The organism is Enorma timonensis (assembly GCF_000321165.1).
Taxonomy (GTDB): domain Bacteria; phylum Actinomycetota; class Coriobacteriia; order Coriobacteriales; family Coriobacteriaceae; genus Enorma.
On sequence record NZ_CAPF01000014.1, the window covers coordinates 1 to 164,443 of the forward strand.

Sequence of the window (164,443 nt, forward strand, 5' to 3'; positions counted from 1 at the left end):
GGATGTACAGGAAAACGTCCGCAGTCCCCATTGTCTCAGTGAGTCAATTGAACCCGTCCCCAATGGCTCCATTGACTCAGCAGGAGTTCCTGCCATGGGGTAGAATCGAGGGAGACCATCCACGCCGGGATTCCGGCGACGAGAGGAGAAGCAACATGGACCGCACCGAGATGTTCCAAAAGGTCGCCGACATCGCGAGCGACGTGCTCGGCATCGACGTCGATTCGATCACCGAGGAGACCACCTTCGACGACCTGGACGCCAACTCGCTCGAGCGCCTGCAGCTCGTGACCGCCATCGAGGATGAGTTCGACATCGAGATGGACGAGGAGCGCCTGCTCTCGATCGCGTCCATGTCCGACGCGATCGACGCCATCGTGGCCACGCAGCAGGGGGCATAGGCCTTGCGCATTTCCGAGAAGCTCGCGCTCGCGCAGGAGATCTGCGGCCACGAGTTCCGTGACCGCGACCTTCTGCAGAGCGCCATCACCCACCCGTCCGCCGTGGAGGGCCAGCCGGTCGACGCCTCGTACGAGCGGCTCGAGTTCCTCGGCGACTCGATCCTGGGTTCTGTCGTGGCGCTCGCGCTCTACAAGAGTTATCCCCAGTTCGATGAAGGTCGTCTCACGCGCCTCAAGGTCTCGCTCGTTTCCGGCGTGACGCTTTCCGAGGTCGGCCGCGAGCTCGGCATCGACACCTGCATCATCTTCGGCGCCTCCGAGACCGGCACCGGTGCCCGCGGCCTTTACTCCGCGCTCGAGAACGTTTACGAGTCGCTTGTGGGAGCTCTCTTCCTCGACGGCGGCTGGGAGGCAGCAGAGGCGTTCATCATACGCACCTTAAAGCCGCACCTTGCCGCCGATCGCGCCGAGCATCCCACCAACCCCAAGTCTTACCTGCAGGAATGCGTGCAGCGAGACCATAAGGTGTCGCCTGCCTACAAGCTCGTCGATACCTCCGGCCCTGCGCACGAGCCCGTATTCACCGCCGTGGTGCTCGTCGACGGCGCGCGCCAGGGCAAGGGGACGGGTTCCTCCAAGAAAGAGGCGGAAGCCGCTGCGGCGCTTGATGCCCTTGAGCGCATGGGCTATACCACCGGCGGCGTCATTCTCAATAAGAAGTTCAAGTAAGGGGCGGCCGTGTACCTCAAGTCACTCACCCTGAAGGGCTTCAAGTCGTTCGCTGACCGCGCCCACATGTCGTTCGAACCCGGCCTCACGGTCATCGTCGGCCCCAACGGTTCGGGTAAATCGAACATCTCAGACGCAATCCTTTGGGTACTGGGAGAGCAAAGCGCCAAACAGCTTCGCGGTCAGGCCATGGAGGACGTCATCTTCTCCGGTTCGTCGGCGCGCAAGCCCGTGGGCGTGGCAGAGGTCACGCTCGTCCTCGACAACTCGGATCACGTGCTGCCCGTCGATTTCAACGAGGTCGCCATCACACGCCGCATGTATCGTTCCGGAGAGAGCGAGTACCTCATCAACCAGAGCCCCTGTCGTCTCATGGATATCCAAGATATCTTGCACGATTCTGGCTTGGGCAAGGACACCCACTCCATCATCTCCCAGGGCAAGCTCGATTCCATCCTGCAGAGCCGGCCGGAGGAGCGTCGCGCGCTCATCGAGGAGGCGGCGGGCATTTCGAAACACAAGCGCCGCAAGGAACGCGCCGCTCGCAAGATCAAATCAATGGACGAGCACCTCACGCGTGCCCGTGACATCAGTCGCGAGATCACGCGCCAGCTTCGTCCGCTCGAGCGCCAAGTGGATCGTGCCCGGCGTCACCGCGACCTCACCGAGCGCGCCAACGAGCTCACCCGCATCCTTGCGGTGGACGAGCTTAGGCGCCTGCGTGGCGAATGGGAGGGCTGCGAGCACCGCGCCAAGGAGTGCGATGCTGCCCTCGAGCTCGCGCGCTTTCGTTTAGCGGAGAAGGAGCGGGAGCTCGAGAAGCTCCAGGTGCTGCTTGAGGAGAAAGGCCTCTTTGTGGGCGACCTCGGTGAGCAGCGCCGGCGAATGCAGGACATCATCGGTCGCCTGGGCTCCGACATGCGCCTTTTGGAGGAGAAGGGTCACAACATGGTGAGCCGTCTCTCCGAGATGCGCGGCACCCTTTCTGGCTCTGAGCACCAGCGCCGCCGTGTGAGCGAGGATCTCGAGCAGGCGCGTGCCGCGCTCGACGAGGTTCGGGCTGCGCTTGCTGTGGCTGAAGACGACGTGGCGCAGCTCGAGCCCGCCGCGCGGGCGTCCCATGAGCGCCGCTTGGAGCTCGACGAACGCATCGCCACCTCGACGCGCGAACAGCGCCAGGCGCAGCGCGCCGCAGACGATGCCACGCTCGGACTCGCCCGCGCGCGCGAGGCGCTTTCCAATGCTGAACTGGAAGATTCCATGTTCGCCTCGCGCCTGGAGCAGATCCAGGAGGGCGCGGATAACGTGAGGGCTTCGCTTGAGGCGCGCCGACGCCGTATCGAGGAGCTCGAGGAGCTGCTCGCTTCCGCGCGGGCTGATCTCGACGAGGCTCGTGAGACGAGCGGCAGCGCCGAGCGCGCGCTCGAGGAGCTCCGTGCGAAGGAAACCGAGGCGCGCGGCCGCCTTTCCGAGGTGCGCTCCGAGCTCGCGAGCTTGAAGCGCCTCGACGAGCGCATGGGGGAGTCCTCGGCGCTCGCCGCCGCGCTCGCACGCGATGACCGGCTCGACGTGCAAGCGCGTCTCGGCGATGTGATCGAGGTGCCTGCAGAGCTTGAAGAACTTGTCGAGCAGCTGCTTGCAAGCGATGTCGAGGCGCTCGTGTTCGACAACCGCGAGCGCATGCGTGCGGCAGGGGAGGCAGGCCTGTGCCAGGAGGACGTTTCGGGTACCGCCACGCTCATCGCGCGGGATAGCGCCGGTGCATATGCCGTTCCCGACGCCGCCGGAAGCCGCCTTTTGGACCTCATTCGCGTACGCGAGGGTTATTTTGAGGCTGTTTCGTCGCTTCTCGGCCATGTCTATCTCGTCGATTCGCTCGTGGAAGCGCTCGCTGCCCCCGTTGTCCCCGGCGTCGTCTACGTGAGCCGGGATGGGGCGCGCGTGGGTGCGAGCGGCGTCGTTCGCCTGGGCAAGCAGGCGGATTCGTCTGCGGGCATCCTTGAGCGCAAGCGCCGCATCCGCGAGCTCGATGATATCGAGCCCGATCTTTCCACGGTTTTCGATGAGGCTTCGGCGCGCGTGGTGGAAGGCCAGCGTGCGCTCGATGTGGCACGAGCTGCGGAGCGCGATGCTGCAGGCGAGATCGCCCAGCTCGAGGGTGAGCTTCGTTCCGCTCGTGAGGAGACGGGCAGACTCGAGCAGTCGCTCGTGAGCACGCAGGCCGAGTATTCGAAGCTCGAGCGGCGACGTGCGGAGGTTGCCGAGCAGGCACGCGCCGCCGCCCCGCGCGCCGAGGAGCTCGAGCGCGCCCGCGATGAGGCACGGGCGAAGGCCGGTGAGCTCGCCCAGGAAATCGCTGAAGCAACCGATGAGCTCGATCGTCTGCGTCGCGAGGATGCGGAAGCTGCCACCAAGCTTGGCGACGCCCGCGTCCGCCGTGCCCAGGCTTCGGAGCGCGTCCGCTCGCTCGAGGGTCGCGTGCCCGAACTCGAGCGGCGCCTCGAGGGACTCGATCGCCGTATCCGTGCCACGACGCAGGCGGCTCGTTCGCTCGAGGTGCTGCGTCTACGCGTTGACCCGCTACACGATCGTTACACCGCGCTATCCGAGCGCGCGACGGAGTGGGCGGCGCGCTTGCGCGACCAGGCATCGCTTGAGGAGGCCGATTCCGCTTCGCTCAAGAAGACCATCGAGGACGCCAAGACCGAGGTTGCCGCTGCGAAGGCGGAGGTCGACGAAGCGATGTCTGCCCAGAGTTCCGTGCAGGTTGAACGCGGCAAGCTCGAGGTGCAGGTGGAAAGCGCGATTCAGGCCATCACGGCCGACGGCACGACGGTGCTCGAAGAAGCGCTCATGCTGCCGGAGCCCGAAGATCGCGATGCGTGCATGCGCGAGCTGCAAGACCTCGTGCGCCAGATCAACAACTTAGGTCCGGTGAACCAGGTCGCTATGGAGGAATATGAGCGCCTGCGCGAGCGCGCGGACTACATCGCCGCCCAGCTCGCCGATCTCGAGGCGGCGCGCAAGTCGCTCACGAAGATCAGCGCTGCGATCGATCGCAAGATGCGCACCGCCTTCCTTACCACCTTCGAGAAGGTCGACGAGAACTTCCGCGAGGTCTTCGCCATGCTCTTCCCGGGAGGTCAGGCGCATCTCGAGATGACCGACCCCGAACATCCGAGCGAGACCGGCATCGAGGTGGTGGCTCAGCCCCGCGGCAAGCGCATCACGAAGATGACGCTTATGAGCGGTGGCGAGAAGAGCCTCACGGCGCTCGCGCTGCTCTTCGCCGTGTACCGCACGCGTACGGTGCCGTTCTATGTGCTCGACGAGGTCGAGGCCGCTCTCGACGATTCGAATCTCTCCAAGCTGCTCGACGCCATCGATGTGCTGCGCCGCTCCACGCAGCTTTTGGTGGTGTCGCACCAGCGGCGCACCATGGAGGACGCTGACGTGCTCTACGGTGTATCGATGCAGGCAGACGGCGTGAGCCGTGTGGTGAGCCAGAAGCTCGACCGCGCAACAGGAAAGGTCGTGGATGCATAATGGGATTGTTTGACGCGCTCGCGCGCGGGCTCGAGCGCAGCCGCGAGGCCATCAACGAGCTCTTCTACTTCGGCGGCGAGGTCACCGAAGATTTCTGGGAAGAGCTCGAGGATACGCTCGTCATGGGCGACATGGGTGCCGAGATCGCCATGGACGTCTCGGACGATCTGCGCGACCTTGCCGCGCGCAAGAACCTGAAGACCGCCGACCAGCTCCGTGAGGCGCTCGCCGATAAACTCGAGCAGCGCTTCACGTCCATCGAGGTCGATCCGTTTCGCGAGACTCCCTCATGCGTGCTCTTCGTTGGGATCAACGGCGCCGGCAAGACGACGACCGTGGGAAAGATCGCGAGCGCCGCGCACGAGGCGGGCAAGCGTGTGGTGATCGGTTCGGCCGACACGTTCCGCGCTGCCGCTATCGAACAGCTCGATGTGTGGGGCCAGCGTGCGGGGGTGCCCGTGGTGAAGCGCGACCGCGGCTCCGACCCCGCGAGCGTGTGCTATGACGTGCTCGATGAGGCCGACAAGCAGAACGCCGACCTCGTGCTCATCGATACGGCGGGGCGCCTGCACACCTCGAGCGACCTTATGCGCGAGCTTGCAAAGGTCGTGAATGTCACGCGCAAGCGCGCGGAGAAGTGCGCTGCCGGCCCCATGCCCGTACGTGTCGTGCTGGTAATCGATGCCGGTACCGGACAAAACGGCCTCAACCAGGCACTTGAGTTCAACGAGGCACTCGGCCTCGACGGCATCATCTTGACGAAGCTCGACGGCACCGCCAAGGGCGGCATCGCGCTCGCCGTGTCCTCTAAGCTCGGCCTTCCCATCTACCGTGTGGGCGTAGGGGAGCGTATCGAGGACCTGCAAGAGTTCGATGCCCACGACTTCTGCCGCGCCCTCGTAGGAGCGTAAGCGGTGCGTCTTCGCCAGCCATCGGGGACGGGGGTTATTGGCTGGCGAACCAACCGGCGAGCCGACAAAGCCGCCAGCCAATAACCCCCGTCCCCGATGGCTGGCGTGAGTGCGGGGTGCACGTGTGATGCGTGCACCCCGCACTTCATTGCGTCCGGTGGATTATGAGGCGTTACTTTGCAGCGCTCGCAAGCCAGTCCCACATGTCGAGACCGTTTTCATCGGTGCATTCGCCGTTGAAGAAGTAAATCCATGCCTCGTGGCCCTGCTCAAAGGTATATCCCGCGAATTCACCATTGAGAATCGTTGCGTCGTCGTATGCCGAGACGTGCAGATCGGTAGCTCCTGCTGCCTCGAGGCGCTCGATCGTAGGATCTTCGTAGATGGTGGGGTCGACCACGATGTCTGCATGCGTGTAGACGAACCACATCGGGATGTCCTTGACCGACTCGATCATTTCGTCGGTAATACCGGAATCCTTGTACGCCTCGCTGATGGGGAAGGCGGCGGCGAAATAGTCCGGGCGCTCGAAAACGAGGTCGAGCGTGAGGTAGCCACCGTTCGAGCAACCGCCTACCAGGATGCGACCGGGGTCGATGTCGGGGCGCTCTTCGACATAGGAATCGATGAGCTCCAAGACGGCGGGCTTCCAGATCGAATCCGTACCGGGATTGTCGAGGACATCAGCGTCTCCCATGCCGTCATATTGGAGCCAGAAGCCGTCGCATTGCGGAATGAGGATGTACGCGCCATTCATGGTGCCTTGGAAATCGTCTTGAACAAGCGACGTGCACTTGGTGTCATAGACCGCCATTCTCACATCGGTGCCACCGCCGCCTGCACCGTGGAGCCAGACGACGAGAGGATGCTTTTGATCGTCCGCTTCCGGCTCGAAGGAGGCGTAGGTAAGCGCGGTACCGTCGCTTGCTTCGAAGGATTCGCTTGAATACTGGTCCATGACGGGGCAGTACATGGAATCGATGAGTCCTTCGGTGGAAACTTCGAGCGTCTCTACGGGCGTTCCGTCCGCAAATGCGAGACCGGCATCCTCGCTGAGCGCGATGTTGAGCTCATAGGGGTCGCTCCAGAAGTTCATGCTCTTCGAGTCGAGCCAGATCTGGCAATTGCCATCGGAAGGTCCAACCGTCATATCCAGCGTGATGTAGCGAGATGCCTCTTCGACCTTATTGCCCTTTTCGTCGCTGGGATAGGCATCGGTTACCGTGCGTTCGTGCTCAACCACCCCTACGCCGTCCTCAGCATCGGGGTCGTCGACATAGTCTTGTCGACGATCGGAGACGGTGAATGCTGCGGCACCCACAGTCTCGGGATCGATTTCGCTGCCAAAGTCGATCACCGTTTTTGTAACGTTCGGGCCCCAATCAAAGCCTTCGACAACGATCATTTGAGTTGCCGCTACATTACTTGAGGGAGTCTCCTGCGAACCTGTCGCAGCGCCAGACGAGCAACCTGCGAGCGCCATAGCCATACCCGCCGTTCCCGTTGCAATAAACGACCTGCGTGTGATTGAGGGCATATGTGCCTCCTTGAGTCTGAAGACCTCCTTGAATTAGTTTCGTATGCATACGTTGTCTTGAATCTTAATACCAGTTAGAGCTATATGTCTTATGCTGAAATTAATACCGGTGAACGGATGCTATAGGTTGGTAGACGGCAGAATGAGCATTATCCCAGTAAAAGTTTCGATCTTTACTCCATAAAAACCCTTATCCAATCCAATCTAAAATGAAACCACTAATGGCTCCTATGCCGAAGCCTGTCCCCAAACACCGCAAAAGGCAACGTTATGTACCCGTCCCCTTTTGAAGCATCCCTGCGGTACAATACTAGCATCTGCATATTCGCCGCGAGTACGTATCTCCCGTCGCGGACCGGCGTCCTGAACCATCCATCGCGAGTTCCGCAGCGCGCAGCGCGAGGACTGTTTGAGCAGGGGACGGTTCAGGACGCCGGGACGTCGGGTGTCATACGATAGGAGCCCTCATGTTCAACAACCTCTCCGACCGCCTGAACGACACCTTCGACCGCCTGCGCGGCAAGGGCAAGCTCACCGAGGCCGATATCACGAGCGCGATGCGCGACATCCGTATGGCGCTGCTCGAGGCGGACGTGAACTTCAAGGTCGTGAAGGATTTCGTCGCCGCCACGAAGGAGCGCTGCCTCACCGCTGAGGTGCTCGAGTCGCTCACACCGGCGCAAAACGTCGTGCGCATCGTGCTCGACCAGCTCATCGAGCTTCTCGGTTCCACGGAGAGCAAGCTCGTGCTCTCGAGCCGCATTCCCAACGTCATCATGCTCGTGGGTCTGCAGGGCTCTGGTAAGACCACTGCGGCGGTGAAGCTTGCCTACCTGCTCAAGAAGCAGGGTAAGAGCCCGCTCCTCGCGGCGTGCGACGTCTACCGTCCCGCCGCAGCCGATCAGCTCGCCACGCTCGGTGGCGAGATCGGCGTGCCGGTGTTCCGCGGCGATGGCCAGCACCCGGTCGAGATCGCCCAGGGAGCCATCCGCGAGGCGGTCGACCATATGCGCGACGTGGTGATCGTTGACACCGCCGGCCGTCTGCAGATCGACGAGCAGATGATGCAAGAGGCCGTCGACATCAAGCGCGCCGTGAAACCCGACCAGGTGCTCATGGTCGTCGATGCCATGACCGGCCAGGATATCGTGAACGTCGTCTCGACCTTTGCTGAGCGCACGGATTTCGACGGCGTCATCATCTCCAAGCTCGACGGCGACGCCCGCGGCGGCGGCGCGCTCTCCGTCCGCGCCGTGACCGGCAAGCCCATCAAGTTCGTGTCGATGGGCGAGAAGCCCGACTCGCTCGAGGTCTTCAGCCCCGACCGCATGGCCAAGCGCATCCTCGGCATGGGCGACGTGGTGGGCATCATCGAGAAGGCGCAGGAGGTCGCGGACGCCCAGAAGCTCGAGGACGCCGAGCGCATGCTGCGCGACGGCCTCACCATGAACGACCTCCTCGACCAGATGCGCATGCTCAAGAAGATGGGCGGCATGAAGTCGCTCATCGGCATGCTGCCCGGCGGCCAGCGCATGCTCAACCAGATGGGCGGCAACTTCGACGAGTCGATGCTCGACAAGATCGAGGCCATGATCCAGTCCATGACCGCCAAGGAGCGCCTGAAGCCCTCGATCATCAACGGCCAGCGCCGCGCCCGCATCGCGCGCGGTTCCGGCACCACCCCCACCGATGTGAACAACCTCATGAAGCAGTGGGGCGAGATGAACAAGATGATGGGCAAGATGCGCGCGATGACGCAGCAGGCCCAGGGCGGCAAGAAGGGCAAGAAGGGGAAGAAGGGCAAGAAGATGCGCATGCCCGGCATGCCCGGGATGGGCGCCATGCCCGGCTTCGGTGGCGGCAGCCACTTCGCCGGCATGGGCGGCGGCTCCGGGAACGCGGACATGGACATGCTCCGCGCCATGGAGCAGCAGATGAAGGGCAAGAAGTTCTAGGGGTTCCTTCCTCTCGGTAGCTATTTGCTATATGACGCGCATGGGAGATGCACTATGCTGGGTGCATCTCCCATGTGTTCTTGAGGGAGGGATTGCGGTGAAGGGTCTCGTCGTTCTGTTCTTGATGCTCGCCCTTGCAGGCTGCTCGTCGGCGCCCGCGTCGCATGGCGTGGTGCATTCCTTCCCCAAGATGTCTTCGTTCATCATCGCCGACGCGTTCGGTTCGACCGCGATGCAAGCGGCAGACGATGTGGCCGAGCGCGTGAGTTCCGAGCAATCCAGCCAATCTGCGCCCATTGCTCCCGATGCGTCAATCATGCAGTCCATGTCCTGCGAGCCCTTGGATGACGGCTTGCTCGAGGAGATGGACATCTACTTCGGCACTCCGACCCGTGCCGTGCAGGTCGAGGTCGGCGAGGGGATGCAAGACGGGGAGACGTGGTGGGTCGTGGTGATGGACTCGCCGCCGGATGATTCCTACCAGTGGGGGCTGCGCGCGTTTCTCACCAACGCGCCGGGAGTGGAGCACGTCGACCAGTGGGTCTGGATACCCATCGATCTCGACAGCGACGACCCCTGGGAGAACGTCTCCTGGGATACCGAGCGACTCGTCCGGGCGCAGTCGGCGCTCACCGTCGCCCTCGAAGGACTGGACGCATCCTAGTGCGTATCGTGTGCGCCGTTCTGCGGGCTATTCGGCTGCTTGAAGAATTTCGACGCGCGTGAGGAACTCGTCCTCGCGCACGGTGTCGCGGTTGTCGATCTCGTAGATCTCGAAGGGGGAGGCGTCCGCGCAGAGGCCGTCCGTGCCGCGCGCTTCCGCGAGCCGCTGCAACGCCACGGCATCCTGCGCATAGGGGCCGCGATAGCGGTAGGTGAGGTAGCGCCCGGCGGGCAGCTCGAAGTCGCAGGGCACTTGAGCGTCGTCGATGACGAAGAACACGGATCCGAACACGTCCGCGCGGCCGGCGGCAAGCGCGTCGCGGTCGAAGAACGCGCCGACCGTCATTGTGCCCAGCAGGGGCAGCTGCTCGTCGTAGCGGCGATGGAGGCGCGAGATGAAGAGGTCCATCTCCTCGTCGCGCTCGAGCCGGCCGGAGAGCTGCACGCAACGGCGGAGCGGCATGTGTTCGACGGTGACCTCGCCGGTCACGGCGTCGCGGGCGGCATCGAGGCGCGCCTGCCGCTCGGCAAGCGCCGCCTTGCGCTCCGTAAGGCTCGCGATCTGCTGCTCGATGAGGCGCGTCTCGTCGGCGATCAGGCGCTCGGTGCTCTCGAGGTCCTGCCGGTCGAGGTATGCGCCGATCGCATCCATGCCGAGCCCGAGGTTCCTGAGCTCCTTGATGCAGGCGAGCTTGTACATGTCCGAGAGGCTGTAGATGCGGTAGCCGTTCGCCGCCCGCGCCGGCGCGAGGATGCCGAGGCGCTCGTAGTAGCGCAGCGAATCGATGCCGATGCCGAAGAGCCGCGAGACCTCGCTGATGGTATAGCTGTCCTTGATGCGCGGTGAATCCATGAGGCCTCCACGTTGGTCGCTTGACCCTGGTATCGTACCAGAGTTTACCCTATCCACTCGGTTAGGGACGAAGCGATTGATTGATGGAGTGAGAACCATGTTCTCCCGGGTATTGAGGACGGCACAACGGAAATTGAAGGAATTTCGGGCGACGGCGAGCCCGCGCGAGCTGCTGCGGCGCTTCGCGACCATCGCGCTCGGCTGCGCGATCCTCACCTTTGGCATGCATAACATCCACCAGGTGGTGGGGATCACCGAGGGTGGCGTGCTCGGCGGCATCCTCCTGCTCAACCATTGGTTCGGTATCGATGCCTCCATCGCCTCGCCGCTGCTCGACGCGGTCTGCTACATCCTCGGGTTCTTCGTGCTCGGCGCCGGCTTCCTGGGCTGGTCGGCCGTGGCGAGCGTGCTGCTCGCGCTTTTCTATGCCCTGTGGGAGCACCTGCCGCACCTGTTCCCCGACCTCTCAGCGTATCCGCTGCTCGCGGCCATCGCGGGCGGCATCTTCATTGGCGTGGGCGCCGGGCTTGTGGTGCGCAGCAATGCGTCTGCCGGCGGCGACGATGCGCTCGCGCTCTCCATCCATAAGCTCACCGGGCTCAAGCTCGCGCGCTGCTACCTCTTCAGCGACCTTTCGGTGCTTCTGCTCTCGCTGTCCTACATCCCCGTGACGAAGATCGCGTTCTCGCTCGTGACGGTGTTCATCTCGTCGCCGCTCATCGATGTCATCGTGGGGTTCGGACGGGACGAGGCTCCCGTCGACGAGGGAGAGGACGGCCTCGCGCCGGCGTAACGAGTGCGCGCGAGGTTTTCGTGTGCCAAGGGGAGCGTTTTCGGGGCGTCATCGGGCGGGAGGCCGTCCGGTGGCGCCCTGTTTCGTGCTTGCGACTGGGCTTCAGATAGGTTCGAGCCTCGATACTGTGTGGAAATGAGAACACCTCGAGTAGCCGCCAGAATCTGAGGACAAAACCCCAGTTCGCGTTCACCTAACATGCGGCTCTACTTCGGCTGCTTGGAATCCCACACAGATTCGGGGCTCGAACATGGTTGCGCGGCCGCGGCACGCCATTGTGTGCGCCTGGCGAGCGTTCGCGCGCAACGCGTCGCCTTGCTTTAGAATGGGTTCCGCAAGCATTCGGTGGGATGGGGAGGCGCCATGAGCAAGGCGGACCAGCTGTTCGTGAAGATGTGCACGGACATTCTCGAGCACGGCACCACGACCGAGGGCGAGAAGGTGCGCCCGCGCTGGGAGGACGGCACGCCCGCCTACACCATCAAGAACTTCGGCGTGACCGCTCGCTACGACCTGCGCGAGGAGTTCCCGGCGCTCACGCTGCGCCGTACGGCACTGAAATCGGCCATGGACGAGATCCTCTGGATCTACCAGCGCAAATCGAACAACATCCACGACCTGCACTCCCATATCTGGGACGAGTGGGCGGACGAGACGGGCTCCATCGGCAAGGCCTACGGCTACCAGATCGCCCAGAAGTCGCACTACCCCGAGGGCGACTTCGACCAGATGGACCGCGTGCTCTACGACCTCACGCATACCCCGTTCTCGCGGCGCATCATGACGAACATGTACACCTTCGCCGACCTTTCCGAGATGCACCTCTACCCCTGCGCGTATAGCGTCACCTACAACGTCACGCAGGGCGCGGGCGACGAGCGCCCCACGCTCAACATGTGCCTCATGCAGCGCAGCCAGGACATCCTCGCGGCTAACAACTGGAACGTGTGCCAGTACGCGATCCTGCTCATGATGGTCGCGCAGTGCGTGGACATGGTGGCGGGCGAGCTTCTGCACGTCATCGTGGACGCGCACATCTACGACCGTCACGTGGACATCGTGCGCGAGCTCATCCAGCGCCCGCAGTACCCCGCGCCGAAGGTGTCGCTCAACCCCGCGGTCAAGAACTTCTACGATTTCACGACCGACGACCTCATCGTCGAGGATTATCAGACCGGACCGCAGGTGAAGGGAATCCCCATTGCAGTGTAGATTGAAGGCCATCGTCGCGGTGTGCGACGACTGGGGCATCGGCCGCGACGGGGACATGCTCGTCACGAACCGCGCGGACATGCGGCATTTCGTGCGCTGCACCTCGGGGCACGCGGTCATCATGGGTCGCAAGACCCTGGAGAGCTTCCCCGGGGGCAAGCCGCTCAAGGACCGCCGCAATATCGTGCTCACGCGGGATGCGGCGTTCGCGCGCGAAGGCGTCGAGGTCGTGCATTCCGTTGACGAGGCGCTCGCTGCCGTGGCGGGGGAGGACGAGGCCTGGGTCATCGGCGGCGCCGAGGTGTACCGGCAGCTGCTGCCCCTGTGCTGCGCGGTCGTGGTGACCAAGAACCGCTGCACGCGCCCCGCGGACGCGTTCTTCCCGAACCTCGACGAGGACCCGGCCTGGCACATCGCCGCAACGGACGGCGGCCATGTGGTGGAGCCGGGCGAGGGCGACGCGGGTATGGCGTACGACTTCGTGACCTACGAGCAGGGCATGTAAAATAACCCCTGGGGTAATTTTACATGGGGAGTGGCATGGTTCAGGTTCAATACATCGCAGACCTCGGAGATTCGCGTCTCGACGCGTACGCGCGCCTCACCGAACGGCAGCTCAGAAGCGTCCTCGAGCCCGAGAAGGGCATCTTCATCGCCGAGAGCGCCAAGGTGATCGAGCGCGCGCTCGCCGCCGGGCTCGAGCCGGTGAGCTTCCTCATGGGGGAGCGCTGGCTCGAGCAGTTCACGCCGGTCTTCCACGACCTCGAGGTGGAGTGCCCCGGCCTCGACGTGCCGGCCTTCATCGCACCCATGGAGCTCATGGAGGAGCTCACCGGGTTCAACGTGACACGGGGCGCGCTCGCGGCGTTCCGCCGCCCGGCTATGCCGGATGCGCGCGCCTTCCTGGACGGGCTCGTCGCGCGCGCGGATGGCCGCCCGGTGCGCGTCTGCGTGCTCGAGGGCATCGTCGACCACACGAACGTGGGCGCGATCTTCCGCAGCGCGGCGGCGCTCAACGTCGACGGCATCCTCGTGAGCCCCACGTGCTGCGACCCCCTGTACCGCCGTGCGGTGCGCGTCTCCATGGGGACGGTCTTCCAGGTCCCGTGGACGCGCCTGGGCACCACGGCGCGCGCGTGGCCGGCCGACGGCCTTTCGGTGCTGCATGAGGCGGGGTTCTCCTGCGCGGCGATGGCGCTCGCCGACGACTCGCGCTCGCTTGATGACCCGTCGCTCGTCGAGATCGACCGCCTCGCGCTCTTCATGGGCACGGAGGGCGACGGCCTCTCCGCGCGCACGATCGAGGGCTGCGACCTCACGATCCGCATTCCCATGGCGCGCGGCGTGGATTCGCTCAACGTGGCCGCGGCGTCGGCCGTGGCGTTCTGGCAGCTCTGCCCCCACGCGACGAACAGCTACCACTACCAGCACGGACGCTATGCGTAACGGCGGGGCTCGCGTGAGCGACCCACCCTGCGTCGTGCCTCTCGTATTATCTTCCCGGCGCCGCCTGCGCTAGATCGCGAGCTCGCGCCGCTCCGCGCGCTTCTCGGCGAGGTGCAGCCATCCGCCCCAGTGATGGTAGGCGACGAACAGGATCGCGGTGAGGATCCACGTCACCGGGTACACCATGAGCATGGTCTCGATGCTGTGGTGGAGCGGAACCACGGCGAGCAGCCAGATGAGGCGGAAGACCACGGTGCCGAGGATCGTGAGCAGCATCGGTCGCAGGCTCTCGCCCGACCCGCGGATCGCGCCCGAGGTGTTGTCTACGATGGAATAGAACAGGTAGAACGGCGCGATGAAGTGGATCATCGTCGTGGTGTAGGCGGTCACGGCCGGGTCGTCGATGAAGATGCGCGATAGCGGCCCCACGAAGGCGACGAGGAGCGCCGAGAGGCTTCCCACGAGTGCGACCGTGATGGCGAGCGAGGTATGGTAGCCGCGCCGCATGCGCTCGTAGTTGCGCGCGCCGAAGTTCTGCGCGGCGAACGTCGTCACCGAGACCCCGAGCGCTTCGGTGACCATCCACACGATGGCGTCGAGGCGGCTCGAGAGCCCCCAGCCGGTGACGGCATCGGTGCCGAACGTGTTCACGGTCGACTGCAGGATGATGTTCGAGAACGAGTAGACCGAGGACTGGATGCCGAGCGGGAGCCCCGTGGCGAGCATGCTGCGGCAGATGCGGCCGTCGATCCTCAAGCGCCGCAGGTCGAGCCGCCACGCGCCCTGGGCGCGCATGAGCCGGCGCGTCATGAAGGCCGCGTTCACCGTGAGCGTGAGGGCGGTTGCGAGGCCGCATCCGAGCGCCTCCAGATGGAGCACCGCCACGAAGAGAATGTCGAGCGCGGCGTTGATGACGCAGCCGCTCGCGATGATCATCGCCGGGGTGCGCGTGTCGCCCACGGAGCGCAGCAGCGCCGAGCCCATGTTGAGCACGAGCGAGCACACCATGGCGGCGGCGTAGCAGCGGGCATAGGGCACGGCCTCGGGCATGAGGTCGGCGGGCGTGCCCATGGCGGCGAGGATGTGGGGCGTGAAGGCCACGCCGGCGACCGAGATGGCGAGCCCGCCCGCGAGCGCGAGGGTCATGGCGGTGTGGATGGAGCGCGAGAGCCGCTCGTCGTCGCGGCTGCCGAAGAACTGCCCGGAGATGACGGCGCACCCGGCGCCCACGCCCACCGAGAAGCCGATGGCGAGCTCGAAGAGCGAGGCGCACGCCTGTACGCCGCCAAGCGCGAGCTTCCCGCCGAACTGCCCCAAGATGAACGTGTTGATGAGGGCATGCGCCTGCTGGAAGAAGGAGCTCAGGAAGATGGGGACGCACAGCAGCAGGAGCTGCTGCCAGATGACGCCCTCCGTCACGTCGAGCGATGCTGCGGCGGTGTGCGCCTGCTTGCGTCTCAGCATGGACCGTGCCCCCTCCCGGTGCGGTAAACTTTTTTGATTAGCGGTGGTACCGTTGGGTATCTTACTATCACTGCAAGTCGGATGGATGGAGTTTCACCCATGGAGATGGATGACCATAAACGTAGACGGAACATGATCCTCTACGTCCTGATCGCGCTCGTGGTGTACCTCGTGCTGAACACGCTGCTGTTCCCGAACATGGCGCGCCAGGTGCAGATCGAGGACGTGGATTACAGCCAGTTCCTGAACGACCTCGAGGCCAAGAAGGTCGATGCGGTCCAGTACACGGAGGGCGACTACACGGCGCTCTACACCATGAAGGGCGGCGACGGGAGCGTCGCGTACCAGTGCACGGTGATGCCGAACGACTCGGGCCTCACCGACCGCATCATGGACGCGGGCGCCTCGCTCGATGTCATCATCCCCAACACCGACTCGAGCATCTGGACGTATTACCTGCTCACGCTCGGCGTGCCGCTCCTCATCTTCTTCGGCATCGGCTGGTGGCTCAACCGCCGCATGAAGAAGGCCATGGGCGATGACGGCCCGAGCATGAACTTCGGCAGCGGCGGCTTCGGCGGAGGCATGGGCGGCGGGCTCGGTAAGAGCGGCGCTCGCATCGTCGCCTCCAAGGACGTCGGCGTGACCTTCAAGGACGTCGCCGGCCAGGAGGAGGCCAAGGAATCGCTCAAGGAGGTCGTGGACTTCCTCGAGAACCCCAAGCGCTACGAGGACATCGGCGCGCGCCTGCCGCGCGGCGCCTTGCTCGTGGGCCCTCCGGGCACCGGTAAGACGCTGCTCGCCAAGGCGGTCGCCGGCGAGGCGGGCGTGCCGTTCTTCAGCATCTCGGGTTCCGAGTTCGTCGAGATGTTCGTGGGCCGCGGCGCCGCGAAGGTGCGCGACCTCTTCAAGCAGGCGAACGAGAAGGCGCCCTGCATCGTGTTCATCGACGAGATCGACGCCGTGGGTAAGCGCCGCGACCAGGGGCTTTCCACGAACGACGAGCGCGAGCAGACGCTGAACCAGCTTCTCACGGAGATGGACGGCTTCGACAACCACAAGGGCATCGTGGTGCTCGCCGCCACGAACCGCCCCGATTCGCTCGACCCGGCGCTCCTGCGCCCCGGCCGCTTCGATCGGCGCATCCCCGTCGAGCTGCCGGACCTCGCCGGCCGCAAGGCCATCCTGGAGCTCCATGCCAAGGACGTGAAGATCCAGCCGCCCATCGACCTCACCGCCATCGCGCGCGCCACGCCGGGCGCCTCGGGCGCCGACCTGGCGAACATCATCAATGAAGGCGCGCTCCGCGCCGTGCGCCAGGGCCGTACCCGCGCCACGCAGGAGGACTTCGAGGAATCGGTTGAGGTCGTCATCGCCGGCCAGCAGCGCAAGTCCACCGTGCTTTCCGACCACGAGAAGCAGGTCGTGTCCTACCACGAGATCGGCCACGCCATCGTCGCGGCGAGCATGAAGGAGGGCGCGCCGGTCACGAAGATCACTATCGTGCCCCGCACCTCCGGTGCGCTCGGCTACACCATGCAGGTGGAGGAGGACGAGAAGTTCCTCACCACGCGCCAGGAGGCGCTCGACAAGCTCGCCGTGTACTGCGGCGGCCGTGCGGCCGAGGAGCTCATCTTCAACGAGATGACCACCGGTGCCGCCAACGACATCGAGCAGGCCACGAAGCTCGCGCGCAACATGATCACGCGCTTCGGCATGTCCTCGGAGTTCGGCATGATGGCGCTGGGCACGGTGCAGAACGCCTACCTCTCGCAGGATACGTCGCTCACCTGCGCCCCGGGTACCGCCGAGCGGGTCGACGAGGATGTGCGCAAGCTCATCGAGGAGGCGCATGCCCGCGCGCTGCAGATCTTGAAGGAGAACAAGTTCAAGCTGCATGAGCTCGCGCGCTACCTGTATAAGAAGGAGACGATCACCGGCCAGGAGTTCATGACGCTCCTGAAGCGGGAGAACCCGCTCATGCCGCCGAAGCCGGCGGAGTAAGAGCGCGCATACGCCCCGCCCCCAGGCATATCCGTCTGTGCTCAGACAGTCCTCGAAAAGCCCGCCTTTGGCGGGCTTTTCTGCGGAACTGCGCCAGACGGATATGCCTGGGGGCGGGGCAAAGCGTTATCTCCCGTCGGCTTTGGCGGCATGCAGAGGCGGGGTGACGGGATATATTGGGGTTGAGGGGCGCGTTAGGCGTCCTTGTTGGGGGTCGTGTCGTCGCTGTTGCGTTTGGCCGTGGTCGTATCGATCACGGTGTTCCCGATTCTGTCGAGGAGCGCCGAGACGAGCGAGACGATCACGTCACGGACCGGGTAGACGTCGACGAGAGGGACGTTCGTTAATTCCTGTCGCGTGCGCTTGCGATGGGCGCTGCGCGCTTCCATCATGGAGGGAGCGAAGGCTCGAGATGGGAGGTCGCCATGTTCTGTTCCAAGTGCGGCAGGGAGCTACCTGAAGGGTCGAGGTTCTGCCCGGGGTGCGGCGCCGAGGTGGCGGGCGCGCCGAAGCCTGAGCAGCCCGAAGCTGAGCCGGTCGCGGCGGCGTCCACCCCAAGCGCGGGGCCGGTGCCCGAACTGGCTGGCACCGGGGCCGCGCCCAACCCGGCATCCGCGACTGCGCAGCCCGCGCCGAAGCGCTCGCGCAAGCCGCTCATCATCGGCGGCATCGCCGTGGTGGCGGTGGCTGCCATCGTGGTGGCCGTCCTCTTCGCGACGGGCGTGCTCGGCCGCGATGGGAGGCTCCCGAACGGCTTCTTCACCTTCCAAGATAACGCGTTCGGCTTCAACTACCGCATCGAGCAAGAGGGCGGCGACCAGGTTATCGAGCTGCTCACGTATGACGAGACCTCAGGCTCCTATCCCACGATGTTCACGGGAACACTTGAGGAGGACGGCTCGAACGAGCTCGGCAAAATCTGGAAGGTCGCGAACCTTGTGGATGCGGACGGGCAGCCGGATTCGACCGTCGTCCGCCTGCAATTCCCGGAGGGAGCGTCTTCGGGAGAGCTCGAGGGACGTTGGTACGTTGAGGTAGAGCGGGATGGCGAAACCGTGTTCGCCCTGCGCGAATTCGACGCCGACGGATCCGTTCATTGGGTACTCGGCACGGGTACCGGCGTGATAGATGACGCCATGGACTATGACGAGATCATGCGCACGATGGATGTCCAGGCGACGTTGGACGACGGCTACGGAAACGGCGGCTACGGCTCATGCACCTGGGATGAAGGCAACGCCGGTGACTACGAGATTCGCGATGAGGATGGGGAGTGGATTATGAACGCATCTGTGAGCACGGGTCACTGATAGTAAGAAGGAGACCATCATGGGCGACGAGTCCGTGACGCTCTCGAAGCGGGAGAACCTGCTCATGTCGCCGAAACCCGCGGCGTAAGGCTCTTCCGCTCCCGCCCCCGTCGATATATCCGTCTGTGTTCGGATAATCCTCGAATGCCCTGCCTCGGCCGGGCATTCTGTAAAACCGCGTCAGACGGATACAATCAGCAGGGGGTCTAGGCGGACAAGGTTGATACATCGCGCTGGCACGCTGCATGATAGGTGAAAAGCGTTGGTTGGTTTGTATGAGGGGGAGCCACTATGTTTTGCCGTACATGTGGTGCAAAGCTGCCAGAGGATTCAAGGTTCTGCCCAGAGTGCGGTGCTCAGCTTGCTTCGGAAGCAGCTTCGCAAACGAGGCAGGGTATTTCAGAGCGCCCGCGGGCTGCATCGACTGTCGGTTCGGAGGCGTCTCTTCCGCGCCGACTCCGTCCCCCCCTTGTTATCGGAGGCATTGTGCTTGTGCTGGTCGTTGCGGCTTCAGCATTCGTTTCGCTCTGGTCGGGCAATACCGCCGCCACAGCTACGCTTCCGAACGGTACGTTCACGTTCAACGATGTCATGGCGTATGGTTTCAGCTATAGGATCCTCGACGGTGACGATGGTGAGACGATTATCCAGCTTGGCGACTTGGGGGATGCGGGAAGAACGTTCATACCCTTGTACGAAGGCGTGCTGCGCGAGGATGGCTCGAACGATCAAGGAACGATCTGGAAGGTCGAGAATCTCGAAGCGCTCGATGACAGATTCGTCGCTTGGCCGCAACATCATTCCAATATACGCGTCCAGTTTCCTGCTGGTGCTGCCGCGGGTGAGGTCGAAGGTCGCTGGTATTTCGAGTCTGAGGTTGCGGGTGGCGCAGGGGGGCAAGAGCACAATTGAGTTCGTGATTCGGGAATTCGATGAAGATGGCAGGGCGAGATGGGTGAGCGGATCAGGCGGAGGCGTCATCGACCGAGGCCTCACCTATGACGAGATCTTGGCAAGCGATTCTCTGGATATCGAGATGACGCTAGAGGGCGGGGATTACGATGACGAACACGGCGGCTACGGCCCCTGCACGTGGCGCTCGACGGGAGATGGCCGGTTCGAGGTCATCGACTCGGATGGTATCGTCGTGATGAAAGTACATATCGATCTGGACGATGCGAGGTAATCGGGAAGGCTTGGTAACAGCCCGGAAACGCCGACGCTTGACGAGCTGGGTACGATCTGGAAGGTCGCGGACATCGTGGACGGGAGCAGCGGCCAGCCGGTTGACGGCCTTTCGATGCGCATTCAATTCCCGGAGGGCGCGGCATCGGGCGAGCTTGAAGGCCGCTGGTACGTTGAGCTCAGTCTCAACGGAGAGTCGCTGTTCCAGCTGTTTGAGTTCGATGATGACGGCTCGGCGAACATCGTCTCGGGGTACGGTGCCGACGCGCTCAATGATGCCATGAGCTACGACGAGATTCTTGCCACGGATAACGTCCAGGCGACGTTCGAGGACGGGTACGGGAGCGGCGACGGCTACGGCCCCTGCGTCTGGTCGTCATATGATCCCGCTGTGTATCCGGGTTACAAAGTGAAGGATGCCGGGGGCAACACGGTGATGGACATTGCTGTCGACCCAGGTGAAGCCGGTCTGGCGGCCCGGAGTGATTCGTAGGCCGAACATAGGCTGAGCGTTTCGCTTGTCGAACCATGCGTTCGAATGAGGGCATGCTGCCCAAGCTGCGTTCGCCCTGCGAGTACAGGCAGCTCGGACAGCATGCCTTCCTGTTCTGGGTATCATAAATTAGCGGGCGCATGCCCGAAACCCTGACCAGAAAGGCACCCATGGCAACCGATACCCAACGCGACCTGCGCTTCGCGATTCTCATCGACGCGGATAACATCGCGCCGAAGTACATCAAGATCATCCTCGACGAGGTGGCGAACTCCGGAATCGCCACGTACAAGCGCATCTACGGGGACTGGACGAGCCAGCGGCTCGCCTCGTGGAAGGGCTGCCTGCTCGACAACTCGATCATCCCCATGCAGCAGTACAGCTACACGTACGGCAAGAGCTCGACGGATTCGGCGATGATCATCGACGCGATGGACATCCTTTACTCGGGCAACGTCGACGGCTTCGCCATCGTGAGCTCCGACTCCGACTTCACGCGGCTCGCCGCCCGCCTGCGCGAGAGCGGCATGCAGGTCATCGGCATGGGCGAGCAGAAGACCCCCGAGCCGTTCATCTCGGCCTGCAACCAGTTCAAGTACCTCGACCTGCTCTTCGCGGCGCGCCGCGCGGAAGACGATGACGCAGACGCCGAGGACGATGCAGCCGACGCACCCGCGCGCAAGCGCGCCCAGAAGGAGCGGACGCCCGCGAAGAAGGCCGACAAGGCCGACAAGCAAGAGAAGGCCGAGAAGCCCGCTCAAGCATCCAAGCGCGCGGGCAGCCCCACGAAGGCGAAGGAGGCCGTCGCCGCGAGCGCCGAGCACGCCCCCGAGGCCTCTGCGCGCGCCCGCCGCACCCCGGGTGACCGCGGCGGTGAACAGGGGGACGCCGCGTCGGCGCCCGAGCGCGGCGATGTGGAGTTCAGCGAGCTTTCGCGCACTACGCGCCGTCGCCATATGAAGCGCATCCGCTCCGCCGTCGACGCCATCATCGACCAGTTCTCCGACGAGGAGGGCTGGGTGTTCCTGGGCACCGTGGGCAGCGAGCTGCCCAAGCGCCTATCCGACTTCGACGTGCGCAACTACGGGTACCGCAAGCTCAGTCCCTTCCTGAAGTCGATGGGCGTCTACGAGTTCGACGAGCGCGCGAACACCGCGGGAGCCCGCGCGATCTACCTGCGCATCAAGGAGTCGTGACGCCGGCGGCGTTTTCCGCGGGCGGCGCTTCTGCACGTGGGGTATCCGCCGTACGCTACGGAATGGGAAACTCGGTGCGGCCGCCATCGAGTTTCTCCGTATCAGGTGGTATATTCGGGGTGTCCGCACGGCGCGCGCCGCACGGCCGGTACTGTTCGCACGCATTCGAAAAGGTGGAACGATGGGCTTTCTCGATGATGTTCAGGCTTCGCTGAATCGCGGCGTCGCGGGGGCAAACCGCGGCGTCGAGACCCTCAAGATCAAGAACCAGATGAATGACGCCATGAAGCGCCGCCAGCAGCTCGCCGCGCAGCTCGGTGCGAGCCTCTACGAGGCCACGAAGGATGACCCCGCGTTCCGCACCGGGCGCGAGCAGCTCTTCGACGGCATCGCGCAGATCGACGCTGAGCGCGCGTCCCTCCAGGCGCAGCTCGACGAGATCGAGCGCCAGAACGCCGCCTCGCAGCAGGCCGCGACCGTCGTCGTGTGCCCGTTCTGCCATACGCGCATCAGCGCGTCCGACATGTTCTGCGCCGGCTGCGGCAAGTCCATGGCCGAGATCATGGCGGCATCGGGCGCGCAGGCGCCTGCGCCCGCAGCTCCCGCCCCCGCAGCTCCCACCGGTCCCGTGTGCCCGAAGTGCGGTGCCCCGGTGAACCCCGGCGACGCCTTCTGCATGTCGTGCGGCGAGAAGCTCAACGCGTAGAGCGCGCCTCTGCGTTTCGTTTGGCCGAACCATGCGGGTCGCGGTGAGCGCCTGCCTTCTGGGCGAGCGCTGCAAGTACAATGGCGGGAGCAACCGTGACGTTGCGCTCATCGAGGCGCTCCACGCGCAGGGGTGCACGGTCGTCCCGGTGTGCCCCGAGGTCGCGGGCGGCCTGCCCGTGCCGCGCCCGCGCTCTGAGATCTCTGCTGGCAGGGTCGTGGACGAATTCGGCGCGAGCGTGGACGCCGCGTTCCGCTCGGGTGCCGCGGCCGAGCTCGCGCGCATCGAGGCGGCCGGCGGTATCGATGCCGCGGTGCTCCAGCCGCGCAGCCCATCGTGCGGGGCGGGGCTCATCTACGATGGTTCGTTTACCGGAAAGCTCGTTCCCGGTGATGGCGTGTTCACCGCGCTCCTCAAGGAGCACGGCGTGCCCGTGTACGCACCGGACGAGGTCGATGCCCGTTTGCTGGGCGAGGGGCGCTGAGCAGGGCATCACGTGAACAGGGGAGGTTTTGCATGGCGGAAGATCAGGTCAACCCCGTCGAGGCGTTCGATATGCATATCGCGCACATCGGCATCAACGCCGCGGATGCTGCGGAGGCCGAGCGCACGGCGGCGCTCATCGAGGCTCTCTTCGGCTTGGAGCGGCACGACACGCCCATCTCCATCTTCAACGACACGCTCATCGAGGTCATGAAGGGATGCGGGCGCGGTGAGAAGGGCCATATCGGGCTGGCGGTGAACAATGTGCCCGCCGCCGAGGCGTACTTCCGCTCCCGCGGGCTCACGATCAACGAGGACTTGCGCGCCCTCAACCCGGACGGCTCCACGAAGCTCGTCTACTTCAACGAGGACATCGCGGGCTTCGCCGTGCACCTCTCCTGCTCGTGAGCCAGTCGAAGGCCGCGGTGGCGCCATCGTCCCCGCGGCCTTCCCATCTAGCGGATGAACTCGATGAACGCCTGCGCCTGCCGCTCGAGGTAGGGTAGGGAGTCGCCGAGCTCGAGGACGCCGTCGTGCACCTTGGTGAAGCCGTTCGGCACGGTGAGGCGCGGCTTGTTCATGACGCGCATGTTGAGGAAGGAAATGAGTGTCACGAGGTGATCCTGCGCCACGGCGGTACCGGTGCCGCCCGCCGAGATGCCGCTCACCGCGGCGGGCTTGCTATCGAGCACCTGCCCCTGCTTGGGACCGACTGGGCGCGAGAGCCAGTCGAGCAGGTTCTTGAGCGGACCGGGGAAGAAGTGGTTGTACTCGGGTGTGAAGAACCAGACGCCGTCGGCGGCGAGCACCTCCGCGCGCACGCGCGCCACGGCCTCGGGCGCGGGGTGCTCGATGTCCTGGTTGAAGATCGGCACGTCCGACCAGTCGAGGATGGTGAAGCGGGCGTCGGGCTCGAGTTCGGCGACGATACGCTGGGCTTCCTCGGCGAGCTGGCGGTTGAGGCTTCCCGTGCGAAGCGATCCCGCGATGGCAACGATATGCATGGGTGTCCTTTCATCTGGTGCGCGGCACGGAACGCCGCGCTACTAACCGTATGCCCAGAGTCGCGGCGCGCCATGCGGCGGGTGCGGACAAGGGCTCGCGCGTGCCGCGGGTGCGCCCGCGCGGGCGGCTCGGTGCCGTTCGTGTGCCCGTGTGTCTAAACCCTTTGTCGCACGCGCTCCGCGAGCAACGTGCTACAATACCGCGCAATGGCTGTGATGGGGACGAGTAGCCGGTCTCCGCGCCGATGAGAGAGCGAGCCACGGGTTCGGCGTGCTGCCGCCTCCGTGCTGGAAGGTTCGCCGGCGCGCCCGCGTGAATATCACCCCGGAGCTGCGGCCCGAACGGAGGGGTTCGGCGGATGGGTTGATGAGAACACGTCCCCAACCAACCCCTTTCAGTAGGCGTCGCCGGGACGACCGCCGTCATGTGGTCGGCCGAGTACAGGTGCAGGCTGCCGGAAGGCCGCGGGGCACCTAAGCTGGGTGGTATAGCGAGGAGCTCGCGCGGCGCGTCTGCCCGCGCATCACGGCGCTTCGTCCCAGCTTGCAGGGACGGGCGCTTTTTTTCTTAGGCGCCCAGAGCCAGGGCGCCTCGCCAAGGTCGTCCTGGCGGACGAGAAGGGGGAGGGTATCCCGTGGCGAAAGAGAAGAGCATCTACCAGGAGACCATGAACCTGCCCAAGACCGGGTTCCCCATGCGCGCCGGGCTCGCGAAGTCCGAGCCGGCTCGCCTGGCCGCGTGGAACGAGAACCATGTCTACGAGCAGCTCATGAAGAAGAACGAGGGGCATAAGAAGTTCGTCCTGCACGACGGCCCCCCGTATGCGAATGGCCCCATCCACATCGGCCACGCCATGAACAAGATCTCCAAAGACATGATCATGCGCTACCATGCCATGCAGGGCGAGCAGACGCCGTACGTGCCCGGCTGGGATTGCCATGGCCAGCCCATCGAGCACAAGGTCGAGGAGAAGCTCGGCACGGCGAAGTTCAATGCCACGCCCACGGCCAAGATCCGCGAGATGTGCCACGAGTTCGCCGTCGAGAACATCGAGCTGCAGAAGGCCGGCTTCCGCCGCCTGGGCGTGCTCGGCGACTGGGACCACCCGTACCTCACGCTCTACCACGAGCATGACGCGGCGGACATCGAGGTCTTCAAGGCCATGTTCGACAAGGGCATGATCTACCGCGGCCGCAAGCCGGTGCACTGGTGCAAGCACTGCCACACCGCGCTCGCCGAGGCCGAGATCGAGTACGCCGACGAGGTGAGCCCGTCGGTCTTCGTGCGCTTCGAGCTCATCGACGCGCCCGAGGCGCTCGCGGCGAGCGGGCTGCCCGTCGACGTGGTCATCTGGACGACGACCCCCTGGACGCTCCCTGCGAACTCTGGCGTGGCGCTCTCGCCCGAGGCGGACTACGTCGCCGTGGAGGCCGGCGGCCGCCTGGGCATCATGGCCAAGGCGCTCTGGGAGAAGGTTTTCCACGAGGTCGCGCATCTCGAGGATGCTCGCCTCTTCACGCCCGCCGGCGCCGCGGAGCCCTGGGTCGCACAGGGCGCTGACCTTGTGGGCACGACGTACAAGCACCCCATCTTCGAGGACGTCACGGGCACGGTTGTCACGGCGGACTACGTCACGCTCGAGGACGGCACGGGCTGCGTCCACACCGCGCCCGGCCACGGCGTCGATGACTACTACACCGGCATGCGCTGCAACCTGCCCATCATCATGCCCGTCGATGACGACGGCCGCTTCTACGTGGGCGAGGGCTACGGCACGGGCGGTCCCTTCAGCGGCATGGACACCGACGAGGCGAATCCCAAGATCATCGAGTTCCTCGCCGAGCGCGGCACGCTGCTCGCCGAGAAGAAGATCAACCACAGCTACCCGCACTGCTGGCGCTGCAAGAACCCGACCATCTTCCGCGCGACGGACCAGTGGTTCGTCTCCATGGACGAGACGGGTCTGCGCGAGCAGGCGCTCGACCAGGTGCTGAACCACGTGGCGTGGTACCCCGACCATGCGAAGAACCGCATCGGCGCCATGGTGGAGCAGCGCCCCGACTGGTGCATCTCGCGCCAGCGCAACTGGGGCGTGCCCATCCCGAGCTTCACCTGCGCGGATTGCGGCGAGAAGGTCATGAACGACGCGACGCTCGACGCCGTCATCGCGCTCTTCAAGGAGAAGGGCTCCGACGCCTGGTTCACCGACGCGCCCGAGAGCTACCTGGGCGAGGCCTGCGTCTGCCCGAAGTGCGGCGGACACCACCTCAAGGCCGACCGTGACATCCTGGACGTGTGGTGGGACTCCGGCGTCTCGTGGAAGGCGGTCTGCGAGAACCGCCCCGAGCTCGCCTACCCGGCGGATATGTACCTCGAGGGCTCCGACCAGCATCGCGGCTGGTTCCAGAGCTCGCTGCTCACGAGCGTGGGCGCCAACGGCGTGGCCCCGTACAAGGCGGTCGTCTCGCAGGGCTTCACCCTCGACGGCCAGGGTCGCAAGATGTCGAAGTCGCTCGGCAACGTGATCGACCCCAACAAGGTCTGCGACGAGATGGGCGCCGACATCATCCGCCTGTGGGTTGCGAGCGTGGACACCTCCTCGGACGTGGCCATCGACCACGAGATCCTCGCGCGCACCTCGGACGCGTACCGCCGCTTCCGCAACACCTTCCGCTTCCTGCTCGGCGAGCTCGAGGGGCAGTTCGACCCGGAGCGCGACGGGGTCCCGTTCGAGGAGCTGCTGCCGCTCGACAAGCTCATGGTCGCGCGCCTCACGCAGGTCCAGGCCGAGGTCGACGACGCGTACCGCGGCTATGAGTTCAACCGCGCCTACCGCACGCTCTACGACTTCGTGGTCACGGAGCTCTCGAACGTCTACCTCGACGCCCTGAAGGACCGCCTGTACTGCGAGCGCCCGGGCTCGCTCGCGCGCCGGAGCGCCCAGACCGTGCTCGCCGAGCTCCTGTCCATGCTCCTGCGCGATCTGCAGCCCATCCTCTCCTTCACCTGTGACGAGGTCATGGCCTACGCCCCCGCGGGGTGCCGCGACGGCCAGACCTACGCCGCACTCCTCGAATGGTACGAGGCACCCATCGCGCTCGACGAGGCGAACCGCTACGGCGAGGTGCTCGATGCCGCCATGGAGCTCCGTGGCGTGGTGACGAAGGCGATCGAGGACGCCCGCGCTGAGGGCACGTTCACCAAGAGCCAGGAGGTGCGCGTGCGCGCCTGGGCTCCGGCCGAGGCATACGCGCTGCTCACCGGCGATATGGCCTGCGACCTCGCCGAGTTCTTCATCGTCTCCGAGGTCGAGCTCGAGAGCGGCGAGGAGTTCGCGGCCGAGGTCGAGCCCGCGCGCGGCGAGCGCTGCGACCGCTGCTGGAACTACCGCGAGAGCACGGGCGAGCACGGCGGGCACGCGCACATCTGCGCCCGCTGCGCCGAGGCGCTCGAGGCCTAGCCGTGGCTGCGCGCACCGATACCACCGGAACGAGGCACTTCCAGCCGTCGCTTGCGTGGCGGCTGGGGGTGCTCGGCGCGCTTGCGGCGGCCTTCGTCATCGCCGACCAGGTCTCGAAGGCGCTCGTGCGCGCCACGCAGGCGCAGGGGGGCTTTCCCGTCGAGGTGCTGCCCGGGGTGGTCGGCTTCGAGTACGTGGAGAACCGCGGGGCGGCGTTCGGCCTGGGCGAGGGCTTCGGCTTCGTGTTCGTCCTGCTCGCGGTGGTCATGGTCGCGGCGTCCGTCGTGTACCTCGTGCGCGCGCCACGCGTCTCGCGACTCGAGGTCGTGGGACTCGGCATGGTGTGCGGCGGCGCTATCGGCAACGCTATCGACCGCGTGGCGCTCGGTTACGTGACCGATTTCATCACGACGCGTTTCATGTCGTTCCCGAGCTTCAACATCGCCGACATCGGCGTCACCGTGGGCGTCGTGATCGCGCTCATCGGCTTCATCTTCCTCTCGCCGGCAAACGAGAAGGAGCGCTCAGATGGCCGGTGACCTGCATATCCTCGTCGATGAGCACGCCGCTGGCCAGCGCCTCGATGCGTTTTTGGGCGCGCAGGAGCATGCGCCCTCGCGCTCGGCTTGCGCACGGCTCATCGATGCCGGCGCGGTCGACGTCAACGGCGAGACCTGCACCTCCAAGAAATACACCGTCGCCGCGGGCGACCGCATCTCCGTCGAGCTGCCGGAGGAGCGCGAGCCGGGCGCCGTCATCCCCCAGGCCATCCCGCTCGACATCCGCTACGAGGACGACTACCTCATCGTCCTCTCCAAGCAGCGCGGGCTCGTGTGCCACCCCGCCCACGGGCACGCGGACGGCACGCTCGCCAACGCCCTCGTCTACCACTGCGGCCTCGAGCACCTGGGCACGCTCCAGGGCGAGGACCGACCCGGCATCGTGCACCGCCTCGACCGCGATACGACGGGGCTCATGCTCGCGGCGAAGGACGACGAGACCCAGCGCGCACTCCAGGACCTCATCCGCCTGCGCACGCTCGACCGGCGCTACATCGCGCTCGTCCACGGCTACATCGCGCACGACGAGGGGACGATCAACACGGGTATCGCGCGCTCAACGCGCGACCGTGTGAAGATGGCCGTCTCGGACGACCCCTTCGCGCGCCAGGCCATCACCACCTTCCGCGTGCTCGAGCGCTTCGAGGCCGGGCGCTTCGACGATGGTTACACGCTTGTGGAATGCCATCTCTACACCGGCAGGACGCATCAGATCCGCGTGCACATGCGCCATATCAACCATCCCCTCGTGGGCGACCCGCTCTACGGCAAGGGGAAGGGCTCCGATCGCGCCGATCTGGCCCTCACGCGTCAGTTCCTCCACTCCTGGCGCGTGCGCTTTGCGCATCCCGTGACGGGCGAGGAGATCGAGTGCCGCGACACGCTGCCCTGGGACCTGGCCGCCGCCCTCGAGGAGATCGAGGACACCTCGCTCGGGCGCACCCCCGCGGGCGACGAGATCGTCCCGCAGCTCCTAGTACAATAACGAGAATCGGCGTTGGTTCGTTTGGGGGTATCTGAGGTGGAGCAATTTGTTAGATGGCCGGGCTATCATCATTTGCCTTCTAACGGCATCGAGTTTGAGCGCTATGTTGCTACGCTCGTCCAAGATTTGGGCTTTCTTGTCTACGTTACGAGTGAATCTAATGATTTCGGCGCGGATATTGTCGCCTCAGATGCAGCTGGAGAGCGAAGGGTTTGCATTCAGGCCAAGTTTTATGGCTCGACACTCGACAACAGCCCTATTCAAGAGGTGGTTGCTTCTCTTGCCCATTACCATGCGAATGAAGCCTGGGTTGTCACCAATTCGAGTTTCACTGACAACGCGATCCAATTGGCCAAGGACAATCACGTCAGGTTGATTGAAAATAGGATTTTGAACCGCTTGATAGACGCTGTGGTATCTGGAAATACAGACCGCCTTCCAGATTTTTATAAGGGCACAAAGCAAGTTGAGTCAAAGGAACCTACCCATAAGAGCGCCACTCATCGGAATTCCTATTACTTTGACCCTCTTATCTGGGAGGCCGCGCACTTCGTTGTGGAGTCTGGGCTCGGTTCCACCTCGAGCCTGCAGCGCCGCCTCAAGATGGGCTACGCTCGCGCCGCCCGCATCATGGACATGCTCGAGGAGCTGGGCGTCGTGGGGCCGCCGGATGGATCGAAGCCTCGAGAGGTGTTTCTTGACAAGGATGGTCTAGCGAGGCTCGAGCGCATTGAACTGGGTGAAGAGGAAGATTCTGTCGACGATTCATCTTCTCACTCTGATTCCGGCAAGGATGCCTCTTCTCAAACTGACGTGGAAAGGGAAGATGGCTCGAGTGGCTTGAGTTCAGCTAAACCAGCCCCTAGTCTCGCTTGGGTTGATTCCATAACCTGGGAAGCTGCACATCTCGTTGTTACATCTAAGCAGGCTTCAAGCTCCTTTCTTCGTCATAACTTGCATGTCGGATTGTTTGAGGCTTCCCGGATTTTGGATGTTCTTGAAGTCCTCGGTGTTGTGGGGCCTTCCGCCGGGTTTAAGTCCCGTAAAGTCTTGCTTGATGGAAAAGGGCTCGCCGAACTTGAGAGGCGAAGGGATTAGGGCGGCAATAATGGGCATGGCTCAATGAGCTGCCTGTCATGTTGCTTTCTGGAATAATTGCATCGCTTTTTGCCCGTGAACTACAATTTCTTGGCAAAGTGAACGCCTAAGCTCATAGTTTAAGGAGCGCTCCCGTGCCCGACATCATCGCGATCTTTCTCGCTGCCACGCCCATCGTGAAGTTCAACATGCTCATCATCGGGATCTTCTCGGTCTGCTTCCTCTATCAGGCGGTGTTCCTCGTCATCGGCGTCGTGCGCGGGGAGTACCGCTATCCCAAGGCCAAGCGGCTGCATCGCTATGCGTTCTTCATCGCGGCGCACAACGAGGAGGCGGTCATCGCGAACCTCGTGCGCTCGATCCGCGAGCAGGATTACCCGGACGAGCTCATGGACGTGTTCGTGGTGGCCGACGCCTGCACGGACGACACGGCGCGCGTGGCGCGCGAGGCGGGCGCCATCGTCTACGAGCGCAACGACCTCGCCCGCAAGGGCAAGAGCTGGGTCATGGACTTCGGCTTCCAGCGCATCCTGGCCGAGTACCCCGGCCGCTACGAGGGCTTCTTCATCTTCGATGCCGACAACCTCGTGAGCCCGGAGTACACGACCATCATGAACGACGCCTTCGACGCCGGCTACCTCGCGGTGACCGGGTACCGCAACTCGAAGAACTTCGGCAGCTCGTGGGTTTCGGCCGCCAACGCGACCGCGTACCTGCGCGAGGCGCGCTTCCTCAACAACGCCCGCATGATCTGCGGCACCTCGTGCGCGGTCTCGGGTTCGGGCTACCTCGTGTCCGCGAAGATCATCGAGGCCATGGGTGGCTGGAAGTTCCATACGCTCACCGAGGACATCCAGTTCTCGACGTTCTGCGCGCTCGAGGGCGTGCGCATCGCGTACGCGCCCGCAGAGTTCTTCGACGAGCAGCCCGTGAAGTTCGCCGCCTCCTGGAAGCAGCGCATGCGCTGGACGAAGGGCTTCTACCAGGTGATCTTCACCTACGGCAAGCAGTTCCCGAAGGCGATCTTCGCGCGCCATCGCTTCGCGGCGTACGACATGTTCTGCGTGCTCATACCAGGCAACCTCCTCACGCTCATCTCGATCTTGGCGAACGGGACGTTCCTCATCGTGGGGCTCTTGAGCCATGGCTTCCTTGCCACGGATGCGGAGATCCAAGCCTGCCTGCAATCGATCGTGAACACCTTCATCGCGCTCTACCAGGCGTATTTCGCGATCGGGATCGTGACCACCTTCTTCGAGCGCAAACACATCCACAAGGCGAAGCCCTGGCAGCTGCTGCTCAACGTCTTCACGTTCCCGCTCTTCATGTGCACCTACATCCCGCTCATCGTCGCGGCGCTCTTCCTCAAGGTGGACTGGGTGCCCACGCAGCACAACCTCTCGATGACGCTCGACGACGTCGTGGGCGAGGCGCGCTGAATCGCGTGCGCGGCGGTGCCCGCGGTATCGCGAGCGCACGGCGGGGTAGTATGGTAGCAACCTATCGATTGGAGCCCCATGGAAGCCATCGAACCCACTGCCCTGCCCGTTTGCGACCCTTCCAACATCACCGCGTGCGCGCACCCCGCAACACCGCTCGACAGCGTGGCGCTTGAGGAGGAGTACATCCAGATCGCCCGCGACCTCGACGGCGACGCGCCCTCGCACGAGGCGGGCGACGCCTACCTCGCCGGGACGAACGCGCTCTATCATGGCGGACCCATCCAATGGAGCTTCGTGCCCAAGATCTTCTCCCGGCGCGACCTGGGGTACCTCGCGTGGATCGCGGAGACCATGGGCGGCATCATGGAGAAGGTCACGGCGCGCTTCGTGGAGGACGCTACCTTCCGCGCGCACTTCGGCCTCGACCCGCGCATCGAGGCGCTCGCGTGCATGCCGAACGCCTTCCCCGTGCAGATCCCCATCGCCCGCGTCGACATCTTCCTCGATGAGCGGACGGGCGCGTTCAAGTTCTGCGAGCTCAACACCGACGGCTCGTCGGGCATGCTCTCGTCGACCGAGGTGACGCGCGCGAACCTGCTCACCGAGACGGGCGCGCGGTTCGCGCAGCGCCACGCCCTTGAGGCGTTCGACATCTACCGCGCCTGCGCCGAGGCGGTGCTCGCGTGCTACCGCGACGCCGGGGGCGCGAGCGCCTGCCCGCAGGTGGTCGCCGTCGATTACGCCGAGAGCATCGTGCGCGAGGAGATCGAGGAATACGGCCGCGTCTTCGCCGAGCACGGCGCGAGCCTGCGCTTCGCGGACATCCGCGACCTGCGGTATGAGGAAGGCGTGCTCTACGACGCGCAAGGCCCCATTGATTGCGTTTGGCGGCGCGTGGTGATCTCGGAGATGCTCGAGAAGCCGTGCCCGGGTGCGGACGCGTTCATGGCCTGCGCCGAGGCGGGGGAGGTGCCCATCGTGGGCGGCTTCAGGACGTGGCCGTGCGCGACCAAGACGGTCTTCGCCGTGCTGCACAGCCCGGCCGTCGGCGACATCCTCACCCCCGAGGAGCTCGACTTCATCCAGGCGCACGTGCCCGCCACCTACCTCGTGGACGAGGCGACCGACCTTGCGCGCTTTCGCGACCGCGAGGCGTGGATCGCGAAGCCGCGCGACGGCTATAACAGTATCGGCGTGCGCGCGGGACGCGACTGCACGGACGAGGAGTGGCAGCGGGTGCTCGCCGAGATGGCCTCCACGCACGGCACGGTGCAGGAATACGTCACGCCCTACGCCTCGCCGAACGTCGAGGGCGGCGTCGCCGGCGTCGGGCGCCCCTTCGAGCCGTACATGAATATGGAGGGGCTGTTCCTCTTCGACGGCCGCTTCTCCGGCGTGTTCACGCGCTGTGGGCAGGCGGCGGTCATCGGCGAGTTCGCGGGCCGCCTCAACATGGGCTGCCTCGTGGTCGACGACGCGTAAGGCGGGGCACGGTGCGTGATGGCGGCAGGGTTTGCGGGCGGCGTCGCGCTCGGGCATGCGGCGCGCATCGTCTTCCTCGCGCTCGTCGCGGCCTCGATGGTCATCGACGCCCGGGAGCGGCGCGTCCCCAACGCGCTCGTTCTCGCGCTCATCGCGTGCGCGCTCGTCGTCGCGGTCATGGGACGCACGTGGGCGCAGCTCGCGTGGGTCGTCGGCAGCGCGGCTGCGGTGTGCGGAGCGCTCGTCGGCTTTGAGGTACTCTGGCGGAGGCTGCGCGGGAGCGCGGGCATCGGCATGGGCGACATTAAGGTGCTCTTCTGCATGATGCTCGTGGATCCCGCCGCCGCGCTCGCCGCCTTCGCCACGGGGCTGCTCGTGCTCGCGCTCGTCGCCGTGGCGCTCCGGCGCGGAAGCCTCCCGCTCATGCCCTTCTTCGGCGGCGCTTTCCTTGTGCTCGCGCTTATCCTGTGAGGGCGGCCGCGCCTGCGGTGGCACCGGGGCGCCTCGTGTGCATATGTCCGCGCGGTATGCGATGATGGTACCAACAGTTCCTGCGGAAAGGGGGAGGGTATGGACGCACGACCCGAGCAAGACCGTTCGATGGTGCGCGAGCGCATGGCGGCCATCCCCGATGCGCTCTCGCCCGAGCTCGTCGAGCGCATGCGGCACGACCGCACCCGCGGGTGGGTCAACCCGTACCGGACGGACGATTCCGCCGCGCTCCGGCGCGAGCAGCGCCCGCGCGACCAGGCGAGCTTCTGGCGGCCGGCCTTCGTGCGCGATGTGGAGAAGATCCTCCACCTGCCCGCGTACAACCGCTACGCCGGCAAGACGCAGGTCTTCAGCTTCCGCGCGAACGACGACCTCTCGCGCCGCGGCCTCCATGTCCAGCTCGTCGCCCGCATCGCGCGCGACATCGGCTACGCGCTCGGTCTCAACTGCGACCTCATCGAGGCCATCGGGCTCGGGCACGACCTTGGGCACACGCCGTTCGGACACGCCGGCGAGCGTTGCCTGAACGACGTGTTCCAGGCGCGCACGGGCCGCTCGTTCCACCACAACGTCCACTCCGTCCGCGTGCTCGACGTGCTCTACGGCCGCAACATCACGCTCCAGACGCTCGACGGGGTGCTCTGCCATAACGGCGAGTACGAGCAGCGCGTGTTCGAGCTCTCGGGGCTCTCCGGTTTCGAGGAGTTCGACGCGACGGTCGAGCAGTGCTACACGAAGGGCGGGCGCGCCATCGGGCACCTGCGCCCCATGACGCTCGAGGGCTGCGTGGTGCGCATCTCCGACATCATCGCCTACGTGGGCCGCGACCGCCAGGACGCCATCGAGGCGGGCCTGCTTGATGGGGACGCCTTCGAGGACGGTCTCGGCGGTGCGTACAACTCGTGGATCCTCACGCACGCCTCGGCCGACATCATCGAGCACAGCTACGGCAAGGACCGCATCGAGATGAGCGAGGAACTGTTCGCCGAGCTCCGTCGCGCGAAGGCGGAGAACTACAGGAAGATCTACCGCTCGAGCGGCATCGAGGGTGAGCGCGCCGAGCTTTTGGCGCGCGCGTTCGAGCTCATGTACGAGCGCTGCTATGCGGACCTCGCGGCAGGTGACGAGTCGAGCTACATCTTCCGGCACCACATCCGCCGGCTCTCCGAGCAGCTCGCGCACTACGACCGCGTGTACGATTGGTCGAGCGACCTGGACCAGACGGTCGTCGACTACATTGCCAGCATGACGGACGGTTACTTCGCCGAGCTCGCACAGCACTGGTTCCCCGACATCCACTTCCCGCGGCGCGCCTACATCAACGAGGCGTGCTGAATCTGGCAGGGCAATCTGGCTCCGGGCGGTAGATTGCTTCATATTCGATGAGACGCGCGGCCGCCGCCCCGGCACCCGGCCGCCGCCCTGGATTGGTCACACCCCATGGATACGCTGTTTTCACAGGAAGAGTCCGAACGAGCGCTGCGGAACGCGCCGCTCGCCGTGCGCATGCGCCCGACCTCGCTCGATGAGTACGTCGGCCAGGAGCAGGCGGTGGGCGAGGGGTCGTGGCTGCGCTCGGCCATCGAGCGCGACGTGCTCTCGAGCGTGATCCTCTACGGGCCCGCCGGCACCGGCAAGACGACGCTCGCGCACATCATCGCGGCGCACACGCGCAGCGAGTTCGTCGAGGTCTCCGCCGTGACCGGCACGGTGAAGGACCTGCGCGCCGTCATCGAGGACGCGCGCCGTCGCCTCATGGCCTACGACCGTCGCACGATCCTCTTCATCGACGAGATCCACCGCTTCAACCGCTCCCAGCAGGACGCCCTGCTCCATGCCGTCGAGAACCGCACCGTCATCATGGTGGGCGCCACCACGGAGAACCCGTATTTCGAGGTGAACGCGGCGCTGCTCTCACGCGCCCGCGTGGTCGAGCTCCAGCCGCTCACCGATGCGGACATCGCCGTTCTCGTGCGCCGCGCGCTCACCTCGCCGAAGGGCTTCGACGGGAGGTTCTCCGCGACGGACGAGGTCGTGGGGGCGATCTGCACGCTCGCCGCCGGAGACGCCCGCTCGGCGCTCACCTCGCTCGAGCTCGCGAGCGAGATCGCCCTCACGCGGCCGGACACCGATGGCGCCGCCGCGCCCCGGGAGGGCGAGCCCATAGCCATCACGCTCGAGGACGTGAAAACCGCCAACCCGCGCCGCAGCCTGCCGTACGATAAAGACGGCGACATGCACTACGACATCATCTCCGCCTTCATCAAGTCCATGCGGGGGAGCGACCCGGATGCCGCCGTGTACTGGCTCGCGCGCATGATCGACGCGGGCGAGGATCCCCGGTTCATCGCGCGCCGTATCCTCATCGCGGCGTCCGAGGACATCGGCAACGCCGACCCGCAGGCCATCCAGGTGGCGGCCGCCGCGTTCAAGGCCGCGGAGGTGATCGGGTATCCGGAATGCCGCATCAACCTCGCGCAGGCGGCGATCTACAACGCGCTCGCCCCGAAGTCGAACGCCTGCGAGGCCGCCATCGACGCCGCCCTCGCGGACGTGCGCTCAAGCGGCGTGCGCGCGGTGCCGAAGCATCTGCGCGACCGGCACCGGCCCGGCTCCGAGACGTACGGTGACTACCTCTACCCGCACGATTACCCCGAGGGCTGGGTCGAGCAGCGCTACCTGCCCGAGGGGCTCGAGCGCGGCGCCTTCTGGAAACCGGCCGGCCGGGGCTGGGAGGAATGGCGCTTCGAGCAGGGCCAGCAGCACTGACGGGCGCGGGGCTGTCCTCGTTTTGTACCAAGTGGGCGCCGGCGTCGCTTCGAGGGATGCGCCGGTGCCCCTTGGGGTAGAATCTACGTCGTATATGTATGTACCGCCGTCCCAAAGGAGGGTTCATGGAGCCCCTTCAGATCTTACTCATGGTGCTCGTCGTGGCGGGCATCTGGTTCATCGCCGAGCTCGCGATCACCGCGCGCCGCGCGCGGCGCACGATGGACGGGGTCGATAAGACCGTCGCCGAGCTGAACGAGACCCTGGCCGAGGCGCGGCCTGTCGTGGCGAAGCTTGACGGCGCCGTGGACGAGCTCCAGCCTGCGATCGCCAAGATCGACCCGCTGCTCAGCTCGGCGAACGTCGCCGTGGACGCGCTCTCGGCGAACCTCGTGGAGATCGAGGGCGTCGTGCGCGACGTCTCCGCGGTCACCGGCGCGGCTGCGAGCGCGGGCAACGCCGTCACGGGCGTCGCCGATTCCGCCACCGAGGCGGCGCGCAAGCTGTTCGGCAAGATCAAGTCCGCCGCCCCCGCCGCCGAGCGCGCGATCGAGGGCGCGAAGGCGGAGCAGGAGGGCTCCGAGCCGACCGAGTCCGATGCCCCCGCGGACGAGGAGCACGCTCCGGCCGCGTATTTCACGTACGGCGATGCCTCGCAGGACGAGGCCGCCGCGTCCGACGAACCCCAGGCATAAGGAAGGGCACGCGCATGAGCAGCACCCAGCATATCGAGCCCATAACCCTCACGCTCACCGCGAACCCCGGCCTCGCGCGCCTCGTGCGCATGACGGCGGCGAACGTCGCGGCGCTCTCGTCGATGTCTGTCGACCGCGTCGAGGACGTGCGCATGGCGGCCGAGGAGGCCTTCATCTACGCGTGCTCGGTCGAGGAGGGGGCCTCCATCGAGATCGCCTTCACGGTCGACGCCGAGCGGGTCTCCATGGATTTCGCCTTGGGCGACGCGCTTCCAGCGGAGCCGGATGCCGGCAACCCGGCGGCCTACGCGGGCCTCATCCTCGCCGCTGTGTGCGACTCCTATGAGAAGACGGACGCGCCCGCGCACCTGCACCTCGAACTCAAGGCGGACCTCTGATGGCAGAAAAGACCACGTCGAGTAAATCGGCCTGGGACAAGCAGAAGACGCGCGAGCTCTTCCGCCGGTATAAGGAACAGGGCGACATGGATGCGCGCGAGCAGCTCGTCATGTCGCACATGAACCTCGTCCGATTCCTCGCGAACAAATTCAAGAACCGCGGCGAGCCGCTCGACGACCTCATGCAGGTGGGGTACCTCGGCCTGCTCAAGGCGATCGACCGCTTCGATCCCGAGCGCGGGCTCGAGTTCACCACCTACGCCACGCCCACCATCCTGGGCGAGATCAAGCGGCACTTCCGCGACAAGGGCTGGAGCGTCCGCGTGCCGCGCCGCCTGCAGGAGCTCTCGGCGAAGGTGAACCAGGCCACCGACGCGCTCACCACGCAGCTGCAGCGCTCGCCCTCGATCGACGAGATCGCCGAGTACCTCGATGCCTCGGTGGACGAGGTGCTCGAGGCGATGGAGTCCTCGAGCGCCTACAGCTCGGTGCCGCTCGAGGGGCCGAGCACGGCGGAGGGCGATGATGCGCCCTCGGTCATCGACCGCTATGCCGAGGAGGACAGCGACCTCGCCCTCACCGACGACCGCCTCATCATCGAGGAGGCTCTCGCCGGGTTCTCGCCCCGCGAGCGCGAGGTCGTGGAGCTGCGCTTCCTGAAGGGCATGACGCAGATCGAGATCGCCGAGCAGCTCGGCATCTCCCAGGTGCAGGTCTCGCGCCTTCTGCGCCGCACGCTCAAGAAGATCCAGGATCGGCTCGATCCCGAAGGCATCATGCAGGGGAGATAACATGGTTGATCGTGCGCGGACCGACGCGGCCGAAGCGAAGCTACCCGGGGCGGGCGTCATCGCCCTGCGCGTATGGACGGTGGTCGGCGCCATCATCATCGGCATCGCCCTTCTGTACGTGCTCGGCGTGCTTGCGCCCGTCGTCGAGTTCCTCGCGGTGGGCTCGCTCATCGCGTTCATCGCCTCGCCGATCGTGAACGCGCTTGAGCGCAAGCGCATCCCGCGACCTGTAGGGGCGTTCATCGGGCTCGCCGCGGTGATCCTCATCTCGCTCTGCGTCATCATGGTCATCGTGCCCATCTTCGTCGACCAGGTGATCGAGGTGCTCTCGCGCCTGCCCGACCAGCTCCAGGCGCTCAGCACCTGGGCGACGCAGGTGGCCCACGATATCGAGGCGTTCTCGCACTCCTCGTGGGCGAGCGGCTTCGACTCGATGCTGCAGTCGCTCACCAACGTCGCCTCGTCGTACGTGACGCAGCTCGCCGGCGACCTGGGCCGCGGCCTCTTCCCCGTCCTCTCGGGCTTCGCCTCGCAGCTCTTCATCTTCTTCCTCGGGCTCGTGCTGGCCTACTGGCTCGCCCTCGATTACCCGAAGATCCATCGCGAGATCGCCACCATCGTGGGCGAGGGGCACGAGATGAGCTACCGCTTCATGGTCGCGATCCTGTCGCGCTCGGTGGGCGGGTACATGCGCAGCATGGTGATCACGTCGTTCATCGACGGCCTGCTCGCGTTCATAGGGCTTCTCATCGTCGGGCACCCGTATGCGGCGCTCATGGGCGTGCTCACGGGGCTCATGCACCTCATCCCCGTGCTCGGCTCGTGGATCTCGGCCTTCGCGGCCACGCTGCTCGCGCTCTTCTACAGCCCCATCCTCGCCTTCTGGACGATCATCATCTGCATGGTGGCGCAGAACGTGACCGATAACGTGGTCTCGCCGAAGGTCATGCAGTCCTCCGTGCAGATCCATCCCGCCATGAACCTCGCCGCCCTCGTCGTGGGGTCGACCCTCATGGGCGCGATCGGCATGGTGGTCGCCATCCCGCTGTGCGCCGCGCTCAAGGGGCTCTTCGTGTTCTACTTCGAGAAGTCGACCGGCCGCGCCCTCGTCTCCTACGACGGCGCGATCTTCCAGGGGACGCCGTACCGCGACGAGCACGGCAACCCGGTGCCCGCCTTCGACGCGCTCGGCGACGACACCTTCGTCCAGGAATCCGAGCTCATCCCCAAGGACGTCGCGCCCACCGGCTCCGCCGTGCCCCGTCCCGACCTCGAGAACCCGTGGAGCAAGCTCCAGTTCCTGCACCGCAACTCCGAGGCGGATGCGAAAGGCGAACAGAAGCCGGCCGATACGGCACCGGACGACAAGACGTCACGCGACTAGAGGGCTGCGCTCGCGCCCCATGCGCGAACCCGGTAGATTCCGCGCGCACGTCCGCGCGTCGCGCCCCGATTCGCTATACTCATGTAGTTTACGCGTTGTTACCCACACTCAAGGAGATACCGCATGGTTGCAGATTTCCCTACGATGACGACGGCGGAGATCCGGTCCGCCTTCCTCACGTTCTTCGAGGAGCGCGGCTGCAAGCTCTTCCCGAGCTCGTCGCTCATCCCCGATGACCCGTCGCTTCTGCTCGCGAACGCCGGCATGAACCAGTTCAAGCAGTACTACCAGGGCAAGAAGACGATGAAGGAGATCGGCGCGACGTCGTGCCAGAAGTGCGTGCGCACGAACGACATCGACATCATCGGCTCCGACGGCCGCCATGCGAGCTTCTTCGAGATGCTCGGCAACTTCAGCTTCGGCGGCGTCTCGAAGCGCCAGGCCTGCGCCTGGGCGCTCGAGCTCTCCACCGAGGTCTTCCACCTGCCCATCGAGCGGCTCTACTTCACCGTCTTCACCGAGGATGACGAGACGTACGAGATCTGGCGCTCACTCGGTATCGAGGAGAGCCACATCTCGCGCTTGGGCGAGGACGACAACTTCTGGGCGGCCGGCCCCACCGGCCCCTGCGGCCCGTGCTCCGAGATCTACTACGACATGGGCGAGGACGTGGGCTGCGGCCGCCCGGACTGCGCGCCCGGTTGCGATTGCGACCGCTTCCTGGAGTACTGGAACCTCGTCTTCACGCAGTTCGACCGCCAGGAGGACGGCTCCATGCCGGAGCTCCCGCACCGCAACCTCGATACGGGCATGGGCCTCGAGCGCATGAGCGCCATCATGCAGGGCAAGACCTCGTTCTTCGATAGCGACGTCATGCAGGGGCTCATCAAGCTCGGCGAGGACGTCACGGGTGTCGCGTATGTGAGCGATGACTACACCGGCCCCAGCCGCAGCCTGCGCATCATCGCCGACCACGCCCGCTCCGTCGATTTCATGATCTCGGATGGCATCCTCCCGGGTAACGAGGGCAGGGGCTACGTGCTCCGCCGCCTGCTCCGCCGCGCCGTGTTCCATGGCCGGCTGCTGGGCGTGGAGGGGCCGTTCCTCACCCGCTTCATCGACGAGGTGAACGTGCTCATGGGCGACGCGTACCCCGAGCTGCTCAAGAACGCTCAGCTCGTGCGCGGTATCGTTGCGGCCGAGGAGGAGCGCTTCTCGAAGACCCTCGACACCGGCCGCATCTACCTGGACGAGGCGCTCGACGCGCTCGAGGAGGGCGCCGTGCTCGATGGCGCCGCCGCGTTCAAGCTGCACGACACCTTCGGGTTCCCCATCGACCTCACGGTCGAGATCGCCGAGGGCGCGGGCCATGCCGTCGACATCGACGGATTCAACCGCGAGATGGAGCTCCAGCGCGAGCGCGCCCGCGCGAACGTGAAGGGCGATGCCTGGGGCTCGTTCAACGACATCTGGGTCGAGCTCTCCGATGCCCTGCCCGCGACCGAGTTCACCGGATACGACGGCTGTGTGCTCGACGGCGCCCGCGTCGCGGCGCTCGTCGCCGATGGCGAGCGGGCAGCGGCGGCGCACGCGGGCGACACCGTCGAGGTCGTGCTCGACCGCACGCCGTTCTACGCCGAGATGGGCGGTCAGGTGGGCGACACCGGTGTCCTCACCGCCGAGGGCGTCCGCCTGCGCGTGACCGATACCAAGAGCCATAACGGCCTGTATGCCCACACCGCGGTGGTCGAGGAGGGGACGCTCCACGAGGGCGCCGAGCTGCGCGCCGAGGTCGATGAGCGCCGCCGCGCGCTCATCCAGCGCAACCACACCGCCACGCACCTGCTCGATGCCGCGCTCAAGGAGGTCCTGGGCAGCCATGTGAACCAGGCCGGCTCGCTCGTGGCGCCCGAGCACCTGCGCTTCGACTTCACGCACTTCGAGGCGCTCACCTCCGAGCAGCTGCGCCAGGTGGAGGAGCTCGTGAACCGCGAGATCTTCGCGGCGAAGCCGGTCGTGACGCGCGTCATGGGCATCGAGGAGGCCAAGGCGTCGGGCGCGGTGGCGCTCTTCGGCGAGAAGTACGGCGACGTCGTGCGCGTGGTCTCCTGCGGCACCGAGGAGCACCCGTTCTCGCGCGAGCTCTGCGGCGGCACGCATGCGGCGAACACCGCCGAGATCGGTCTCTTCCGCATCACCTCCGAGTCGTCCACCGGCTCGAACGTGCGCCGCATCGAGGCCGTGACGAGCCTCGGCGCCGTGGAGTACCTCGAGGAGCGCGAGCGCCTGCTCGCCCAGGCCGCCGCCGGCCTCAAGTGCCGCGTGGACGAGGTCCCCGGCCGCGTCGAGGCGCTCCAGAAGCAGCTCCGCGAGACCGAGCAGAAGCTCAAGGCCGCGCTCACCGGCGGCGCCTCCGATACCATCGGCCGCGCCATCGACGGCGCGCTCGACGCGGGCGGCTATCGCGTCGTCATCGCCGAGCTCCCGGGTCTCGATGCCGCCGGCCTCCGCGAGGCGTGGGACACCATCCGCGGGAAGCTCTCACCCGCGTGCGCCTGCGTGCTCGCCACGGTGACCGAGAAGGGCGCGCCGGCGCTCCTCGCGGCCGCGACGGATGACGCCGTGCAGGCGGGCTTCCACGCCGGTTCCGTCATCAAGGCCATCGTGCCCGCCGTGGACGGGCGCGGCGGCGGCAAGCCCACCATGGCGCAGGCGGGCGGCAAGGACGCGTCCGGCATCGCCGCGGCGCTCGATGCCGCGCGCGCCGAGCTCGGGCTGTAACGGCGCGCACGGTGGTCGCGCTCGGCCTCGATATCGGTGAGGTGCGGATCGGCATCGCGGTCTCCGACGCGAGCGGCTCGGTCGCCATGCCGCTCAAGGTCTTGCCCGCGCAAGAGGTGCTCGCGCATGCCCGGTCGTTCCGCATGATCCTCGAAGACCATGAACCCGACGTGCTCGTCTGCGGCCTCCCCGAAACCCTGGCGGGGGAGGAGGGGCCGCAGGCCGAGCGCGTGCGTGTGGCGGCGGAGCGCATCGCGGCCGCGAGCGGTATCCCGCTCGAGTTCTGCGACGAGCGCCTGAGCTCGCGCGAGGCGAAGCGCATCCTGCGCGCGCAGGGCCTTACGGAGCGCGCGATGCGCGGCAAGGTCGACATGGTCGCCGCGAGCCTCTTCCTGCAGGCATGGCTCGATGCGCGGAGGTCGGTGTAGGACAGCGTGGTCTCACGGCGGCCCGCGCGCATGCGCAGTGCCATGCGGGATGCATGTGTGCAAAACATTCAAGTTTGGATGGAAACTTTAAGCTTTCGTCTCAGGTGCGGTAGACTGATGCCGTGTTGGATACGGCCGCGCGAAGCGCGAGACGAAGGGGATGTTGTGGCAGATCGGTTCATGGGTGGTGGAAGCGGCACACGCGGCCGCGACGGCTCGTACCACCGCACGGTACGTCCCGCGGGGACGCGTTTCAAATCCGGCCCCTCCCAGAGCAGGCTCTCCTCACCAGCTTCCGGCTCTCGCCAGGTGCCCCCGCCGCGCGCCGCTGTCTCGGGCGGCCATCACGCCATCCTGCCCGCGCATCCCCGGGGCGGCCGCTGCCCCGTCAAGACGTCCCCGATGTCGCTCGTCCTCGGCATCGTCGCCATCGTCGCGGTTGCCGTGCTCCTCTTCGCGTTCGTCATCCCAGCCGTGACCTCGCTTATCGCGCCCGGCTCCGAGCAGGCGGTCGAGGCGGGCCTCGAGGTCGAGGTGAACATCCCTGACGGCGCCTCGGGTGACCAGATCGCGCAGATCCTTTCCGAGAGCCATGTCATCGACGATCCCAAGGTCTACTATTCCACCGTCCGTTCCATGCAGGCGGATATGCTCATCAAGCCGGGCGACTACCGCTTCACCACCTACCAGGATCCCGAGTCGGTCGTGCAGCAGCTCATCGACGGCCCGAACATCGCCGGCGTCACCCTCACCATCCAGGAGGGCCTGACGGTGGACCAGACGGCGGCGCGCGTGGAGGAGACCTACGGCATCCCGGCCGCGGACTTCCTCGCGCAGGCGAAGGCGTCGAACTACGTGGACGAGTATCCTTTCCTCGAGGGCGCTTACAACGATTCGCTCGAGGGGTACCTATATCCCAAGACCTACAGCCTGGGCGAGAACCCCACCGCCGACGAGATCATCCGCGCCATGCTCGACCAGTTCCAGATCGAGACGGCGGACCTGGGCCTCAGCGAGGGGGCGAACGGCCTCACCTCGCAGGAGCTCGTGACGCTCGCCTCGCTCATCGAGCGCGAGACCGCCCAGGCGGACGAGCGCCCGCTCGTGGCGAGCGTCATCTACAACCGCCTGAAAGAGGGCATGCCGCTCCAGATCGACGCGGCGATCGTCTATGCGCGCGGCGGGGGCTCCGATACGGTCACCTACGATGACCTCGAGATCGATTCGCCCTACAATGTCTACAAGAACACCGGGCTCACCCCCGGGCCCATCTGCTCGCCGAGCGTCTCCTCCATCGAGGCGGCGCTGCATCCGGCCGATACCTCGTACCTCTACTACGTGCTCTCGCCCGACAGTGACGGCCATCACAACTTCAGCGAGAGCTATGATGAATTCCTGAAAAACCGCGAAGCCTACGAAAGCTCCCTGTCATGAGTCTTTTCTCCCCCGATCGCTACGTCGCCTCCGTTGACCGTATCGACCTCGATGACCTCTGGAGGCGCGACAAGCGCGCGATCCTCCTCGACCGCGACAACACGCTCGTCCCGCGCGACCGCGCGACCGCCCCGGAGGAGGTCGCCGCGTGGCTCGACCGTGCGCGCGCGATGGGCTTTCGCCTCTGCATGGTGTCGAACAACTGGCATCGCGATGAGGTGATGCGCTCCGCGCGCGAGCTCGGCCTCGAGGCCATCAGCCATGCGATGAAGCCCGCCCCGTTCGCGCTCGCGGCCGGGCTCAAGCGCACGGGCGTGCGCAAGGCCGAGGCCGTCATGGTGGGTGACCAGCTCTATACGGACGTCTGGGCGGGCAACCTCGCCGGGATCGACACCATCCTCGTGAAGCCGCAGACCACCGTCGATCTGTGGTACACGCAGATTTTCCGCATCTTCGAGCGGCGCGCGCTCCGTGGTCTGACCTGCGAGGAGTAGGCTTCGATGACGGGCGCGGACGGCGCGGTGCGCGTGGATAAGCGCGGCTGCGACCATATCTTCTTCATCGGCTTCCTCGGTGCGGGCAAGTCCACGCTCGCGCGGAACCTGGGCGGGCTCTTCCATCGCCGCTTCGTCGACACCGACCGTCTCGTGGAGCGCCGTGCGGGCAAGAGCATCTCGCGCATCTTCGCGGAGGAGGGCGAGGCCGGGTTCCGCGCGCTCGAGACCGAGGTGCTCCGGTCGCTCGAGAGCCAGCGGAGCCTGCTCGTCTCGTGCGGGGGAGGGATTGTCGAGACGCCCGAGAACATCGAGCTCATGCACGAGATGGGTTACTGCGTCTACCTCGATGGCGACCTGGACGACTCGCTTCGGCAGATACGCTCGCTGAAGAACCGTCCCGACTTCCGTTCGCCGGAGCACGCGGAGCGGCTCTTCCGGCACCGCGCCCCCCTCTATCGGCAGGCCGCGGACCTCACCGTGGATATTCGCGGGCGCACGTTCGAAGAGGTATCCTACCGATGTGCCGGATTGCTTTTGGAGCGTGGTCTACTGTGACGATCAAGCGTCAGATTATCAATTTCAACCAGCGCAGCATCGATGTGCGCATCGGGTCGGAGATCATGGACGAGCTGTCGCGGCTCGCGGCGGCACCGGTGGGCAAGCCCAAACGGGCGCTCATGGTGGCCGACGGGGCGGCGCTCGAGGCGCGCGGCGAGGACGTGCGCCGCTCGCTCGTGTCCGCGGGCTTCACGGTCGAGGTGCTCGAGCCCGCCATCGAGGGCGGGGAGGACGGCGGCATCCCGCTCGGGGCGACGACCGCCCTTCTCGAGGCATTCGCGCGCTGCGGCCTCACCGCGGACGACCTCGTGTTCGCGCTCGGCTCGTTCGGCCTCTGCTCGCTCGCCGCGTTCTGCGCCCACGTGTGGCGCGGCGGGGTGGCTTGCACGGTCATGCCGTTCGAGCTTGAGGGGATGGTGCGGATCGCGACCGAGATGGAGCCCCTCGGGGTCGCGGGCGCGCCCGGCTCCGTCGCGCTCCCGCCGAATCCCGCGATGGTGCTCTGCGATTTCGCGCTGGTTCCGTCCATGACGCCCGAGCAGCTCCACCTGGGGTGCGCCCTCATGGCGTGCGCCGCCCTGGCGGAGGGCAAGAAGACGTGGACCGACCTGCGCGAGCACGCGGCTTCGGTCGCCGTGGGGGAGGAGGCCGCGCTGCGCGACGCCCTCGCGGCCACGCAGGTGGCCAGGCGCAACGTCCTGAAGTCGCCCAACCCCTCGGCGCGCCGCGCCCTCGAGTTCGGCGATACCGCTGCGCGCGCCCTCGCGGCGTGCGTCGCGGGCGACGTGCCCCGCTCGGTGCTCCGCGCCGAGGGCATGCGCTTCGAGGCACGCCTCGCCGTGGACGCGGCCGGGCTCAAGCCCGAGGTGGCGTTCGACCTCGATGACCTCCTCTTCGACCTAGGGATCGAGGACGCCGGGTTTACGCTCGATGCCGATGCCTTCGTCGCCGCGATCCGCGCCGTGGTGGCCGAGCGCTCGAACCGCTTCCTGCTGCCGCTCCCGAAGGCCGTCGGCCAGATCCGCCTCACCTCCGTCGCCGACGAGCTGCTCGAGCGTCACGCCGCCGCCTATGCTGCCTCGCTCGCGCCCGACGTGGTACCCTAGCACCGTCGAGGGGACCGATTCGTTTGGGAGAGAGGAATGGGAATGGCTGATATCGTTTCCGGGCCCGCGGGGCGCGTCGCGCGCGTGCGCGCGCTCATGGAGGAGCGGGGCTATGACGCGGTCGTGGTGCGCGACGAGGCGAACCTCCGCTGGCTCACGGGCGCCGAGGGCGTCTTCGACTTCACCGGCGAGCTGCCGCACGCCGCGTTCATCACGGGCGACGCGTGCTTCCTGCACACGGATTCGCGCTACTACAACTCCTTCGTCGAGCACATGCCCGAAGGGAGCCCGTGGAAGCTCGACATGGAGGCCGTCGCCATCCCGACGTGGGTGGCCGAGCGCGCCCGCGCCACCCGCTGCCGCGTGGTGGCCGTCGAGGACACCATGGAGCTCGCGTTTTACACCGCGCTCACGCGCGCGCTCGAGGATGCGTCCATCGCCGCCGCCCTGCCCCAGATGCACGGCGACCTGCGCCGCATGCGCGCGGTGAAGGACGAGGAGGAGCTCGCGCTCATGCGCCGGGCGCAGGCCATCACCGACGCCGCGTTCCAGCACATGCTCGCCTTCATCCAGCCCGGCATGACCGAGAAGGCGATCAAGCTCGAGCTCGAGAACTTCATGTACGAGCACGGCGCCGACGGCCTCGCGTTCGCCTCGATCGTGGCATCCGGCCCCAACGCCGCCAACCCGCACGCCATTCCGAGCGACCGCGTCGTCCAGAAGGGCGAGTTCGTGCTCATGGATTACGGCGCGCGCTACCGCGACTACAACTCCGACATGACGCGCACCGTGTGCCTGGGCGAGCCCACCGAGGAGATGCGCGCGGTCTACGACCTCGTCCAGCGCACGCACGAGGCGTGCGCCAAGGCCATCTACGCGGGCGTCGACGGCCGCGAGATCCACGAGCTCTCGTGCAAGATCATCGGTGACGCGGGCTATGGCGACTGCTACGGCCACGGCCTCGGGCACGGCGTGGGCATCGACATCCACGAGCTGCCCGTCTTCGGCCGCAGGAGCAACACCGTGGGCGCCGGTTCGGTCATCACCGTCGAGCCCGGCGTGTACCTGCCCGGGAAGTTCGGCGTGCGCCTGGAGGATTACGGCGTGGTGACCGAGCACGGCTTCGAGCCCTTCACGACGAGCCCCCACGACCTCCAGATCATCGAGTGCTAGATGGTAATCTCATACCGGACGGCATTGCTGCCCCACGCCGCGGACGCGGTGAGGGTATACTGGAAAAGATAAGCTGAAACGGCCGGCGGCTTCGCCGTCGCAAGCAAGAAAGGTAGTTCATGGCAACCATCACCACCGCAGATTTCAAGAACGGCATCGGCCTGCGCATCAAGGACAAGGTGTGCACCATCGTCGAGTTCCAGCATGTGAAGCCGGGCAAGGGCGGCGCCTTCGTGCGCTACAAGACGAAGGACATCAAGACCGGCCGCGTGGTCGAGCAGACCTGCAACGCCGGCACGAAGTTCGAGAGCGTCATGCTCTCCACGCGCGAGATGGCCTACCTCTACAACGACGGCTCGGACTACATCTTCATGGACAACGAGACCTACGAGCAGGTGCCCGTGCCCGAGGACTTCATCGGCGACAACGCGAAGTGGCTCAAGGAGAACGACGTCTGCCAGCTGCTCTACGCCGACGACGAGCTCATGGGCGTGAACCCGCCCATGTTCATCGAGGTGCAGATCACCCAGACCGACCCGGGCTTCAAGGGCGACACCGTCCAGGGCTCCACGAAGCCGGCGACCATCGAGACCGGCGCGGTCATCCAGGTGCCCATGTACCTCAACGAGGGCGAGATGATCAAGGTCGACACGCGTGACGGCAAGTTCGTGTCCCGCGTCTAGTTTCCGCTCCATCGCTACGATTTTGGGGGATCCCATGGCTCAGGAGATCTACATTTCCGGCATCGGCATCGCGCCCGAGGTCATCGCCTCGGTGGTGTCCCGTGCCGTCGAGGAGGTCGAGGGCATCGCGTCCGTGGGCGTGCGCGACCTCGCCACGAACCTCGTCTCGATGTTCCAGTCGCGCTCCACGGCGTCCGCGCCCGCGGTCGAGGCCGAGGTCGTGGACGATAAGCTCGCGCTCACGGTGCACGTCGTCGTGTTCTTCGGCTACCCGTTCAAGAAGCTGGCCGAGACGGTCCGCGCGGCGACCGCCCATGTCATCGATGCGCAGGTGGGCGTCGATGTCGCGCGCGTCGACGTGTGCATCGACGGCATCGTGTTCCCCAAGGAGTAAGCGTGAGCCTAAAAGTCGAACGCGGGCGCACGCTCGCGCGCAGCCAGGCGATGCAGCTGCTGTTCCAGGCGGAGGCGCGCCGTCTCACCGTTGACGAGGTCCTCGCGGGCGAATACCTCATCACGAAAGGTCCGCTCGACCCGTATGCCGAGGAGCTCGCGCGCGGTACGTTCGCCCATATCGAGGAGATTGACCGCGTGCTGCAGCGCGTCTCGGAGAACTGGGCGCTCTCTCGCATGCCGGGCGCCGACCGCAATCTGTTGCGCCTCGCGGTGTACGAGCTCAGGTTCTCGCCGAGCGACATCGACGACGCCGTCGTGATCAACGAGGCGGTCGAGATCGCGAAGGCCTATGGCACGGACGATTCGTCGAGCTTCGTGAACGGCGTGCTCGGGCGCGTCGTCCGCGACCCGCGCGTGCTCGGGCGCGCGCAGGAGCCGGTCGCGGCTGCCGTCGAGGATGCCGACGTTCAGGAAGAAGAGCGGTAGGCCATGGCGGAGACGACGCTCAACAGCTTCGAGGACATCACGGGGCGCATGGACGAGATCATCGCCGCCGTGCGCTCGAAGGACACCTCCCTCGAGCGCAGCCTCGACCTCTTCGACGAGGCGATCGCCCTCGGCTCGCATGCGGTGGAGCTCGTGGACAGCTTCGATCTGAGCCCGAGCGAGACCGCGCAGCTCGAGGCGAGCGAGGTGGGAGGCGAGCCCGACGCGTCGGCGCCCGAGCCCGATGCCGCCGCGGGGAAGGAGCCCCAAGCCCCCGAGCCGGGACGCGGCGAGCGATGAAGCGCGTCCGCCTCGATGATGAATTGATTGCCCAGGGCATCTGCGTCGATCGCGCGGATGCCCTGCGCACGTTGATGGCAGGCGACGTCTCCGCGCGCGGGGAGCGGCTCACCTCGCCCGGCATGAAGGTGGAGCCGGGGATCGACCTGCACGTGAAGGGGCGGCTGCCCTACGTGGGCCGCGGCGGCCTCAAGCTCGAGGGAGCGCTCGACACCCTGGGCGTCGACCCGCGCGGGCTCTCCTGCGTGGACATCGGCTGCTCCACGGGCGGGTTCACCGATTGCTTGCTCAAGCGCGGCGCTCGGCGCGTGGTCGCGGTCGATGTGGGTCGCGCGCAGTTCGCCTGGGCACTCCGCTGCGATGCGCGGGTGGAGCTCCTGGAGCGCACGAACGTGGTCGACCTGCCCGGCCTCGGGTACCGGGCCTGCTGCGAGCTTGCGGTCTGCGATGTGTCGTTCACGGGCATCGAGCACATCATCGACGCCGTCGTGCAGCTGCTCCTGCCGGGCGGTAAGTTCCTCACGCTCGTGAAGCCGCAGTTCGAGGCTGCGCCCGAGGACGTGGGGGAGGGCGGCGTCGTCCGCGACCCGGTGGTGCGCCGCGCCGTGCTCGAGCGGGTGCTCGCGTGCTTCGCCGGGCGCGGTCTCGTCCCGCAGGGCGTGTGCGCCTCGCCCATCACGGGGGCGAAGGGCAATATCGAGTTCTTCCTGCTCGGCGCGCTCGATGCGATCGCGGTGGGGACGGACGGTATGCGGGAGGCGTGCGAGCGCGTCCGCGCGCGATTCGAGGGGGTGTGCGGCGCATGAAGGTCTTCCTCGTGCCGAATTACTACAAGAACGAGGCCGTCGAGAGCGGCCTTGCGCTCGAGCTCTGGCTGGGGCGGCAGGGCTACGACGTCGCCTGGGCGGCGGACCAGCGCTCCGCCATCGCGTCCGTGCCCGATATCGAGGGTTCCGACCTCGTCATCTCGCTCGGCGGCGACGGCACGCTGCTGCGCGCGGCGCGCATCGTCGGCTACCAGGAGATTCCGATCCTCGGCCTGAGCTACGGCCATGTGGGCTTCCTCACCGCCGCGAGCCCCGACGAGCGCGACGTGCTCGGCGTCGTGTCGGATGCGCTCGCGGGCGAGATGCACGTGAGCCGCCGCGCTACGCTCGCCGTCGAGGTCTTCTCCCATACCGACGGGGGCGAGGAGGAGTCGATCGACACCTTCGCCCTGAACGATATGGCCCTCGCGCGCGGCCCGCTCTCCGACATGGTGGAGTTCGACGTAACCGTCTCGGGGCACCATATCGACCGGCTGCGCGGCGACGGCGTGGTCGTCTCCACGGCAACGGGATCCACCGGCTACGCGCTCTCGGCGGGCGGGCCCATCGTGAGCCCGGACTACGCGGGCATGGTCTGCGTCCCCATCGCGCCCCATACCATCCAGGCGCGCGCGTTTCTCACCTCGCCGTCCGACGTCGTGGAGATCACGATGTCGCGCGAGCGCCCGTCGGTTCCCGCCATCGCCGTGGACGGCCAGTTCGTCGCGACCGACTCGATCGTGGATCGGGTCGTGGCGCGGCGGGGTCCGGGCGATGTGCTCCTGCTCGATTACGGTCCCGAGAGCTTCTACAACTCCGTTTCCCGCGTGTTCTATGGAGTGCATCATGATCGATGAGATCCATGTCGAGAACCTCGCGCTCATCCGCTCCGCAACCTTCTCTCCCGCGCCCGGCCTCACGGTGCTCACCGGCGAGACGGGTGCCGGCAAGACGGCGCTGCTCTCGGCCCTGAAGCTCCTCGTGGGCGAGCGCGCGGAGGCATCGCAGGTGCGCGAGGGCGCCACCGCGGCCGAGGTCGAGGGGCGGCTCTTCCGCGGCGCGCGCGATACGGAGGGCCTGTGCATCGCACGGCGCGTCTCGGCGGACGGCAGGAGCCGCGCGCGCATCGACGGCCATGTGGCGAGCATCCGCGAGCTTTCCGAGCTCGTGGGTCCGATGGTGGACCTCTGCGGCCAGCATGAGCACCAGCGCCTGCTCGATGCCGCCTCGCACGTGGAGATGGTCGACGCCTGGGCGGGCGCTCCCGTGCTCGATGCCCTCGCCGCCTATCGCGCAGCCCTGGCTGCGGCCCGCGCTGCCCGCGACGAGCTCGCGCGCGTGACCGCCGCGGCGCGGACGGAGGGTGCGCGGCTCGAGGACGCGCGCTTTGCGCTCGAGCGCATCGACGAGGTCGACCCGCAACCGGGCGAACTCGAGGAGCTCGAGGAGACGCTGCCCCGCGCCGAGCACGCCGAGGCGCTCGCTAGCACCGCGCACGAGGCCTCCGAGTACCTCTCGGGGGAGGGCGGGGCGCTCGACGCCCTGAACGCGGCGATCGCCGAGCTCTCCCGCATGGGGAGGGTCGACGCGAAGCTCTCGGATTTCGCCGACGCGCTCAACGAGGCGGCCATCACGCTCGAGGACGTGTCGTCCGACCTGCGCCGCTACCGTGATGGCGTGGATTTCGACCCCGCCGAGCTTGCGCGCCTGCAGGAGCGCCATGCCGCGCTGCGCGGCCTCATGCGCCAGTTCGGCCCGCGCATGGAAGATGTGCTCGCGCGCCGCGAGGAGGCGGGCGAGCTCATCGCCGTGGCGAGCGATGGCGAGGCACGCATCCGGGCCGCGCAGGAGGCCGTCGACGCCGCGGAGGCTGAGCTCTCCCATGCGGCGCGCACGCTCATGCGCCGGCGCAACGATGCGGCGCCGCGGTTCTGCCGCGAGGTCGGCAAGCAGATGGCGCGGCTCGAGATGGGCAAGGCCGAGCTCGTGTGGGATGCCCGCGAGCTTCCGCGCGAGCGCTGGAGCGAGCAGGGGCCGGCGGCGTGCGAGCTGCTCTACCGCGGCGGCGCGGGGCTCACGGCCAGGCCGCTTCGGCGCATCGCGTCCGGCGGCGAGCTGTCGCGCGTCATGCTCGCCTGCAAGGTCGTGCTCGGCGAGGCCGACGGCGTCGACACGCTCGTCTTCGATGAGGTGGATGCCGGCGTGGGCGGCGCGGTCGCGCGGTCGCTCGCGGCGGTCTTGGCCGACCTCGCCCGCACGCACCAGGTCATCGTCGTCACGCACGTGGCGCAGGTCGCGGTGCTCGCTGAGCGGCATTACGTGGTGCGGAAGGTCGAAGGGGATGTCCCGGAGACCGTGCTCGCGCCCGTCGAGGGCGAGGAGCGCGTGCACGAGGTGGCGCGCATGCTCTCGGGCGATGCCACGGAGACCTCGCTCGCCCATGCGCGCGAGATGCTGCAGCTGATGTAAAAATACCCCTGGGGTAAATTTACATGAGGTGGGCGGCGAGGAGCTCGAGCGCGTGGCGGTAGCCCGCGAGACCCTCGCCCGTGACGCGCGCGAAGCACGCCATGCCCGCATACGAGACCTGGCGGAAGTCCTCGCGCGCATCGACGTCGGAGATGTGCACCTCCACCGCGGGCAGGCTCACGGCCTTGAGCGCATCGAGGATCGCCACGCTCGTGTGGGTGTAGGCGGCCGGGTTGATCACGATGCCGTCGAAGCGCCCGAGCGCCTCCTGGATCGCGTCCACGATGGCGCCCTCGTGGTTGGATTGGAAGACCTCCACCGCATCGAAGCCCGTCTCCGCGCCCGCCGCCCGGCAGATGCGCTCGAGCTCGGCGTAGCTCTCGTGCCCGTAGATGCCCGGCTCGCGGATGCCGAGCAGGTTCAGGTTGGGGCCGTTGATGACCAAGGCGTTCATGGAGGCTTCCTTTCGCGTGATGGGTGCCGGGTGCGGGCTTATGCGTTCCAGCCGGCGACGATGACGGATGCGGTGGCGTCGGCGCTCTCGCGCGAGGCGACGATCTTATCCGCCCAGGCGCGGTAGCGGTCCATGCGCTCGGCCGCGAGCCGCTCCACCCCGTCGCGCGCCGTGATGGGCCGCCCCTTCTTCGAGAGCTCGTCGAGCGGGCGGTCGAGCATGACGATGCGGCTGTTCTGGTGCAGGAGCGGGTAGTTCTCGTCGCGGGTCACGACGCCGCCGCCGCAGGAGATGACGAGGCCGCTTCGCTTCGCGACGTCCTCGAGCACGCGGGTCTCCTCGGCGCGGAAGGCGTCCTCGCCCTGCCCGATGATGAAGTCGGCGCACGTGCTGCCCGTGCGCTCCCGGAAGGCGTCGTCGAGGTCGATGTGCTCGCGCCCCAGGCAGCGCGCGATGGCCTGGCCTACGCGCGTCTTGCCCGACCCCGGCATGCCGATGAGCGCGATGTTCTCCTCCTCGCGGTCGAGGGCGTCCGTGACCGTGCGGATCCGTTCGGGGCCGATCAGCTCGCCGGTGTAGGCGCGCACCGCCTCCGCCGCCTGCGCGACGAGCATGAGGAGGCCGCCCGCGCAGGGGATTCCGAGCTGCTCCGCCTGCATCATGATGGCGGTGCGCGCGGGGTTGTACACGATGTCGACGACGGCGGCGAGATGCCCGAAGCGCTCGAGGTCGACGGGCGCCGCCGGGCAGGCCGGGTACATGCCCACGGGCGTGGCGTTCACGATGAGCGCGGCATCCGCGTACCTATCGAGGTCGTCATAGGTGACCTCCCCGCTGCGGCTCACCGCAACTGCCTCCGCGCCCAGGTCACGCAGGACGGTCATGCAGGTCGAGCCCGCGCCGCCGTTGCCGCCGAGCACGAGCGCCCGTGTCCCCTCGAGCTCGACCCCGGTCGATTCCACGAGCATTTTGAAGCCGAAATAGTCCGTGTTGCCGCCGCGCAGCCGCCCATCCGGGAGCCGCACGATGGTGTTGACGTTACCGAGGCGCTGCGCGCGCTCCGTGAGCTCGTCGAGGAAGGGTACGACTGCGCGCTTGTAGGGTATCGTCACGTTAACGCCCGCCCACGCGTCCCCGCGCAGGAACGCCTCGACCTCCTCGGGTTCGCGCTCGAAGCGGATGTAGTCCATATCCGCGAGCATGCGGTAGATGCGCGGGGTGTAGCTGTGGCCGAGCGTTCGCCCGAGGACCCCGTAGGGCACCGGCTTCTGCGCAGAATCCATCAGAGCACCTCCGTGTAGCTGCCGAAATACGTGAAGCGCTCGCAGACGTCGCCGAGGCCGTCGAGGAGCGTTCCGAGTGCCTCCGCGCCGACAGGGCAATCCACGTCGAAGTAGAACATGAATTCGAAGTCGCGGCCGGGGATGGGGCGGCTCTCGAGCTTCACGAGGTTGATGTCGAGGGCGTAGAAGCGCTCGAGCACGCGGAAGAGCGAGCCGGGCTCGTGGGAGAGCGTGAGCATGAGCGAGGTGCGCTGCGCGCCCGGCCAGATGGCTGGCTCGGCGGAGATGACGACGAAGCGCGTGTAGTTGTTGTCGGAATCCTGCACATCGGGCTCGATGATGTCGAGGCCGTAGAGGTCGGCGCAAGCGCGCGACGAGAGCGCGGCGAGGTCGCGCCGCTCCGAGCCCGCGACGAGCTCCGCCGCGCGCGCGGTGTTCTTGCACGGGGTTGCCCGCACGCCCAGGCGCGCGAGGTAGCCGGCGCACTGGGCGAGCGCCTGCTCGTGCGAGCACACCTCGTGGATATCCCCGAGCTTCGTCCCGGGCTTGGCGAGCAGGCTGTGGTCGATCTTCTGCCGCAGGCTGCGCACGATGTAGCACGAATGCGCGGCGAGCAGGTCGTAGACCGCGTTCACCGAGCCCGCGGTCGAGTTCTCGATGGGGACCACGCCGAAGGCGCAGCGCCCCTCGCACACGGCGCGGAACACGTCCTCGAACGTGTCGAAGAACGTGATGCTCGGCACGCGGAAGAGGCGCGTGGCGGCGATCTGGCTGTAGGCGCCCTCGACGCCCTGGCAGGCGACGGTCGCCATGGCGGGGAAGGGCTCGTCGTGGGGCTTGAGCGCGCGGCGCATGAGCTCGCTCACGCGCTCGGGGCGCGCGGGCGCGAGGATGCGCTGCTGCTCGGCCTTGTTCATGGACATGAGGAGGGAGAAGAGCGCGATGGCCTGGGGCCTTAAGTGCTCCGGCGCCCGCTCGGCGATGCTCGCGAGCTTCTCGCGCTCGCGTGCGGGGTCGAAGACCGCCTTGCCCGTGCCCGCCTTGGCGCGCGCGACGTCGGCGGCGAGCCCCATGCGCGCACAGAACAGGTCGAGCAGCTGTGCGTCGATCTCGTCTATGCGCATGCGGATGTCCGAGAGTTCCATGAGCCTTCCTTCGTCGGTCGGTAGAAATGATAATTTCCAGCCTGTCTGCTTTTTATCATGTTCGTCGGTGGTGAAATGATAAAAACCAGCCTGTCTGGTTTTTATCACCGTGGGTTCAGCGTCGGGGAGCCGGGGTGGGGAAGCGGCCGTCCTCGAGCAGGGCGTCGAGGAGGGCGAGCGCGCAGGCGGCCTCCGCGACGGGCACCGCGCGCGGCACGATGCAGGGGTCGTGGCGCCCGCGCACGGTGAGCTCGGTATCCACGCCGGCGTCGAGGTCGACGCTTCGCTGCGCTCTCCCGATGGAGGCGGTGGGCTTCACGGCCATCTGCCACACGATGGGCATGCCCGTGGAGATGCCGCCGAGGATGCCGCCGGCGTTGTTCGTCTCGGGACGCGGCTGGCCGTCGACCATGCGGAAGGGGTCGTTATGCTCGCTGCCGGTGAGGTAGGCGGCGGCGAAGCCCGATCCGAAGTCCACGCCCTTCACGGCGGGGATGCCGAAGGCGATGCGCGCGATGCGGTTCTCGAGGCCGTCGAACATGGGGTCGCCCACGCCGGCGGGCACGCCGTAGGCGACGCACTCGATGATGCCGCCGATGCTGTCGAGGTCGTCGCGGGCGGCGAGGATGGCCGCGCGCATGCGAGCCGCCGCATCCGTCGAGATGCAGGGGAAATCATGGGCGCGCAGGGCGGCGAGCTGGGCCTCGTCGCGCGCGAGCTCGTCGAGCGGCTCGTCCGCGATGCCCTCCGGTCCCAGGCTCTGGATATGCGCGGCGATGTCGATGCCCATCGTGGCGAGTGCCTGGAGCGCGATGCCGCCCGCTATGCACAAGGGCGCGGTGAGGCGGCCGGAGAAGTGCCCGCCGCCTGCGACGTCGTGCCAGTTGCCGTACTTCACGCGCGCGGTGAAGTCCGCGTGCCCGGGGCGCGGGATGCGGCGCAGGCCGTCGTAGTCCTGGCTCCGCGTATCGGTGTTGCGGATGATGGCCGCGATGGGCGCTCCCGTGGTGTGGCCGTCCACGATGCCCGAGAGCCACTCAGGAGCGTCCGCCTCGCGGCGCCGCGTGGCGGTGTCGTCGCGGCCGGGCGCGCGGCGGTCCAGGAAGCGCTGGAGCTCCGCGGCGTCGACGGGTATGCCCGCGGGGATCCCGTCGAGCGAGCAACCGATGGCCGGCGAATGGGATTGGCCGAAGATCGAGAGGTGGATGACGGTGCCGAATACCGATGCCATGGCGTCCCCTTACGCGTCGATGAGCTCGACGTGGCCGCCGAGCGCACGGTAGTGTTCGAAGAAGAGCGGGTAGGATTTGTCCACGGCCTCGGCGCCGTAGATCTCGACCGGGCCGGTGCAGCGGGTGGCGGCGATGGCCGCCATCATGGCGATGCGGTGATCGTTGTGCGCCTCGACCGCGCCGCCTGAAAGCGCCTCGACGCCCTGGATGAGGAGGTCGTCGCCGGCCACGCGCACCCGCGCGCCGAGGGATGTGAGCTCGCCCGCGGTGGTGGCGAGGCGGTCGGATTCCTTGAGGCGGAGCCTGCGGCAGTCCTGGATGATCGTGCGTCCCTGCGCGACGGACGCCACCGCGGCGAGGATGGGCACGAGGTCGGGGACGTCCTGCGCGCTCAGGGTGAAGGCGCTCAGGTGGTCGGGCTGCGCGGTGGCCGAGCCCGTGCCGCGCCGCATGCGCGCGCCGAAGCGCGAGAGGGCGGCCATGACGGTGCGGTCGCCCTGGGCGGAGGAGAGCGAGAGCCCGGTCACGGTGATGGGCTCGGTGCCCATCGCGCCCGCGCAGAGCCAAAACGCCGCGTTCGACCAGTCGCCCTCGACGCTGACCTCGCCGGGCGTGCGATACGCCGACCCGTCGAGGCGGTAGCAGGTGACCTCGGTGTCCGAGACGAAGGCGTGCTCCACCTCTACGGCCACGCCGAAGGAGGCGAGCGCCTGGAGCGTGAGGGTGACGTAGGGCTTGCTCTCGATGCGGCCGGTGACCCTGATCTCGCTCGGCTGGCCCAGAAGCGGGCAGGCGAGCAGGAGACCTGAAATGAACTGCGAGCTCACATCGCCGGGGAGCTCGAAGCGGCCCGGGCGCAGGCGACCGCGCGCGGTGAGCGGCAGCGCGCCGAGCCCCTCGAGCTCGCAGCCCGCGGCGATGAGCTCGCGGTCGAGCGGCTCGAGCGGGCGCTCGCCCAGGCGGCGCGCCCCCGTGAAGGTGGCGTCCGCGCCGAGGGCGCAGGCCACGGGCAGCATGAAGCGCAGGGTCGAGCCGGACTCGCCGCAATCGAGCGTGCCGCCCGCGAGGGCACGGAGGATCCCGTGCTCCTGGCTCTTGGGGATGGGGTGGACGCGGAAGCCGTCCTCCACGCGCTCGATGCGCGCCCCGAGCGTCTCGAGGCAGCGGATCGTGGCGTCGATGTCGGCGCAGGTGGTGTTGCAGATGACGTGCGTCGTGCCGTTGGCGAGTGCCGCGGCGATGATGACGCGGTGCGCGACGGATTTCGACGCGATGGCGGGGACGGTGCCCGAGAGCGTGCCCGGGGTGATGCGGGCGATCATCGCGCGCCCCCTTCCGCGGGCGCCTCGACGCCGAGCTCGATGATCGCGCGCAGCTGCTCGAGGTCGCAGCACTCGATGGAGGCGGCGCCGATACGGTGCGGAATCACGAGGTCGATGGTGGTGCCGCGACGCTTCTTGTCGTGCATCGCGGCCTCGACGAGCTCGTCGGCGGTGTAGGGGCACACGGTGGAGAGGCCGTGCGCCCGGCAGAGCGCGTCGATGCGCTCGGCGGTGTCCTCCTCGAAGTCGGGCGCAACCCAGCCCGCCGCGCGGGCGCCGCGCGCCATGGCGACCATGCCGGCCGCGACGCAGGTGCCGTGGCCGAGCGTGTAGCCCGAGCACGCCTCGATGGCGTGGCCGATGCTGTGCCCGAAGTTCAGGAGCTTGCGGGCGCCGTTCTCGCGCTCGTCGATCACGACGACGTCGCGCTTGATCTCGACGTTGCGGGCGATGATGGCGGCGACGAGCGAGAGGTCGCGCGTGAGCAGGTCGAAGGTGAGCGGTGTCTTTTCGAGCAGCTCGAAGAGGGACGCATCGGCGATGACGGCATGCTTCACCACCTCGCCGCAGCCGTCCGCGAGCTGCTCGGGCGCGAGCGTGCCCAGGCACCCCACATCGGCGATGACGGCGGCGGGCTGCCAGAACGCGCCGGCGAGGTTCTTGCCGCACGAGAGGTCGACGGCGCACTTCCCGCCCACGGAGGAATCCACCATGGCCAGAAGCGTCGTCGGCATCTGCACGTACGCGATGCCGCGCATGTAGGTCGCCGCGGCGAAGCCCGCCATGTCGCCCGTCACGCCGCCGCCGAGCGCGATGACGACGTCCGAGCGGTCGAGCTCCTCGGCCGCGAGGAACTCGAGGATCGCCCCGTAGGTGGCGAGCGTCTTGTGCTCCTCGCCCGCGGGGAAGATGTGGACGGCCACCTCGAGGCCGGCCTCGGCGAGGCTCTCGCGCACGATGTGCGCATAGAGCGGCCCCACGTTCGAATCGGTCACGATGGCGGCCTTCCGGGCGCGCGGCACGGCGTCGCGCACGGCCGCGCCGGCCCCCTCGAGCAGGCGCGTGCCGATATGCACCCGGTAGGGGTTCTGCACGGTGATGTCGATGGTGATCTCTGCCATGGGTATCAGCTGTCCCTTTCGTCGTCGAGCGCGCGCTTGATGCGGTCGCCCTCGGCGAGGAGCGCGCGCAGCCGCTCGCGGTCGCCGGCGTCGAGCGCGTCGCGGTAGGCGCCGAGCGCGTCGATGATCCGGCCGATCTCGCGGCTCAGGTTCTCGGCGTCGTCGCACATGAGCTCCGCCCACATGGCGGGGTTCAGGTGCGCGACGCGCGTGAGGTCGCGGTAGCTGCCCGCCGAGAAGCCGTGGTGCTCGCGGGCGGTGGGGCTCTTCACGTAGGCGTTCGAGACGACGTGCGCGAGCTGGCTCGTGTAGGCGATGACCTCATCGTGCTCCTCGGGCGTCGTCACGCTGAACGTGCCGAAGCCCACGGGCGCGAGTAGGGTGTGCACGCGGTCGAGCAGGAGCAGCCGCCCCGTGTCGTCGAGTGCGGGCGGCACGAGCACCATGGGCGCGCCCTCGAAGAGGTTCGCGCGCGCATGGGCGAAGCCCGAGTGCTCCGTGCCCGCCATGGGGTGCGCCCCCACGAAGGCGAAGCCGTGCTCGCGGGCGAGATCGAAGGCGCGCGCGCAGACGGCCGCCTTCACGCCCGCCGTGTCGATGACGACCGGGCCCGTGCCGCGCTCGGTATCGCTTGCCGCGCCGAGCGCCTCCGCGTGCTCCTCGAGCCACTCGATGCAGGCATCTGGGTAGGCCGCAAGGATGATGAGGTCGCAGGCGGGGATCTCCTCGTCGTCGAGGACGGCCTCGACCGTCTCGATCATCGCCGCATCCATCGTGTCCTCATCGGTGTCGCAGGCGATGACGCGCGCGCCCGCTGCCGCGTAGGCGCGGGCGAAGCTCCCGCCGATGAGCCCGAGTCCCACGATGCCGATGGTCGGCTGCGCGGCGCGCTCGCCGCCCATGGACGCATCCTGCACGGCCGTCATGCGCGCTCGCCGCCTTCGGGCTCGATCGCGGCGCGGATGAGCGCGATGCGGCGCATGCAGTCGTCGAACATATCGGGCGTGAGCGCCTGGGCGCCGTCGGACCACGCCTGGTCGGGCGCATCGTGCACCTCGATCTCGAGTCCGTGGGCGCCGGCGGCGGTGGCGGCGAGCGCCATGGGCTCCACGTAGCGCGTGTAGCCGGTGGCGTGGCTCGGGTCGGCGACGACGGGCAGGTGCGAGAGGTAGCGCAGCACGGGCACGGCGTTGAGGTCGAAGGTGTTGCGGGTGCGCGTCTCGAAGGTGCGGATGCCGCGCTCGCACAGGATCACGTTGGGGTTGCCCTCGCTCATGATGTACTCCGCCGCCATGAGGAGCTCGTCGATGCTCTCGGCCATGCCGCGCTTGAGCAGCACGGGCGTGGAGGTCTTGCCGACCTCCTTCAGGAGCGGGAAGTTCTGGGCGTTACGCGCGCCGATCTGCATGACGTCGACGCCCTTATCCAGGAAGAGCTGCACGTCGCGCGGGTCCATGATCTCGGTCACCACGGGCATGTCGAGCTCCGCGCCCGCCTCCATGAGCAGATCGAGGCCGGAGGCGCCCATGCCCTGGTAGGCGTAGGGGCTCGTGCGCGGCTTGTACGCCCCGCCGCGCAGCATGGTGGCGCCGGCCGCCTTCACGCGCCGCGCGATGCGGATGAGGTTCTCGCCCTCGACGGAGCAAGGCCCGGCGATGACCTGGAAGTGCTCCCCGCCGATCTTCACCCCGTGCCCGCAGTCCACGACGGTGTCCATGGGATGGAACTTGCGGTTCGCCTTCTTGAAGGGTTCCGAGACGCGCTGCACGCGCTCGACGATGTCCATGGACTCGAGCAGGAACGGGTCGATGCGGGTGGTGTCTCCCACGAGCCCCACGATGAGCTCGTTCTCGCCCTGGCTCACATGCGCCTGCAGGCCCTTCTTCTCGATCCAGGACATGAGGTGGTCGACGGCGGCCTGGTTGGCGTCCTTCTTCAAAATCGCGATCATGCGGCACCGGTGCTTTCTTCTCATGGCTTGCTGCGTCGGCTCATTGTATACCATGGGGCGGACACATGACCGGGTGCACGCGGCCGTTTACCATGCCGGAACGAAGCCGCCACACGCCCCTCGCGACGCGGCTCGGGCGGGGTTCCACGCGCTGCCGGGCACCCTCGCCTGCGCCCCGCGCCCGCTTCCGCTCACCCTGCGCGCCGCGCCACTCGTCGAATCGCGGACGCGCGCTCGCGGGCGCTTGCATATAGTCGGGGCTGTGAGATGCCGGGGTGCATGCTGCGCGCACAAGCGGGATCGCCTGGGGGATTATCGGCGTTCCTCCTCGTCGGGGGTATTCCTTTCGCATTTGGCCTCCTTGCGCTTCGTCTCTCACGCCTCATCTCATAGGGGAACGAGTGCACGGGTTAGGAGGGCGGCCTATCGACTGATGCATGCGATACGTGTTAGTTGCTCAACGTTTCGAAAGGAGTCCCTATGAGGGGGAAGTTGAAGGGTGTCGCCGTATCCGCGCTCGGTGTGGCGCTCGCCCTCGTTTTGGGCGCATGCTCGGGCGGAGGTACCGAGGCCATCGCGTTCAAGAACGTGAGCGGCGATGGCGCCGATGCCATCTCCATGACCGAGGCGCGCAGCTTCGAGGCGACGCTGCCCGTGAGCGGGCAGAGCGTCGAGGAGCTCCAGCAGCTCATCGATGACGGCAAGGTGACCTGGTCGCTCAGCCGCGAGGAGGGCATGCAGGAGGATACCGAGGCCTGGCCGTACCAGTACCTGGGCGGTCCCATCGAGGAGTGGGAGACCGTCGAGACCTCCCAGCAGCCGCAGACGGAGCTCTTCACCAACATCGAGACCACGGCCGAGGAGGTCGACGGCGGCGCCGCGCTCAAGCTGACGTTCGACTCCAACACGATGTTCGGCTACGACGGCATCGACAACCGCGACCGCTCGCAGCTGCGCGACACGATCCTCGACTACACGGGCACCTATGAGCTCACCTGCGACGTCGACGGCAAGACCGCCGGCACCGCCGAGGTGGACGTGCGTCCCTACGACCAGTACCGCACCCAGGCCGAGATCGACGCCGAGCTGCCCGAGCTCGTCGACGAGGCCAAGGAGAACGGCCTGTACGCCGAGGTCGTCGAGATCGGCCAATCCGCCGAGGGGCGTCCCATCAACGCCGTGTTCGTGACCAAGGAGGAGTCCGACCTCGACGAGTACCTCGAGCTCACCGAGCGCATGGAGACCGAGCCCGCCACCGTGCAGGAAGAGGTCGAGGCCGGTACGCTCGAGTACAAGGTCCCCATCGTCTACAGCAACATCCATGCGGATGAGATCATCGGCTCCGACGGCGTCATGGAGTTCCTGCGCGCCCTCGTGAAGAACGAGCCCATCGCGTACCGCACCGTCGCGGGCCTCACCGAGGAGGGCCAGGCCACGCTCGAGCAGGAGATGGCCTCCGACGGCACCGCGTGGTCCGAGCTCATCGCCGACGACGTGACGGGCGTGGGCTACATCCAGGGCGAGGGCCAGATGAACCCCACCGACGACCCCGAGGCCAACCCGGACGCGTCGGTCGACCTCACCGATGAGGAGTTCGCGCGCTACTACAACGTCGAGGATCGCACGCTCGACCCCGACGCCCTGCTCGACGACGTGTTCTTCATCCTCGTGCCGAGCGAGAACGTCGACGGCCGCACCTACAACGTCCGCACGGGCGGCAACGGCCTCGACCTCAACCGCGACAACACCTACCAGACCCAGCCCGAGACCCAGGCCATGACGGAGCTCATCGCGAAGTGGGACCCCATCTCGCTGCACGAGATCCACGGCTACTACACGCAGTTCCAGGTGGAGCCCTGCTCGCCCACGCATGACCCGAACAACGAGTACGACCTGTTCATCGACACGGGCATGCAGCAGGGCGAGGCGTTCGCCGCGGCCGCCATCTCGAACAACGATACCATCAACAGCGTCCAGATCCCCATGCGCGACTACCTCAAGGTCACCGACGACGGCAGCCTCGAGTGGGTGCCGTTCGACGACATGTCCTCGAGCTATACCCCGCAGTACGCGATGCTGCACGGCGTGAACGCCTACACCGTCGAGCTGCCCTACGGCTCCCAGGATGCCGTGACCGCGGTGAAGTACGGCTTCGTGGGCAACGCCGCGTTCGTGTCCGAGAACAAGGACGAGATGTTCCTGAACCAGCTCGAGCGCTATGAGCGCGGCATCGAGAACATCGACGCCGACGAGATCCGTCCCTACTACGTGAGCCAGTCCGACGAGGTCGGCGCCGAGGCCGATGTCTTCCGCCCGCGCTACGAGGAGAACGGCAACTTCTTCCCCGAGTACTACGTGATCCCCGTCGACTCCGACGCCCAGCAGGATCGCGCCGCGGCCGCCGAGATGGTCGAGTACCTGCTCCGCAACGACGTCAAGCTCGAGCAGCTCACCGAGGACTTCGAGGTCAACGGCACGACGTATGCCGAAGGCGCGGTCGTCGTCGACATGCACCAGGCCAAGCGCAACATGGCCAACGCCGCCCTGTACGAGAACATGGTCATCGACGACTGGACGTCGCTCTATTCCGAGCCCGTCACGAACTTCCCCGACCAGCGCGGCTTCGACTGCGACACCATCACCACGCCGGGCGCCTTCGATGACGCCGCGCTCGCCGAGATCACCGAGCCCATCGAGCTCGCGACCGAGGTCGACGGCGACGGCGACCTCGTCGTGATCGAGAACAGCGGCGTCGAGAGCATCCGCGCCGTGAACGCCCTGCTCGACGACGGCGTGCAGGTCGGCCTCGTGACCGAGGGCGAAAACACGGGCGACTACGTCGTCGCGTCCTCCGACTTCGACGCGGTGAAGGACGACTTCGTGCTCGACGCCCACAAGGTGGCCGAGGCGCCCACCGCGCAGGTCATCAAGACCGGCATCAAGGTCTACGTGCCCGGCGCCGCCGACGAGTTCATGACCAACGAGGCCGGCGAGGAGTACGGCGTCAGGGATTACCAGAACCGCCTCAACACGTCCTACAACATGGACATCTTCGCCCTCACCGAGCAGATGGGCTTCACGCTCGTCGACTCGCCGGAGGAGGCCGACATCATCGTGGGCAACCAGGCGCTCACCGAGGACGAGGGCAAGCTCGTCGCCGAGGGCAAGCCGTACGTGGGCTACACCGCCAACGCGCTCGAGTCCGCCGCGGCGCTCGGCATCGACGTGACCTACAACGACGATGCCGACATGTCCTACGACGCCCTCACGACGGTCGAGTTCCCCGAGGAGAGCATCGTCACCGCGACCTACGTGGGCGAGGGCGACGACCTCATGTACGGCTACGGCGGCACGTTCATCACCGGCGTGCCTGAGGGCGCGACCGTCCTCATCAAGACGACGGGCGACGACCCCGTCGAGGGCTTCATGAGCGCCGAGGCCATCGAGGCCTACAAGGGCACCATCCAGGCCTTCGACTACCAGGCCGACGGCTACAACGTGACGCTCTTCGCGAACACGCTCACCAACAAGGCGCATCAGCAGGACGAGTACCGCTACCTCTCCGCGGCGGTCTACTCCAAGCTGCTCGAGGGGGACTTCGAGGCGTAAGCGCCCGCATAGCGCGCCAACGCATACCGCGACCGGCTCCGGGCACCGCTCGGGGCCGGTCGCCCCGGTTTCGGGGCTCGCGCGCGGCAAAAAAGCGCGAACCCGCGGGGACATGCCCGTACGGGTTCGCGCTGGATTTCCTGGTGTCCCATGCAGGATTCGAACCTGTGGCCTTCTGCTCCGGAGGCAGACGCTCTAATCCACTGAGCTAATGGGACGTTGTGCGAGACCATTATACTCAATCCGCGCGGATGCGAGATGACAATTTCGAGCGCCGCGTGGGCGCGCGCCGCCGCGGCCGGTATGCCCGCGCGCAAAACGGGTACACTGGGCGCGTATGTGCAGGCCGTACGGGAGGGGTCAGTCGTGGTCAACGACGCGGAGGTGCGCGGGCTCACCGCCGAAGAGGTGCGTGAACGCATCGAGGCGGGACGCGTCAACGTCAACATGGAGCTCAAGACGAAGTCCGTGCGCGAACTCGTCTTCGAGAACCTCTTCACGCTCTTCAACCTCATCAACCTCGTGCTCGCCGTGCTCGTCATCATCGCGGGCTCGTTCAAGAACCTCACGTTCCTCGCGATCGTCGCGCTCAACACCGGCATCGGCATCGTGCAGGCGCTGCGCTCGAAGCGCATGGTCGACAAGCTCACGCTGCTCGCCACGAAGAAGGCGAAGGTCATCCGCGACGGCCAGGAGGTCGAGCTCGACCTCGACGAGATCGTCATCGATGACGTCGTGAAGCTCGGCCGCGGCGACCAGATCCCGGCCGACGCCACGGTGCTCACCGGCGAGGCGCAGGTGAACGAGAGCCTGCTCACCGGCGAGAGCAACCTCATCAAGAAGGAGCCGGGCTCCTCGCTCATGAGCGGCAGCTTCCTCGATTCCGGTCTCGTGTATGCCCGCGTGGTGCACGTGGGCGCCGAGAACTACGTCGCCAAGATCAACAACGAGGCGAAGTACGTCAAGCGGGTCAACTCCGAAATCCTGAACACGCTGAACCTCATCGTGAAGTTCGCGAGCATCATCATGCTGCCGCTCGGCATCGCGCTGTTCATCTCGAGCGTGCATGAGCCGTATGCGGCATGGGCCGCCGCCTCGCCCGACTCCTCCATGGGGCTTTTCGCCTGGATGTTCTCCGGTGCGGACGCGTGGCACGCGGTCTCCGCCGCAATCCTCTCCACCGTGGGCGCGCTGCTCGGCATGGTGCCGCAGGGGCTCGTCCTGCTCACGTCGTCCGTGCTCGCCATCTCCACCATCCGCCTCGCGCGCAAAAACGTCCTCGCTCAGCAGCTCTACTGCATCGAGACGCTCGCCCGCGTCGACGTGCTCTGCCTCGACAAGACGGGCACCATCACCTCGGGCCGCATGGAGGTCGAGGGGACCTACCCGCTGCCCGTCGAGGGGACGGCGGCGGCCGTGCGCGTCCCCCGCGACGTCGCGCTCGTGGACTTCGCCCTCGCGAACATCGCCCGCGCCACCTCGGCGGATGCGAACGAGACGTGCAAGGCGCTCCTCGACCATTACGCGCAGCTGCAGGTTCCCGTGAGCGAGCCCACGCGCGTTGTGCCGTTCTCGTCCGCGAAGAAGTGGAGCGGCGCGGCGTTCCCGGAGGGCGCCTTCGTGATGGGCGCCGCCCAGTTCGTGCTCGGGCGCGAGGCCTTCGCCGCCGTCGAGGAGCGGGTGGCGGCGCTCGCGAGCACCTGCCGCGTGCTCGTGGTCGCGCATGTGGACGGCTTCACCGACGAGGGCGATATGGTGGGGGAGGCGGAGCCGATCGGCTTCGTGACCATCCGCGACGAGATCCGCGCCTCCGCCGCCGAGACGATCGGCTACTTCTGCGAGCAGGGTGTCACCCTGAACGTCATCTCGGGGGACGACCCGCGCACGGTGTCCTCGATCGCACAGGTCGTGGGCGTGCCCGGCGCGGACGCGTACGTGGACGCAACGACCCTCGACACCCCCGCGAAGGTCGATGCCGCGGTCGACCGCTACCATGTGTTCGGCCGCGTGACCCCGCAGCAGAAGCGCGAGCTCGTGCAGGCGCTCCAGCGGCGCGGGCACACGGTGGCCATGACGGGCGACGGCGTGAACGACGTGCTCGCCCTCAAGGAGGCCGACTGCTCCGTGGCCATGGCCGCGGGTTCCGACGCGGCGCGCAACGTGGCCGAGCTCGTGCTCGTGGACAACGATTTCGCGAGCATGCCCGCCGTGGTGGCCGAGGGCCGCCGCGCCATCAACAACCTGCAGCGCTCGGCGGCGCTCTTCCTCACCAAGACGCTCTTCTCCATGGGGCTCGCGGCGCTGTGCATCGCGTTCCCGCCGTATCCCTTCCAGCCCATCCAGATGACGCTCATCAACTTCTTCTGCATCGGCTACCCCGGCTTCGTCCTCGGACTCGAGACGAACCGGGCGCGCGTGGAGGGCAGCTTCCTCGTGAACGTCGTGAAGCGCGCGCTGCCCGCGTCGGTCTCCGTCATCCTCGCCGCGTGCCTCTGCATGGCGGGCGCGGGCCTGTTCGCGCTCGATTCCGCGACGCTTTCCACGATGTGCCTCATCACGACGAGCGTCGTGGGGTGCTGCCTCATCTTCCGCATCTCCCAGCCCTTCACGCTGCTGCGCCGGCTGCTGTTCGCCTCCATCGTGGCGGGGCTCGCCATCGGCATCCTCGGCTTCACCGAGCTCTTCTCCATCGCGCACTTGAGCTGGGGCATGATGCTCTACGTGGCGCTCGCGTCGCTTGCGGCCTCCGCGCTCTTCTTCCGCCTCGCGCGCGCGATGGATGAGCGGCCGGACGGGGGCAGGCGGCTCGCGACCGGCTTCGGCCGCGGCGTGCGCGTCACCCGCCGCAAGCGCGGCGGCACGCGCGTCACCTCCACGGGCTCCTCGGCGCGCCGCATGGTCACGCGCGCCTATGCCTCCCTCACCAAGCGCCATGAGCGCCCGGGCGCATCGCGCGCGGATGCGCATGCGGAGGCAACCGAGATCCGGGACGCCGAGGCGCACACGTCTGAGGACGCGCGCCCTACCGGGCAGCCCGATGCGGCGCGCACGGGAAGCGGGGGAGGGCGTCGCCGTGCGAAGGCGGGCTCTGTAACGAAATCGGCATCGGGCATCCGCGTCGCGATGCCCGCGCGCAAACGCGCTAGGATGGGAGACGACCGTAGCCACACCTCCTGATGGGAGCAGCATGAGCATCTCGTCCGAGCCGCGCCTCGCCGAGCGGAACCTCGTCGTCGACGGCGTGTCGTACCGGTATTTCGATGTGTCCGCCGTGCCCGGGAGCGCCGCGCTCCCCGCGAGCCTGAAGATCCTGCTCGAGAACGTCCTTCGGTGCGCGAGCACACCCGAGGAGGCGCGCCTGTTCGCCGAGCGCATCGTCTCGGCGGGTCTGGCGGGGCGCGCGGGCGAGGAGATCGAGTTCATGCCCGGGCGCATCCTCTTCCAGGATTTCACCGGCGTGCCCGTCTTCGTCGACTTCGCCGCCATGCGCGACGCCGCCGCGCGGCGCGGGATCGATCCGGCGCTCGTGAACCCGAAGATCCCCTGCACGCTCGTGGTCGATCACTCGGTGACGGCCTATAAGGTCTCGTACCGCGGAGCCGACCGCGACAACGAGCGCATCGAGGCCGAGCACAACCGCGAGCGCTTCACGTTCCTCAAATGGAGCGCCTCGAGCTTCCAGAACGTCTCCATCGTGCCGCCGGGGCACGGCATCTGCCACCAGCTCAACATCGAGTACCTCTGCGACGTCGCGATGGAGGGCACGGGTGCGGACGGGGTGCGCGAGGCCTACTTCGATACCCTCGCGGGCACCGACTCGCACACCACCACCGCCAACGGCATGGGCGTGCTCGGCTGGGGTGTGGGCGGCATCGAGGCCGAGGCGGCCGCGCTCGGACAACCCATCACCATGATGGTGCCCGCGGTCATCGGCCTCGAGCTCACCGGCACGCTGCGCCCCGGGGTCTGCGCCATGGACGTGGCCCTCTCCTTCGCGGAGTTCCTGCGCGCGCGGGGCGTCGTGGGCTCCATCGTCGAGTGCATGGGGCCGGGCGTGGCCGCGCTCACCCCCACGCAGCGAGCCACCATCGCGAACATGTCACCCGAATACGGTTGCACGGCCACGTTCTTCCCCGCGGACGAGGCGACGCTCGCGCAGCTCGACGCCTTCGCGCGCACCCCGCACGAGCGCGCGCTCGCGCGCGCCTATCTGGACGCCCAGGGCATGCTCGGGCGGGGCGCGGGCACCGTCTACGCCGAGGTGCTCGCGTTCGACCTGGCCTCCGTCGATCCCTCGCTCGCCGGCCCCGCGCGCCCGCACGACCGCCTTGCCCTGAGCGAGCTGCGCGGCCGCTTCCGCGCGGGCCTCGCCGCCCACGGGCGCTCAGGCGAGGCGCGCTTCGACATCTCGATCGACGGCGATAAGGTCTCGGTGGGCGACGGCGCCATCGCCATCGCGGCCATCACGAGCTGCACCACGGCGACCGACCTGGACATGATGGTCGCTGCGGGCATCGTCGCCGAGCGCGCCGTGCGCCTGGGGTGCCGGCCGCGGCCGTGGGTCAAGAAGGTCTTCGCTCCCGGCTCCTCGAACACCTACAGCTTCCTCGCCCCAGCCTATATCGAGCCGCTCGAGCAACTCGGGTTCGCGGTGTGCGGCTATGGCTGCATGAGCTGCATCGGCAACTCCGGCCCGGTCTTCGAGCCGATGCATGCGATCGCAGGCTCGTGCGAGCTCGTGAGCGTGCTCTCGGGCAACCGCAACTTCGAGGGCCGCATCTCGCCGGACGTCTCCCAGAACTACCTGTGCTCGCCCGCGCTCGTCGTGGCGCTCTCGCTTGCCGGGACCGTCGACATCGACCTTGCGCATGAGCCGCTTTGCGAGGGCGCGGTCGGCCCGGTGTACCTGTCCGACCTCATGCCTGAGGCGGGGGAGGTCGAGCGCATGCGCGCGCACCTCATGGAATCCGTGGGCTACGCCCCGGCGGCGCGCCTCTTCGAGGGCAAGGAGGCCTGGCGCGCGCTCGACCCTGCGCGCGGCGAGACGTTCAGCTGGGATCCCGCGTCCACCTACGTGCGCCGCCCGGATTACTTCGAGGGCGAAGCCGTCCACGATGGCGGGGCATGGGGCTGCGCCGGTGCGCGCTGCCTCGCGCTCCTGGGCGACTTCATCACGACCGACCACATCTCCCCCGCGGGCACGATCGCGCCCGATTCGCCCGCCGCGCGCTATCTGCGCGCGCATCGCGTCGCGGACAGTGATTTCAACACCTACGGCGCCCGCAGGGGCAACCACGAGATCATGATGCGCGGGGCGTTCGCGAACATACGCCTGCGCAACGCGCTTGCCGACCGCCCGGGCGGTTGGACGCGCGACCCGGTGACGGGCGAGCAGGTCTCGATCTTCGACGCGGCGGAGTCCGCCCGCGCGGCGGGCCTCCCGCTCATCGTCATCGCGGGCAAGCTGTACGGTTCGGGCTCGTCCCGCGATTGGGCTGCGAAGGCGCCGGCGCTCCTAGGCGTGCGCGCGGTCATCGCCGAGAGCTTCGAGCGCATCCATCGCTCCAACCTCATCGGCATGGGCATCGTCCCGCTCGAGTTCCTGCCGGGCGAGGGTGCCGCCGCGCTCGGCCTCACCGGTCTCGAGACCTTCGATATCGCTTCCATCGATATCGCACAGGTCGGTACGCGGCCCATGCTCGCGCAGGTCACGGCTACGGCGCCGGATGGCTCCCGGACCCGTTTCGAGGCTCGCGTGCGCGTGGACACGCCCACGGAGGGCGCCTACCTCAGAAGCGGTGGTATCCTTCCCTATGTGCTCGAGTCCCTTGCGAGCTCCCGCTAGGAGCGCGGACCCCGGGCTCGCGCACGCTTTCCGGAACCGCCTGTACGAGGGAAGAGGAGGGATGAAGCGCGCATGATCTGCCCCCAGTGCCATGCGACCATCGAGGATGGCAGCTCCGTCTGCCCCCTCTGCCACGCCCGTATCGAGGATGCGGAGCCGCGCCCGTCGGGGTTCCTGTTCTGCGACGGATGCGGTGCGCGCCTCTCCCCGCAGGATCGCACCTGCCCCAAGTGCGGACGGCCCGCCCCGAGCATCCTCTCCACCACGTTCTCGGCCTCCGACCTCGCCGCCGGCAAGACGGCGAGCTTCCCGAGGCTCACGGCGTCGTCCAAGGAGCCCGAGGTGCCGCATGTCCCGGCGCTCTCGAATGCGCGGAGCGTGCTCGACGATGCGCTCGACCCGAGCGCGACCCATGTCCTCGACGCGCGCGACATCTCCGCGTCCTCCGCGGAGCGCTCGGGGGAGCGCCGTCTCCGCCGCCCGCGCGCCGGGGTCGTGATCGCGATCATCGCGGCCGTGCTCATCGCCGGTGCCGTGGGATTCGTCTCCCTCGACCCCTTCGGCGTCATGCCCGGCATCATGGCTTCCATCCAGGAGTCCGCGCGCGAGATGTTCCCCTCGCGCGTGGGGACGCAGGGGACGAAGGAGGGTGCCGACGCCGCCGACGAGCCCGATGAGGAGCCCGCGACCGAGGCCATCGAGGACGCGACGCTCTCCGATGAGGCGGCGTACGAGGAGCTCCACCAGGCCTACGAGGCGGTGGTCGCCATCAACGACGGCGAACGCTTCGCCGACGCCATCACCGCGTTCAACGCCTCCTACCTCGATCCCAGCCTGGATAACCGCAAGGAGGCCTCTGCGGGCGCCTATGCCCTGCGCGACGAGCTCCAGGACATCATGGACGAGCTCGACGCGCTGCAGCTCATCGACGGCTCGGCGTATGCCGACGACCGCGAGAACGTGCGCCAGCTCGCGGAGTGGATGTACGAGCGCGTCGACGCCATCTGCGCCTCCTGGGACGTCTCGCTCGCCGTTCCCGAGGGCGAGTACCCCTCGAATTACCAGGACGAGATCCTCGCCCCCATGCGTGAGGCCGGCAGCTCCGCCCTCGACAACTACTACGCCCACGTCGGCGAATGGGAGCCCCAAGAACCGTAACCCCTCCGCTGGTGACTGCGCGCCGCATGAATCTATCTAAATGGCCTTAAGGAGAAGGTATGCCGGGAACGAAGCGCGATGCTGAGGCGTTCGCCAAGAGATGGGCGGGTCGTGGTGATGAAAACCAGGAAACGCAGCTCTTCTGGATCGATCTTTTCCAGAACGTGCTCGGCTTGGACGACGCTCTCGAGCGCCTGAGGTTTGAGGTACCTGTGGTCACGGATTCCGGTTCCAAGCACGCAGGATACATCGACGTCCTTATCCCCAGCGCCTCCGCTCTCGTGGAACAGAAAAGTGTGAACATCGATCTTGACCGACCTGAGGAACGTCAGGGGCGCATGGTTGCACCAGCCGAGCAAGGGCGCGGCTATGCTGTGGGGCTGCCACTCAGTCAGCAGCCTCGCTATGTGATAACCTGCAACTTCCAGACCATCCGCGTGTACGACCGCGAGCGTGACGCGCTGTGTGTCGCCCCCCCCCTTCTTGAAATTAACCTTTCCGATCTACCGAAAAACCTTGCTGCCCTCCAATTCCTGAATGGGGCGGGAGAGGCTCCGTCGAGCGTAGCACGTGCGGTCTCAGTAGAGGCCGGGCGCATTATGGGACAGATTCATGAGCAAATCGCTCCTCTCTACCACGATCCCAATAGCGAGGCGAGCCACCACGCACTCAGCGTACTCTGCACGCGCATCATGTTCCTCATGTTCTGTGAGGATGCCGGCCTCATTGAACCGGGTCTCTTCCAGCGCTTCATCGCTGCCAACGATGCCGTTCACCTACGGCGCGCGCTCCTCGATCTCTTCCGTTGGCTCGATACGCCGGATACGGCGCGTGGCGACGAATACCCGGATGAGTTGCTAGCTCGTTTCCCCTACATGGACGGCGGTCTATTCCGCGAGGAGGTTCCCGTTCCGCAGCTCACCGAGAGCGTGCGGTACGAGATACTTGTCTCGGGCTGCCAGGAGTTCGACTGGTCCGGTGTGGATCCCACGGTTTTCGGCTCCATTTTCGAGGGCGCGCTCAGTCATGATGCACGGCGCGCTGGCGGCATGCACTATACGAGCCCCGAGAACATCCATAAGGTCATCGATCCACTCTTCCTCGATGACCTCGAGGCGGAGCTCGATGGCATCTTGGAGAAGCGGAACCCGAGCGCCCGCACTCGCGCGCTTAATGCATTCCATGAAAGGCTGGGAAGCCTTACGTTCCTAGATCCGGCGTGCGGTAGCGGCAACTTCCTTACTGAATCGTATCTGTGCCTGAGGCGCCTGGAGGATCGCGTGCTCATGGCGCTTCAGAAGGATGGACAGACATCGCTTGCGTTCGAGGAGGTCGCTGAGAGCCCCGTTAAGGTGACGCTCGCTAATTTTCACGGAATCGAGATTAACGACTTCGCCTGCTGCGTGGCGAGAACTGCCTTATGGATTGCTGAGAAACAGGCCGACATTAACACGGCGAAGGTGGTTCAGCGCATCTACGACGAGCTGCCGCTCAAGGAATACGACACCGTTCGCTAGGGCAACGCGCTTCGTATGGACTGGAACGACGTGGTGCCAGCGGAGAAGTGCGACTACGTGATGGGCAACCCACCGTTCGTCGGGTATTCGAACCTTTCAGCGGAACAGAAGGCGGATCGCGCGGATATCTTCGGCAAGGCCGGAGGGACGCTCGATTACGTAACGTGCTGGTACAAGAAGGCGGTGGAATTCATGTGCGGTACGCATATCCGCGCCGCATTCGTCTCTACGAATTCTATCTGTCAAGGACAGCAGGTCGAGCCGCTCTGGAAACCGCTCTTCGACGGCGGCGTCCATATCGATTTCGCGCATCGCACCTTTGTGTGGAACTCGCAGGCATCGGACGAGGCACATGTGCATGTCATCATCGTCGGCTTCTCTCGGGAGCAGGTCGCGCCGAAGCTCCTGTTCGATGCGGGCGGGAATTCTGTCAAAGTACGGAACATCAATGCTTACCTCGCACCCGCGGCTGATGCGTTCATCGTGCGTCGGGCAAAACCATTGTGTGACGTACCTCCCATGGTGAGGGGTTGTCAGCCAACCGACAACGGGCTACTTCTGCTGAGCCAGAGTGAGCGCGATGAACTTGTCGCGCTCGAGCCGCAGGCAGAGCATTGGATCCGCCCCTTCTCCATGGGTGCAGAGTTTATCAACGGCATTCCGCGCTACTGTCTGTGGCTCGTCGATGCGTCGCCGGCTGATGTCAAGGCGATGCCGCTCGTCATGGAGCGTGTGAAGGCGGTTCGCGAATATCGCCTGCAATCTACCAAAGCTGCAACGCGCAAGAAAGCCGAGACGCCGTGGCTCTTCGATGAGGTTCGTCCGCCGAAAGGGGAGAGCTACATAGCAGTTCCTAAAGTGTCATCCGGCCGCCGTCGCTGCGTACCCATGGGGTTCGTCACGAATGGCATGATTCCAGGTGACATGCTGTTCCATGTGTCCAACGCCGGGCTTTACGAGTTCGGTGTCATGATGAGCCAGTTTCACAATGGTTGGATGCGCTCGGTTGCAGGTCGCCTGAAGAGCGATTACCGATATACGAACACCATCGTCTACAACAACTTCGTCTGGCCGGAACCCACGGACGCCCAGCATGCTGAGGTCGAGCGCTTCGCTCAAGCAGTACTTGACGCGCGCAAGCTCTACGAGGGTTCAACACTCGCTGACATGTACGACCCCGATAACGAGTTTCTCTACCCCGAGCTTATGCGCGCGCATCATGCACTCGACGCCGCTGTTGAGGCAGCCTACGGGGTGGATTTCAACGGCGACGAGGAACGAATCGTCGCGCACCTGTTCAAACTCTACGCCGAACGCACGCAATAGCGCGACCGTGATAATTTGGTGTCTGACACCAAATTATCAGTTCCAGCACTACGATCCCCCCCCGATACAAAAAAGGCGGGGAATATCCCCGCCTTTGGGTGGGCCAGGGCCTCTCGGCCAGCCCAGCTATAGTGAGACTAGACCACACAAGCGATTATTTAATCACGACGGTAGCCTATACCATCTCAGCTTCGAGTGGGCGCCGTTGCGCGGGAGAGGCGTTCTTCCTCCCCGCACCGTCGCGAGCGAAGCGAGTCGGTGCGGGGAGGAAGAACGCCTCTCCCGCGCCTCAGCCCCCTCAAGCCCCTCGTGCCGAATTCGTGGAATCTGGTCGTTCTTGCTAGAATCTAAGGGATATCCATGCAAAGACGCTCAAGGAGGTAGCGTATGTTCGGCTTCTCGCAACCTGAGCTCCATACACCCGAATACGACGTGCACGGCGACGAGGTCGCGGTCATCGAGACCTCGCAGGGCACGATCCGCGTCCGCCTCGACGGCGATGGCGCCCCCATCCATGTGGGCAATTTCTGCGAGCTCGCCACAATGGGCTTCTACGACGGGTTGAAGTTCCACCGCTACGTCCCCGGCTTCGTCATCCAGGGCGGCGACCCCAACACGCGCGACATGACGCCGGAGGACGTCGCCGCCGGCAAGCCCGGCCCCGACGGGATGCCCGGCACCGGCGGCCCGGGGTGGCGCATCAAGGCGGAGTTCGCCACGAACCCGCGGAACAGCCATGTGGACGGCGCGCTCGCCATGGCGCGCTCGCAGCACCCGGACTCGGCGGGCTCGCAGTTCTATTTCTGCTTGGGACCCCAGCACAACCTCGATGCTGGGTACACTGTCTTCGGGACGACGATCGAGGGCCTCGATGTCATCGGCCGGCTGCGTGCGGGCGATGAGATCCGCCACGTCGAGATCGTCCATGAAGCCGCGTAGATGAAGGAGCATCCGTGAACGTAGATCTGTTCGAGCGCGCGCGCAACGCCTATCGCGCAGGCGATTTCGCCTCCGCCGCCCAGCTGTTTGAAGCCTGCAAGGATGCATCCGAGGTCTCGGGCGAGGTCGACCACCTGCGCGGCAACGCCCTCATGAAACTCGGGTATCCCCGCGACGCCGCGCAGGCCTATGCGCGCGCCCTCGAGGATGCCGCGTACGGCAAGCGCGGCGCGCTCCTCACGAACGAGGGCAAGGCGCTCGCTGCCGTGGGCGACGCCGAGGGCGCCGTGCGCTGCTTCACCCAGGCGCTCGATGACGGCAGCTATGCCACGCCGTACAAGGCATACCTCGGCCTCGGCAGGGCGCAGCTCGAGCTCGGCCATATCGCCGAGGCGGGCACCGCCTTCCGCCAGGCCGCCATCGACGGGGCGAACCCCGCGCCGGCCTCGGCGCTCGCGCTGCTCGGTGGCTGCTTCGTCAAGCTCGGCCGCGCCCAGGACGCCATCGAGTCGTATCGCACCGCGCTCGATTTCGCCACGCCGCGCGACGATGTCCACAGCATCAACGCCGGCCTCGGCGAGGCGCTCGCCGCGGCGAACCGGCCCACCGAGGCGCTCGAGGCCTTCCGCACCGCCACGGCGGACGGCCTCTACGAGCTCACGCCCTCCGAGGCCGCTGCGCGCGCGCAGGCGCAGGCCGCGCTTGACGCCGCCCCCTCCGCGGGCGCGATGGCGCAGGCGGGCGCAGCCGCTCCCGCCTCGAGCGATTTCGGCGCGCCCGTCGACCCGCTCGACCCGCTCGGAAAATCCGGCGCCTTCATGCCCGACCCCTCGGATACCGGCTTCTTCACCCTCACGGAATCCGAGATGATCCAGCAGGATCGCCAGCAGATGAAGATCCGTCGCAAGCACCGTCATCTGGGGCTCAAGATCTTCATCGTCGTCCTCATCCTGCTTTTGCTCGCGCTCGGCGGCGGCGCCTTCGCCTATACCCGCGGATTCGGCATCCCCTCGCAGCAGGACGCGATCTCGGGCCTCTTCAACGCTGTGACCGAGGGCTCCGATGCCGAGGCGTACCTCGCGCCGAACCTCTCGGATGCCGCGCGGACGCAGATCGTCTCCTCCATCCCCGAGGGCGCCGAGCCCACGATCACGAACATGGACCAGTCCATGACGGAGTCCACGGCGCTCGTGTCAGTCAAGCTCTCCATGGGCGCGACGACGCAGTATGACGTGACCTTCGCGCGCGGGGCGAACCACATCGGCTGGACCGTGTCCTCCATCGACCTGCATCGCGACGGCGCGGTGAGCTCCAACGCCTCCGACGCCGACGACGCCGCGGAGGGTTCGGATACGGACGCATCGAGCGCGGACACCGCGGCGTCGACCGATGAGGCCGCGACGGACGGCTCAGGCACCTCGTCCGAGACCGAGGCGGACACCTCGACCGCGGCTGCCGCCTAGCATATGTTATTTTTGGCCGATGCCGCTCGCGTGACGCGGGCGGCATCGGTTTGCACTACACTTGACGCCAATCGACGCGAATGCGCGTGCGCGCGCATCTTAGTGAGTTCTTGGAGCGCATGTTGTTTTCTTTGATGGATATGCTGTTCGGCCAGTATGCCGGCGACCTGGCGATCGACCTCGGCACCGCGAACACCCTCGTCTCCGTGCGCGGGAAGGGCATCGTGATCCGCGAGCCCTCCGTCGTCGCCATCGACAAGAACGATGACCGCATCCTCGCGGTGGGCATCGAGGCCAAGCGCATGCTCGGCCGCACCCCGGGCAACATCGTCGCCGTGCGCCCGCTCAAGGACGGCGTCATCGCCGACTTCGATGTCACCGAGGCGATGCTCCGCTACTTCATCGACAAGGCGAGCGAGAAGCGCTATCCCTGGACCCCGCGACCGCGCGTCGTGGTGTGCGTCCCCTCGGGCGTGACCTCCGTGGAGAAGCGCGCCGTCTTCGAGGCCACCATGTCGGCCGGCGCGCGCCAGGCCTACCTCATCGAGGAGCCCATGGCGGCCGCCATCGGCGCCGACCTGCCGGTCGAGGAGCCCACGGGCTCCATGGTCATCGACATCGGCGGCGGCACCACCGAGGTCGCCGTCATCGCCATGGGAGGCATCGTCGTCTCGCAGTCCGTGCGCATCGCGGGCGACGAGTTCGACCGCGCCATCCTCACGCATGTGCGCGATGCCTACAACCTCGCCATCGGCGAGCGCACCGCCGAGGACATCAAGATCAAGGTGGGCTCCGCGGTGCCCCTGAAGGACGAGCTCGACGTCGAGGTGAACGGCCGCGACGTCATCACCGGCCTGCCCAAGACGGTGCGCATCGAGAGCGAGGAGATCCGCCGCGCGCTCCAGAAGCCGCTCGAGGATATGGTCAAGGCCGTGAAGGACGCGCTCGACGCCACCCCGCCGGACCTCGCCTCGGACCTCATGTACTACGGCATCCTGCTCACGGGCGGCGGCGCGCTCCTGCGCGGCCTCGACGTGCTTTTGCGCGACGAGACGGGGGTCTCGGTGAACGTGAGCCCGACCGCCCTGGACAACGTCGTGAACGGCTGCGCCCGCGTGCTCGAGGCCAACGCCTTCGATGGCGGCTTCGTGCAGGGGAACGCGTAGGGGGCCTAGCTCGTGCCGCGGTCCCAGGGGTATTCCTCGAACCTGAACAATCGCAGGCAGTCGACGGGGCTTCGCCCGTTCATCGTCCTGTGTGTAATCTCTGTGCTCCTGCTCACGTTCTCCATCCGCGAGGGCGATGCGGGAATCATCCATGGAGCGCGCTCCGTGGTGATGACGGTCACCACGCCGGTGCGCTACCTCGGTTCCATCATCGCCTCGCCGTTCAACGCGGTGGGCAACATCGCGTCGAACCTCACGGCCTCCCCGGCGACGCTCTCGGACCTCGAGGCTGAGAACGAGGAGCTGCGCGCGAAGGTCGCCGAGCTCTCCGAAGCGCAGGCGACCGCCGAGCGGCTCGAGTCGCTCCTGGGGCTGCAGTCAACCTACAGCCTGCAGTCCACGGCCGCGCGGATCATCGGCGAGTCGGGTGACGCATGGTCGCGTACCGTGACCATCGACAAGGGATCGGCCGACGGCCTGGCCATCAACATGCCGGTCTGCAACGCGGGCGGCATCATCGGCCAGATCATCGAGGTGTCGCCCACCACGGCGACCGTGCGGCTCGTGACGGACGAGAACTCCGGGATCTCGGCCATGGTGCAGAGCACGCGCGCGCAGGGCATCCTGCAGGGGCAGCCGGACGGGACGCTCCGCCTCGAGTACGTGACGGTCGATTCCGACGTCAAGGAGGGCGACATCATCGTCTCCTCCGGCTTGGGCGGCGTGTACCCGAAGGGCCTGCCGCTCGGCGTGGTGTCTTCGGTCGACCGTCCGGACAACGCCTCGTACTACACGATCGTCGTGACGCCCGCGTCGTCGGAAACCGAGAACAACGAGGAGGTCCTCGTCATCACGTCGCTCACCGACGAGCAGCGTGCCACCGACGACGACGTCGCCTCCTCGAACGCAAGCCCGCAAGGGACCGCCCGCGACGAGTCCTCGACGCAGGACGACGCGCAAGACGATGACGCCGCCGCATCGGGCGACGGGTCCTCGTCGGACGACGGAGCCACGGACGCAGGGGAGTAGGAGGGACACATGCCGTATACCAACGCTGGGACGCAGCGCTCCTACGTCATGCCCGTCCTCGCGATCGTAGCCGCCGTGCTCCAGGTCGCCCTCGCGCCGCAGATCTCCATCCTGGGCGGCCGCTTCAACTTCATGCTCGCCTTCGCCGTCGCCGTCGCGCTCAGGGGCGATGCGACGCAGGCCGTGTACGCGGGCTTCTTCTCCGGCCTCTTCTACGACCTCACCGCCACCGTGCCCATCGGGCTCATGGCGCTCATCACCACCGTCTGCTCCTTCGCGCTCGCGAGCGTGGGCGGAGCGGGCACGAGCGGGTTCTCGCCCACATCGATCCGCCTCGCGGGCGTCGGCATCTTCGCCGCGTGCATCGTGAACGCGGTGGCGCTCGTCCTGCTCGGCGCCGAGGGCAGCATCCTGTTCTCGCTCGGTCATGGGGTCGTGACCGCGATCCTGACGTCGATCGCATCCATCCCGTTCCTCATGGCGTCCGGATCGCCCTCCGCGCTCGGCGGGGGCGGTTTCTCCGCGCGCGGGGGGCGCAGCGGTTCGCGGTTCAAGACCGTGCCGCGCACGCGCCGACGCTCACTTCACTAGGGAAGCGCATGAACGCTCAGACGCTCGTCATCATAGCCGGCCTCGTGCTGCTCGCGGCAGTCATCGGGTCGCTCATCTTCCTGCGCGGCTATTCCGGGAAGTTCACGTTCGATACCAAGAACGGCACGCGCCCGAAGGCCTCGGAGGGCGAGGGCAACACCTCGGGCCTCGCGTACAAGGGCCGCTTCACCATGCTCACCGCGGGCGTGGGCGTCATGTTCGGCGCCATCCTCGCGAAGCTCTGGAGCATGCAGATGGTGCGCGGCGACTACTACGAGGACCTGTCCGTCCAGAACCGCACGCGCACCGTCACCACGGCCGCCCCGCGCGGGCGCATCCTCGACCGCAACGGCGTCGAGCTCGTGCGCAACCGCGCGCTCCTCGCGGTGACGGCCTACAGCGACCTCGTGGACGACCCGGTGCTCGTGCGCCATCTCTCGAACGTGCTCGGCATGCCCTACGCGGCCGTCCGGCGCAACATCCGCGACAACACCGAGGGCGCTCAGGCGCAGCACACCATCGCCACCGACGTGCGCCGCTCGACCATCGCCTACATCCAGGAACACGCCGGCGAGTTCGAGGGCGTCACGGTCGTCGACCGCACCGAGCGCGAGTACCCCTACGGCACGCTCGCCTGCCACGTGCTTGGCTACACCGGCACCATCACCGCCGAGCAGCTCGAGGCGCAGGATTCCGAGGAGCGCGACGAGGGCTCGATCGTCTACGAGACGGGCGACATCGTGGGCCAGGCCGGCGTGGAGGCGCAGTACGAGAGCCTGCTGCAGGGCGTGCGCGGCGAGCAGACCGTCACGGTGGACGCGGCCGGCAACGTGACCGGCCAGGTGGGGGAGGTCCCGCCGCGCTCGGGCACGGACATCCGCCTCACGCTCGACGTCAACATCCAGCGCGCCTGCGAGGAGGGCCTCGCCTACGCCATCAGCATCTCGAAGCAGTTCGGCTACAACGAGGCCGGAAACGGCGCGATGCTCTGCCTCGACTGCACGAACGGCGAGATCCTCGGCATGGCGAGCACGCCCACCTATGACCCCTCGGTCTTCATCGGCGGCATCTCGAACGACGCCTGGTCGCAGCTGAACGGCGAAGAGAGCGGAAACCCCCTGCTCAACCGCGCGATCGGCGGCCAGTACATGTCCGCATCGACCATCAAGCCGCTCTCCGCCCTCGCCGGCCTCGAGTACGGCGTCTACTCCTCCACGCGCACGACCACGTGCACGGGCTACTGGACGGGCGACGGCGAGGCGTACGGCAAATGGTGCTGGGACCATAGCGGGCATGGCGTCATGACGCTCGAGGACGGCATCATCTACTCCTGCGACCCGGTATTCTACGACATCGGCCACGACTTCTTCTACGACAAGGACAACCCGGAGGGCCTGCAGGAGATGTTCCGCCGCTGGGGACTGGGCTCGACGACCGGCGTCGATCTGCCGAGCGAGCAGGCCGGTCGCGTCCCCGACGCCGCGTGGAAGAAGGAGTACTTCTCCGATTACTCCGACGAGGACCGCACCTGGAACCCGGGCGACATGTCGAACATCGTCATCGGCCAGGGCGACCTGCTCGTGACGCCGCTCCAGATGGCCTGCGCCTACATGGGCATCGCCAACGGCGGCAAGGAGTACACGCCGCACGTGTTCCTCTCCGCGCTCGCGCGCGACGGCGAGGGCGGCGACTCGTACCGCTACAACGAGACCGGCTCGAAGGAGCGGCTCACGGCCGAGGTCGATTCGGCTTACCTCGACCTCGTGCACAGCGGCCTCAAGCGCATGATCTACGAGGAGTCCGCCACGCTCGCCGCGCACTTCTCGAGCCTGCCGGTGACCGTTGCCGGCAAGAGCGGCACGGGCGAGAAGGCCGGCCAGGACCCGTACGGCTGGTTCATCACCTACGCCCCGTACGAGAACCCGAAGTACGTGGTGTGCGGCGTGCTCGAGCAGGGCGGCTTCGGCGGCTCGTCGACCGTGTACGGTGTGCGCGACGTGCTCGGCCAGATCTACAACGCGCCGGACTCCATGAGCCCGACGGATTCCGATCGAAGCATGTGACGGACGAGGGGAGGATGTATGGCGTCGTCTTCGGCAGGTAGCCTGAAGAAGGTCAACAAGCAGATGAGCACCGCGAAGGGCGGCCTGCGCTCGCAGGTGCACCTCGGCGTGCTCATCGCGTGGGTCGGGCTCGTGACGTTCGGCACGCTCGTCATGTGGTCCGCCTCGTTCACGAACCCTGAGGTGTCGTTCCCGCGCCACCTGCTCGGCATCGCCATCGGCGTCGCCGTGGCCGTCGTGATGTGGAACATCGATTTCTCGAACCTCGCGAACATGTCGACCGTCCTGCTCGTCGTAGACATCATCGTCATCTTCCTGCCCTATGTGCCGGGGCTCTCGTACAACGCCATGGGCATGACGGGGTGGATCCAGATACCCTTCATCCACCTCACGTTCCAGCCCGTCGAGCTCGCGAAGGTCATCACCGTCTTCTTCATGGCCTCCATCGGCGCGCAGTACCACGGCAAGATCGACTCGTTCCGCGACTACCTGAAGTTCTGCGGCATGCTCGCCGTGCCGTTCGTCTGCATCATCATCCAGGGCGACCTCGGCTCGAGCCTCGTGGTGTTCTTCTCCGGCGCCGTGACCATCATGATGAGCGGCGCGCGCAAGGAGTGGGTGCTCTCCACCATCGCGGTCATCATCGGGCTCGTGTCGCTCATCCTGGCGACGGACTCCATCATCGACGGCATCGTGGGCGATGCGAACTCGCTCATCAAGAGCTACCAGATGAACCGCCTGCTCGTGTTCCTCGACCCCGAGGCGGACACCTCGGGTGCGGGCTACAACCTGCAGCAGTCGCTCATCGCGGTGGGCTCGGGCGGTTTCTTCGGCAAGGGGATCGGCCACGCCACGCAGTCGTCCTACGGGTTTCTCCCCGAGTCGCACACGGACTTCGTGTTCGCCCTTCTGTGCGAGACCTTCGGCTTCGCGGGCGCGCTCGTTCTGCTCGCGCTCTTCGCCTTCCTGCTCTTCTCGGTCATCCGCATCGCCATCAAGTGCGAGTCGCTCTTCTTCAGGCTCGTGTGCGTGGGCTTCGTGGGGCTGTGGATGTTCCAGATCTTCGAGAACATCGGCATGTGCATCGGGCTCATGCCCATCACGGGCATCCCGTTGCCGTTCATCAGCTTCGGATCTTCCTCGATGATCGTCCAGTGCATAATCATCGGTATCGTTGAATCGATCTGGCGCCGTCGCCAGGCAACGCTATAGACGGGAGCGGATATGAGGGTACCTGTTGAATCGCTCGCCGGGGCGCTCAAGGCCGGTGTCGGCGCGAAGCGCGCCACCGATGAGCCGGTGCGCGTCGCGGTGTATGTGGATCGGAGCGCTTCGCCTGCGATCGTGGCCTGCGTGCGCGACGCGCTCGTGCCGAGGACGACCTCGGCGCTCGTGCGCGTGGAGCGCCTCACGGCCGCGCCCGTCGCGCCGCGGCCCGATACGGATATCGTGCTCGTGCTCTCGTGCGGGTCGGACATCCTCGAGCGCGCGGTGCATGAGCTCGTGGTGGCGGGCGCCCCCGTCGCCGTCATAGCCGAGTCGAGCGTCGAGGTGCCCTTCATCAAGGACGACACGCCGCTGCTCGGCCTCATCGCCGCGACGGACGACACCTACCTGCTTGACACGCTCGCGCGCTGGATCCTCGACCGCACGGAGAAGGACGTCGCCTTCGCGGCGAACTTCGCGTTCATGCGCATCGCGGCCTCGATGCGCATCATCTCCTCGGCGGCTGTCGCGAACCTCGCCACCGGCGCTCTCAGCTTCATGCCTGGCGCGGACTTCCCGGTCATGACCATCACCGAGGTGGGCATGGCGCTCAAGCTGAGCGCGATCTTCGGCTACAAGCTCGAGCCCGAGCGCGGCTACGAGATGGCGGCTGTCCTCGCCGGGGCGCTCGCGCTGCGCTTCGTCGCGCGCGCGGTGAGCCACCCTGCGGGGCATGCGGCCTTCCTCGTGAAGGCGTGCATCGCCGCAGCCGGCACCTACGGCATGGGGCGCGCGCTTGCGGCTGCCTACGAGCGCGGCATCGACTACGGGCGGCTCAACGCCGTCACGAGCGAGCTCGCGCGCCGTCTGGGCACCCTCTTCGGTGCCGCGGGCGCCGCGGATGCGCCGCATCCTGCAACCTCCGCCCCCGTCGTCGTGCAGGATTGGTGAGGCGCATGCGCTGCGAATACCGCGACCGCTTCAGCGAGCTCGAGCCGCTGCTCGCGCGCGTCGAGAAGCCGAGCCGCTACATCGACCATGAGTGGGGCACCGCCTCGAAGCCCGAGGCTGCCTACCGCGCCTGCCTCATCTACCCGGATGTCTACGAGGTGGGCTTGCCCAACCAGGGCATCGCCATCCTCTACGCCGCGCTGAACCGCGCCGAGGGCATCGCGTGCGAGCGCTCGTATGTGCCGTGGGTCGACATGGCCGACGAGATGCGCGCCGCGGGCGTGCCCCTGCTCTCGCTCGAGGGCGCGGCACCCGTGGCCTCGTTCGATGTCGTGGGCTTCCACATCCCGCACGAGATGGCCGCGACGAACTACCTCGAGGCGCTCGACCTCGCGGGGATCCCGCTGCTCGCCGCCGACCGCGGCGAGGACGACCCGCTCGTGATCGGCGGTGGCCCGAGCGTCTACAACCCCGAGCCCCTCGCGCCGCTCTTCGACGCCTTCCTCATCGGCGAGGGCGAGGAATCGCTCGTCGAGGTCTGCCGGGAGCACGAGCGCCTGCGCGATGCGGGCGCCACGCGCGCCGAGATCCTCGCCGGGCTCGCCCGCGTGCCCGGCACGTACGTGCCCGCGCTCTACGAGGTCTCGCATGAGGGTGCCTGCACGCGCCATGGGTACACCGTGCCCCGGGCGGGCGCGAACGTGCCCGAGGTGGTGTACAAGCGCGTCGTCCGCGACTTCGGCGCGACCGATCCCGTCTCGCAGTCCATCGTGCCCTTCACCGAGCTCGTGCACGATCGCCTCTCCATCGAGGTGCTACGCGGCTGCGCGCGCGGCTGCCGCTTCTGCCAGGCGGGCATCACCTACCGGCCCGTGCGCGAGCGCACGCCGGACCAGATCGTCGCGGCGGTGTCGCGCGGGCTCGCGCATACCGGCTACGACGAGGTCTCGCTCACCTCGCTCTCCACGACGGACCACTCCTGCTGCTCGCAGATCCTCTCGCGCCTGAACCGCGGGCTCGAGGGGACGGGCGTGTCCGTCTCGATCCCCTCGCAGCGCCTCGATGCCTTCGGCGTCGACATGGCGCTCGAGGTGGCGGGGGAGAAGAAGGGCGGCCTCACGTTCGCCCCCGAGGCCGGCAGCCAGCGCCTGCGCGACATCATCAACAAGAACGTGACCGAGGACGACCTCGAGCGCGCTTGCCGCGCGGCCTTCGAGGCGGGATGGCGGCGCGTGAAGCTCTACTTCATGATGGGGCTTCCCGGCGAGCGGGACGAGGACATCGTTGCCATCGCCGAGCTCGCCGAGCGCGTCCTTTCCATCGCCCGCGAAGTCGTGCCGAAGGGGCAGCGCGGCGGTATCCAGGTCTCCGTCTCGGTCTCCGTGTTCATCCCCAAGGCGCACACGCCGTTCCAATGGTGCGCGCAGCTCGATGATGCCGAGGTGAAGCGCCGCCAGCGCCTGCTCATCGACAGCGTGCACGACCGCGCCATCCGCGTGCACTGCCATGACGCCGAGACCTCGCTCATCGAGGCGGTGCTCTCGCGCGGCGGCCGCGACCTCGCCCCGCTCATCCTGGGCGCCTGGCGGCATGGCGCGCGCTTCGACGCGTGGAGCGACCAGTTCTCGCTCGCGCGCTGGGAGGAGGCGGCCGCGGAGCTCGGGCTCGACCTGCGCGCCATCGCCGAGGAGGAGTTCCCCCTCGACGCGCGCCTTCCCTGGGAGCACGTGAGCCCCGGCGTGTCGCGCGGGTTCCTCCTGCGCGAATGGCGGCGGGCGCTCGCGGGGAAGACGACCGACGACTGCACGCGCTCCTCGTGCACCGGCTGCGGCATCTGCCCCACGCTCGGCGCCGAGAACGTCCTGGTAGGTGATCGCTCATGACCGAGCAGCTGCTCTTCCGCCTGCGCGTCCGCTACGTGAAGCAGGGGCGCCTGCGCTACCTGGGGCACCTCGAGGTGCTGCACACCATCGAGCGCGTGGTGCGACGCGCCGGGCTTCCCTATGCGGTGACGCAGGGCTTCTCGCCGCACATGCGCGCCGGCTTCTCCGCGGCGCTGCCCGTGGGGACGGCATCTTCGTGCGAGTGGTTCGACGTGTTCCTCACCGAGCTCGTGCCGGTGACGGAGGCTCTCGAGCGCCTGCGCGCCGCCGCTCCCGCGGACCTCGCACCCCAGGAGGCGGGATACGTCGATGTGCGCGCAGACGCGCTCACGGCCTTCATCACGTGCGCGGAGTACCGCGTGGCGCTCTTCCCGCGGCGCGACGCGGCGGGGGAGGCGGCCGCGCTCGACGCGCCGCGCTTGGAAGCGGCGCTCGCGGCGGTCGTCGCCCGCGGGCAGATCCCCTACCAGCGCGGCAAGAAGCAGAAGGTGCTCGACCTCACGCGGACGCTCGACGCGTACACGGTGCGCGCGCTCGCAGACGGCGCCTTCGCCCTCGACCTCTCGACCCGCATGGACAACGAGGGCGCCCTGCGCCCGGAGATCCTCCTCGCCGCCCTCGACGCTGAGCTCCACGGAGCCCCCGACGACCCGATCGTCTCCACCGGCATCCAGAACCTTTCCCTATTCGACCACTACGACGTAACCCGCACCGCCCAATACGCCATGTCCGACGACGGCGCACCTGTGTATCCGCTCCATCCCTAACTCCTGTGGTGAGCGAGGCACTGACAACCTTTTGCGCGCCCCCGGCGGTCCTCCTCCGCACGCGATTCCGCAGCCGCGAAGCGGCGAGGACAAGCGTGCGGAGGAGGACCGCCGGGGGCAGCGAGTCAAGGTTGCGGAGACTCTGCGAATATCCGTTGACGTGGGCTTACGCAGCTGCTACTATATTCGGCTGTTGCACTACCAGATGCATGAAGGGCTAACACATGTACGCAATCGTTTCAACCGGCGGCAAGCAGTACAAGGTCGCTCAGGACGATGTGATCACCGTCGAGAAGATCGAGGGCGAGATCGGTTCCTCCGTCGAGCTTCCCGTTCTCTTCCTGAACGACGGCAAGAAGATCGTCACCGACGCCGCCAAGCTTGCCAAGGCCAAGGTCACGGCCGAGATCGTCGACCAGTTCAAGGGTGAGAAGCAGCTCGTCTTCAAGTTCAAGAAGCGCAAGCGCTATCATCGCCTCAAGGGTCATCGCCAGCAGCTCACCAAGGTGAAGATCACCAAGGTGCAGGCTACCACGCGTGCGCCCCGTAAGACCACCAAGGAGGCCGAGGCTCCCGCCGAGGCCGTGAGCGCTGAGTAGCTCCGCGCGATCGAGAGAGTAGGTACGAGAGATGGCACACAAAAAAGGACTCGGTTCCTCCCGTAATGGCCGCGACTCGCGCGGTCAGCGTCTTGGTTGCAAGCGTTTCGCCGGCCAGACCGTCACTGCGGGCACGATTCTCGTCCGTCAGCGCGGCACCCACATCCACCCCGGTGCGAACGTGGGCCGCGGCAAGGACGACACGCTGTTCGCCCTCATCGACGGCACCGTCGAGTACAAGCGCGGCGACAAGCGTCGCGTGAGCGTGCTTCCTGCTGCCACCGCGTAGCAGACCCTTCATAGCTTGCATCGTACGGGAGGCCTCCTGATGAGTCAGGGGTCTCCCGTTTTCGTAAAGAAAGGCCTATGATGCCCCAGTTCACTGACATCTGCCGAATCAATGTCCGCGGCGGCGACGGCGGCGCCGGCTGCATGTCGTTCCGCCGCGAGGCGCACGTCCCCAAGGGCGGTCCCGACGGCGGCGACGGCGGCCGCGGCGGCGACGTGGTGATCCAGGCATCGGCGCGCCTGTCGTCGCTCATCGACTACCGCTACAAGCATCATTTCCGCGCCGAGCGCGGCACGCACGGCAAGGGTGCCCGTAAGGACGGCCGCGACGGCGAGGACCTCGTGCTCCCGGTGCCCATGGGCACCGTCGTGCGCGAGCTCGACCCCGAGACCATGGAGCCCCTCTACGAGATCGCCGACCTCACGCACGACGGCGAGCGCGTCGTCGTGGCGCCGGGCGGCCAGGGCGGCCTCGGCAACACCCATTTCGTCACCTCGGTGCGCCGCGCACCCGCGTTCGCGCAGCTCGGCGAGCCCGCGCAGGATCATTGGATCGAGCTCGAGATGAAGCTCATGGCCGATGCCGCGCTCGTGGGCCTGCCCTCCGTGGGCAAGAGCTCGCTCATCGCCCGCATGAGCGCCGCCCGCCCCAAGATCGCGGACTACCCGTTCACGACGCTCGTCCCGAACCTCGGCGTGGTGCGCGCGGGGGAGTATTCCTACGTCGTCGCGGACATCCCCGGCCTCATCGAGGGCGCGAGCGAGGGCAAGGGCCTCGGCCACGAGTTCCTGCGCCACATCGAGCGCACGGCCCTCATCATGCACGTCGTCGACATCACGGGCGGCTTCGAGGGGCGCGACCCGGTCGAGGACTACCACGTCATCAACGAGGAGCTGCGCCGCTATGCCTCCGAGCTCGCCGACCGCCCGCAGATCGTCGTCGCGAACAAGTGCGACGTCTCCGGCATGACCGACCGCGTGGCCGAGCTGCGCCGCGCCGCCACCGAGGACGGCCATCCCTTCTTCGCCGTCTCGGCCGCCACGGGCGCGGGGCTCAACACCCTCATGCTCGCCTGCGGAGAGATGGTCGACAAGCTTCGCAGCGAGCTCGCGAGCGAGGCCGCGCCCGTCACCTTCGACGAGCGCTGGGAGCGCCGCCGCCGTGAGCGCGAGGCCCGCTTCCAGGTGGTTTGCGAGGAGCCCGGCGCGTATCGCGTCAAGGGCACGCAGGTCGAGCGCCTCGTGGTGCAGACGGACTGGGATAACGAGGAGGCCATCATCTACCTGCAGCACCGTCTCGCCCGCATGGGCGTGGACGCCGCGCTCGAGGAGGCGGGCTGCCGTCCCGGCGACGAGGTGCGCATCGTTGGCCGCGCGTTCACCTATGAGGGCGCCGAAGACGCCGACGAGTTTTGATAGAATCCAGTCAGGCCGGGTCGCAGGGCGATCCGGCTGTGCTGGATGATATGCAAGGAGCTGGGACGGATGGATGGAACACGAGCGGTCGCGCTGCCCGAGGTGGGCAAGGATCCCGCGCGCACCTATCGCCTGGGGATCATGGGCGGGACGTTCGACCCCATCCACTACGGACACCTCGTCACGGCTGAGCAGGCGCGCGAGGCGCTCGACCTCGACCTCGTCCTCTTCATGCCGGCGGGGGCGCCCGCGTTCAAGCTCCATCAGCGGGTCTCCGCCCCGGAGGACCGCTACGCCATGACCGTGCTCGCGACGGCGGCCAACGAGGCCTTCTTCACGAGCCGCCTGGAGATCGACCGCCCCGGTGTGACGTACACGGCCGACACCCTGCGCTACCTGCGCGCCTACTACCCCGATTCGGTGAAGCTCTACTTCATCACGGGGGCGGATGCCATCCTCGACATCGTCTCGTGGCGCGACGCCGGCGACATCGCGGAGCTCGCGACGCTCATCGCTGCCACGCGCCCGGGCTACGACATCACCCAGGCGCATGAGCGCATCGAGGCCTCGGGGTTCCCGTTCGATGTGCGCTACATCGAGATCCCGGCGCTCGCCATCAGCTCGACGAACATCCGCCAGCGCGTCGCGCTCGGCCGGAGCATCCGCTACCTCACCTCGGAATCGGTCGTGGGGTATATCCGCAAGAACCGTCTCTACCAGGACGTGGACGTTATCGAAAGGAGTGCGTGACCATGGGCGAAGAGGGCATGTCGGTTGCGTGCGCGCTCGGCTTCTCGGGGGAGGAGCTCGCGGCACTCGAGCGCATCGAGGAGCTGCTCCGGGTGCGCATGAAGGATGCGCGCAAGCGGTTCCGCCATTCGCTCGGCGTGGCCGAGACCGCCTGCCGCCTCGCGCGCGCCTACGAGGTCGATCCGTTCCTCGCGACCGCGGCGGGTCTGCTGCACGACTGGGACAAGGTGCTCTCCGACGAGGAGCTCGTGAGCCGTGCCATCCGCTACCATATCGAGATCGCGGGGTCGCCGGCGCTCGCGGCGCCGCTTCTGCACGGCCCGGTCGCTGCGCGCGAGCTTCCCGAGCTCTTCGGCGAGCTGCCCCCGTGCGTGTTCCAGGCGATCGCCCGCCATACGGTGGGCGCGCTCGATATGGCGCTGCTCGACATGGTGGTCTTCGTGGCCGATGCAATCGAGCCGAACCGCCGCGGCGACTACGCTGACGCGCTCCGTGCGCAGGTGGGGGAGGTCTCGCTCACCGAGCTCTTCTTCGCCTGCTTCACGCAAGGCCTCGTCTACGTGCTCCAGACCGGCCGGTACCTGTATCCCACGGCCATCGACATCTATAACCGTTATGCGCTCGCGCGGCCCGATGCTGGCGTGGGCACCCGTTAGAAAGGCATTCCATGGCAGACGACACCCTGCTCAATGAGGTCTCCGACGAGGCGTCCGAGGTGCTGCTCGACGCCGCCGCCGCGGACGACGCGACCTTCGCCGATGAGGCGACGCCCGCCTCGATCGACCGCAGCGCGGCATCCCGCTCCGCTTCCGGCGTGGCCGCCGAGGATGTGGCGCGCGCGGCGGCTCAGGCCGCGTTCGACAAGAAGGCGGAGGATGTTATCGCGATCGACCTCACCGAGTTCTCCGATGTGTGCGATTACTTCGTGATCGCCACCGGCGCGAACGCCCGTCAGGTCGATACCATCGTCGACGAGGTCGAGGAGAAGGTCGCCGCGGCGTATGGCGAGCACCCGTTCTCCATCGAGGGGCGCGACCAGCGCACGTGGATCCTCATGGACTACGGCTCGGTCGTCGTGCACGTGTTCACGCCCGAGGCGCGCGACTACTACCGCCTCGAGAAGCTCTGGGGCGACGCCCCCACCCTCACCCTGACCCTCTCATAAAGGGACGGGTTCAAAACGTTACCTTTTGCTACATTTGGGGACAGGCTCTCGCGCGGCGGGATTGGAATGATTTCTCGCGTCCGCGCCGTCGGTTTTGTCCGCCCGTACCGCTAGAATTGAGTCCCGGGGCCGATGCGCCGGGACTCGCTGCTATGCAGGGAACAGGGCGAGGGAAGGGACGGCGATGGCCTATGCCGCGAACAGCACGCCAGGTATCGAGGTCCGGCTGGTATCACGTCATCGCGCGCGGCAACGGCAGGCAGCTGCTGTTCGAGGATGACGCGGACCGCGAGCGGTTCTGCCGGCTCATGGTGGAGCACCTTGGAGATGCGCAGGTTTCCCTCGGCGCGTGGTGCCTCATGAGCAACCACGTGCACCTCTTGGTCGAAGACCCGCTGCAGCGCCTGTCGCAGGCAATGCATGGACTCGAGACCGCCTACGCGCTGCGCTTCAACGGACGCACGGGGCATGTCGGCGCGGTGTTTCAGGGCAGGTTCAAGAGCATCCCCATCGAGTCCGATCGCCAGCTGCTCGCCGTGGTGCGCTATATTCACGAGAACCCCGAGCGCGCGGGCGTGGCGCGCGCGGATTCGTATCGGTGGAGCAGCTTCCATGAGTATGCGGGATCGTTCGAACTGTGCGATGCACCTGCGCTTCGCGACCTCATGGAAGAGTACGGGGGTTTCGCCGCGCTCTGCGCGGACGAGCGCTTCGAGGGATACGTGGAGCGCTCCAACGGCCGCATCGCCGATGAGGACGCGCTCGTCGCCGCGCGGGCAGCGCTTACGGGCGGTGACCCGGCCAAGCTCAAAGAGCTCGCGGTCGCGCGCCGAAACGAGGGGCTGCAACAGCTTCGGTCCTTCGGTCTCACCGTCAAGCAGATCGAGCGCCTGACCGGTATCGGGCGCGCGGTGATCGCGCGTGAGACGCGGGGCGTCACGCGGCGCGGCGACAGGCTGGAATAAGGGGAGGGGGTTGCTGGTATGGACGTACCATCGAAGGGGTGCGGGCGCGAACCTTCCGAGCAAAGCCTGTCCCCAAATGATGCAAAAGGTAACGTTTTGAACCCGTCCCTTTTTGATGTGTTCGAGTTGTTCGGGGATTGGCGGGGGCCGGCGATCGGCCTCATGGACCTGGACGCCTTCTTCGCGAGCGTGGAGCAGCTCGACCATCCCGAATGGCGCGGCAAGCCCGTCATCGTGGGCGGCCTGCCCGGCGAGCGCGGCGTGGTCTCGACGGCCTCCTACGAGGCGCGCCCCTTCGGCGTCCACTCCGCCATGCCCTCCGCCCAGGCGATGCGCCTCTGCCCGCACGCCATCTGGACGCACGGCCACTTCGACCGCTATCGCGAGATGAGCGCGCGCGTCATGGCCATCCTGGCCGACGAGACGCCCTATGTGGACCAGGTCTCCATCGACGAGGCGTTCTTCGACATCACGCCCGGCCGCTACTCGCGCGAGAACCCCATCGACATCGTCCGGCGCATCTCCAGCCGTGTGAGCGAGCTCGGCATCACGTGCTCCATCGGCCTGGGTCCGAACAAGACGGTCGCGAAGATCGCGAGCGACCGCGACAAGCCGCGCGGCCTCACCATCGTGCCACCGGGCACCGAGGCGAGCTTCCTGGAACCGCTGCCCGTGCGCGCGATGAGCGGCATCGGCTCCTCGGCGGAGGAGGCGCTGCACCGGGTGGGCATCCGCACGCTCGGCCAGCTCGCTGCGGCCCCGCTCGCGCGCCTCAGCCCCATCTTCGGTGTCAACGCCGAGGCCATGCGGCAGCGCGCCGCAGGGCGCGAGGTGAGCGCCGTCTCCGCCATCGACGCACCCGATGATGTGAAATCCGTGAGCAACGAGCGCACGTTCGCGCACGACCTCACCGACCGCGCGGACATCGAGGCCGCCCTCGCGCTTCTGGGGGAATCCGTCGGCCGCAGGCTCCGCCGCAAGGGGCTCGCCGGCCACACCGTCACCATCAAGGTGCACTACGCCTACGGCAAGGGTCGGAGCGCCCAGCGCCGCCTGCCGCACCCCACGGATGACGAGAACATCTTCGTCGCGGCGGCGCGCGAGCTGCTCGACCGCGTATGGTCGGAGGGACAGCCGGTGCGGCTGCTCGGTATCGGGGTGAGCGGCTTCGCGACGGCGGAGCCCGTGCAGACCGACCTGTTCTGCGAGGTGGACGAGCGCGGCGCCGTCGCGAGCGACCGCCGCGACCTCTCGGTCGCCGTCGACCGCGTGCGCGAGCGCTTCGGCTCGGATGCCGTGGGCTTCGGCCGCGCGGCGCGCTTCGGCGACGACCTCGTGCGCCCGGACAAGTACCTCGGTCAGAACAAGCCGCGCGACTGATCCTCCGCGCCATCCGTTCCTTTCGGGAAGCGGCTCCGTCCTCCTTGCATTCTTGCGAATCTTGCGTAGAATGTGAACCTGCCTGCGGATATACCGAAGAAGTTGGCATGCGCCTCTTCACCTGCTCCATCCGTTGGCGTATCATTACAACCTGTTTGTCTGTAGTCGCAGCCCGCGGGCTGCATGGTTGGAGGAGTTTTCATTGGCAGTCAAGATTCGCCTTGCCCGTCACGGCTCTAAGAAACGCCCGTACTACCGCGTCGTCGTCGCGGATTCCCGTTCGCCCCGCGACGGTCGCTTCATCGAGGAGGTCGGCCGCTACAACCCGCTGACCAGCCCCAAGACGATCAGCCTCGACACCGAGAAGATCGCTGAGTGGCAGGCCAAGGGCGCTCAGCTCACCGACGCCGTCGCTGCGCTCATGAAGGCCGCCGAGGAGGGCCCGAAGGCTCCCGCCGAGGCCAAGAAGTCCAAGAAGCAGCTCGCCAAGGAGGCCGAGGCCGCGAAGGCTGCCGAGGCTGCCGCCGCCGAGGCCGCTGAGTCCACCGAGGAGTAGGAACCGTGGCCGAGGAGCAGGCGAGCCCCATCGCGACCGAGGCCGAGCTCTCCGATCGCGTAGCCGATCTGGTTGAGTACCTCGTGCTCTCCATCGTCGACGATGAGGATGCCGTGAGCCTCGAGGTCATCGACGGCGCGGATGCCTCGGTCATCGAGATCACCGTCGCCGATGCGGACGTCGCCAAGGTCATCGGTCGCCATGGGCGCACCATCAAGGCCATCCGCACCCTCGCCCGCGCGCTCGCCGCGCGCCTGGGCACGTCCGTCGAGGTCGAGGTTCTCGGGTAGGGTACGCGTTGTCGAACCGATATATGAACATAGCCCGTGTGGTGCGTCCGCACGGGCGTGCAGGGGAGGTCATCGTCCGTCCGGTACGTGGCCTTCCTTTTTGTATCGAGCCGGGGCTCCAGGTGGCGCTCACGCCGCCCGCGCTCGGGCGCGATCGCTTCTGCCGCGTCGAGGCGGTGGCGGATGACCCCCAGGGCGGCCGCGTGCGCTTCAGCGGGATCGACACGATCGATGCCGCGGAGGCCGTGCGCGACTGCTACGTGCTCGCACGCCGCGACGACGTGGAACTGGGGGCGCTCGACGCGCCGTGGGAGGAGCTCCTGGGCCGGCATCTCGCCGATGCGCGCTTCGGCGACCTCGGCGCCATCGTCCAGGTCATCGAGACGCCCGCGAACGACGTGTGGCAGGTCGAGGGCGCCTTCGGCGAGGTGCTCGTGCCCGTGATCGACCAGGTGGTGCGCGAGATCCCCGAGACGGGCGACATCCCCGTCCGCATCATGGACGGCCTCATCGACCCCGCGCTCCTCCCGCGCGCATCCGAGCAGCTCGCGGATGGGCAGGAAACCGCTGCGCATACCGGGGAGGGTGAGGGCGCGTGCTCATAGAGACCCTCTCTGTCTTCCCCGATATGTTCGAGCCCGCCATGTCGACGTCGATCCTCGGCCGCGCCCGCGCGGCCGGGATCTTCGACTTTCGCGCCTACGACCTGCGCGACTGGACGCACGATAGGCACCGCACCGTGGATGACGAGCCCTACGGTGGCGGCCAGGGCATGCTCATGAAGGCGCCGCCCATCTTCGAGGCGGTCCGCGCCATCGCGGGCACAGGCCCCGTCCCGCACGTCGTCTTCTTCACGCCGTGCGGCGCGCCCTTCACCCAGGCGACGGCCGAGCGCCTCGCCCGCGAGGAGCGCATCCTCTTCGTGTGCGGCCGCTACGAGGGCATCGACGAGCGCGCCTACGAGCTCGCCGACGAGCGCCTCTCCATCGGGGACTACGTGCTCACGGGCGGGGAGCTCCCCGCGATGGTCGTGACGGACGCCATCGTGCGCTTGCTGCCCGGTGCGCTCGGCGATGCCCTAAGCAGCGTCGACGAGTCGTTCGCCACGGGCGCGGGCGGCGGCCTGCTGGAGTACGCGCAGTACACCCGCCCCGCGGAGTTCGAGGGCAGGGGCGTGCCCGACGTGCTCCTCTCGGGCGACCACGCGAATGTCGACGCCTGGCGCCGGGCGGACGCCATCGAGCGCACCTGCCGCTGGCGGCCCGACCTCATCGCCACGGCGGACCTTGCGGACGACGAGCGCGCCCGCGCCCGCGAGCTCATCGCACGCTATCATGGTGCATGCGCGCCCGCGCCGCATCCCGCGTGCGAGCCGGCGCCGCCGCACCGCGACCTTGTCGCCTGCGATTCGGACTAGGAGGTACTCGTGCTACCGCAGCAGCATTCGTTCTTACGGGGCATCCTCGAGTGGGTCGTCACCTTCGCGCTCGTCTTCGCGTTCTTCATCTTCATCCGCATGTTCGTCATCGAGCCGTACCGCGTGCCCACGGGTTCCATGGAGCCCACGATCGAAGTCGGCGACCAGATCTTCGCCCAGAAGCTCACCGTGAACCTGAGGATGGACGTGCAGCCGGGCGATATCGTCGTCTTCCGCAACCCCGACGGCACCTCCGAGCACGACGTGCTCGTGAAGCGCGTCATCGCGACGGCCGGCCAGACGGTCGACCTCGTGGACGGCGTGGTGTACGTCGATGGCGTGGCGCTCGACGAGCCCTATGCGGAAGGGGAGTCGTACCCGCTCGCCGCCCAGGCCGAGGGCGTGAGCGTGGGCTTCCCCTACACGGTGCCCGAGGGGTGCGTGTGGGTGATGGGCGACAACCGCGAGAACTCGGCCGATTCACGCTATTTCGGCGCCGTCCCGGAGGACGACCTCATCGGGGTCGTGGTGTTCCGGTATTGGCCGCTCAACCGTTTCGGCCTCGTCTGATGCGCCCGGAACGACCATCCAGCTCATGTGAACCAAGGGGGTAGTCGAGGTATGGAGAGATCCGTGCAAACGTTCCAAGACATCATTCTCACGCTCCAGCGCTACTGGGGCGCGCAGGGCTGCGTGATCATGCAGCCCTACGACTCCGAGGTGGGCGCCGGCACGTTCCACACCGCCACCACGCTGCGCTCGCTCGGCCCGGCGTCGTGGCGCACGTGCTACGCGCAGCCCTGCCGCCGTCCCGCCGACGGCCGCTACGGCGAGAACCCCAACCGCCTGCAGCATTACTACCAGTTCCAGGTGCTGCTCAAGCCCTCGCCCGAGAACAGCCAGGAACTCTACCTCGACTCGCTCAAGGCCATCGGCATCGACCCTGCCGAGCACGACGTGCGCTTCGTCGAGGACGACTGGGAGAGCCCGACGCTCGGCGCCTGGGGTCTGGGCTGGGAGGTCTGGCTGAACGGCATGGAGATCACGCAGTTCACCTACTTCCAGCAGGTGGGCGGCATCGAGGTCGACCCGGTGCCCGTGGAGATCACCTACGGCCTGGAGCGCCTCGCCATGTACGTGCAGGGCGTCGACTCCGTGTACGACCTCGTGTGGAGCTACCTGCCCGATGGCACGCCCATGACCTACGGCGACGTGTTCCTCGAGAACGAGCGCGAGTTCTCCGCGTACAACTTCGAGGTCGCGAACGTCGAGATGATGCGCCAGAAGTTCAACGACTACGAGGCGGAGTGCCATTCCTGTCTCGAGGCCGGGCTGCCGCTTCCCGCATACGACTGCGTCATGAAGTGCAGCCACGCGTTCAACCTGCTCGATTCGCGCGGCGCGCTCTCCGCCGTGGAGCGCGCGAACTACATCCTGCGCGTGCGCACGGTCGCCAAGGCCTGCTGCGAGGCGTACCTCGCCGAGGTCGCGGCCGAGCCCGCGCGCGCTGAGGAAGGGGAGGTGGCCTAAGCATGGCCGAAACCAGGAGCTTCTTGTTCGAGATCGGCTGCGAGGAGATGCCCGCCGCCCCGCTCATGAACGCGGTGCGCCAGCTCCCCGGCCTGCTCACCCGCGGCCTCGATGCCGCCGGCCTTGCCTATTCCGACGTGCGCGCGGTGTCCTCGCCGCGCCGCCTCGCGCTCCTCGCGCAGGTGGCGACCGAGACCGAGGCCGTGCACGAGGTGAAGCGCGGCCCCGCGGCGCAGATCGCCTTCGATGCGGAGGGCGCGCCCACCAAGGCCGCCGAGGGCTTCGCCCGCAAGTGCGGTGTGGCTGCGTCCGACCTCGTGCGCCGCGAGGACACGGACGGCCGCGAGTACGTGTTCGCCGAGAAGGACATCCCCGCCGCGCCGGCGCTCCCGATCCTCTCCGAGCTCTGCTACAGCATCATCGCGAACCTCGAGTGGCCGAACTACCGCAGCCAGCGCTGGGGTTCCACGCACGAGACGTTCGTCCGCCCCATCCGCTGGATCTGCGCGCTTTTGGGCGATGAGGTCATCCCCGTGACCTACGCCGACGTGACCTCGGGCAACACCACGCGCGGCCACCGCGTGCTCGGCCCCGGCGAGCATGTGGTCGCCCGTCCCGAGGTGTACGAGCAGGTGCTCGAGGAGGCCGGCGTGCTCTCCGAGGAGCGCCGCCGCGCGGTGATCGCCGAGGGCATCGAGCGCATCGAGGCCGAGCGCCCCGGTTCGCGCGTGGACACCCCTAAGAAGGTGCTCGACGAGGTCGTGAACCTCTGCGAGTGGCCGACCGTGCTCGTGGGCGCGTTCGACGAGGAGTTCCTCAAGGTTCCCAACGAGATCATCTGCGACTCGATGCTCTCTAACCAGCGCTACTTCCCCATCTACGATGCCGCGGGCGAACTCACCCGCGAGTTCGTCGTGGTGTCCAACGGGCGTCCGGAGTGCGGCGAGCGCATCATCGACGGCAACGAGCGCGTGGTGCGCGCCCGCCTCTACGATGCGAAGTTCTTCTACGACGAGGACCTGAAGGTGCCGCTCGAGGAGTTCCGCGCGCGCCTGGCCGAGGTCGCCTTCCAGGAGAAGCTCGGCTCCGTGCTCGAGAAATCCGACCGCATCGAGGACCTCTCCCTCGCGATCGCCCATGCGGCGCGCGTGGGCGCGCATGCCGCGAGCGATGCCCAGCGCGCGGCGCACTTCGCCAAGGCGGACCTCGTCTCGTCCGCGGTGATCGAGTTCACGAGCCAGCAGGGCGTCATGGGCGGCTACTACGCGAAGGCCGCCGGCGAGTCCGACGAGGTCGCCGCCGCCATCCGCGACCACTACCGCCCGCGCTTCGCCGGCGACGACCTGCCCGAGGGCATCGCCGGGTGCGTCGTCGCGGTGGCCGATAAGCTCGATACCATCGCCGGCATGTTCGCCATCGGCGAGCCGCCCACCGGCTCGAAGGACCCCTTCGCGCTCCGCCGCAGCGCCATCGGCGTGCTCAACATCCTCCGCACGCGCTTGAAGTGCGGCTATGAGGAGCTCGTCCCGCCCGCGCTCGAGGCGTACGCCGAGCAGGGCATCGTCTTCGATGCCGATGAGGTCGCGTCTGCCGTGTGCGCCTTCATCAAGGGGCGCATGGAGCAGATGGCGCGCGACGAGGGGCTTGCCCCCGATACCGTGGCGGCCGTCTCGGCCGGAGATGTCTCCGCGCCCGTCGATTACTTCGCGCTCGCGCATGCGCTCGAGGACGCGCGTCGCGACGATGCCGAGACGTTCGAGAACCTCGCCACGGCCTACGCCCGCGCGAGCCACCTGGCCGATGCGTCGCTCGGCACCGATGTCGACGAGGTGCTGATGGGCGAGGCGGAGCGCTCGCTGCTCCTGGCCACGGATGCCGCGCGTGATACCGTGGAGCTCGCGCTCGCCAAGAAGGATTTCGCGGCCGTCATCGCCTCCTTGGCCGCCTTGCGCGAGCCCATCGACCGCTTCTTCGACGACGTCATGGTCATGGACGAGGACATGGCGCTCCGTGAGAACCGCCTGCGCCTGCTCAACCGCTTCGAGGCGGTCTTCGCCGGCGTGGCGAACATCGGCGAGCTCGCCCGCAAGAAGTAGCCGCGCATCAGCTTTGTGATGGGTTGGTTGGGGACGTGTTCCTTCCAACCCATCGCCCGGAACACCGTAGGTTGCGCCGAATCCGGCGCACGCGATGGGTTGGAAGGAACACGTCCCCAACCAACCCATCCTGGCCGGCCGGTGAGGAGAGGGGACAGCATGGAGCGCGCAGCGACCGTGCATGTGATCTCGGACGCCTTGGGCGATACCGCGTGCGACGTCGTCCTCGCGGCCGCCGGCCAGTTCCCCGAGGGCGCCATCGCCATCGCGCGCCTGCCGAAGGTCGAGCGCATCGAGCAGGTCGAGTCCTACCTCGCGCCGCATATCGCTGCGGGAGCGCGCTTCGCCGTCTTCCATACCATCGTGGACGCGAAGCTGCGGCGCGCGGTCGACACGTTGCTCCAGCGCCTCAACGTGCCCGCGGTGGACCTCATGGGTCCGGCGATGGGCGCCATCTCTGCGCTCACGGGGCTTGCCCCCTTGGGCGTCCCCGGCATCATCCACCGTACCGACGACAGCTATTTCCAGCGCATCGCCTGCATGGAGTATTTCGTGGAGCACGATGACGGGCGGGGTGCCGAAGACCTTTCCGAGGCCGACCTCGTGCTGTTGGGCATCTCGCGCACCTCGAAGACGCCGCTCTCCATGTACCTCGCCCTGCAGGGGTACCGCGTGGCGAACATCCCGCTCGCGCTCGGCATCGAGCCGCCCGCAGAGATCTTCTCGCTTGACCCCGCACGCGTTTTCGGTCTGCTCTCGACCGCGCCGGTCGTCCATGACATCCGCGAGCGGCGCCTGGGCGACGGCCTCGCGCGCGCCGTGGCCGCGAGCTATGCCGACCCCGAGCACATCGAGGCGGAGCTCAAGATGGCCCGCGCACTGTATCGCCGGCTGGGCTGCTTCGTGGTGCGCACCGACGGCAAGGCGGTCGAGGAGTCCGCGGCCGAGATCACAGGCCACCTCGAGCGCATCGAGCGGGCACGGGAGCACCGGGAGCGCAAGGGTCCGAAACCGGCGTAACAGAGCTGAAAAGTGTCCTTCATATACCTACCATATGCTGGGAAAACCATAACTGGTATCTTCATAAAGCATCCACTTCGCCACCCGCTCACCGCCGCTTTCATACCGTCAACCGTGCTTCATATCGTTTGCAAACGCGCTTTCGAACCCTTTCGTATACTCGCGCTGAGCCCATCGCCCGATGGGCTTTGTCGTACCACGATTCACGGCTGCGGCCGTCGAAAGGGGGAGTATCGTGAGCGATACGAAGCGCGTCTACCGGTTCGGGAGCGATGCGAACGGGGTCGATGTGACGGAGGGCGCATCGAGCATGAAGTACATGCTCGGCGGCAAGGGGGCGAACCTCGCTGAGATGTGCCGCATCGGCCTTCCGGTGCCCGGTGGGTACACCATCACCTGCCAGACCTGCATGGAATATGCGGACGCGGGCAACGTCTGGCCCGCCGGCGCACTCGACGAGATCGAGGCCGCCACGCGCGACCTCGAGGAGCGCATGGGCAAGCGCCTGGGCGATGCGCGCGACCCGCTCCTCGTGTCCGTACGCTCGGGCGCGCCGTTCTCCATGCCGGGCATGATGGACACGGTGCTCAACCTCGGCCTCAACGACGCGTCGGCCCAGGGGCTCATCGCGCAGACGGGCGACCCCCATTTCGTATGGGATTCGTACCGCCGCTTCATCCAGATGTTCTCCGACGTCGTCATGGGCGTCGACGCCGAGCTCTTCGAGAACGCGCTCACCGAGAAGCGCCTCATCGCGGGCGTGCGCACCGACGCCGAGCTGTCCGCCGACGACTTGCATGAGCTCGTGGAGGAGTTCAAGGGCATCTTTCGCGCGAACGTCTCGGCCGCGGAGCACCCGGAGCTTATCGTCGACGGCGCCATCGCCTTCCCCCAGGATCCTGCGGTCCAGCTCAAGCTCGCCATCGAGGCGGTCTTCGGCAGCTGGATGAACGAGCGCGCCTGCATCTACCGCAAGGCGAACGACATCCCCGACGACCTGGGCACGGCGGTGAACGTGCAGGCCATGGCCTACGGCAACAAGGGCGAGAGCTCAGCGACCGGCGTGGCCTTCACGCGCAACCCCGCCAACGGCGCGCGCGAGCGCTACGGCGACTTCCTCGTGAACGCGCAGGGCGAGGACGTGGTGGCGGGCATCCGCAACACCGAGCCCATCCAGAAGATGGGGGAGTACCCCGCGCTCGCCCAGGCGGCTGCGGACCTCGAGCGGATCTTCCAGATCCTCGAGGGACATTTCCACGACATGTGCGACATCGAGTTCACCATCGAGCAGGGCAAGCTCTGGATGCTCCAGACCCGCGTGGGCAAGCGCACGGCGCAGGCGGCCCTGCGCATCGCCATCGACATGGTCGAGGAGGGACTCATCGACCGCGCGGAGGCCGTGCGGCGGATCGACCCCGCCCAGCTCGACCAGCTGCTCCACCCGCAGTTCGATGCAAGCGCGGACTTCGAGGTGCTCGCGCGCGGCCTGAACGCGAGCCCGGGCGCCGCGGTGGGAGAAGTCGTGTTCAGCTCCGATGATGCCGTCGCCGCAGTGGCCGAGGGGCGCAAGGTCATCCTCGTGCGCTGGGAGACGAACCCCGACGACCTCAAGGGCATGGTCGCCGCCGAGGGCATCCTCACGAGCCATGGCGGCAAGACGAGCCACGCCGCGGTCATCGCGCGCGGCATGGGGGCGCCCTGCGTCTGCGGCGCGGAGGCCATCCAGATCGACGCGGCGGCGAAGGAGGCGCGCGTCGCGGGCACCGATATCGTGCTCCGCGAGGGCGACGTCATCTCCATCGACGGCACCGAGGGCATCGTGGTCGCGGGCGCCGTGCCGCTCGTTTCGGTCGAGCTCACCGGCGACCTCGAGACGATCCTTTCCTGGGCAGACGAGATCCGCCTGCAGCCCGGCAGCACGCACCCGTATCACGTGCGCGTGAACGCCGACAACCCCGAGGACGCTGAGCTCGCGCTCGGGTTCGGGGCGGAGGCCATCGGGCTTTGCCGCACGGAGCACATGTTCCTCGGCGAGCGCAAGAACATCATCCAGACCTTCATCTTGAGCGACGACCCCTCGGTGCGCGAGCAAGCGCTCTCCGAGCTCCTCGCGGTGCAGACGGGCGACTTCCTCAAGATGTTCCGCACCATGGACGGCCGCGACGTGGTCGTGCGCCTCATCGACCCGCCACTCCACGAATTCCTCGACGCCCCGCGCGAGCTCGAGGTGGACATCGCGCGCCGCGAGGCCGCGGGCGCCTCGGATGCGGAGCTCGCGCCCCTGCGCGCACGCCTCCGCCGCATCGACGGCATGGCCGAGATGAACCCGATGCTCGGCCTGCGCGGCGTGCGCCTGTCGTTCGTGTTCCCCGAGCTCCCGCTCATGCAGGTACGCGCTGTGGCGAGCGCGGCGGCGACGCTCATCCGCGACGAGGGGCTCGACCCCCGGCCCGAGGTCATGGTGCCGCTCGTGGCGCTCGCCTCCGAGCAGGTGCAGATGCGCGCCGTGTGCGAGCAGGTCATCGCCGAGGTCGCCGCGGAGTTCGGCGTGGCGCTCGACATCCCCGTGGGCACGATGCTCGAGCTGCCCCGCGCCTGCCTCACCGCCGACGAGATCGCCCGCAGCGCGGACTTCCTCTGCTTCGGCACGAACGACCTCACGCAGACGACCTTCGGCTTCTCGCGCGACGACGCGGAATCCAAGTTCATGCCCGTCTACCTGCACAGGAAACTCGTGGAGAAGAACCCGTTCGAGACCATCGACAAGGCGGTGCTCGAGCTCGTCCGCATGGCGGTGGAGAAGGCCCGTTCCGTGAAGCCCGCGATGCACTGTGGCGTCTGCGGCGAGCACGGCGGCGACCCCGCCTCCATCCGCGGGCTCTTCAACACCGCGGGCGTGGACTACGTCTCGTGCTCGCCCTACCGCGTCCCCATCGCGCGGCTCGCGGCTGCGCAGGCGAAGCTCGCGGAGGCGGCGCGCTGAGAAAGGATGATCGGGCTTCCGGCGCAGCGCCGCGTGAACGTGGTGATTTCCCCGCGACGGGCGTTTTCTCCCTTGCGGGGCTGGGCGGTCTGTGTATAATTGCAACGTTTGGCAAACCCATGTGCCGGCTCACGGGTGCGGCACCTCTGGATTAGAGTGAGGATTTGAAATGGACTACATCCGCGCAATTGAGCGGCAGCAGATCCGCGAGGACATCCCGCAGGTCCGCGTCGGCGACAACGTCAAGGTGCACTACCGCATCAAGGAAGGCGACCGCGAGCGCATCCAGGTCTTCCAGGGCGACGTCATCCGCATGAGCGGCGGCTCCTCGCGTGAGACCTTCACCGTTCGCAAGATCTCCTTCGGCGTGGGCGTCGAGCGCACCTTCCCGCTCCACAGCCCCAAGATCGCCAAGCTCGAGGTCGTGCGCCATGGTCGCGTGCGCCGCGCCAAGCTCTACTACCTGCGCGACCGCGTGGGCAAGGCTGCGCGCATCCCCGAGAAGCGCTAAGCGATATCCTCGCACGCGAAGGCCGTCCTTTAGGGCGGCCTTTTTCTTTTGCACGGGCGATGCCGCGCCTGCGGACAGGCCGCATCGCCGGGTCAGTAGAGGAAGGTGCCCTATGGCGAATCAGACGAGCTCGCTTTCGGCCGCGCACGTCGCCGCGGTGCTGGGGAGCGCGACCATAGACGAGCTCCCCGCCCTGTGCGAGCGCTACGCCTCCGACCCGCGCAAGCAGGTGCAGCAGGCCGTGGAGCGCGCCCGCCGGCGCCTGGGACGCGAGCAGGCGGAGCATGAGCGCGTGGAGCTCATGTACCGCGAGATGCGCGAACTCGGCGGGGAGGGCGTCGTCATCGGCGTCGACGAGGTCGGCCGCGGCTCCGTCGCGGGGCCGCTCACCGTGTGCGCCGTCTGCCTGCCGAGCGAGCCCATCATCTGGGGGTTGAACGATTCCAAGAAGCTCACGCCCTCGCGCCGGGAGGTGCTCGCCGCGCGCATCGCCGAGGTCGCCCGCGGCATCGGCTTCTACCATGTTTCCGCGCACCGCATCGACGACATCGGCATGGCTGCGGCGCTCCGGGAGGCGGTCGCAGGCGCGGTGCGCGACACCGGGCTCGCGCCTGCCTGCGTGCTCATGGACGGCAACCCGCTCGGCGCCGTACCGCACGAGCGCGACATCGTGCACGGGGACGCGCGCGTGGCCTGCATCGCCGCCGCCTCGATCGTCGCGAAGGTCACGCGCGACGCGCACATGGTCGAGCTCGACGCGCTCTATCCGGGCTACCATTTCGCGGAATCCAAGGGCTACGCCTCCCCGGAGCACATCGCCGCGATCCGCGCCCACGGGCTCACCGAGGAGCACCGCGTGAGCTTCTGTGGAAACTTTCTGGAGACGCAGCGCCTCTTTTAGCACTGGTATGGCTGTTGTGACGATGTGCGCGCTTGCGTGAGCTCGGCGTTTGGTCGAGGTGCCAGCCCCGTGCAAGGTTCCTGCCAGGTTCGTGCCAGAAACACTTGGAAATCTGTCGGATGACCCATGGATGATGGCTCCACACCGAGTGGAGGGAGCGCGCTATGGGACGGAAGACGAAGCGGCACGGGGCAAGCGACGGGTTTCCCACGGACACTGAGGAGCAGGCGCCTGTCGAGGCTCAGCGCTCAGATGCGGCGCCCGCGACGGATACGCTCGCCGATATGACGCCGCAGCAGGTCGGGGCGACGGGCGAGCTCATCGCCGCGAGCTATCTCGAGGAACGCGGCTACGACATCTTGGAGCACGGGTACCGCTGCGCGGAAGGCGAGGCCGACCTCATCGCCTACGATTTCGAATCGAACGAGATCGTGCTCGTCGAGGTCAAGTCCCGGCGCGCCCGAGCCCGGGACGACCTGCGCCCGGAGGAGGCGGTGGACGCGCGCAAGCGCGAGCGCTACCGCAGGATCGCCTCCTGCTACCTCATGGACCGGTTCCCGGTCATGGCCATCCGCTTCGATGTGGTGAGCGTCGTGTTCCGCTCCGGCATGGAAGCGAGCATCAAGCACTTCTACAGCGTCTTCGATTGGGAGGCGGACTGATGTCCGGGCGGGTGTTCGCCGTGCATGCGGCCTGTCTGCGCGGCGTCGAGGCGGTTCCCGTGACGGTCGAGGTCGCGCTCGGCGGCGGCTTGCCCTCGCTTTCGATCATCGGCATGCCCGACTCGACGATTCTCGATGCCCGCGGGCGCATGCGCGGCGCGATGCGGAGCGCCGGGTTCGAGGTTCCGCGCTGCAGCATCACGGTTAACCTTGCGCCCGGCGATATGCGCAAGACGGGCTCGGGGCTCGACCTGCCCATCGTGGTGGCCATCCTCGCCATATCCGGGCAGATCCCCCGGCAGGGGCTCGACGACTGCCTTTTCGTGGGCGAGCTCGCGCTCGACGGGACGGTGTGCGCGGTCCGCGGCGCGATCGCGTACCAGATCCTCGCCCGTGAGCAGGGGCTTCGCCTCATCGGCGCCGGCCCGCTCGCCGAACTCGCGCTGCCGGGCTGCTCACATGCGGCGCTCGCGCATATCGGGCGCCTCCGCGCAGGGATCGGTGCCGCGGCCGAGCTTCCCCCGGAGGCCATGCTCGCTCCGAACGCCCTGCCGGACACCCTCGATTTCGCCGACGTCGTGGGACAGGAGCAGGCCAAGCGTGCGATGGCAGTCGCCGCGGCGGGAGAGCTCGGCATGCTCATGGTCGGGACGCCAGGCTCGGGCAAGACGATGCTCGCCCGACGCATGACGACGATTCTACCCGCGCTCGCGGGTGCCGAGCAGCAGGATGCCCTCTGCATCCACTCGGTCGCAGGCGAGGACCTCTCAGGTCTGCTCGCCGGCAGGCGACCGTTCCGCAGCCCGCACCACAGCATCTCGTCGGCGGGACTTGTCGGGGGCGGGAGGCCGGTGCGGCCGGGCGAGATCAGCCTCGCGCATGGCGGCGTGCTCTTCCTCGACGAGCTCGCGGAATTCCCGGCGCACGTCCTCCAGATGCTGCGCCAACCCATGGAGGAGGGCTGCGTGCGCATCGTGCGGGTGGATGGGACGTACGCGTTCCCCTCGCGGTTCCAGCTCCTCGCGGCGAGCAACCCTTGCCCGTGCGGCTATCTGGGCGACCGCGAGGTGCCGTGCAGCTGCTCGGCGAGCGCCATCGAGCGCTACCGCGCCAAGCTCGCGGGGCCCCTCATCGACCGCATCGACATCGTCATCGACGTGCACCGCCCGGAGCCCGAGCTCATCATCAAGGGAGCCGAGGGGCTCTCAACCGCGGACTTGGGCGATATGGTAGCCCGCGGGCGGGCGTATCGCGCCGAGCGGGAGCGCGCGGCAGCCCGCATCGACAAGCCCGCGTGCGGCTCCGCGCTTGACCGCGCCATCGATGGCTTCTCCTTCGATGACCAGGCGACGGACACCCTCCTCGGCATCTCGAAGCGGCTCCACGTCACGGGGAGGGGCATCAAGCGCCTCTGCCGCATCGCGCGGACGATCGCGGATATCGATGAGTCCGCGGAAGTCGGGCGCGCGCATGTGCTCGAGGCGGCGATGTACCGGGGAGGTGCCGCGTGATGGATGCTCGCAACCAAGACGCTCGCTGGGAGCTCGTGCCAGGGGATGCACTCTATCCGCCCGCGCTCCTCGACCTTTTGGACCCGCCAGAGCGCCTCTACGTCCGTGGGGACCCCGAGGCGCTCGCCGCCCCCGGCCTCGCCATCGTGGGGACGCGCCGCATGACGCCCTATGGCGCCGCGGTGACGGAGCTCGCCGCGCGCATCGCGGTCGCCTCGGGGCTCACCGTCATCTCGGGCGGCGCGCTCGGGTGCGACCAGTGCGCGGGCTGGGAGGCGCTCCATCAGGGCGGGAGGCACGTCATCGTGCTCGGGTGCGGTGCCGACGTCGTCTATCCCCGGACGAGCGCGGCCCTCATCGAGCAGGCGCTCGCGACCGGTGGGGCGGTTGTGTCGCTCGTGCCTTGGGGCTGCGACCCCCGGCCGTACCTGTTCCCGCGCCGCAACCGCGTCATCGCGGCGCTCGCGCGGGCGGTGTTCGTCGGCGAGGCGGGTATGCCCTCGGGCACCTTCTCCACGGCCGAGGCGGCCGATGCGATCGGGCGCGAGGTGCTCGCGGTGCCGGGCTCCATCTTCTCCCCGAATTCGAGGGGCTCGAACTACCTCATCGCGACCGGTGCGTGCTGCATCTCCGATGAGGAGGCGCTCGAGGTTGCCATCTCGCGCATCTTCGGGACGCTCCGGTTCTCGCATGGGCAGGCGACGGGTCCTGTGGAGGAGGACGAGCGGGTGGGACGCGTCATATCCGCGCTCGTGGCTTCGCCCTTGCGCTCGGACGAGGTGGCCCGGCTCATCGGCCTCGACGCGCGCGGATGCATGGAATTCCTCGGCGCGCTCGTCATCGAGGGGCGCATCGAGCAGCTCCGCGACGGCCGATATGCTCCTACCAAGGAGGAGCTTCACGAGCGGACGACCTTCGGCCACAATAGGGGATGATTCGACGAAGGAGGACATGCATGGCTTTTGATACGGTGACGGTTATCGGCGGCGGGCTCGCGGGAAGCGAGTGCGCGCTCGCGCTCGCGGCGCGCGGGGTGCCCGTGCGCTTGGTGGAGATGCGCCCCCAGACGCCCTCGCCCGCGCAAGCGACGGCCGGCCTCGCCGAGCTCGTGTGCTCGAACTCCTTCAAGTCCACGCGCTTCGAGAGCGCGGCGGGCCTCCTCAAGCTCGAGCTCGCGCGCATGGGCTCCTCCCTGCTCGCGTGCGCGGAGGAGGCCGCCGTTCCGGCCGGTGGCGCGCTCGCGGTCGACCGCACGCGGTTCTCGGAGCTCGTGGAGGCGCGCGTCAAGGCATGCCCCGCCATCGAGCTCGTGCGCGCCGAGGCCCTCGATATCCCCGAGGGGCGCTGCGTCATCGCCGCGGGCCCGCTCTGCTCGCCGGCGCTCTCGGAGAAGATCCATGCGCTCGTGGGCGGAGACGCTTTATCGTTCTTCGATGCGGCGGCGCCCATCGTCGACGCCTCGACGATCGATCGCTCCGTGCTCTTCAGCCAGTCGCGCTACGGCGAGGAGGGCGCGGGCGATTACCTCAACGCGCCCTTCACGAAGGATGAATACGATGCCTTCATCGACGCGCTCGTCTCCGCCGACCGCGTCGTGCTGCACGATTTCGAGAAGGGCGGCCTCTTCCAGGCGTGCCAGCCCGCCGAGGAGGTGGCGCGCACCGGGCATGACGCCCTGCGCTTCGGCGCCATGAAGCCGGTGGGCCTCACCGACCCGCGCACCGGGCGACGCCCGTGGGCGGCAATCCAGCTGCGTGCGGAGAACCGGGAGGGCAGCGCCTATAACCTCGTCGGCTTCCAGACGAACCTGACCTTCCCCGAGCAGCGCCGCGTGTTCCACATGATCCCCGGCTTGGAGCAGGCCGAGTTCTTCCGCTACGGCGTCATGCACCGCAATACCTTCATCGATGCGCCCCACGTGCTCGACCGCACCTTCGCGGTTCCCGGCACCACGGTGCGCTTCGCTGGCCAGATCACGGGGACGGAGGGGTACACCGAGGCTATCGCATCGGGGCTCTTGGCCGCGCTCAATACCTACGCGGACCTCATCGGCGCCGACCCGGTCGCCCTGCCTGTGACGGGCGCGTTCGGTGCGCTCGTCGCGTATGCGACCGACCCCGAGACGCAGGGCTACCAGCCCATGCACGTGAACTTCGGCCTCGTGCCGCCGCTCACCGACGGCGTGAAGCGGGGCAAGCGCGAACGCTACCACGCCTATGCCGAGCGCGCCCTGCGCGACCTCGACGGCTACATCGCAACCCGCCCCGACCTCTTCGATGCGGCGGTGGCGCGCCCATGAGCGCGGAGCAGCGCGAGGGGGAGGCGGACGCGGAGCTCGACGCGCGCTTTGCCGAGGCGCTCGACGCGTTCATCGCCTACATCGCGCGCGTCGCCGGCTGCTCGCCGGAGACGGTGCGCGCCTATGAGGGCCATATCGAGGCCTTCGGCCTGTGGTGCGCGCGCCACGGCATCGACGGGCTCGCGGCGGGGGCGCACGATTTCCGGCGGTACCTCGCCGACCTGAAACAGGCGCGCTACGCCCCGCGCACCATCGCGGCGCGCCTCTCCGCGCTCCGGTCGTTCTTCCGCTGGGCGCAGCCCGGCGTCGTCGAGCATGAGGCGGCCTCGTCCATCCAGATGCCGAAGATCCCCCGGAACCTGCCCCAGACGATCACCGCCGCCGACATGACCCGTCTGCTCGCGACGCCGGATACCACCACCCCGGCGGGCCTGCGCGATGCCGCGATGCTCGAGCTCTTCTATGCGACGGGCGCGCGCATCTCCGAGCTCGCACGGCTCGATATCGAAGACATCGACCGCTCGACGCGCACCGTGCGCCTCTTCGGCAAGGGTTCGAAGGAGCGGATCGTCCCGGTGTACCACCGCGCGCTCGACGCCGTCTCCCGCTATGAGGAGCAGGGGAGGCCCGAGCTCCTGCGCGCCTCGGGGCACGCGGACGCCGCTCAGCGCGCGCTCTTCATCTCGAGCCGGGGGCGGCGCATGGATGCGAACGCCCTCAGGTATCGCTTCCGGATCCTCTGCCGCGCGGCGGGCCTGCCTGCGGACGTGACGCCCCACGTCATGCGGCACACGTTCGCGACCGACCTGCTCGCAGGCGGAGCGGACCTCCGGAGCGTCCAGGAGCTCCTCGGGCACGCGAGCCTCTCGACCACGACCCTCTACACGCACCTCACGCCCGAGCGCCTGAAGGGCGCCGTCCACCAGGCGCATCCCCGCGGCTGAGCGAGGCTCGTGGCCGATCCGCGGATATCTCGCACGCACGCGATTCCGGGCTTGGAATATGGGGCGGATGCTGCTATCATACCGTGCGTTGCCGATTCGGCGACGTACCGTATCACGCACGCGCGGCTACCTTCCTGCCGTGGTGCCCGGGTCCTGGTAGCGAAGACCCGGGTGGTGGGGAAGGGATGACCCCGCGCGGAGGCAGAACCACAGGAGGTTTACATGGCTACCAAGATCAACATCCGCACCCTGCTCGAGGCCGGTTGCCACTTCGGCCATCAGACCCGCCGCTGGAACCCGAAGATGAAGCCCTACATCTTCGGCGAGCGCAACGGCATCTACATCCTCGACCTCAAGCAGACCATCGTCAACGCGGACAAGGCCTACAGCTTCATCCGCAACGCCGCCCGCTCCGGCAAGGTGCTCTTCGTCGGCACCAAGAAGCAGGCCCAGGAGCCCGTGCGCGCCGCCGCCGAGCGCTGCGGCATGCCCTACATCAACCAGCGCTGGCTCGGTGGCATGCTCACGAACTTCGTGACCATCCGCTCGCGCATCAACCGCATGGAGGAGCTCGAGACCATGGTCGAGGACGGCTCCATGGCGCTCCGCGGCAAGAAGGAGCAGTCCGTGCTCACCAAGGAGCTCGCGAAGCTCCAGGCCAACCTCGGTGGCGCCCGCGACCTCAAGGGTCTGCCCGCCGCGCTCTTCGTCATCGACACGAAGCGCGAGGAGAACGCCATCAAGGAGGCCCGTCGCCTCAACATCCCCGTGATCGCCCTCATCGACACCAACTCCGACCCCGATGAGATTGAGGCGACCAACGGCATCGGCATCCCCTGCAACGACGACGCCATCTCCTCGGTGACGCTCATGTGCGAGCTTATGGCCGACGCCTGCCTCGCCGGCAGCGACAAGCCCGAGGTCACCGTGGCCGAGATGGCCGCCGAGCAGCTTCCCGCCGAGGAGACTGTCGTCGAGGTTGCCGTCACCGAGACCGAGGCCGCTCCCGCCGAGTAACCCGCCCGAACGCATCCCCGTCCCGGGGCAACCGGGGCGGGCGTCTCATCACCCGCATCTCATAGAAGGGATCCGCTCATGGCAAACATCACCGCCGCCCAGGTCAAGGAGCTCCGCGACATGACCGACTCGCCCATGATGGAGTGCAAGAAGGCGCTCGTCGAGGCCGAGGGCGATATGGAGAAGGCCGTCGACATCCTTCGCAAGAACGGCCTCGCCGCCGCCGCGAAGAAGGCCGGCCGCGCCACCAACGAGGGCGCCATCGGCGCCTACGTCTCCGAGGATGGCAAGCTCGCCGCGCTCGTCGAGGTCGCCTGCGAGACCGACTTCGTGGGTTCCAACCCCAAGTTCACCGGCTTCGCCGCCAAGCTCGCCGAGGTCGTCGCCACAACCGAGCCCGAGAGCGTCGAGGCGCTCCTCGCCACCGACATGGACGGCGAGACCGTCGAGGCTGCGCTCACCGAGCTCATCCACGTCATCGGCGAGAACATGAAGATCAACCGCTTCGCCTATCGCAAGGCCGAGAACGGCGCCTGCTCGAGCTACGTCCACATGGGCGGCAAGATCGGCGTCCTCGTCGAGTTCTCCTTCGACAAGCCCGAGACCGCCCAGGCCGAGGCCTTCAAGGCCTTCGCGCACGACGTCGCGATGCAGGTCGCGGCCGTGGCGCCCATCTGCGCCCGTCGCGAGGACGTGCCCGCCGAGACCGTCGAGCACGAGATGAGCATCTACAAGGCGCAGGCCGCTGAGTCCGGCAAGCCCGAGGCCATCCAGGAGAAGATCGCCACCGGCCGTCTCGAGAAGTTCTACAAGGAGGTCGTCCTCACCGAGCAGGCCTTCATCAAGGACGGCGACCTCACCATCGCCAAGTACGCCGATAAGGTCGGCAAGGAGCTCGGCGACACCATCCAGATCGTCGCCTTCGACCGCATCGCCCGCGGCGACGCGTAAGCGCTTTAGTCTAGTTTATAGAGTTTACAGTCAACTGTTTCGCGCCCGCCCCCATAACGCATTATGGGGGCGGGCGCGAACTATTTTGAAACGTCGGTACTTTTACCGCGCGTTGTTAAGCATCGGTCTCGAATCGAAGATGATCTCGTCCTGATTGCTGCATGAATAGCACGCCAATGCGATGACGCATATCAGTAAGCAGCTAATCAAGATGGCGGCAATCTGATTTGGACTTGGCTTCATGTTCATTTAATTAATCCTGCCCCAAACGGATAGCTTGTTTCATGTTGGTATGGAGTTAAGTCAACATAACGTCCAGGGGAATACCAGCCGTCGTATATAATGAAGTAAGTTGCATTTAGTCCGTTAGGCATTGTCGCTTTTACATACCCCTCAACCACACATGCATGCGGGACAAACCCTTGCCGTCTGACAGAGAGCAGACATCCATATTCCTTGTCAATTGCGTCAGTAATTACAGCTGGCGTTACCTGATCGTACACCTGGTAATTACCGTATTTTCCATATTTATCGTTGCAATACTTTGCAAGTCCTTTTGTTGCGTCTTCAAGCCCAGTTGCTCCGCAAGGAATGCCAAGCACTTCATCGATATACTCTTTCGTGTTTGTATATGTCCAAAGCTGATCAAATACGGCCTTATTAACACCGCCATCAGGGCTTGTATAATTTACTAAAAAGCCTAATAAAACATAGCAAGCAACGACTGCGCATGCATATCTACCGCAATCAAGAATAAATTGATCCGACTCAATACCGTAGTATTGAGGCCAGGTCTTCATATATGTAACCTTGCCACTGCTAAATATATAGTCTGCTGAAATAGTGTAGTCATCCAAAATTGTTTCAGAATCTAACGTATCGACAGGGTAATACGGTTTTACTCGATACTCAAACGGCGAAATTTTAGTCGCAGCTCCAAACGTTTGCGCATTTTCAGTTTCATCAAGGCTATGGCTGTTAGGTAGATTTAATTGTTCATCGACAATTATAGGCGGCCGAGAATTAGCAGCGAAAGAGAAGTCTGTAAAATAGGTTTTCGGATGTTCTATCCAAAACGACGTAGCCATTAGGATTGTCATTTTTTCTAAGGGTAACAATATATCCAATAAAGCAATCATCCTCGTTAAACAACGGGATAATCTCAGAACATACCAGGTCTGCGATTCCAAAAGTAGCTGCTAAGTTTAAGGCAGCGGCCGACGCATTTTCCTTCGAGAAGGGGACTTGATTTTCTGACGCGCATTTCGTTGAATCGTCCTCTGCGTACGCAAAAACAGGACGTGTCAAAAGTACCGGAATCGATGCAAGCAATCCAAGGGCATGCCGACGATCAAAGTTCGTTTTGTTCTTCATGGCGCACTCCCTTCACGCGATCTAACTTTATTCTATTTCGGATTTGACATGTATTTTTATGCATTCGACATATGGTTACCTTACGACTTTGAACGGTTTAGGAATACCGTCGGGCACTGCGTTTCGTTATGGGCGGACAACTAAAAACAACATAATTCTTTGGGCGGGGAGAATCGTCCTGCAGTGTCAAGAATGAGCAATGTGCCTGCAGGTATTAGCTTGAGAACATTTTCACGCGCAATGGGATATCTCCGAGGTTATTCATTCTATGTCCAGCTACATATGCTCTTTGCTAGAATGTCGTAAGGTACGACCAAAAGGAGGCATTCCTTGTCCGAATATCGATACAAGCGCGTGCTGCTCAAGCTCTCGGGCGAAGCGCTCATGGGGGAGGGCGGCTACGGCATCGATCCCGAGGTGACCGATCGGCTCGCCGCCCAGGTCCGCGAACTACACGATGACGGCATCGAGATCGGCGTCGTCGTGGGCGGGGGCAACATCTTCCGCGGCATGGCCGGCGCCGCGAAGGGCATGGACCGCGCGCAGGCCGACTACATGGGCATGCTCGCGACCGTCATGAACGCGCTCGCGCTGCAGGATGCCTTCGAGCGTGCGGGCTGCGAATGCCGCGTCATGAGCGCCATCCAGATGAACGAGGTCTGCGAACCCTACATCCGCCGTCGCGCCATGCGCCACCTCGAGAAGGGCGACATCGTCATCTTCGCCGCCGGTTCGGGTAACCCCTACTTCACCACCGACACCGCCGCCGCGCTCCGCGCCTGCGAGATCGACGCCGATTGCCTCATCAAGGCCACGAAGGTGAACGGCATCTACGACAAGGACCCCAAGGAGAACGCCGACGCCGTGCGCTTCGATACCATCTCGCACCACGAGGTGCTCGTGCGCGGGCTGCAGGTCATGGACTCCACGGCCGCGGCGCTCTGCCAGGATAACCACATGCCCATCATCGTCCTCAACATCGAGGGCGATGGCAACATCAAGCGCGCCCTCATGGGCGAACCCGTCGGCACCGTCGTCAAGGAGGACTAACATGGCCGAGATCACCGAACGCATGGACAAGACCATCGAGAGCCTGACGCATGAGTTCGCCAAGGTGCGCACCGGCCGCGCCAACGCGAACATCCTCTCCGACATCACCATCGACTACTACGGCGTCCCCACGCCCATCACGCAGGTCGCCGCCGTGAAGGTGCCCGAGGCGCACATGCTCATGATCGAGCCCTGGGACAAGTCCGTCCTGAACGGCATCGTGCATGCCCTCAACGCCTCCGACCTCGGCATCACCCCCTCGAGCGACGGCACGGTCATCCGCCTGCCGTTCCCGGCGCCCACCGAGGAGCGCCGCCGCGAACTCGTGAAGGAGTGCCGCGAGATCGCCGAGCAGGCGCGCGTCTCCATCCGCAACATCCGCCGCGACGTGAACGGCAAGCTCGAGCGCGACGAGGAGCTCTCCGAGGACGAGGTACGCCGCGAGCAGGCGAAGGTGCAGAAGCACACGGACGCCTACATCAAGAAGATCGACGAGATGCTCAAGGCCAAAGAGGCCGAGGTCATGGAGATCTGACGTGGCAGCCGATCACATCTACGACGACTCGACCTTCGAGACGTTCTTCGCGAACCCGCCCACGGGGCTCGAGTTCTCCGCCCTCGACCGCACGCGAATCCCGCGCCATATCTCCTGCATCATGGATGGCAACGGGCGCTGGGCTACGGCGCAGGGGCTCTCGCGCGGCGAGGGCCATAAGGCCGGTATCGTGGCCCTGCGCGAGATCATTACCGCGTGCGTGCGCCTGGGTGTCGAGGTCATGAGCGCCTACGCCTTTTCCACGGAGAACTGGAAGCGCCCCGCGGCCGAGGTCAACCTCCTCATGCACCTCTTCGCCCAGACGTTCGTGGACGAGTTGCCGCTTTTGCGCCGCGAGAACGTTCGCGTGGTCTTCTTGGGCGATATCTCCGCGCTGCCCAAGCGCACGCGCGAGGTCTTCGAGTACGGCCTTTCCGAGACGGCGCACCATACCGGCATGGTGCTCGCGCTCGCGGTGAACTACGGCGCTCGCGCCGAGCTCGCCCGCGCGGCGCGCCTGCTCGCCGAGGACGTTGCCGCCGGCACCATCGAGCCCGAGGACATCGACGAGTGCGCGGTGGCGGGCAAGCTCTACACCGCGGGCTTGCCCGACCCCGAGCTCATCATCCGCACCTCCGGCGAGCTGAGGCTCTCCAACTACCTGCTGTGGCAGGCTGCATATTCCGAGTTCTACATCACGAGGACCTATTGGCCGGATTTCGACCGATGGGGCCTCATCGACGCGATCCTCACCTTCCAGGGTCGCGACCGCCGGTTTGGCGGTATCCACGAGTAAGAGGTACCCGATACGATGGCAGCAACTGAAGAAGACATGGCAAAGGGCGGGGAGTCCACGACGGTGACCCCCTCCGAGGCAGCCGACCGACGGTCGTTCAAAGGGCTATCCGTCCGGGTCGCATCGGCTGCGGTGTACGCGGTGCTGTTCATCGGGTGCATCCTCGCGGGCACCATCCCTTGCGCCCTGTTCATCGCCCTTCTGAGCGGCCTGTGCGCGCATGAGTTCTTCCAGATGGTCCGCCGCGACGGCAAGATGCCCAACGAGATCATCGGCGACATCGCGGCCGTGCTCTTCCCGCTCGCCGCCCTGGGCGACTCGGTGTTGCTCACGGCGCTCATCTTCCTCTTCATGCTCTCGCTCGGGCTCTGGTACGTGTACACGCCGCGCGCCCGCATCGCGGATGTTGCGGCCACCCTCATGGGGGCCGTGTACACGGGCTTCATGCTCTCGTCGATCGTGCTTCTGCGCGATGCCCTGCCCGGCTGGGCGGGCGCCGTCCTCACCATCGGCGTCTGTGCCTCCCTGTGGGTTTCCGATTCGTTCGCCTACCTCGTGGGCAAGGCGATCGGTCGGCATAAGATGGCGCCGCGCATCAGCCCGAAGAAGACCTGGGAGGGCTTCGTCGGCGGCATCGTGGGATCCATCATCGTGTGGCTCATCCTCTTCGCCACGGGGCTCTTCACCTTCGATGCCTTCTTCGCTGTCGTGTGCGGTGCCGCCGTGGCGGTGCTCGGCGTCATCGGCGACCTCATCGAGTCGCGCATCAAGCGGGCGGTGGGGGTGAAGGACTCGGGGCACCTCATCCCCGGTCACGGCGGCATGCTCGACCGCTGCGACTCGCTCATCTTCGGCTGCATCACCGCGCAGCTCCTCTTGCATATCGGAGGCGTGCTATGAGTGAACGGATGCGCATCGTCGTGCTCGGCTGCACGGGATCCATTGGACGGCAGACCCTCGACGTGTGCCGGCAGAACCCCGACAAGCTCGATGTCGTCGCCCTCTCGGTGCATGGGAGCACCGACGGGCTCGTGGAGGCCGCGCGCGCATTCGGTGCGCGGAGCGTCTGCGTCTCCGACCCCGCCCATGCCGCCGATCCCGTCCTCGACGAGCTCCCGGATTCCTGCGAGCTCTCGGTGGGACCCGACGCCCTCATCGAGCTCTGCGAGCGCGATGACGTGGACTGCGTGCTCAACGCCGTCGTGGGCGCGGCGGGGCTGCGCGCGAGCTATGCCGCCCTCCGAGCGGGAAAGCGCCTCGCGCTCGCGAACAAGGAATCGCTCGTGGTGGGCGGCGACCTGCTCATGCCGCTCGCTGCGCGCGATCAGCTCCTGCCCGTCGATTCCGAGCACGGCGCCATCTTCCAATGCCTCGTGGGCGAGCAACGCTCCCGCGTGCACGCCATCTGGCTCACCTGCTCCGGCGGCCCCTTCTTCGGCATGAGCCATACCGATCTGGAGAGCGTCACGCCCGGGCGGGCGCTCCGGCATCCCGCATGGTCCATGGGGCCGAAGATCTCGATCGATTCCGCGACGCTCATGAACAAGGGGCTCGAGCGCATCGAGGCCATGCACCTGTTCCACATGCCGCTCGAGCGCATCATCGTGCTCATCCAGCGCGAGGCGAAGATCCATTCCATGGTCGAGTTCTCCGACGGCTCGGTCATCGCCCAGTTGGGCACCTCCGACATGCGGATTCCCATCCAGTACGCGCTGTCCTATCCCGAGCGCTGGGAGGCGCCCTGCGAGCGCATGGATTTCCGTACCATCGGCTCGCTCAGCTTCGACGCGCCGGACACCAAGGCCTTCCCGTGCCTCGCGCTCGCGGAGCGCGCCGGTGTGGAGGGCGGTACGTGCCCGGCGGTGCTCAACGCCGCCAACGAGGTGGCGGTCGAGGCGTTCCTCGGCGGCTCCTGCGGCTTCAACGACATCGCCCGCATCGTCGAGGGCGCGCTCGACGCGCATGTCCGCGAGGACGTCGAGTCGCTCGAGCAGCTCGCCGCGGTCGACGCCTGGGCCCGCTCCTTCGCCCGCACCCTCATCAAATGATAAAATCCAGACAGGCTGGTTTTTATCATATTTAGTCACATCGAACGATAGGTCGCTATGCAGGCGCTCATCTCCTTTGTTACCACGGCGTTCTGGGGGCTCGTGCTCCTGTCCGCCCTGGTGTTCGTCCATGAGGGCGGGCACTACCTTGCGGCACGCGCCTTCGGTGTGCGGGTGACCGAGTATTTCCTCGGGCTTCCGTGCCGCTGGCGGCTGAGCTTCGTCTCGAAGCGCAACGGCACGCGCTTCGGCGTGACGCCACTGCTCCTGGGCGGCTATGCCATGATCTGCGGCATGGATCCCGCCACGAGCGAATACGCGGCCGCCGTCCTCGGCCTCGTGCATCGGCGCGGCAGTTGCACGGTGGGGGAGCTGGCCGAGGAACTCGGCATCACCGAGGACGAGGCGCTCGATGCCTGCATTCAGCTCGCCGAGTGGGGCTCCGTGGCGCCCGTATACGACCCGGAGCAGGGGGAGTACGAGGGCGGCTCGCGCTATGCCACGACCTACGCCGCTATGCCGCGCGATGCGCATGGGGCGACGTTGCTCGACGGCAGGCACTTCGACCGCGCGTCGGCGACCGTCCAGGACGAACCCTGGGATCCGCCCATGTCGGATGAGGAATTTCTAGCGGCGGAACGCTCGCGCACCTATATGGGCAAGGGGTTCTTCCCGCGGGTCATCATGCTCGTCGCCGGCATCTTCGTGAACCTTCTGTCGGGCTTTGTCCTCATCATGAGCATCTACTCGCTCGTCGGGATCGATGTCGCGCAGAACGTGAACGTCATCGGCGGCGTCGAGGCGGGCTCCGTCGCCGAGGAGGCCGGCATCGCCCCCGGCGACACCGTCTACTCGATCGACGGTACCGAAACGGAGACATGGGAGGACATCGTGAACGCGATTGCCCGCGCCCGCGAGGACGGGGAGCCCTTCGAGGTCGTCTTCAGGCACGATGGTGAGCGCGAGCAGGTAGAGGTCGCACTCGACCCCGATGAGGCGCTCGGCGTGAGCGTCTCCTACGAGCGCGTGCGCTTGAACCCGATTGATTCGGCACGGCTCTCGTGGAGCTACATCGCTGAGACGGCTCGCGGCATCGCGCAGCTCTTCAACCCTGCGCAGACGCTCCAGATGCTCGATAGCTCGACCTCGGTGGTGGGCATCTCGGTCATGTCGGCTCAGGCGGCCGCCGCCGGACCGACGACCTTCCTCACCCTCGCGGCGCTCATCTCGTTCTCGCTCGGCCTCATGAACCTGCTGCCCATCCCACCGCTCGACGGCGGCAAGCTCCTCATCGAAATCATCCAGGCAATCACGCGCCGCGAGGTGCCCCTCAGGGCGCAGACGATCATCTCGTACGTGGGCGTCGCGCTGTTCATCGCGCTCTTCGTCTACGTGCTCAGAAACGACATCATCCGGTTCATCATCTAGCGAGGAGGCTCGAATGGACGGTTCCCTTCCGCGTGAGCGCACGCGTCGGGTGCACGTGGGCGATGTGGTCATCGGGGGTGGGGCGCCCGTCGTCGTGCAGTCCATGACCTGCACGCCTACGGCGGATGTGGAGGCAACGCTCGAGCAGGTGCGCGCGCTCGCGGATGCCGGCTGCGACATCGTGCGCGTCACCCTGCCGAACCGCGATGCCGTCGACGGTTTCCGCGCGGTCTGCGAGGCGTCCCCCGTGCCCATCGTGGCCGACATCCACTTCGACTACCGTCTCGCCCTCGCCGCGATCGAGGCGGGTGCAGCGAAGCTCCGCATCAACCCGGGCAATATCGGGTCGTGGGAGCGCGTCGATGCGGTGATCGACGCCGCAGGAGCCGCCGGTGCCGCCATACGCATCGGTGTGAACGCCGGCTCGCTCGAGCAGGATATCGCGGAACGTGCGGGATGGACGCTGCCCCAGAAGCTCGTGGCCTCCTCGCTGCGCTTCGTCGAGCACTTCGAGGACCGCGGCTTCACCGATATCGTGCTCTCCGCGAAGGCGCACAGCGTGCCCACAACCATCGAGACGTATCGCGCCCTATCCGCGGAGCTCCCGCAGGTGCCGCTCCACCTGGGCGTCACCGAGGCCGGCACCGTGCGCGCCGGCACCATCAAGAGCGCCGTCGGCCTGGGTACCCTGCTCGCCGACGGCATCGGCGACACGCTGCGCGTCTCCCTCACGGCAGACCCCGTCGAGGAACCGCCGGTCGCGTGGGGCATCCTCGAGTGCCTCGGCATCCGCCGCAGGGGCCCGGAGCTCGTGTCGTGCCCCACGTGTGGGCGCACGCAGGTCGATCTCATCCCCATCGCGCAGGAGGTCGAGCGTCGGCTCGCGGGCTGCACGAAGCCCATCTCGGTCGCCGTCATGGGCTGCGTGGTGAACGGGCCGGGAGAGGCCTCGGACGCGGACGTGGCCGTTGCCTGCGGGCGCGGGAGCGCGCTGCTCTTCAAGCACGGAAAGCCGGTACGCAAGGTCGCGGAATCCGAGATCGTCGACGCCCTCATGGAGGAAATCGACCGCCTCTGATGGGTTGGTTGGGGACGTGCTCCGTTCAACCCATTTGCCCGGCGACGACGTGATGGGTTGAACGGAGCCCGTCCCCGATCATCCCCTGATGGGTTGAAGGGAACACGTCCCCAACCAACCCATCGCGAAGGGGTGCGCTCGGCGTGGTATCATCGTGCGGTTATTGGATGCTGCGAAGGAGGAGCCCCTATGGCCACCCGTGTCATGAAGATGTCCGCGCTCTATGCGCCCACGCTCAAGGAGGATCCGGCGGAGGCGGAGCTCGCGAGCCACAAGCTCATGCTGCGCGCCGGCCTCATCCGCAAGGTCGCCTCGGGCCTGTACAGCTACCTGCCGCTGGCCTGGCGCTCCATCCGCAAGATCGAGGACATCTGCCGCGACGAGATGGACGCCATCGGCGCCCAGGAGATGCTCGCGCCCATCCTTACCCCCGCGGAGCTCTGGGAGGAGTCCGGCCGCATCGGCGCCTACGGCCCTGAGCTCATGCGCCTCGAGGACCGCCACGACCGCACGTTCTGCCTCGGCCCCACGCACGAGGAGACCTTCACCGACCTCGTCCGCAACGAGCTCAGGAGCTACAAGCAGCTCCCCGTGACGCTCTACCAGATCCAGGACAAGTTCCGCGACGAGCTGCGCCCGCGCTTCGGGCTCATGCGCGGCCGCGAGTTCATCATGAAGGACGCCTACAGCTTCTCCGCCACGCAGGAGAGCCTGCAGGAGGTCTACGAGGACATGAAGGGCGCCTACGCGCGCTACTGCGAGCGCTGCGGCCTGAAGGCGCTCCCCGTCGCGGCGGATTCCGGCGAGATCGGCGGCGACTCCTCCATCGAGTACATGGCGCTCGCCGACGCCGGCGAGGCGTCGCTCGTGTGGTGCGACTGCGGCTTCGCGGCCGATGACGAGGCCGCGTCGACGACGGTCGCGGTGAGCGAGGGCCCGGGTGACGGCACCCTGCAGAAGGTCTCGACCCCCGGCCTGGGCACGATCGAGGCCGTCGCGGAGTTCTTCGGCTTCCCCGAGAACGGCACGCGCAAGTCGCTCGCCCTCATCGATGGGGAGGGAAATCCCGTCGTGGCCATCATCCCGGGCGACCACGAGCTCAACGAGATCAAGGCCGCCAAGCTCTTCGGCGACTACCACCTCATGACCGAGGAGGAGCTCGAGCAGACGGGCCTGCACAAGGGCTTCATCGGGCCGGTGGGCCTGCCTGTCGGTGTGCGCCTCGTGTGCGATTCTTCGCTCCAGGCGTCGAAGAGCTGGACGTGCGGTTCCAACGAGGTCGACTACCACTACACGGGTGCCTGCCCCGACCGCGATTTTACGGTCGATGCGTGGGAGGACCTCGTGACCGTCAAGGAGGGCGACCCCTGCCCGCACTGCGGAGCGCCGCTCAAGGGCGGGCGCGGCATCGAGTGCGGCCAGGTGTTCCAGATCGGTCCGGACAAGTACGCGGCCAAGATGGGCGCCACCTTCGCCGACGAGAACGGCCGTGAGCAGCCGTTCTACATGGGCTGCTACGGCATCGGCATTTCGCGCACCCTCGCCGCCATCGTCGAGCAGCACCACGACGACCACGGCATCGTGTGGCCCGTCTCCGTGGCGCCCTACGAGGTCTCGGTCATCGCTCTCGACAAGAAGGGCGAGGCGTTCGACCGCGCGGCGGCGATCGCCGAGGAGCTCGCGGCTGCGGGCATCGAGGTCGTGTTCGACGACCGCGCCGAGCGCCCGGGCGTGAAGTTCGCCGACAACGACCTCATGGGCTTCCCGTACCAGCTCATCGTGGGCAAGCGCGGCCTTGCGAACGGCACCGTGGAGCTCAAGTGCCGCGCGACGGGCGAGCGCGAGGACGTGCCCGCCGACGACGTCGTCGAGCGGCTCGTGCAGGTCATCGAGGCGGCGCGCGCATAGGACGCGGCGCTTCACGAAGTTTTCCGAAAAAAGTGCTTGCACGCGCGGGGGAACTTCCGTATTATAGCAACGTTGCTTGGGGGCGTAGCTCAGCTGGGAGAGCGCTTGACTGGCAGTCAAGAGGTCAGGGGTTCGATCCCCCTCGTCTCCACCATCGCATCATCGACACCCTGCTCCGGCGGGGTGTTTTCGTTTTCCGCAAGTTTTTGCTTGCATTGGCGGGGGCAATTCCCTATAGTAGTTCCCGCACCGCTTGGGGGCGTAGCTCAGCTGGGAGAGCGCTTGACTGGCAGTCAAGAGGTCAGGGGTTCGATCCCCCTCGTCTCCACCCACGTGAATGCGCAGCCTCTGGTAACAGGGGCTGTTTTCATATCCGGGCTCTTGGCGCAACGGTTAGCGCAGGGGACTCATAATCCCTGGGTTGAGGGTTCGAATCCCCCAGGGCCCACCAGCATTTTTTGAGGCCAGGCCATGCGTCTGGCCTTTTGCATATCCAAGGTTTCAGCACCATCTCACTCACCAAACATGATGAGAACCACCCGCTCCACCTCATATCATCGGCGATCGAGAAGAGATTGAAAATTTCTGCTTGGCAGGGCGCGGCGGTCGTGTTAGTATAGCTATCGCTGAAAAGCAGATGGGCGTTTGGCTCAGGGGTAGAGCACTTCCTTCACACGGAAGGGGTCACAAGTTCAAATCTTGTAACGCCCACCATCGAATGAAACGGGTCCGGTTCTACCGGACCTTTTTTGTATGAGTCGGTCGAACGCGACCCTATAGCCACGTCGGGCGCCCGCCCGCGTGCGCGCCGCTTCGACCAGGGATGCGGCCACGCCGCGGGAAGGCATCGGGAAGGTATGATCCTCTCCGTTGATAAGATCGAGAAGAGCTTCGGTGCGCGCACGCTCTTCAGCGGCGCCTCGTTCCAGGTGAACCCCGGCGAGCGCTATGCCCTCGTGGGCCCCAACGGCGCGGGCAAGACCACGCTACTCAAGATCATCATGGGGCTGGACGCACCCGACGCCGGCACCATCACGTTCGCCAAGGACGTGAACGTGGGCTACCTGGAGCAGGAGACGAAGCTCGCCTCCGACGTGCCCGTCATCGACGAGGTCATGAACGCGGCGAGCGAGATCCGCGCCCTCGGAGAGCGGGCCGAGGAGCTCCAGCTCGAGATTGCCGAGGCGGGGGAGACGGGCGAGGTGCCGCAGCGCCTGCTCGACGAGTACGGCCGCGTCCAGGACCGCTTCGAGAGCCTGGGTGGCTACGAGCTCGAGAGCAACGCGCGACAGATCCTCGCCGGCCTCGGCTTTCCCGTGGACGATTTCAGCAAGCCCTGCGCCGAGTTCTCGGGCGGCTGGCAGATGCGCATCGCCCTCGCCAAGCTGTTCCTGCGCCATCCCGACCTGCTCCTCCTCGACGAGCCCACGAACCACCTCGACCTCGAGAGCGTGCAGTGGCTGCGCGGCTTCATCGCGGCCTACGAGGGCGCCGTCGTCATCGTGAGCCACGACCGCGCCTTCATGGACGCCTGCGTGGACCACGTCGCCGCGCTCGAGAACCGCCGCATCACCGTGTATACGGGGAACTACAGCTCCTACCTCAAGCAGCGCGAGGACAACCTCGAGCAGATGCGCGCCAAGCGCGCCGCGCAGGAGCGTGAGATCGCGCACATGCAGGTCTTCGTCGACAAGTTCCGCTACAAGCCCACGAAGGCCGCCCAGGCCCAGGAGCGCATGCGCCGCATCGAGCAGATCAAGCGGGAGCTCGTGATTCTGCCCGAAGGGCACAAGCACGTGGACTTCAAGTTCCCCGACCCGCCGCGCTCGGGCGACATGGTGGCCAAGCTCGAGGGCGTGTCGAAGTCCTACGGCGCGCACCATATCTACGACGGCATCGACCTCACGCTCTACCGCGGCGACCACGTCGCGCTCGTGGGCCCCAACGGCGCGGGCAAGTCGACGCTGCTCAAGATGCTCGCGGGCATCGAGCCGCCCAACGAGGGCACGCGCGAGCTCGGCGTGAACGTGGGCGTGGCTTACTATGCCCAGCACCAGCTCGAGGGCCTCAAGGAGTCCAACACCGTCCTGCAGGAGATCGATTCCGTGGCGCCCACGTGGACGGTTCCCCAGCAGCGGAGCCTCTTGGGCGCGTTCCTCTTCAGCGGAGACGACGTCGACAAGCGCGTGGGCGTGCTCTCGGGCGGTGAGCGGGCGCGCCTGGCGCTCGCCAAGATGCTCGTCGCGCCCGAGGCGCTGCTCTGCCTCGACGAGCCCACGAACCACCTGGACATCGATTCCGTCGACATGCTCGAGAACGCGCTCAAGCGCTTCCCGGGCACGCTCGTGCTCATCAGCCATGACGAGCACCTCGTGCGCGCGGTGGCGAACCGCGTGATCGACATCCGCGACGGCAAGATGACGGTCATCGACGGCGATTACGACTACTACCTCTTCAAGCGCGAGGACCTGGCTGCCCGCGCCGCCCAGGCAGGGGAGGATGCTTCCGCGACTGCCCTGCTGCCGGAGGCCTCCTTCGCGCCCAAGGCGCCGCGCACCCATCGCGCTGCCGAGGACGCCGCCCCGCGCGAGGGGAAGAAGACGCGCGAGCAGCGCCGGGCGGAAGCCGAGGCGCGCGCCGCCCTCAACAAGCGCCTGAAGAAGACGCGCGACCGCTTGAAGCAGGTCGAGAAGGACCTGGAGCGCAAGCGCGCCCGCTATGACGAGCTTATGGAGCTCATGGCGAGCGAGGAGCTCTATGCCGATCAAGCGCGCTTCAACGAGGCGCTTGGGGAATATAACAGCCTGAAGCAGGAACTGCCCGCGCTCGAGGACGAATGGCTCGAGCTATCCGAGACGATCGAAGAGGAGATGGCACATGGAGGCGCGTAAGGCGGCCGCGGTCGCGCTCACCATCCTCGCATACGCGTTCCGCATCCTCGGCATCGCCCTCTGCGTCCTCGTAATCTTGCTGTGCTTCCCCGGCGTCGTGAACCAGCTGGGGCTCACGGGCCTCACCATCGACCTCTCGCGGGCGCTGCCATCGATCATCGCGGGCTGGGGCGTGATCGTGTCGCCCTTCGGCGGGGTGTTCCGCTTCGACTTCCTCGCCGTGGCCATCGTGCTCTTCCTGCTCGACTTCGCCTGCGCCCGCATCTCGCGCGCGATTCGATAGGAGCTCACATGGGTCGTCTCGTCTCCATCCTCATCTCCGCCCTCGCGGTCATCATCGGCATCGTCGTGCACGAGAGCGCCCATGCGCTGACCGCCTATCTGCTCGGCGATTCGACGGCGCGCTCGCGCGGCCGCGTCTCGCTCAACCCCCTGAACCACATCGACCCCTTCGGCACGGTCATCCTCCCGCTGCTCATGGTGCTCGCGGGAGGCCCGGTGTTCGCTTACGCGAAACCCGTCCCCGTCTACCTCGGCAACCTCAAGCACCCCAAGCGCGATGAGATGCTCGTGGCGCTCTCGGGGCCGGTGTCGAACATCCTCATCGCGTGCCTGGGTGCGCTCGTGCTTTCCCTCGCGTCGCCGGCGCTCCTTTCGGGTGGCCTGTCCTTTCAGCTCTCGAACCTCATCGCCTCGTTCCTTATCACCTGCATGTCGGTGAACCTGTCGCTCGCCTTCTTCAACCTCATCCCGCTGCCGCCGCTCGACGGGTCGAGCATCCTCGTGCCCTTCCTGCACGGCGACGCGCTCAGCACCTATTACCAGGTCCAGCGCTACGCCATGCCGATCCTCATCATCGTGCTCTACCTGCTGCCCTCGCTCACGGGCATCGACATCATCGGCTGGTACTTCGACCTCACGGTCTATCCCATCTTGAACGCGCTGCTCTCGTTCGCCCTGTAGCGCATCTACGCTACACTATATGGGTTAGGTAATCGGGAAGCCGCGATTCGAGGGGAGGGGCGATGTCCTATCGCGTGACCACGCAGGCGTTCACCGGCCCCTTCGATTTGCTCCTGCAGCTCGTCTCGCGCCAGAAGGTGGATATCGGAGCGATCTCCATCGCCGAGGTGACCGACCAGTACCTCGCCGAGGTCGAGCGCATCGAGGCCCTCGATCTGGATGTGGCGAGCGACTTTTTGCTCGTGGCGGCGACGCTTCTCGACATCAAGGCGGCCTCGCTCGTACCCGACGACGCGCCCGTCCGCACGGATGACGACGACCTCGACGACGAGTACGCCGGCCTCGACGCCGCGTCGCTGCGCGAGGTGCTCATCCAGCGGCTCATCGCCTACAAGCAGTTCAAGGGGGCGGCCGCCGCCCTGGGCAGCCGCATGGAGGCCGAGAGCCGCATGCACCCGCGCGTGGCCGGCCCCGACCCCGAGTTCTTGAACCTTATGCCCGACTACCTCAAGGACATCACGCTGCGCGGCCTCGCCGTGATCTGCGCGGACCTCGACAGCCGCCGCGAGACGTTTCTCCTCGAGGCCGAGCACGTGGCGCCGAAGCGCGTGCCCATCGAGCTCACTGTCGCCTCCGTGGACCGCTTCACGCGCGCCAACGAGCACACCACGTTCCGCGCGCTCCTCGATGCCGACTCCACGACCGAGCAGCTCGTGGCGACCTTCCTCGCCATCCTCGAGCTCGCGAAGCGCGGCTCCATCACGCTCGAGCAAGACGACCTCTTCGGCGAGATCCGCATCGACCGCGTTGAGGGCGCGCCCGAGTACCATCCGGGCGAGGCGCTCGAGGACGACTACGACCATGCCGACAGCTCCGCGCCGGACGCGTCCAGCAGGTAAGGGGATCTAGCATGAACGATCTTGAACCGTTGAGCCCGCTCTCGCCGAAGGGCGCCCTCGAGGCGCTGCTTCTCGTGTCGAGCGATCCGGTGAGCGCGAGCACGCTCGCCCAGGCCATCGACATCACGCCGGGCGAGGCGGCGTCGCTGCTCGCCGAGCTCAAGGTGGAATATGAGGAGGCGAACCGGGGCTTCCAGCTGCGTGAGGTCGCGGGCGGCTGGCGACTCTTCACGCACCCCGCCTACCACGACCAGGTGGAGGCCTACGTGCTCTCCTGGGACACCCAGCGCCTGTCGCAGGCGGCCCTCGAGACGCTCGCCGTGATCGCCTACCACCAGCCCGTGACGCGCGAGACCGTGAAGGGCATCCGCGGCGTGAACTCCGACGGCGTCATCTCCTCGCTCGTCGACAAGGGGCTCGTGCGCGAGGTCGGCCGCGACGCCCAGCGCGGCCAGGCGATCCTCTACGGCACGACCAACGCCTTCCTCGAGAAGTTCGGCCTGCGCTCGACCCGCGACCTGCCCGACCTCGAGCAGTTCGCGCCCGACGAGCAGTCGCGCCAGTTCATCCGCGAGCGCCTCTCCGGGCGCTCCATCGCATCGACCCTTGAGGAAACCGACGAGGACCTCGAGGAGGAGCGCGAGCTCATCGACGGCGCGGCAGAGGACGGCGGGTTCGACGAGGACGACGACCTCATGATCGTGGGCGACGCGACGGATGACGGTGACGATGCCTAGCGACGCGGCGGCGGGCACCTACCCGCACACGATGCGCCTCCAGCGCTTCCTGGCGCGCGCGGGCGTCGCAAGCCGTCGCGGCTCCGAGGCCCTCATGACGGCCGGCCGCGTGACGGTGAACGGCGAGGTGGCGTGCGAGTTGGGCACGAAGGTCGATGTCGACCGCGATGTGGTCGAGGTGGACGGGCAGCGCGTGAAGCTCGATGGCGGCGCGGTCTACCTCATGCTCAACAAGCCCGCGGGCTACCTCACCACCATGAGCGACCCGCAGGGCCGCCCCTGCGTGGCGGAGCTCGTCCCCACGGGCGCCCACCCCGGTCTCTTCCCGGTGGGCAGGCTCGACCTCGATACCACGGGGCTGCTCCTCTTCACGACTGACGGCGACCTCGGCCAGGCGCTGCTGCACCCCTCGCACCATGTGGAGAAGGTCTACGTCGCGCGCGTCGACGGGCGGGTCGCCGACCGCGAGCTCGAGCCCCTGCGCGCGGGCATCGTGCTCAACGACGGCCCCTGCCAGCCCGCCCCGTGCCGAGTGCTCAGACGTGCGGGCTCGACGAGCGTGGTCGAGATCCATCTGCGCGAAGGGCGGAAGAACCAGGTGAAGCGCATGCTCGGCGCCGTCGGGCACCCCGTGCTCGCCCTGCACCGCCCACGGTTCGGGCCGCTTGGGCTCGAGGGGCTTGCCGAGGGTGGCTGGCGCTACCTGACCGACGCCGAGGTGCGCGCGCTCCGCCGCGCCGCGGGTTTCGGGGAGGAGCCCGCGAACGCATCGTGATACCCTGATGAGACCGCGCCCGCCGTGCATACCGCCCGGGCGCGTATGAAGTGTGACGGAAGGATTACTTGCATGATCGTGGCAATAGACGGCCCCGCCGGCTCGGGGAAATCGACCATCGCGCGCGAGCTCGCGCAGCGCTTCGGGTTCGAGAAGCTCGATACGGGCGCGATGTACCGCGCGGTGGCGTTCACGGCCGCCGATCGCGGCATCGACCTGGACGATGAGCAGGGGGTCGAGGCGCTCGCGCGCACCATCACCATCCGATTCGCCCCGGTCGAGGGAGTCCTGCGCATCACCGTCGACGGCCGCGACGTGAGCCGCGAGATCCGTACGCCCGCCGTCGATGCGACCGTCTCGAAGGTGGCGGCCTATCCCGGCGTGCGCGAGGCCATGCTCGAGCCGCAGCGAGCCGTCGCAGAGGGCCATGACATCGTGGCCGAGGGGCGCGACATCGGCACGGTGGTGTTCCCGGACGCCGACGTGAAGGTCTTCCTCACAGCCGACCCCCGCGAGCGGGCGCGTCGCCGCGTCCTCCAGCGCCATGGAGGGGATGCGCCCGATGCCGAGGCGCTCGAGCGCGAGGTGGAGGAGACCCTCGCTGCGATCGAGCGGCGCGATGCGGCGGATGCCGGCCGCGCGGTCGCGCCGCTCGTCGAGGCACCCGACGCCGTCGAGATCGATTCCACCGCATACACCATCGACGAGGTCTGCGACCGCATCGCCCACCTCATCGAGGAAAGGCGCTAGCCATGGCACGGTTCTTCCACGACGAGGATTACTACTACGACCGCGGCATGCGCGAGAACCCCCCGGCGATACGCGCCCTCTACCTCGTCATCATCGCTATCCTCTACGCGTTCACGAAGGTCTTCTGGCGCTGGCGCGTCGAGCGTCCCGAGGAGCTCCTGCCGAAGGGCGAGACCGGCTCCATCATCATCTCGAACCACACGTCGATGGGCGAGGTGGTGGCGACCGTCTGCCATATCGTGCGCACGGGGCGCCGCGTTAGGCCCATCATGAAGTCCGAGTTCAACAAGAACCCCATCGTGCGCTGGTTCTTCGCGCGCGTGGGCGGCATCCCCGTGGACCGCGGCACCGCTGACATGAAATCGCTCCGTCGCGCCCAGCACGCCCTGAAGCGCGGCGAGGACGTCCTCATCTACCCCGAGGGGACGCGCATCCGCTCGGATGACCAACCCGTCGAGGTGCACGGCGGCTTCGCCCTCATCGCGCAGATGGCCAAGGCGCGCGTCGTGCCCATCGCCGTCTGCGGTTTCCGCGACATCACGCCCGAGGGGTCGCACATCATGCGGCCGCTCAAGACGTGGATCCGCTGCGGTGAGGGCCTCTCGCTCACCGACGCCCCTGCGGACGTGGGACGTCGCGAGCGCCTGCAATGGCTCGAGGACGAATCGATCCGCCGCATGTACGCGGTCCGCGACGAGCTGCGCGCCGAGCATCCGGGGAGGCGGTAGGCATGACCGCGAACATCCGCGTGGCCGACCACGCCGGCGCCTGCTATGGCGTCGAGCGCGCCCTCAAGCTCGCCCGTCGCTGCGGTGCGGAGGCAACGCCCCCCGTCCACACCTTGGGCCCGCTCATCCATAACCCGCTCGTCGTGCGCGACCTCGCGAGCTCCGGCGTCGAGCTCGCCGAGACGCTCGACGATGCGCGCGCGGGCACGCTCATCATCCGCACGCACGGCGTGGTGCCCGAGGTCGTCGACGCCGCCCGTGCGCGCGGGCTCGACGTGGTCGACGCCACCTGCCCGTACGTGAAGAAGGTGCACGACGCGGCCGCCCAGCTCACGCGCGAGGGCTACCAGCTGCTCGTGATCGGCGAGGCGGGGCACCCGGAGGTCGAGGGCATCCTCGGGCATGCCGGGGCGCCCGCGCAGGTGGTGGGGGAGGCCTCCGAGGTCGCCGGCCTCGCGCTCAAGCCGAAGGTCGGCGTCGTCGTGCAGACGACCCAGACCGCCCAGCGCCTCTCCGAGATCGTCGCCGCGCTCGCCCCGCGCGTGCGGGAGCTGCGCGTCGTGAACACCATCTGCAAGGCGACCGAGGAGAGGCAGCGGGCGGCAGCCGAGCTCGCGGCCGCTTCGGACTGCATGATCGTCGTGGGCGGCAAGAACTCCGGCAACACGCGCCGCCTGGCCGAGATCTGCGCCGCCGCGTGCGCGTCCACGCATCACATTGAATCCGAGGGCGAGCTCGACCCCGCTTGGTTCGCGGGCGCCCGCGAGGTGGGCATCACGGCCGGCGCCTCGACGCCGCAGGAGCATATCGACCGCGTCCGCGCGCGCATCGAGCAGATCATGAGCGGGGAGTGAACGAGATGCCCGAGCTTCCGCCCTATGCCCGCGAGCGCGCGGATTACGGCCGCTCGCGCGATGCCGACGCCCGGGGAGCCCTCGTCACCGCCGTCGCGCCCGAGTCCCCCGCCGACGACGCCGGGATCGAGCCGGGCATGCGCGTGCTCAGCGTCAACGGCGCGCCGCTCGCCGATATGGTCGACTGGCTCTGGGAGGCCTCCGACGCGACCTGCGAGCTCGAGGTGCTCGACGAGCGCGACGGCCTCATCGACACCGCTTACCTCGAGCGGCTTCCCGGCGAGGACTGGGGCATCGAGTTCGACGGCGCGGTCTTCGACGGCATGCGCACCTGCGTGAACGCCTGCACGTTCTGCTTCATGCGCATGCTGCCGCCGCACATGCGCGGCACGCTCTACATCCGCGACGACGACTACCGCCTGAGCTTTCTGCAGGGGAACTTCGTCACGCTCACGAACCTCTCGGACGAGGATGTGGAGCGCATCATCACGCACCGCCTGAGCCCCATGAACGTGTCGCTCCACGCGGTCTCCCCCGACGTGCGCCGCCGCCTCATGGGCAGAAACGCCGCGCGCGGCTTGGAGGTGCTCGAGCGGCTCATCGGGGCGGACATCGAGATCCACGCCCAGATCGTCCTCGTACCGGGTGAGAACGACGGTGTGGAGCTCGATCGCACGCTCGCGTGGTGCGCGGCGCGATCGCAGGTGACGAGCCTCGGCATCGTGCCGCTTGGCTATACCCGCTTCCAGGACCGCTTCACCGCATCGTATTCGGACGACCCCGCATCGGCCCGCGCCGTCATCGAGCAGGTGCGGCCCTACCAGGAGCGCGCTCGCGCCGAGCGCGGGCGCACCGTCTTCCAGCTCGCCGACGAGTTCTACCTCGACGCCGGGCTGCCCGTGCCCGAGGCCGCCTCCTATGACGGCTACCCGCAGTACTACGACGGCATCGGCATGATCCGGAGCTACCTCGACGAGGCTCTGGCGCTGCGCTCCGCGGAGGCCGCGCGCATCGAAGGCCTCCGCGAGCGCCTGCGCGCGGCGGGCCTGGAGCTCGTGGTCTTGAGCGGCGCCGCGGCCGCGCCGACCGTCGAGCGCTTCGTCGGAGAGCCGGGGCTTGGCGGGCTCGTCCTGCCCATCAAGAACGACTACTTCGGCGGCAACGTCGATGTCACGGGCCTCATCTGCGCCTGCGACATCCTCGCCCAGCTGCCCGGCGACCTCGCGCGGGTCATGTTGATTGTGCCGGACGCCATCTTCAACGCCGACGGCGTCACGCTGGACGGGTATCATCGGATGCGTCTCGTCGGGGAGCTCGAGGGGCGCGGGGCCACGGTCGCGGTGTCGTCGACCATGCCGAGCGACCTCCTCGCGACCTGCGAGCACATCGTCTAACACCCGGTGCGAGGGCACCGATACGAAGGAGTGCGCATGAAACCCATCGTCGCCATCGTGGGAAGGCCGAACGTCGGCAAGTCGACGCTCGTCAACCGCCTTGCGGGCACGAACGACGCCATCGTGCATGAGAGCCGCGGCGTGACGCGCGACCGCTCGTACCACGACGCGGATTGGAACGGACGCGAGTTCACGCTCGTCGACACGGGCGGCATCGAGCCCATGAAGAGCGATGACGTCTTCTCCACCTCGATCCGCGACCAGGCGCTCGCCGCCGCGGAGGAGGCCGATGTGGTCCTCTTCGTCGTCGACGGCTCCGTGGGCGTCACCGAGGAGGACGAATCGGTCGCGCGCATGCTGAAGCGCGTGAAGAAGCCGGTCCTCCTGCTCGTGAACAAGCTCGACAACCCCGCCCGCGAGGACGAGCGCCTCTGGGAGTTCTACTCGCTCGGCATCGGCGACCCCCGTCCCATCTCCGCGCACCACGGGCACGGCACGGGCGACCTGCTCGATGAGGTCGTGTCGCTTTTGCCCGAGGAAGGGGAGGACGAGGACGATCCCTATCCCGATGCGCTCGGCGTCGCGATCATCGGCCGCCCGAACGCGGGCAAGTCGTCGCTCTTCAACAAGATCATCGGTTCGGAGCGCTCCATCGTCTCCGACATCGCGGGCACCACGCGCGATGCCATCGACACCTACGTGGAGCGCGACGGACGCCGCTACCGCCTCGTGGACACGGCGGGCATCCGTAAGAAGAGCACCGTGTACGAGAACATCGAGTACTACTCCATGGTGCGCGGGCTCCGTGCCATCGATCGCGCCGACGTGGCGCTGCTCGTCGTGGATTCCGGCGTCGGGATGACCGAGCAGGACCAGAAGGTCGCGAACCTCGCCATCGACCGCGGCTGCGCCCTCGTGATCCTGCTCAACAAGTGGGACCTCCTCGACGACGACTACAAGCGCGAGCAGGCCCTCGACACGGTGAACCGTCGCATGACGCTTGCCCCCTGGGCGCCCATCCTGCGCATCTCGGCGCTCACGGGCCGCTCGGTCGAGAAGATCTGGAAGCTCATCGACGCCGCGGCCGCCGAGCGCGCCAAGACCATCTCCACCTCGGCGCTCAACCGCTTCCTCACGGGGCTGCGCGAGTTCGGCCATACCGTCGTGGACGGCAAGCGCCGCCTGCGCATGCACTACGTGACGCAGACCGGCACGAACCCGCCCGCCTTCACCTTCTTCGTGAACCACCCCGACCTCGTGAACGACACGTACCGCCGCTACGTCGAGAACCGCATGCGCGCCGAGTTCGGCTTCGAGGGCACGCCCATCCGCCTGTACTTCCACAAGAAGCACGATCGCAAGGAAGCGGGGGAGTAACATGACCTATGGAGTGGATGTGGCGGTCTACGCCACGCTCGGCTTGATGCTCGTGTCCTACCTCATTTGCGGGATCCCCTTCGGGAAGATCCTCGCCAAGGCCATGAGCCACAAGGACCTGCAGCACGAGGGGTCGGGCAACATCGGCACCACGAACGCGCTTCGGGTCGCCGGTCCCAAGGTGGCGGCGCTCACGCTCGTCTGCGACCTGCTCAAGGGCACGATCTGCATGCGGGCCGCCATGGGCGTCCTATGGGGGATCTCCTGGGCGCCCGGGGTGAGCGTCCAGCTCATGGTGGCCTTCGTGGCGCTCGCCTGCCTCTATGGGCACATCTTCTCGCCCTACCTGCACTTCCACGGCGGCAAGGGCATCGCCACAGGCGTGGGCATCCTGTTCGGGTTCTTCTGGCCGCTCGCCCTCATCCACCTCGCGATCTTCATCATGCTCGTCGCGATCACGCGGTACGTCTCCGTGGGCTCGATCGTGACGGCGGCGCTCGTCCCGCTCACCGTCTCCATCCTCGTGCCCTATCTTTCCCCTGCCGTCATCGCGGTGTGGGCGCTTCTGGGTTGGACGGTCGTGTGGGCGCATCGGGCGAACATCGCGCGCCTGCGCGCCGGTACGGAATCGAAGCTGTCCTTCGGCAGCAAGAAGGAGGGGTAAGCCGTGAAGGTCACCGTCATCGGCGCCGGATCGTGGGGGACGGCGATCGCCGGCGTCGCGGCCGCGCGGGCCGACGAGGTCATGCTGTGGTCGCATGACGAGCCGGTGCCCGCCGGCATCAGCGAGCACCATCGCAACCCGCTCTACCTCACCGATTACACGCTGCCCGATAACGTGCGCGCCACGGGTTACTTCTGTGAGGCGCTCGAGGGCGCCGAGGGTGTCATCGTCGTCGTGCCGTCGCCCTTCATCCGCGCGACCATCCACGGGGCCGCCCCGTACATCGCCGCCGATGTGCCCGTGCTCTGCCTCACGAAGGGCATCGAGCCGGGGACGGGCAAGCTCATGACGGAGGTCGTGGAAGAGGAGCTCGGCCACCCGGAGCGCGTCGCCGCGCTTTCCGGCCCCAACCACGCCGAGGAGATCTGCCGCGGCACGCTCGCCGCCGCCGTGGTGGCCTCCGAGCACCCGGGCGTCGTCGCCTTCTTCAAGGACCTGCTCATCTCGCCCGCGTTCAGGCTCTACGCGTCCTCTGACGTCGTGGGCGTCGAGACGTGCGGCGCGGTGAAGAACGTCATCGCCATCGTCTGCGGCATCGCGGCGGGGTCGGGCTACGGCGACAACACGCTTGCGCTCATCATGACCCGCGGCCTGGCCGAGATCAGCCGCATCGTGCACGCGCGCGGCGGCGACCCCATGACCTGCATGGGCCTTGCCGGCATGGGCGACCTCGTGGTGACGTGCACCTCCGAGCACTCCCGCAACCGCTCCTTCGGCGTCGCCTTCGCCCATGGCGAATCGCTCGATGCCTACCAGGCGCGCACACACATGGTGGTCGAGGGGGCCGCGGCCGCGAAGAGCACCGCCGAGCTCTGCCGGCACCTCGGCGTGGACGCGCCCATCACGTTCTGCCTCGAGGCGGCGCTCTACCGCGGCATGACGCTCGACGAGGCGCTCGAGGCCCTCATCGTGCGCACGCCCACCGAGGAGTTCTACGGGCTCGACCGGTAGCGGTAGCCGCGGGCACATCCCCCAATCGCGATTCCGACATACACGCTGAAAGGAACGACATGAGCTTCGAACCCCGCATCGCACCATCGATCCTCTCCGCCGACATCGCCTACCTTGCGCGCGACCTCGAGCGCATCTCGCATGCCGACCTCATCCACGTCGATGTCATGGACGGCCACTTCACCGGCAACCTCACGTTCGGGCCGAACGTCGTGGCCGCCTGCAACCGCGTGACCGACATCCCGCTCGACGTGCACATGATGGTCTCGAACCCTGACGAGACGATCGATTGGTACCTCGATGCGGGGGCGGACATCATCACCGTCCACGCCGAGGCCTCGACGCACCTGCACCGCACCGTCTCCCACATCAAGGAGCGCGGGGCCCAGGCAGGTGCCGTCTTGAACCCCGCCACGCCCGTGGGCGCGCTCGAGGACATCTTGACCGACCTCGACATGGTGCTCGTCATGAGCGTGAACCCCGGGTTCGGCGGCCAGCGCTTCATCGAGGGCACCTATACCAAGATCGAGCGGCTTGCCGCGCTCTGCGACCGCGTCGGCGCCCGCCCGCGCATCGAGGTCGACGGGGGCATCTCCGCGGGGAACATCGAGCGGGTCGCCGCAGCGGGCGCGGACACCTTCGTCGCGGGTTCCGCCGTGTACGGCGCCGCCGACCCGAACGCGGAGATCGACCGCATGCGCGCGCTCGCGAAGGCCGCGCTCGAGGGCGCCCGTTCATGAACCCGACTCGCATGGTGAACCTCGACTACGCCGCGTCGACCCCGCTTCGCCCGGAAGCCATCGACGCCCTGCGCGCCTATGACGCATCGCGCATCGCGGGCGCGAACCCCAACTCGCTCCATTCGCTAGGGAGGGAGGCCGCCGCGGCGCTCGAGCGCGCACGTCGTGACGTCGCCCGCTCTCTCGGTACCGCCGTGCGCCCCCAGGAGGTCGTCTTCACCTCGGGCGGCACGGAGGCCAATGTGCTCGCGCTCACGGGCATCGCGGAGGCCGTGCGCGCGCATGAGCCGAACCGTACGCGCATCGTGACCTCCGCGATCGAACACGATTCCGTCCTCGATAACCTGTCCGCGCTCAGGCGATCGGGTTTCACCGTTGACGTCGTGAAGCCGGGCGCCCATGGGCGCATCGAGCCGGATGACCTCGAGCGGGTGCTCGGGGACGACGTCGCGCTCGTTTCGATCATGTTCGCGAACAACGAGACGGGGGCGCTCCAGCCCATCCGCGCGCTCGCCCAGGCCGCGCATGCAAGGGGCGCGCGCTTTCACACCGACGCCATCCAGGGCTATCTCCACGTGCCCATCGACGTGGACGCGCTCGGCGTCGACGCGCTCTCACTCGCCGGCCACAAGGTCGGCGCCCCGGTGAGCGTGGGCGCGCTCTACCTCAGGCGCGCGACGCCGTTCTCGCCCCAGGCGCGCGGCGGTGGACAGGAGGCGGGGCGCCGCCCGGGCACGCAGGACGTGCGCTCCGCGCTCGCCCTCGCTGCGGTCGCCCGCCTGCTCGCCCCGAACGCTGAGGCCGATTGGACACGCCTTCGGGAGCTCTCCGGAGCGCTCTACGAGCGCCTCACCACCTCGAGCCGCATCCACGCGACGCTCGGTCTGCCGGTGCCCGCCGAGCGCCTCGGCGGCATCGTGTCCGTGTACGTGGACGGGTTCGAGTCCGAGGACCTCATCCTCCGCCTCGACCAGCGCGGCTTCTGCGTCTCCGCCGGCTCCGCCTGCTCGAGCGCGAGCGCGGAGGCGAGCCATGTCCTCACGGCGATGGGGCTTCCCGGCGAGGCGGCGAACGGGTCGCTCCGTATCTCGTTCGATGACCGCGTCGATCCAGATGACCTTGTCGCGTTCGCCGACGCGCTGCTCGACATCGTGGAAGGGAGCCGTCCATGAAGGTGCGCGAGCTTGAGGCCGCCCTATTCGATGCCTTCCCGCGCGAGCAGGCGGAAGCGTGGGACCATGTCGGCCTTTCCGTCGGCGACCCCGCCGACGAGGTGCGCCTCGTGCGCGTGGCGCTCGATGCCACGGCCGAGGAGGTGCGCGCGGCGCATGCGATGGGTGCGAACGTCCTCGTCGCGCATCATCCCGTCTACATCGAGGCGCCTGATGCCTTCACGCCGCTCGCGTCCGACCGCCCCCAGGCGGGCGCAGCGGTCTTCGAGGCCGCTCGGCTCGGGGTGAGCGTGCTCTCGTTCCATACGAACCTCGATCGCTCGCTCGCGGCGCGGGAGGCGCTTCCGGCGCGCCTGGGAATCACGTCCGCGACCTCGCTCGAGCATGCGGACGATCCCGCGGTGCCCGGCTACGGTGCGATCGCAGACGTTGAACCCTGCACCCTGCGCGACCTCGCCGCGCGTGCCGCGGAAGCCCTCGACGTCGACCTGCGCGTCTGGGGCGCGCCCGCATCCCAGGTGACGCGCGTCGCCTTCATGGGCGGCAGCCTCGGCCATTTCGGTGACCTCGCGCTCCGCGCGGGGGCGGACGCCATCGTCTGCGGCGAGGCAGGGTATCATGTGTGCCAGGATTTGGCCGCGCGCGGCCTCGGTGTCGTGCTGCTGGGGCACGACGTCTCCGAGGAGCCCTTCTGCCAGGTGCTCGCATGCGCATGCGAGCACGCGGGGATAGCTCCCGAGCGCATCGCGGTCGCGGAGCGCACGCGGAGGAAAGAACGCCCATGGTGGACCTACACGGGAGGAAGACTTGCATGAATGATGGTGCACGCCTGCTGAAGCTGCAGGAAACCGACCTCGAGCTGCAGCGCCTGCGCCTCGAGCTCTCCAAGCTCCCCGAGCTCATCGAGCTGCAGCGCCTGCGCAAGCACCTTGCGCGCGCCCGCGAGGAGATGCTCAAGGTGAAGGGCGCCCGCAAGGATATCGAGACGGATCTCTCGGATCTTGCCGATGAAGAGGCCTATTACCGCGAGCAGGTCGAGGGCGCGCAGGCGAAGGCGGCGCGGCTCACGGACTACCGCGAGGTGCAGGACCTCGAGATCGAGCTCTCGAACCTCGCCAAGGCCCTCGACAAGGTCGCGTTCGACCAGCGCGAGCGCGAGGGGGCACTTGACCGCGTACTCGAACGCGAGGCGAAAGGTACCACCGCCATCGAGCGCCTCGAGGGCCAGGTCAAGGCGCAGGCGGTGCGCGCCCGTGAGGTCGCGACCGACATCCAGGAGCGCATCGCCGCCGCCCAGGCGGAACGCGAGCGCCTGCACGCCGCGCTCGGCGAGGAGCTTCAGCGCGCGTATGAGCAGGCAGCCGCCACGTTCAAGGGCCTCGGCGTCGAGGCGCTCCGCGACGACACGCCCACCCTCTGCCGCACGAAGCTCATGGAGTCGTCGCTCGATGAGGTCAAGCGCGGCGGGCAGATCACCGAATGCCCCTATTGCCACCGCATCCTCGTGGTCGATGCGGACGACGAGGGGGATGCATCGTGAGCGCGCTCGAGGGGCGCTGCGCGCTCGTCTGCGTGACGGGCTGCATCGCGGCATACAAGGCGTGCGAGCTCGTGCGCGAGCTTCAGCGCCGCGGCGCGCGCGCCAAGGTGCTCATGAGCGAGCATGCGACGCACTTCGTGGATCCCACGACCTTCCGCGCGCTCACGCGCGAGCCCGTGGCGCTCGGCCTCTTCGATGACCCGAGCGATCCCATCCACCACATCTCGCTCGCGAAGGAAGCCGACGTCATCATCGTCGCCCCGGCTACCGCGAACGTCATCGCGAAGATGGCGGCGGGTATCGCCGACGACCTGCTCTCCACGACGCTCCTTGCCGCGACCTCGCCCATCGTGGTCGCCCCCGCGATGAACGCGAACATGTGGCGCGCGCAGGTCACGCAGGAGAACATGGCGACCCTGCGGGAACGCGGCGTCGCGCAGGTGGGGCCTGGCTCGGGCTACCTCGCGTGCGGGGATGTCGACGAGGGGAGGCTCATCGAAGTCGAGCTCATCGCCGATGCGGCTGAGCGCGCGCTCGCCGCGTCGCAGGCGCTCGCAGGGGAGCGCGTGCTCATCACGGCCGGGCCCACCCATGAGCCCATCGACCCGGTGCGCTTCATCGGGAACCGCTCCTCGGGCAAGATGGGCATCGCGCTCGCCCGCGCCGCGCGCGACATGGGCGCCGAGGTCACGCTCGTGCTCGGCCCCTGCGATGCGCCGGCGCCCCACGGCATGCGGGTCGAGCGGGTCGAGACGGCGCAGGAGATGCTCGATGCGGCGCTCACGTCGTTCGAGCAGGCGACGATGGCCATCTGCGCCGCCGCGGTCGCGGACTACACCCCCGCGCATCCCGCGGACCATAAGCTCAAGAAGGGCATCGAGCCGCTCTCCTCCATCGAGCTCGTTCCCACGGAAGACATCCTGCGCGCCCTCTCCGAGCGCAAGGGGGACCGGGTCGTGGTGGGCTTCGCCGCCGAGACGGGAGATCCCGTGGCGTACGCCCGGCGCAAGCTCGACCGCAAGGGCTGCGACGCCATCGTCGCGAACGACGTGAGCCGCAGCGATTCCGGCTTCGGAAGCGATACCGACAAGGCCTGGTGGGTCACGGCGGACGGCGTCGAGGAGCTGCCCGTCCTTGCGAAGGCTGAGCTCGCGCGCGAGATCCTCCAGCGCATGGCGAGCTAAACCGCGGCGCTTCAAGGTTTTCATAATTCGTGCTTGCATAATGGGCACGACTTGAGTAAAGTATCTTTTGCTGTGCGATGCAGCACGGTTACGGGACGTGGCGCAGTTTGGTAGCGCACTTGACTGGGGGTCAAGGGGTCGCTGGTTCAAATCCAGTCGTCCCGACCAGATTATTCAGGGCGCCGGATGGATCCGGCGCCCTTTTTGTATACTGTCGCCGGGCTTAACGCTCCTGCCTTTGGGTATCATCCAAAGCAGTGTGTGCCAGGTTGATTCGCTAGGGGAGTATCGTGGGAATTCGCAGGAAGGTCAAGCGGGAGCTCGTCGGCACGTCCGAGTTTCCCTCGAACCAGGTCTTCACGATCTCGAATTTCATCACCGCGCTCCGCCTCGTCCTCACCTTCGTCTTTCTCTATCTCTTCATCACCGATGTCAATCGCTATGTCTGCCTCGTGATCTACGCCATCGCTGCGAGCACGGACTGGCTCGACGGCACCATCGCGCGCAAGACGCATACGGTGAGCTGGCTCGGCAAGCTCATGGATCCCGTCGTCGACCGCGCCCTGCTCTTCACCGGCGTGCTCGGGCTCGTGGTGCGCCAGGAGCTCCCGCTGTGGGTCTGCGTCGTCATCATCGCGCGCGACGTCTACCTCGCCATCGGCAACGTCATCGTGCGCCGCTTCCACAAGCGCCCCATCGATGTCGTCTATACCGGCAAGGCCGCTACGGCCCTGCTCATGACCGGCTTCTCCCTCATGCTGCTCGGCCTGCCGAAGGTTCCCGGCCTCGGCATCCTGGGCGCCTACGCGCCGCTGTTCCCCGGCCTCGACGGCCGCACCGTGCCCCTCGGGATGTACCTCGTGTACCTCGGCGTCGCGTTCTCGCTCATCACGGCCGTCATCTACACGGTGAAGGGCGCCCTCGCGGCCAAGCGCGCCATCGAGCACCCCGAGGATGAGGACGAGGATTTCCTCAACCCGGAAATCGTGGAGGGTGACGGGGTATCCTGAGCTCGCCCGCACGAGGGCGTTCCCGTGCGGTAGAATAGGCGCAGAGCTATGATGTCTGGCCGAGGATGCCTCGGCTTATCGTGTGTTGGGAGAATTCATGGTAGATTCCGCAAGCGATTCCACCCGCGTGTTCCGCATTCCCACCGATGACGCAACCGCGCCGGACCTCATGAAGAGCGCACGCATCACCGATCCCGTCATCTCGATCATCAAGGGGCCCCAGACCGGCAACACCTTCGAGATCATCGATCCGGAGACCTCCATCGGCCGCGATCCCGCGAACGCCATCTTCCTGAACGACATGACCGTCTCGCGCACGCACGCCAAGATCGTGCGCACGCCCTTCGGTACGACCATCGAGGACCTGGGCTCACTGAACGGCACCTGGGTCGACGGCGCCATCGTCACCGCCGCGCCGCTCCATGATGGCTCCACGGTGCAGATCGGCACGTTCACCTTGGTCTACCACGAGCGCACCCCGGAGCGCATCGAGACGGGTGAATAGCGGTGGCCGATCGCAGCTACCTCAGTATCGGCCAGGTCGTCAACCTGCTTCGCGGCACAAATCCGGACCTCTCGAACTCCAAGATCCGCTTCCTGGAGGACGAGGGGCTCATCACACCGCATCGCACGCCCAAGGGGTACCGCCAGTATTCCCGCGACGACGTGGAACGGCTCGAGGTCATCCTGCATCTGCAGAAGACGCGCTACATGCCGCTCAACGTGATCAAGCAGCGCCTCGAGAGCGCCGACGACCTGCACACGCTCGCCTACGAGGTCGGCCTGCTGTCCGACGTGCCCATGAAGGCGCAGCCCAAGGAGACGAAGCAGAAGCTCCATCCCCTGGAGGACGTGCCCGATCTTCTGGGCGTGAGCATCTCGTTCGTGCGCTCGCTTGCGCAGAACGACCTCGTGCGCATCGTCAAGAGTCCGAAGAACCGCGAGCTCATCGATGGCAACGATTTCGAGATCATCCGCTTCTGCGACGAGCTCTCGCGCTTTCACATCGAGCCGCGCAACCTGCGCCAGTACGTGGTCTCGGCGAACCGCGAGTCGACGATGTACGAGCAGGTGCTCGTGGGCATGCTCGGCCTGGACGATAGCGACGAGGACCGCAACGCCAAGATCGAGCGCGCCTTCAAGAAGCTCCACGACCTCACCGATGGCCTGCACACGGCGCTGCTCAAGGCGCGCGTGTTCGAGTCGCTCAACGTCGTCGTGAAGGACGCCGACGTCGACTCCATCGATGACGAGCTCGCACGCGCCGAGGCCGCGCGTTCGGCGCATAAGGAGGCGTCGGAGCAGGCTGCCGCCCCGACGACCGCAGCAACCGGAACCGATCGGACGCCGCGCACACGGCGCCGCAGCTAGGATAGGGGAGAGCCATGGCTGATTTCGACTTCGCATCGCGCATCATCGACATCCCGGATTATCCCGAGCCGGGCGTCGTCTTCAAGGACATCACGCCGCTCTTCGCCGATGCCGAGGCGATGCGCCGCGCCGTCGAGGCCATCGCCGAGCCGTTCCAAAACGCGGGCATCACCAAGGTCATCGGCCCGGAGGCCCGCGGCTTCATGGTTGGCGTCCCTGTCGCGCTCGAGCTCGGAGCCGGCTTCGTCCCCGCGCGCAAGCCCGGAAAGCTCCCGCGCGAGACGGTCTCGGTGAGCTACGAGCTCGAGTATGGCACCGACACGCTCGAGATCCATGCCGACGCGCTCGGCGCGGGCGACCGCGTCCTCATCGTCGACGACCTTGTGGCGACCGGCGGCACCGCGGCCGCCACGGGCAAGCTCGTGCGCGAGATGGGCGCTGAGCTCGTCGGATACGGCTGCATCCTCGAGCTCGCCTTCCTGAACCCCCGCCCGCTCCTCGAGGAGGACGGTTCGGTACAGTTCGTGAGCCTGGTGCAGGTGCAGTAGCTCCGACGTCGATCGCTGCGACAAGAGACGCACGGTATATCCCTGCGCACGCCATACGCGCATCGCGGTTTACGGCGTGCTTGCGAACGTTATATCGAAACACTTTGAGGTTTTGCTTACGTTTGGCGTAAAACGTGTCCCGCGCGAATGCGCGACGGTATAATCATGCCAATCGTACCCTAAACGAAGGATCATCTATGTCTTTGAGAGATTCCCGACGCGTTCTGACCCGTTGTGCCGCTGTCGCCGTGCTCTCCGTTTCCCTTGGCGCGGCGTTGCTTCACGCTGCACCGGCCTACGCAGACCTTGAATCCGACCTCGCGAGCGCCCAGGCGCAGCTTGAGTCCATCGGTGCCGAATACGCCCAGCTCCAGGAAGACCTTGCGGACGCCGCGCGCGAGCTCGAGATCATCAAGGGCGAGATCGAGGAGACCGAGACCCAGCTCCAGGAGTCCCAGAAGACGCTCGCCCAGAGCGCCGCGGACGACTACAAGGGCGGTGGCGGGCAGCTGCTCGACGTCGTGCTCGGCGCATCGAGCTTCGACGACCTCGTGTCGCGCGTCTACTACGCCAACAAGGTATCCGATGCCCAAGCGGAGGCCATCGAGCATGTCCAGACGCTCAAGGCCGACCTCGAGCAGTCGCAGGCGCAGCAGGAACAAGAGATCGCCGCGATGGAGCAGAAGGTCTCCGAGGTCCAGCAGAACCAGACGGACGCCCAGGCGCTCGTGAACTCCCTTTCCGAGGAGATGCGCGAGCAGCTTGCGGCTGAAGCCGCCCAGAACGAGCAGCTCGCCGCCGGCATGCAGTCCGCCGAGGACGGTAGCGCCTCCACGAGCGACAGCCCCGTCGTCACGCCTCCCGCGAGCGACACCACGGATGATTCCACCCCGGCGCCCACGCCGACGCCCGGCCCCGATCCCGTGCCCGATACCGGCGGCTCGGATACCGGGAACTCAGGCGGCGGCTCGTCTTCGGGCACCTCGTCGGTCGGTAGCGCCGCGCTCCAGTACGCCTTCACGCAGGCGGGTGCGCCCTATGTCTACGGTGCGGCCGACCCCTCCGTGGGCTTCGATTGCTCCGGCATCGTGTCGTGGTCGTATGCGCAGATCGGCGTCTACATGCCGCACAGCTCCTCCGCGCAGCGCGAGTACGTCATGAACAACGGCCGCTATACCACCGACATCAGCCAGCTGCAGTACGGCGACCTCGTCTTCTATCCGGGTCACGTGGCTTTCTACGTGGGCGGCGGGCAGATTTACGGCGCGTGGAATTACGGTCGCGGTATCGGCTATGGCAGCATCTACGACTGCGGCACCCCGCTCGGCGGTGGCAATATCTAGGCGATTTTTCGCATCTCTTGTGCACGAAGCCCGCCCATCGACGTTCCGACGTTTGATGGGCGGGCATATTCATCTCGAGATATTCACTGAGTGCGGCCCAGAAACCTGCTTAGGCCTTGCCCCTGCCGTTCGCCTCATCGAAGCCCAGGTAGTGCAAGTACCCCATGAGATACGCCTTTGCGGCGAAGGCCATGACCGCGTTGCGCACGAGGAGCGATTCGCGGGTGACCTGCGAGGCGGTGTCCGGGATGGGGGCGTCCCCCAGCGAGAACGCCGTGTGCACCGCGTTCTCGAGCTCCGTCGCCACGTAATCGAAGGCGACGTCGACGAGGTACGTGAGCTTCTGGATTCGGAACAGCCGTGCGATGGCCTGTATTGAGAGGACCTGCTTGAAGATGCAGATCACGATGAGCCGTGCGATGTGCTCGCGCCCGTACTGCTTCTTCACGGGCGCCGAGATCAGGCCAGCCTTGACGTAATTGTTCACCATGGAGGGCGTGAGCAGATCTCCCTCGATACAGTCAGAGAACGGGGCGAGCGCCTGTTCGACGATGCCGATCACCTGGTCACGGTAGAGGTTCACCGTGGGCAGCTCGTGGTAGCGGGGGAGGTGGAACTCCGTGAACTGCTGGGCGAATTCCGAGGTGAGGAAGGCGTCGGGGAGGACGGTCGGGGTGACGTCGTCGCGGGTGATCGCACCGCCGTTATCCGTCATCGCGATAACTTTTGTATGCTGTGCCATAGTCGGCCACCTCGCTTGGTCGTATCGGGGTGCGTTGCCGCGTCACAGGGACTCCGAACCGCACATCTTGTGTAAGATATAGTATCATATTGTTTTGAAAACCACGTGATGTGTTTATCGACGTGCTAGGATGTACGTAGGGTGAGCCCTCATGAAAGGATCGAACCATGAGTTGGGCCATAATCGCTGATTCGAGTTGCAACCTTCGCGGCTTCCAGCCGCAGGCACCCGATACGATCTATCGCTTTGCGCCGCTCAAGATCAATGTCGCGGGCGAGGAGTTCATCGATGATGACTCGCTCGACGTCGCCGAGCTCAATCGAAAGGTCTCTGCCGAGGAATCCGCGTCCTCGAGCGCGTGCCCGAGCGTCGGTGAATGGGCGGATCTGTTCCGGAGCGCGGACAACGTAATCGCGATCACCATCTCGGCGAACCTTTCAGGGAGCTATGAGGCGGCCGTCATGGCGCGCGATATGGTGCTCGAGGAGGATGCCGATCGCAACATCTTCATCGTGAACTCGCGCGCGGCCGGCGGCAAGCTCGAGCTGCTCGCGGTCGAGGTCGACCGGTACCGCCTGGCGCACCCCGATGCCACGTTCAATGAGGTTACCGCCCATATCTGCGACCTGGAGCAGGCATCAACGGTCCTGTTCCTGCTTTCTAGCTACGAGAACCTCACCAAAGCGGGTCGCATGCCCAAGATGGCCGGTGCACTCGCGAACAAGCTCAAGATCCGTATCCTCGGCACCGCGAGCAGCGAGGGCACCATCAAGGTCGTGGGGCCGGCGCGTTCGCAGCGCAAGGCGTTCGAGAAAATCGTCGCGACGATGAAGGCCGATGGGTACAGCGGAGGCTCGGTCTACATCGACCATGTGTTTAACGAGCGCGCAGCGCAGGAGCTCGAGGCGCGCATCCATGCTGACTGGCCGGACGCGGAGGTCACGATCATGCCGTGCGGCGGCCTGTGCTCGTACTACGCCGAGGAGGATGGCCTCATCATCGGCTACGGCTGGTAACGCGTATACCGTCTACAACGCTTCACAATATGCGACGGCTCGCAGAAGCAATTCCGCGAGCCGTCGTCTGTTTTTAGTAAGCTCCTTTTCACAGCAGGGTGGATGTTGCTCCATCGGTGGGGCGACAACCGCTACGACGCTTAGGTAACCAGCAAGCCTTCGTCTTAACAACCTTACATAAGATATATTATCTTGAATAGCTAACCGACAATATAGCGGTAGGCAGACATGCCGGCAATGGCTCCATCGGCTGCCGCAGTGATCACTTGGCGGAGATGCTTCGAACGCATATCGCCCGCGCAGAAGATTCCCGGCGTTCTCGTAGCCATATCCTCGTCGGTCACGACACCGCGATCATCACCCAGATCGACGAAGTCGCGCACAAGGTCGACCGTGGGATCCGTGCCGGCGAACACGAAGATGCCGACCGAGCCCTCCGGGAACTCCTCGATATGTTCCTCGCCCGTGCGGTTATCTCGGAACGTGATCGACGAGATCGCGTTCTCACCGTCGACTGCCGTAATCGAGGTCTCGAACCGCACCTCGATATTGTCCGCAGCGAGCATCCGGTCGACGACACCCTTCGGCGCGCGAAATACGTCGCGCCGCACGACCATGGTGACGGAGCGCGCGATGCGCGAGAGATACAGCGCCTCCTCGCACGCCGCGGTGCCCCCGCCGATGACGAAGACGTCCTTGCCGCGATAGAACATCCCGTCGCACGTGGCGCAGTACGACACGCCGCGACCAGCGAAGCGCTCTTCGCCCTCGAACCCGATATGGCGCGGCTTGGCTCCCGTCGCGACGATGACGGCGCGGACGGCATACGAATCGGGATCCGCCTCGACGATGAAGCTCCCGTCCTCGCAGCGCCTGATGGCCGAAACCACGCCGTAGGCGCACTCGACGCCCACCGATGCCGCGTGATCTTGCAGGTTCTGCCCGAGCTCGAAGCCTGATATCTGCTCGATGCCCGGGTAGTTCTCTATGGTCTCGGTCGTGGCGATCTGCCCGCCGGGCATGCCTTGCTCGATCACCACCACATCAAGGCTTGCGCGCGCCGCGTAGATGGCCGCGGCATAGCCGGCCGGCCCTCCGCCGATGATCGCGACATCATGAACATGGGTTACGGTATCCATCGATTGCTCCTCACGATTCTCGTGGCGTCTCATGTAGTAGCGCCTACCCAGTCTTGAACCATGCTATACATTCATACCCCTATACGATTAGGTACCTAAGTATAGAGTTCCGCCATCACGCATGAAACGAGGGCACCGGAATCGCTCCGATGCCCTCGAAACAGCCCTTGTATGCAGTGATTTCCCTACATGATGGTCATGAGGAAGTACACGAGAAACGCGAGGGCGGCAATCCACATGAGCGGGCGCACCTTCTTCACGTTGCCGGTGACGACGGCCACGATGACGTAGGTGATGAAGCCGAGGCCGATGCCGTTCGAGATGGAGTAGGTGAACGGGATGCCGGCGATGATCATGAACGCCGGGAACGCCTCGATGGGGTTCGACCACTCGATCTCGGAGACCTCGCTCATCATGAGGAAGCCGACGAAGACGAGCGCGCCGCAGGTCGCAGCAGACGGAATGCAGTTGATGAGCGGCGAGAAGAAGGCGGCGAGCAGGAAGAAGATACCCGCGATGACCGACGTGAGGCCGGTACGGCCGCCGTCGGCGGCGCCGGAGGCGGACTCAACGAACGTCGTGATGGAGGACGCGCCGAGGAAGCCGCCGGCGATGGCGGCGCTGGAGTCCACGATAAGGATGGGCTTGATGTCCTCGACACGGCCGTCCTCGGTAAGGAAGTCACCCTGCTTGGCCACGGCCATGGCGGTGCCCATGGTGTCGAAGAAGTCGCTCATCATGAGCGAGAAGGCCATGAGCAGCAGCGTCGGGGTGGTGATGACCTCGATGATGCCCATAACACCGGAGGGCTCGCTCACCTGGAACGGAGCGGCGAACGTGGTGAAGTCAAGCGGGGCGATGATGCCGTCGGGCAGCGGGGTCACGCCGAGCGGGATGCCGATGATGGCGGAGATGATGATGCTCCACAGGAGCGCGCCCTTGACGTTCATCGAATACAGGATGACGGTCAGGATGATGGAGATGACGCCGATGACGAACGTGAAGTTGAGGGCGCCCTCAGCGTCGACGATGGAGCCGAGCGAGACGAGCGTGTCGGTGTTCGCGACGATGACGCCGCCGTCCTTGAGGCCGATCATGGCGATGAAGAGACCGAGGCCGATGGAGATGCCGTGACGGAGCGGCACCGGAATCGCGTCCATGATCGCCTCACGAAGGCCGCAGAGCACGAGCAGGAGAATCGCGATGCCCTCGACGAAGATGACGGCCATGGCGGTCTGCCAGCCCACGCCCATGCCGATGCACAGCGTGAAGGCGACGATGGAGTTGATGCCCATGCCGGACGCGCAGGCGAGCGGGCGGTTCGAGAAGACGCCCATCGCGATGGTCATCACCGCAGCGCCCAGGCAGGTCGCGGTGACCGCGGCGGTCTCGGGAATGCCCGCCGCCGACAGGATGCTCGGGTTGACGATGATGATGTAGGCCATCGCCAAGAACGTCGTGAGGCCGGCGCGGAATTCCGTTGCGGTACTCGTACCGCGCGCCTGTAGCTTGAAGAATGAATCCATTTCTCCCCTTTTCTCTGGATGTTCTTCACCAACAGTATGTGCTCGGAAGCGACTACGCCGCTCCGCTTGAGCCGAATCCGCCGGTACCGCGATCGGTCTCGTCGAGTTCATCGACCTCGACGAGCTGCACGGTGGGTACCGCTTGGATGACGAGCTGGGCGATGCGCTCACCACGCTCGATATGGATGGTCTCATGGGCATCGAGGTTGATCGCGATGATCTTGAGCTCGCCGCGGTAATGCGCGTCGATGAGACCCGGAGTGTTCACGATGGAAAGGCCGCGCTTGAGCGCCATGCCGCTGCGGGGCTGCACGAACCCGGCGTAGCCGTCGGGCAGTGCGATGGCAAGGCCCGTCGGGATGAGCACGCGCTCGAAGGGCTCGATGTCGACCGATGCCTGCGCCCGTAGGTCAAGCCCCGCATCGCCCGCGTAGGCATAGGATGGAAGCTCGACGGTGGGATCGAGACGCTTGATGGCAACGGAGATGGTCGACATAGCTCACCTCAGCTTATCGAGTTCCTCGAGGAACTCATCGATGTCCTTGAAGTCCCGGTACACGGAGGCGAAGCGGATATAGGCGACCTTGTCGAGCTTCTCCAAGCGCTTGAGCACCATGTTCCCGATATCGTGCGAGGTGACGTTCGTGAACGTACCGGCTCGCAGCTCCGCCTCGATGTCGTCGATCAGGGCATTGAGCTGCGAGAGGTCGATATCGCGTTTGGACGTCGCGCGCATGAGGCCGACCAGGAGCTTGTTGCGATCGAACGGCTGCTTCGTGCCATCGCTCTTGATGACCTCGATGGGATCCTCGCAGCGCTCGAAGGTCGTGAACCGGTAGCCGCACGCACGGCACTCGCGACGGCGCTTGATGGCGTTGCTCGCATCCTGCGTGCGCGAATCGATAACGCGCGTATCAGCCCCGCCGCAGCGCGGACAACGCATAGCACCCTCCTCCGTGAAATGAACTTCACAAGGATAGCACGGATTGTGATTGAGGACGAAAAAAGTTCAATATGTTGTGATGCAATCGAAATACGCGGGAATTGCCGCGTACAAGCCGCCTTCCAAGGTCACAGGTCGGCGGGCACGAGCAACTCCATGCCGGGCTGAAGCAGGGAGGAATCCAGGTCGTTCCACGAGCGGATGAGGTCGGTGGTCTGCCGCGTCGTCAGGGAATCGACGCCATGCTCGGAAGCGATGGACCACAATGAATCGCCGGGAGCGACCGAGATGGTGATGCGCTCAGCCTCCTGCAGCGCCTGCGCATAGGCACTCGACTCCGCATGGAGCACCGACCAGAGCGCCATGGTGAGGATGCCGATCACCCCGAGCACCACGCACGCGGCTGCGACTGTACGGACGAGCGAACGCACGCCTGGCTGATGCGAAGAGACCTGGCGGGCGCGGCGGCGCTCGGATTGCATGGGCGAAGGGGCGGGCGCGATATGCACGGGCCGAGGAGACGCGGCGCGCGGGCGCTGCGCAGGCCGCACCGGGAGCGCGATGATCTGCGTCTCGTACGGATATGCCTCCTCGCGACGCGACGTCTGCGACAGGGAGAGCGCGAGGTTGCCTTCGGTGAGCGTGCGCTTCGTGTTCATGTGTTCCCCTTCCCTCGATGTGGTGGAACTAGGTATATCGTCGCGTCCGGACAAAAAGTTCTGGCGTGAGAACGAATGTTCGTATACTATTATCTTCGAACAGTTGTTCTTGTCAAGAAATAATCGAACAATTGTTTGGATACAAGGAGGGTATGATGGCACGGAAGATCTCGAAGCGCCAGCAGCAGATTTACGACTTCATCCGCGAATATCAGCAAGAGAAGGGCTATCCGCCGAGCGTGCGCGAGATGGCGGCCGCGGTGGGCCTCTCCTCCCCTTCCACGGTGCATGCGCACCTGAGCGCCCTCGAGGAGCGCGGGCTGATCAAGCGCGACGCGACGAAGCCGCGCGCCCTCGAGCTCTTCAACGAGGACGGATCCTCCGTCAACCTCGCTGAAGTCAAGGAGTCCCCGAGCCGCGGCACGGTCACCCTCCCGCTCGTCGGGCGAGTCGCCGCCGGGATGCCCATCCTCGCCGAGCAGAACGTCGAGGATACCTTCACGCTTCCCACCGAGATCGCGACCGATGCGTCCTCGTTCGTGCTCGAGGTGCACGGCGACTCCATGATCAACGCCGGCATCTTCAACGGGGATTACCTCATCATTCGCGAGCAACCCAATGCCATGAACGGCGAGATCGTCGTCGCCATGATCGACAACGAGGCCACCGTGAAGACGTTCTACAAGGAGCGCGGACGGGTGCGCCTCCAGCCCGAGAACGACACCATGGAGCCCATCTACGCGGACAACCCCCAGATCCTCGGCAAGGTCGTCGCGCTCATGAGGCGCTTCTAGGCAGCTCATGGCGTCTCGAGATCACGGGTCATCCACCGTCACGGCACCTGAAGCGAACAGCCGCATCACATCGCGCGTGGCCGCCTTTGATATCCTGCGCGGCATCACCATCATATCGATGGTATGCTTTCATGCCGCATACGATGCCGTGTATATCTACGGCTTCGACCTTCCTTGGTTCCGCGATCCCGTCATACAGGATGTGTGGCGCTGCTCGATCAGCTGGGTGTTCATTGCGCTCGCCGGCTGGATGACCCGCTTCTCGCACAACAACCTGCGCCGTGCGGCGCTCTACGGCGCCTCGGCGCTCATCGTGTGGCTCGTTACCAGCGTGGCGAGCGTCGACACCGCCATTTCCTTCGGTATCCTGTACTGCATGGCGGCCTGCACGCTCTGTTGGGCCGCGCTCTCCCCTGCCCTCAAGCGCGTGCATCCCCTGCTCGGCCTTCTGATCGCCCTCGGCCTGTTTGCGCTGACGTACACCGTTCCCCGTCATCTCTATGCAGTGGACGGCCTCGCTTGGCTTGGGCTCCCGGGCCCCGGCTTTACGTCGGGGGACTACTATCCGCTCATTCCCTATTGCTTCCTGTACGCGGCAGGCGCCTTCGGGGCACGCCTCTTCGATCGGCTCTCGCCGGGAGGCTATCCCGCTTGGATGCGCCGCGATTGGATCGCCCCGCTCAGCGCGATTGGCAGGCATAGCCTTCTCATCTACCTCGCCCATCAGCCGTTGCTCATCGTGCTCTTCACCCTCATCGGGCACGCATAGCGAGCGCTACCGCCTCGCGCCGCAACGACGGCATACGGTACGCTGATTGCCACCGACCCGGTAGCTTGGCGCGGTACTGGATGCGCGGGCTAGCGGTCGGTGCTCGGAGCGTCCTCGAGATACGGTGTGAGCCGGCCAGCGATACGGGCGGGCACCTTGGCGACGATGTGCACCGCATCGGCGCCGAACTCCTCGACCATCACCTGGCCGTACGTATGCACGAGCGCGCTCGTTGCGCTTTGGGCATAGGGTATGGTCAGATCGACGATGCGGTCGCGCGCAGCCGCCTCCTGCGAGATGGCCTCAACGAGCGCATCGATACCCTCCCCGGTGAGCGCGGAGACAAGGCTCGCATCGGGATAAATGCGGCACAGGTCGCATCGGAGCAGGTCATCGATGCAGTCGATCTTGTTGAGCACAACGATGGCTGGTGTGGTGCCGGCGCCGATCTCGTCCAAGACCTTGTCGACGGCTTGCAGCTGGCGGAACAGGTTCTCGTCGGAGGCATCGGCGACCTTGAGGATCAGGTCAGCCTCGCGCACCTCGCTGAGCGTCGACTTGAACGCGTCGACGAGACCGTGGGGGAGCTTCTGGATGAAGCCAACAGTATCGGTGAGCGTGAGGAGCCTGCCGCCCGGAAGCCGGTAGGAGCGCGTGGTGGGATCGAGCGTGGCGAACAGCTTGTCCTGCGCAAGGACCGACGATCCCGTCAAGCGATTGAGCAGGGACGACTTTCCCGCATTCGTATATCCCGCAAGCGCGACGCGAAACGCCGGGGAAGCCGTGCGCTCCTTCGATTGCACGCGACGCCGGCGCTCGACGGTCTCGAGGTCGCGGCGGACGGACGCGATACGGCTCCGGATGAGCCGTCGGTCGACTTCGAGCTGGCTCTCACCCTGACCGAATCGGCTGCCGATGCCGCCGCGCGTCTGCTCCTTCGCAAGGTGGCTCCACATGCCGCGCAGCCGTGGGAGCAGGTATTGCAACTGGGCGAGCTGCACCTGGAGCCGCCCTTCGCGCGTTTGCGCGTGCAGGCCGAAGATGTCGAGGATGAGCGCGGTGCGGTCGATGATCTTCACCGGCTCCCCCACCGCGCGCTCGAGGTTGGTCTGCTGCGAGGGCGTGAGGTCATCGTCGAAGATAACGACATCGATGTCCATGCGATGCACTATGCCGCAGATCTCCTCGACCTTACCGGATCCGATGAAGGTCTTTGGCTGCGGGCGATCGAGACGCTGCGTCACCCGCGCAACGGGACGGGCGCCCGCCGTCTCCGCAAGCCGCTCGAGCTCATCGAGCGAGCGGTCGACCGGCCATGTCGCATCGCGGCGCTCGACGCCGACGAGCAGGGCGCGCTCGGGCTCGATATCGGTCGAGACGAAGGGAAAGCGCGGCATCAGGCATCGACCCCTTCCAGGATGAGGTGCGCAGCGCCATCGACGCCCTGCTCATCCATCGAGATCCATTCAATGCGGAGGTCGCGACGGAACCACGAGAGCTGCCGCTTCGCATAGCGGCGCGAGCGGCGCTTGATGAGCTCTACAGCCTCGGAGAGCGAGAGCGCGCCATTCAGGTACTCGATGAGCTCCTTATATCCGATCGCCTGGCGTGCCGTGAGCGCGGGGCCGGCGCCCGTCGAGACGAGATGCCGCACCTCATCGAGCAGGCCCGCATCCATCATGGTGTCCACACGCTCGTCGATGCGCCGGTATAAGCGCGCGCGATCCATCGTGAGCCCGAAATACCGCGCGTCATAGCACGGCGTGGGCTCGGAGAATGCAGCCTTCTGCGCCGCATAGGAAACGCCCTCGTCGCACATCTCAAGCGCGCGGATGACCCTGCGCACGTTATGCTCATGGATCACTGCCGCGCTTTCAGGGTCGCGTTCGGCGAGCAGCTCATGCAGGGCATGCGCCCCATGCTCGCGCTCATACCGCTCATAGCGCTCCCGTGCGGGCGAGGCGCACTCGCCCGCGGGAAATCGCATGTCATCGAGTGCGGCCCGCAGATAGAGGCCCGTGCCGCCGCAAAGGACGCACGCCTGGTCGCACGCGACGTGCTCGTCGATGAGCGCGCGCGCATCGCGCTGAAACAGCGCCGCGGAATACGCCTCCTCCGGATCGACGAGGTCGACGAGCCTCAGGGGCACGCGGCGCTCGGCAGGTGGGGTCTTCGCCGTGCCGATATCCATCCCGCGATACACCTGCATGGCGTCAACCGAGAGCACATCCGTCCCGAGCGCCAAAGCGACCTCATCCGCGACGGCGCTCTTGCCGACCGCGGTGGGTCCGACAATCGCGATGATGGGCGCGCTCATCGGGGGTCGCCGACGACCGTGCCGGAGAGGTACCATGTCCGCGCGGTGTCCACATCGACATCGACGATGCGGCCGACGAGGCTCTCGATGTCCATCCCAGCGGGAATCGGCGCGTGCACGGTCTGGTTCTTCGGGCTCTTGCCCTGCAGGACGCGGGCATCCTTCTTCGAGGAGCCCTCGACGAGCACGGGGACGGTCGTCCCGAGGTCGTGCTGGTTGAAGTCGTGAGCGGTCTGCTCGATGACCTTGACCAGGCGGTCGAAGCGGTCTTGGATGACCTCGCGCGGCGTGGGGTCCTCGATGCGCGCGGCGGGGGTTCCCTCACGGCGCGAGTAGATGAAGGTGAAGGCCTGCGCATAGCCCACGCGCTCGGCCAGCGAGAGCGTCTGCTCGAAGTCCTCCTCGGTCTCACCGGGGAAGCCGACGATGATGTCGGTCGTGAGCGCGATGTCGGGGATGCGCTCGCGGATGCGGTCGACGAGCCCGAGGTAGTCCTCGCGGGTGTAGCGGCGGTTCATGAGCTTGAGCACGCGCGTGGAGCCCGATTGGACGGCAAGCTGGAGGTGCGGCATGACCGCGGGCACCTCGGCCATGGCGTCGATCGTCTCGGGCAGGAGGTCCTTCGGATGGGAGGAGGTGAAGCGTATCCGTTCGATGCCGGTCTCCCCCACCGCACGGAGCAGCTCGGCGAAGCGCGGCGCGCCGTAGGCATCTCGACCATAGGAATTCACGTTCTGGCCGAGCAGGGTGACCTCGCGCACGCCGCAGCGCAGGAGACCGGCCACCTCGTCGACCACGGACTCGAAGGGACGGCTCTTCTCGCGACCGCGCACGTAGGGCACGATGCAATACGTGCAGAAGTTGTTGCAGCCCGTCATGATGGGCACCCAGGCATGGAAGGGCTGCTCGCGGTGCCACGGGAGGGTCGTGGCGGCGGGGGCGGCGCCTTCCTCGGTGTCAACATGGCGCCCGCCGTCCTCGAACGCATCGGCGATGAGGTCGGCGACGTGCGCGATGGCCTGCGTTCCGAAGATGACGTCGACGTTATCGACATGGGAGACGAGCCGCTCGCCGTCGCGCTGCGCGATGCAACCGCCCACGGCCACGACGCGCTTTCCCGAAGGCGGGGTGGGCAGGCTCTTGCACGAGGAGCACTGGCCGTAGAGCCGCTGGTCGGCCGCCTCACGCACGCAGCACGTCATGAAGATGACGATGTCCGCACCCGCGGGGTCGGCCGCAGCGAAGCACCCATATGAGTCGAGGAGCCCCGCGACGCGCTCAGAATCGTGCAGGTTCATCTGGCAGCCGAACGTGCGGATGAAATAGGTCTTGCCGGTAAGGATGGATCGGGTCGTATTCGAAGCCATGTTATCGCACCGCCACCGTGTGTCCGGAATACTCGGGAACATCCATGCTGTTCACCGAGATGGCATGCACGAGCACCGCAAGGCGGATCGCCGTGCGCGACTCACCGTTGATGAGGATGTCCGAGAACGTGGGAGAGCAGGAGATATCGAACCCCGTGGGGATGAGAAACCCGCGCGCGATGGCCATCGCCTTGATGGCCTGGTTGACCGCGCCGGCGCCCACGCACTGCATGTTGACGGGAACCCCGTCCTTCACCATGCCGGCGATGGCGCCCGCGACGGAAGCGGGCGAAGACTTGCTCGAGACTTTGAGATATTCCATGGTTCTCCTGCGTGTATGGTACAAATGTGCAGCAAATTGACTTTACCGTATCGGCGTATGTGCAGCAAGCAGCTATCCAGCTTATTCGGCGTTTTGGATCGGGAAGGTCACGGTGATCGCATCGCGTCCGACGCGGATCTTGGGATCGGCGGACAGCGTGAGGTAGTAGCGCTCGGCGAGGTCCCCGAAATCGCGCTCGAGTGCGCGCGAGAACGACCCGAGGTCGTCCGGGGCGATCTTGAGGCCGCGGCGGTCACGGCTGAGATCGACGGTCGCGGGGGCTGTCTGGGGCTTCCGGCGGCGAAGCAGCCGGGAAGAGACGCTGCGGACGGGCTTGATGGATCCGCTCAGGATCCGGTGCGCCGTGCGCTCCGAGATCTGGATGCCGAGCGTGGCGGCGATGCGCATGAAATCCGCGGCATCGGCAGCGAACGCAAGCCGTGAGACGACGGGCAGCGACGACTCGGAATCCACGAAGAGCAGCTGCTGGGTGTCGAGCAATCCCGACGCATGGGAATAGAGCGTCGCGGCGATCTCCGCAGGGCTCCCAAGGTACACCTCGCAGCCCGGCTCCTCCTCGAGGGCGAACTCGCAGACGGTGCGGATGATGTTGTGCGGCCCCTTCACGCAGGCCCACTTGCGCTCCTCGTCGCGCGCCGCCTGCGGCCAGGTAGACTGGTCGGCGCGCTCGGGCAGCTCGCTCGTGTCGACGAGGACGCGGAACGCGGAGCCCAGACCGGGCGCGGAGGTCATGACGCAGGCCTCCTGCGTATTCTCGCGGATGGAGTAGAGCGCCATGCCGCGGCCGTGGACACCCCAGCGGTCCATCTTCATGGATTCGAGCTTCGAGGTCACGCGGGCGTCGAAGATCCGCTCATGCATATCGCGCGGGATGCCGCAGCCGTTATCAAGAAAGAGGAGGGTGCGCTGACCCCCCTCTTTCACGGTGGCGACATAGAGCGCCGTGGCATGTGCGTCGCGGGCGTTGCGCAGCATCTCGATCACGATGTCCTCGACATGCTGGATATCATGCTTTGCCTGCCTGCGCTCGGCCTCGGCCACGCGCAGGCGGACATAGCCCTCACCGAGGTTCTCCTCCACCCGGAGGTTCCCCTCGCCGGTCATCGAGGCGATGAACGAGATGAGATTGTCTTGCTCCGCCATAGGACGCTGCTACTTCGCGATATCGACGGCGCGGCTCTCGCGGATCACGACGACGCGCACCTGACCGGGGTATTCCATCTCTTCCTCGATCTGATGGGCGATGTCGTGCGCGAGCACGGTGGCCTCGGCGTCGGAGATCTTCTCGGGCTGCACCATGACGTGGACCTCGCGCCCCGCCTGCATGGCGAAGGTGCGCTCCACGCCCTCGTGGGCGTTCGCGATGGCCTCGAGCTGCTCGAGGCGTTTGACGTAGTTCTCGAAGGACTCGCGGCGCGCGCCGGGACGCGAGGCCGAGATGGCGTCGGCCGCCATGACGAGCATGTCGAGGACCGTGTTAGGCTCGACATCGGTGTGGTGCGCCTCGATGGCGTGGACAATCTCGGGCTTCTCGCCGTAGCGGCGGGCGAGGTCCGCGCCGATCACGGCATGCGGGCCGTCGACCTCATGGTCGATCGCCTTGCCGAGGTCGTGCAGGAGGCCGGCACGGCGGGCGGGCACGGGATCGAGCCCGAGCTCGGAGGCCATGATGCCGGCGAGCTCGGCGACCTCGACGGAGTGGTTGAGGACGTTCTGGCCGAACGAGGTGCGGTAGCGCAGGGCGCCGAGCGTCTTCACGAGCTCGGGATGCAGGTCATGGAAGCCGGTATCGAAGGCGGCCTGCTCGCCGGCCTCGCGCACGCGCTGCTGCACGAGCTCGGAGGCCTTCTTGTACATCTCCTCGATGCGGGCGGGATGGATGCGGCCGTCGGCGATGAGGTTCTCCAGGGCGACGCGGGCGGTCTCGCGGCGCACGGGATCGAAGCTCGAGAGCACGACGGTCTCGGGCGTGTCGTCGATGACGAGGTTCACGCCGGACACCTGCTCGAACGTGCGGATGTTGCGGCCCTCGCGACCGATGATGCGGCCCTTGAGGTCGTCCGAGGGGATGTGCACCGAGGTGACAGTGACCTCGGCGGTGTGATCCGCCGCGCAGCGCTGGATGGCCGTGGAGAGGATCCGCTGCGCCGTCTTCTGGCACTCGGCCTTCACGCGCTGCTCGGAGTCGCGGATGATCGTGGCGGCCTCGTGGGTCACCTCACCGCGCACCTTGTCGAGCAGCTCGCGATGAGCGTCGTCACGCGTGAGCTCGGAGATGCGCTCGAGCTCCTTGGTCTGCTTGCCGATGAGCTCGTCGAGCTCGCGGCTGCGCTTCTCGACCTGGCCCGCCTGGCTCGAGAGCTGGTGCTCGCGCTTGTCGAGGGCGTCGTTGCGACGGTCGAGCGACTCCTCGCGCTGCATGATGCGGTTCTCGAGGGTGCGGAGCTCGCGCTTGCGCTGCTTCTCCTCCGCCTCGGCCGCCTGCTTGTTCTGGATGATCTCTTCCTTTGCCTCGAGCAGCGCTTCCTTTTTGAGCGTCTCTGCCGTGCGCTGCGCATCGCCGATCATCTGGTCCGCCTCAAGGCGCGCCGACTCGATCTTCGAGTCGGCCTCGCGGAGGCTCCCGTTCTTCGCGTTGCGCATGGCGAGCACGGCAATGATGGCGCCCACCACGAGGCCGCCGATGATGCCGATAACGATCTCCATGCCAAACTCCTCTATACATTGCATTCATCATGATTGCGGGGCGCGTGTAGCGCCCCTGACATTTGCAAGGTCTGAACACCCAATATGAAGTTATGCTATCAACACGGCATCTCATCGAAGATGAGTGTGCATCGCAAGACAAATGACAAGTTCATCCTACGAATTTATGTAGAACCTGTCAATTGACGCGATCGGCGCGCGGGGCGTTTACGCAAGGATCACACGGCGCCTCACGCAGATTCCTCCTCATCGAGGCGTATGCGAACTGCCTGCGCGGCTATGCGATACGGGAACCCTTTGCCCATGAGATGGCGGACGAGCCGCTCGAAGGCATTCCGCTCGGGAACGGCTTTGCGCGCAAGCGCCGCGCAGGCCCGCTCGAGATCGTCTTCGGCCGAGAAGAAGCGATCGGGATACCCCGGGAGCATATGGGGGTCCGAGCCGCGCTGGCGAAGGTCTGCCTCGATCTTGAGCCTCCCCCACCCCCTGCGCAGGCGCTCCTCGATATAGGACACGAGGAAGCGCTCCTCATCGAGGAAGCGAAGCTCCTGGGCGCGCTCGAGGGCGTGATCGATCGCGGAGGCGCGAAAGCCCGCGTGGCGTAGCTTGCGCCGCGCCTCCTCCGCGCCGTAGTCGCGCCGACCGAGCATCTCGGTGAGGGCGGCAAGGCAGAGCTTGTTCTCGCGGGTCTCGAGCGCCTCCCGAGCCTCCCGATACGGACAGGGGGGCTCGGGGTGGTCGTGTTCAAAGCTTCTGGCGACGCGCGCGGGTACCCAGTGCACGCGCTGCTCGGGTTCGCGCCCCCCTTCACCTTCAAGATGAAAGATCACCTGGGCGCGTGGACGACCCCTACCGCTCGACGCGGCCGCTGCTATCTCGCGGCGATCGGGGAAATGGAACGCGATGTCCGAGACGGGCTGTTCCATGTCTAACAGGCTCAGCTACGCGCGGACGCGGTATCGGCCGCGTCAATGTCCTCGTCGACGATCACGGCATCCCCCGTGGACTCGTCGGAAAAGTCGAGGCCGCATGCGATGCGCACCTTGTGCTCGATCTCGTCGCTCAGCTCGGGATGGATCTTGAGGAATTCCTTCGCCGCCTCGCGGCCCTGGCCCAAGCGCTCCGAATCGTACGTATACCAGGCACCGGACTTCGTGACGATACCGTAGTCCACGCCCATGTCCAGAATCGAGCCCTCCTTCGAGATGCCCGTGCCGTACATGATGTCGAACTCAGCGGTCTTGAACGGCGCCGCGACCTTGTTCTTGACGACCTTGCAGCGCACGCGGTTGCCGACGATGTCATCCTTGACCTTGATGCTCTCGATGCGGCGGATCTCGATGCGGACCGACGAGAAGAACTTGAGCGCGCGGCCGCCCGTCGTGGTCTCGGGGTTGCCGAACATGACGCCGATCTTCTCGCGCAGCTGGTTGATGAAGATGCAGGTGGTGTTCGACTTCGCGAGCGAGCCCGCGAGCTTGCGGAGCGCCTGGCTCATGAGGCGCGCCTGCAGGCCGACGGAGGAATCGCCGATCTCGCCCTCGATCTCGGCGCGCGGGACGAGCGCGGCGACGGAGTCGATCACGACGGCATCGATGGCACCGGAGCGCACGAGCATGTCGCAGATCTCGAGCGCCTGCTCGCCCGTATCGGGCTGAGAGATGAGCACCTCGTCGATGTCGACGCCGATGCGCGCGGCGTAGGCGGGGTCGAGCGCGTGCTCTGCGTCGATGAACGCCACGACGCCGCCCGCAGCCTGGGCCTCGGCAAGGATCTCAAGCGAGAGCGTGGTCTTGCCCGAGGACTCGGGGCCGTAGATCTCGATGATGCGCCCGCGCGGGACGCCGCCGATGCCGAGCGCGGCATCGAGGGAGAGCGCGCCGGTGGGGATGGCCTCGATCTCCATCTCCGGGCCGCCGTCACCGAACCGCATGATGGACCCGGTGCCGAACTTCTTCTCGATCTCCGCCTTCGTGGCGTCGATCATCTTATCGCGCTCCTCGCCATAGGTGCGTTCGTGGATGGTTTTGACCGGGCCTGAGCTCTTCGCCATGGAATCCTCCTCTTAGGTTGCCGCTGCCATCATACGCGAACAGCTGTTCGCCGTCAAGCGGATTACGTGCATCATACACAGGCGACCTGACAGGAACCTGGCACAAGCCTTGCACCAACCTTGCCCGAACCTTGCACGGGGCTGGCACACCGGCACGATCCTGGGCAAACGGAGCCTTATCGCGTCAAGGAACCCATACCAGTGCGAACCACCCGGGCGAAATCTCCAGCGCAAGCACATCATGCACGGCAGGCGAGGCCGACAAGAGGCCGAAGCGCTCCCCGATGCGCACGCAAAACAGCGACCGCCTTATCCGATCGCGTCGAGCAGCAACTCGAGCGCGTGGCAGCACGCGGCGCGGCGCACATCCTGGCGACCGCCCTCGAAGCACCGGCGGTCGGTGCGCACCCCGTCGGGCGTCGCGAGGCCGAAGTACACGGTGCCCACCGGATCGTCCGCGGTACCGCCGTCCGGCCCCGCATAGCCCGTCGTGCTCACCGCGCACGTCACCTTGAAGCGCTCGCGCGCACCCTGCGCCATCTCGGCGGCGCACACATCCGACACGGCGGTGAACCGCTCGAGCGTCTCGGTGGCAACGCCGATGAGCTCGTGCTTCACCTCGTCGACGTAGGTCACGGCCCCGCCACGCAGCACCGACGACGCACCGGGGATGTCGGCGATGGTCGAGGCCACCATGCCCGCGGTGCACGATTCCGCCGTGGCGACGGTCACCCCGCGCGCCGTGCAGCGCTCGACGAGCTCGCGCGCACGCTCCTCTGCCCTGGCTTCAAGATCGGACATGTGCGCCCCTTTACGAGAAGATGACGTCCCGGCCGTTCCAGAAATACTGGATACCGGAGACGACCGTCAGAACCACCGCGACGACCATGAGCACCTGCGCCGCGATGAGGATCCATGCCGCGACGTACACCCCGCCCGAGGCGGCGAACGCGATCGCCAGGAAGTAGCCGCACAGCGACACCATGGTCACCGCGGTCTTCCATTTTCCGAGCGTGTCCGCGGCGATGACGATGCCCTTGGCGCCCGCCACCATGCGCAGCGCGCTCACGAGGAACTCGCGGAGCAGGATGATGAACACGAACCACACGCTCACCAAGCCCTGCTCGAGCAGGACGAGGAGCGCCGAGAAGACGAGGAGCTTGTCGGCGATGGGGTCGAGGAACTTGCCGAAATCCGTGATCTGGCCGCGCGAGCGGGCGAGGTACCCGTCGAGCTTATCGGTCAAGCTCAAGAGCACGTAGAGCGCGAACGCGGCGATCGCGGGCGCCTGCAGGTACACGGCGCCCGCCTGCACGCAGGAGAGCTTCGCGAGCACCATGAACACCGGGATGAACGCGATGCGCACGCAGGTGACGATGTTCGCCGGCGTCCAGATGCCCGCTTGGTCCGCCTGCGGCGCGGTGGTCTTCGATTCCATGTTCCCCTCGCTATCCCACCACGTGCCCGACGAGCTCGTAGCAGAAACTGTCTGTGAATTCGACCTCTACGATATCACCAACGGTCGCCTCGGTCGCATCGAGATGGACGGCGCCGTCCGAATCGGGCGCCTGGAACCAGGCATGGCCGATGAGCTCGACGCCCTCGTCGGTCTCCTCGATGCCGTCGACGATCACCTCGGCGCGCTCGCCAACGTGCGCGGCGGTCGCGGCGAAACCAAGGGCCTCGGCGAGGTCCTGGGCGGCCTGGGTGCGCTCGAGCTTCTCGTCATCGTCGAGCTGCCCGTCCATCTTCGCCGCGCGCGTGCCGTCCTCTGGCGAGAACGCGAAGACGCTCGTGTAGTCGAAGCCGTTGCGATCCATGAAGGCGAGCATGCGCTCATGCTCCTCGAAGGTCTCACCCGGGAAGCCCACGAGGTAGGTCGTGCGCAGGATCATGCCGGGGATCTCACGGCGCAGGCGCGCGAAGAGCGCGTCGAGCTCCTCCTCCGACCCGGTGCGGTTCATGGCCTTGAGCACGCGGGCCGAGCAGTGCTGCACGGGGATGTCGATATAGGGGACGACCTCGGGCGTGTCTCGGATCGCGGCGATGAGCTCGTCGGTCATGCCCTCGGGCTGCAGGTACAGCACGCGCACCCAGACGCGCTCGGGGCGCACCGCCTCCGCGACGGCGACGAGCAGCTGCGCGAGCGTGCGCGGACCGGCGACGTCTTCGGCGAAGTCCTCGCCCCAGATGCCCGTGTCCTGGCCGATGAGCACGATCTCGCGGACGCCCTCCCCCACCAGGTCGACTACCTCGGAGCGAATGTCCTCCCAAGCGCGGCTGCGATACCGGCCGCGGATGTAGGGGATCGCACAGAAGCTGCAGAAGCGGTCGCAGCCGTCGGAGATCTTCACGTAGGCCACGGAGCCCTCGACCGTGCGCTTCACATCCGGCACGAAAGGCGGCGTGGCGCGCTCGACGCCGAGGACGCCGTCCACGACCGAGACGATCGCGTCCTCCTCGTCGGTCTTGACGAAGGCTGCCACCTCGGGCAGCTCGGGCGGGAGGTCGTCGCCGTAACGGGAGGGGACGCACCCGCACATCACGATGGGCAGGGAGCGTACGCCGTCGGCGGACTCCTCGGCGAGCGCGAGCGTGGCCTCGATGCTCTCCTCCGTCGCCGAGGCGAGGAAGGAGCAGGTGTTCACGAGCGCGATGTCCGCATCACCGGTGTCGAACGCCTCCTCGTAGCCAGCCGAGCGGAGAAGCGACCGCATGCGGTCGGTGTCCACCTCGTTCTTCGCGCACCCGAGCGTGACGTAGTACACCGCGCCGAGCGCATCGCGCATCTCTTCTGCCATGGTCTCCATCCTCATCTTCGCCCGCACCGGGCGCAAGGCTCGCTATCGGTAGTTCGTGAACTGCAGCGGCTGGCCGTAGTCCTGGTCGCGCAAGAAGCCGATGACCTCCTGCAGGGTGTCCTTCGAGGCGGACGTCACGCGCAGCTTGTCGGACTCGATCGTGATCTTGCACTTGAGCTTGAGCGCCTTGACGTCGCGGTTGATCTTCTTGGCCGTCTCCTGGTCGATGCCGTCGATGATGCGACCCACCACGCGGACGCTCCCGCCGGACGCGGCCTGGGGCGCATCCCAGCGGACAGCCTTGATGTCGATACCGCGCTTGATGAGCTTCGAGTTGAGCACATCGGTGATCTGCTTCGAGACGAAGTCGGCGGGCGCCACGATGGTGATGGTGCGGTCGCCCTTGGACAGGTCGATGGTGGAGCCGGAATCCTTCAGGTCGTAGCGCTGCGAGATCTCGCGCGCGGTCTGCTGGTAGGCGTTGTCGACCTCCTGCATGTCAACCTGCGAGACGACGTCGAAGCTCGATTCCTTGGCCATGGGTACCTCCTAGGTCTGGGTATGCGGGTCGTTATGCTGCGGCGGACGCGGCGTCCTCATCCGTGGCGGCGGACGCGTCGCTTGCGGGCGTGGCGGGCTGCGGGGCGGTGATCGTGACCTTGGCGACGCCGGCCGTCTTCGTGTCCCAGCCCACGGTCTCGCCGTTCTCGGTCACGCTCACATCGGCCGGGCTGCTCACCGTGATCTCGATGGATTCCTCCACCGTGTATTCCTTCTCGAAGGGGCCGATTACGTTGTCCGCGAAGACGGAGACGCCGTCGAGCTTGATCTCGACCCACGAGGTGCCGCCGTCGGCCACGCTCACGCCCACGACCGTCTCATCGGGGACGGCGGGCGTGGTCGCGGTCGTCGCCGGGCTCGTGGCGGCGTTCGTCGTCGCGGCCGTGGCATCGTCGTCCGCTCCCGTCGTCGCCTGCTGGGTCGTGACGGTCGTGGTAGCCGGCTCGTCGGAATCGGTTGACGCCGCCGGCGCGCACCCGCGCAGCAGCAACAGGACGATCACGATGAGAAGCAGGATGATGATGACGAGGCCGACGATGAGGACGCGGGGGTCGGTGCCACCGTTCCTGCCGGACGGCGCTCCGCCGCGGCGACGCGGGTCTCGGGGCGGCACGCGACCCGATCCTGCCGGACGCCCGCCGCGCGGCGGGAGCGAGCCCGTGCGACCGGCAGGGCTTCCCCCACGTACGGGGTACCTGCCGC

The 164,443-nt window shown here is 66.7% G+C and carries 151 protein-coding genes, 6 tRNA genes and 6 pseudogenes; 129 read left to right on the forward strand and 34 right to left on the reverse strand.

Going from position 1 to position 164,443, the window contains the following annotated elements; all coding sequences use genetic code 11:
• The first annotated feature begins 155 nt into the window (after positions 1 to 155).
• From BN423_RS01165 to ftsY, 4 genes are read left to right on the forward strand one after another with little or no spacing between them, the layout of a single operon-like run.
• The gene (locus tag BN423_RS01165) at positions 156 to 401 is read left to right on the forward strand and encodes an acyl carrier protein (protein ID WP_019238449.1); all 246 of its coding nucleotides are present in this window, start codon (positions 156 to 158) and stop codon (positions 399 to 401) included.
• A gap of 3 nt (positions 402 to 404) precedes the next feature.
• Positions 405 to 1,130 carry a ribonuclease III gene (gene rnc / locus BN423_RS01170; RefSeq protein ID WP_019238450.1) on the forward strand — a complete coding sequence of 242 codons (726 nt, stop codon included), beginning with the start codon at positions 405 to 407 and terminating at the stop codon, positions 1,128 to 1,130.
• Positions 1,131 to 1,139: 9 nt separating this feature from the next.
• Positions 1,140 to 4,676 (forward strand): chromosome segregation protein SMC, encoded by a 3,537-nt coding sequence (smc, locus tag BN423_RS01175; protein ID WP_019238451.1) that lies wholly within the window; start codon positions 1,140 to 1,142, stop codon positions 4,674 to 4,676.
• Positions 4,676 to 5,587, forward strand: a complete 912-nt coding sequence (ftsY, locus tag BN423_RS01180; RefSeq protein WP_019238452.1) for a signal recognition particle-docking protein FtsY — start codon at positions 4,676 to 4,678, stop codon at positions 5,585 to 5,587. The genes smc and ftsY overlap by 1 nt, the downstream gene beginning before the upstream one ends.
• Positions 5,588 to 5,759: 172 nt before the next feature.
• Here the strand turns inward: ftsY and BN423_RS01185 are convergent, their stop codons facing one another.
• Positions 5,760 to 7,124, reverse strand: a complete 1,365-nt coding sequence (locus BN423_RS01185) for a hypothetical protein (protein ID WP_232385459.1) — start codon at positions 7,122 to 7,124, stop codon at positions 5,760 to 5,762.
• 467 nt (positions 7,125 to 7,591) lie between these two features.
• Here BN423_RS01185 and ffh point away from each other — a divergent pair, with 467 nt between their 5' ends.
• A complete protein-coding gene (gene ffh, locus BN423_RS01190) occupies positions 7,592 to 9,079 on the forward strand; it encodes a signal recognition particle protein (RefSeq protein WP_019238454.1) in 1,488 nt (495 codons plus the stop codon).
• A gap of 97 nt (positions 9,080 to 9,176) precedes the next feature.
• Positions 9,177 to 9,743 (forward strand): hypothetical protein, encoded by a 567-nt coding sequence (locus BN423_RS01195; RefSeq protein ID WP_019238455.1) that lies wholly within the window; start codon positions 9,177 to 9,179, stop codon positions 9,741 to 9,743.
• A gap of 27 nt (positions 9,744 to 9,770) precedes the next feature.
• On the opposite strand, the gene BN423_RS01200 is transcribed toward BN423_RS01195, so the two are convergent.
• The gene (locus BN423_RS01200; RefSeq protein ID WP_019238456.1) at positions 9,771 to 10,595 is read right to left on the reverse strand and encodes a MerR family transcriptional regulator; all 825 of its coding nucleotides are present in this window, start codon (positions 10,593 to 10,595) and stop codon (positions 9,771 to 9,773) included.
• A 133-nt stretch (positions 10,596 to 10,728) separates the two neighbouring features.
• On the opposite strand from BN423_RS01200, the gene BN423_RS01205 reads away from it, so the two are divergent.
• From BN423_RS01205 to BN423_RS01220, 4 genes are all read left to right on the forward strand, one after another.
• Positions 10,729 to 11,388, forward strand: a complete 660-nt coding sequence (locus BN423_RS01205; protein ID WP_019238457.1) for a YitT family protein — start codon at positions 10,729 to 10,731, stop codon at positions 11,386 to 11,388.
• A gap of 363 nt (positions 11,389 to 11,751) precedes the next feature.
• Entirely contained in the window at positions 11,752 to 12,600 is an 849-nt protein-coding gene (thyA, locus tag BN423_RS01210; protein ID WP_019238458.1) for a thymidylate synthase, read from the forward strand.
• Complete coding sequence (locus BN423_RS01215) at positions 12,590 to 13,105, forward strand: dihydrofolate reductase (RefSeq protein ID WP_262359003.1); 516 nt, start codon at positions 12,590 to 12,592, stop codon at positions 13,103 to 13,105. Before thyA ends, BN423_RS01215 begins: the two co-directional genes overlap by 11 nt.
• Before the next feature lie 35 nt (positions 13,106 to 13,140).
• Complete coding sequence (locus BN423_RS01220) at positions 13,141 to 14,046, forward strand: TrmH family RNA methyltransferase (protein ID WP_019238460.1); 906 nt, start codon at positions 13,141 to 13,143, stop codon at positions 14,044 to 14,046.
• A 69-nt stretch (positions 14,047 to 14,115) separates the two neighbouring features.
• Here BN423_RS01220 and BN423_RS01225 read toward each other — a convergent pair whose 3' ends face one another.
• Positions 14,116 to 15,510 (reverse strand): MATE family efflux transporter, encoded by a 1,395-nt coding sequence (locus BN423_RS01225; RefSeq protein ID WP_019238461.1) that lies wholly within the window; start codon positions 15,508 to 15,510, stop codon positions 14,116 to 14,118.
• Positions 15,511 to 15,609: 99 nt separating this feature from the next.
• Between BN423_RS01225 and ftsH the strand changes: the two genes are divergently transcribed.
• Positions 15,610 to 17,514, forward strand: coding sequence for an ATP-dependent zinc metalloprotease FtsH (gene ftsH, locus BN423_RS01230; RefSeq protein WP_026088977.1), 1,905 nt, complete (start codon positions 15,610 to 15,612; stop codon positions 17,512 to 17,514).
• A 194-nt stretch (positions 17,515 to 17,708) separates the two neighbouring features.
• Here ftsH and BN423_RS11485 read toward each other — a convergent pair whose 3' ends face one another.
• The gene (locus tag BN423_RS11485; protein WP_154820287.1) at positions 17,709 to 17,906 is read right to left on the reverse strand and encodes a hypothetical protein; all 198 of its coding nucleotides are present in this window, start codon (positions 17,904 to 17,906) and stop codon (positions 17,709 to 17,711) included.
• A gap of 33 nt (positions 17,907 to 17,939) precedes the next feature.
• Here BN423_RS11485 and BN423_RS01245 point away from each other — a divergent pair, with 33 nt between their 5' ends.
• The 9 genes and pseudogenes from BN423_RS01245 to BN423_RS01275 all read left to right on the forward strand — a co-directional run bounded on the left by BN423_RS01245 (position 17,940) and on the right by BN423_RS01275 (position 23,295).
• A complete protein-coding gene (locus BN423_RS01245) occupies positions 17,940 to 18,824 on the forward strand; it encodes a zinc ribbon domain-containing protein (RefSeq protein ID WP_187367800.1) in 885 nt (294 codons plus the stop codon).
• Positions 18,825 to 19,115: 291 nt separating this feature from the next.
• Positions 19,116 to 19,181, forward strand: a pseudogene (locus tag BN423_RS11905) (zinc-ribbon domain-containing protein); the annotation flags it as partial.
• A gap of 129 nt (positions 19,182 to 19,310) precedes the next feature.
• Positions 19,311 to 19,736: a hypothetical protein gene (locus BN423_RS11735; protein ID WP_232385460.1), complete on the forward strand. Its 426-nt coding sequence runs from the start codon at positions 19,311 to 19,313 to the stop codon at positions 19,734 to 19,736.
• The gene (locus BN423_RS01250; protein ID WP_232385461.1) at positions 19,708 to 20,010 is read left to right on the forward strand and encodes a hypothetical protein; all 303 of its coding nucleotides are present in this window, start codon (positions 19,708 to 19,710) and stop codon (positions 20,008 to 20,010) included. Before BN423_RS11735 ends, BN423_RS01250 begins: the two co-directional genes overlap by 29 nt.
• Before the next feature lie 75 nt (positions 20,011 to 20,085).
• A complete protein-coding gene (locus BN423_RS01255) occupies positions 20,086 to 20,502 on the forward strand; it encodes a hypothetical protein (protein WP_019238466.1) in 417 nt (138 codons plus the stop codon).
• A 170-nt stretch (positions 20,503 to 20,672) separates the two neighbouring features.
• Complete coding sequence (locus BN423_RS01260; RefSeq protein WP_019238467.1) at positions 20,673 to 21,698, forward strand: NYN domain-containing protein; 1,026 nt, start codon at positions 20,673 to 20,675, stop codon at positions 21,696 to 21,698.
• 181 nt (positions 21,699 to 21,879) lie between these two features.
• Positions 21,880 to 22,404, forward strand: a complete 525-nt coding sequence (locus BN423_RS01265) for a zinc ribbon domain-containing protein (protein WP_019238468.1) — start codon at positions 21,880 to 21,882, stop codon at positions 22,402 to 22,404.
• A gap of 31 nt (positions 22,405 to 22,435) precedes the next feature.
• Positions 22,436 to 22,888 carry a DUF523 domain-containing protein gene (locus BN423_RS01270; protein WP_019238469.1) on the forward strand — a complete coding sequence of 151 codons (453 nt, stop codon included), beginning with the start codon at positions 22,436 to 22,438 and terminating at the stop codon, positions 22,886 to 22,888.
• Between the two features lie 32 nt (positions 22,889 to 22,920).
• A complete protein-coding gene (locus tag BN423_RS01275) occupies positions 22,921 to 23,295 on the forward strand; it encodes a VOC family protein (RefSeq protein WP_019238470.1) in 375 nt (124 codons plus the stop codon).
• Positions 23,296 to 23,342: 47 nt separating this feature from the next.
• Here BN423_RS01275 and BN423_RS01280 read toward each other — a convergent pair whose 3' ends face one another.
• Entirely contained in the window at positions 23,343 to 23,891 is a 549-nt protein-coding gene (locus tag BN423_RS01280; RefSeq protein WP_019238471.1) for an NADPH-dependent FMN reductase, read from the reverse strand.
• Positions 23,892 to 24,559: 668 nt separating this feature from the next.
• Here BN423_RS01280 and ileS point away from each other — a divergent pair.
• From ileS to recN, 29 genes and pseudogenes are all read left to right on the forward strand, one after another.
• On the forward strand, positions 24,560 to 27,352 hold the full coding sequence (gene ileS, locus BN423_RS01285) for an isoleucine--tRNA ligase (protein WP_222859245.1): 2,793 nt from the start codon (positions 24,560 to 24,562) through the stop codon (positions 27,350 to 27,352).
• A 2-nt stretch (positions 27,353 to 27,354) separates the two neighbouring features.
• Positions 27,355 to 27,891 (forward strand): signal peptidase II, encoded by a 537-nt coding sequence (gene lspA / locus BN423_RS01290; protein WP_232385462.1) that lies wholly within the window; start codon positions 27,355 to 27,357, stop codon positions 27,889 to 27,891.
• Positions 27,881 to 28,897, forward strand: coding sequence for an RluA family pseudouridine synthase (locus tag BN423_RS01295; protein ID WP_019238474.1), 1,017 nt, complete (start codon positions 27,881 to 27,883; stop codon positions 28,895 to 28,897). Before lspA ends, BN423_RS01295 begins: the two co-directional genes overlap by 11 nt.
• 36 nt (positions 28,898 to 28,933) lie before the next feature.
• Positions 28,934 to 29,287 (forward strand): annotated as a pseudogene (locus BN423_RS11740) (restriction endonuclease); the annotation flags it as partial.
• Between the two features lie 132 nt (positions 29,288 to 29,419).
• A pseudogene (locus tag BN423_RS11745) lies at positions 29,420 to 29,632 on the forward strand (DNA translocase FtsK); the annotation flags it as partial.
• Positions 29,633 to 29,788: 156 nt separating this feature from the next.
• Positions 29,789 to 29,995, forward strand: a pseudogene (locus tag BN423_RS11750) (DNA translocase FtsK); the annotation flags it as partial.
• 134 nt (positions 29,996 to 30,129) lie between these two features.
• On the forward strand, positions 30,130 to 31,434 hold the full coding sequence (locus BN423_RS01305; RefSeq protein WP_019238476.1) for a glycosyltransferase family 2 protein: 1,305 nt from the start codon (positions 30,130 to 30,132) through the stop codon (positions 31,432 to 31,434).
• A gap of 78 nt (positions 31,435 to 31,512) precedes the next feature.
• Positions 31,513 to 32,919: a hypothetical protein gene (locus BN423_RS01310; RefSeq protein ID WP_019238477.1), complete on the forward strand. Its 1,407-nt coding sequence runs from the start codon at positions 31,513 to 31,515 to the stop codon at positions 32,917 to 32,919.
• 18 nt (positions 32,920 to 32,937) lie between these two features.
• Positions 32,938 to 33,390, forward strand: a complete 453-nt coding sequence (locus BN423_RS01315) for a prepilin peptidase (protein ID WP_019238478.1) — start codon at positions 32,938 to 32,940, stop codon at positions 33,388 to 33,390.
• Between the two features lie 99 nt (positions 33,391 to 33,489).
• Complete coding sequence (locus BN423_RS01320) at positions 33,490 to 34,746, forward strand: deoxyguanosinetriphosphate triphosphohydrolase family protein (protein WP_019238479.1); 1,257 nt, start codon at positions 33,490 to 33,492, stop codon at positions 34,744 to 34,746.
• A gap of 105 nt (positions 34,747 to 34,851) precedes the next feature.
• Positions 34,852 to 36,180 carry a replication-associated recombination protein A gene (locus tag BN423_RS01325; protein WP_026097302.1) on the forward strand — a complete coding sequence of 443 codons (1,329 nt, stop codon included), beginning with the start codon at positions 34,852 to 34,854 and terminating at the stop codon, positions 36,178 to 36,180.
• A 125-nt stretch (positions 36,181 to 36,305) separates the two neighbouring features.
• The gene (locus BN423_RS01330) at positions 36,306 to 36,875 is read left to right on the forward strand and encodes a hypothetical protein (protein WP_019238481.1); all 570 of its coding nucleotides are present in this window, start codon (positions 36,306 to 36,308) and stop codon (positions 36,873 to 36,875) included.
• A 14-nt stretch (positions 36,876 to 36,889) separates the two neighbouring features.
• The gene (locus tag BN423_RS01335; RefSeq protein ID WP_019238482.1) at positions 36,890 to 37,273 is read left to right on the forward strand and encodes an ATP-binding protein; all 384 of its coding nucleotides are present in this window, start codon (positions 36,890 to 36,892) and stop codon (positions 37,271 to 37,273) included.
• Positions 37,273 to 38,064, forward strand: a complete 792-nt coding sequence (locus tag BN423_RS01340) for a SigB/SigF/SigG family RNA polymerase sigma factor (RefSeq protein WP_019238483.1) — start codon at positions 37,273 to 37,275, stop codon at positions 38,062 to 38,064. The genes BN423_RS01335 and BN423_RS01340 overlap by 1 nt, the downstream gene beginning before the upstream one ends.
• Before the next feature lies 1 nt (position 38,065).
• A complete protein-coding gene (locus BN423_RS01345; protein WP_019238484.1) occupies positions 38,066 to 39,448 on the forward strand; it encodes an AI-2E family transporter in 1,383 nt (460 codons plus the stop codon).
• Positions 39,449 to 39,571: 123 nt separating this feature from the next.
• The gene (gene alaS, locus BN423_RS01350) at positions 39,572 to 42,229 is read left to right on the forward strand and encodes an alanine--tRNA ligase (protein ID WP_019238485.1); all 2,658 of its coding nucleotides are present in this window, start codon (positions 39,572 to 39,574) and stop codon (positions 42,227 to 42,229) included.
• Between the two features lie 11 nt (positions 42,230 to 42,240).
• Positions 42,241 to 42,657: a Holliday junction resolvase RuvX gene (gene ruvX, locus BN423_RS01355; RefSeq protein WP_019238486.1), complete on the forward strand. Its 417-nt coding sequence runs from the start codon at positions 42,241 to 42,243 to the stop codon at positions 42,655 to 42,657.
• Positions 42,658 to 42,822: 165 nt separating this feature from the next.
• Positions 42,823 to 44,091: an endolytic transglycosylase MltG gene (mltG, locus tag BN423_RS01360; protein ID WP_232385463.1), complete on the forward strand. Its 1,269-nt coding sequence runs from the start codon at positions 42,823 to 42,825 to the stop codon at positions 44,089 to 44,091.
• Complete coding sequence (locus BN423_RS01365) at positions 44,088 to 44,585, forward strand: YqeG family HAD IIIA-type phosphatase (RefSeq protein ID WP_019238488.1); 498 nt, start codon at positions 44,088 to 44,090, stop codon at positions 44,583 to 44,585. The genes mltG and BN423_RS01365 overlap by 4 nt, the downstream gene beginning before the upstream one ends.
• A gap of 6 nt (positions 44,586 to 44,591) precedes the next feature.
• A complete protein-coding gene (locus tag BN423_RS01370) occupies positions 44,592 to 45,143 on the forward strand; it encodes a shikimate kinase (protein WP_019238489.1) in 552 nt (183 codons plus the stop codon).
• On the forward strand, positions 45,140 to 46,252 hold the full coding sequence (locus tag BN423_RS01375) for a hypothetical protein (RefSeq protein ID WP_019238490.1): 1,113 nt from the start codon (positions 45,140 to 45,142) through the stop codon (positions 46,250 to 46,252). The genes BN423_RS01370 and BN423_RS01375 overlap by 4 nt, the downstream gene beginning before the upstream one ends.
• Positions 46,253 to 46,294: 42 nt before the next feature.
• Entirely contained in the window at positions 46,295 to 47,425 is a 1,131-nt protein-coding gene (locus BN423_RS01380; RefSeq protein WP_019238491.1) for a M24 family metallopeptidase, read from the forward strand.
• A 119-nt stretch (positions 47,426 to 47,544) separates the two neighbouring features.
• Entirely contained in the window at positions 47,545 to 48,108 is a 564-nt protein-coding gene (efp, locus tag BN423_RS01385) for an elongation factor P (RefSeq protein ID WP_019238492.1), read from the forward strand.
• A gap of 34 nt (positions 48,109 to 48,142) precedes the next feature.
• Entirely contained in the window at positions 48,143 to 48,502 is a 360-nt protein-coding gene (locus BN423_RS01390) for an Asp23/Gls24 family envelope stress response protein (protein ID WP_019238493.1), read from the forward strand.
• 2 nt (positions 48,503 to 48,504) lie between these two features.
• Positions 48,505 to 48,990, forward strand: a complete 486-nt coding sequence (gene nusB / locus BN423_RS01395) for a transcription antitermination factor NusB (protein ID WP_019238494.1) — start codon at positions 48,505 to 48,507, stop codon at positions 48,988 to 48,990.
• Positions 48,991 to 48,993: 3 nt separating this feature from the next.
• Positions 48,994 to 49,290, forward strand: a complete 297-nt coding sequence (locus BN423_RS01400; protein WP_019238495.1) for an exodeoxyribonuclease VII small subunit — start codon at positions 48,994 to 48,996, stop codon at positions 49,288 to 49,290.
• On the forward strand, positions 49,287 to 50,096 hold the full coding sequence (locus tag BN423_RS01405) for a TlyA family RNA methyltransferase (RefSeq protein WP_019238496.1): 810 nt from the start codon (positions 49,287 to 49,289) through the stop codon (positions 50,094 to 50,096). Before BN423_RS01400 ends, BN423_RS01405 begins: the two co-directional genes overlap by 4 nt.
• Positions 50,093 to 50,953 (forward strand): NAD(+)/NADH kinase, encoded by an 861-nt coding sequence (locus BN423_RS01410; RefSeq protein WP_019238497.1) that lies wholly within the window; start codon positions 50,093 to 50,095, stop codon positions 50,951 to 50,953. The genes BN423_RS01405 and BN423_RS01410 overlap by 4 nt, the downstream gene beginning before the upstream one ends.
• Positions 50,943 to 52,565 (forward strand): DNA repair protein RecN, encoded by a 1,623-nt coding sequence (recN, locus tag BN423_RS01415; protein WP_019238498.1) that lies wholly within the window; start codon positions 50,943 to 50,945, stop codon positions 52,563 to 52,565. Before BN423_RS01410 ends, recN begins: the two co-directional genes overlap by 11 nt.
• A gap of 19 nt (positions 52,566 to 52,584) precedes the next feature.
• Here the strand turns inward: recN and aroQ are convergent, their stop codons facing one another.
• From aroQ to aroF, 8 genes are all read right to left on the reverse strand, one after another.
• On the reverse strand, positions 52,585 to 53,019 hold the full coding sequence (aroQ, locus tag BN423_RS01420; protein WP_019238499.1) for a type II 3-dehydroquinate dehydratase: 435 nt from the start codon (positions 53,017 to 53,019) through the stop codon (positions 52,585 to 52,587).
• Positions 53,020 to 53,057: 38 nt separating this feature from the next.
• Positions 53,058 to 54,302, reverse strand: a complete 1,245-nt coding sequence (locus tag BN423_RS01425) for a shikimate kinase (protein WP_019238500.1) — start codon at positions 54,300 to 54,302, stop codon at positions 53,058 to 53,060.
• Positions 54,302 to 55,447, reverse strand: coding sequence for a bifunctional chorismate mutase/prephenate dehydratase (locus BN423_RS01430; RefSeq protein ID WP_019238501.1), 1,146 nt, complete (start codon positions 55,445 to 55,447; stop codon positions 54,302 to 54,304). The genes BN423_RS01425 and BN423_RS01430 overlap by 1 nt, the downstream gene beginning before the upstream one ends.
• A gap of 115 nt (positions 55,448 to 55,562) precedes the next feature.
• A complete protein-coding gene (gene aroC / locus BN423_RS01435; RefSeq protein ID WP_019238502.1) occupies positions 55,563 to 56,678 on the reverse strand; it encodes a chorismate synthase in 1,116 nt (371 codons plus the stop codon).
• Between the two features lie 9 nt (positions 56,679 to 56,687).
• On the reverse strand, positions 56,688 to 58,001 hold the full coding sequence (gene aroA, locus BN423_RS01440) for a 3-phosphoshikimate 1-carboxyvinyltransferase (protein ID WP_019238503.1): 1,314 nt from the start codon (positions 57,999 to 58,001) through the stop codon (positions 56,688 to 56,690).
• On the reverse strand, positions 57,998 to 59,122 hold the full coding sequence (aroB, locus tag BN423_RS01445; protein ID WP_019238504.1) for a 3-dehydroquinate synthase: 1,125 nt from the start codon (positions 59,120 to 59,122) through the stop codon (positions 57,998 to 58,000). The genes aroA and aroB overlap by 4 nt, the downstream gene beginning before the upstream one ends.
• 5 nt (positions 59,123 to 59,127) lie before the next feature.
• Positions 59,128 to 60,048, reverse strand: coding sequence for a prephenate dehydrogenase (locus BN423_RS01450; protein WP_019238505.1), 921 nt, complete (start codon positions 60,046 to 60,048; stop codon positions 59,128 to 59,130).
• Positions 60,045 to 61,073 (reverse strand): 3-deoxy-7-phosphoheptulonate synthase, encoded by a 1,029-nt coding sequence (aroF, locus tag BN423_RS01455; RefSeq protein WP_019238506.1) that lies wholly within the window; start codon positions 61,071 to 61,073, stop codon positions 60,045 to 60,047. The genes BN423_RS01450 and aroF overlap by 4 nt, the downstream gene beginning before the upstream one ends.
• A 480-nt stretch (positions 61,074 to 61,553) precedes the next feature.
• Here aroF and BN423_RS01460 point away from each other — a divergent pair, with 480 nt between their 5' ends.
• Entirely contained in the window at positions 61,554 to 64,682 is a 3,129-nt protein-coding gene (locus BN423_RS01460) for a M14 family metallopeptidase (RefSeq protein WP_019238507.1), read from the forward strand.
• A gap of 141 nt (positions 64,683 to 64,823) precedes the next feature.
• On the opposite strand, the gene BN423_RS01465 is transcribed toward BN423_RS01460, so the two are convergent.
• Positions 64,824 to 64,900: transfer RNA gene (locus BN423_RS01465), tRNA-Arg, on the reverse strand.
• Between the two features lie 148 nt (positions 64,901 to 65,048).
• Here BN423_RS01465 and BN423_RS01470 point away from each other — a divergent pair.
• The 40 genes and pseudogenes from BN423_RS01470 (at position 65,049) to tsf (ending at position 111,837) form a co-directional block, all read left to right on the forward strand.
• A complete protein-coding gene (locus BN423_RS01470) occupies positions 65,049 to 67,859 on the forward strand; it encodes an HAD-IC family P-type ATPase (RefSeq protein WP_019238508.1) in 2,811 nt (936 codons plus the stop codon).
• A 10-nt stretch (positions 67,860 to 67,869) separates the two neighbouring features.
• Entirely contained in the window at positions 67,870 to 70,527 is a 2,658-nt protein-coding gene (acnA, locus tag BN423_RS01475; protein ID WP_019238509.1) for an aconitate hydratase AcnA, read from the forward strand.
• 72 nt (positions 70,528 to 70,599) lie between these two features.
• The gene (locus tag BN423_RS01480; RefSeq protein ID WP_019238510.1) at positions 70,600 to 71,685 is read left to right on the forward strand and encodes a zinc ribbon domain-containing protein; all 1,086 of its coding nucleotides are present in this window, start codon (positions 70,600 to 70,602) and stop codon (positions 71,683 to 71,685) included.
• A gap of 59 nt (positions 71,686 to 71,744) precedes the next feature.
• Positions 71,745 to 74,528, forward strand: a pseudogene (locus BN423_RS11870) (DNA methyltransferase).
• Between the two features lie 387 nt (positions 74,529 to 74,915).
• Entirely contained in the window at positions 74,916 to 75,467 is a 552-nt protein-coding gene (locus tag BN423_RS01490; protein ID WP_019238513.1) for a peptidylprolyl isomerase, read from the forward strand.
• A gap of 14 nt (positions 75,468 to 75,481) precedes the next feature.
• Positions 75,482 to 76,930, forward strand: a complete 1,449-nt coding sequence (locus BN423_RS01495; protein ID WP_019238514.1) for a tetratricopeptide repeat protein — start codon at positions 75,482 to 75,484, stop codon at positions 76,928 to 76,930.
• 134 nt (positions 76,931 to 77,064) lie between these two features.
• Positions 77,065 to 78,096: a rod shape-determining protein gene (mreB, locus tag BN423_RS01500; RefSeq protein WP_019238515.1), complete on the forward strand. Its 1,032-nt coding sequence runs from the start codon at positions 77,065 to 77,067 to the stop codon at positions 78,094 to 78,096.
• Positions 78,097 to 78,108: 12 nt separating this feature from the next.
• Positions 78,109 to 79,125: a rod shape-determining protein MreC gene (gene mreC, locus BN423_RS01505; RefSeq protein WP_154820288.1), complete on the forward strand. Its 1,017-nt coding sequence runs from the start codon at positions 78,109 to 78,111 to the stop codon at positions 79,123 to 79,125.
• 9 nt (positions 79,126 to 79,134) lie between these two features.
• Positions 79,135 to 79,716: a hypothetical protein gene (locus BN423_RS01510; protein WP_019238517.1), complete on the forward strand. Its 582-nt coding sequence runs from the start codon at positions 79,135 to 79,137 to the stop codon at positions 79,714 to 79,716.
• Positions 79,717 to 79,724: 8 nt separating this feature from the next.
• The gene (mrdA, locus tag BN423_RS01515; protein ID WP_019238518.1) at positions 79,725 to 81,779 is read left to right on the forward strand and encodes a penicillin-binding protein 2; all 2,055 of its coding nucleotides are present in this window, start codon (positions 79,725 to 79,727) and stop codon (positions 81,777 to 81,779) included.
• An 18-nt stretch (positions 81,780 to 81,797) separates the two neighbouring features.
• Complete coding sequence (locus BN423_RS01520) at positions 81,798 to 82,991, forward strand: FtsW/RodA/SpoVE family cell cycle protein (protein WP_019238519.1); 1,194 nt, start codon at positions 81,798 to 81,800, stop codon at positions 82,989 to 82,991.
• Positions 82,992 to 83,003: 12 nt separating this feature from the next.
• On the forward strand, positions 83,004 to 83,936 hold the full coding sequence (locus BN423_RS01525) for a hypothetical protein (RefSeq protein ID WP_019238520.1): 933 nt from the start codon (positions 83,004 to 83,006) through the stop codon (positions 83,934 to 83,936).
• Positions 83,937 to 83,941: 5 nt separating this feature from the next.
• Complete coding sequence (locus BN423_RS01530; protein WP_019238521.1) at positions 83,942 to 85,819, forward strand: TIGR03960 family B12-binding radical SAM protein; 1,878 nt, start codon at positions 83,942 to 83,944, stop codon at positions 85,817 to 85,819.
• Entirely contained in the window at positions 85,816 to 86,586 is a 771-nt protein-coding gene (locus BN423_RS01535; RefSeq protein WP_019238522.1) for a TIGR03936 family radical SAM-associated protein, read from the forward strand. Before BN423_RS01530 ends, BN423_RS01535 begins: the two co-directional genes overlap by 4 nt.
• Positions 86,587 to 86,810: 224 nt before the next feature.
• Positions 86,811 to 87,185 (forward strand): 50S ribosomal protein L21, encoded by a 375-nt coding sequence (rplU, locus tag BN423_RS01540; RefSeq protein WP_019238523.1) that lies wholly within the window; start codon positions 86,811 to 86,813, stop codon positions 87,183 to 87,185.
• 31 nt (positions 87,186 to 87,216) lie between these two features.
• Positions 87,217 to 87,474 (forward strand): 50S ribosomal protein L27, encoded by a 258-nt coding sequence (gene rpmA / locus BN423_RS01545; RefSeq protein WP_019238524.1) that lies wholly within the window; start codon positions 87,217 to 87,219, stop codon positions 87,472 to 87,474.
• An 80-nt stretch (positions 87,475 to 87,554) separates the two neighbouring features.
• A complete protein-coding gene (obgE, locus tag BN423_RS01550) occupies positions 87,555 to 88,889 on the forward strand; it encodes a GTPase ObgE (protein WP_187367802.1) in 1,335 nt (444 codons plus the stop codon).
• A 69-nt stretch (positions 88,890 to 88,958) separates the two neighbouring features.
• Positions 88,959 to 89,639, forward strand: coding sequence for a nicotinate-nucleotide adenylyltransferase (gene nadD / locus BN423_RS01555; RefSeq protein ID WP_019238526.1), 681 nt, complete (start codon positions 88,959 to 88,961; stop codon positions 89,637 to 89,639).
• Positions 89,640 to 89,641: 2 nt separating this feature from the next.
• Positions 89,642 to 90,295, forward strand: coding sequence for a bis(5'-nucleosyl)-tetraphosphatase (symmetrical) YqeK (gene yqeK / locus BN423_RS01560; protein ID WP_019238527.1), 654 nt, complete (start codon positions 89,642 to 89,644; stop codon positions 90,293 to 90,295).
• An 11-nt stretch (positions 90,296 to 90,306) separates the two neighbouring features.
• Complete coding sequence (gene rsfS / locus BN423_RS01565; protein ID WP_019238528.1) at positions 90,307 to 90,804, forward strand: ribosome silencing factor; 498 nt, start codon at positions 90,307 to 90,309, stop codon at positions 90,802 to 90,804.
• 191 nt (positions 90,805 to 90,995) lie between these two features.
• The gene (locus BN423_RS01570; RefSeq protein WP_019238529.1) at positions 90,996 to 91,769 is read left to right on the forward strand and encodes a transposase; all 774 of its coding nucleotides are present in this window, start codon (positions 90,996 to 90,998) and stop codon (positions 91,767 to 91,769) included.
• A 96-nt stretch (positions 91,770 to 91,865) separates the two neighbouring features.
• Entirely contained in the window at positions 91,866 to 93,149 is a 1,284-nt protein-coding gene (dinB, locus tag BN423_RS01575) for a DNA polymerase IV (protein ID WP_019238530.1), read from the forward strand.
• A 202-nt stretch (positions 93,150 to 93,351) separates the two neighbouring features.
• Positions 93,352 to 93,705, forward strand: a complete 354-nt coding sequence (gene rpsP, locus BN423_RS01580; RefSeq protein WP_019238531.1) for a 30S ribosomal protein S16 — start codon at positions 93,352 to 93,354, stop codon at positions 93,703 to 93,705.
• 5 nt (positions 93,706 to 93,710) lie between these two features.
• Positions 93,711 to 93,995: a KH domain-containing protein gene (locus BN423_RS01585; RefSeq protein ID WP_019238532.1), complete on the forward strand. Its 285-nt coding sequence runs from the start codon at positions 93,711 to 93,713 to the stop codon at positions 93,993 to 93,995.
• 23 nt (positions 93,996 to 94,018) lie between these two features.
• Complete coding sequence (locus BN423_RS01590; RefSeq protein ID WP_071784307.1) at positions 94,019 to 94,600, forward strand: ribosome maturation factor RimM; 582 nt, start codon at positions 94,019 to 94,021, stop codon at positions 94,598 to 94,600.
• A complete protein-coding gene (gene trmD, locus BN423_RS01595; protein WP_019238534.1) occupies positions 94,591 to 95,412 on the forward strand; it encodes a tRNA (guanosine(37)-N1)-methyltransferase TrmD in 822 nt (273 codons plus the stop codon). Before BN423_RS01590 ends, trmD begins: the two co-directional genes overlap by 10 nt.
• Positions 95,413 to 95,421: 9 nt before the next feature.
• Entirely contained in the window at positions 95,422 to 95,982 is a 561-nt protein-coding gene (gene lepB / locus BN423_RS01600) for a signal peptidase I (protein ID WP_019238535.1), read from the forward strand.
• Positions 95,983 to 96,033: 51 nt separating this feature from the next.
• A complete protein-coding gene (locus tag BN423_RS01605) occupies positions 96,034 to 96,942 on the forward strand; it encodes a glycine--tRNA ligase subunit alpha (protein ID WP_019238536.1) in 909 nt (302 codons plus the stop codon).
• A 2-nt stretch (positions 96,943 to 96,944) separates the two neighbouring features.
• Positions 96,945 to 99,038, forward strand: a complete 2,094-nt coding sequence (gene glyS, locus BN423_RS01610) for a glycine--tRNA ligase subunit beta (RefSeq protein WP_019238537.1) — start codon at positions 96,945 to 96,947, stop codon at positions 99,036 to 99,038.
• 159 nt (positions 99,039 to 99,197) lie between these two features.
• Positions 99,198 to 100,058, forward strand: a complete 861-nt coding sequence (locus BN423_RS01615) for a pyruvate, water dikinase regulatory protein (RefSeq protein WP_019238538.1) — start codon at positions 99,198 to 99,200, stop codon at positions 100,056 to 100,058.
• A 235-nt stretch (positions 100,059 to 100,293) separates the two neighbouring features.
• Complete coding sequence (gene ppdK, locus BN423_RS01620) at positions 100,294 to 103,041, forward strand: pyruvate, phosphate dikinase (RefSeq protein ID WP_019238539.1); 2,748 nt, start codon at positions 100,294 to 100,296, stop codon at positions 103,039 to 103,041.
• 169 nt (positions 103,042 to 103,210) lie between these two features.
• A complete protein-coding gene (gene rplS / locus BN423_RS01625; RefSeq protein ID WP_019238540.1) occupies positions 103,211 to 103,552 on the forward strand; it encodes a 50S ribosomal protein L19 in 342 nt (113 codons plus the stop codon).
• A 112-nt stretch (positions 103,553 to 103,664) separates the two neighbouring features.
• Positions 103,665 to 104,453, forward strand: a complete 789-nt coding sequence (locus tag BN423_RS10580) for a ribonuclease HII (protein WP_026097300.1) — start codon at positions 103,665 to 103,667, stop codon at positions 104,451 to 104,453.
• Between the two features lie 164 nt (positions 104,454 to 104,617).
• Positions 104,618 to 105,115: a YraN family protein gene (locus BN423_RS01645; protein ID WP_019238544.1), complete on the forward strand. Its 498-nt coding sequence runs from the start codon at positions 104,618 to 104,620 to the stop codon at positions 105,113 to 105,115.
• The gene (locus BN423_RS01650; protein ID WP_019238545.1) at positions 105,115 to 106,626 is read left to right on the forward strand and encodes a YifB family Mg chelatase-like AAA ATPase; all 1,512 of its coding nucleotides are present in this window, start codon (positions 105,115 to 105,117) and stop codon (positions 106,624 to 106,626) included. Before BN423_RS01645 ends, BN423_RS01650 begins: the two co-directional genes overlap by 1 nt.
• Positions 106,626 to 107,561: a DNA-processing protein DprA gene (locus tag BN423_RS01655; RefSeq protein WP_019238546.1), complete on the forward strand. Its 936-nt coding sequence runs from the start codon at positions 106,626 to 106,628 to the stop codon at positions 107,559 to 107,561. Before BN423_RS01650 ends, BN423_RS01655 begins: the two co-directional genes overlap by 1 nt.
• 20 nt (positions 107,562 to 107,581) lie before the next feature.
• Entirely contained in the window at positions 107,582 to 108,925 is a 1,344-nt protein-coding gene (gene trmFO, locus BN423_RS01660) for a methylenetetrahydrofolate--tRNA-(uracil(54)-C(5))-methyltransferase (FADH(2)-oxidizing) TrmFO (protein ID WP_019238547.1), read from the forward strand.
• Positions 108,922 to 109,869 (forward strand): tyrosine recombinase XerC, encoded by a 948-nt coding sequence (locus BN423_RS01665; protein ID WP_019238548.1) that lies wholly within the window; start codon positions 108,922 to 108,924, stop codon positions 109,867 to 109,869. Before trmFO ends, BN423_RS01665 begins: the two co-directional genes overlap by 4 nt.
• A 222-nt stretch (positions 109,870 to 110,091) precedes the next feature.
• Positions 110,092 to 110,886: a 30S ribosomal protein S2 gene (gene rpsB, locus BN423_RS01670; protein ID WP_019238549.1), complete on the forward strand. Its 795-nt coding sequence runs from the start codon at positions 110,092 to 110,094 to the stop codon at positions 110,884 to 110,886.
• A gap of 78 nt (positions 110,887 to 110,964) precedes the next feature.
• Positions 110,965 to 111,837 (forward strand): translation elongation factor Ts, encoded by an 873-nt coding sequence (gene tsf / locus BN423_RS01675; RefSeq protein ID WP_019238550.1) that lies wholly within the window; start codon positions 110,965 to 110,967, stop codon positions 111,835 to 111,837.
• Positions 111,838 to 112,082: 245 nt separating this feature from the next.
• Here tsf and BN423_RS11495 read toward each other — a convergent pair whose 3' ends face one another.
• On the reverse strand, positions 112,083 to 112,925 hold the full coding sequence (locus tag BN423_RS11495) for a hypothetical protein (RefSeq protein ID WP_154820289.1): 843 nt from the start codon (positions 112,923 to 112,925) through the stop codon (positions 112,083 to 112,085).
• A gap of 616 nt (positions 112,926 to 113,541) precedes the next feature.
• On the opposite strand from BN423_RS11495, the gene pyrH reads away from it, so the two are divergent.
• From pyrH to BN423_RS01860, 36 genes are all read left to right on the forward strand, one after another.
• Entirely contained in the window at positions 113,542 to 114,261 is a 720-nt protein-coding gene (pyrH, locus tag BN423_RS01685; protein WP_019238551.1) for a UMP kinase, read from the forward strand.
• Position 114,262: 1 nt separating this feature from the next.
• On the forward strand, positions 114,263 to 114,796 hold the full coding sequence (gene frr / locus BN423_RS01690) for a ribosome recycling factor (RefSeq protein ID WP_019238552.1): 534 nt from the start codon (positions 114,263 to 114,265) through the stop codon (positions 114,794 to 114,796).
• Position 114,797: 1 nt separating this feature from the next.
• Positions 114,798 to 115,592: an isoprenyl transferase gene (locus BN423_RS01695; protein ID WP_019238553.1), complete on the forward strand. Its 795-nt coding sequence runs from the start codon at positions 114,798 to 114,800 to the stop codon at positions 115,590 to 115,592.
• A 15-nt stretch (positions 115,593 to 115,607) separates the two neighbouring features.
• Entirely contained in the window at positions 115,608 to 116,492 is an 885-nt protein-coding gene (locus BN423_RS01700) for a phosphatidate cytidylyltransferase (protein ID WP_232385464.1), read from the forward strand.
• Positions 116,489 to 117,640, forward strand: coding sequence for a 1-deoxy-D-xylulose-5-phosphate reductoisomerase (gene dxr, locus BN423_RS01705; protein ID WP_026088980.1), 1,152 nt, complete (start codon positions 116,489 to 116,491; stop codon positions 117,638 to 117,640). Before BN423_RS01700 ends, dxr begins: the two co-directional genes overlap by 4 nt.
• Positions 117,641 to 117,697: 57 nt before the next feature.
• The gene (locus BN423_RS01710; RefSeq protein WP_019238556.1) at positions 117,698 to 119,068 is read left to right on the forward strand and encodes a M50 family metallopeptidase; all 1,371 of its coding nucleotides are present in this window, start codon (positions 117,698 to 117,700) and stop codon (positions 119,066 to 119,068) included.
• Between the two features lie 13 nt (positions 119,069 to 119,081).
• Entirely contained in the window at positions 119,082 to 120,146 is a 1,065-nt protein-coding gene (gene ispG / locus BN423_RS01715; protein WP_019238557.1) for a flavodoxin-dependent (E)-4-hydroxy-3-methylbut-2-enyl-diphosphate synthase, read from the forward strand.
• Between the two features lie 189 nt (positions 120,147 to 120,335).
• On the forward strand, positions 120,336 to 122,054 hold the full coding sequence (locus tag BN423_RS01720) for a proline--tRNA ligase (protein WP_019238558.1): 1,719 nt from the start codon (positions 120,336 to 120,338) through the stop codon (positions 122,052 to 122,054).
• Between the two features lie 78 nt (positions 122,055 to 122,132).
• Positions 122,133 to 122,208, forward strand: a tRNA-Ala gene (locus BN423_RS01725).
• A gap of 101 nt (positions 122,209 to 122,309) precedes the next feature.
• Positions 122,310 to 122,382: transfer RNA gene (locus BN423_RS01730), tRNA-Ala, on the forward strand.
• 47 nt (positions 122,383 to 122,429) lie between these two features.
• Positions 122,430 to 122,505, forward strand: a tRNA-Ile gene (locus BN423_RS01735).
• A gap of 188 nt (positions 122,506 to 122,693) precedes the next feature.
• Positions 122,694 to 122,768 (forward strand) — tRNA-Val (locus BN423_RS01740).
• A 143-nt stretch (positions 122,769 to 122,911) separates the two neighbouring features.
• Positions 122,912 to 124,945 carry an ABC-F family ATP-binding cassette domain-containing protein gene (locus BN423_RS01745; protein ID WP_019238559.1) on the forward strand — a complete coding sequence of 678 codons (2,034 nt, stop codon included), beginning with the start codon at positions 122,912 to 122,914 and terminating at the stop codon, positions 124,943 to 124,945.
• Complete coding sequence (locus BN423_RS01750; protein ID WP_019238560.1) at positions 124,932 to 125,228, forward strand: hypothetical protein; 297 nt, start codon at positions 124,932 to 124,934, stop codon at positions 125,226 to 125,228. The genes BN423_RS01745 and BN423_RS01750 overlap by 14 nt, the downstream gene beginning before the upstream one ends.
• Positions 125,229 to 125,236: 8 nt before the next feature.
• Complete coding sequence (locus tag BN423_RS01755; protein ID WP_019238561.1) at positions 125,237 to 125,908, forward strand: site-2 protease family protein; 672 nt, start codon at positions 125,237 to 125,239, stop codon at positions 125,906 to 125,908.
• Positions 125,909 to 125,970: 62 nt separating this feature from the next.
• Positions 125,971 to 126,807, forward strand: a complete 837-nt coding sequence (locus BN423_RS01760; RefSeq protein ID WP_019238562.1) for a segregation and condensation protein A — start codon at positions 125,971 to 125,973, stop codon at positions 126,805 to 126,807.
• Positions 126,808 to 126,818: 11 nt separating this feature from the next.
• Positions 126,819 to 127,544 (forward strand): SMC-Scp complex subunit ScpB, encoded by a 726-nt coding sequence (gene scpB / locus BN423_RS01765; RefSeq protein ID WP_019238563.1) that lies wholly within the window; start codon positions 126,819 to 126,821, stop codon positions 127,542 to 127,544.
• Complete coding sequence (locus BN423_RS01770; RefSeq protein WP_019238564.1) at positions 127,525 to 128,319, forward strand: pseudouridine synthase; 795 nt, start codon at positions 127,525 to 127,527, stop codon at positions 128,317 to 128,319. Before scpB ends, BN423_RS01770 begins: the two co-directional genes overlap by 20 nt.
• 72 nt (positions 128,320 to 128,391) lie before the next feature.
• Positions 128,392 to 129,069, forward strand: a complete 678-nt coding sequence (cmk, locus tag BN423_RS01775) for a (d)CMP kinase (RefSeq protein WP_019238565.1) — start codon at positions 128,392 to 128,394, stop codon at positions 129,067 to 129,069.
• 2 nt (positions 129,070 to 129,071) lie between these two features.
• The gene (locus BN423_RS01780; protein ID WP_019238566.1) at positions 129,072 to 129,797 is read left to right on the forward strand and encodes a lysophospholipid acyltransferase family protein; all 726 of its coding nucleotides are present in this window, start codon (positions 129,072 to 129,074) and stop codon (positions 129,795 to 129,797) included.
• A gap of 2 nt (positions 129,798 to 129,799) precedes the next feature.
• Complete coding sequence (locus BN423_RS01785; protein ID WP_019238567.1) at positions 129,800 to 130,651, forward strand: 4-hydroxy-3-methylbut-2-enyl diphosphate reductase; 852 nt, start codon at positions 129,800 to 129,802, stop codon at positions 130,649 to 130,651.
• A 5-nt stretch (positions 130,652 to 130,656) separates the two neighbouring features.
• A complete protein-coding gene (locus tag BN423_RS01790; RefSeq protein WP_019247070.1) occupies positions 130,657 to 132,045 on the forward strand; it encodes a DUF512 domain-containing protein in 1,389 nt (462 codons plus the stop codon).
• A gap of 36 nt (positions 132,046 to 132,081) precedes the next feature.
• Positions 132,082 to 133,422 (forward strand): ribosome biogenesis GTPase Der, encoded by a 1,341-nt coding sequence (gene der, locus BN423_RS01795; protein WP_019238569.1) that lies wholly within the window; start codon positions 132,082 to 132,084, stop codon positions 133,420 to 133,422.
• A 1-nt stretch (position 133,423) separates the two neighbouring features.
• On the forward strand, positions 133,424 to 134,086 hold the full coding sequence (gene plsY, locus BN423_RS01800; protein ID WP_019238570.1) for a glycerol-3-phosphate 1-O-acyltransferase PlsY: 663 nt from the start codon (positions 133,424 to 133,426) through the stop codon (positions 134,084 to 134,086).
• Positions 134,087 to 134,089: 3 nt separating this feature from the next.
• A complete protein-coding gene (locus BN423_RS01805) occupies positions 134,090 to 135,097 on the forward strand; it encodes an NAD(P)H-dependent glycerol-3-phosphate dehydrogenase (RefSeq protein ID WP_019238571.1) in 1,008 nt (335 codons plus the stop codon).
• Positions 135,098 to 135,156: 59 nt separating this feature from the next.
• Positions 135,157 to 135,837 carry a ribulose-phosphate 3-epimerase gene (gene rpe, locus BN423_RS01810; protein ID WP_019238572.1) on the forward strand — a complete coding sequence of 227 codons (681 nt, stop codon included), beginning with the start codon at positions 135,157 to 135,159 and terminating at the stop codon, positions 135,835 to 135,837.
• Complete coding sequence (locus BN423_RS01815) at positions 135,834 to 137,009, forward strand: cysteine desulfurase family protein (RefSeq protein WP_026088981.1); 1,176 nt, start codon at positions 135,834 to 135,836, stop codon at positions 137,007 to 137,009. Before rpe ends, BN423_RS01815 begins: the two co-directional genes overlap by 4 nt.
• The gene (locus BN423_RS01820; protein WP_019238575.1) at positions 137,006 to 137,824 is read left to right on the forward strand and encodes a Nif3-like dinuclear metal center hexameric protein; all 819 of its coding nucleotides are present in this window, start codon (positions 137,006 to 137,008) and stop codon (positions 137,822 to 137,824) included. Before BN423_RS01815 ends, BN423_RS01820 begins: the two co-directional genes overlap by 4 nt.
• Positions 137,821 to 138,549: a zinc ribbon domain-containing protein gene (locus BN423_RS01825; protein ID WP_019238576.1), complete on the forward strand. Its 729-nt coding sequence runs from the start codon at positions 137,821 to 137,823 to the stop codon at positions 138,547 to 138,549. The genes BN423_RS01820 and BN423_RS01825 overlap by 4 nt, the downstream gene beginning before the upstream one ends.
• Positions 138,546 to 139,733, forward strand: a complete 1,188-nt coding sequence (gene coaBC / locus BN423_RS01830) for a bifunctional phosphopantothenoylcysteine decarboxylase/phosphopantothenate--cysteine ligase CoaBC (protein WP_019238577.1) — start codon at positions 138,546 to 138,548, stop codon at positions 139,731 to 139,733. Before BN423_RS01825 ends, coaBC begins: the two co-directional genes overlap by 4 nt.
• Positions 139,734 to 139,824: 91 nt before the next feature.
• Positions 139,825 to 139,901, forward strand: a tRNA-Pro gene (locus tag BN423_RS01835).
• Positions 139,902 to 140,023: 122 nt separating this feature from the next.
• A complete protein-coding gene (locus BN423_RS01840) occupies positions 140,024 to 140,743 on the forward strand; it encodes a CDP-alcohol phosphatidyltransferase family protein (RefSeq protein ID WP_019238578.1) in 720 nt (239 codons plus the stop codon).
• Positions 140,744 to 140,840: 97 nt separating this feature from the next.
• Positions 140,841 to 141,248 (forward strand): FHA domain-containing protein, encoded by a 408-nt coding sequence (locus tag BN423_RS01845; RefSeq protein WP_019238579.1) that lies wholly within the window; start codon positions 140,841 to 140,843, stop codon positions 141,246 to 141,248.
• Between the two features lie 2 nt (positions 141,249 to 141,250).
• Positions 141,251 to 142,114, forward strand: a complete 864-nt coding sequence (gene ftsR / locus BN423_RS01850; RefSeq protein ID WP_019238580.1) for a transcriptional regulator FtsR — start codon at positions 141,251 to 141,253, stop codon at positions 142,112 to 142,114.
• A gap of 14 nt (positions 142,115 to 142,128) precedes the next feature.
• A complete protein-coding gene (locus BN423_RS01855) occupies positions 142,129 to 142,662 on the forward strand; it encodes an adenine phosphoribosyltransferase (protein WP_019238581.1) in 534 nt (177 codons plus the stop codon).
• Between the two features lie 275 nt (positions 142,663 to 142,937).
• Positions 142,938 to 144,005 (forward strand): C40 family peptidase, encoded by a 1,068-nt coding sequence (locus tag BN423_RS01860; protein WP_019238582.1) that lies wholly within the window; start codon positions 142,938 to 142,940, stop codon positions 144,003 to 144,005.
• 109 nt (positions 144,006 to 144,114) lie between these two features.
• On the opposite strand, the gene BN423_RS01865 is transcribed toward BN423_RS01860, so the two are convergent.
• Positions 144,115 to 144,747: a DUF1836 domain-containing protein gene (locus tag BN423_RS01865; RefSeq protein WP_232385465.1), complete on the reverse strand. Its 633-nt coding sequence runs from the start codon at positions 144,745 to 144,747 to the stop codon at positions 144,115 to 144,117.
• A gap of 167 nt (positions 144,748 to 144,914) precedes the next feature.
• Between BN423_RS01865 and BN423_RS01870 the strand changes: the two genes are divergently transcribed.
• On the forward strand, positions 144,915 to 145,763 hold the full coding sequence (locus BN423_RS01870; RefSeq protein WP_019238584.1) for a DegV family protein: 849 nt from the start codon (positions 144,915 to 144,917) through the stop codon (positions 145,761 to 145,763).
• A 200-nt stretch (positions 145,764 to 145,963) separates the two neighbouring features.
• On the opposite strand, the gene BN423_RS01875 is transcribed toward BN423_RS01870, so the two are convergent.
• The 5 genes from BN423_RS01875 to BN423_RS01895 form a co-directional block, all read right to left on the reverse strand.
• Entirely contained in the window at positions 145,964 to 146,902 is a 939-nt protein-coding gene (locus BN423_RS01875) for an NAD(P)/FAD-dependent oxidoreductase (RefSeq protein ID WP_019238585.1), read from the reverse strand.
• 185 nt (positions 146,903 to 147,087) lie between these two features.
• Positions 147,088 to 148,428, reverse strand: coding sequence for an NCS2 family permease (locus BN423_RS01880; RefSeq protein WP_019238586.1), 1,341 nt, complete (start codon positions 148,426 to 148,428; stop codon positions 147,088 to 147,090).
• A 52-nt stretch (positions 148,429 to 148,480) separates the two neighbouring features.
• Positions 148,481 to 148,924 (reverse strand): dUTP diphosphatase, encoded by a 444-nt coding sequence (dut, locus tag BN423_RS01885; protein WP_019238587.1) that lies wholly within the window; start codon positions 148,922 to 148,924, stop codon positions 148,481 to 148,483.
• A 3-nt stretch (positions 148,925 to 148,927) separates the two neighbouring features.
• Positions 148,928 to 149,371, reverse strand: a complete 444-nt coding sequence (gene nrdR / locus BN423_RS01890) for a transcriptional regulator NrdR (RefSeq protein WP_019238588.1) — start codon at positions 149,369 to 149,371, stop codon at positions 148,928 to 148,930.
• Between the two features lie 128 nt (positions 149,372 to 149,499).
• The gene (locus BN423_RS01895; protein ID WP_019238589.1) at positions 149,500 to 150,030 is read right to left on the reverse strand and encodes a LysM peptidoglycan-binding domain-containing protein; all 531 of its coding nucleotides are present in this window, start codon (positions 150,028 to 150,030) and stop codon (positions 149,500 to 149,502) included.
• A 155-nt stretch (positions 150,031 to 150,185) separates the two neighbouring features.
• On the opposite strand from BN423_RS01895, the gene lexA reads away from it, so the two are divergent.
• Positions 150,186 to 150,824, forward strand: coding sequence for a transcriptional repressor LexA (gene lexA / locus BN423_RS01900; protein ID WP_026088982.1), 639 nt, complete (start codon positions 150,186 to 150,188; stop codon positions 150,822 to 150,824).
• 7 nt (positions 150,825 to 150,831) lie between these two features.
• Positions 150,832 to 151,593: a heparan-alpha-glucosaminide N-acetyltransferase gene (locus BN423_RS01905; protein WP_232385466.1), complete on the forward strand. Its 762-nt coding sequence runs from the start codon at positions 150,832 to 150,834 to the stop codon at positions 151,591 to 151,593.
• Positions 151,594 to 151,682: 89 nt separating this feature from the next.
• Here BN423_RS01905 and hflX read toward each other — a convergent pair whose 3' ends face one another.
• From hflX to BN423_RS01975, 13 genes and pseudogenes are all read right to left on the reverse strand, one after another.
• Positions 151,683 to 152,990, reverse strand: coding sequence for a GTPase HflX (gene hflX / locus BN423_RS01910; protein ID WP_019238591.1), 1,308 nt, complete (start codon positions 152,988 to 152,990; stop codon positions 151,683 to 151,685).
• Positions 152,990 to 153,910: a tRNA (adenosine(37)-N6)-dimethylallyltransferase MiaA gene (miaA, locus tag BN423_RS01915; protein WP_019238592.1), complete on the reverse strand. Its 921-nt coding sequence runs from the start codon at positions 153,908 to 153,910 to the stop codon at positions 152,990 to 152,992. The genes hflX and miaA overlap by 1 nt, the downstream gene beginning before the upstream one ends.
• A complete protein-coding gene (miaB, locus tag BN423_RS01920; protein WP_019238593.1) occupies positions 153,907 to 155,277 on the reverse strand; it encodes a tRNA (N6-isopentenyl adenosine(37)-C2)-methylthiotransferase MiaB in 1,371 nt (456 codons plus the stop codon). Before miaB ends, miaA begins: the two co-directional genes overlap by 4 nt.
• A gap of 1 nt (position 155,278) precedes the next feature.
• Positions 155,279 to 155,599 carry a stage V sporulation protein S gene (locus BN423_RS01925; RefSeq protein ID WP_019238594.1) on the reverse strand — a complete coding sequence of 107 codons (321 nt, stop codon included), beginning with the start codon at positions 155,597 to 155,599 and terminating at the stop codon, positions 155,279 to 155,281.
• 81 nt (positions 155,600 to 155,680) lie between these two features.
• Entirely contained in the window at positions 155,681 to 156,763 is a 1,083-nt protein-coding gene (locus tag BN423_RS01930; protein ID WP_019238595.1) for an ATP-binding protein, read from the reverse strand.
• Positions 156,764 to 156,772: 9 nt separating this feature from the next.
• The gene (gene rny / locus BN423_RS01935; RefSeq protein WP_019238596.1) at positions 156,773 to 158,326 is read right to left on the reverse strand and encodes a ribonuclease Y; all 1,554 of its coding nucleotides are present in this window, start codon (positions 158,324 to 158,326) and stop codon (positions 156,773 to 156,775) included.
• A 230-nt stretch (positions 158,327 to 158,556) separates the two neighbouring features.
• Entirely contained in the window at positions 158,557 to 159,252 is a 696-nt protein-coding gene (locus BN423_RS01940; protein WP_232385467.1) for a regulatory protein RecX, read from the reverse strand.
• 11 nt (positions 159,253 to 159,263) lie between these two features.
• Positions 159,264 to 160,379 carry a recombinase RecA gene (gene recA / locus BN423_RS01950; RefSeq protein ID WP_019238599.1) on the reverse strand — a complete coding sequence of 372 codons (1,116 nt, stop codon included), beginning with the start codon at positions 160,377 to 160,379 and terminating at the stop codon, positions 159,264 to 159,266.
• Positions 160,380 to 160,688: 309 nt separating this feature from the next.
• Positions 160,689 to 161,180, reverse strand: a complete 492-nt coding sequence (locus BN423_RS01955; protein ID WP_019238600.1) for a CinA family protein — start codon at positions 161,178 to 161,180, stop codon at positions 160,689 to 160,691.
• A gap of 10 nt (positions 161,181 to 161,190) precedes the next feature.
• A complete protein-coding gene (pgsA, locus tag BN423_RS01960) occupies positions 161,191 to 161,817 on the reverse strand; it encodes a CDP-diacylglycerol--glycerol-3-phosphate 3-phosphatidyltransferase (protein WP_019238601.1) in 627 nt (208 codons plus the stop codon).
• Positions 161,818 to 161,827: 10 nt separating this feature from the next.
• Positions 161,828 to 163,180 (reverse strand): 30S ribosomal protein S12 methylthiotransferase RimO, encoded by a 1,353-nt coding sequence (gene rimO / locus BN423_RS01965; RefSeq protein ID WP_019238602.1) that lies wholly within the window; start codon positions 163,178 to 163,180, stop codon positions 161,828 to 161,830.
• Between the two features lie 42 nt (positions 163,181 to 163,222).
• The gene (locus tag BN423_RS01970; protein WP_019238603.1) at positions 163,223 to 163,720 is read right to left on the reverse strand and encodes a YajQ family cyclic di-GMP-binding protein; all 498 of its coding nucleotides are present in this window, start codon (positions 163,718 to 163,720) and stop codon (positions 163,223 to 163,225) included.
• 31 nt (positions 163,721 to 163,751) lie between these two features.
• Positions 163,752 to 164,443 (reverse strand): annotated as a pseudogene (locus BN423_RS01975) (hypothetical protein); the annotation flags it as partial.

What these genes read in the sequence shown, in the direction of transcription:
- BN423_RS01165 (WP_019238449.1), top strand. Translation starts at nt 156, where the DNA reads ATGGACCGCACCGAGATGTTCCAAAAGGTCGCCGACATCGCGAGCGAC.
- ftsY (WP_019238452.1), top strand. Translation starts at nt 4,676, where the DNA reads ATGGGATTGTTTGACGCGCTCGCGCGCGGGCTCGAGCGCAGCCGCGAG.
- BN423_RS01185 (WP_232385459.1), bottom strand. Translation starts at nt 7,124, where the DNA reads ATGCCCTCAATCACACGCAGGTCGTTTATTGCAACGGGAACGGCGGGT.
- ffh (WP_019238454.1), top strand. Translation starts at nt 7,592, where the DNA reads ATGTTCAACAACCTCTCCGACCGCCTGAACGACACCTTCGACCGCCTG.
- BN423_RS01200 (WP_019238456.1), bottom strand. Translation starts at nt 10,595, where the DNA reads ATGGATTCACCGCGCATCAAGGACAGCTATACCATCAGCGAGGTCTCG.
- thyA (WP_019238458.1), top strand. Translation starts at nt 11,752, where the DNA reads ATGAGCAAGGCGGACCAGCTGTTCGTGAAGATGTGCACGGACATTCTC.
- BN423_RS01220 (WP_019238460.1), top strand. Translation starts at nt 13,141, where the DNA reads ATGGTTCAGGTTCAATACATCGCAGACCTCGGAGATTCGCGTCTCGAC.
- BN423_RS01225 (WP_019238461.1), bottom strand. Translation starts at nt 15,510, where the DNA reads ATGCTGAGACGCAAGCAGGCGCACACCGCCGCAGCATCGCTCGACGTG.
- ftsH (WP_026088977.1), top strand. Translation starts at nt 15,610, where the DNA reads ATGGAGATGGATGACCATAAACGTAGACGGAACATGATCCTCTACGTC.
- BN423_RS11485 (WP_154820287.1), bottom strand. Translation starts at nt 17,906, where the DNA reads ATGATGGAAGCGCGCAGCGCCCATCGCAAGCGCACGCGACAGGAATTA.
- BN423_RS01245 (WP_187367800.1), top strand. Translation starts at nt 17,940, where the DNA reads ATGTTCTGTTCCAAGTGCGGCAGGGAGCTACCTGAAGGGTCGAGGTTC.
- BN423_RS01260 (WP_019238467.1), top strand. Translation starts at nt 20,673, where the DNA reads ATGGCAACCGATACCCAACGCGACCTGCGCTTCGCGATTCTCATCGAC.
- BN423_RS01265 (WP_019238468.1), top strand. Translation starts at nt 21,880, where the DNA reads ATGGGCTTTCTCGATGATGTTCAGGCTTCGCTGAATCGCGGCGTCGCG.
- BN423_RS01270 (WP_019238469.1), top strand. Translation starts at nt 22,436, where the DNA reads ATGCGGGTCGCGGTGAGCGCCTGCCTTCTGGGCGAGCGCTGCAAGTAC.
- BN423_RS01275 (WP_019238470.1), top strand. Translation starts at nt 22,921, where the DNA reads ATGGCGGAAGATCAGGTCAACCCCGTCGAGGCGTTCGATATGCATATC.
- BN423_RS01280 (WP_019238471.1), bottom strand. Translation starts at nt 23,891, where the DNA reads ATGCATATCGTTGCCATCGCGGGATCGCTTCGCACGGGAAGCCTCAAC.
- ileS (WP_222859245.1), top strand. Translation starts at nt 24,560, where the DNA reads ATGAACCTGCCCAAGACCGGGTTCCCCATGCGCGCCGGGCTCGCGAAG.
- BN423_RS01295 (WP_019238474.1), top strand. Translation starts at nt 27,881, where the DNA reads ATGGCCGGTGACCTGCATATCCTCGTCGATGAGCACGCCGCTGGCCAG.
- BN423_RS01310 (WP_019238477.1), top strand. Translation starts at nt 31,513, where the DNA reads ATGGAAGCCATCGAACCCACTGCCCTGCCCGTTTGCGACCCTTCCAAC.
- BN423_RS01315 (WP_019238478.1), top strand. Translation starts at nt 32,938, where the DNA reads ATGGCGGCAGGGTTTGCGGGCGGCGTCGCGCTCGGGCATGCGGCGCGC.
- BN423_RS01320 (WP_019238479.1), top strand. Translation starts at nt 33,490, where the DNA reads ATGGACGCACGACCCGAGCAAGACCGTTCGATGGTGCGCGAGCGCATG.
- BN423_RS01325 (WP_026097302.1), top strand. Translation starts at nt 34,852, where the DNA reads ATGGATACGCTGTTTTCACAGGAAGAGTCCGAACGAGCGCTGCGGAAC.
- BN423_RS01330 (WP_019238481.1), top strand. Translation starts at nt 36,306, where the DNA reads ATGGAGCCCCTTCAGATCTTACTCATGGTGCTCGTCGTGGCGGGCATC.
- BN423_RS01335 (WP_019238482.1), top strand. Translation starts at nt 36,890, where the DNA reads ATGAGCAGCACCCAGCATATCGAGCCCATAACCCTCACGCTCACCGCG.
- BN423_RS01340 (WP_019238483.1), top strand. Translation starts at nt 37,273, where the DNA reads ATGGCAGAAAAGACCACGTCGAGTAAATCGGCCTGGGACAAGCAGAAG.
- BN423_RS01345 (WP_019238484.1), top strand. Translation starts at nt 38,066, where the DNA reads ATGGTTGATCGTGCGCGGACCGACGCGGCCGAAGCGAAGCTACCCGGG.
- alaS (WP_019238485.1), top strand. Translation starts at nt 39,572, where the DNA reads ATGGTTGCAGATTTCCCTACGATGACGACGGCGGAGATCCGGTCCGCC.
- BN423_RS01365 (WP_019238488.1), top strand. Translation starts at nt 44,088, where the DNA reads ATGAGTCTTTTCTCCCCCGATCGCTACGTCGCCTCCGTTGACCGTATC.
- BN423_RS01370 (WP_019238489.1), top strand. Translation starts at nt 44,592, where the DNA reads ATGACGGGCGCGGACGGCGCGGTGCGCGTGGATAAGCGCGGCTGCGAC.
- BN423_RS01380 (WP_019238491.1), top strand. Translation starts at nt 46,295, where the DNA reads ATGGCTGATATCGTTTCCGGGCCCGCGGGGCGCGTCGCGCGCGTGCGC.
- efp (WP_019238492.1), top strand. Translation starts at nt 47,545, where the DNA reads ATGGCAACCATCACCACCGCAGATTTCAAGAACGGCATCGGCCTGCGC.
- BN423_RS01390 (WP_019238493.1), top strand. Translation starts at nt 48,143, where the DNA reads ATGGCTCAGGAGATCTACATTTCCGGCATCGGCATCGCGCCCGAGGTC.
- BN423_RS01400 (WP_019238495.1), top strand. Translation starts at nt 48,994, where the DNA reads ATGGCGGAGACGACGCTCAACAGCTTCGAGGACATCACGGGGCGCATG.
- BN423_RS01405 (WP_019238496.1), top strand. Translation starts at nt 49,287, where the DNA reads ATGAAGCGCGTCCGCCTCGATGATGAATTGATTGCCCAGGGCATCTGC.
- BN423_RS01410 (WP_019238497.1), top strand. Translation starts at nt 50,093, where the DNA reads ATGAAGGTCTTCCTCGTGCCGAATTACTACAAGAACGAGGCCGTCGAG.
- recN (WP_019238498.1), top strand. Translation starts at nt 50,943, where the DNA reads ATGATCGATGAGATCCATGTCGAGAACCTCGCGCTCATCCGCTCCGCA.
- aroQ (WP_019238499.1), bottom strand. Translation starts at nt 53,019, where the DNA reads ATGAACGCCTTGGTCATCAACGGCCCCAACCTGAACCTGCTCGGCATC.
- BN423_RS01425 (WP_019238500.1), bottom strand. Translation starts at nt 54,302, where the DNA reads ATGGATTCTGCGCAGAAGCCGGTGCCCTACGGGGTCCTCGGGCGAACG.
- BN423_RS01430 (WP_019238501.1), bottom strand. Translation starts at nt 55,447, where the DNA reads ATGGAACTCTCGGACATCCGCATGCGCATAGACGAGATCGACGCACAG.
- aroC (WP_019238502.1), bottom strand. Translation starts at nt 56,678, where the DNA reads ATGGCATCGGTATTCGGCACCGTCATCCACCTCTCGATCTTCGGCCAA.
- aroA (WP_019238503.1), bottom strand. Translation starts at nt 58,001, where the DNA reads ATGATCGCCCGCATCACCCCGGGCACGCTCTCGGGCACCGTCCCCGCC.
- aroB (WP_019238504.1), bottom strand. Translation starts at nt 59,122, where the DNA reads ATGGCAGAGATCACCATCGACATCACCGTGCAGAACCCCTACCGGGTG.
- BN423_RS01450 (WP_019238505.1), bottom strand. Translation starts at nt 60,048, where the DNA reads ATGACGGCCGTGCAGGATGCGTCCATGGGCGGCGAGCGCGCCGCGCAG.
- aroF (WP_019238506.1), bottom strand. Translation starts at nt 61,073, where the DNA reads ATGATCGCGATTTTGAAGAAGGACGCCAACCAGGCCGCCGTCGACCAC.
- BN423_RS01460 (WP_019238507.1), top strand. Translation starts at nt 61,554, where the DNA reads ATGAGGGGGAAGTTGAAGGGTGTCGCCGTATCCGCGCTCGGTGTGGCG.
- acnA (WP_019238509.1), top strand. Translation starts at nt 67,870, where the DNA reads ATGAGCATCTCGTCCGAGCCGCGCCTCGCCGAGCGGAACCTCGTCGTC.
- BN423_RS01480 (WP_019238510.1), top strand. Translation starts at nt 70,600, where the DNA reads ATGATCTGCCCCCAGTGCCATGCGACCATCGAGGATGGCAGCTCCGTC.
- BN423_RS01490 (WP_019238513.1), top strand. Translation starts at nt 74,916, where the DNA reads ATGTTCGGCTTCTCGCAACCTGAGCTCCATACACCCGAATACGACGTG.
- mreB (WP_019238515.1), top strand. Translation starts at nt 77,065, where the DNA reads ATGGATATGCTGTTCGGCCAGTATGCCGGCGACCTGGCGATCGACCTC.
- BN423_RS01510 (WP_019238517.1), top strand. Translation starts at nt 79,135, where the DNA reads ATGCCGTATACCAACGCTGGGACGCAGCGCTCCTACGTCATGCCCGTC.
- mrdA (WP_019238518.1), top strand. Translation starts at nt 79,725, where the DNA reads ATGAACGCTCAGACGCTCGTCATCATAGCCGGCCTCGTGCTGCTCGCG.
- BN423_RS01520 (WP_019238519.1), top strand. Translation starts at nt 81,798, where the DNA reads ATGGCGTCGTCTTCGGCAGGTAGCCTGAAGAAGGTCAACAAGCAGATG.
- BN423_RS01525 (WP_019238520.1), top strand. Translation starts at nt 83,004, where the DNA reads ATGAGGGTACCTGTTGAATCGCTCGCCGGGGCGCTCAAGGCCGGTGTC.
- BN423_RS01530 (WP_019238521.1), top strand. Translation starts at nt 83,942, where the DNA reads ATGCGCTGCGAATACCGCGACCGCTTCAGCGAGCTCGAGCCGCTGCTC.
- BN423_RS01535 (WP_019238522.1), top strand. Translation starts at nt 85,816, where the DNA reads ATGACCGAGCAGCTGCTCTTCCGCCTGCGCGTCCGCTACGTGAAGCAG.
- rplU (WP_019238523.1), top strand. Translation starts at nt 86,811, where the DNA reads ATGTACGCAATCGTTTCAACCGGCGGCAAGCAGTACAAGGTCGCTCAG.
- rpmA (WP_019238524.1), top strand. Translation starts at nt 87,217, where the DNA reads ATGGCACACAAAAAAGGACTCGGTTCCTCCCGTAATGGCCGCGACTCG.
- obgE (WP_187367802.1), top strand. Translation starts at nt 87,555, where the DNA reads ATGCCCCAGTTCACTGACATCTGCCGAATCAATGTCCGCGGCGGCGAC.
- nadD (WP_019238526.1), top strand. Translation starts at nt 88,959, where the DNA reads ATGGATGGAACACGAGCGGTCGCGCTGCCCGAGGTGGGCAAGGATCCC.
- yqeK (WP_019238527.1), top strand. Translation starts at nt 89,642, where the DNA reads ATGGGCGAAGAGGGCATGTCGGTTGCGTGCGCGCTCGGCTTCTCGGGG.
- rsfS (WP_019238528.1), top strand. Translation starts at nt 90,307, where the DNA reads ATGGCAGACGACACCCTGCTCAATGAGGTCTCCGACGAGGCGTCCGAG.
- BN423_RS01570 (WP_019238529.1), top strand. Translation starts at nt 90,996, where the DNA reads ATGCCGCGAACAGCACGCCAGGTATCGAGGTCCGGCTGGTATCACGTC.
- BN423_RS01590 (WP_071784307.1), top strand. Translation starts at nt 94,019, where the DNA reads ATGAACATAGCCCGTGTGGTGCGTCCGCACGGGCGTGCAGGGGAGGTC.
- BN423_RS01605 (WP_019238536.1), top strand. Translation starts at nt 96,034, where the DNA reads ATGGAGAGATCCGTGCAAACGTTCCAAGACATCATTCTCACGCTCCAG.
- glyS (WP_019238537.1), top strand. Translation starts at nt 96,945, where the DNA reads ATGGCCGAAACCAGGAGCTTCTTGTTCGAGATCGGCTGCGAGGAGATG.
- BN423_RS01615 (WP_019238538.1), top strand. Translation starts at nt 99,198, where the DNA reads ATGGAGCGCGCAGCGACCGTGCATGTGATCTCGGACGCCTTGGGCGAT.
- rplS (WP_019238540.1), top strand. Translation starts at nt 103,211, where the DNA reads ATGGACTACATCCGCGCAATTGAGCGGCAGCAGATCCGCGAGGACATC.
- BN423_RS10580 (WP_026097300.1), top strand. Translation starts at nt 103,665, where the DNA reads ATGGCGAATCAGACGAGCTCGCTTTCGGCCGCGCACGTCGCCGCGGTG.
- BN423_RS01645 (WP_019238544.1), top strand. Translation starts at nt 104,618, where the DNA reads ATGGGACGGAAGACGAAGCGGCACGGGGCAAGCGACGGGTTTCCCACG.
- BN423_RS01650 (WP_019238545.1), top strand. Translation starts at nt 105,115, where the DNA reads ATGTCCGGGCGGGTGTTCGCCGTGCATGCGGCCTGTCTGCGCGGCGTC.
- BN423_RS01655 (WP_019238546.1), top strand. Translation starts at nt 106,626, where the DNA reads ATGGATGCTCGCAACCAAGACGCTCGCTGGGAGCTCGTGCCAGGGGAT.
- trmFO (WP_019238547.1), top strand. Translation starts at nt 107,582, where the DNA reads ATGGCTTTTGATACGGTGACGGTTATCGGCGGCGGGCTCGCGGGAAGC.
- BN423_RS01665 (WP_019238548.1), top strand. Translation starts at nt 108,922, where the DNA reads ATGAGCGCGGAGCAGCGCGAGGGGGAGGCGGACGCGGAGCTCGACGCG.
- rpsB (WP_019238549.1), top strand. Translation starts at nt 110,092, where the DNA reads ATGGCTACCAAGATCAACATCCGCACCCTGCTCGAGGCCGGTTGCCAC.
- tsf (WP_019238550.1), top strand. Translation starts at nt 110,965, where the DNA reads ATGGCAAACATCACCGCCGCCCAGGTCAAGGAGCTCCGCGACATGACC.
- BN423_RS11495 (WP_154820289.1), bottom strand. Translation starts at nt 112,925, where the DNA reads ATGGCTACGTCGTTTTGGATAGAACATCCGAAAACCTATTTTACAGAC.
- frr (WP_019238552.1), top strand. Translation starts at nt 114,263, where the DNA reads ATGGCCGAGATCACCGAACGCATGGACAAGACCATCGAGAGCCTGACG.
- BN423_RS01700 (WP_232385464.1), top strand. Translation starts at nt 115,608, where the DNA reads ATGGCAGCAACTGAAGAAGACATGGCAAAGGGCGGGGAGTCCACGACG.
- dxr (WP_026088980.1), top strand. Translation starts at nt 116,489, where the DNA reads ATGAGTGAACGGATGCGCATCGTCGTGCTCGGCTGCACGGGATCCATT.
- BN423_RS01710 (WP_019238556.1), top strand. Translation starts at nt 117,698, where the DNA reads ATGCAGGCGCTCATCTCCTTTGTTACCACGGCGTTCTGGGGGCTCGTG.
- ispG (WP_019238557.1), top strand. Translation starts at nt 119,082, where the DNA reads ATGGACGGTTCCCTTCCGCGTGAGCGCACGCGTCGGGTGCACGTGGGC.
- BN423_RS01720 (WP_019238558.1), top strand. Translation starts at nt 120,336, where the DNA reads ATGGCCACCCGTGTCATGAAGATGTCCGCGCTCTATGCGCCCACGCTC.
- BN423_RS01745 (WP_019238559.1), top strand. Translation starts at nt 122,912, where the DNA reads ATGATCCTCTCCGTTGATAAGATCGAGAAGAGCTTCGGTGCGCGCACG.
- BN423_RS01750 (WP_019238560.1), top strand. Translation starts at nt 124,932, where the DNA reads ATGGAGGCGCGTAAGGCGGCCGCGGTCGCGCTCACCATCCTCGCATAC.
- BN423_RS01755 (WP_019238561.1), top strand. Translation starts at nt 125,237, where the DNA reads ATGGGTCGTCTCGTCTCCATCCTCATCTCCGCCCTCGCGGTCATCATC.
- BN423_RS01760 (WP_019238562.1), top strand. Translation starts at nt 125,971, where the DNA reads ATGTCCTATCGCGTGACCACGCAGGCGTTCACCGGCCCCTTCGATTTG.
- scpB (WP_019238563.1), top strand. Translation starts at nt 126,819, where the DNA reads ATGAACGATCTTGAACCGTTGAGCCCGCTCTCGCCGAAGGGCGCCCTC.
- BN423_RS01770 (WP_019238564.1), top strand. Translation starts at nt 127,525, where the DNA reads ATGACGGTGACGATGCCTAGCGACGCGGCGGCGGGCACCTACCCGCAC.
- cmk (WP_019238565.1), top strand. Translation starts at nt 128,392, where the DNA reads ATGATCGTGGCAATAGACGGCCCCGCCGGCTCGGGGAAATCGACCATC.
- BN423_RS01780 (WP_019238566.1), top strand. Translation starts at nt 129,072, where the DNA reads ATGGCACGGTTCTTCCACGACGAGGATTACTACTACGACCGCGGCATG.
- BN423_RS01785 (WP_019238567.1), top strand. Translation starts at nt 129,800, where the DNA reads ATGACCGCGAACATCCGCGTGGCCGACCACGCCGGCGCCTGCTATGGC.
- BN423_RS01790 (WP_019247070.1), top strand. Translation starts at nt 130,657, where the DNA reads ATGCCCGAGCTTCCGCCCTATGCCCGCGAGCGCGCGGATTACGGCCGC.
- der (WP_019238569.1), top strand. Translation starts at nt 132,082, where the DNA reads ATGAAACCCATCGTCGCCATCGTGGGAAGGCCGAACGTCGGCAAGTCG.
- plsY (WP_019238570.1), top strand. Translation starts at nt 133,424, where the DNA reads ATGACCTATGGAGTGGATGTGGCGGTCTACGCCACGCTCGGCTTGATG.
- rpe (WP_019238572.1), top strand. Translation starts at nt 135,157, where the DNA reads ATGAGCTTCGAACCCCGCATCGCACCATCGATCCTCTCCGCCGACATC.
- BN423_RS01815 (WP_026088981.1), top strand. Translation starts at nt 135,834, where the DNA reads ATGAACCCGACTCGCATGGTGAACCTCGACTACGCCGCGTCGACCCCG.
- BN423_RS01820 (WP_019238575.1), top strand. Translation starts at nt 137,006, where the DNA reads ATGAAGGTGCGCGAGCTTGAGGCCGCCCTATTCGATGCCTTCCCGCGC.
- BN423_RS01825 (WP_019238576.1), top strand. Translation starts at nt 137,821, where the DNA reads ATGAATGATGGTGCACGCCTGCTGAAGCTGCAGGAAACCGACCTCGAG.
- BN423_RS01845 (WP_019238579.1), top strand. Translation starts at nt 140,841, where the DNA reads ATGGTAGATTCCGCAAGCGATTCCACCCGCGTGTTCCGCATTCCCACC.
- BN423_RS01855 (WP_019238581.1), top strand. Translation starts at nt 142,129, where the DNA reads ATGGCTGATTTCGACTTCGCATCGCGCATCATCGACATCCCGGATTAT.
- BN423_RS01865 (WP_232385465.1), bottom strand. Translation starts at nt 144,747, where the DNA reads ATGGCACAGCATACAAAAGTTATCGCGATGACGGATAACGGCGGTGCG.
- BN423_RS01870 (WP_019238584.1), top strand. Translation starts at nt 144,915, where the DNA reads ATGAGTTGGGCCATAATCGCTGATTCGAGTTGCAACCTTCGCGGCTTC.
- BN423_RS01875 (WP_019238585.1), bottom strand. Translation starts at nt 146,902, where the DNA reads ATGGATACCGTAACCCATGTTCATGATGTCGCGATCATCGGCGGAGGG.
- BN423_RS01880 (WP_019238586.1), bottom strand. Translation starts at nt 148,428, where the DNA reads ATGGATTCATTCTTCAAGCTACAGGCGCGCGGTACGAGTACCGCAACG.
- dut (WP_019238587.1), bottom strand. Translation starts at nt 148,924, where the DNA reads ATGTCGACCATCTCCGTTGCCATCAAGCGTCTCGATCCCACCGTCGAG.
- nrdR (WP_019238588.1), bottom strand. Translation starts at nt 149,371, where the DNA reads ATGCGTTGTCCGCGCTGCGGCGGGGCTGATACGCGCGTTATCGATTCG.
- BN423_RS01895 (WP_019238589.1), bottom strand. Translation starts at nt 150,030, where the DNA reads ATGAACACGAAGCGCACGCTCACCGAAGGCAACCTCGCGCTCTCCCTG.
- lexA (WP_026088982.1), top strand. Translation starts at nt 150,186, where the DNA reads ATGGCACGGAAGATCTCGAAGCGCCAGCAGCAGATTTACGACTTCATC.
- BN423_RS01905 (WP_232385466.1), top strand. Translation starts at nt 150,832, where the DNA reads ATGGCGTCTCGAGATCACGGGTCATCCACCGTCACGGCACCTGAAGCG.
- hflX (WP_019238591.1), bottom strand. Translation starts at nt 152,990, where the DNA reads ATGCCGCGCTTTCCCTTCGTCTCGACCGATATCGAGCCCGAGCGCGCC.
- miaA (WP_019238592.1), bottom strand. Translation starts at nt 153,910, where the DNA reads ATGAGCGCGCCCATCATCGCGATTGTCGGACCCACCGCGGTCGGCAAG.
- miaB (WP_019238593.1), bottom strand. Translation starts at nt 155,277, where the DNA reads ATGGCTTCGAATACGACCCGATCCATCCTTACCGGCAAGACCTATTTC.
- BN423_RS01925 (WP_019238594.1), bottom strand. Translation starts at nt 155,599, where the DNA reads ATGGAATATCTCAAAGTCTCGAGCAAGTCTTCGCCCGCTTCCGTCGCG.
- BN423_RS01930 (WP_019238595.1), bottom strand. Translation starts at nt 156,763, where the DNA reads ATGGCGGAGCAAGACAATCTCATCTCGTTCATCGCCTCGATGACCGGC.
- rny (WP_019238596.1), bottom strand. Translation starts at nt 158,326, where the DNA reads ATGGAGATCGTTATCGGCATCATCGGCGGCCTCGTGGTGGGCGCCATC.
- BN423_RS01940 (WP_232385467.1), bottom strand. Translation starts at nt 159,252, where the DNA reads ATGGAACAGCCCGTCTCGGACATCGCGTTCCATTTCCCCGATCGCCGC.
- recA (WP_019238599.1), bottom strand. Translation starts at nt 160,379, where the DNA reads ATGGCGAAGAGCTCAGGCCCGGTCAAAACCATCCACGAACGCACCTAT.
- BN423_RS01955 (WP_019238600.1), bottom strand. Translation starts at nt 161,180, where the DNA reads ATGTCCGATCTTGAAGCCAGGGCAGAGGAGCGTGCGCGCGAGCTCGTC.
- pgsA (WP_019238601.1), bottom strand. Translation starts at nt 161,817, where the DNA reads ATGGAATCGAAGACCACCGCGCCGCAGGCGGACCAAGCGGGCATCTGG.
- rimO (WP_019238602.1), bottom strand. Translation starts at nt 163,180, where the DNA reads ATGGCAGAAGAGATGCGCGATGCGCTCGGCGCGGTGTACTACGTCACG.
- BN423_RS01970 (WP_019238603.1), bottom strand. Translation starts at nt 163,720, where the DNA reads ATGGCCAAGGAATCGAGCTTCGACGTCGTCTCGCAGGTTGACATGCAG.